200 protein-coding genes, 2 tRNA genes, 1 pseudogene and 1 riboswitch (1 of these 204 cut by a window edge) are annotated in these 230,686 nt (G+C 34.6%); of the genes and pseudogenes, 82 read left to right on the top strand and 121 right to left on the bottom strand.

Annotation, left to right across the window (positions count from 1 at the left end):
• The 4 genes from BLV35_RS01010 to BLV35_RS00995 all read left to right on the top strand — a co-directional run.
• On the top strand, positions 1-118 hold the 3' portion of the coding sequence (locus BLV35_RS01010; protein WP_091083419.1) for a hypothetical protein. 584 nt of this gene lie to the left of the window's left edge; only the last 118 of its 702 coding nucleotides appear in the window; the start codon falls outside the window, past its left edge; it ends in the stop codon at positions 116-118.
• Positions 119-275: 157 nt separating this feature from the next.
• Positions 276-2,120: a PLP-dependent aminotransferase family protein gene (locus tag BLV35_RS01005; RefSeq protein ID WP_091083416.1), complete on the top strand. Its 1,845-nt coding sequence runs from the start codon at positions 276-278 to the stop codon at positions 2,118-2,120.
• Between the two features lie 344 nt (positions 2,121-2,464).
• Complete coding sequence (locus BLV35_RS01000; protein ID WP_091083412.1) at positions 2,465-3,916, top strand: flavin-containing monooxygenase; 1,452 nt, start codon at positions 2,465-2,467, stop codon at positions 3,914-3,916.
• Positions 3,917-3,984: 68 nt separating this feature from the next.
• Complete coding sequence (locus BLV35_RS00995) at positions 3,985-5,154, top strand: MFS transporter (protein ID WP_091083409.1); 1,170 nt, start codon at positions 3,985-3,987, stop codon at positions 5,152-5,154.
• Positions 5,155-5,305: 151 nt separating this feature from the next.
• Here BLV35_RS00995 and BLV35_RS00990 read toward each other — a convergent pair.
• The 23 genes from BLV35_RS00990 to BLV35_RS00885 form a co-directional block, all read right to left on the bottom strand.
• Positions 5,306-5,377, bottom strand: a tRNA-Glu gene (locus BLV35_RS00990).
• Positions 5,378-5,702: 325 nt separating this feature from the next.
• Positions 5,703-6,182 carry a hypothetical protein gene (locus BLV35_RS00985; RefSeq protein ID WP_091083406.1) on the bottom strand — a complete coding sequence of 160 codons (480 nt, stop codon included), beginning with the start codon at positions 6,180-6,182 and terminating at the stop codon, positions 5,703-5,705.
• Between the two features lie 54 nt (positions 6,183-6,236).
• Positions 6,237-6,374 (bottom strand): hypothetical protein, encoded by a 138-nt coding sequence (locus BLV35_RS19195; RefSeq protein WP_176980539.1) that lies wholly within the window; start codon positions 6,372-6,374, stop codon positions 6,237-6,239.
• Positions 6,375-6,419: 45 nt separating this feature from the next.
• Positions 6,420-6,893, bottom strand: coding sequence for a membrane or secreted protein (locus BLV35_RS00980; protein ID WP_091083404.1), 474 nt, complete (start codon positions 6,891-6,893; stop codon positions 6,420-6,422).
• A gap of 193 nt (positions 6,894-7,086) precedes the next feature.
• Positions 7,087-9,648 (bottom strand): multicopper oxidase domain-containing protein, encoded by a 2,562-nt coding sequence (locus tag BLV35_RS00975; RefSeq protein ID WP_245711994.1) that lies wholly within the window; start codon positions 9,646-9,648, stop codon positions 7,087-7,089.
• Positions 9,649-9,751: 103 nt separating this feature from the next.
• Positions 9,752-12,553 carry a heavy metal translocating P-type ATPase gene (locus tag BLV35_RS00970; RefSeq protein WP_091083401.1) on the bottom strand — a complete coding sequence of 934 codons (2,802 nt, stop codon included), beginning with the start codon at positions 12,551-12,553 and terminating at the stop codon, positions 9,752-9,754.
• An 86-nt stretch (positions 12,554-12,639) separates the two neighbouring features.
• The gene (locus tag BLV35_RS00965) at positions 12,640-13,158 is read right to left on the bottom strand and encodes a helix-turn-helix domain-containing protein (RefSeq protein WP_176980561.1); all 519 of its coding nucleotides are present in this window, start codon (positions 13,156-13,158) and stop codon (positions 12,640-12,642) included.
• A 46-nt stretch (positions 13,159-13,204) separates the two neighbouring features.
• On the bottom strand, positions 13,205-13,684 hold the full coding sequence (locus BLV35_RS00960; RefSeq protein WP_091083394.1) for a DUF305 domain-containing protein: 480 nt from the start codon (positions 13,682-13,684) through the stop codon (positions 13,205-13,207).
• Between the two features lie 174 nt (positions 13,685-13,858).
• Positions 13,859-15,073 carry an efflux RND transporter periplasmic adaptor subunit gene (locus BLV35_RS00955; protein ID WP_091083391.1) on the bottom strand — a complete coding sequence of 405 codons (1,215 nt, stop codon included), beginning with the start codon at positions 15,071-15,073 and terminating at the stop codon, positions 13,859-13,861.
• A gap of 2 nt (positions 15,074-15,075) precedes the next feature.
• Complete coding sequence (locus BLV35_RS00950; RefSeq protein WP_091083388.1) at positions 15,076-16,320, bottom strand: heavy metal-binding domain-containing protein; 1,245 nt, start codon at positions 16,318-16,320, stop codon at positions 15,076-15,078.
• A gap of 2 nt (positions 16,321-16,322) precedes the next feature.
• Positions 16,323-17,576, bottom strand: coding sequence for a TolC family protein (locus tag BLV35_RS00945; RefSeq protein ID WP_091083384.1), 1,254 nt, complete (start codon positions 17,574-17,576; stop codon positions 16,323-16,325).
• Positions 17,563-19,500: an efflux RND transporter permease subunit gene (locus tag BLV35_RS19615; protein WP_091084801.1), complete on the bottom strand. Its 1,938-nt coding sequence runs from the start codon at positions 19,498-19,500 to the stop codon at positions 17,563-17,565. Before BLV35_RS19615 ends, BLV35_RS00945 begins: the two co-directional genes overlap by 14 nt.
• A 7-nt stretch (positions 19,501-19,507) precedes the next feature.
• Complete coding sequence (locus tag BLV35_RS19610) at positions 19,508-20,788, bottom strand: efflux RND transporter permease subunit (protein WP_073352071.1); 1,281 nt, start codon at positions 20,786-20,788, stop codon at positions 19,508-19,510.
• 5 nt (positions 20,789-20,793) lie between these two features.
• Positions 20,794-21,264 carry a heme-binding domain-containing protein gene (locus BLV35_RS00930; RefSeq protein ID WP_091083380.1) on the bottom strand — a complete coding sequence of 157 codons (471 nt, stop codon included), beginning with the start codon at positions 21,262-21,264 and terminating at the stop codon, positions 20,794-20,796.
• Positions 21,265-21,975, bottom strand: coding sequence for a DUF3347 domain-containing protein (locus BLV35_RS00925; RefSeq protein WP_245711993.1), 711 nt, complete (start codon positions 21,973-21,975; stop codon positions 21,265-21,267).
• 53 nt (positions 21,976-22,028) lie between these two features.
• On the bottom strand, positions 22,029-22,841 hold the full coding sequence (locus BLV35_RS00920) for a hypothetical protein (RefSeq protein ID WP_091083376.1): 813 nt from the start codon (positions 22,839-22,841) through the stop codon (positions 22,029-22,031).
• Positions 22,841-23,344, bottom strand: coding sequence for a heavy-metal-associated domain-containing protein (locus BLV35_RS00915; RefSeq protein WP_091083373.1), 504 nt, complete (start codon positions 23,342-23,344; stop codon positions 22,841-22,843). The genes BLV35_RS00920 and BLV35_RS00915 overlap by 1 nt, the downstream gene beginning before the upstream one ends.
• A 4-nt stretch (positions 23,345-23,348) precedes the next feature.
• Positions 23,349-23,828: a TlpA family protein disulfide reductase gene (locus BLV35_RS00910; RefSeq protein ID WP_091083369.1), complete on the bottom strand. Its 480-nt coding sequence runs from the start codon at positions 23,826-23,828 to the stop codon at positions 23,349-23,351.
• Between the two features lie 32 nt (positions 23,829-23,860).
• Positions 23,861-24,727, bottom strand: a complete 867-nt coding sequence (locus tag BLV35_RS00905; protein WP_091083364.1) for a DUF3347 domain-containing protein — start codon at positions 24,725-24,727, stop codon at positions 23,861-23,863.
• 152 nt (positions 24,728-24,879) lie between these two features.
• On the bottom strand, positions 24,880-25,245 hold the full coding sequence (locus tag BLV35_RS00900; protein ID WP_091083361.1) for a hypothetical protein: 366 nt from the start codon (positions 25,243-25,245) through the stop codon (positions 24,880-24,882).
• Between the two features lie 101 nt (positions 25,246-25,346).
• Positions 25,347-25,691: a phage holin family protein gene (locus tag BLV35_RS00895; RefSeq protein WP_091083357.1), complete on the bottom strand. Its 345-nt coding sequence runs from the start codon at positions 25,689-25,691 to the stop codon at positions 25,347-25,349.
• Between the two features lie 48 nt (positions 25,692-25,739).
• A complete protein-coding gene (locus tag BLV35_RS00890; RefSeq protein ID WP_091083353.1) occupies positions 25,740-26,507 on the bottom strand; it encodes an alpha/beta fold hydrolase in 768 nt (255 codons plus the stop codon).
• Between the two features lie 132 nt (positions 26,508-26,639).
• Complete coding sequence (locus BLV35_RS00885) at positions 26,640-27,353, bottom strand: pyridoxine 5'-phosphate synthase (RefSeq protein WP_091083350.1); 714 nt, start codon at positions 27,351-27,353, stop codon at positions 26,640-26,642.
• A gap of 116 nt (positions 27,354-27,469) precedes the next feature.
• On the opposite strand from BLV35_RS00885, the gene BLV35_RS00880 reads away from it, so the two are divergent.
• From BLV35_RS00880 to murI, 8 genes are all read left to right on the top strand, one after another.
• Positions 27,470-28,126 (top strand): CBS domain-containing protein, encoded by a 657-nt coding sequence (locus BLV35_RS00880; protein WP_091083346.1) that lies wholly within the window; start codon positions 27,470-27,472, stop codon positions 28,124-28,126.
• Positions 28,127-28,198: 72 nt separating this feature from the next.
• A complete protein-coding gene (locus BLV35_RS00875) occupies positions 28,199-29,083 on the top strand; it encodes an NAD kinase (protein ID WP_091083342.1) in 885 nt (294 codons plus the stop codon).
• A 171-nt stretch (positions 29,084-29,254) separates the two neighbouring features.
• Positions 29,255-29,938 (top strand): type IX secretion system protein PorG, encoded by a 684-nt coding sequence (porG, locus tag BLV35_RS00870; protein ID WP_091083337.1) that lies wholly within the window; start codon positions 29,255-29,257, stop codon positions 29,936-29,938.
• Positions 29,939-29,942: 4 nt separating this feature from the next.
• Entirely contained in the window at positions 29,943-30,683 is a 741-nt protein-coding gene (locus tag BLV35_RS00865) for an isoprenyl transferase (RefSeq protein ID WP_091083333.1), read from the top strand.
• Positions 30,616-33,345 carry an outer membrane protein assembly factor BamA gene (gene bamA, locus BLV35_RS00860; protein WP_091083330.1) on the top strand — a complete coding sequence of 910 codons (2,730 nt, stop codon included), beginning with the start codon at positions 30,616-30,618 and terminating at the stop codon, positions 33,343-33,345. Before BLV35_RS00865 ends, bamA begins: the two co-directional genes overlap by 68 nt.
• A gap of 37 nt (positions 33,346-33,382) precedes the next feature.
• The gene (locus BLV35_RS00855) at positions 33,383-34,396 is read left to right on the top strand and encodes an OmpH/Skp family outer membrane protein (protein WP_091083326.1); all 1,014 of its coding nucleotides are present in this window, start codon (positions 33,383-33,385) and stop codon (positions 34,394-34,396) included.
• Positions 34,397-34,422: 26 nt separating this feature from the next.
• A complete protein-coding gene (locus BLV35_RS00850; RefSeq protein ID WP_091083324.1) occupies positions 34,423-34,923 on the top strand; it encodes an OmpH/Skp family outer membrane protein in 501 nt (166 codons plus the stop codon).
• 113 nt (positions 34,924-35,036) lie between these two features.
• Positions 35,037-35,813 (top strand): glutamate racemase, encoded by a 777-nt coding sequence (gene murI, locus BLV35_RS00845; protein ID WP_091083321.1) that lies wholly within the window; start codon positions 35,037-35,039, stop codon positions 35,811-35,813.
• On the opposite strand, the gene BLV35_RS00840 is transcribed toward murI, so the two are convergent.
• Positions 35,814-37,058, bottom strand: a complete 1,245-nt coding sequence (locus BLV35_RS00840) for a BamG family beta-barrel-assembly machinery protein (RefSeq protein ID WP_091083320.1) — start codon at positions 37,056-37,058, stop codon at positions 35,814-35,816.
• Positions 37,059-38,381 carry a DUF4270 family protein gene (locus tag BLV35_RS00835; RefSeq protein WP_091083316.1) on the bottom strand — a complete coding sequence of 441 codons (1,323 nt, stop codon included), beginning with the start codon at positions 38,379-38,381 and terminating at the stop codon, positions 37,059-37,061.
• Between the two features lie 230 nt (positions 38,382-38,611).
• Between BLV35_RS00835 and BLV35_RS00830 the strand changes: the two genes are divergently transcribed.
• From BLV35_RS00830 to BLV35_RS00810, 5 genes are read left to right on the top strand one after another with little or no spacing between them, the layout of a single operon-like run.
• Positions 38,612-39,460 (top strand): hypothetical protein, encoded by an 849-nt coding sequence (locus BLV35_RS00830; protein ID WP_091083313.1) that lies wholly within the window; start codon positions 38,612-38,614, stop codon positions 39,458-39,460.
• Between the two features lie 16 nt (positions 39,461-39,476).
• Positions 39,477-40,481: a Kelch repeat-containing protein gene (locus tag BLV35_RS00825; RefSeq protein ID WP_091083310.1), complete on the top strand. Its 1,005-nt coding sequence runs from the start codon at positions 39,477-39,479 to the stop codon at positions 40,479-40,481.
• Positions 40,429-40,827 carry a DUF4907 domain-containing protein gene (locus tag BLV35_RS19605; protein WP_317040147.1) on the top strand — a complete coding sequence of 133 codons (399 nt, stop codon included), beginning with the start codon at positions 40,429-40,431 and terminating at the stop codon, positions 40,825-40,827. Before BLV35_RS00825 ends, BLV35_RS19605 begins: the two co-directional genes overlap by 53 nt.
• Entirely contained in the window at positions 40,828-41,910 is a 1,083-nt protein-coding gene (locus tag BLV35_RS00815; protein ID WP_091083304.1) for a sensor histidine kinase, read from the top strand.
• A gap of 47 nt (positions 41,911-41,957) precedes the next feature.
• Positions 41,958-42,671, top strand: a complete 714-nt coding sequence (locus tag BLV35_RS00810) for a LytR/AlgR family response regulator transcription factor (protein ID WP_091083301.1) — start codon at positions 41,958-41,960, stop codon at positions 42,669-42,671.
• Between the two features lie 8 nt (positions 42,672-42,679).
• Here the strand turns inward: BLV35_RS00810 and BLV35_RS00805 are convergent, their stop codons facing one another.
• Together BLV35_RS00805 and BLV35_RS00800 are read right to left on the bottom strand one after the other, a co-directional pair.
• Positions 42,680-43,195 carry a gamma carbonic anhydrase family protein gene (locus tag BLV35_RS00805; protein ID WP_091083297.1) on the bottom strand — a complete coding sequence of 172 codons (516 nt, stop codon included), beginning with the start codon at positions 43,193-43,195 and terminating at the stop codon, positions 42,680-42,682.
• Positions 43,196-43,208: 13 nt separating this feature from the next.
• Positions 43,209-44,207 carry a PorP/SprF family type IX secretion system membrane protein gene (locus BLV35_RS00800; RefSeq protein WP_091083294.1) on the bottom strand — a complete coding sequence of 333 codons (999 nt, stop codon included), beginning with the start codon at positions 44,205-44,207 and terminating at the stop codon, positions 43,209-43,211.
• Positions 44,208-44,366: 159 nt separating this feature from the next.
• Between BLV35_RS00800 and BLV35_RS00795 the strand changes: the two genes are divergently transcribed.
• From BLV35_RS00795 to BLV35_RS00780, 4 genes are all read left to right on the top strand, one after another.
• A complete protein-coding gene (locus BLV35_RS00795; protein ID WP_091083291.1) occupies positions 44,367-45,266 on the top strand; it encodes a NifU family protein in 900 nt (299 codons plus the stop codon).
• 128 nt (positions 45,267-45,394) lie between these two features.
• Positions 45,395-45,595: a dodecin family protein gene (locus BLV35_RS00790; protein ID WP_091083289.1), complete on the top strand. Its 201-nt coding sequence runs from the start codon at positions 45,395-45,397 to the stop codon at positions 45,593-45,595.
• Between the two features lie 211 nt (positions 45,596-45,806).
• A complete protein-coding gene (locus BLV35_RS00785) occupies positions 45,807-46,241 on the top strand; it encodes a YtxH domain-containing protein (protein WP_176980538.1) in 435 nt (144 codons plus the stop codon).
• 77 nt (positions 46,242-46,318) lie between these two features.
• Positions 46,319-47,146 (top strand): mechanosensitive ion channel family protein, encoded by an 828-nt coding sequence (locus BLV35_RS00780; RefSeq protein ID WP_091083286.1) that lies wholly within the window; start codon positions 46,319-46,321, stop codon positions 47,144-47,146.
• A gap of 3 nt (positions 47,147-47,149) precedes the next feature.
• On the opposite strand, the gene tsaB is transcribed toward BLV35_RS00780, so the two are convergent.
• Genes tsaB through BLV35_RS00765 form a run of 3 tightly spaced genes read right to left on the bottom strand, consistent with a single transcriptional unit; the run spans position 47,150 to position 50,558 of the window.
• Positions 47,150-47,824: a tRNA (adenosine(37)-N6)-threonylcarbamoyltransferase complex dimerization subunit type 1 TsaB gene (gene tsaB, locus BLV35_RS00775; protein ID WP_091083282.1), complete on the bottom strand. Its 675-nt coding sequence runs from the start codon at positions 47,822-47,824 to the stop codon at positions 47,150-47,152.
• A gap of 58 nt (positions 47,825-47,882) precedes the next feature.
• Entirely contained in the window at positions 47,883-49,181 is a 1,299-nt protein-coding gene (locus tag BLV35_RS00770; protein ID WP_091083278.1) for an efflux RND transporter periplasmic adaptor subunit, read from the bottom strand.
• Positions 49,182-49,187: 6 nt separating this feature from the next.
• Positions 49,188-50,558 (bottom strand): TolC family protein, encoded by a 1,371-nt coding sequence (locus tag BLV35_RS00765; RefSeq protein WP_091083274.1) that lies wholly within the window; start codon positions 50,556-50,558, stop codon positions 49,188-49,190.
• Between the two features lie 197 nt (positions 50,559-50,755).
• Here BLV35_RS00765 and BLV35_RS00760 point away from each other — a divergent pair, with 197 nt between their 5' ends.
• The gene (locus tag BLV35_RS00760) at positions 50,756-52,165 is read left to right on the top strand and encodes a DUF4403 family protein (protein ID WP_091083270.1); all 1,410 of its coding nucleotides are present in this window, start codon (positions 50,756-50,758) and stop codon (positions 52,163-52,165) included.
• A 12-nt stretch (positions 52,166-52,177) separates the two neighbouring features.
• On the opposite strand, the gene BLV35_RS00755 is transcribed toward BLV35_RS00760, so the two are convergent.
• From BLV35_RS00755 to BLV35_RS00620, 28 genes are all read right to left on the bottom strand, one after another.
• The gene (locus tag BLV35_RS00755; RefSeq protein WP_091084794.1) at positions 52,178-52,405 is read right to left on the bottom strand and encodes a hypothetical protein; all 228 of its coding nucleotides are present in this window, start codon (positions 52,403-52,405) and stop codon (positions 52,178-52,180) included.
• Between the two features lie 34 nt (positions 52,406-52,439).
• Positions 52,440-52,982: a DUF420 domain-containing protein gene (locus BLV35_RS00750; protein WP_091083267.1), complete on the bottom strand. Its 543-nt coding sequence runs from the start codon at positions 52,980-52,982 to the stop codon at positions 52,440-52,442.
• 5 nt (positions 52,983-52,987) lie between these two features.
• A complete protein-coding gene (locus BLV35_RS00745; protein ID WP_091083264.1) occupies positions 52,988-53,674 on the bottom strand; it encodes an SCO family protein in 687 nt (228 codons plus the stop codon).
• An 11-nt stretch (positions 53,675-53,685) separates the two neighbouring features.
• Positions 53,686-54,327 (bottom strand): hypothetical protein, encoded by a 642-nt coding sequence (locus BLV35_RS00740; protein WP_091084791.1) that lies wholly within the window; start codon positions 54,325-54,327, stop codon positions 53,686-53,688.
• 88 nt (positions 54,328-54,415) lie between these two features.
• Complete coding sequence (locus BLV35_RS00735; protein ID WP_091083261.1) at positions 54,416-54,772, bottom strand: cytochrome C oxidase subunit IV family protein; 357 nt, start codon at positions 54,770-54,772, stop codon at positions 54,416-54,418.
• Between the two features lie 18 nt (positions 54,773-54,790).
• Positions 54,791-55,819: a cytochrome c oxidase subunit 3 gene (locus BLV35_RS00730; RefSeq protein WP_091083257.1), complete on the bottom strand. Its 1,029-nt coding sequence runs from the start codon at positions 55,817-55,819 to the stop codon at positions 54,791-54,793.
• Between the two features lie 42 nt (positions 55,820-55,861).
• Positions 55,862-56,449, bottom strand: a complete 588-nt coding sequence (locus BLV35_RS00725) for a cytochrome c oxidase subunit 3 (protein ID WP_091083254.1) — start codon at positions 56,447-56,449, stop codon at positions 55,862-55,864.
• Between the two features lie 2 nt (positions 56,450-56,451).
• Entirely contained in the window at positions 56,452-57,354 is a 903-nt protein-coding gene (gene cyoE / locus BLV35_RS00720; RefSeq protein ID WP_176980536.1) for a heme o synthase, read from the bottom strand.
• A gap of 174 nt (positions 57,355-57,528) precedes the next feature.
• Positions 57,529-59,646: a gliding motility protein RemB gene (locus tag BLV35_RS00715; RefSeq protein WP_091083247.1), complete on the bottom strand. Its 2,118-nt coding sequence runs from the start codon at positions 59,644-59,646 to the stop codon at positions 57,529-57,531.
• Between the two features lie 19 nt (positions 59,647-59,665).
• Positions 59,666-60,409 (bottom strand): deoxyribose-phosphate aldolase, encoded by a 744-nt coding sequence (deoC, locus tag BLV35_RS00710; protein ID WP_091083243.1) that lies wholly within the window; start codon positions 60,407-60,409, stop codon positions 59,666-59,668.
• Positions 60,410-60,654: 245 nt separating this feature from the next.
• Positions 60,655-61,038 (bottom strand): VanZ family protein, encoded by a 384-nt coding sequence (locus tag BLV35_RS00705; RefSeq protein WP_091083240.1) that lies wholly within the window; start codon positions 61,036-61,038, stop codon positions 60,655-60,657.
• On the bottom strand, positions 61,031-61,411 hold the full coding sequence (gene gcvH, locus BLV35_RS00700) for a glycine cleavage system protein GcvH (protein WP_091084788.1): 381 nt from the start codon (positions 61,409-61,411) through the stop codon (positions 61,031-61,033). Before gcvH ends, BLV35_RS00705 begins: the two co-directional genes overlap by 8 nt.
• Before the next feature lie 88 nt (positions 61,412-61,499).
• Entirely contained in the window at positions 61,500-68,660 is a 7,161-nt protein-coding gene (gene sov / locus BLV35_RS00695; protein ID WP_091083237.1) for a T9SS outer membrane translocon Sov/SprA, read from the bottom strand.
• 25 nt (positions 68,661-68,685) lie between these two features.
• On the bottom strand, positions 68,686-69,267 hold the full coding sequence (ruvA, locus tag BLV35_RS00690; RefSeq protein ID WP_091083233.1) for a Holliday junction branch migration protein RuvA: 582 nt from the start codon (positions 69,265-69,267) through the stop codon (positions 68,686-68,688).
• Positions 69,268-69,353: 86 nt separating this feature from the next.
• A complete protein-coding gene (locus BLV35_RS00685) occupies positions 69,354-71,636 on the bottom strand; it encodes an NADP-dependent malic enzyme (protein ID WP_091083230.1) in 2,283 nt (760 codons plus the stop codon).
• Positions 71,637-71,790: 154 nt separating this feature from the next.
• Positions 71,791-72,225 carry a CBS domain-containing protein gene (locus BLV35_RS00680; RefSeq protein WP_091083226.1) on the bottom strand — a complete coding sequence of 145 codons (435 nt, stop codon included), beginning with the start codon at positions 72,223-72,225 and terminating at the stop codon, positions 71,791-71,793.
• A 69-nt stretch (positions 72,226-72,294) separates the two neighbouring features.
• Positions 72,295-74,166 carry a trehalase family glycosidase gene (locus BLV35_RS00675; protein ID WP_091083222.1) on the bottom strand — a complete coding sequence of 624 codons (1,872 nt, stop codon included), beginning with the start codon at positions 74,164-74,166 and terminating at the stop codon, positions 72,295-72,297.
• 20 nt (positions 74,167-74,186) lie between these two features.
• The gene (locus BLV35_RS00670; RefSeq protein ID WP_091083219.1) at positions 74,187-75,434 is read right to left on the bottom strand and encodes an MFS transporter; all 1,248 of its coding nucleotides are present in this window, start codon (positions 75,432-75,434) and stop codon (positions 74,187-74,189) included.
• A gap of 107 nt (positions 75,435-75,541) precedes the next feature.
• A complete protein-coding gene (locus BLV35_RS00665; RefSeq protein ID WP_091083215.1) occupies positions 75,542-77,278 on the bottom strand; it encodes an alpha-amylase family protein in 1,737 nt (578 codons plus the stop codon).
• A gap of 6 nt (positions 77,279-77,284) precedes the next feature.
• Positions 77,285-78,211, bottom strand: a complete 927-nt coding sequence (locus tag BLV35_RS00660) for a carbohydrate kinase family protein (RefSeq protein WP_091084785.1) — start codon at positions 78,209-78,211, stop codon at positions 77,285-77,287.
• Between the two features lie 16 nt (positions 78,212-78,227).
• Entirely contained in the window at positions 78,228-79,535 is a 1,308-nt protein-coding gene (locus tag BLV35_RS00655; RefSeq protein WP_091083212.1) for an MFS transporter, read from the bottom strand.
• A gap of 150 nt (positions 79,536-79,685) precedes the next feature.
• The gene (locus BLV35_RS00650) at positions 79,686-80,603 is read right to left on the bottom strand and encodes a GyrI-like domain-containing protein (protein WP_091083208.1); all 918 of its coding nucleotides are present in this window, start codon (positions 80,601-80,603) and stop codon (positions 79,686-79,688) included.
• Positions 80,604-81,929 carry a vanadium-dependent haloperoxidase gene (locus BLV35_RS00645; protein ID WP_091083205.1) on the bottom strand — a complete coding sequence of 442 codons (1,326 nt, stop codon included), beginning with the start codon at positions 81,927-81,929 and terminating at the stop codon, positions 80,604-80,606.
• Positions 81,930-81,964: 35 nt separating this feature from the next.
• Positions 81,965-85,234, bottom strand: a complete 3,270-nt coding sequence (locus BLV35_RS00640) for a VCBS repeat-containing protein (RefSeq protein ID WP_091084782.1) — start codon at positions 85,232-85,234, stop codon at positions 81,965-81,967.
• Positions 85,227-88,544, bottom strand: coding sequence for a VCBS repeat-containing protein (locus tag BLV35_RS00635; RefSeq protein ID WP_091083202.1), 3,318 nt, complete (start codon positions 88,542-88,544; stop codon positions 85,227-85,229). The genes BLV35_RS00640 and BLV35_RS00635 overlap by 8 nt, the downstream gene beginning before the upstream one ends.
• A gap of 156 nt (positions 88,545-88,700) precedes the next feature.
• Positions 88,701-90,242: a RagB/SusD family nutrient uptake outer membrane protein gene (locus tag BLV35_RS00630; RefSeq protein WP_091083200.1), complete on the bottom strand. Its 1,542-nt coding sequence runs from the start codon at positions 90,240-90,242 to the stop codon at positions 88,701-88,703.
• Between the two features lie 11 nt (positions 90,243-90,253).
• Positions 90,254-93,271: a SusC/RagA family TonB-linked outer membrane protein gene (locus tag BLV35_RS00625; RefSeq protein ID WP_245711990.1), complete on the bottom strand. Its 3,018-nt coding sequence runs from the start codon at positions 93,269-93,271 to the stop codon at positions 90,254-90,256.
• A 447-nt stretch (positions 93,272-93,718) separates the two neighbouring features.
• A complete protein-coding gene (locus tag BLV35_RS00620; protein ID WP_091083196.1) occupies positions 93,719-95,728 on the bottom strand; it encodes a kojibiose hydrolase in 2,010 nt (669 codons plus the stop codon).
• A 249-nt stretch (positions 95,729-95,977) separates the two neighbouring features.
• On the opposite strand from BLV35_RS00620, the gene BLV35_RS00615 reads away from it, so the two are divergent.
• From BLV35_RS00615 to BLV35_RS00600, 4 genes are all read left to right on the top strand, one after another.
• A complete protein-coding gene (locus tag BLV35_RS00615) occupies positions 95,978-97,747 on the top strand; it encodes a glycoside hydrolase family 13 protein (protein WP_091083192.1) in 1,770 nt (589 codons plus the stop codon).
• Between the two features lie 24 nt (positions 97,748-97,771).
• Complete coding sequence (locus BLV35_RS00610; RefSeq protein ID WP_091083188.1) at positions 97,772-99,505, top strand: glycoside hydrolase family 13 protein; 1,734 nt, start codon at positions 97,772-97,774, stop codon at positions 99,503-99,505.
• 153 nt (positions 99,506-99,658) lie between these two features.
• On the top strand, positions 99,659-100,678 hold the full coding sequence (locus BLV35_RS00605; protein ID WP_091083183.1) for a LacI family DNA-binding transcriptional regulator: 1,020 nt from the start codon (positions 99,659-99,661) through the stop codon (positions 100,676-100,678).
• A gap of 244 nt (positions 100,679-100,922) precedes the next feature.
• Positions 100,923-101,945 carry a LacI family DNA-binding transcriptional regulator gene (locus tag BLV35_RS00600; protein WP_091083179.1) on the top strand — a complete coding sequence of 341 codons (1,023 nt, stop codon included), beginning with the start codon at positions 100,923-100,925 and terminating at the stop codon, positions 101,943-101,945.
• Between the two features lie 12 nt (positions 101,946-101,957).
• Here BLV35_RS00600 and queG read toward each other — a convergent pair whose 3' ends face one another.
• From queG to BLV35_RS00550, 10 genes are all read right to left on the bottom strand, one after another.
• Entirely contained in the window at positions 101,958-102,878 is a 921-nt protein-coding gene (gene queG, locus BLV35_RS00595) for a tRNA epoxyqueuosine(34) reductase QueG (protein WP_091083176.1), read from the bottom strand.
• Between the two features lie 35 nt (positions 102,879-102,913).
• On the bottom strand, positions 102,914-103,936 hold the full coding sequence (gene ruvB, locus BLV35_RS00590; protein WP_091083174.1) for a Holliday junction branch migration DNA helicase RuvB: 1,023 nt from the start codon (positions 103,934-103,936) through the stop codon (positions 102,914-102,916).
• 156 nt (positions 103,937-104,092) lie between these two features.
• Positions 104,093-105,889, bottom strand: a complete 1,797-nt coding sequence (locus BLV35_RS00585; RefSeq protein WP_091083170.1) for a cytochrome c oxidase subunit I — start codon at positions 105,887-105,889, stop codon at positions 104,093-104,095.
• Positions 105,890-105,917: 28 nt separating this feature from the next.
• Positions 105,918-107,072 (bottom strand): cytochrome c oxidase subunit II, encoded by a 1,155-nt coding sequence (locus tag BLV35_RS00580; protein ID WP_091083167.1) that lies wholly within the window; start codon positions 107,070-107,072, stop codon positions 105,918-105,920.
• Positions 107,073-107,091: 19 nt separating this feature from the next.
• The gene (locus BLV35_RS00575) at positions 107,092-108,549 is read right to left on the bottom strand and encodes a cation-translocating P-type ATPase (protein ID WP_091083164.1); all 1,458 of its coding nucleotides are present in this window, start codon (positions 108,547-108,549) and stop codon (positions 107,092-107,094) included.
• Between the two features lie 27 nt (positions 108,550-108,576).
• On the bottom strand, positions 108,577-109,122 hold the full coding sequence (locus tag BLV35_RS00570) for a c-type cytochrome (RefSeq protein WP_091083161.1): 546 nt from the start codon (positions 109,120-109,122) through the stop codon (positions 108,577-108,579).
• Between the two features lie 7 nt (positions 109,123-109,129).
• Complete coding sequence (locus BLV35_RS00565; protein WP_091083157.1) at positions 109,130-109,654, bottom strand: DUF3341 domain-containing protein; 525 nt, start codon at positions 109,652-109,654, stop codon at positions 109,130-109,132.
• A complete protein-coding gene (nrfD, locus tag BLV35_RS00560; protein ID WP_091083154.1) occupies positions 109,647-111,050 on the bottom strand; it encodes an NrfD/PsrC family molybdoenzyme membrane anchor subunit in 1,404 nt (467 codons plus the stop codon). The genes BLV35_RS00565 and nrfD overlap by 8 nt, the downstream gene beginning before the upstream one ends.
• Before the next feature lie 38 nt (positions 111,051-111,088).
• Entirely contained in the window at positions 111,089-114,139 is a 3,051-nt protein-coding gene (locus BLV35_RS00555; RefSeq protein ID WP_091083151.1) for a TAT-variant-translocated molybdopterin oxidoreductase, read from the bottom strand.
• A 32-nt stretch (positions 114,140-114,171) separates the two neighbouring features.
• Positions 114,172-115,491 (bottom strand): cytochrome c3 family protein, encoded by a 1,320-nt coding sequence (locus BLV35_RS00550; protein WP_091083149.1) that lies wholly within the window; start codon positions 115,489-115,491, stop codon positions 114,172-114,174.
• Between the two features lie 217 nt (positions 115,492-115,708).
• Here BLV35_RS00550 and BLV35_RS00545 point away from each other — a divergent pair, with 217 nt between their 5' ends.
• Both BLV35_RS00545 and BLV35_RS19685 read left to right on the top strand, forming a co-directional pair.
• Positions 115,709-116,098 (top strand): sporulation protein, encoded by a 390-nt coding sequence (locus tag BLV35_RS00545; protein WP_091083146.1) that lies wholly within the window; start codon positions 115,709-115,711, stop codon positions 116,096-116,098.
• A 179-nt stretch (positions 116,099-116,277) separates the two neighbouring features.
• The gene (locus tag BLV35_RS19685; RefSeq protein WP_317040144.1) at positions 116,278-116,508 is read left to right on the top strand and encodes a hypothetical protein; all 231 of its coding nucleotides are present in this window, start codon (positions 116,278-116,280) and stop codon (positions 116,506-116,508) included.
• Between the two features lie 319 nt (positions 116,509-116,827).
• Here BLV35_RS19685 and BLV35_RS00535 read toward each other — a convergent pair whose 3' ends face one another.
• The 5 genes from BLV35_RS00535 to rimP form a co-directional block, all read right to left on the bottom strand.
• Complete coding sequence (locus BLV35_RS00535; protein WP_091083142.1) at positions 116,828-117,649, bottom strand: ankyrin repeat domain-containing protein; 822 nt, start codon at positions 117,647-117,649, stop codon at positions 116,828-116,830.
• Positions 117,650-118,138: 489 nt separating this feature from the next.
• Positions 118,139-118,372, bottom strand: a complete 234-nt coding sequence (locus BLV35_RS00530) for a hypothetical protein (RefSeq protein WP_091083139.1) — start codon at positions 118,370-118,372, stop codon at positions 118,139-118,141.
• 281 nt (positions 118,373-118,653) lie between these two features.
• Entirely contained in the window at positions 118,654-121,542 is a 2,889-nt protein-coding gene (gene infB, locus BLV35_RS00525; RefSeq protein WP_091083136.1) for a translation initiation factor IF-2, read from the bottom strand.
• A 112-nt stretch (positions 121,543-121,654) separates the two neighbouring features.
• Entirely contained in the window at positions 121,655-122,908 is a 1,254-nt protein-coding gene (gene nusA / locus BLV35_RS00520) for a transcription termination factor NusA (protein WP_091083131.1), read from the bottom strand.
• A gap of 13 nt (positions 122,909-122,921) precedes the next feature.
• Positions 122,922-123,386, bottom strand: a complete 465-nt coding sequence (rimP, locus tag BLV35_RS00515) for a ribosome assembly cofactor RimP (protein ID WP_091083127.1) — start codon at positions 123,384-123,386, stop codon at positions 122,922-122,924.
• A gap of 175 nt (positions 123,387-123,561) precedes the next feature.
• Here rimP and BLV35_RS00510 point away from each other — a divergent pair, with 175 nt between their 5' ends.
• A complete protein-coding gene (locus BLV35_RS00510) occupies positions 123,562-124,386 on the top strand; it encodes a universal stress protein (RefSeq protein WP_091083124.1) in 825 nt (274 codons plus the stop codon).
• Between the two features lie 119 nt (positions 124,387-124,505).
• Here BLV35_RS00510 and BLV35_RS00505 read toward each other — a convergent pair.
• A tRNA-Gln gene (locus tag BLV35_RS00505) sits at positions 124,506-124,576 on the bottom strand.
• A 237-nt stretch (positions 124,577-124,813) separates the two neighbouring features.
• On the opposite strand from BLV35_RS00505, the gene BLV35_RS00500 reads away from it, so the two are divergent.
• Positions 124,814-128,125: a glycosyltransferase family 117 protein gene (locus BLV35_RS00500; protein ID WP_091083120.1), complete on the top strand. Its 3,312-nt coding sequence runs from the start codon at positions 124,814-124,816 to the stop codon at positions 128,123-128,125.
• 92 nt (positions 128,126-128,217) lie between these two features.
• Positions 128,218-128,865, top strand: coding sequence for a polysaccharide deacetylase family protein (locus BLV35_RS00495; protein WP_091083117.1), 648 nt, complete (start codon positions 128,218-128,220; stop codon positions 128,863-128,865).
• A gap of 22 nt (positions 128,866-128,887) precedes the next feature.
• On the opposite strand, the gene BLV35_RS00490 is transcribed toward BLV35_RS00495, so the two are convergent.
• The 3 genes from BLV35_RS00490 to BLV35_RS00480 form a co-directional block, all read right to left on the bottom strand.
• The gene (locus tag BLV35_RS00490; protein WP_091083114.1) at positions 128,888-129,184 is read right to left on the bottom strand and encodes a thioredoxin family protein; all 297 of its coding nucleotides are present in this window, start codon (positions 129,182-129,184) and stop codon (positions 128,888-128,890) included.
• 75 nt (positions 129,185-129,259) lie between these two features.
• Positions 129,260-130,495, bottom strand: coding sequence for a metallophosphoesterase (locus BLV35_RS00485; protein WP_091083111.1), 1,236 nt, complete (start codon positions 130,493-130,495; stop codon positions 129,260-129,262).
• A 233-nt stretch (positions 130,496-130,728) separates the two neighbouring features.
• On the bottom strand, positions 130,729-132,195 hold the full coding sequence (locus BLV35_RS00480; RefSeq protein WP_091083108.1) for a hypothetical protein: 1,467 nt from the start codon (positions 132,193-132,195) through the stop codon (positions 130,729-130,731).
• A 354-nt stretch (positions 132,196-132,549) separates the two neighbouring features.
• Between BLV35_RS00480 and polA the strand changes: the two genes are divergently transcribed.
• Entirely contained in the window at positions 132,550-135,390 is a 2,841-nt protein-coding gene (gene polA, locus BLV35_RS00475; RefSeq protein ID WP_091083106.1) for a DNA polymerase I, read from the top strand.
• A gap of 112 nt (positions 135,391-135,502) precedes the next feature.
• Here polA and BLV35_RS00470 read toward each other — a convergent pair whose 3' ends face one another.
• Positions 135,503-136,528 (bottom strand): LacI family DNA-binding transcriptional regulator, encoded by a 1,026-nt coding sequence (locus BLV35_RS00470; protein ID WP_091083103.1) that lies wholly within the window; start codon positions 136,526-136,528, stop codon positions 135,503-135,505.
• A gap of 337 nt (positions 136,529-136,865) precedes the next feature.
• Between BLV35_RS00470 and rplM the strand changes: the two genes are divergently transcribed.
• From rplM to BLV35_RS00400, 14 genes are all read left to right on the top strand, one after another.
• On the top strand, positions 136,866-137,321 hold the full coding sequence (gene rplM / locus BLV35_RS00465) for a 50S ribosomal protein L13 (RefSeq protein WP_007137451.1): 456 nt from the start codon (positions 136,866-136,868) through the stop codon (positions 137,319-137,321).
• The gene (gene rpsI / locus BLV35_RS00460; RefSeq protein ID WP_091083100.1) at positions 137,321-137,707 is read left to right on the top strand and encodes a 30S ribosomal protein S9; all 387 of its coding nucleotides are present in this window, start codon (positions 137,321-137,323) and stop codon (positions 137,705-137,707) included. Before rplM ends, rpsI begins: the two co-directional genes overlap by 1 nt.
• Before the next feature lie 171 nt (positions 137,708-137,878).
• On the top strand, positions 137,879-138,712 hold the full coding sequence (gene rpsB / locus BLV35_RS00455) for a 30S ribosomal protein S2 (protein ID WP_091083096.1): 834 nt from the start codon (positions 137,879-137,881) through the stop codon (positions 138,710-138,712).
• 137 nt (positions 138,713-138,849) lie between these two features.
• Complete coding sequence (gene tsf / locus BLV35_RS00450) at positions 138,850-139,674, top strand: translation elongation factor Ts (RefSeq protein WP_091083093.1); 825 nt, start codon at positions 138,850-138,852, stop codon at positions 139,672-139,674.
• Between the two features lie 87 nt (positions 139,675-139,761).
• Positions 139,762-140,322 (top strand): DNA-3-methyladenine glycosylase I, encoded by a 561-nt coding sequence (locus BLV35_RS00445; protein ID WP_091083088.1) that lies wholly within the window; start codon positions 139,762-139,764, stop codon positions 140,320-140,322.
• Between the two features lie 114 nt (positions 140,323-140,436).
• Positions 140,437-140,533: riboswitch (TPP riboswitch) on the top strand.
• Between the two features lie 65 nt (positions 140,534-140,598).
• Positions 140,599-140,805 (top strand): sulfur carrier protein ThiS, encoded by a 207-nt coding sequence (gene thiS / locus BLV35_RS00440; RefSeq protein ID WP_091083085.1) that lies wholly within the window; start codon positions 140,599-140,601, stop codon positions 140,803-140,805.
• Between the two features lie 231 nt (positions 140,806-141,036).
• Positions 141,037-142,860, top strand: a complete 1,824-nt coding sequence (gene thiC, locus BLV35_RS00435; RefSeq protein WP_091083081.1) for a phosphomethylpyrimidine synthase ThiC — start codon at positions 141,037-141,039, stop codon at positions 142,858-142,860.
• Between the two features lie 83 nt (positions 142,861-142,943).
• The gene (locus BLV35_RS00430; protein WP_091083078.1) at positions 142,944-143,543 is read left to right on the top strand and encodes a thiamine phosphate synthase; all 600 of its coding nucleotides are present in this window, start codon (positions 142,944-142,946) and stop codon (positions 143,541-143,543) included.
• Complete coding sequence (locus tag BLV35_RS00425) at positions 143,516-144,271, top strand: hydroxymethylpyrimidine/phosphomethylpyrimidine kinase (protein ID WP_091083075.1); 756 nt, start codon at positions 143,516-143,518, stop codon at positions 144,269-144,271. Before BLV35_RS00430 ends, BLV35_RS00425 begins: the two co-directional genes overlap by 28 nt.
• A complete protein-coding gene (locus BLV35_RS00420) occupies positions 144,264-144,902 on the top strand; it encodes a thiamine phosphate synthase (RefSeq protein ID WP_091083074.1) in 639 nt (212 codons plus the stop codon). The genes BLV35_RS00425 and BLV35_RS00420 overlap by 8 nt, the downstream gene beginning before the upstream one ends.
• Positions 144,883-145,659, top strand: a complete 777-nt coding sequence (locus BLV35_RS00415; protein WP_091083072.1) for a thiazole synthase — start codon at positions 144,883-144,885, stop codon at positions 145,657-145,659. Before BLV35_RS00420 ends, BLV35_RS00415 begins: the two co-directional genes overlap by 20 nt.
• A gap of 138 nt (positions 145,660-145,797) precedes the next feature.
• Complete coding sequence (locus tag BLV35_RS00410) at positions 145,798-146,175, top strand: GxxExxY protein (RefSeq protein ID WP_091083069.1); 378 nt, start codon at positions 145,798-145,800, stop codon at positions 146,173-146,175.
• Between the two features lie 63 nt (positions 146,176-146,238).
• Positions 146,239-147,351, top strand: coding sequence for a 2-iminoacetate synthase ThiH (gene thiH, locus BLV35_RS00405; protein WP_091083065.1), 1,113 nt, complete (start codon positions 146,239-146,241; stop codon positions 147,349-147,351).
• Positions 147,352-147,540: 189 nt separating this feature from the next.
• Entirely contained in the window at positions 147,541-148,251 is a 711-nt protein-coding gene (locus BLV35_RS00400) for a HesA/MoeB/ThiF family protein (protein WP_091083061.1), read from the top strand.
• On the opposite strand, the gene BLV35_RS00395 is transcribed toward BLV35_RS00400, so the two are convergent.
• Together BLV35_RS00395 and aat are read right to left on the bottom strand one after the other, a co-directional pair.
• The gene (locus BLV35_RS00395; RefSeq protein ID WP_091083058.1) at positions 148,248-149,042 is read right to left on the bottom strand and encodes an MOSC domain-containing protein; all 795 of its coding nucleotides are present in this window, start codon (positions 149,040-149,042) and stop codon (positions 148,248-148,250) included. The genes BLV35_RS00400 and BLV35_RS00395 overlap by 4 nt on opposite strands.
• Positions 149,039-149,683 carry a leucyl/phenylalanyl-tRNA--protein transferase gene (gene aat / locus BLV35_RS00390; protein ID WP_091083054.1) on the bottom strand — a complete coding sequence of 215 codons (645 nt, stop codon included), beginning with the start codon at positions 149,681-149,683 and terminating at the stop codon, positions 149,039-149,041. The genes BLV35_RS00395 and aat overlap by 4 nt, the downstream gene beginning before the upstream one ends.
• 69 nt (positions 149,684-149,752) lie before the next feature.
• On the opposite strand from aat, the gene BLV35_RS00385 reads away from it, so the two are divergent.
• Positions 149,753-150,484 carry a phosphatase PAP2 family protein gene (locus BLV35_RS00385; protein WP_245711989.1) on the top strand — a complete coding sequence of 244 codons (732 nt, stop codon included), beginning with the start codon at positions 149,753-149,755 and terminating at the stop codon, positions 150,482-150,484.
• A 60-nt stretch (positions 150,485-150,544) separates the two neighbouring features.
• Here the strand turns inward: BLV35_RS00385 and BLV35_RS00380 are convergent, their stop codons facing one another.
• Together BLV35_RS00380 and BLV35_RS00375 are read right to left on the bottom strand one after the other, a co-directional pair.
• Positions 150,545-150,916 (bottom strand): DUF3127 domain-containing protein, encoded by a 372-nt coding sequence (locus BLV35_RS00380; protein ID WP_091083051.1) that lies wholly within the window; start codon positions 150,914-150,916, stop codon positions 150,545-150,547.
• 21 nt (positions 150,917-150,937) lie between these two features.
• Positions 150,938-151,819, bottom strand: a complete 882-nt coding sequence (locus BLV35_RS00375; RefSeq protein ID WP_091083048.1) for a flavin reductase family protein — start codon at positions 151,817-151,819, stop codon at positions 150,938-150,940.
• A 187-nt stretch (positions 151,820-152,006) separates the two neighbouring features.
• Here BLV35_RS00375 and BLV35_RS00370 point away from each other — a divergent pair, with 187 nt between their 5' ends.
• Positions 152,007-153,152, top strand: coding sequence for a sensor histidine kinase (locus tag BLV35_RS00370; RefSeq protein WP_091083045.1), 1,146 nt, complete (start codon positions 152,007-152,009; stop codon positions 153,150-153,152).
• Here the strand turns inward: BLV35_RS00370 and BLV35_RS00365 are convergent, their stop codons facing one another.
• From BLV35_RS00365 to greA, 4 genes are all read right to left on the bottom strand, one after another.
• Positions 153,153-153,863 (bottom strand): hypothetical protein, encoded by a 711-nt coding sequence (locus BLV35_RS00365; RefSeq protein ID WP_091083041.1) that lies wholly within the window; start codon positions 153,861-153,863, stop codon positions 153,153-153,155. It lies immediately after the preceding gene.
• The gene (locus BLV35_RS00360) at positions 153,856-154,314 is read right to left on the bottom strand and encodes a transglutaminase domain-containing protein (protein WP_091083038.1); all 459 of its coding nucleotides are present in this window, start codon (positions 154,312-154,314) and stop codon (positions 153,856-153,858) included. Before BLV35_RS00360 ends, BLV35_RS00365 begins: the two co-directional genes overlap by 8 nt.
• An 89-nt stretch (positions 154,315-154,403) precedes the next feature.
• Positions 154,404-154,793 carry an HIT family protein gene (locus BLV35_RS00355; protein WP_091083035.1) on the bottom strand — a complete coding sequence of 130 codons (390 nt, stop codon included), beginning with the start codon at positions 154,791-154,793 and terminating at the stop codon, positions 154,404-154,406.
• Positions 154,794-154,955: 162 nt separating this feature from the next.
• Positions 154,956-155,432: a transcription elongation factor GreA gene (gene greA, locus BLV35_RS00350; RefSeq protein WP_091083031.1), complete on the bottom strand. Its 477-nt coding sequence runs from the start codon at positions 155,430-155,432 to the stop codon at positions 154,956-154,958.
• Between the two features lie 163 nt (positions 155,433-155,595).
• Between greA and BLV35_RS00345 the strand changes: the two genes are divergently transcribed.
• On the top strand, positions 155,596-156,015 hold the full coding sequence (locus tag BLV35_RS00345; protein WP_091083029.1) for a Rieske (2Fe-2S) protein: 420 nt from the start codon (positions 155,596-155,598) through the stop codon (positions 156,013-156,015).
• A 59-nt stretch (positions 156,016-156,074) separates the two neighbouring features.
• Here BLV35_RS00345 and BLV35_RS00340 read toward each other — a convergent pair whose 3' ends face one another.
• The 7 genes from BLV35_RS00340 to BLV35_RS00310 form a co-directional block, all read right to left on the bottom strand.
• Positions 156,075-158,285 carry a TonB-dependent receptor gene (locus tag BLV35_RS00340; protein ID WP_091083025.1) on the bottom strand — a complete coding sequence of 737 codons (2,211 nt, stop codon included), beginning with the start codon at positions 158,283-158,285 and terminating at the stop codon, positions 156,075-156,077.
• Positions 158,286-158,572: 287 nt separating this feature from the next.
• Positions 158,573-158,950, bottom strand: a complete 378-nt coding sequence (locus BLV35_RS00335) for a response regulator (protein WP_091083022.1) — start codon at positions 158,948-158,950, stop codon at positions 158,573-158,575.
• 2 nt (positions 158,951-158,952) lie between these two features.
• The gene (locus BLV35_RS00330) at positions 158,953-160,722 is read right to left on the bottom strand and encodes a sensor histidine kinase (protein WP_091083019.1); all 1,770 of its coding nucleotides are present in this window, start codon (positions 160,720-160,722) and stop codon (positions 158,953-158,955) included.
• 146 nt (positions 160,723-160,868) lie between these two features.
• Entirely contained in the window at positions 160,869-161,273 is a 405-nt protein-coding gene (arfB, locus tag BLV35_RS00325; RefSeq protein WP_091083017.1) for an alternative ribosome rescue aminoacyl-tRNA hydrolase ArfB, read from the bottom strand.
• A 28-nt stretch (positions 161,274-161,301) separates the two neighbouring features.
• The gene (locus BLV35_RS00320) at positions 161,302-163,413 is read right to left on the bottom strand and encodes a DUF4301 family protein (protein WP_091083014.1); all 2,112 of its coding nucleotides are present in this window, start codon (positions 163,411-163,413) and stop codon (positions 161,302-161,304) included.
• Entirely contained in the window at positions 163,374-163,997 is a 624-nt protein-coding gene (gene pnuC, locus BLV35_RS00315) for a nicotinamide riboside transporter PnuC (RefSeq protein WP_091083012.1), read from the bottom strand. The genes BLV35_RS00320 and pnuC overlap by 40 nt, the downstream gene beginning before the upstream one ends.
• Positions 163,994-164,752 carry a phosphoglycerol geranylgeranyltransferase gene (locus BLV35_RS00310; RefSeq protein ID WP_091083010.1) on the bottom strand — a complete coding sequence of 253 codons (759 nt, stop codon included), beginning with the start codon at positions 164,750-164,752 and terminating at the stop codon, positions 163,994-163,996. Before BLV35_RS00310 ends, pnuC begins: the two co-directional genes overlap by 4 nt.
• A gap of 95 nt (positions 164,753-164,847) precedes the next feature.
• On the opposite strand from BLV35_RS00310, the gene BLV35_RS00305 reads away from it, so the two are divergent.
• The 3 genes from BLV35_RS00305 (at position 164,848) to BLV35_RS00295 (ending at position 166,200) form a co-directional block, all read left to right on the top strand.
• The gene (locus BLV35_RS00305; protein ID WP_091083008.1) at positions 164,848-165,444 is read left to right on the top strand and encodes a Crp/Fnr family transcriptional regulator; all 597 of its coding nucleotides are present in this window, start codon (positions 164,848-164,850) and stop codon (positions 165,442-165,444) included.
• Between the two features lie 79 nt (positions 165,445-165,523).
• Entirely contained in the window at positions 165,524-165,811 is a 288-nt protein-coding gene (locus BLV35_RS00300; protein ID WP_091083005.1) for a hypothetical protein, read from the top strand.
• Entirely contained in the window at positions 165,811-166,200 is a 390-nt protein-coding gene (locus tag BLV35_RS00295) for a group III truncated hemoglobin (protein ID WP_091083001.1), read from the top strand. Before BLV35_RS00300 ends, BLV35_RS00295 begins: the two co-directional genes overlap by 1 nt.
• A 65-nt stretch (positions 166,201-166,265) precedes the next feature.
• Here the strand turns inward: BLV35_RS00295 and BLV35_RS00290 are convergent, their stop codons facing one another.
• Together BLV35_RS00290 and BLV35_RS00285 are read right to left on the bottom strand one after the other, a co-directional pair.
• Positions 166,266-166,919 carry a transposase gene (locus BLV35_RS00290; RefSeq protein WP_091082998.1) on the bottom strand — a complete coding sequence of 218 codons (654 nt, stop codon included), beginning with the start codon at positions 166,917-166,919 and terminating at the stop codon, positions 166,266-166,268.
• A gap of 78 nt (positions 166,920-166,997) precedes the next feature.
• Complete coding sequence (locus BLV35_RS00285) at positions 166,998-167,633, bottom strand: 4'-phosphopantetheinyl transferase family protein (RefSeq protein ID WP_091082995.1); 636 nt, start codon at positions 167,631-167,633, stop codon at positions 166,998-167,000.
• 269 nt (positions 167,634-167,902) lie between these two features.
• Here BLV35_RS00285 and ahcY point away from each other — a divergent pair, with 269 nt between their 5' ends.
• On the top strand, positions 167,903-169,219 hold the full coding sequence (gene ahcY, locus BLV35_RS00280; RefSeq protein WP_091082992.1) for an adenosylhomocysteinase: 1,317 nt from the start codon (positions 167,903-167,905) through the stop codon (positions 169,217-169,219).
• 317 nt (positions 169,220-169,536) lie between these two features.
• Positions 169,537-170,136, top strand: a complete 600-nt coding sequence (locus tag BLV35_RS00275) for a hypothetical protein (RefSeq protein ID WP_091082988.1) — start codon at positions 169,537-169,539, stop codon at positions 170,134-170,136.
• A 268-nt stretch (positions 170,137-170,404) separates the two neighbouring features.
• On the opposite strand, the pseudogene BLV35_RS00270 reads toward BLV35_RS00275, so the two are convergent.
• Positions 170,405-170,524 (bottom strand): annotated as a pseudogene (locus tag BLV35_RS00270) (50S ribosomal protein L27); the annotation flags it as partial.
• A 196-nt stretch (positions 170,525-170,720) separates the two neighbouring features.
• Here BLV35_RS00270 and BLV35_RS00265 point away from each other — a divergent pair.
• Positions 170,721-172,667, top strand: a complete 1,947-nt coding sequence (locus BLV35_RS00265) for an aconitate hydratase (RefSeq protein ID WP_091082984.1) — start codon at positions 170,721-170,723, stop codon at positions 172,665-172,667.
• Positions 172,668-172,784: 117 nt separating this feature from the next.
• On the opposite strand, the gene rpmA is transcribed toward BLV35_RS00265, so the two are convergent.
• Positions 172,785-173,051, bottom strand: coding sequence for a 50S ribosomal protein L27 (gene rpmA / locus BLV35_RS00260; RefSeq protein WP_091082981.1), 267 nt, complete (start codon positions 173,049-173,051; stop codon positions 172,785-172,787).
• 23 nt (positions 173,052-173,074) lie between these two features.
• Complete coding sequence (gene rplU, locus BLV35_RS00255; protein ID WP_091082978.1) at positions 173,075-173,518, bottom strand: 50S ribosomal protein L21; 444 nt, start codon at positions 173,516-173,518, stop codon at positions 173,075-173,077.
• 244 nt (positions 173,519-173,762) lie between these two features.
• Between rplU and BLV35_RS00250 the strand changes: the two genes are divergently transcribed.
• The 4 genes from BLV35_RS00250 to BLV35_RS00235 all read left to right on the top strand — a co-directional run bounded on the left by BLV35_RS00250 (position 173,763) and on the right by BLV35_RS00235 (position 180,115).
• Positions 173,763-175,088 (top strand): M16 family metallopeptidase, encoded by a 1,326-nt coding sequence (locus BLV35_RS00250; protein WP_091082975.1) that lies wholly within the window; start codon positions 173,763-173,765, stop codon positions 175,086-175,088.
• 60 nt (positions 175,089-175,148) lie between these two features.
• The gene (locus BLV35_RS00245; RefSeq protein ID WP_091082972.1) at positions 175,149-176,516 is read left to right on the top strand and encodes a M16 family metallopeptidase; all 1,368 of its coding nucleotides are present in this window, start codon (positions 175,149-175,151) and stop codon (positions 176,514-176,516) included.
• Positions 176,517-176,728: 212 nt separating this feature from the next.
• A complete protein-coding gene (locus tag BLV35_RS00240; protein ID WP_091082968.1) occupies positions 176,729-178,054 on the top strand; it encodes a M16 family metallopeptidase in 1,326 nt (441 codons plus the stop codon).
• 12 nt (positions 178,055-178,066) lie between these two features.
• Positions 178,067-180,115 (top strand): M16 family metallopeptidase, encoded by a 2,049-nt coding sequence (locus BLV35_RS00235; protein ID WP_091082965.1) that lies wholly within the window; start codon positions 178,067-178,069, stop codon positions 180,113-180,115.
• 81 nt (positions 180,116-180,196) lie between these two features.
• Here BLV35_RS00235 and BLV35_RS00230 read toward each other — a convergent pair whose 3' ends face one another.
• Positions 180,197-181,063: a DMT family transporter gene (locus BLV35_RS00230; protein ID WP_091082961.1), complete on the bottom strand. Its 867-nt coding sequence runs from the start codon at positions 181,061-181,063 to the stop codon at positions 180,197-180,199.
• 110 nt (positions 181,064-181,173) lie between these two features.
• Between BLV35_RS00230 and BLV35_RS00225 the strand changes: the two genes are divergently transcribed.
• Positions 181,174-181,554: a heavy-metal-associated domain-containing protein gene (locus BLV35_RS00225; protein ID WP_091082957.1), complete on the top strand. Its 381-nt coding sequence runs from the start codon at positions 181,174-181,176 to the stop codon at positions 181,552-181,554.
• A gap of 78 nt (positions 181,555-181,632) precedes the next feature.
• On the opposite strand, the gene BLV35_RS00220 is transcribed toward BLV35_RS00225, so the two are convergent.
• Genes BLV35_RS00220 through mutY form a run of 5 tightly spaced genes read right to left on the bottom strand, consistent with a single transcriptional unit; the run spans position 181,633 to position 185,267 of the window.
• Positions 181,633-181,818 carry a hypothetical protein gene (locus BLV35_RS00220; RefSeq protein WP_143031822.1) on the bottom strand — a complete coding sequence of 62 codons (186 nt, stop codon included), beginning with the start codon at positions 181,816-181,818 and terminating at the stop codon, positions 181,633-181,635.
• 19 nt (positions 181,819-181,837) lie between these two features.
• The gene (gene gldD, locus BLV35_RS00215; RefSeq protein ID WP_245712003.1) at positions 181,838-182,365 is read right to left on the bottom strand and encodes a gliding motility lipoprotein GldD; all 528 of its coding nucleotides are present in this window, start codon (positions 182,363-182,365) and stop codon (positions 181,838-181,840) included.
• A gap of 55 nt (positions 182,366-182,420) precedes the next feature.
• Positions 182,421-183,719, bottom strand: coding sequence for a gliding motility-associated protein GldE (locus BLV35_RS00210; protein WP_091082945.1), 1,299 nt, complete (start codon positions 183,717-183,719; stop codon positions 182,421-182,423).
• A 23-nt stretch (positions 183,720-183,742) separates the two neighbouring features.
• Entirely contained in the window at positions 183,743-184,183 is a 441-nt protein-coding gene (locus BLV35_RS00205) for a single-stranded DNA-binding protein (protein WP_091082942.1), read from the bottom strand.
• Positions 184,184-184,232: 49 nt separating this feature from the next.
• A complete protein-coding gene (gene mutY / locus BLV35_RS00200) occupies positions 184,233-185,267 on the bottom strand; it encodes an A/G-specific adenine glycosylase (protein ID WP_091082939.1) in 1,035 nt (344 codons plus the stop codon).
• Positions 185,268-185,401: 134 nt separating this feature from the next.
• Here mutY and BLV35_RS00195 point away from each other — a divergent pair, with 134 nt between their 5' ends.
• The 4 genes from BLV35_RS00195 (at position 185,402) to BLV35_RS00180 (ending at position 189,617) form a co-directional block, all read left to right on the top strand.
• Positions 185,402-185,692, top strand: coding sequence for an HU family DNA-binding protein (locus BLV35_RS00195; protein ID WP_016989051.1), 291 nt, complete (start codon positions 185,402-185,404; stop codon positions 185,690-185,692).
• Between the two features lie 385 nt (positions 185,693-186,077).
• A complete protein-coding gene (locus tag BLV35_RS00190) occupies positions 186,078-187,622 on the top strand; it encodes an Rne/Rng family ribonuclease (protein WP_091082935.1) in 1,545 nt (514 codons plus the stop codon).
• A 281-nt stretch (positions 187,623-187,903) separates the two neighbouring features.
• Complete coding sequence (locus tag BLV35_RS00185; RefSeq protein ID WP_245711988.1) at positions 187,904-188,215, top strand: hypothetical protein; 312 nt, start codon at positions 187,904-187,906, stop codon at positions 188,213-188,215.
• A 361-nt stretch (positions 188,216-188,576) separates the two neighbouring features.
• Positions 188,577-189,617 (top strand): potassium channel family protein, encoded by a 1,041-nt coding sequence (locus tag BLV35_RS00180; protein WP_091082931.1) that lies wholly within the window; start codon positions 188,577-188,579, stop codon positions 189,615-189,617.
• Between the two features lie 15 nt (positions 189,618-189,632).
• Here BLV35_RS00180 and BLV35_RS00175 read toward each other — a convergent pair whose 3' ends face one another.
• Positions 189,633-190,076 (bottom strand): nucleoside deaminase, encoded by a 444-nt coding sequence (locus BLV35_RS00175; RefSeq protein ID WP_091082926.1) that lies wholly within the window; start codon positions 190,074-190,076, stop codon positions 189,633-189,635.
• A 123-nt stretch (positions 190,077-190,199) separates the two neighbouring features.
• Between BLV35_RS00175 and BLV35_RS00170 the strand changes: the two genes are divergently transcribed.
• Both BLV35_RS00170 and BLV35_RS00165 read left to right on the top strand, forming a co-directional pair.
• Positions 190,200-191,981 (top strand): 1-deoxy-D-xylulose-5-phosphate synthase, encoded by a 1,782-nt coding sequence (locus tag BLV35_RS00170; RefSeq protein ID WP_091082923.1) that lies wholly within the window; start codon positions 190,200-190,202, stop codon positions 191,979-191,981.
• Between the two features lie 39 nt (positions 191,982-192,020).
• Positions 192,021-192,989 (top strand): DUF3078 domain-containing protein, encoded by a 969-nt coding sequence (locus tag BLV35_RS00165; RefSeq protein WP_091082920.1) that lies wholly within the window; start codon positions 192,021-192,023, stop codon positions 192,987-192,989.
• Between the two features lie 51 nt (positions 192,990-193,040).
• Here BLV35_RS00165 and BLV35_RS00160 read toward each other — a convergent pair whose 3' ends face one another.
• Together BLV35_RS00160 and dgt are read right to left on the bottom strand one after the other, a co-directional pair.
• Complete coding sequence (locus BLV35_RS00160) at positions 193,041-195,707, bottom strand: T9SS-dependent M36 family metallopeptidase (RefSeq protein WP_091082916.1); 2,667 nt, start codon at positions 195,705-195,707, stop codon at positions 193,041-193,043.
• 104 nt (positions 195,708-195,811) lie between these two features.
• On the bottom strand, positions 195,812-197,158 hold the full coding sequence (gene dgt / locus BLV35_RS00155) for a dGTP triphosphohydrolase (protein ID WP_091082908.1): 1,347 nt from the start codon (positions 197,156-197,158) through the stop codon (positions 195,812-195,814).
• Between the two features lie 387 nt (positions 197,159-197,545).
• Between dgt and BLV35_RS00150 the strand changes: the two genes are divergently transcribed.
• The 7 genes from BLV35_RS00150 (at position 197,546) to BLV35_RS00120 (ending at position 202,030) form a co-directional block, all read left to right on the top strand.
• Positions 197,546-198,367 carry a helix-turn-helix domain-containing protein gene (locus tag BLV35_RS00150; RefSeq protein ID WP_091082905.1) on the top strand — a complete coding sequence of 274 codons (822 nt, stop codon included), beginning with the start codon at positions 197,546-197,548 and terminating at the stop codon, positions 198,365-198,367.
• A 642-nt stretch (positions 198,368-199,009) separates the two neighbouring features.
• On the top strand, positions 199,010-199,282 hold the full coding sequence (locus BLV35_RS00145) for a hypothetical protein (RefSeq protein WP_143031821.1): 273 nt from the start codon (positions 199,010-199,012) through the stop codon (positions 199,280-199,282).
• A 28-nt stretch (positions 199,283-199,310) separates the two neighbouring features.
• Positions 199,311-199,844, top strand: coding sequence for a carboxymuconolactone decarboxylase family protein (locus BLV35_RS00140; protein WP_091082898.1), 534 nt, complete (start codon positions 199,311-199,313; stop codon positions 199,842-199,844).
• 29 nt (positions 199,845-199,873) lie between these two features.
• Positions 199,874-200,194, top strand: coding sequence for a thioredoxin (gene trxA / locus BLV35_RS00135; protein WP_091082894.1), 321 nt, complete (start codon positions 199,874-199,876; stop codon positions 200,192-200,194).
• 4 nt (positions 200,195-200,198) lie between these two features.
• Positions 200,199-200,630: an OsmC family protein gene (locus tag BLV35_RS00130; RefSeq protein WP_091082890.1), complete on the top strand. Its 432-nt coding sequence runs from the start codon at positions 200,199-200,201 to the stop codon at positions 200,628-200,630.
• A 45-nt stretch (positions 200,631-200,675) separates the two neighbouring features.
• Entirely contained in the window at positions 200,676-201,137 is a 462-nt protein-coding gene (locus tag BLV35_RS00125) for a YHS domain-containing (seleno)protein (protein ID WP_176980534.1), read from the top strand.
• 158 nt (positions 201,138-201,295) lie between these two features.
• Entirely contained in the window at positions 201,296-202,030 is a 735-nt protein-coding gene (locus BLV35_RS00120) for a hypothetical protein (RefSeq protein ID WP_091082887.1), read from the top strand.
• Positions 202,031-202,111: 81 nt separating this feature from the next.
• Here the strand turns inward: BLV35_RS00120 and BLV35_RS00115 are convergent, their stop codons facing one another.
• On the bottom strand, positions 202,112-202,573 hold the full coding sequence (locus BLV35_RS00115; protein ID WP_091082885.1) for an Lrp/AsnC family transcriptional regulator: 462 nt from the start codon (positions 202,571-202,573) through the stop codon (positions 202,112-202,114).
• A 155-nt stretch (positions 202,574-202,728) separates the two neighbouring features.
• On the opposite strand from BLV35_RS00115, the gene metE reads away from it, so the two are divergent.
• On the top strand, positions 202,729-205,053 hold the full coding sequence (gene metE / locus BLV35_RS00110) for a 5-methyltetrahydropteroyltriglutamate--homocysteine S-methyltransferase (RefSeq protein ID WP_091082882.1): 2,325 nt from the start codon (positions 202,729-202,731) through the stop codon (positions 205,051-205,053).
• Between the two features lie 297 nt (positions 205,054-205,350).
• Here metE and BLV35_RS00105 read toward each other — a convergent pair whose 3' ends face one another.
• From BLV35_RS00105 to BLV35_RS00080, 6 genes are all read right to left on the bottom strand, one after another.
• Positions 205,351-206,799, bottom strand: coding sequence for an IS1182 family transposase (locus BLV35_RS00105; RefSeq protein WP_091082877.1), 1,449 nt, complete (start codon positions 206,797-206,799; stop codon positions 205,351-205,353).
• Between the two features lie 72 nt (positions 206,800-206,871).
• A complete protein-coding gene (locus tag BLV35_RS00100; protein ID WP_091082874.1) occupies positions 206,872-207,366 on the bottom strand; it encodes an RDD family protein in 495 nt (164 codons plus the stop codon).
• Positions 207,367-207,695: 329 nt separating this feature from the next.
• Positions 207,696-208,334, bottom strand: a complete 639-nt coding sequence (locus tag BLV35_RS00095) for an NYN domain-containing protein (protein WP_218132996.1) — start codon at positions 208,332-208,334, stop codon at positions 207,696-207,698.
• A 199-nt stretch (positions 208,335-208,533) separates the two neighbouring features.
• Complete coding sequence (locus BLV35_RS00090; protein ID WP_091082867.1) at positions 208,534-210,954, bottom strand: ribonucleoside-diphosphate reductase subunit alpha; 2,421 nt, start codon at positions 210,952-210,954, stop codon at positions 208,534-208,536.
• Positions 210,955-211,175: 221 nt separating this feature from the next.
• Complete coding sequence (locus tag BLV35_RS00085) at positions 211,176-212,153, bottom strand: ribonucleotide-diphosphate reductase subunit beta (RefSeq protein WP_091082863.1); 978 nt, start codon at positions 212,151-212,153, stop codon at positions 211,176-211,178.
• 263 nt (positions 212,154-212,416) lie between these two features.
• Complete coding sequence (locus tag BLV35_RS00080; protein WP_091082858.1) at positions 212,417-212,983, bottom strand: DUF3109 family protein; 567 nt, start codon at positions 212,981-212,983, stop codon at positions 212,417-212,419.
• A 261-nt stretch (positions 212,984-213,244) separates the two neighbouring features.
• Between BLV35_RS00080 and BLV35_RS00075 the strand changes: the two genes are divergently transcribed.
• The 4 genes from BLV35_RS00075 to BLV35_RS00060 all read left to right on the top strand — a co-directional run bounded on the left by BLV35_RS00075 (position 213,245) and on the right by BLV35_RS00060 (position 215,577).
• Positions 213,245-213,820 carry a MarC family protein gene (locus BLV35_RS00075; RefSeq protein ID WP_091082854.1) on the top strand — a complete coding sequence of 192 codons (576 nt, stop codon included), beginning with the start codon at positions 213,245-213,247 and terminating at the stop codon, positions 213,818-213,820.
• A gap of 126 nt (positions 213,821-213,946) precedes the next feature.
• On the top strand, positions 213,947-214,150 hold the full coding sequence (locus tag BLV35_RS00070) for a hypothetical protein (protein WP_091082851.1): 204 nt from the start codon (positions 213,947-213,949) through the stop codon (positions 214,148-214,150).
• 1 nt (position 214,151) lies between these two features.
• The gene (locus BLV35_RS00065; protein WP_091082848.1) at positions 214,152-214,757 is read left to right on the top strand and encodes an FAD-dependent oxidoreductase; all 606 of its coding nucleotides are present in this window, start codon (positions 214,152-214,154) and stop codon (positions 214,755-214,757) included.
• Between the two features lie 55 nt (positions 214,758-214,812).
• Complete coding sequence (locus BLV35_RS00060; RefSeq protein WP_091082845.1) at positions 214,813-215,577, top strand: lysophospholipid acyltransferase family protein; 765 nt, start codon at positions 214,813-214,815, stop codon at positions 215,575-215,577.
• Positions 215,578-215,662: 85 nt separating this feature from the next.
• On the opposite strand, the gene BLV35_RS00055 is transcribed toward BLV35_RS00060, so the two are convergent.
• From BLV35_RS00055 to BLV35_RS00045, 3 genes are read right to left on the bottom strand one after another with little or no spacing between them, the layout of a single operon-like run.
• The gene (locus tag BLV35_RS00055; RefSeq protein WP_091082842.1) at positions 215,663-217,231 is read right to left on the bottom strand and encodes a S41 family peptidase; all 1,569 of its coding nucleotides are present in this window, start codon (positions 217,229-217,231) and stop codon (positions 215,663-215,665) included.
• Positions 217,232-217,663: a deoxycytidylate deaminase gene (locus BLV35_RS00050; RefSeq protein ID WP_091084768.1), complete on the bottom strand. Its 432-nt coding sequence runs from the start codon at positions 217,661-217,663 to the stop codon at positions 217,232-217,234.
• A gap of 1 nt (position 217,664) precedes the next feature.
• Complete coding sequence (locus BLV35_RS00045; protein WP_091082838.1) at positions 217,665-218,258, bottom strand: HupE/UreJ family protein; 594 nt, start codon at positions 218,256-218,258, stop codon at positions 217,665-217,667.
• A gap of 195 nt (positions 218,259-218,453) precedes the next feature.
• On the opposite strand from BLV35_RS00045, the gene BLV35_RS00040 reads away from it, so the two are divergent.
• The gene (locus tag BLV35_RS00040) at positions 218,454-218,882 is read left to right on the top strand and encodes a tellurite resistance TerB family protein (protein ID WP_091082835.1); all 429 of its coding nucleotides are present in this window, start codon (positions 218,454-218,456) and stop codon (positions 218,880-218,882) included.
• Positions 218,883-218,925: 43 nt separating this feature from the next.
• Here the strand turns inward: BLV35_RS00040 and fbp are convergent, their stop codons facing one another.
• Positions 218,926-219,945, bottom strand: coding sequence for a class 1 fructose-bisphosphatase (gene fbp, locus BLV35_RS00035; RefSeq protein WP_091082830.1), 1,020 nt, complete (start codon positions 219,943-219,945; stop codon positions 218,926-218,928).
• 168 nt (positions 219,946-220,113) lie between these two features.
• On the opposite strand from fbp, the gene BLV35_RS00030 reads away from it, so the two are divergent.
• The 3 genes from BLV35_RS00030 to BLV35_RS00020 all read left to right on the top strand — a co-directional run bounded on the left by BLV35_RS00030 (position 220,114) and on the right by BLV35_RS00020 (position 225,432).
• Entirely contained in the window at positions 220,114-220,596 is a 483-nt protein-coding gene (locus tag BLV35_RS00030) for a GNAT family N-acetyltransferase (RefSeq protein ID WP_091082828.1), read from the top strand.
• Positions 220,597-220,658: 62 nt separating this feature from the next.
• Complete coding sequence (locus BLV35_RS00025) at positions 220,659-221,915, top strand: aspartate kinase (RefSeq protein WP_091082826.1); 1,257 nt, start codon at positions 220,659-220,661, stop codon at positions 221,913-221,915.
• Positions 221,916-222,000: 85 nt separating this feature from the next.
• Positions 222,001-225,432, top strand: coding sequence for a hypothetical protein (locus BLV35_RS00020; protein WP_091082824.1), 3,432 nt, complete (start codon positions 222,001-222,003; stop codon positions 225,430-225,432).
• Between the two features lie 112 nt (positions 225,433-225,544).
• On the opposite strand, the gene BLV35_RS00015 is transcribed toward BLV35_RS00020, so the two are convergent.
• The 3 genes from BLV35_RS00015 to BLV35_RS00005 all read right to left on the bottom strand — a co-directional run.
• Positions 225,545-227,482 (bottom strand): OmpA family protein, encoded by a 1,938-nt coding sequence (locus BLV35_RS00015; protein ID WP_091084766.1) that lies wholly within the window; start codon positions 227,480-227,482, stop codon positions 225,545-225,547.
• 10 nt (positions 227,483-227,492) lie between these two features.
• Positions 227,493-228,422, bottom strand: coding sequence for a PorP/SprF family type IX secretion system membrane protein (locus tag BLV35_RS00010; RefSeq protein ID WP_091082822.1), 930 nt, complete (start codon positions 228,420-228,422; stop codon positions 227,493-227,495).
• 59 nt (positions 228,423-228,481) lie between these two features.
• On the bottom strand, positions 228,482-230,686 hold a 2,205-nt coding region (locus BLV35_RS00005), incomplete at its 5' end, for a T9SS type B sorting domain-containing protein (protein ID WP_143031820.1).

Raw genomic sequence — 230,686 nt, 5'->3', positions numbered from 1 at the left:
AATGGACACAATACGACTTTATGAATATTCAAAACTTCAAAAACTAGCCAATAAAAAACATATTGACTTCGAATTTAGAGATGCAACAAATTATAAATACGAATTTCAACGGTACTAAAATCTATTTCACTTTAAAATACGATTAAACTAAAAGAACAACAAACTCATCCACTTTTTATATACAATACCGTTAGACTTAATACCAACAAAACCGATGGCAATCCTATAAAATAAATCTAATTAACGTAAATTGCGGCCTATCTAAAGATAAAATCATGAAAGACAATAAAATGCTAAATTATATAAAAGAAGTATTAAAAAATATGCCAGCTGGCTGGTTAAGTACAACAACGCATCGACTAGATATTTATGACGAAAAACTGGCTAAAACGCAATTCTTAGATCAGTTTGAAGCCTTACACAATGACAATAATTCGGAATCTTCAGCTTTAAATGCATTACCCACTGCTTACGACTATATCCGATTAGGACATCCATTATCATGTGTACTTGAATGGTCAATTGCTAAGGAAAATAATCTAAAAGCAGAAAATGTAATCAGTTTTGCGTCAAAGACAGTCCCTGTTTTGGCAGTTCTAAGAAAAAATTTATTAGATAATAGAAATACCCAAATCCTATATACTGGAGAACTACCTAATTTTTTTGATGCTGATGTAATAAAAAATATCTACGGTTATCATTTTGATTTAAAACATATTGAGAATAAAGAAGCTATTCCAGCATTTAATGGCAGTACCGTTTTAATTTCGAAAGAAGAAAAATTTGGCGCAATTGACATTCCTAACGGTGTTGATTTTTTCATTAGTCTTCATGGTGACTTAGGAAGTGTTTTATTTACAAATGGAGAGAAAAACGAAAGTTACATTTCAGATATTCAGCATGTAAGAAGAAGAGAGACCATTGCAATGACACCTGCTGATTCTCTTTCAGCTTTGAAAACTTTAGTAGCACAATCTCCTATTGAAACTACAGAAAGTAATATTGAAGCAGATAAAAAAGCAGTCTTAGATTCGATTAAAACAATTACGAATTCGAGTACCAAGCCATTAGTTGCTTCTAGCGGATTATCTATTCAGTATGCGATTTTAATGGGATTAATTCATGATGCCGTTGAAAAACACAAAGGAAAGGCAATCAAAATTATTGTCCCTCCTAACTGTTATGGCGGTACAAATGACCAAGCACGACGTGTTGCTGCTTGCATTGACAATGTTGAAATCGTGGATTTACTAGTGGATGGTGATAATGACATGGTGCAAAGTATTGATACCGTTTTAGCCCAAATTGCTAATGAAGATGCGGTTCCATATATCATTGCTGAGATTCCAACAAACCCAAGAGTTGAAGTGCCAAATCTTATCGATTTAAAAAATGTTTTAAGTCAAGAGCGCAAAACGGCTGCAGGCACAATAGCGATAGATCCCGTTTTTATTTTAGATCAAACATTTTGCCCTAATGTTCACTTTTTAGGTGAAGAGGATATTCTTGCTAGCGTTAGAACGATTTCATTTGCTAGTGGATCAAAATTCCCTAGTGGTGGGCAATGTACTGCTGGCTACTGTGTAGGAAATAAAAAAACGGGTGCTTTGATGGAAAAAATAGCTTTGCATCTAGACCTATGCGATAATGAGGCTACAGCTTTACAATATGAAATACTAGCCAAACAATTGCCTTCAATGAATCAAAGAATCGTTGATGCTTATAAAAATACACGTGATTTTGTAAACTTTATCAAAGCTACTTTACCAGAGGCAAAAATTAATTTTGTTTCAGAAGCATTAGCAGAGCAAGGGTTTACACCTTCTGTTTTCTCATTAGACCTTCCTACTAAGGGGAATACTAACGAAGAAAAAGAAGCACATAAAAGAGACTTGAATTTAAAATTAATCAATTTGATGATTACAGAAATCCCTAATGAAAGTAAGTTCTGCGTCAGCTACGGACAATTAAAAGGATGTTACTGGACGATACCTGCAACATCTACTCAGGGGACGACGAAAGAAGGCGACAAAGATTATATTGTGCGTGCCTCACTTTCTCCTAATATGGATCTTGAACTACATAAAAAAGTCTTTTTGAAATTTGTTGAAAACATGTAAAACATCTCTAAGTAGAGCTACCTAATTATATATAAAAGCGATAAGCATCTGCAACTAAAAGCTGCATGTGCTTATATCAATGGAATATAATAGATCTATAAGCCGTTCCGTTTTACCCATAGAATTCTCTTACTAAACGGTAACATTACGAAGAAAAAACAGGAACGTTGAAGTCAAATATTTAAAAAAACGTACTTAAACTCTGCCACTACAAGCCTCTAGGCTTGCTCTTTTAAAAAAGCATCATATAAATTACAAACACCATTAGTTCTTATGATATAATGGTGTTTTTTTGTTGATTGTATTTTGTATTTTGCAACAGCATTTAATATTAAAATAACAATATGAATACAACACATGCCGATATTATCATAATAGGAGCTGGCTTGTCCGGTATAGGGGCTGCCTGTCATTTATCTCGTAAAAACCCGGATAAAACCTATATTATTTTAGAAGCAAGAACAGAACTTGGAGGTACTTGGAGTTTGTTTAAATACCCTGGTATTCGTTCTGATTCTGATATGTACACCTTTGGCTATTCCTTTAAAACATGGGAAGACCAAAAGTCTTTTGCCGATGGACCTTCAATCTTGAAATATATAAATGAAGCCGCTGACGAATATAAGGTACGCGATCATATCATCTACCAACAGCGTGCGCTTTCTTATAACTTCGATACAAAAGAGAAATTATGGACGGTAACTACTGTAAATAATGCAACAGCCGAAGAAACGGTTTACACCTGCCAGTTTATCTTTAGTTGCAGCGGTTACTATAATTATACCAAAGGATACACCCCTGAATTTAAGGATCAATCCAGCTTTGAAGGAGAAATAATCCACCCTCAAAAATGGCCTAAAAACTTAGATGTTACTGACAAAAAAATCATTGTAATTGGTAGCGGAGCGACTGCCGTCACCATTGTCCCCGAGCTTGCCGCTGAAGCCGCAAAGGTCACTATGCTGCAGAGATCGCCAACTTATATTGCCGCCTTACCCAATAAAGACAAGGTTGCCGCTCGATTGAAACGCCTATTCCCGAAAAAAGTAGCGTATCGATTGATCCGTTATAAAAACATTTTATACACTATTGTCTTTTTCAATCTCTGTAAGTACTATCCTGAAAGAATGAAAAATTTTATTATAAAAGGTGCTAAAAAAGGTCTAGGTGACTTTCCTGTCGACCCTCATTTTATACCAAATTACAATCCATGGGAGCAACGTTTTTGCATCGCCCCAAACGGAGATTTTTTTAGAGCTATTAGAAAAGGGAAGGCATCAGTAGTTACCGACCATATCGATCGTTTTCTAACAAATGGAATTTTATTAAAATCGGGGGAGACACTAGCCGCCGATATCATCATCACGGCAACAGGACTTGATTTAGTGGCGTTTGGAGGAGTGAAAATTCAATTAGATTCAAAGCCATTTGATGTTTCCAAATCTTTTGTCTACAAAGGCCTAATGTTAAGTGACCTTCCCAACTTCTTTATATTTGTTGGTTATACCAATGCTTCTTGGACGTTAAAAAGTGACCTTACCAGTGAATATATTTCTCGGGTATTGAAGTACTTGGACAAACATAATTACAAAGCTTTGCAAGCAAAAGTAACCGAGACTACTTTAAAACCAGTTCCATTACTCAACCTGAACTCTGGATACATTACGAGGTCGGCCAATATGCTTCCCAGTCAAGGAAACAAAGCCCCTTGGCGTATATACCAAAACTATATTCTAGATTATAAAATGCTTCGACTGGATGCCGTTAAAGACAAACGAATCCGCTTTTTTAAATAAAGGCTGTTAAAAACCTTCGAATATAATATCAAAATAGTATCCTTAGTTAACAATAAGTAACTTTCTAAATGAACCGCATAAAAACCATACTACCTATAATTGTTGTTGCTCAGTTTTGCTGTACCTCTCTTTGGTTTGCAAGTAATGCTGTGATGAGCGACTTAGTAATCAATTTTGGTCTTACTGAATCTGCAATTGGTCACTTAACCTCAGCCGTACAGTTTGGTTTTATATTAGGCACATTAGTCTTTGCAGTACTAGCAATAGCTGATCGCTTTTCTCCTTCCAAAGTATTCTTGATAAGTGCACTCCTTGGAGCGGTATGCAATTTAGGCATACTATGGGAAGACAACACTTTGACTACGATGCTCTCTATCCGATTTCTAACTGGTTTTTTCCTTGCTGGAATCTACCCTGTTGGAATGAAGATAGCCGCTGACTATTTTGACAAAGGGCTTGGTAAGTCGCGGGGGTTTTTAGTGGGAGCTTTAGTGATTGGGACTGCTTTTCCCCATTTATTAAAAGGGTTAACGAATGTATTCCCTTGGAAATTAGTCATTATCACTACTTCTTCGTTAGCAGTACTGGGCGGTTTGATGATTTCCCTTTTAGTTCCTGATGGCCCTTATCGAAAACAAAGTCAAGGCATTAACTTGTCTGCTTTCTTTGGTATATTTAGAAATCAAAACTTACGTTCTGCTGCTTTTGGGTATTTTGGTCACATGTGGGAGTTATATGCTTTTTGGGCATTTACACCATTAATGCTTAAAACATATAGCGACTTACATCCAGAAACAACCTTTAATATTCCTATTTTATCTTTCCTTATCATTGGTATTGGAGGACTCGCTTGCATATTTAGTGGCTATCTTTCTCAGTCCTTCGGCGCAAAACGAATTGCATTTATATCACTACTACTATCTTGTACTTGCTGTCTTGTTTTTCCTTTTCTATTTATAGTTCAATCAGCGACTCTCTTTATTGCTTTCTTACTTTTTTGGGGAATGGTCGTCGTTGCTGATTCTCCACTTTTATCGACATTAGTCGCTCAAAATGCTCCTGCAGAAATAAAAGGAACTGCCCTTACAATTGTGAATAGTATCGGCTTTGCAATCACAATAATTAGTATTCAATTAATCAGTGGATTGAAAACACTAACAGATACAAACTATATTTATATTTGTTTAGCTATTGGTCCTATTTTAGGATTATTGGCGTTAAGCAAAAAAACAGAATAGATAATTTACTCGGATTTAAAAACAGTTTCGTTATCAAAAAAAAGCCTCGAAAGATTTACTTTTCGAGGCTTTTTTTGTTTCTAAGAGATAATTTGAAATTAAATAGCATGGTCAAATTTCAGAAGATCTGAATTGCAATCTGCAAATATTGTAGCCCGTAGCGGAATCGAACCGCTCTTACATGGATGAAAACCATGCGTCCTAACCGATAGACGAACGGGCCTTAATTCTCTATTCTGCTGCAAAAATAGAACTATTTTTGAGATACACAAAACCAATTACTATAACTGATGATAATAAATCACCATTTTTTTATCAGAAAATTGTAATTAATTCATAATTAGTACTTAGTAAAAAAAAAGCAGGAGTTTTTTTTTTCATACTGACAGTAATGAGACAAATCACAAGAAAAGCTATGATATCTCATCATAGCTTTTTTTATTTTTAAAGCATGCGCAGCGCACTTCTTCCATTTCTCTGAAGTTTACTAACAACTATGACCTTAACTATCCATAGCCTTATGACTTCCAGTTATTAACAAATTAAAACTACTTTTTATTAGCGCCATTCATCATTGGCATTCCTTTGCTATCCATCATTTTCATGCTTGATTGCATACATTCTTTACTCATCATACCTCCTTGCTGCATCATTTGCATCATGGTAGTCATAGTTTTGCCGTCCTTCATCATTTCACCCATCATAGATTGCATCATTTCTGGATTAGCCATCGTCCCGTGCATGAATTTTTTTGTCATCGTACTGTCTTTCATCATCATTTGCATATCGTTAGATCCCATCGTATTACCCATCATCATTTTATTCCCTTGCATCATTTGCATTGCATGTGGATTATTTTGCATTTTCCCCATGAATTCTGTCATAAAATCATGATTATTAGCAATGGCGTCAAAAATTTCAGTCCTTGATTCTGAGTTTTCAAGAATTGCTTTACTGTCCATTTTTTGGTTACAACTGCTTAATGCTACCAAACTGATTACCGAAAAAATAATTGCTACTGTTCTCATACTATTTGAATTTAATTAAAGATTACTATTTATTAATTAGCCTACTAGTGAAATTTATTTTCTTTTTCTATATCGGTGTGCTGTCACTAATAATATCAATGCAAAAATCAATATCGAGCCCCACCAAAACCAATGCATTCCCATAAATGAGTAGCCATCCATATGCATTCCTCCATGTCCTGTATTATCCATAATTGTATAGTTTTAGCGTTAAATACCACTTCTGCGTTTAAAATGTTATTTGGATTTTTTATCCATTCCCTTCATCTTACTCATGTCCATTTTTTCTGCCTTCATTTTCTCCATCATTTTCATCATTTCTGGATTATCCATCATTGATTTACACATATCGAACATCATAGCATCATCATTTTTAGCTTTTTCCATCATGCCCTTCATCATACCTTTCATCATATCTGGATTATCCTTCATCATTTTCATCATTTCAGGCATCATGCTTTTCATCATTTCAGGATTTTCTTTCATCTTCTCCATCATTGTGACATGATGTTCTTTCATCATCATCATTTTACCGTTTTTGCTGTTCATCAACGCCCCCATCATCTCTTTTGACATTATTTCGTCATTGGCGATAGTGTTCATGATCCCGGTTCTCTTCTCTGATTTTGACAGTACCTGATTCGTTGACTGACAAGAATACAATAGTCCAACTAAACCGAATGCAAATACAAATTTCTGTAGTGTTTTCATGGTATTTTATTTAGAGATTAAAATTTTTATATTAAACGTAAACGTTCCTACAACATCTCCCCTGTGATTAGATCAATTCCTTTTTGTGATCTGTATTCACTGTTGCTATCACAGGAAACGAAAAGGATGTTTTTTTAGAGCGATTCAATTAAACTGCAATTTTTGAAAGCAAAATGTTAAAGATTTTTTCTTTTTAATAATTAACATTTAGCCCAAAACCCACTCCCATATCACTATCGTAATGCGTAGTGATTCCAAGATTTTTACCTACAATATATTTTAATCCTGCCATGTATTCTTTATCAGTATTAACCATAAAGGCCGCTCGCAGTCGTTTGGAAACAGGTATATCTTCCCGCATCAACTGAAAACGAACATTCCCATCATGATACACTTCAGCTTGTGCAGTTATCAGCAATGGTAGTGTATAACTAAAACCTAAACTCACTTGAATACGTTTGTCTTTAGTACTCTTTTGACCGAAAACATTTTTCTCTACTTCATTATAACCTAGCTTTCGGTATCGAGCATCAAAACCAATAAAGGGCATAAACCATTGATTTCTTCCAATGTATCTTCCAATATGTGTTTCTGATTCATAACCATGATCATCATGATATCCTAAACGCCATTCTGTAGCAAAACTCCAACGCGCATTTTGCACCATTGCTTGCCCATCATTTCCGTTAGTAGCGAAATCATTTTCTGCCATAAAATGCAATCCGTTACTTTCTGATTGCAACTTTTTATAGGCGGCTACTTTGTTAGGTAAGTAGGGGTTTGGTTGCGAATTTTCATAGCTAAACACTCTATTCATACCTGCCATCATATGATAGAGAATGTGACAATGAAAGAACCAGTCACCATCAGCATTTGCTGCAAATTCAATCACATCTGTTTCCATAGGCATGATATCCAATACATTTTTTAATGGAGCGTAGTCCCCTTGTCCGTTCAACACTCTAAAATCGTGTCCATGCAAGTGCATAGGGTGACGCATCATGGAATTATTGAACAACGTGATACGAACAATTTCTCCTTTTTTAATTAAAATTTTATCTACTTCTGAAAGTACTTTATTATCCATACTCCATACATACCGATTCATGTTTCCAGTTAATTCGAAACGTATTTCACGAACAGGAGCGTTTTTGTCAAGTGTAGTCTCAGTAGGAGATTTTAGCATTCCATAATTCAAGGTAGTGATATCGCTGTTCATTACATGCTTTGAATGGTCCATTCCAGCATCCATTTTCATTGGCTTCTTGTCTGCCGCCCCAACTATTTCTGGATACATCACCGTATTCATATCCATTTTTTGCATAGACATATCCATTCCCATGTCATTCATAGTTCCGTCCATATTCATCATGTCATTCATCATCTTCATGCCTTCAAAATATTTTAGTTTTGGCATCGGACTAATTAATTGTTTAATCCCTTGACCAATATAAATTGATGTTGACTTAGTTCTATCTTCTGGCGTAGCTAAAAATTCATACGAAGCATTTCCAGCAGGAATTGTAACAATAACATCATAAGTTTCAGAAACGCCAATGATTAATCGATCCACTTCTAAAGGTTCGACATCATTTCCATCATTAGCCACTACAGTCATTTTTCCACCGGCATACTTTAACCAAAAATAAGACGAGGCGCCACCATTAGAAATTCGTAAACGTACTTTATCACCTGCTTTAAATTGCGAAAGTTGACTTTCATTCTGTCCGTTTATTAGAAATTTATCATAGTAGATATCACTCACATCCATGGCCAACATTCGTTTCCATTCGTTGGTTAATTTGGTTTGGAAATGTCCTGATTTAATTGCTTCGGCATAACTTTGCGTGGTTCCTTTTTTAATAGCAAACCAATCGGAAGCATTGTGCAACATCCGATGTACATTCTCAGGTTTATAATCGGTCCATTCACTTAAAATTATCGGAATTTGCGGAATATCATCTATTCCATTTCTAAAGGTTGGATCATCTGATTTTTTATTTAAAATCAAAGAACCATACATCCCTATTTGCTCTTGCAAACCACTATGGCTGTGGTACCAGTGTGTTCCTGATTGAATTATTGGGAATTTATACACAAATTCCGCTCCTGGTTCAATAGGCATTTGCGTCAAAAAAGGCACACCATCTTCTTTATTGGGCAACATTAAACCATGCCAATGCAAAGAGGTAGACTCCTTCAAATGATTGTAAACATGAATTTCGGCTGTATCACCTTCGGTAAAAGTTAATGTAGGCATAGGAATTTGTCCATTTACCGCAATAGCTCTTTTTTCTTTGCCTGAAAAATTGACAATCGTATCGCGAACATGTAGGTCGTAGCGAACCGTTCTTGATGGTGCACTTTTAACTAATTTCTTAACAATTCCTTCTTTGACCGTCGTATTATTTGCAGAAACAGTAGCATGATTACCGTGTAAATCTTCTGTTGCTGCTTTAGACTCAACAGTCTTTGCTTTTACTGACACCGCTGTTTTCACTATTGGCTTTGCTGTTTGTTTTTTCTGCACCGTTTTTTTTACCGGTTGTGCCTTTTCTTTAATCAAATCCATACCACACTTAGGACATTTTCCGGGTTTAGTAGCATGAATTTCCGGGTGCATTACACAGGTATAAGTTGGCAGCTGCACTTCTTTTTTTGTTTCTTTTTTTGAATGGTCCATTCCTATCCTATCCTGCGCAGTAAGCAAAGTAGGTAATATGATGAAGACGAGTATAAGAAGCAGATTTTTCATGGAGTTATTTTTCTAAAATTGGGATTGTCTATTTTAATAAGTTGGTTTGCATAATTAGAACACTGTCTGTGGCATTTCCTTTTTTATAATTGCTGTTTTTTTTTTAAAGTTTTAAATTTCTCAACCGCAGTGCATTTGCAATAACAGAAACCGAACTAAAACTCATGGCTAACGCAGCGATCATTGGCGAAAGCAAGAGTCCGAAAAAAGGATATAAAACCCCTGCGGCAATGGGGATTCCAAGTACATTATAAAAGAAAGCAAAAAATAAATTTTGATTGATATTTTTCATCACAGCATGGCTCAGTTCTTTAGCCTTGACAATCCCTTGTAAATCTCCTTTTACTAAAGTTATTTTGGCACTTTCTATTGCTACATCAGTTCCCGTACCCATCGCAATACCAATATCGGCTTGAGCCAAAGCCGGTGCATCATTAATGCCGTCTCCTGCCATGGCTACAATTTTGCCTTGGTCTTGTAACCTTTTAATTTCCTTTAATTTATCCTCCGGCAGACAGCCCGCTATGAAGGAAGTTAAATGCAATTCGTCAGCGACTGCTTTAGCAGTGTTCTCGTTATCGCCCGTAAGCATTATCACTTCGACTCCTTGGCTCATTAATTCCTTAATTGCCGCCACACTTGTGCTTTTAATCGCATCTGTTATTGTTACATAACCCAAAACCTGAGCATCTACCGAAATATAAGACACTGTTTTTCCTAGTTTTTGCTCGGCTACTATTTTAGCGGTTAAATCATCCGAAGTTTTTGAATTGTTTTGCTCCATCAATTTCGCATTTCCAAGTGCGACTTTTTTACCATTGACGGTTCCAACCACTCCTTTTCCTGTGATGGATTCAAAGTCTTTCGCTTCTAATAAAGTAACCTTTTTAGCTTTCGCAAAATTGACTACGGCTTCCGCCAAAGGATGTTCGCTATATTGATTCAACGAAGCAATCATTTGCAACAAATCTTCCTCTTTATTTTCAGTCGAAAATACTTTTTCTACAGATGGCTTACCCTCGGTGATCGTTCCTGTTTTATCGGTAATTAGAACATTTACCTTATTCATATTTTCTAAGGCTTCCGCATTTTTTATCAAAACCCCAGATTGCGCTCCTTTACCCACTCCTACCATAACTGACATCGGGGTTGCTAATCCTAAAGCACAAGGACAAGCTATAATCAAAACAGCAATTGCATTTATGAATCCATAAACGATTGCTGGCTCGGGGCCAAATTTTGCCCAAACAAAAAAGGTAATTACTGAAACTGCCACTACTATTGGCACAAAATATTTAGCGATTCTGTCGGCCAATTTCTGTATCGGCGCTCTCGAACGGCTGGCTGAATTTACCATTTGCACAATTTGGGAAAGCAAGGTTTCTGAGCCAATTTTTTCAGCAACCATAACAAAAGATTTGTTCCCGTTAATTGTTCCTGCAATAACCGCATCGTCTGCTTTTTTATCCACAGGAATGGGTTCACCCGAAATCATAGATTCATCGATAGTAGTTTCGCCATCGGTAATTTTTCCGTCAACAGGGATTTTTTCGCCTGGTTTCACCCGAAGCAAATCGTCTTTTTTGATGTCATGAACAGAAATCACTTTGTCTCCACCGTCAACGACAAGTGTCGCAACTGTAGGCGCTAATTTCAATAATTCTTTTATGGCACCGCTGGTTCTGCTGTGTGCTTTTGCCTCTAACAACTGACCTAGTAAAACCAAAGTTAGTATCACCGTTGTTGCCTCAAAATAGAGATGTACCGTTCCGCTTTCTGTTTTGAATTCATTTGGAAAAAGTTCTGGAAAGAACAAGCCAAACAGGCTAAATAGAAAAGCAACCCCCGAACCAATTCCGATCAGGGTAAACATATTTAAGTTCCATGTAATAACCGACTTCCAGGCACGTACAAAAAACATCCAAGTAGCATAAAAAACGACCGGAAGCGACAAGGCAAACTGCACCCAGTTCCAACTTGAGATATCCATTATTTTTAACAGCGGGTTATTAGGTATCATTTCTGACATCGCTATAATAAAAATAGGCAGCGTAAAAACAACGGCTATTTTCATTTTACGCACTAAGTCAAGATACGTCTTGTTGTCTTCGCTTTCGCTAGGTTCCATAGGTACTAAATCCATTCCGCATATCGGACAAGAACCCGGCCCTTCCTGGATTATTTCAGGATGCATGGGACAAGTGTACATTGTTTTCGCGGGAATTAAATCGGGTGCTTTTACCAAATCCATTCCGCAAACAGGACAGTCTCCCGCTTGGTCATATACTTTATCGCCTTCGCAATGCATGGGGCAATAATATTTTCCTGCCGCATTAGAAGGAATACCGGCTTCCTCTTTATGATGATGATTACTGTCTTTGTTGTGTTGATGCGTTTGAGTACCGCAACATGATTTCCCTACTGCTTCTTCCACTTTTTCATCAGCTGCAGCATTGGTTGAACTCAATTCAGGTTCTTTTACTAAATGCATTCCGCAAACGGGACAATCCCCCGGCTCGTCATATACTTTATCACCTTCGCAATGCATAGGGCAATAATATTTTCCTGCCACATTCTCGGATATGCCGACTATGTCTTTATGATGTTGGTGACTGTCTTTGTCTTGTTGATCTTTTGTAGTACCGCAGCAAGATTTCGCAGCTGGTTCCTCTGTAGTTTTTTCTTCAGCAACTACCGACTGGCTCATCTCAATAGAATAATTCCCGGCAGCGGTTAAGGCTTCTTGCAACTGTGTAATAGGAATGTGTTTATCCATTGTGATGACAGCTACTGGTGGCGCTAACGAAACAATAGCCTCTACCCCTTTAATAGCATTCAGTGTTTTCTCCACTTTGCCGCGACAACCATCGCAACTCATTCCGGTAATGGTATAGGTATGTTTCATTTCTTTGCAGTTTTAAATTAACATTACAAATATCCGAATGAGACTACTTTATTTTGTTACACAATTATGGGTATGCTTTGTATAATTTACAATTCATCGATCTGTTTTCTCATTTTATCTTTCAATTGCTTGAAATGGGTCGGAGTAAAACCAGTAGTCTTTTTAAATTGATTGCTTAAATGTGCTACATTACTATAATTGAGCTGAAATGCGATTTCACTTAAAGTCATTTCGTTATAGATTAATAGTTCTTTTGCCCGTTCAATTTTTTGTGCAATAAAATAATGCTCAATTGTTGTTCCTTCTTTTTCTGAAAAAAGCTTGCTCAAAATACTGTAATCCTGCCTTAAATCGGCGGCTAAATAATTTGACAAATTACTTTTCAATTGTTCCTTTTTATAATGTACCAAGTCGATTATTAAATTTTTAATCCTCTCGACAGTCTTATTTTCCTTATCATCTAACAATTCAAAACCAAGCAAGCTCAGGTTTTTTGACAGCAGTTGCATTTGACTTTCGTCCAAATCAGTTGCAATTTCTACTTCCCCTAATTGCATTGCAATAATAGAAAGCCTCATTTTTTCCAACTCTGCCGATACCGCCATTTCACAACGGCCACAAACCATGTTTTTTATATAAATTTTCACTTTATTATTTTTTGCTTTCGAGACGAATAATCATTTCATTCATTTGCTTAATTTCTCTTTCTTGAGCAGCAATTATATCTTCAGCTAACTTTTTAGCTTCTGGATCTTTAAAATCGACATTACTACTAGTCATAATAGCTGATGAGTGATGAGGAATCATAGCTTTCATATATTGTACATCTCCAATAAAAGTTTGTGTCCTTAATAGAAAAAGTGTTCCAAGAAATGTACTAGCGGCAAAGACTATTATCATTACATTGACTTTAGTATTTGGATACATTTTCCACATCGATATTAACATTGTAATTGCCATTGCAGCAATCATTAAAGTAGTCATGTAAAAGCGAGTTATACTATTATAGATGTGACTGAATTCAGCAACATTTAAAAACATAACTAAATACATAACCACAAATGAAACCGCCATTATTAAGGCAAATTTTACATAAGGATTAGTTTTTAAGTGTGTGTTATTTTCTTCCATGATTCTATTTTAATTAGAGTTTTTGATCGCTAATAAATTTAACTTTCGGATAACGTATTTTTTATAATTATTATATTATCAAAAATGTCTTAAAAGCCCATTATAACAGAACTAAGTTAGCTTATTTTAACATTTTAACCTATTAATAAACAGTCTATTATGCACTCCCTCTTATTACATCTTCATCCCCGCCATGGGATCACTTCCTTTACGGAATATATACTCACTGTTAATGGCATAAGCACCGCTAACAACGACTTTCTTCGTACTATCTAAATCCGATTTGATTTCGATCATTCCATTGGCTTCCACGCCGGTTTCAACCATCACGTTTTCAAAAATACCATGACTTTTTTCAACCCAGATATACGTCGCATTTTCATCCCTAATAACAGCATCTGTTGGAATAAATAATCCTTTCTTATTAGATTGAGCTAATTTAGCCACGGCTTGCATTCCCGGTTTTAAAAACAAATTCGGGTTGGCAATTTCCATTCGAATTAATAGCAATCTGGAATCTGGATTAATCTCCGGATTAATAAATGAAATTTTAGCTTGTATCTCTTTAGCAGGATAATCAGTAAAGGAAACTGTAGCGTTTTGTCCAATTTTTAATGATTTTGCATAGCTCACATTTACTTGTGTTTCAAGCCAAAGCGTACTTAAAGCAGCCAACTTAATTATTGCGCCGCCTTCCATGATATAACTACCTTCTGTAGCCGCTATCTCCGAAATATATCCGCTATATGTACTATAAAAAGTAGTGTATGGCGATATTTGGGCGTTGCCTTTAATACTCTCAATTTGGGCATTCGACAAACCATAGAACAACAACTTTTGCTTTGCAGCTTGCAGCATGTTTTTGGCATTTTTGCCAAAATCACCAGGCATAGTCAATTGTTTAGATGCTGCAAAATAATCTTGTTTAGCAATGGCTATATCTTCGCTGTATAATTGATAAATAGCTTGGTTTTGTTTAACATAATCACCTTCGGTTTTAAAGTATAATTTCTCAATTCGCCCCATCGCTCTTGCTGAAATGGTTTTGATTTGCTCCTGATTAATTGTTAAAACTCCTGTATAGTTTTCTTCCAGACTGCTATTGCTTTCTTCTATATTTTGGGTAGTTATGTTTCCCAATTTTATTTGCTGGTCACTAAGGGCTATTTCATTAGAGGCAGAATTATCCTTTTTCATTGGGGTTAATTCCATATGGCAAATAGGACACTTCCCAGGCTTATCTTCTTTTATTTGGGGATCCATAGAACAGGTGTAATACGTACTTTCCCCGTCCTGATGCTCGCTATGATCTTCCTTGTTCTTATCGTTACAGCCCATTAAGACAACAAATGCCACTAATAGCAAACTGAATTTCTTTATCTTTTGCATGATTATTCTGTTTTTATAAAGCTTTCGCTGTCCATTAAATATTGTGCATTGTCAGCAATTGCATCTTTTACAGACAGCCCTTCGATGACCTGAACAAAATCATTGATTTCAATTCCTGTTTTTATTTCTTTTGCTTTAAAACCATTCTCCATTTTAATAAAAACCACTTTTTTACTACCGATGCTAACTAATGCTTGCTTACGAACCCAAATTCCTTGTATAGGATTTGTTTCGACAATACCTTGAAGTCGCAAGCCAATTGGGAATTTCAGATTGCTATTATTTAAATACACTCGAACCCTATTTGTCTTATCGGTATCGCTGAACTGAGTTTCTATAAAATTAACTTTGGCATTTATAAAATCATTTTCATCTAATTCTGATGAAAACCGAATGGGTTGATTGATTTTTATCAAACTACCTTGTCCTTGCATCACATTGAAAACACCCCATACTTTATCTGTATTCACAAGCTTAAAAACAACTTCATTCTGTTTAATATAATCCCCTTCCTTCAATGTTAAAGAAGTTGTTGTGGCATTGTTTTGCATGGATCCTTCGGCAGCAGTCGTCATACTTTCAGTTCCTTGAACTATTCCATTGGTGGGACTATAAATAGTGATTACAGGATTTGTTCTTTTGGCTGCAGCCAAAGAATTAATCTGATTTAAAGTCATTCCATAAAGCAGTAATTTCTGTTTCGAAGCCTTTATAATGGATGTGTTTTCAGCATCATTGGTAATTAAATAAATAAAATTTTGCTGTGCTGTCAATAATTCCGGACTATACAAATCAAAAAGTCTTTGCCCTTTATTTACTTTTTGGTATTTATAATTCACATACATTTTTTCGATTCGGCCACTTATCCTTGCTGCAATATTTACCGATGAATTAGGATCATAAGCCACAATTCCAGGTAGCTTTATTTCACTGCTAATAGCGGTGTCTTTTGCTGTTGTGGTTTGAAAGTCTCCCACCACGAAGCTATCCGTTGGTCGTAATAGATGGTCAATCGAGTGGCTTTCCGTCGGTTGCGCTTCAGTTACTTTTTTTATTAAAGTCATTCCGCAAATTGGGCATTTTCCAGGCTCGTCCCTAATAATTTCAGGATGCATCGAACAAGTATATACCTCCGCCTGATGCTCGTGATCTGCTTGACTATTGAATTTATTTACGCCATAATAGACTCCAAATCCAACCACTAAAACGGCAATAGCTAGTAAACTATATTTTATGTATTTATTCATAATTATTTCGTTTCCAGTTGTTTTTCAATTTCTACCTGAGTGCTCAATATGGCCTGCAACTTGTCTAACTTTTCTATTTGTGCCATATTCAATGCTTCCCAGGCATCCAACACCACAAATAGATCTCCTGTATTGTTTTGCCAAGCTATAATTGAAGTGTCATAATTTCTTCGCAATGCCGGAATGATGCTTTTGTCGGCAATCTCATATTGCTTCTTTAAGTTACTAAGCTCCGCTTGCATACCTGAAATCATTCCTGTTGCTTCGTTCAGAATCATTTGTTTTTGCCAATCCAAACTTTCATTTTTTAATTTAAAACTGTTGATGTTCGCCTTATTCATTTTTGATGACCAAGGCATGGGAATTGTAATCATTCCCATCAAGGAAAATTGTTGCGGACGATTCCCAAAAGCAAACATGTGATCATATTTCACACCAAACTCGGGCAACAATTTTGCTTTCTCAATGTCTATTTTCAACTGATTTAAGACGATTGTTTTTTCAATAGCTCGTACATCGCTTCGGTTTTCAGAAAGCGATACCGTATCCAATTTCATAAAATTATACTCCTTTAAAGTAAAATCAGGATCGATTTCAAAAACAGTATTTTTGTCTCTTGCCATCAAAGTATTCAGCGTAATTTTCTTTTGCGAAATCTCATTTTTCAGCATTACGACCATGCTTTCTAAAGCGCTATATTGTGACTTTGCCTTATAATACGTTGGCAATTTGTCCATATTATATTGATAGCGTATCTCCATGCTTTTAATCATGTACTCTAAAAGCAATAAATTCTCATTGGCTATTTTTATTTTTTTATCCAATACGATCCATTGATAATAATTCGTTTTTGCCAACGCATTCAATTGATTCACGGTATAATTTTTATTTTCTACCTCAACTGAAGACATGGCATTCATGTAATTAGAATCGGCTTTTAGCCTTGAAGCATTTGGAATCATTTGAGTAACACCTATCATATAAGCCCCCATACCAGGATTCATTTCGTCTCCCTTCCACATTTTAGTGTTATAAGGAGTCATAAACAAGCCCGTGTTCACTTGAGGTGCCATCCAACTGCGTGCTCCTTTTGCCGCTGCATCCATGCTCTGTATATCGGCATCGTACATTTTTAATTGCGGATTATTCGTTTTAACGGTAGTCAAAACAGCATCCAACGAAAGTGTTTGCGCTACTGCGGCAGTGGCGTTTAACAGCAAACAACTGATTATGATGTAATATTTAATGTGTCGCATCGATAAGATCTATTTTTCCCTTTGTCTTTAATTCACGTTGTTTTGTCATTTCAAAAACAATAGGGGTTACTAATAATACATATATGACAGAGGTGATTGTTCCTCCAATAAGCGGAACCGTAATGGGAATCATCACATCAGCGCCCGTTCCTGTCGCCCAAAGAATGGGTACTAATCCAAATAGAGAAACTGATACCGTCATTAATTTTGGTCTCAGCCTTTTTGCCGAACCATCAATAATGTATTCTCTTAAAATATCCGTAGTGATTGCCTCACTGCTATTACCATATTTGGCAACCATTTTATTCATGGCCTCATTCAGGTAAATAGTCATGATCATGGCCGTTTCTATCGCCATCCCAAACAGTGCGATGAAACCTACTGCCACGGCAACGGATAAATTAATTCCATAAAAATAAACCATAAAAATCCCGCCTATTAAAGCAAAAGGAACCGTTATCATCGTTATCAAAGCTTCCTTCATCGAGTTATAGGTAAAATACAAAATCAGGAATATGATAAGTACAACGATAGGCAATATCAGTGATAATGTTTTGTTGGCTCTAATCTGATTTTCCCATTGTCCACTCCATTCGACATAATAGCCTTTTGGCAATTTCGTCATCATGGTATTGAGTTTATCTTGTGCTTCCTCTACCGTACTTCCTAAATCGCGCTCCCGAACATTAAACAAAACACTCCCACGAAGCATGGCGTTTTCGCTGTTTATCATTGGCGGCCCATCACTTATTTTTATATCAGCGACAGCATCTAATGGTATTGGTCCGTATTCCATAGTTTGCACTTGCAATTTTTTTAAGGACTCAATACTATTTCTATATTCCTGCGCATACCTGGCATTTACAGAAAAGCGTTGTCTCCCTTCAATGGTGGTCGTCAATGTCATTCCGCCAATTGCCGCTTCAACAACATTATTCACATCATCAATGGTCAGACCGTATCTACCAATTGCTTCTCGTTTTGCTTCAATGTCAATATACTTCCCACCAGTTATTGGTTCGGCATACAAATCTTTCACTCCTTCGGTTCCTTCTAATGCTTTTTTAATTTTTTGTGCCAAAGCTTCGATGGTATCCAGACTTGATCCATAAATTTTCACTCCAACATCTGTTCTGATTCCCGTCGAAAGCATATTTATTCGATTAATAATAGGCTGCGTAAAGCCATTGGTTACCCCCGGTATTTGCAGTTTATTATTTATTTCATCGATGATATCACTTTTCGTTTTACCCGCTCTCCATTCGTTATGAGGTTTAAGCAAAATAATCGTTTCAATCATACTTATAGGACTGTTGTCCGTTGCCGTATTGGCTCTTCCCGCTTTTCCCAAAACATGAGTGACCTCGGGAATTGATTTTATTATTTTGTCCTGAACCTGCAATATTCTTTTCACTTCAGAATTAGAAACATCGGGTAAGGTTACAGGCATAAACAAAATCGAACCTTCATCTAAAGGAGGCATAAACTCTGAACCGAGACGCGTAAACATCAACCCTCCTATTAATAAAGCAATGCAGTTTACCACCAAAACACTTTTTCTCCATTTTAAACAAAAAACTAGAATTGGAGTATACCAACTTTCCAGTTTTCTATTGATTGGATTCTTATTCTCTGGACGTAATTTTCCCTTTAGCAAGTAACTGATTAAAACCGGAGTAAGCGTAATGGCTAAAAACGCATCTACGATCAGTATAAATGATTTTGTCCAAGCCAATGGACTGAATAGCTTTCCTTCCATTCCCGTTAGTAGAAAAACGGGCAAAAAAGAAGCAATCACAATCAGTGTCGAATAAAAAACTCCAGGGCCAACAAGTTTAGAGGAAGATTCAATTAGCTTCATTCTTTCATCAGCCGACAATGGATCGTGTTCTTTTTTAAATATTTTTTTAAATAACTTTTTCATCGGTTGATTATTGATTATTATCCATTTCTTCTTGTTTCTCAGAGATGGTTCTATAGGCATTTTCGACCATGACTATTCCATCATCAACCACAACACCAATAGCTAAGGCGATCCCCGTGAGCGACATAATATTGGATGAAATCCCAAAAGCTTGGAGTAAAATAAATCCTATAGCAACAGATATTGGTAACTGTATCAGAATAATCACTGCACTTCTCCAATGAAAAAGAAAAAGAAGAATCACTATTGACACCGCAATCATTTCTTCGATTAAAGTTCCTTTAACTGATTCGATCGCTTTTTCAATTAACTCGCTTCTGTCATAAGACGTTTTAAAGGAGACTCCTTCCGGCAATCCTTTTTCGACTTCTTTCATTTTCAGTTTGACCGCTTTTATTACCTTATCGGCATTTTCGCCGTAACGCATCACCACTATTCCTCCCACTACTTCACCTTCTCCATTTGCGTCAAAAATACCCAGACGTAAATCTCCGCCCATTTGAACGGAACCGATATCTTTTACTCTTACGGGAACGGAATTATAATTTTTGATGGCAATTTCTTCCACATCTTTGATGTTCTTTATATAGCCAAGCCCTCTAACGATATAAGCCATGTTGCTCATTTCAAATTTCCGCCCTCCAACATCATTATTGCTCGTCTTTACGGCTTTCATCACTTCCATCATACTAACATTATAGTACTGCATTTTCAAAGGATCTAAAACCAATTGATATTGCTTTTCAAAACCTCCAAAGGAAGCGACCTCAGCTACGCCCGGAACGGTTTGCAAAGCAAATTTCACATACCAATCCTGCAATGCTCTTTGCTCACCTAGATCCATTCCATTGGTTTCCAAATGATACCAAAATATATGCCCTACACCGGTACCATCAGGCCCTAAAGTGGGAACTACATTTTGCGGCAACAATCGTTGTGCATAATTTAATCGTTCCAGCACTCGGGTTCTTGCCCAATAAGGATCTACGTTATCTTCAAAAATGATGTAGATAAAACTCATTCCAAACATGGAAGAAGCACGAATATTCTTAATTTTCGGGATCCCCTGTAAATTGGAGACCAAAGGATAGGTCACCTGATCTTCAATTACCTGCGGACTTCTGCCCATCCACTCCGTGAAAACAATAACCTGATTTTCTGACAAATCAGGAATGGCATCGATGGGATTTTGCTGCACACTATAAATCCCCCAACCAAATAAGCAGGCGGAAACGAGCAACACAATAACTCGGTTTTTTAGTGAGAATGATATTAATTTTTCTACCATTAGGATTAATTATTTGCTAAAATACTGTCGCTCTTTTTTTCGATCCACTTTAATAATAACGCTTTATTCTCGTTAGTGAGTATAGCATTTCTATGTATCATGGTGTAAGAAGCCAAAGGCATTTCATCTGATTTTATTTGTTTGATCATTCGATCTAATTTGCTTCGTTGTTTCCGTTTTGAATACGTACCAAATTCACTGAAATTCAAATTTTCTTTCCCTTCGTTAATATGACTATCCATCAACATTCGTACAGGCTGAACATAGGAGTACCAAGGATAGTTGGTGTTATTACTATGACAGTCAAAACAAGAAGTTTGTAGAACATCTTGAACTTTTGCAGGAACCGAAAATGTTTTAAAAAAATGCATAGGTGAAACCCGTACATAATCTATATTACGTTCGGGCTGATACAGTTGCATCAGCAAAAAAATGGCACTACCCGAAAGGGCTATTTTTTTGATGATTGAGCTCATTTACAACTCTTTTACCATTCCACCGCAAGTCAACATTTCTGATCCATAATATGGATTTTGAATATCCGTAAGTTCGCTTATCCAATACCCACTTTTACCTTGATCGTACATTGGGCAATAGTCTTGATATAATTTTTTATTGGTTCCGAAAGTTTTTATCATATCATTCATGTCTTTACTCAATAGTGCAAAATGTTCTCTTTGATGCGCTATTTTTCCAGAGTTGTCAGCAATATGTTCAGCATGTTCTTTGGCATCATCTGCAATCTCAATGTATTCCTTTTTCATTTTCGCATCAATTGAAGTCGTATTTGCTGCATTAAAAGTTGCCAATAAAGCCTTAGCTGCTGCTGCTGCACCATTTGAATCGTCTTTAACAAGTGCATTTTTAACTTTCAAATAGTCATTTACATTAGCGTCTACAGTTGCCGAAAATGGAGTTGCTGCTACTTTTACTGTTTTTACTTCTTCAGAAACAGTTTCCGTTTGAGCTACTGGTTCCGTTAATTCCATTCCGCATTTAGAACATTCCTCTCCTTGTTTCCCAGTAACTTCAGGATGCATTGGACATGAATACAATTGCGATGTGTTTTCTGTTGCTTCTGGATTTACGGACTCTTCTTGCTTATTTTTTTGATTACAGCCTACTACTACAATTGCCATTAGCACTGTTGAAAGAATTATTTTTTTCATTTTTATTAGATTTTTCATTTTTAATAGATTTTAAATTATTGTTAGATTTTAATTCCGGTTTTTCAACCTGATTATTTAGAGACATTAAAAAACGTATATTCAAGATTCAAATAAACCCCATTGGGAGCTGACCGCAGCATGGAACTGTATAACTCATGTCGATAGGCGATATCAATTCGCGCCTGACTTTGGATGATGAACTGAACTGCAGGTACGGCATCTAAATAGGATTTCCCATTTTCGTTAATCGTTTGACCTACAAATTCGACCATTAAATTAATATTTGTTTGTTTGTAACTCGTGTATTTTTTGGGATACATCAATTTACCGAAAGACAAAGTGTAATTTGTTGCGTTATCTCCTTGTGTGGACGGAAAAAGATAATTCGGCTTATTGTCTAATGCTTTTTCAAAACTGACAGACGAACTAACGGCTACCTTATTGATTAATTTTGTAGCAACAATTCCGGCTTCAAAACCAGTATTGTGTCCCATAATTTCAATTTGTTCCTGGTGAATATCCGCGTTATTAAAACTGTATCTCCCAAAAACCGCTAGACGAAAATGACTGTTCAAATCATCTGTTGAATAAATCCGATATTTGCTATAGAAACCTGCCCCTTCGGTTACTAATTCGGTATTTCGATTACTTACAAATACCGATGCACGAAACATTAAATTTTTATTCATTCCCCATGTAACTTCGGGCATAAAATGATAATTGTACCCATCTTCAAATTTCTCTTTGAATGCAGATTGTCCTAAACGGATGCTTAAAGAACCTGTCGGCACGTTGCTCGCCGAATCTGTAACTACAAAAAGCTCCTGTGACTTTATGCTTTGGGATATTATAAATAAAACCAGAACTACAATAACCTTCTTCATTAGTTTACTAATTTAATGTGAAAGTCCTCCTCATTGTTCAAGGCAAAAGTTGCTGTTTTCGAATAGGCCTTCACCAACTTCTTGTGTTCTTTTTCGGTCACATATCCTTTGTCTAGAATTCTAACAACGACTTCTTTATTTGGAACTTCTTCCTTAGATTCAACTAAAATGTAATTTGGATTTGATTTCAATTGACTAGATGCCATGGTAACTTCTAGTGAGCCAACAAAGAAACCTGCCTTTTCAACACTTTCTTTGAAAACCATAGGACTTAAAGCATTCTCTTTTTTGAGGTAGACCACAAAGGTATTTGTGTTCAAGTCAGTAGCTACGCTATCCACTTCTGTCATTTTTTTAAGCTGTTTGTTAATTGCATTAGAACACATCGAACAAGTGAGTCCAGTTGCTCTAATTTCAGCTTTTGAGATTTGGGAATAGAACTTTGTACTTGATATCAAAGCTAAAAGTACTACCATTAAAAATTTTATATTTAGTGTTTTCATTTGTCTATTTATTTATTTGAGCGATAATTTGTTCTTCCGTTGGATTAATCACAATTAATATCCCTGCGGTATCAAAAAGATAAGTAGAGGGCAATTCTTCTACTCCAAAAGCAACTGCCGTCTGAGCATCAAATCCTTTTGAGTCTATTAATTGCTGGTGACTCATTTTATCTTTCTCAACGGCGCTCAACCATTTTGCCTTATCCGTATCGATTGAAATCCCTATAATTTCAAATTCTTTACCTTTATAGGAATCATACAATTTTACCAATTTCCTATTGGCCAATCTGCAAGGTCCGCACCATGAAGCCCAAAAATCAACTAAAACAGTTTTTCCTTTGAAAGAACTTAGCTCAACCTCTGTATTCTTATCGCTTTGAAGTTTGAGACTGGGTAAAGTATCCCCCAATTTCATTTGTCCATTTGCAACTGAAAAAACAAACAGTAAACTACAGCTCAGAATTATATTCCATATTTTCAACATTGATCTATTTTTTTAAAACAGCATTTGCTGAATTATTTGATTGTTTCAACAGTTTTGCCGCAAGTCATCATCTGAGAACCGTAATATGGATTCTTAACCGCGTTTTCCTTACTTAACCAGTTGGCACCTTTCCCGCCGTTTGCCATAGGGCAAAATTGATAATATACGGGAGATTCGTATTTAGCTGCTTTTATCAACTCATACATATTTTTTGACAAAGTTGTAAATGAAGATCTTTGTTTTTTGACGTCTTGAGTTTCAGAAATTATATTTGATTCAGTCTTCAAATCTTTCATCACTTTCATCCATACCATGTGAACATCCATTGACAGCTCATTCATTTTTACATCATTTAAGGAAACCAACATATCTTTTGAAACAGCTGAAGCGCTTACGCCATCTGACTTAACTAGTGCGTCTTTTAACAAAAAGTAATTATCAAAAACTGTTTTTAATTGATTTACCTCTTGTTTGTCTAGTGTTGCAACTTCAGTATGATTAGAATGATTATCATGGTTCATTTCCGTTTTAGACTCTTCTGTCGTTACCGCTAGCTTAGCCTCTCTATCATATTGGCAACAGCCGTGAAGATTGTCATACACATCAACAGGGGCAAGAAATTTTTCATTGTCATAACCCGCCAAAGCGATGCGCTTTAGGATTTCGTCTGAATTTGTTTTTTTGGCGTCGTAGGTAATTGTCGCCATTTTACTGTCTTTATTCCAATCAACCATCGCCACTTTGTTGAGGCTCCCTGCCTTCTCTATATTCGTTTCACACATACCACAGTTTCCGAATATTTTTACGGTTTCAGTTTTAGTGTTTTTAATTTGCGCAGTAGCTGCTGTGACTGATAACAATAGAGCTATTGCCATCAATCCTGTTTTAATTGAGTTCATATAATAAATAAATTAGAAGTGAATACGCTAGACCAATGGGTAAACAAAAGCATTAAAGCTATGATTCACAGATTTGGTAATAGCCGATAAATAAATGATTTAAAGCAAGATTTGCTTCGAATTTGACACACTAATGGCTGTCAATAAAGAATTTAGCCTATTTTAGGAATAAGCCAAAGTGAAGAATATCCTGCAGAAGTAAAGGATATCGTTTGATAAAATTTTTGCTTTTCAGCTGAAAAATTAAAATTAGCACTCTGCATTTCAAATTGAAAAGCCGAGGGTATTGCTGTATTTACAGAAGGAGTGCTACATAAAGCCTTTCCACATTTTCCATTGCAACCGTTATGCTTGTTGTTTTTAGATTGAGAATCCTTACTGCAACAATCTTTAGTCTTGTTCTTAGAAGACATTTCCATGGTACAAGAACCACTATCTGAATTTCCACACGCAAAAGTCGTATTTGGCATCATAACGAAGCCAAACAAAACGATTAGTAAAATGTGGAATTTTTTCATTTTTTTTCTGTAATAGATTTCAAAATTACTAAAAATATAGTAGCGCCTCATTAAAAATTTGTTAAAACAAGTAAAGTACTACTATATTTTCAATATTCTCCTTACTTATCTTCTCCTAATATTTTATACATGATAGATTGCAAGATGGACAATATAATACTAAAAAACAGTGCGGTCCAGAATGAATCTACACTAAATCCTCCTACAATATTATCACATAATATAATAATCAATGCGTTGATGACTAATAAAAACAGCCCTAAAGTTATAAAAGTAATTGGCAATGTTAAAATAACCAAGATAGGTTTGATAAATATATTAAGTAGTCCAAGAACAACTGCTACAATTAAAGCCGTAGTAAAACCTGCCACATGAACTCCTTTCATTAAGTTCGCGATCAGTAATACCAAAGCCGATGTAATAAGAATTCTGATGATTAATTTCATGTTTTTTATTTTAAATTTTTATTAAAAGTACTACTTTTTTTAAATTATCTAAATTTCCTTAAAAAAAGAAATTGCTAACTCATGAAACAAGGCCGGGTTTTCGGCATGAAGCCAATGCCCTGCATTTGGGATTGTTTCTACCGTTGCTTTTGGAAAATGCGCTCTTATATTTTCAACGTCACTGTCTAAAATATAATTAGAGTTTCCTCCACGAATAAAAAGGGTTGGTTTCTCAAAAACCGAAGTTGCTGGCAAAGCCACTCCTATCTCGTCCATTTTTTTATTAAAAACGGCCAGATTAAAACGAAAAGCCAATTGTCCTGGCTCCTGCCAAAACAAGCTTTTCATTAAAAACTGTCTAGTCCCAAAATCCGTTATATATTCTGAAAGCGTATCTTCTACTTCAGACCGGCTTGGTTTTTTAGCAAAATCGACTGCATTCAAACCTCCCAATATAGATTGATGGTGTTGCGGATAGAATTTGGGTCCTATATCGGCGATAATAAGTTTGTCTACCATTTCCGGATACAAGGTCGCAAAAAGCATTGCCGTTTTACCTCCCATGGAATGCCCAATCATATCTACATTTGTTAGATTATGACCATTGCAGTACTCCAGAATATCCTGAGCCATTAACTCATAACTGAACTCCTCAGAATGAGGACTTCGTCCGTGATTGCGAAGATCTAACATATGAACTTCAAACCCCTCTGTTGCAAACTGCACGCCAAGTGTTTTCCAATTGTCTGACATTCCCAGAAATCCGTGCAGAATTAAAAGTGGTTTTCCTGAGCCTTCTATTTTTGAATATAACATATTGTTTGATTTCACGAGCGCGTGAGGGATAGCAGCGAAAATCCTTTAATAGTATAGAGCCATAGCGAAATACTATTAAAGATTGCAGCGCATAGCCCGACCCGCTTTTTAGCGGGTCACGCCCTAATTATCTTATTTTAATTTTTGTAAATACATGTTGACCACATTCTCCAAACCAAGATATAATGATTCAGCAATTAAGGCATGACCAATAGAAACCTCCAGTAATCCGGGAATGTTTTGTTTAAAAAACTGAATGTTCTCCAAGCTCAAATCATGTCCTGCATTGATTCCTAATCCCAATTCATTAGCCAAAACAGCCGCTTTTACATAAGGATCTATTCCGTTTTTATTCCCTAAACCGTACTCATGAGCAAAAGCTTCGGTATACAATTCTATTCGGTCCGTTCCAGTATGCTTAGCACCTTCGATCATATCTAATCGTGGATCTACAAAAATAGAGGTACGAATGCCATTGCGTTGAAATTCTTGAATCATCTCCGTTAAATACGCTTGGTTTTTTACCGTATCCCAACCTGCAGATGAGGTTATAGCCCCGATAGCATCAGGTACTAAAGTCACTTGTTCTGGCTTACATTCTAAAACCAAATCGATAAAATTATGTTGTGGATTTCCTTCTATATTGAATTCGGTATAAACGATTGCTTTTAGGTCGCGAGCATCTTGATAACGGATGTGACGCTCATCTGGACGTGGATGTATGGTGATTCCTTGCGCACCAAATTTTTGAATGTCAGTAGCCACTTTTAATAAGTCAGGCACATTTCCTCCGCGGGCATTACGTAAAGTAGCTATTTTGTTGATGTTTACACTTAACTTTGTCATTGGAATACTTTTTGATTATGAAATAACTGTATAATGGATACAAAAATACAAAGTAAAAGGTAGGAGATTTTGCCTTTTTTTGATTATTTTGCATAAAAATTGAGGATTTACTTAAGATGGAAATTACAAACTACATAACTACTGACTTTAAAGCGATTGACAGCCAAGAGACTATTGCGTCTGTTAAAGACTTTTTTGATGATTTGAATTTTTCACACTTTCCTGTTGTTGAAGAAGGCATTTACATTGGTAGTATCTCATCTGAAGACATTGAAACTTTTGATAATGACAAAAAGGTAATTGATTACAGATATACTCTCGCCAGTTTTTTCACGAGAACAAATTCAATTTGGCTCGAAGTATTGGAAGTTTTTGCAAAAAACCATACAAACCTGATTCCTGTTTTGGATGAAAATAACAACTATATCGGCTACTATGAGATAGACGACATTATGAGTTTTTTTCACCAAACTCCCTTTTTGAAAGAGCAGGGAAGAATTATAAAGGTAAAAAAAGGCGTATTAGATTATTCCATGAGCCAGATTACACAAATAGTAGAGAGCAATAACGGGAAACTCTTAGGCTTGTTTATTTCTGAATCTGATGTGGACAGCATTGAAGTGACGATGAAAATTAGCTTAGGTGCCATTAATGAAATAGTCCAAACTTTCAGAAGATACAATTACGAAATAATATCAGAACACCAAGAAGACAATTATATCAGTAGTTTAAAAGAACGCTCAGACTACCTAGACAAATACCTTAATATATAACTGTTTGCCAAGTTACCAATCTAAGCTTTCTCTCAAATCAACGATTTTACAAACAAACGATTCAACAAAATAATGAAAGTAGCCATATACGGTCAATATTATCAAAATAGTACAGAACCCATTATAAAAGACATCTTCATTTTTTTTAATAAAAACAATGTAGAATTAGTTATCGAATCTACTTTTTTGGGAATGCTTTATGAAAAGGGAATTGTGCAAAAAGAGTACAATACTTTTTCATCCCATTTAGAATTAGATCAAAGTTTTGACATGCTAATTAGTATAGGTGGCGACGGAACTATATTACGAGCAGCTACGCTGGTAAGAGATTCCGGAATCCCTATTTTAGGTATTAATGCAGGAAGACTTGGTTTTCTAGCTACGGTTCAAAAGGAGAATATCGATGAATTTCTACAAATTGTAATTGAAGAAAAATATACGCTATCCAAAAGAACATTATTGAGCTTGTCCTGCACCCCTCCAAATGAGGCACTGCAAGACATAAATTTTGCCATGAACGAAATTTCGGTAAGTCGAAAAGACACTACTTCGATGATAACAATCGACACCTACCTTAATGGTGAGTTTTTAAATTCGTATTGGGCTGATGGATTAATCGTTTCAACGCCTACAGGATCAACAGGCTATTCCTTAAGTTGCGGAGGACCTATATTGACCCCAGATGTAAAAAGCCTCGTAATAACACCTATTGCTCCTCACAACCTGAATGCAAGACCACTAGTGATTCCCGATGAAACTGAAATCAGATTAAAAGTTTCAGGAAGAGAAGAGCATTACCTGGTTTCATTAGACTCTAGAATCACTTCTGTGAAAAACGAATCCATACTGACTATTAGAAAAACGCCCTTTCAAATAAACATGGTCGAAATCCCCGAAGAAACCTTTCTAAAAACACTGCGCACCAAATTATTGTGGGGTGAAGACAAAAGAAATTAAATCTTTTTTACTTCCAAAACATACTATTGTATCCCATTTTTTCGTTTCGCTTTTAACAAATCCTTATCCGATATCGATAATAGTGCCTATTCTTTAAAAATGGGCACATTTAAGCTAATCGGTATTGATTCGAAACGATAATTATTATATTTGCACGCAATTTCAAACAAAATGAATAAAACTTTTGGCTTATTTATATGCTTATTCCTGAGTATGACGACGTATTCACAAATACATGAAGTAGGAGTTTTTCTGGGCGGAAGTAACTACATAGGAGACATTGGACCTACAACCTATATAGCCCCGAACGAACCTGCTTTTGGAATACTTTATAAATACAATAAAAGTCCAAGACATGCTTATCGTTTTTCGTACACCCAATCAAAAATCACTTCAAATGATCTTGATTCAAAAGAACCCAGCAGAAACCAAAGAGGCTATCGTTTTGAAAATAATATAAAAGAAGTATCTTTAGGCCTTGAATTCAATTTTTTTGATTTTAATCTTCATCAATTGGAGCGTAAAATCACGCCTTATGTATATTCTGGGATTAGTTATTTCAGATATGATGAGTTGTATATATTGTCAGGAGAAACAAAAAAAGATGAGGGTGCAAATTCCTTTGCAATACCTATGATTGTAGGAATAAAATCAAACATTACCCCTAGTTTAATACTGGGTTTAGAAATGGGAGTGCGATACACACTTACTGACAATCTAGATGGAAGCAATCCGAAAGATGAAAGTTTGAAACCATTGCAATTTGGAAATATAAATAATAATGACTGGTACGTTTTTTCAGGGTTAACGTTAACGTATACCTTTGGAGAAAAACCATGCTACTGTGCAGACTAAGAAAATGGACTTACTAGAAAATATAGACAAGAATAATTTACCACAACATTTAGCCATAATAATGGACGGTAATGGACGATGGGCAAAACAACAAGGTTTACTTAGAGCTTTCGGGCATGAGAGCGGAACAAAATCCGTAAAAATCATTATAAAAACCTGTGCTAAATTAGGTGTCAAAAACTTAACTCTCTATGCCTTTTCGACGGAGAACTGGAACCGACCTAAACTAGAAGTGGATACTTTAATGAAGATCTTGATAAAGTCATTAAAAAAAGAACTCCCAACACTTCTAGAAAACAACATCAAATTGAATACGATAGGTAATTTAGAAAAACTACCCCAATCAGCTCAAAAGGAACTCCTTGATGTAATAAACAAAACTAAGGACAATACTCACATGACATTAACATTAGCATTGAGTTATGGTTCGAGAGAAGAAATCGTAAATGCGGTGAAAAACATCAGTAATAAAGTTAAAAATAATATAATTTCAATAGACTCTATTGACGATTCAATTATAAATGAGCATCTTTACACGCAAAATTTACCGGATGTAGATTTATTAATAAGAACAAGCGGAGAACATAGAATAAGTAATTTTCTGCTATGGCAAATAGCCTATGCAGAATTGTATTTTACTGATGTATTGTGGCCAGACTTTAAAGAACAGAATTTATATGAGGCTATCATTAGTTATCAAAAAAGAGAACGTAGATTTGGAAAAACAAGTGAACAAATTAAATAATTTTTTAGTGTTGAATAAAAGTATAAAAGCAGTCCTTACCCTAGTTTTACTAGGTAGTTTTTCACAAATTAAAGCTCAAGAAAGAGTTCCTTTCGATCAAGGTCAAAAATACATATTAGCCGATGTTGTCCTTACTAACAAAATCAGTTTCAATGACCAAACGGTTGTAACTTTTGCTGGACTTGAAAAAGGACAGGAAATTACAGTTCCTGGAGAAGAAATCAGTAGCGCTATTAAAAAGCTTGGGAAATTAGGTCTTTTTGACGAAATTTCATTTTACATCAACAGAATCGAAAATGACAGCATCTATCTTGATTTAGAAATCAAAGAATTGCCGAAATTAAATAACGTGAAGTTTGTTGGAGTTAAGAAAAACAAAACCGATGCTTTAATTAAAGACAACGGACTGACAAAAAGCAAAGTAGTTAACGAAAACTTAATAACTACGACAAAAAACTACATAGAAAACAAATACAAGAAAGACGGATACTACAATACTAAGGTTAACATAAACATTGTACCAGATACATCAACTGTCAACCAGGTAAATATGGTTGTAAATATTGATAAAGGTGAAAAAATTAAAATCGCTGAAATTGATTTTATTGGTAACGAAAAATTATCAGATAAAACTTTACGCAAAGCGATGAAGGACACCAAAGAGAAAAGTATCTTTCATGTATTGAAGGCTTCAAAATTCATAAAAGCAAAATACAAAACCGATTTAGAAAAAGTAATCGCTTCCTATAAAGAAAAAGGATATAGAGATGCTAGAATAATTTCTGATTCCATTACTTATCTTAAAGATAAAAACGCATTATCCATAAAGATTAATGTCGAAGAAGGAAATAAATATTATTTTGGAAACATTAAGTTTTTAGGGAATACCGTTTATCCAGATCAATTACTAAGCAGAATAGTTGGTGTTAAGAAAGGAGAAACATATAATGGAGTACTTCTTGAAAAAAGAATAGCAGACAAGTCAAAACCAGACGGAGAAGACATTACAAATCTATATCAAAATAACGGATATTTATTTTCAAACATCAACGCCGTTGAAGTAAGAACTGTTAACGATACAATTGATTTTGAAATCAGAGTTAATGAAGGTCCACTAGCCTATTTTAATAAAATTACGGTGGTAGGAAACGACAAAACAAATGATCGCGTCATTTATAGAGAATTAAGAACTAAGCCTGGAGAAAAATACAGCAAAGAGTTATTGGTTAGAACTATTCGTGAAATTGGGCAATTAGGATTTTTTGACCCCGAAGCAATCGACCCTAAATTTAAAAATGTAGATGCTTCAGCAGGAACAGTTGATATTGAATACAATCTTGTTGAAAAAGGATCTAGCCAGATCGAACTTCAAGGAGGTTATGGTGGTGGAGGTTTCATTGGTACTTTAGGACTATCTTTCAACAATTTCTCGGCAAGAAACCTACTTAATAAGGAAGCATATAAACCTTTACCAATGGGTGACGGACAGAAAGTATCTTTAAGACTTCAGGCAAGTACGTATTTCCAAACCTATAGTGTTTCGTTTTCTGAACCATGGTTTGGACAAAAGAAACCAGTTTCATTTAGTTCTTCCATATCTTACAGTAAACAATTTTTAAATAATTATATTACTCAAAGTGTAGACAAAGATAAAAGTTTCAATATCCTTACACTATCTGTGGGATTGGCTAAAAGATTAACAGTGCCAGATGACTTTTTTGTATTATCACAATCGATTAGTTACCAACATTATGATTTGAACAATTATAATACGGGATTATTTACCTTTGGAAATGGAGCTTCAAGAAACTTAGCATACACCATTGGATTATCTAGAAGTAACAAAGGGGTGAATCCTATATTCCCAACTTATGGTTCAGAATTTAGCATTTCAGCAAAACTAACTGCTCCATATTCTCTTATAAACGGAACAGATTATGCAACATTAGGAGACAAAGAAGAATATAAATTAAAGAATACTACCGACCGATCAAATCAAGTAGACGCAAACGGAAACACAGTTAATATTGGTGATTACATTGATGCTTCTGGAAACAAAGTTTTCAACTACCAAGATGCAGCTGCAGATCCAGCATTAGTGGATCAAAAGAAATTTAATTGGTTAGAATATTACAAAATTAAGTTCAAAGCGGATTGGTATACGAAAGTTTATGGTAAATTAGTACTTCGAACGTTAACTGAATTTGGATTCTTAGGCGCATACAATCAAGATAGAGGCGTTGTACCATTTGAAAGATTTTATGTAGGAGGAGACGGATTAGCGAATTACTCAATGGACGGAAGAGAAACAATTCAGCTGAGAGGTTACCCTAACAACTCTTTGACACCTATAAATAGTGTAGGAGAACAAATTGGAGCAACGGTATACAATAAATTCTCTATGGAATTACGTTATCCAATTACATTAAAATCATCTGCATCTATATATGCATTAGGATTTTTAGAAGCAGGTTCATCTTATGCGGATTTTAAAACATACAATCCATTTGATTTAAACCGTTCTGCGGGAGTTGGATTACGTGTATTTATGCCAGCATTTGGATTATTAGGTATCGATTTCGGACATGGTTTTGATGCTTTGCCAGGGCTAAGCAAACCGAATGGATGGGAAACCCATTTCATTATTGGACAGCAATTTTAAAAAAAATTGAATCACGATTTTCTAATACTATAAAGTTATGAGAAAACATTTTTTAGTACTATTTTTAGCCTTGATTGTAGTAAATACAATTCATTCGCAAACCAGAGGAACAAAAGTAGGCTATATTGATATGGAGTATATTCTACAGAATGTACCCAATTATGCCGAAGCTACTGTCCAACTGGAGCAAAAAGCACAAAAGTGGAAACAAGAAATTGAGACCAAGAAAATCGAACTCAATAAAATAAAAGACGCTCTTACCGCTGAAAAACCTTTACTAACAAAAGGATTGATCGAGGAAAGAGAATTAGAAATAAAGTTCCTTGAAAATGAAATGCTGGATTTTCAGCAAAAAAGATTTGGCGCTAACGGAGATTTGATGATGCAAAAATCTGTTTTGGTTAAACCAATTCAGGACCAAGTGTTCACTGCTGTTCAAGACATCGCAGAAACACTAAAATACGACTTTGTTTTCGACAAGTCTTCTGATTTAACAATGCTGTTTGCTGCAAAAAGATTTGACATAAGCGACCAAGTATTGCGCGTACTGAACAGAGCAGAAAAAAGGGAACAGTTGACAAAAAAACAACTTGAAGCTCAAGAAGCGAAACAAAGTAAGGAAGACGCTATTGAAGACAATCCTTTCTTAGCTGAAAGACAAAAAATACTGGACGATAAAAAAGCCACAAGAGATTCAATTATCGCAGGTCGAAAGTTAGCTCAGGAAAAAAAGAAAGCAGACTTTGAAGAAAAAAGACAAAAAATGCTTTCTGATAGAGAAGCAAAAAAAAATGGCACGGTTTCTGCCTCATCTAAAACAGAAGACGTAAAAGAAAATACATCAAATGTAGATGCTGATAAAGAAGCTGCAAAATTAGCAGCCGAAGACGCCAAACAAAAACAACTTGATGCAAGAGCCAAAATATTGGAAGACCGCAAAAAAATAATTGAAGATCGCAAGAAAGCTGCAGAAGAAAGAAGAATACAAGTGCTGCAACAAAGAGACTCGATTAAGAAGGCCAGAGAAGAACAATTAAAACTAAAACAATAAATTAATTACTTAATATTTTAAAAACGATGAAACAGATTAAAACTTTATTAATTGCTGCAATATTCATTTTAGGAGCAAATCAAACAATTAGCGCACAAGCAAAAACGGCTCACGTAGACGTAAGTGAAATCATGGCTAAAATGCCAGCTATGTTAGATGCTCAAAAGCAATTAGAGAAATTAAGCGGAACTTATGATGCCGATTATAAAAAAATGGTTGAAGAATACCAAGCAAAATTAAAAAAATACGAAGCTGAGTCTGCTACAGTTTCTGACGCAATAAACGGAGATCGTTCTAAAGAAGTTCAGGACATGCAAAAAAGAATTGTTGATTTTAGAGACAATGCTCAAAAAGAATTACAACAAAAAGAATCTGATATTGTAAAACCATTAATGGAAAAAGTAAGAACTTCAATCCAAAAAGTTGGAAAAGCAAAAGGTTTCCAATACATATTAGACGGTTCTACACTTTTACTTGCTGACGGTCCTAACTTGACTGCTGACGTGAAAAAAGATTTAGGTTTCTAGAAAATCCAAAACTCAATATAAAAATACCGCTCATCCTCTTTAGGATCGAGCGGTATTTTTTTGTCCCATGATTTATTTAGGATTATTAATCCATACCACTTAACTTTGTTTTGATGGATAACAACCAACCAATAGGTATTTTTGACTCAGGCATTGGCGGCACTTCAATATGGAAAGAGATTCACCAGCTGCTTCCCCATGAAAAAACCATATATCTTGCAGACAGCAAGAACGCTCCTTATGGCCAAAAATCGAAAGACGAGATTATCGCCTTGAGCATGAAAAACACTGATTTATTGCTTAAAATGAATTGCAAACTCATTGTCGTAGCCTGCAATACTGCTACAACAAATGCAATTCGAGAACTAAGAGAAAAATATGATATTCCTTTTATTGGTATTGAACCTGCAATAAAACCTGCCGCCACGAATTCAAAAACACAAACGATAGGCATTCTGGCTACTCAGGGAACTCTTATCAGTGAGCTTTTCAACAAAACGGCACAACAGTTCCAAAACACTAAAATCATTGACCAGGTAGGTCATGGATTAGTGCCCCTTATCGAAAGTGGAAAAATGAATTCTCCAGAAATGACGCAATTGCTTCACTCCTATTTGACCCCGATGATTGATGCGAATATTGATTATCTAGTATTAGGTTGTAGTCATTATCCCTATCTGATTCCGCAAATAAAAGCAATCCTCCCAAATCATATCCAAATAATTGATTCAGGAGAAGCGGTCGCTAAACAAACGCAGAACCTATTAAAAGAAAAAGTGGGCTTCACAACAGAAAAAAATGGCAAACCTATTTTTTATACCAATGCAAATCCAAAAGTATTAATGGAAATCCTAGGAAACAAATATGATGTTGTAGAAAAAGACTTTTAATTAGTCGAATTTTCTTTTAACAAACCATATTGCATCTAAACTTAAATTGACAGATATTTTATGATAATTTTCTTTAATAAGACCATTACTTATACTCCCTTTTTGACCGTAAGAATAGGTCACGTTTAGTGCAGAAAAAGTCCTATTCTCCACAGGCAAAGAAACACCTACAGAAAAAGCAACATTACTAATGCGCTTGTTATCAATTTCTAGAAATCCCGTATCATAATTAAAACCAGTCGAATATTTTATTCGATCAAAATAAGTACGAATACTATTCGTTTTATTATAAGAAAAGCCCATTGCAAACTTGTCTTGATTAATATAAGTACCATACAAATCAGATTGGCTTGTGCTGTTCCATAAGCTCTTTGAATAGTCCATCGTTAAATTCAAGTTGTTTTTAAAAATTTTACTAAAACCTACTCCTACTTCTAAAGGCAAGTAATAATCATTAACATCATAATCTGTATCCGTTTCAACTGTTGTAGAAGTAAGCGTAGAGGCATTATACGAAACAACAGATTGGGTTTTTGAGGCTTTAACTTGACTTGGCGATTTAACATTAACACCAAAAGCCAAGGTAGAATCAATTTGCACCTGCCCCCCTAATGAAACTCTTGCTCCATTATAATACGAAGTTTTATTTATTGAAGTTACTGAATTTGCAACGGTATAACTTCTATCGTCAGTAATGTTACCAAAAAGGAAATTAGTTGAAAGTCCTAAAGATAATTTTTTTCCAATCTTATATCCATACGAAATACTAACATCATTTAAACCTCCCGTACCTGCAGCGTCTAAAATATAACCCTCTGTACTGTTTTCAACGGGTAAAAGTAAATTTGATATTTTATAGGTGGCACTAGAATACGGTTTCAAAGCTAAACTAACAGCTGATTTTGGTGTGACCGGAAAAGCCAATGCAATATGTGAAAATTGAATATTATTTCGACTTTCCTTATTAGAACCATTTTCATAACTGGAAAAAATTGATTTACCACCCACATCAAATAAAAAATGATTTTGAGCCATAAATCCCAAAGAAGCTGGGTTAAGATTATTAATCGAACTTGAGGAAGGCAATGCAATACCTGAAGACCCAATGGAAGCATTAGATCCAAAATCAGAATCATACAAACTACCCAGTCCATAAATTGAATACGGCGAACTAGATATACTTTGTGAAAATGCAGTTGTTACCAAAAAGATAAAGAAACCGGCAAATACTATTTTATTTTTCATTTAATAAGAAATATAATAAATTTTCAATTGAATTTTATTGTTACTGTTTTTTTGATCTCCCAACATCACTCGATTTACCGATTTCAAAATATTAGGTACCGTTAATATTAATGATAACTTAGAATCAGAATTTTTAATCATCTCGTTCTGCAAGAAAGCTCCAATGGAAACCTTATAACCAATATTTTCATTAAACTCATCTGTTTGAGTATTTAAAACCGCGTAGGTAGCACTACCCGTATTATTTAAAGTACCCGTTACCCTATTGAGCTTATCAACCACAAAAACCCTTAAAGAATCAGGTAAAGAATAGTTCTTGTCTGAATATGTGTTTTTTATTGGCTTTATAATCAGTTCAGCATCGACAATAGCGCCTTTTTCTGAAATGTACTTCAGCTGCTTTATATTGGGAAAATCAATTCTACAAGCAATACCTGTACCTGATTGAATATATGCTTTATTCCCTGTCTTGACACTTGACAGACTACTTGTAAAATCAGGTAAATCACTAATTTGCGTTCCAGACCTATCTAAACTTATATTATTAAACTGCTTTGCCACATCTAGAATACCAAAATCCATACTTAAAGACTCTTCTGTATCGCCTAAATATTTTGAATAATACAACCGAAGTACGCTGGAAGTATTAAACCCCACAACACTGCTTGAATTAGTTGAAGTTGATTTAATCGTTAATCCTTTAAAGTACTCTGTGAATTCATCAAAATTAGTGATTTCACGTTTTTTTATTCTTTGAAAAAGAGCTTCTCCAAAAACATCACTAACTTTTACAACTACAGTATCCTTACTTATAGGCTTTGGTTTAAACGAAACGGAGCCTAAACTTTCTGTGTCAAACGCAAGAGTTGAGCTATTGTAAAAATAATAGTCATCATCTTCCACTTTCACTTTTTCAAGCAAGCGATGTAAACTGATTGTTTGCACTGATGTGGTATCTCCATAATAATATTTATCTGGCCTCAAAATCATTCGAATTGAATCAAAAACATAATTGGGAGAATCAGTATCTGAACTAACTGTTTTCAAAGCATAAGACGAACCAGACAACTGAAAATAACTTTCAGATTTTACCTTTCCAAAATAAGGATCAACATAATTTCCAACTAAAATTCTACTTTGACTAGAAGTGACTAAGGAGTCCAAATTAATTGTTGAAACATCAACAGTTAAAGTATCGACTAATACCACTTTATTACTTACCGACAAATAATCTGACCCTACTACAAACTCTCCTGCATCTACATCCGAATCACAAGAGGTTATCAAAGCTCCAAGAAAAAGCACTAACAATAACTTATACATAAAAGTTTTTTAACAAATATAGCAGAGCACTTTTTATACTACATTATAACATATACCATTCAAAGTTTTATGTCTATAAAAAGCCATGAAACATCTATAACTTCAATTACCTAACACTAATATTGATTGAGCCATGCAAATGACTCATTAGTCTATGGAATTAGCGAATACATATATCTTCTTTTTTTAAACTGGATAATGCAACTACTTTTGAAACAATAAAAAAAAATATGAGAATAAAGATTTTTACAATCCTATTGCTTCTGTTTTCTATTCTAAAAGTAAGTGGTCAAAACAGCTACTCTTTAGATTTAAATACAAAAACAGCACCAACCGAAAAAATAACAAGAAATGAAACTGAAGTTGGTTTTACAGTTTCGAAAAAAATTAATTCAAAAAACACTTTTACAAATACAATACGATATACCAAAATAGGAGTGAATTATGAGTTAGAAAAATATGCTTTTCAAGACAATTTTACTGATTTCTCAAGTATAGCAAATGATTTAACAATCAAGCACCATATTAATGAAAAAACAAGTTTTACTCTTGATATAAAGCCAACAAACAATTTTGAAAAAAGCATGGGATTTTCAGATTTACAATTATTAGGAGGTTTACAAATAAATTACAAATTCAATGAATCAAATTCACTATCCGCAGGAGTACAGCGCAGCATGCTATTTGGAAAAACTAATTTACTACCAACCTTTTCATACACCCAGCAGATCAATCAAAATACAGTTGTAGTAATTGGATTTCCAACATCACTAGTATCTTATTCGAATACTACTCGAAATACATTCTCACTAAAAAATGACTTTCAAGGAGCTATTTACAATTTAGACAGTAAAGACTTAGATGACAATTACAACAAGACAACAAAAATGACCAACTCACAAATGGCTACAACATTTGAATATGTGCGAAGTATAGACACTTACTGGTCCATTAATTTTAAAGGAGGATATGGCTTCAACAACAAATTTTATCTCACAGATAATGCCGGAAACCTAGCCTACGATTTCAATAATAATAACGGATACATTTTCAACATAGGTATAAAATTCAAACATTAATAAAAACAGTAAACATATGAATATTTTAAGAAAAGGAATGATAATCTCTACTCTCATCATGGGATTAGTATTGGTTAGTTGCAGTAACGATGAAGATACTGACTTAGTAGGAAACTGGGTGAAAAAGTCATCTTTTGATGGACCAGCAAGATCAAGTGCTACAAGTTTCGTGATTGGTAGTTATGCTTATGTAACGACGGGTTACACAGGTGATGAATATTTAAAAGACCTTTGGGCTTACAATTCTGACGGTGATTATTGGGAACAAAAAGCAGATTTCAACGGTGTAGGACGAAGTGCTGCTTCAGGGTTTGAGTTGGATTCAAAAGGATATATAGGTCTTGGTTACGATGGGACCAATAAATTGAAAGATTTCTACGAATACGATCCAATTAGTAATACTTGGACGCAAAAAGCTGATTTCGCAGGAACAGCTCGTTACTCTGCAGTAGGGTTTCAAGCCGGCGGAAAAGCCTATTTTGGAACTGGATATGATGGAAATTATCTAAAAGACTTTTATCAGTACAGCCCGACAGCGAATACTTGGACCTTAGTAAATGGTTTCAGCGGAAACAAAAGACGAGGAGCTAGCACATTTGTAATCGATAATAAAGCTTATTTAGGATTAGGAGTAAATAGTGGGACTTACCAAGTTGACTTTTGGATGTTTGATCCAGCAACAGATACCTGGACAAGAAAACGAGACATCGATCAAGACGATGATGATGACTACTCTTACAACGACGATTATGTAATTGTGAGATCTAATGCGACAGGATTTTCAATGAATGGATACGGTTACATAGGATGTGGGGAAAGTACAAGATCAATTTGGGAATATAGTCCTACTGATGATGTATGGGAAGAAAAAACTTCTCTTGAAGGTTCTGCAAGAACAGATGCAACAGGATTTGCAATCAACGAACGTGGTTTTATTTTATTAGGAAGAACTGGTTCTTCATATTTTGATGATTCATGGGAATTTAAACCATTTGACGAACAAAGTGATGATGACAATTAATTCAACTAAAAAATTCTTCTGGACAAAAATCCAGAAGAATTTATCCTTTCAATCAACAATAACAAAGCTACTTTTAGTATGTTTATTTTTATTTATATCTTGCAAAAAAAATGAGAACTTAAATCTAGCTTCCTTAAAAACGCAAAATGGATGGGGTTATGTGATCACATTAAAAGAAAAGATTATCATAAAACAAACTGTAATTCCTGTTATTTCTGAAAATAAAAGTTTCAAAACAGAGGAAGAAGCACTTAAAGTAGGCCAATTAGTTTTAGAGAAATTGAATTCAAATTTATCACCTACAGTAACAAAAAAAGATTTACTTCTATTATCTATAAAAATCTAAATGACCCTAAACGAAATTAAAAGCACCGAAAAGAACAACATACTTATTCATTCTGTAGTATGGTGCTTTTTTATTTGTTCCTCACTGATTCAATTTTACGAAAGTCCTTTCTACATAACCCCTGATTTTTTTATTCAATGGGGAACAGGGATTGTATTATTTTATCTTAATTACTTCTATTTCGTCCCTAGATTGCTTTTACAAAAGAAATATGGTTCCTATTTAGCTATCGTGCTTTTAATTATTTTTGTGTTTATGGCTTTTCGAATGACCTATACCATTTCTGAATTTAGAGATATGCCACGTCCCAATGCGCTAATACCTAGTAGAAACGGACAATTACCATTAGAACCACATTTTAAAAACAAACGCCCTTTTATTTTCAGACTTTTACCAGCTGTTTTCTACATATTCATATTGGCCAGCAGTATCGTAATAAAAACATTATCTGAGATTTATACCAGTCAACAAAACAAACTAGTAGCAGAAACTCATAGAACTTCGGCCGAATTAAATTATTTAAGGAAACAAACAAATCCTCACTTTTTGTTTAATGCACTAAATAGTATTTACTCTTTAGCGTATAAAAAATCAGATCTTGTTCCTGATGCCATCGTTACATTATCAGAAATGATGCGGTACATGCTCTATGAAACTGATAACAAATCGGTTTTTCTTGAAAAAGAATTAAACTACATTAAAAACTATATTGAGTTACAAAAGCTTCGGCTGAGTAATATTGAAAATATTTTCATAAACATTCATGGAGACACAAAAAACAAGTACATTGAACCCTTGTTATTAATTACATTTATAGAAAATGCCTTTAAATACGGAACAGATTATAAAGGGGTAACTTATGTGAAAATTAAAATTATAATAGAGGAGAACACATTAGACTTTTGGATTGAAAATAAGATTGAAAACTATACTAAAGACCCCAATAATTCAGGCATTGGCATGACCAATATGGAAAACCGTCTTAATCTTCTATACCCAAATGCGCACAAACTAACAATTATAGAAACAACTGATAAATACAGTTTGCATTTAAACTTAAAACTAGATCAACTAAAAGAATAAAAGCAATAATTTAGAAGGACTATTATTCATTACTAAAATTGAAACAAATGAAATGTGTTATTATAGATGACGAACCATTAGCTGTTGATTTAATCAAAGAATTTGTTAGTAAGGTGGAAACACTTGAACTAGTAAATACCTTTAATAATGCGATTGATGCTTTAGCTGTGATTAATCACACAAACGTAGATTTGATTTTTTTAGACATAGAAATGCCTCATTTTTCTGGTATCGATTTTATAAATGCCTTAGATAAAAAACCACTTATAATTTTCACTACTGCCTATTCTAATTACGCTGTAGAAGGTTTTAACTTAGGTGCAGTTGACTACTTGGTAAAACCAATCCCGTTTCATAGATTCCTAAAATCTGTTTTACGAGCACAACAAATTTTTAGTCCACAAGCATCTTCTACTCCTACAACTCTAATTTCAACTCCAGAGATAGAGCAAGATTTTATGTTTGTACGAGCTGAATATGAAAATGTTAAAATTAATTTTGCTGATATTTTATATATCGAAGGACTTAAAGACTACGTGAAAATTTATACGACAGATAATAAATATACATTGACTCTTATTAGCCTTATAAAACTCGAAAATTTACTTTCTTCAAAAGGATTTTCTAGGATTCACAGATCTTATATAATCAACATAAAACACATAAAGTCTATTCAGAAAAACAAGGTCCTTATTGCCGAAAAAAGAATTCCGATTAGTGAAAGCTACAAAAATTCATTCTTTGAAAAGATTAACTTATAATTCAATAACTACTCTTCTTTGAACCAACTCGAATACATTACATAATTATTCGAAATGCGTTCAATCTCACCTGCAAAATTCGATTGATCGATGTCTTTCACTTTTCTGGCAGGAACACCAGCCCATATTGATCCCGATTCGACCGTTGTATTTTGGGTTATAACAGCACCGGCAGCCACGATAGAATTACTCTCAATGACACAGTTGTCCATTACTATCGCTCCCATTCCAATCAATACATTATCTTTAATCTCACAACCATGAACTATTGCGTTGTGTCCAATTGATACATTATTACCAATAATTGTAGGGTGCTTTTTATAGGTACAATGAATGACTGCTCCATCTTGGATATTCACCTTATTTCCTATTTTAATGAAATTTACATCTCCCCTGATTACGGCATTAAACCAAACACTACACGATTCTCCAAAACTTACATCACCTACAATAGTAGCGTTTTCAGCCACATAACAATCCTCAGGTATAAGAGGTGACTTTCCGTTGACAGATTTTATTAACATTAAGTATCTGAATTTAATTAATGGCTGGACATTTACATTCGTATTTTACGGGCTTGCAAAATAAATTGATTCCCAATGTAATCTGGTGGTAGCCTCCGTCATCAAATTTGACAGCGCCTGAAACATGTGAATACGTGTACGCAAACATAAAGTTATTGAAATTCACACCAACAATCGGCGTGATATATTGTAATTTTTGTTTTGAGATCCCATTGCCATCAGTATATTGTGCCCCATCAAAACTTCTTCGATAAGACAAGCCTCCCCAAAGTGTTCCGAAATCCATATTTTTATAGGCCTTCATGTTTACGTCAATGGACTTCTCTTGTGTTTTTTCAACAAGTTGAAATAGTATGGATGGCTCCAATAATATTCGATCCTGATCTCCAAAAACGTAACCGGCACTCAATAAATATTTTCTTAAATTATCACTTTCGTACTCCGTATAAATATCTCTTCTCGTTTCAATAGCATTTTTAACTGTTCCGTGTGCATAAAAATCTAAATAATTGTAAGACGCACCAATATCTACATTGAAGTAAGAATCCTTTTGCACTATAGTTCCATTAATAATAGGATCAAAGTCTCCAGATTGTAAAAAACTAGTTTCATCTAGTTGACTTTGAATCAAACCTCCACTAATCCCAAAAGACAATTGATTCAAATCAATTTCATCTCTAGAAAACATAAGGTGATAAGCATAGGTAAGCTTCACTCCTTTTTGAGAGTGATATCCATTCTTGTCATTGAAAAGAATAATTCCCGCTCCCGCTTTTTCGCTAACCCTTCCGTTAAAACTAATTGTTTGAAGTTCTGGTGCATCCTCTTGACCAAACCACTGCTTTCGAGCTGTTAATCTTATTTTCGCGCAATTTGCCGCACCTGCCATAGAGGGATGGATCAAATAGTAATTATCTGATAAATAATCGGAATAGACTGCTATCCCTTCTTGCGAGAAAGTATATGATGATACAAAGAAAAGAACAATTAAAAATTTGATTTTTATATACATTGAAATACTATTAAATAATAAATGAATATTAATGCACTTGAAAAAATGAAATAAAACCCACCCAAACAATTAAAATAAAGTTAATTTATTCATTAATAAATCAAATATAGTTAATCGTAGAAAATAACTTTACTAAATTTGTAAAAATTTATAAATATCATGACAAAAGTTACCATAAAAGAAACACAAAACCCAACTATACTTAAATTTGAATTTGAAGATTTCATTACTCAAAATGAAAGTTTTGAATTTAAAAACATAGACGAGGCAAAATCATCTCCACTTGCACAGCAGCTGTTTTATTTACCGTTTGTAAAAACAGTATACATCTCAGGAAACTTCATCGCCATAGAAAAATATAACATAGTAGAATGGGAAGATGTAAAAGATGCCGTAGCAGAGCAAATAGATACTTTTGTTAGCAATGGAGGGACAATTATAACAATTGACGAAAACAAAACAAAAAAACAGCCTATAACCGTTTACGGAGAAACAACTCCTAATCCGGCTGCACTTAAATTTGTTGTAAGTCGAATGTTGACTAAAAACGCTATTGAGTTTAAAAACATCGACGATACTGCTGCTTCTCCCTTAGCAAAAGAGTTGTTTAAATTTTCTTACGTAAAGGAAATTTTCATTGACGAAAACTACATTTCTGTTACTAAATATGAAATCAACAACTGGGAAGAAATAACATTAGAATTAAGAAGTTTTATTAAGCAATTTATCGAAAACGGAGGAGTAGTCCTTGATGAAACCATGCTTGGTGCTACTGAAAAACAAGAAAAAACTAAAACACAGGAATTTGACAATTTAGATGTCACTTCACAACAAATCATCAATATACTTGAAGAATATGTAAAACCTGCCGTTGCAGCTGATGGTGGAAACATTGTTTTTGATTCTTATAATGAAAGTGATAAAATTGTAAAAGTAATACTTCAAGGTGCTTGTAGTGGTTGTCCATCTTCAACATTTACATTGAAATCCGGTATTGAAAACATGTTAAAAAGCATGCTTAATGATGAGCAAATTCAAGTAGAAGCAGTAAACGCATAAGTGAGTCAGACTACAAATATCTACACAACTTACTGATATTGTATAATTTAAAAAAAACTAACACGCTTTTTAGTGCGTTTTTTCGAAAATAATTACTAAATTTAAGTTCACCTTAAAAAATAGAAATTATGTCAGTATTAAAAGTTATTGAATTACTTGCTAGCTCAGCGGTTAGCTGGGAAGATGCTTCGCAAAAAGCGATTACAAAAGCTTCAAAATCGTTAAAAAACATAAAGTCGGTCTACATTAAAGATCAAAGTGCGGCTGTAGCTGAAGGTAAGATCTCAGAATACAGAGTTACTCTTAAAGTGACCTTTGAACTTGAATAGTTAAAAGTAAAAAAAGCGTTTCGTCAGAGACGCTTTTTTTATTTCCGATACATTTTAAAAAAAGAAACAAAGACGCCCAAAGTCCTTGTTATTTATTTCCAAATAAAAAAAAACAACTTTAGATACTGAATATCAATGACCTATTAATAAATAATATCTTTTCGCATAAAAAAATTGATTATTATTGTAGTCTAATCTAACACTTACAACCATGGGAGTAACATCATTTTTTAAAAACTTATTTGGCTCTGCCAAAGAAACCACTAGTGAATTGGCCGATAAAGCAGAACTGACTTTAGAGCATGCAAAAGAAAATGCAGCACCTTATATAGAGAAAGCAGATGCATTTGTAGAGGACTCAATAGAAAAAGCCAAAGAAGCTGCTACTCCGATTATTGAAAAAGCCAACGATTACGCCAATCAAACAAAAGAAGCCGTTAGCGAGTATACTGAACAAGCTGGTGATATGTTAGGGAACATTGTTAATACAGTAAAAGAAAGTACCGCTGAAGCCGTAAAGAAAACAGAAACTTTCATCAAAGAAAGTACAGAATCTCATTCTGATATACCAGAAATTGAAAGTTCTTTAAATAACGAAAGTCCCTCAAAAGAATTTAGAAATAGAATTGAAGAAGATGCTGATTAGTCATCTAATAATAATTCGTATTTTTGCCACATAAACACAAACCTTCTCTTTAGAGAGGGTTTTTTATTAGCTTAAAAATGTATGTAGACTCAAAATACGTTACGGATTATGCCAGTAACTTCTTAAAAGTTTTTATTGAATATTCGCCAAATCTAATTTCTGCATTTCTTATATTATTTATAGGACTTTATGCCATCCGAATCATCAATAGACTGATCAGGAAGATCATGATCAAAAGGGAACTAGACCCAACTTTGACTAAGTTTCTCGCCGATATTCTTCTTTGGGTTTTAAGAGTGCTATTATTTGTGACGTTCATATCAAAATTAGGAATAGAGACTTCCTCTTTTGTGGCCATTCTTGGTGCAATGGGACTAGCAGTAGGATTATCACTTCAGGGTTCGCTTTCTAACTTTGCAGGAGGAATGCTAATTATTCTTTTTAAACCATTCAAAGTAGGACACACAATAGAAGGACAGGGAATTTTTGGGACCGTTAGTGAAATCCAAATTTTTGTAACCAAATTAATTACTCCTAACAATCAAACCGTATTTATTCCAAACGGTGTTCTATCTAACGGAACTATAACCAATTATTCTTTGGAAAAATTCAGAAGAGCTGATTTAACCTTTGCGATTTCTTATGATTCAGATATTAAAAAAGCAAAAGATTTGATTCTGTCAATTTTAGATAAAAATCCAAAAGTACTTCAGACTCCCAAACCGGAAGTTTTTGTAAAAAACCTAACCGATAGCGCTATTGAACTGGCAGTACGTCCTTGGGCAAACAGTGCCGATTTTGGTACTGTCTTCACTGAAACTTTAGAAAATTGTAAAACAGCTTTTGATGCTGCAGGAATAGTGATACAACCTTATGTAAAAGAAGTATCTAAAGCTGCAAACTAACTACTAGACTTGTTTTTTTGGAGTAGTTACCATAAAATCTTTCAGGTAAAAAGGTTCGAAATAAGCGACATCAACAGTGTCGCTTTTTTTATACTTCTCAAAACTAAGAAGACTCATTTCGTTTGCTGAAGGATATTTGATTTCTTCTAGGAAAGAAAAATTTTCTTTGGTCAAAACAGTCTGTGCTTTCTCAGCACAATCTCCAACAAAATAAACCGCACCTTCTAACTCTTCAAATGAATTTTCAGTTAAAATTTCGGCTTGAGTTTCTCTTTTTCTCTCTAATTCAGTAGTAAATATAGCGCTATACACTTCCATTCTTCTGGCATCAATCATCGGAATGATCAATCCATTAGAAACAGTCGCCTGAGCTGCTAATGTTTGTAAAGTGTCTACTGCTATTAAAGGGATCCCTAACGCGTAACACAGACCTTTAGCGGCAGAAACACCAATGCGGAGTCCGGTATAAGATCCCGGACCCTGACTTACCGCAATCGCAGATAAATCTTTATATACAATTCCCGCCTCTTTTAAACTTGCTTCAATAAATACATGCAATCGTTCAGCATGTGAATACCCTTCTTCTGCAATTTCATTACAGACGACGGTTTCTCCATTTTTAGCGATTGTTACCGAGCAATTTTTAGTTGACGTTTCGATGTTAAGAATATAGGTCAATACTTTTCTATTTAAGATCCAAATTATTTATTGGCAAAAGTACAAATCTAAACTAAAACTACTTGCTTTTTTCTTTATCGTTTTCTGATTTCACATACACCATATCACCCGAATTCAAATCTTTTGAAACAGTCGTATATGGTCCTGTAATCACAACATCTCCTTTTTTAAGACCGCTCTTCACTTCAATATTAGTATCATCTTGAATTCCGGTTTTTATAACACGTATTTTAGCTTTATCTCCAACTTTCACAAAAACACATTCAAATTTCTTGTCGCTCTTAGGGGCTTCTTTTTTATCATCCGAAGGCTCCATTGCTTTTACATCGCTAACCGCTGCCGTATCTGATTTTACAACTACAGCACTTATTGGTACTACCAAAATATTTTTCTTTGTTTTAGTAATAATATCAACAGTCGCCGTCATTCCTGGTCTAAAAGGAGAATAAGCCGCAGGCTTTCCTTCTAATAAATCCATATACGATTCTTTAAGAATTCTTACTTTTACTTTAAAATTAGTTACTTGATCTGCTGTTAAAGCGGAACTAGCCGAATTAGAAATACTGGTAACGGTACCTTTAAATTGTTTTTTTAAATAAGCATCAACTTCCACCTTAGCGGCATCTCCTACTTTTATTTTTACAATATCATTTTCATTTACATCTACTTCAACTTCCATATTGTTCAAGTTCGCCACCCTCAAAATCTCAGTACCTGTCATTTGCTGCGTCCCTAATACTCTTTCACCCAACTCTACATTAAGCATCGAAATAGTTCCATCTGCAGGAGCATAAATTATAGTTCTCCCTAAGTTGTCCTGAGCTTCACTTACTGAAGCAGAAGCGCTTTTTACACTAAAATAAGCAGATTCCTTCGTGGCTTTCGCTACTTCAAAAGACGCGATTGACTTATCCCAATCTGATTTAGAAATAATCCCTTTTTGAAATAACACTTTATTTCTCTCGTAGCTTGATTTAGCCTCTCTAAACTGAGCTTCAGCCTGAGTCAATCCTGCTTTTGATCCAGATAAACCAGCAATTGTTCTATTTAAACTAGACGTATATAAATCCGGATTGATCTTAACTAATAAATCTCCTTTTTTAACTACTTGTCCTTCGATAACAGGCAATGAAATAATTTCACCAGATACCATAGACGAAATTTTAACCTCAATTTCGGGTTGTATTTTACCGGTAGCCGAAACCGTTTCAACGATTGTTGTAGCATTGACTACAGCTGTTTCAACTTCCTTCCCTTTATCTTTATTTCCAATAACTCCAGTTTTTGAAAGTATAATTAATAAGGCAATAATACCAACGGCACTACCTATTAAGAGATAAATTGTTTTCTTTGACATAATGTATTAATTTTTAATGATAGGAATTCCAAAATAGAATTCTAATATTTTGATTTTGAAAATATAATCGTATTTCGTCCTAAGCACATCAGATTGTGCTGTAGATAGTAAAGTTTGAGACTGGTTTAAATCGAAAGAGTTCATCAAGCCAACATCAAACTTTTCTTTTGCATAATGATACGCTTCCTGTCTAGACTCTAAAGCTACAATCGATGATTCATGAGCATTTAACGCCCCTTTTGCATCCGTAAATGCGGTATAAACATTTCTTTGCAAATCTAAATCTTGTTGCTCTACGGCAATTTTTGATTTCTCCAAGTTTACTTGAGAACGCTCTACATTATTCTTAGCTGCAAATCCATTAAACACAGGAATTGTTAATTGCGCTCCAAACGATTGTCCCTTATTATCTCCAAATTGACTAAAAAACGCAGGAGGTGCCTGTGTTCCTATTATATTTCCACTATTATCACGCAAAGCAATATCTGCATACGAAATTCGAGTATTGAAGTTGTAGAAACCCCTTAAAGTAGGTTGTAAAGCTCCTTTTGCGATAGCCACATTTTTCTCGGCTATTTCTAAATTAGTCTGAGCTATTTTCAACTCTGTTCTTTGTTCCTTCGCTTTATCATAAATAGCAATTGGCGTCTGCATCAATATACTATTTTCATCTTTTGCCTCCGTATCATCTACAACATCAAAATCCTGAAAATTATCCAATTGTAATAATTGTGCTAAACTTAGCTTAGAAATCAACAACGAATTCTCAGCAGTAATCACTTTTTGATTGTCGGATGCTAAAGTAGCTTTAACATCTAATAAGTCTCCTTTAGGTATTGTCCCCGCGTTTACTAATTCTTGAGAACGAATTAATTGTTTTTGATTAATACTCATTTGATCTGCTTGCACTTTTAAATTTTCCTTGTTAAAAAGCACTTGTAAAAAAGCATTGGCAACATTGAGAGCAATATCCTCTTGCATTTTCAATAATTGATATTTAGCAGCTACTATAGAAAGATTTGCCCTTCTAAGCGTATTTTGGTTTTGTAAACCTTTATAAATATCAACTCCTACATTTGCTCCAACTGAGGTAAACTGCGTCGTTTGATTTTGCAAAAGCCCCGTCGTAATATCTTGGTTTAAACCAATATTCCAAGAATGTGATGCATTACCATTTAATGACGGAAGAAAACTCCCAACGGCTCCTCTTTTATCAATGGTCGATGTTTTAATGTCTAACTCCGTTTGTTTGATCGAAATATTATGCTCTAACGCATAATTTACGCACTCGGTTAATGTCCACTTTTTAGATTGGGCATTAGAAGGCAAGCAGTATAGCAGCAATAGAATTAAACTAAAATAGATTTTATTTGACATGTTTTTTTGAATAAATTGTAATGTAACGGCAACCCCAACGCAACTTTTCCGTTTCTTGAATTTTGAATAAAAATACAAAATCTCAATGCGTTTAGCCTATCCCATAAAATAGGTTAGACAATTAAAACATCCTTTTGTTACAAAAAAACAAAAAAATATATTTGTTTCACTAATTTTGCACCTTCAAATCAGAACAAATGCCAAAACCTGCCTCACTCCTACTTTTTGCGTTCACCTTTATGCTTTTTATTAGCTGCTCTCCTTCTCAAAAAATAACTGCATTAAAACCTGAACCAGATGACGCTAGTCCTTTGGTATATGAAAACATTCCTTCCTTTATTACTTTGCCAATAACTGTAAAACTAAAAGACATTGAGAACCAAACTAACGCACTTCTAAACGGATTAATCTACGAGGACAATAATATCGAAGATGATGATATAGAAATGCAAGTATGGAAACTAGCCCCGATAACAATAGAGAACACCAATGAAAAGTCAGGAGACAGAATCAAAACTACCTTGCCTCTAAAAGTTCTAGTAAAATACAGAATAGGAACAAAAACACTAGGCACCGAATTTTACAAAACCCAGGAATTTAACCTTAACGGAGTAGTAACATTAACAAGTGATGTTAGTTTGACTAATTGGAAACTAAATACCAAAACAGAACTGAGTTCTTTAGATTGGAATGAGAGTCCTACTACAACTGTTTTTGGCAAAAATATTCCAGTTACTTACGTGATCAATCCAGCGATAAAGTTATTCAAGTCCAAAATCGAGCGAAAAATTGATGAAGCCGTAAATAAATCAATGGATTTTAAACCAAACGTACTAACCGCTTTAGAAAAAATCTGCGTCCCTTTTCAAATGAATGAGGACTACGAAAGCTGGTTAAGAATCGTTCCTTTAGAAATCTATACGACTGCCTCAAAACTAAAAAAGGATCAGTTTTCACTACAAATGGGAATGAAGTGCAACATGGAAACTCTGATAGGAAAACAACCCGAATCCAAATTTGATTTAAATAAAATCATCTTAAAACCAGTAACCAAAATCCCAAATCAAATTTCAGCTAATATTGTCGCTGTATCTACCTATAACGATGCTTCTAAAATAATGAAGAAAAATTTTGCAGGACAAGAATTTGAGTCAGGAGGAAAAAAAGTAAAAGTACAAGACGTCGAAATTTGGCACAAAAACAGCAAAATGGTTATTGCCTTAGATTTATCAGGATCCTTAAACGGTAAAATTTATTTATCTGGTTTTCCACAATACGACGATAAGTCTAAAGAAATATATTTTGACGAATTAGATTATGTTTTAGACACTAAAAACAAATTAATGCGAACTGCAAACTGGCTTGCCCAAGGATTAGTTCTTCGAAAAATAAAGGAAAACTGTCGCTATTCGATCCAAAGTAATTTAGATGAAGGCAAAAAGACTATGATGGGTTATCTAAAAAATTATTCCCCACTACCAGGTGTTTATGTAAACGGAAAGATGGAAGATATACAGTTCCGTAAAGTGCAATTAACAAACAATGCAATAATCGCTTTCATCAAAGTAAATGGAGAAATTAACATTTCCATTGATGGATTAAAATAAAAACGAATCGCCTTAATCTAATTTTTTATTTTTTCTTATTCGATACACACCATAACCAATTCCTGCAACCAGAATGTAAGGAATTGCCATTAGATAAACAATACCATCATTAACTGCCTGTGCTTGCACATTATTCTCTTTACCTCCCAATGCTGCCCTACACATAGCACATTGCGCACCAACATTTAGAGAGAAAAATAAAGAAAGAATAAAAAATAGTATTGTAATTCTCTTTTTCATAACTGTTTTTTCGAGTTTTATATTTCCCATTGTTCTATCTAACATAATAAGGAGAAATCATTAAATAAACGATTACACCGGTAACAGCAACATACAACCAGATTGGAAAAGTAATTTTAGCAATTTTCTTATGTTTATCAAATACTTGAGCTAAGGCACGAACATACGTTATCAGAACCAAAGGAATAATTATTACCGATAATACGATGTGTGTAAACAATATAAAATAATATACATATTTCACAACACCTTCTCCTCCAAACTTTGTCGAATCTGAAGTCATATGATAGGACACGTACATCCCTAAAAAAAGAATAGAACAGCCAATAGCACCTTTCATTAAATTTTCGTGCAATTTTCGATTCCCTTTCTTAATTGCCAAGACAGCAGACACTAATAAAACTGCAGTTATACCATTAATAGTAGCATAGATAGGAGGTAAAAAATTAAGAGGCTCTACTGCAAAACCCATTTTCTTTAAATTAACACTAAAAAGCAACACTACCACCACTGGAATTGCAACGGATAAAAGAATAATCCATTTATTAAATTTCTGCTCTAAATTTTGCTCGTTCATCTTCTTTATTCTTCTAATAAAATATTAATATCTTGTTGGATATCTCTAACCCCTTTTTTATCCAATCCATCATAATACAAGATAGGATTTCCAAAATCATCTTTTCTACAACGGATATTACCCTCTTTATCGATTAAAGCAAACAAACCGGAGTGCTCAAAGCCACCGTTCACTTTACTATTCTCACCTGCATAAAGATTAAAACCTTTATTGGCCAAGTCAAAAATATATTCTCTATCGCCAGTTAAAAAATTCCAATTTGAGGATCTAACACCCAGTAACTCGGCATGCTCTTTTAATACTTTAGCAGTGTCGTGTTTGGGATCGATAGTAATGGATACAATTCCGAAATTAGGATTACCAAAAAATTTCTTCTCAATCAACAACATGCTTTGATTCATTTTTGGGCAAATAGAAGGACAAGTCGTAAAGAAAAACTCTAGAACATATACTTTTCCCTTATAGCTTTCATTTGTGATCTTCAAACCGTCTTGATTAATTAAATCAAATTTTGGTGCAGGACCAATTTTGATTAACTTCTCATCTATAACCTTTGTGGCTTCAACCTTGTCTAAACGGTCTCCCTTTACAACTTCATTATTTTGAATTCGGGATATTATTTTTGGAACTGCGTATATTCCAAAAACCAGAATAATAAACGAAATACCTATATAAGATTTATTTTTAAACATATATTCTAAATTTAAAGTTGCTTTGTAGCGTTGTGATTTTTCTTAAGTGCTGCACGATATTCATAAAGAATCACTTTAAAATCATCTAACATTTCATTACTCAACTCAGAAGGATGGAAAGTATTATAACCCTCCTTATATTCCTTAACCTTTTTTCTTCCTCTAAGATTTCTCGCTTTATCTACGATGTACACATCTGGAGTACCAGAATGACTGTCTAATTTACCCACTAATTTTAATTGGTCGTAATAGGAGTTAATCTCTTGAGGAGTAGCAAACAAAAAGTGCCATTGAGAAACATCAGTAAATTCATCTAAAGCATCCAAAATACTTTTGACATCATCTTCTGTACCTATTGGGCAAAGCATTACAAACTGAAGATCTTTAAAGGTATGATAGCGTTGGTATATTTTTTCATTAAGATTGAAAAGGTTACCGCGGTTTTCTATAAGATTAGACCCACCAAAACCTAAAATAGTTATCTTATTGTCTAACGAAACTTTCTTTCCATCCAAAGACTGCCAATCTCCAAAATCGTTAATCTTAGGCGTAATTACAGGTAATTTAGTAAAACCATTTACACCAGATGCAAAAAAAAGATAAGCCACTATAGGCAATATAAAAAGAACAAAAAGAACGATATTTTTTTTCATTATTATGAAGATGTCATTTAGGGTACAAAAATAAAATAAAAAAGGGCATCCGCCGCGACGGATACCCTTTTTTTGAATTAATATATTGTTAAAAATTCCATTTAATGGTCGAATCTTTAAAAACCCCATAAATATAATTACCTTCAGTCAAAAGAATGAAAAGTAAATATAAAATTAAAAATATTACCGGTAGCACAACTGCATATCTTAGAGCGCTTTTCTCACCCTCCATGTGCATAAATGCATAAACGATATAATATGCTTTATATATTGTCAGACCATAAAAGATCCAGTTAAGCAAACTCAATCCTAGAAAATGACTCAAGTGTAATGAGTCTGGTTTAAGAATACCTAAAATTACTTCTACGATAGTAACCATAGATAATATTCCGAAAACTTTCCAGATTCTACTGGTATTTGATACATATTCGTGCTCGTGTGACATAATAATAATTTTTGAAAATTAAACTAGATAGAAAACTGTAAATACAAATACCCAAACTAAATCGACAAAGTGCCAGTATAAACCAACTTTTTCGACCATTTCATAACTTCCTCTTTTCTCGTAAGTTCCAAGAAGTACATTAAAAAATATAATGATATTTATAATTACCCCTGAAAAAACGTGAAATCCGTGAAATCCTGTTATAAAGAAAAAGAAATCAGCAAATAATTTACTACCGTATTCATTTCTAACCAAGTTAGCTCCTTCAACAACATAAGCCGCTTGAGCTAATCTTACTACAGACTCTTCTCTTGTTAAGACAGTCTTGTGTTTGAATTTACTTAAGTCATGATTTATTTTAGCATCCACCTTAGTTTCAGGAGTTGCTTCATAAATAACTTCAGTTCTAATTAAAAGGTCTGGATGCGCTTCAAATCCCGCTTGAACTTCTGCAATAGAGTAAGTAGGCAAAGCATCTTCACCAACAAACCAACTTCCGTTGCTTCTTGTGTGCTGTACTCTTTCCTCTTGCAAAGTTGCTGCAAAGTCTGCTAAAGCAACACGATTACCTTCTTTATCCACAAACTGAAGTAAACTACCTCCTTTTGTTTCAATAGCACCGTATTCTCCTTTAATGAAATTTTTCCATTCCCAAGCTTGCGATCCAACAAAGATCCCTCCACCTACGATGGTCAAAAACATATAAATAATAACCTTGTCTTTTTTCATTTGATGACCCGCATCAACAGCCAAAACCATTGTTACAGATGAAAAAATCAAAATAAAAGTCATTAAAGCGACATAATACATCGGCGCAGATACACCGTGCATAAATGGAAAGTGAGTAAACACTTCATCGGCCAAAGGCCATGTCTCAATAAATTTAAATCTAGAAAAACCATAAGCTGCTAAAAATCCAGAGAACGTTAAGGCATCTGATACGATAAAAAACCACATCATTAATTTACCATAACTTGCTCCCATTGGCTCATTGCCGCCTCCCCAAGTTTTTTCTTCGCTATTCCCAGTAGTAACTGTCGATCCCATAAAAGTTATTCGTTAAAAAGTTCCCAAATTTACGTTTTTTTCTTATTTAAAGAAATATAAAAATACAAATAAATAAATCCACAAGAAATCAAGAAAGTGCCAATACATTGCACCTAGTTCTATTCCAAGAGTTTGACTCGAATTGTATTTTTGTTTAAAATGATTATAAATTATAATTAGCAGTGAAATCAACCCTCCTGCAAGGTGAATTAAGTGCACAACGGTCACAACATAAAGAAATGTCGTTGTAATTGAGCTCGCGCTTCCAGTAAAATAATACCCTTGTTGTACTATCTCGTCAAAGCCCATAAACTGCAAAATCACAAACAATATTCCCAATGCTAAAGTAGCAAAAAGAAATGTAGTAGTCGCACTTTTATTGTCTTTTTGAATGGATTTTTTAGCTAAATGAAATGTAACACTACATCCAATTATCACAATAGTACTGTAATAAAAGGCTGTTGGCAATTCAAAATCTTTCAACCAATCTACTCTCGATTTACTTACCACAAATGCACTGGTAAGCCCTGCAAACATCATGGTCATACTAACCATAGCAAATAACAATATCAATTTGTATGATCTTGCCGTTCTCGCATTATGTTCGTCTGTTGTCATTGTAACTTCCATAATTATCTCAAAAATTTATCAATTATATACACGAATTGTAACAAAGTAATATACGCAACACTCACAAGCATCAACGTCTTAGCTGCTTTTGCGGTTCTTAACTTATAAAGTCTAACTGCATAAAACAACATCCAAACACCCAATAAAAAAACTGCCGCTGCCGCTACAGGAGATATAAACAACTTACCGGTATACCCTAATGAAGGCAGCAATGAAGCTATGACAAGCCATACCGTATATAAAATAACCTGTAAAGCAGTACCCTTATCTTTTTTCCCTGTTGGCAACATAAAAAACCCTGCTTTTTCATAATCCTCATACAAGAACCACCCAATCGCCCAAAAATGCGGGAATTGCCAAAAAAACTGAATCAAGAATAATGTCCCCGCTTCTATTCCAAAATCACCTGTTGCAGCAACCCATCCTAACATGAATGGAATAGCTCCAGGAAAAGCTCCCACAAAAACAGACAATGACGTAATAGTTTTTAATGGCGTATAGACACTTGTATATAAAAATATAGAAATCGCACCAAACATTGCTGTCTTAGGATTGATCATATATAGTAATGTAATACCTATTATAGTCAGTAAGCTTGCTACCAATAAAGCAGAAAAACTAGACATTCTTCCCGAGGGAACAGGACGATTTTTAGTTCTGTCCATTAAGGCATCTAAATCTTTCTCAATCACCTGATTAAAAGCATTTGAAGCTCCCACCATACAATATCCTCCAACGGCAAGCATCAACAAAACAGACCACTGAAAAGGCTGTTCGCTATTAAAACCCAAAAAGTATCCTGCAATAGAGGAAAATAAAACACTTATAGCCAATCCCGCTTTCGTGATTTCTTTAAAATCCAGAAAAACTCTTTTAAGGGAAAATGTATTTAACGTACTATTCAATGCGGTTTTTATTAGGTTTTTTAAAACTGGTGCAAAGGTACAACTTACAGATAGAAATTAGAATGAAGAATTTATATTTTTTTTAAACTAATCTTAACATTAAATGATACTGACAGATAATTCCTAAATAAAAGGTACTTTTTCGAATTAACACACAGCTATCTTAATCCTTTTCTAATAATCAAAATACCAATTAAAAACGTCAGCGCGTAATCCCAATGTAAACCAATTGGTACTCTCACTGAATGTAGTTGCCGTATTCTTTGTAGGGTCAAAACTTCTGTAAATATAACTACCAAAAATCTTTAAATTAGTAGTCGGATTTACTAAATATCCCCCTTGAATATCTGCAATAAAAAGAGACGTTTTATTCCCTTGCCCCACTTTTACACCACTATTAAATGGTCGCTTTAAATCATAATCTTTATAAATATTCCCACCGTAATTAAAGCTGTCTTCAGTCGTGTCAAAATCCAAGCCGCGAGTTCCAGCAGTAATTTTCGCATCAGCAAAATACCTGCCTTTATGGTAGCGCGCGATGGCAATAAACTCCTTAAAGTTACCACCCCATTGATGTCCGATACTTTGATTATTGTGTCCGTAATTTGTAATAGGCTCACTATGAGAATACATATAAGGACGCACATGGTTGTACTCTAATTGCAATAATAAATTATCAACCTGGAATGCATTATAATACTTAACACCCAATTGATAGCCATATTTATTTTTCCAACTGTTATCGCCACTTTTAATATCTCCCAAAGAAAATTCATCTAACAAAAATTGACCATAAACATTGACTTTATCGCTCCACTTATACTTAAATGTTAGTCCTAATAGCGCATTTCCAGTTCTCGCCGAAGAGGCAAACTCAACTGATCTGTAAAATATAATTGGATTGACGAAACTGGCATCAAACCCTCTGTCATTTGTATTGGTCCATATAACTGACTCAAAGAAACCAAGATTCAATCTATTGGAAATATTCCAACTTAAATAATGATTTGCCATAAACTTAGTCGCATAGGTTCTCTCGAGAGTAACTTCGGGACGAACGTCTTTTAACCACATGTATGTATTCGTATATTTTATTTTCCAAAAATTAGTATTAATTTTAAAATAAGGATACGGACTTGCCCCATCACTTTCCATCAATGAACGGTATCCATCTCCAATAAAATTCCTTCCATATCCTAATTGCAAATCAATATGCTTGCTTGCAGAAAATGTCAAATTAGCTTCCGCCAAAGGAAAATCATACGAATCAGTTTTAAAATTCTTCGCAATTCCCATCCCAGGAATAATTGCGGGATTCCCCCCTGCCGGTTTTATCGATTCAGCATACCGATTAAAATAATCAGCAAAACGTCCCTGACTTTCAAATACAGTGGTCGAAAAATTCAGTTTATCACCAAGACCTCCCCTAAAATTAATCGCGCGGGTATTGACATACGTATAAGAAACATCACTATTAGAAGCTTTACCTACCTGTAAGTCCAATATTGGGTTTAAAGACAACCAGTAGCCGTCTCCCTGAATTTCAACCGTGTTTTCATTCCACAACTTTTTAGCCCACCAACCAGAAACATTCTTTTTTAGCTTTTCATTTACCCCTTTAATATCATAATATTTTGATACCTCAGCGTAAGTATACGGTTTTGAGGCTGTGTGATTATTACTCCCTACACGATTTAACGCTCCATCAAATTGCGCATAATAACTATGTGAAAAAGGAATATTTAAATGACTATCATACTCCGGATTATTGTATTTCTTATAAACAATACTATCTAATTCCGTTAATTGCTTTGTACTACTTTTTATTATCTCAGCACGAGCTAATGCCTCTGAAGCTCTTGTTTCAGCGCTTTTCAATGGAATTGATATCGTGATATTGTATTTTGAATAAACCGAAGTACCATTATACGTTGATGCAGTAATTTTAGGAAACTTGGTAAAAACTCTCTTTGCTTCCTTTATTAATTCCTCATCAATTGCATTTACATAGATGACTTTAAAAACACCGGTTGCATCTACTTCAAAAAGCACTTTTACATTTCCTTCAAAATTGTTTTGCACAAGGTTTTCGGGAACAACAAAATTTTGAAAAACAAAATCCTGAACTTCATTATAAAAACAACTTTCCAATTCCTTATTTTCCAAATTTTCACAACGTGGAAAAATAGGAAATCGCTCAGGAGAAAAATTTGACTCTAATAAATCTCGGTCTTGCGAATAAGTAATAAAAGAAAGAAATGATAAAAACAAAGTTAGCAAACCCTTTTTCATATTGATTTTGATTGTAAAATTAGTATCCAATGTTTGTGTTTTCTCCGTTTGAAATAGCTTTTGCCCCAGATGTTCCTATTCGTTTCACTCCTAACTTAATCATTGCCAACGCCTCATCATATGTCCTAACTCCTCCAGCTGCTTTTACAGGAAGCGGTGTCGCATTTTCTAACATCAAAATAATTGACGGAATGGTAGCACCATTAGGCAAACCGTTTTCAGTTTTATAAAACCCAGTTGACGACTTCACAAATACAGAAGCAAAATGCACCTCCTTAAAATTTGAAACTACAACATTTTTAATCAAAGCTGTCAATTGTATAATTTGCTTGTCATTTAGAGCGGCAACTTCAATAATCCATTTTACAACTTTATTGTTTTCAATACCAAGTTGTGTTCCTTTCAATATCTCTTCTTTAACCAAATCAATATTGCCATTTTTAAATGCCTCATAATTACAGACAAAGTCCAAATCATCAGCTCCGTCCTGAATTGCCTTTTCTGCTTCAACTAATTTACCCGCAATAACCGACCTCCCCTCGGGAAAATCAATAACGGTTCCAATTTGTAAATTCGAACCAGCATCAGAAACCATTTGACTCGCTAACAAAACCATATTAGGACGAATCATGATCAACTTAAATCCCTCATCGATAGCTTCCTGAATAAAACTCTTAACTATTTTGACATTACTAGCTTCATCAAGTCCTGCCTGTTCCGCAGTTTTCAAATATGTCGAATCTAAGTATTTTTTGATATTCATTCTTCTATTAATTTAGCGTTAAGTGATAACTTGATAGGCTACAAAAATACATATTAAATTGGCATTAGTTTTATAGAAACAGCTACTTTTAAAAGTAAAACCGCCCGCTATCCCTCGTATTTTTAGACTTACAAAATCATTATCAAATAAAACTACTCAAATCTGATGAAAATTAAATTATAAAGCAAAAAGAATTACCGCTTTAAAACAAAAAATCCCACCTAGGTGGGATTATACTATTTGTATCAAATTTTACTTAGACGCCTATTTTTAAAATATAAAATAACTGAAAAGACGGCTAACGATGCTCCAACCATATTGGCTAGGACATCCAATGCATCCTCTTTTCTAGTTGTAGTGTATTGTCCTTGCAAAATTTCTATTGTAACTCCAAAAAGGACAGAGAACAAAAACGAAATAATATAAGGCTTGTAACTATCCGGATCTTTAATTTGTGTTTTAAAAAACAAAATCCAAAGCGAGGTGAATACAAAATGAAAGAAAGCATGAACTACTTTATCTAGATTTTCAATATTGACTGCCGGAATCTTGTCAGACTGAACTAAGCACAGAAAAAGAACCACGCCAGTCCACAATAAAGCAATCCAAAACACTATTCGTTTAAGCACCTATAAGTTCTTTGTAAGCGTCACTTGTAAGCAACGAATCATAATCCGCAACATCTGAAACTTTAATTTTTATCATCCAACCAGCGCCATAAGGATCTGCATTTACAGCTTCTGGAGTACTTTCTAAAGCATCATTGAATTCTACAATTTCTCCCGCTAATGGCAAGAACAAATCAGATACTGTTTTAACAGCCTCTACAGTACCAAAAACCTCATCTTTGTCTAAAGTCTGATCTAAAGTTTCCACTTCAACATAAACGATATCCCCTAATTCCTTTTGAGCAAAATGCGTGATTCCTACAGTTGCTACATCACCTTCTAAACTAACCCATTCGTGATCTTTAGTATACTTTAAATCTGCTGGTATATTCATAATAAATACGTATTGATAATTGATAATTGAATTATTGTTACGCAAATGTAACAATCTTCTATTTAAATATAGTTTAGATTTTAATAAATTAATTCCCAAAATTATATCGAAGTGTAAATCCGGATCTAATATTTGTAAGAGGGAACGACGTCGATATTACTGCTTTTGAAAAGGAATGGTCATAATAGAAAATAGCCGTCAGGTTTTTACTGAACGCATAATCTGCCGTCAATTTTAAAGACCAGATGTTTTGTCCTCCGGCTAATTGATTATTATCGTAATCTAAATACCTTACTATCGTTTGGTTATTACGATAAGAGAAATCTGCTTTCATATTGATATCCCCCTTAATTATACCTGAAGGATTATCTGCTAATCTGGAAGTAAAAATCACATCCTTAAATCGATACCCTAAACCAACTACGTATTCTATCCCTTTCACTTCTGTCAGTAAATTATTGTCAAAACTCATTGACAACGCTCTGTCTTTCTTGATCTCAGTAAGGATTTTTAATGAACTTTTTAGTTCAAAATCCATTCGAATAAGCGGACTGAATTGCTCTACTAAATTGACATTAGACATGATCGTTTTATTAAAAAAGTTACCGCTAGCGTCAACACCGCCTGGTGTTTTATCATAATCAAAATTAGAACGATACTGATTAATGGTATAGGAAGCCCTGTAATTATGTTGCAGAGAGAAACGTTTAAAATTTCTTTTGAACAAATCATAACGCATCAGCCCACTATATTTTACCGCCCAGTTAGGAATAGGTACACTTCTAAAAATCCCTGTAGAAACACCTGAAGCATCACTTCCTGAATAAGCTGCCATAAAAGCAGGCAATAATACAGCCTGATTATTTTTACCATATCCTAACGGATATCCATCTGAATCAAGATTACTAGGATTAGTAACATCTATACCACGCTCAGCAGCCAGTCTATTTGCTATTACAAGTCTGTTAGCCCTAAAGTCATCAAATGCTGCTGAAGAATTTTCATCGCTTGTTGAAAACGATGTTTTTATCAGCACCGTAGATATTGAAAAAAGTCCGTATGTGTAAGGCGAAAGTGAGTAATACTGACCATCTAATACATTATATTGTTCAGAGAAATTCTCTGAATAAGATCTATCAGCCGCTAAGTCAATTTTTAAGTCTGGAAACAAATCCACATTTGCCGTTGCCTTAAACATCTTATTAGTTACCTGTGTAAAATTTTGATTGAACTCTTGATAACTAGTTAACCACCCATTTTTAGCAGCTTCAAATCGTACGTCATCCTGGCTTCCAAAGGTAAATCCTAGAGACGGTCTTGAAGACCCCAAAAACCCAACACTTGGCGTATATCCTGGTAAAACTGTACCACTATTTTCCGTATAATTAACCTGAATATTTTTCACACTGGTCAAGACTCCCAGTAAACCATTAACAAATTCATTGTCTTTAGCTTGAGGTTTTGCATTTGTATTCACCACTTTCTGTCCTGGTTTTGGCGCAGGAGCATTCTGTTTATTTGTTGATTTAGTAGAATTTTTCGTCAATCCCAAATACTTATAAAGCATGTCCATATTAAAACTCGTATTCAAGTTATTTGAACGTGCGTTCTGAACAGTGTTCCCCAAATCTGGAATACCAACATCCTCTAACTGAGAAAATGCATTTGATGATTTTTGCCAACTATAGTCACCCGTATAGGAATAATTAGCTTTCACAAAGCTAAATAATGGAATTTTATTAATTGGGATCTCATAATTTAAAACCAACTGTTGCATGTGTTGGTTTGGGCTTCCAATATCCCAGTAACTATCCCAAATCGTAAAACTATCGATAGGCTCATTATCCTCATTTAAATAGTTTTTCACAATATTACTCGACGAAGCAGTATAGCTCAATTTTAAGGATTTTGTTAGATTAAAATTAAATCCATATTGGTAGTTAAAGCCAAAATTTCTTCTATACAAAGGATCAAGACCTATTCCCGCAACGTCAACCTGTCTAAATTGCTGACGGTTGTATTGGCGGTTAATATTGGTATTAAACGATATATTAGAAGGCAAATAATTAAAATTAAAATCACTCAGCAGTTTCCAATAGCTGCTTTTTTTCATAAATTCTGTCTTCTTAAACGGCTCAATTGGTTTTGGCTGAAAGCTGTAAGCATAATCAACCGATGAGTTGACTTGCTGATCTATATAATCTTCGATCTCATAATCATGTCGTTCCACTTTGTTATACGATTGAGAAAAAGTAAAGTTTTCTGCATCATAGACATGTTGCTTTTGCTCTGGGCTTCTTTGCTTTCTAACTCCAATAAAGTTGATACTCATTCGTTTTGTATAATCTATCGCTCTACTTGAAATATTGTCTTTTTCAGCAGAATCAGTCGTATTATCCAATAACTGTTTTAGTTTTATATCCTGATTAAAAGGATCATATTCCGGAGTAATCGTCTCTTCGCCAATAGCGTAATTAAACGGTAAATTAACTCCCCATTTTTGAGGTAATAATTTACCCAAATTAACATTTGTTACGATGTTGTATTGTTGAATATCTTCACGACTTCTTTCGTTTGGTCCTTGTTCCAAAGCACCAAAACCAATTGTACTTTTCTTTCCTGTAGCAGAAATTGTGGCAAAATCAGCAAGATTAGAATCTACGTTTAACACGGCTGCCATTCCTCCCTGATTATCCATATCTGCTAAGCGAAGTTCGTTGAACCAAACTTCTCCTTTAAGGTCCTGATGCGTTTCGTTGCTTTTTACACCCACCATCAAAGTTCTAACTAATCCAAAATTAGGATTTCCTTTGATTCCTAATCTCAGCTTATTTGATTTACTACCTAAAGCAGGATTTAGTTCATCCTCATTCTGATAATAAATCCCATCCAAAGGCAGCGTGCTTAAATCAACACTCATCGCCATTATTTTCAATTGAGTCAATAATGCTAATGACAAGTCGATTTCATTTTCTTCTGGCCATACTTCCTCAGCACTCAAAGGAGAACAATTTGCCGTCGACGATGCGGAAGGCACGGTCACTTTCAAAGGAATTTCGATTTGGTAAAAATTCTGCGTAAAATCATTTCCAAAACGAATAAACCCTACCATTTGATCATCTCTAAGTCTGTTTTCATTTGGTAATGACTCCGCATGTAAAAACATTTTCAGTTTTTTGAATTGACGCATATCAATACTTACATTTTTAAAAACTGCTCTGGAATCTCCAAGTTCTAAACCGTCACCTGCAACTCTTAACGACAATGATTGCTCGTTTTGATTGATCAGTGTATTATTATTATACAATTGCTCTCGCTGCACGCCAGGAGGCGTTACGTAATTAACAGGACATCTTTCATTATTTTCCTGAACATTTACGGCTGCTACATCAAACTCTGTATTATCATCTGCTACATTCGTATCATTGAAATCAAGTGTATTCGTATACCTTCTCCATTCCCCTCTTACTAAATCTAAGGCTCCAAAACGAACCGTTACTTCTTGATTAAAGCCGGTCATAAACATTCTCATAAAACGAATCGATCTGAAATCTGAAATGTTTCCTACTGTGTTTTGTGGTTGTGTAACAGGTATTTTAAACTGAATCCATCTTGAATCAGTTACCTCGCCATTAGCTAATGTTACCTGAGTATCTCTAATATCCGTTATATAATTTTGACCTATAACAGGATTTGGTTTTACATCGATGCTATATTCATAATAAGCATTAATAGTATTCATCGTATTATCTCTATTGATATCCTCAACATCAGGCACCGTAGACGACCCTCTGTTTGCGTTGTTAATATCTACCACCGAATTCCCTTCGACACCGTTGTAATTTTTATAACGATTCACTATACCTCCAGTGGTATTCAAATAATAAGTATAATCATCTGCAGCTGGATCAGGTTCAGAAGCAAAATTAGTATATACAGCACTTTCATTGGCATTAGACAATCCATCCAATCCTACATCCTGATTGGCTCGATTATTTGCATTAGCATCAAAAGCATAAATCAATGACTGAGAGGCAGGAACATCTCCCCAAATGGGTCTTGGGTTCACTAATATTTGATCTGGCCCAAGTCCGTTCTCATATTGTTTTCTTCCATCTTTTAAAACATCCTCGGATATCTCTCCTAAATTGAAATATAGCTTTCCTGAATTATTTTGAGGAATCGCCCCTTGTCCTACATAAGGATCCATAACCCAAAATTGAATGTATTCTACATTCCCTTGCTCAAAATTAGTAGAGTTTAACGATCGCATAATCCCTCCAAAATTTTCTGAAGGATTTGCGGCAAAATTAACGTTATTATTATAAGGTCCTCTTTCAGAAGGATAGTAGCTTAAATCCAAAGTGCTTATCACTTGTGACTGCCCTTGAGCAATATCTGTTAAAGGATAAAGCTCTTCACTATAGATTCTCCTAGTGGTATTCAATGACAAGTCGTCATTTGAAATTCCAGAAGGTTTTTGAGTATAAAATACAGGGTCAATTGAATACCAAGCTAGTTTGGATCTTTTAAAACCATAACTCAAATCATTGGCATTTGCATTAAAATCGTAAGTACTTCGAGTATTTCTGTCCGGAGTGGAAGCTAAGCTCCAAGCGTATGCAGAACGCATGTCGATCGTAGTTTGCGACCCTTCGAAATCATCTACATATATCGTAGACTCTCCTTCAAACTGATCTGCTTTTGGCGAATCTGGTTTTAAAAATGCTATTTCCCCCCTTACAGAAAGGTTTGAAGGCACATCCGTATCGACGTTTGGTAACTTGTTCACTAATCTAGTCAAAAAAGGAACTTCTGTGGAGAAATTAGTATTGAATCCAAAAATAGTGTTATTGACCGATTCCTGACCAAAACTTGATTTCTGGGTGAATGGTCTTTCAGACATTTTTAAGAAAGTACCACCAACCAAAAAGTTATCTGAAATTTTATGTTCTACATTCACTCCCATAAACCGTCTGGTCTGCTGACCGAAAATAGAATTATTTTCCAATGAAACATTAATTGGTGTATTTGAAGCCTGCAGTGAAGCATCTAAAATTTGAACTCTCCCTAATTGATAATTCACGCTGTAATCAATCCCCTCCACTAAAATTCTTCCGCCTGCAGTAACAACAACAGAACCCTGAGGCACATTGAATGCTCCAATAGGTATTCCATCACCTCCAGATGATTTATACTTTCCCCTTAAAAGAAATTTATTTTTATCACTATCCTGCAGTGCTCCCGATTGTGTGTTGCGATACATGTTTCTAAAAACATATTTCTTTTGGTTTGCATTATAAGTGCTGGCATCATCATAATTTTCTGCTGAACCCGTATTGGATAATTTCGAAAATAGTAATTCCCCAAATGGTTCCTTGGTTGTAAATATTAATCGTCCGTTTTGAGAATCAATCGTAATACCTTGCATAAAGTCAAAAAAACCATCACCACCAGTTTGCGGGTCATTGTTGTAATTCAATTTGTCTAAATTGAATACTTTCAACAAAGGAGTTTCTGCAACTCGATTATCAGCTGTTGGAGCAGAAGGAAATGGAACTGGATTTCCGGCTGCATCTTTTGCTTCTGTAATATAATTTAACGGAGATGGGTCTGTATAAAGGATATTAAACCTGAAATCTTCTTGTTTTACCTGGTAAGCTCCAGGAATCTGATAAATATTCTTCATCATCAAATTCCAAACCGGATTTTTAACATTGGTTAAATTACTTTTTAGCATTTTCAATATTAAACTTTGGGTAATAATTGCTTGATTTGAAGTTGTATTACCGGTTACAACTGTTGCGTCTATACCGTCACTTCCAAATTCCCCAACCTGGTATGCTTTGTCACCAATAGTGTATTGATATGCTACCGCTAAAACCTCGTCATTTGCTAACCTTTGTTGCAAGGAAATATATCCTAACTGAGCATTGTACGTATATTCATTAGGATTTAGCTTTCTAGCATTTTCTAATTTCGAATAATCCTGCCCTTCACTTACGGTAACGTTAAACCCTGAATTTGAAGTAACGATTTCACGAATATTTTTGTTTAACAAACCGGTTCCTGCGATAATTTGAGCAGGATCGTAATCATTATTTGCGTTATTTGAAGGAGTGTCAAAAGAGCTATTAAACATCCCTGTTGAAGGGTCTAAAACCACCACTTCATTATCAGGAATACCAGATAATTGGCCTTCCCCTAAATCTTGAAGCGCAATAATATTTCGTAAATTATTAGAAGTCGTATTTACTCGGGTTTGTTTATTAGTAACCCAAATTTCTAGCCTTGATATTTGAACTCTACTATCAATAAACGGATAGTTTTTTAATGAGGCATCGTATTTATTTCTAAAGTATTGAGATAAGAAAAAGTGCCTATCACTATCATAGTCCAAAGCAAACACATCAAAATCTTGAATTGTACCACCACCCTGCGCTACCACGCTTTTTGTTTGTGATTTTTGTTCTGAAAAAACACCCGTAACTGTAGTTTTACCAAATTGAAGTTGTGTTTTTACCCCAAACAAACTTTGCGCTCCTCTAATTAATGAGCTATTCAAAGGCATACTTACATTTCCTACTTCAATTTTTTGAATAATGTCATCTTCAGAAGGGGCGTATTCTAATTTAATTAAATTTTGAAACGCAAAAGTAGATTGCGTATCATAATTGGCATTTACATTAAGCCTTGTACCTACTTTTCCCATTAAACTCATGCTTATCCTTTGATTAAAATCAAAAGATAAATTGGATCTGTTTCTTGGTGAAAAGGAAGGATTATCTTGTTTTGTATACCGCAAACCTAAATCCATTTCTACAGAACCGGTGGGTTTAACATCGATCGTATTACTTCCAAAAATAGATTCAAAAAGATTTGAATTCACATAATATTTTGGCAGCAAATCTTTTTTCGCAGCTTCACTTCCTTCTTTTTTACCATCAATAGCATCTGTTTTTTGCTTGAAATAATCTCGCATAGATTCTTTCAGCACTAAACTCTCGTACTCTTTTGGCGTTAATATAATAGGGTAATTAATGGAAAAACCATCAACTGAATTAGTATAAATATATCTGTCGGTAACTGGGTCGTACGTATAAGCAGACAGGACACTTTGAGGATCTTTTATTTGGACTTTCCCTAGAGAAAAACCTGTTTTTGTGGTATCTTGATTTTGTTCATTTACCTGAGCCAGCGATACGGAACCACAAAATAAAACAATCAAAAAAGTACAAATTTTATGCATACAATTCGTGTTTTTTAGTTTGATTTTATAAGTTTTTTAAAGCTTTTTTAATAATAGACTCTACGGAAGCATCTGGATCCTCCTTTACTATTTTCTCTATAATTTTTTCTGAGGTTTTTCTAACAAAACCTAAAACCTCCAAAGCTGATAACGCTTCATCTCGATTTGTATTGCTTTGCGACATTGAAACTTCATCTAAATCATAGAGTTTCAATACTTTTTCTTTCAAATCAAGGATCACCCTTTGAGCAGTTTTACTCCCAATTCCCTTTATCGATTGTATCGTAACCACATCACCTGATGCAATTGCGTTTGTAATTTGTTTTGGATCTAATGAAGACAACATTGTTCTGGCTATACTGGCGCCAATGCCCGAAACCGAAAGTAACATTTTAAAAATCTCTCTTTCTGATTTTTCAACAAATCCAAATAAAGTATGCGCATCCTCTTTTATTTGGAGGTGCGTAAACAATTTTATAAAATCAGCATTTGGAAGCAAAGAATAGGTATGCAACGATATGTTCACGTGATACCCTACACCACCACAATCAATAACTACTTCTGTTGGTGTTTTTTCTACTAATTTGCCTTGTAAATGTGCTATCATTAAATTGTTTTGTATTTTAATATAAATATAGATTATTTCGAATTAAAAAAAGCACTCCGAAATGAATAAGGAGTGCTTTTCGAAATCTATTTATTTTTTTTCTTCTGTTTTTCCTGAGCATCAATAACGGCAATTGTCGCCATATTAACCATTTCTTCGACACTTGCTCCTAATTGAAAAATATGTACTGGTTTCCCCATACCCAACATAATTGGTCCAATAGAATCTACCTTATTTAATTCTTTTAATAATTTATACGTAATATTAGCAGAGTCAAGATTCGGGAAAATTAAAGTATTGACTTTTTTACCAGCAAGTTTAGAAAACGGAAACTTTTCTTTTAACATCTCAGGGTTCAAAGCAAAATCAGCCTGAACTTCTCCGTCAATAATCATGTCTGGATGATTTTTATGCAAATAAGCTACAGCTTCCCTTACTTTTGCTGCACTTACATCAGTAGAAGACCCAAAGTTTGAAAATGAAACCATCGCGATAACAGGTTCAACACCAAACATTCTGGCAGTTTTAGCAGTCATGATAGCAATTTTTGCCAAATCATCTGCAGACGGATCTATATTTATCGCAGTATCTGACAAGAACATAGGTCCACGCTTTGTCATCATCATATTTGTAGTTGCAACAATAGATGCTCCCGGTGCTTTATCAATCAGTTGCAACATAGGCTTAACTACTGATGAATAACTTCTGGAATATCCAGTAACTAAACCATCCGCTTCCCCCTCATTGACCATCATTGCTGCAAAATAATTCCTTTCACGCATTAGTTTTTGAGCATCCAACAAAGAGATACCTCTTCTTTTTCTGGCTTCCCAATACGTATTTGCAAATCTATTTCGTCTTTCGTTTTCTTCGTCAATTTTAGTATCGATAATTTCAACTTCGGTTTCAAAACCTAATTCTTTTTTTAGCTCTACTATTATTTCCATATTACCCAATAGAATAGGCTGACCGATACCTTCTTCCAAAACAATTTGGGCTGCTTTTAGCACATCTAGGTGATCCGCTTCTGCAAATATGATCTTCTTAGGATCCATTTTAGCTCTATTGGTAATCAATCGAACCATTTTATTATCGTTCCCTAATCGGTCTAAAAGCTCTTCTTCATATTTATTCCAATCCGTAATTGGATTTAAGGCAACTCCAGAGTCCATTGCTGCTTTTGCTACTGCGGGCGCAACAACACTTATCAGTCTTGGGTCAAATGGAGAAGGAATAATATAATCACGTCCGAAAATTAATTTGGTAGCACCATAAGCAATATTCACTTGCTCAGGAACATGTTCTTTTGCCAAAGCTGCAAGTGCTCTAACAGCCGCCATTTTCATTGCTTCGTTTATTTTTGTAGCACGAACATCTAATGCACCACGGAAAATATAAGGAAACCCAAGTACATTATTCACTTGGTTAGGATAATCTGATCTTCCCGTAGCCATAATAATATCAGTACGAGTAGCGATCGCTAAATGATAATCGATTTCAGGAACTGGATTTGCCATTGCAAAAACAACAGGGTTGTCTGCCATTGTCAGCAACATCTCCGCTGAAAGAACATTTCCTGCAGAAAGTCCTAAGAAAACATCTGCTCCCTTTATGGCTTCTGTTAGCGTTAGCCCTTTTATATCAGTTGCGTACCGTTGTTGTAATACTGAAATATCTGTTCTGTCTTTAGACAAAACTCCGTCTTTATCAAACATGGTAATATTAGCAGGATTAACTCCTAAAAGCACATACAAGTTAGCACACGCTAAAGCTGCAGAACCTGCACCTGAAACTACTACTTTTGCATTTTCAATTTTCTTATCTGCTAATTCAAGCGCATTTAACAAAGCTGCAGATGAAATAATTGCAGTTCCATGCTGATCATCATGCATTACCGGTATGTTAAGCTCTTCAACCAAACGTCTTTCAATTTCGAAAGATTCTGGGGCTTTAATATCTTCTAAATTTATTCCACCGAATGTAGGCGCTATTGCTTTTACTGTCTCAATGAATTTGTCAATGTCCTTAGCATCTACTTCTATATCAAAAACGTCAATATCAGCAAAGATTTTAAACAATAAGGCTTTCCCCTCCATCACTGGTTTTGAAGCTTCAGGACCTATATCTCCAAGTCCTAAAACTGCTGTTCCATTGGTAATAACCGCAACTAAATTCCCTTTAGCTGTGTATTTATATACATTATTAACATCCTTTGCTATTTCCAAACAAGGCTCAGCTACACCAGGAGTATATGCTAAAGACAAATCTCTTTGTGTTGCATATTTCTTCGTTGGAACTACTTGTATTTTACCCGGAGTTGGCTTTGCGTGATACAATAATGCCTCTCTTCTCTTGCTATTCTTATTCATTTATTTAGATTTTATTCTAGCTTACAAAGATATAAGAGTTGCTTTAAAAAGCAGACTATTCTCCTATTCTTTTATAAAAAAACAACTATCTTTTTGTAGGAAAAAAAATAGCCGCACTAATTTGCAGCTATTTAGGTTGATAATATATTTTTAATTATACTTTGGCTCCACTGATATAAGAATCCAAATGTTGAATAGTTACTTTTTGAATTTCTATAATGGATTTCACGACATCTCCAATTGAAATCACACCCAAAACCTCATTACCTTCAACGACAGGCAAGTGCCTGATTCGCTTTGTACTCATCAATTCCATACAATAATCGAGATTATCTGCTGGGTTAACCGTAATAACATTTCGCTCCATGATTTCATGCACATAAGTATCTTTGGAAGCTTTGTTTTTCAATACAATTTTTCTAGCATAATCTCTCTCAGACAATACTCCTTTTAGTAAATTGTCTTCAATTACTAAAACAGCCCCAACGTTTTTCTCTCCCATAACTTTTAAAGCTTCATAAACCGTAATGGTTGAAACTATGGAGTGCACATCATTTCCTTTAACGCTTAATATTTGATTTACAGTCATATTGAAAAATTTTAGTTGACGATAAAGTTAAAAAAAATAGCATACAAATGACAGCTTACTTATAAAAAACTAAACTTTAAACAAATCATCAGGTAAAGTAAGGACATTCAATTCGGTTTTAAAGTTATCATTCAAAATTTGCAAACCGTATTGGTATGATGCATTTACCCAACCAAATCCTTCTTTAGAAATATAATCGAATTCAGTCCCAACATTACCATATTCAGCAAAAACTTTATGCGAACTGGTTTCAAGATTGAATTTTTCAGGAATGGTTCCGTTATATTCTACCGCATTTTTTGTAATCAACCACAGCCATCTATAGATCATTTCCTGAGCTTTATCAAGATACCCATAATTAATTAAACCTTCCCATAACAACATTTGATGAGGCGCCCAACCAAAAGGATAATCCCATTGTCGTTGCGGAACATCTTCAGGAATTCCAGCAACACTTTCTTTTGTACTTCCTGTAATCCCTCCTGCTTGAATGAATTGAGGCAAGGCTATTTCTACTAATTTTTTAGCCTGATTTTCATCACATAATCCAGCCCATAGTGGAAAAAAAGTAGTTGCCGCCTCAAACGGAAATTGTTTTTTATTTACAAAATCATAATCAAAGTACATGCCCGCTGCTTCATTCCAACACAATTCATTGATTTTATTTTTACGAAAAGTCGCTTTATTCTCCCAGTCTTGTGATGCGTACGTTGTTCCCTCGACTTGAAAAGAATCCTCAAAGTAGTTTTTGATAAGATAACTGATATCCTTTTCATATTTATAAAGAAAACTATTGATATCAACCGAATTCAAATTGGCACAAATATCAATCAATCTATTGGTCGTATCATGACCACTTTCTCGCAAACTTCTATCATGAACAAAATATTCATCCAAACCCGCATCGACAATCGTTCTATTTAAATATTGCTTTTCAAATTCTCTAATTGGCAAATTATACTTAGTCGCATAAGGCGCTAAAACATCATCAAAATGCCCAGGTTCCACCTCAAAAGGCATTCCCACTCCACCCGATTTATATCTATTTAATCCCGTAGAAGTCAATCGCTCCCCTTGCACCATCCAAACGGTATTGTATTCTAGGATAACCGTTTCTAAATGCCCTCTTAACCACTCCAGATCTGGAACTTTGTTTTTTACAATATCAACTAATAACGAGGAATATAATGGTGGTTGCGTTCTTGTTAAATAATAACTTCTATTAGCATTTAAAATTTTGCCATAATGGACAATTTGATATTTAAAGTTATCTGCAATTGCCATTGTTTTTTCTAGCTGATTATCAATCAACAGCCCAACACCTATAAAATAACTATCCCAACCATACATTTCATTGAATCGTCCACCTGGAACTACAAATGGAACACCTTCTAAATTGTTTAACCTTTGTTCTAAACCTAATGCTAAAATTCCAGGTTTTGTATTTAAAGTCGCCACATATTCCTCAGTATATCCTAAAGGCAAAACTCCTACTTTAAAATTTTGAAGTTCTTTTTCTAAATCTTGAAAGTATTTCACCCCTTGTTCATCTTTGGCGGAGACATAAAGAGTTGGGATTTCATTTGTTGTTTTTTCATCTTGCAGAATTTGCATCAAGCCTTTCTCATCTATGGTTCTAGTAAGTTCGTCCCAATAATCTTCTCTTATTTTTCTTGAAATTCGATCAACTGGATCTTCTTGGATTCTCGCTAAATCAATCTCAGCAAATTCCATCTTTTTTTCTTTGAGTACAGCCAGCTCTTGAAGCAAATTAGCTAAATGATAGGTACCTTCAATTACGGTTTCTGCTTTTGTTTTTTCGTCAACTAAAACAAATCTCTTAGGTCCATTATCATCTTTAGTAATCTTTTTATCGTTATCAGTATCTTCTTGAAGTAAAAGTTCACGAAATACTTTGTCTATGTTGAGTGAAAATTTCATTTTAACTATGCTTTTAATGATTAATGACTGTTATTTTTTACCTCCAAAACTCCTGTACTATCAGCCGTTAATTTTTTTAATATAAAAAAAGAAACTAACAATAAAGACATTGGAATTAATGTGTAATAAAAAGCATTTTCGGGCCCTTCATTTTTGAACAAATAACCAATTACCCTTGAACCCAGCGTACCACCAAGTGCCGAAAAAACAACTATCAATCCTGTCATCGAACTGTGTAATTTATTAGGCAAGGCACTCAAAACAACTGAATTCAATAGCGGATAAATAGGAGCTATAAACAATCCCACTAAAGGAAAGGCAAATCCCATCAAAGGAATATCGCTTAATGAATTAATATCTTTTACTTCTAAACCTACTGTTCTTGGAAGTACAAAAACCACCAATAGCATTGCCATGATTATACAAAAAGTCAATACCCAAATCCAATTTATAGACTTAGTAATCACACCAGCAAGAAGCCTTCCAGCCGCCAATGAAATTGCCAGAATACTTGCCATCATAATACTGATATTCTCAGGAAGATGAAGCACTTTATCATTAAACGTAGGCAACCAAGTCATAATTCCTTGCTCAATCATTACAAATAGAAAAGCACTAATTACAAAAACAATTGTCAATAGTTTAGCAAACAGTTTGAACATTTGTTTAAAATCATCTAATAAATCCACCCCGGGTATTTCTGTTTGCTTTTCGAATTTGGTAAAAAACAAAAAACTAAACGACAATAGCGAAATAGCAGCTAAAAGCCAGTATACATTAAGCCAAGCATTAGGATCGGTTTCAGAATTAAAAGCGGGGAATAAAAAATAAGCCAAGGCGATTCCTATCATAAAAACACCCTCAATACTACTCATTAAACTATTGTGCTCTTTTTGATTCTCCGTAACAGTTCCTATCAGGGAATAAACAGATACTTTTATCAATGCAAAAGACACCCCAACCGTAGCAAAAAGCACTTTGGCAGCACTAAATGAATTTCCAAAATACATAGCAACACAAGCTGCCGACACTAATGCCAAGCCAATTAACATCGCCTTTTTATATCCTATTCGAGGTAAAAAAGAGGCGATTAGAAATGACACAATAGCTATAGGTAAATCTTTAAAAGCCTCCAAAATACTCGCTTGTAATTCATCAACTCCATAATTTTTTTGCGCCTTTAAAATGACAATCCCCACACTATTGAGTAGAATAGCAAAAACAAAGTAGTTGAGATACATTGCGAGCTTAATGGTACTTTTTTTCATTTATTTAATTTTTTAAGTATTAGGTATTCATGGATATCAATCCCTCCCGCAGTCTAAAATACATCTTGAAGTTTTACGACTGCTAATTTTTGGATTACATTATGATATTAAAAAATCATTTTTTTTGTAGCTCCTTTATCTATGTGATCTATTGTAAAACGATAGGTTTTAAGGTCAGCTTTTAAATGCGCTACTGATTTATTGTTTGTCCATTTAATGTCAATTACATCATCAAAGGCATCATTAATTTCTACTGTTCCTAAAAATGCATCTGAGGTATTTCTTAAACGAATTATCTCTAGCTGCTTCTTTACAACATCTGTTTTTAATCCTTGCTCTATGTCTTGCATAGTTAATGTTGTACGGTTGATTTCCTTATGACCTGCACTACCACCGTTATCGGCTGCTTCATAATTATTTTTCCCAGCAAAAACATCTAAATACCACACTTGAGGTATTCCTGGCATAAACATTTGTATCGCTCTAGCTAGAAGTAACTTTTGCTCGTCTTCACCAAGCGCACTAAAAAATGTAGCGTTTACTTGATAATAAGAAATCTTTTTCCCTGAAGGATCATAAAGATTTTTCACGCGACCACCACGCTCCATGATTGTATTCATAATCCCTTCTATCTCGTCATCTTCTAACAAGCCCTGGTTATAAACCTCATTTACGTCTTTACCTTTTAAATCTAAAACAGGTATTCCATCATGACAACCAAGCATGTTTACTGTTTTATATCCTTTGGCGATAATTTCTTTTGCCCAACTTAATAAAGCTTTACTCGTTTTATTCTCAATAGTATGAATCGTTAAACCCGGCAAGAAAAAGTCATAAATAGTATAGCCTTCGTTAGCTACTTCATCGTGCAAATGCAAGCCATATTCTGCATGAATTTCAGGCAACAGCATCAAATCATTTTTTTGCGCAATTTGTTTAATACGTTCCAAATACTCCCAAGTACCCGGTTTATTGAAGAAATTTGATTCCCCTACTTGTTTATGTAAGTAGGCGAAAGCATCTAAGCGAAGAATGTTGCAACCATAACCACCTAGTTTTTTTAGTGTCTCTTCGTAGAAATCCCATACTAAAGGCGACGCTGCATTCACATCCATTTGTCCTAAGTAAGAACGCTTTTGTTCTACCACCTGGAGAATTTCTCCTTTTAAATGATTTGCCTCTTTAAAATCAATGGTTGTAAAATCTTGATCTTTAGCAATAGCTTCATTAATTTTTACAGTTATAAATAGACCTTGCTCTTCTGTTAAACCCTTTATATTTTGTAAATCTCCTACTGTAATGGGATTGTATGTTATTTGCTGGTAAAAGGTATTCCAATAGGGTGGTTCTGTACCATCAGGAAAACGAACCTTTAATACTGGCAAACCAGACTTTCGCATGAATAATTTATTGAGATACTCAGCTTCTGGAATTATAATACCGTCTTCATTTTTTACTCCGTTTCCTTCCCAGAATTCATTCCAATTGATAAAGAAATCTTTGAATTTAGATTCATTACCGTATTTAAGTAGATCTTTAAATTGCGGTGAAGCCACAGAAAGATGATTTAATACAATATCAAATTTAAGTTTAACATTGAGTTCTTCTAATTCAAGTAAGTCTTTTGTGTCGACTAACTCTTTATTAATATCATAATCAATAATAGAAAACCCCCTATCTAAGTCACTATTAAAAAAAGTAGGCAATACATATAGCAAAGAAAAAACATCCTTAAATTCTGTCATTTTAAGCATGTCTACTGTATCACTGAATTTTCCTCCAATACTATCTGGATACGCATTAAGCATCACACCATTAGCGATTGTTTTATTATTTTCTTGCATCGTGTTTTATAAAAGTTTAGATAGAATATTAATGTTATCTGGTAAACGCCCAACATTTTGCAGTTTTAAAGCCGCTAATTTCAAAGCGATATCCAAACACTCATTGATAGTTTTTTCCTTGATATAAGCAAATAAAAATCCGGACCAAAAAGCATCACCCGCTCCAGTAGAGTCCATTACTTTGTCAATTTTTATCGCTGGCATTTGTATGACTTCTTTTCCTTTTTGAGATAATTTCACTCCTTTACTACCCAACGTTAAGCATACCGTTTCGACACCTTGATCATGAAAAAATTGAAATATGTCTTCATGTGGTAATTCTTTTTCGAAAAGGCGAAGCATATCATCCTCACTTATTTTTATTAACGGGTTGAACTGACAATAGGTTTTGATTACCTTAAAAGCTTTCTTTTGACTTTTCCAGAGTTTTTTAGCATAATTTACATCGATACTTAATTTACATCCTAAATCATGAGCTTCCTGTGCCTTTTTTAATATTGTTTTCTGTGCAGGGTTTTTGCTTAAGGCAAAACAGGTAGTATGAAATATTTTAGTTTTAGATAATATTTCACTTGAAATTTGTTCTTCATAAATGCAACAATCTGCTTCACGAAAAGGTATAAAATCTGGTGTACCTTCAGACCTAGAAACAAAAATAACGCTTGTCGATTTATTATCCAAAGTATTAATGTGGCTTGTATTCACGCCAACTTCTGATAATTTTTCAAAAATATAGGATCCAAAACCGTCGTTACCAACCGTAGCGACCATTGTAGCATTCAAACCTAATCTTGTCGAGTTCATAGCAACATTAGTTGGCGAACCACCTAAATACCTATGGTAATCTCTAGTTTCATTAATAAGAACACCTTCTTGATGTCCAATAAAATCTATCAATACTTCGCCAACACAAAGGATATCTATATTATCCATCTTATTATCTATTGAATTATTCACTTAATTTTTTATTTTCTGTTTTTATAAATAAGGTACATATTGCACCGATGAGCAATAAAACTCCTGCAAAAGTTATAGCCAATCGAGGATCATTATTTAAGAAATGTTTTAAAATAAATCCAAATGATACATTTTGAAAAATCATTGGTATAACAATCATCATATTAATGATTCCCATATAGACTCCATAGCGTTCTTTTGGAATATTGGCCACAACCATTAAATAAGGAATCCCCATCATACTTGCCCATGCTATTCCATATCCAATAATTACAACAAAGAATAAATATTGATTTTGTATTACAGGGAAGAATAAAAGAGAAATCGCTCCTAATATTAGGCATCCAAAATGAACCATTTTAGCGCCGTGCTTTTGCGCTAACTTTGCCAAATAGAACGCGATCGAAAAAGTAACCACGAAACCAAATGCCCCGACTAATCCATTCCATCGAACTGCTTCACCATATCCAATTTTGTCAGCAGGTGTTGTATCCCAAACCGACAAAGCAATACTTTTAGAATTATTCTGCCAATAACACATCATGGCATACCACTGAAATAAGTAGACTAAAAATAGCTGCCACATTACCTTTGGCATTTCTAAAACGGCTTTATAAATATCTACAAAAGGTGAAAATATGTTTAAGGGATTGGCTTTTATATATTCAATTTCTTCAGCTGTTGGCGGGATTTCATTAGTTTTACTCATACTCCACCAAATAGATGTGATGGACAAGATTGCCCCGATGAAGAAAGAAGCATACATCCAATTGGGTAATTCGCCGGTGTAACCAACAATTATTAACGGGAAAATCCCAATGGATATATACGCTAAAAACTGACCAAAACCTGTAAAAAAACTTTGGGCTTGAAATCCTATCGGTTGCTGTTCTTCATCAAGTGTATCTGCAATAAAAGCGCGATAAGGCTCCATTGCAGTGTTGTTCCCAATATCTAATATCCATAATAATCCCGCTGCCATCCATAGTGAGCTACTAAAGGGAAACAAAAATAAAGCAATACTACAAACCATTGCTCCTATGAAAAAATAAGGTTTACGTCGTCCCCATCGTGGATGCCAGGTTTTATCACTCATAGCTCCTATTATAGGTTGAATTAATAAACCCGTTAAAGGTCCCGCAAGGTTTAATAAAGGAATTTCATCTGGGCTTGCATGCAAAAAATCATAAATAGGATTAACGGCACTTTGTTGTAATCCAAAACTATATTGGATCCCGAAAAAACCAACATTCATATTAATTATCTGCCAAAAACTAAGTTTTATTTTCGGTATATTCATTGCACTTAATTAGTTAATTCGTTTTTTTTATGGTTACAATATTTAAATTTAATTTTAAAATTGCCAAATAATTAAATAATTAAAACAAAAACGTTTTCGGTAGTACCGAAAACGTTTTCGAATTCATGAAATAATATCGAATTTTCTTTTTTACATTTTTATAATAGGAATAATTATTTTTGTCTCCCAGCTCAGCTCATCACCTCCGTTAAAAGGGTTTGCTAGAAAATGTTCCAGTGGTTGGTGAGCTAAGTCGATTCCCTGCTTTTGTGCATAATCTAACAAGGTAAACCAAGCCCGGTCTGAAGTCCTGAAATTACCGTAATAAGTTGCCTGTAATCCCTTAATCGCTTTTAAACTTTTAAACTTTACAAATTCATTTTCAATGAACTTAGTGTCCTTAGCAATGGGAAAGCAATAATTGAAATCAAGCATTTCTTTATCCAAATCCCAATTTTGAATTTCGACATATGGTTTCCCTATGATTTTGATATTATTTTGTTTCAAATAGCCTGTTATAATTGCATCATTTGCAATCATTGTCTGTGCTTTTTCCTGCAATACACTTTTTAAATTGATATAAGCAACAAACGTTTCCTCAGAAGTTTTAATTCCATCAATTTTAATTCTAAAGCTTTCCAAATGTTTATTTAACCCATTTCTAAAATTAGTAATCTTTTCAATTTGTTGTTTTCTAAAATCAGTTTCAAAAAAAGGAACGGTCAATCTATTATAAATACTGTTATCTGAATCGGTTATACATGCATTAACAGTAGTAACAGAATCATTTACGGAATTAATTTCCCAAGTATATTCCATTTTTACCTTCCCTTTTGTCATCGATTGCTTGATGAAACTAAAGTTTTTCTTTTCTAACGTATGATATTCTTCTTTTTCCGTAGACTGCCGCAAAGCTGACCATTCTTGAACTCCTTGAAATACGGTCCCGGTTGCTGTTTTTACCTTAAACGAAATACAGTAATCACTTTTTTTAATAAAAAGATACCATACTAAAAAAACCGAAATCAAAACACTAAAAAACAATACCACTTTTTTATTTCCCTTCATCTACTTTGTCATTTTCAATTTATTCACAACAAAACCTGCTATCTCATTACCCTGTATGATTCCATTTTCAATTGCTGCTCTGTAATGAATACCCCCGTAAAATCGACTCATTGCAGCCTCTTTTGAAGCGGACTTAAAAGATTTAAAAGATCTATTTGGCAGACCAAAAGGCAACTCAGAATTATCCACAAAAGCAAAATTATCTCCAAATATCGAAGTTAAAATAGCAGCTGAAACAGTCGAAACAACAGAATGCCCACTGGTATATTCTGGAAATGGCGGTGTTTGCAAAGCCGGCTTCCAGTTTTCATCAATTTCCTGATTTATTACAGTTTCAGGTCTTATAACGTTACTCCTAAACTTTTCATCCCAACAGCTAATAAAAGCTTCAAACATTCCGATAGATGTTGCTGTATAAGCAAAAACTGTTTTCTCAAAATTAGCATTTGATTTTTTACAAGCAATTTTGGTAATTCCCATCCAATGCGCGCCTGGAGTTATTTTCTTTTTGGCAAACATCATATGTCCCTGACTTACAGAAACGTATGGATTACAATCCCAGAACTGAGCCATCTTAACCTCATCACATTCATCTCCCTTTTTTTTCATATCCAAGCTTATGTCGTACACTTCTTGTACTTCCTTGAAAAAAGCCGAGTTTTTATCTAATGAAAATGGAAGTGCTGGTATGGGTTTAAATTGCGAGGCCGAATCTAATACCAGTGTTCTAATTTCACTCCAATGTGGCTCAATAGCATCCATATAGGCTGGAGGAGTAGGTTGCCATCTACCAGCAACATTAGGCAAAACAGAAAACTTAGACATCGTTCGCGTTTGCTTGTAATTGTCTTTATCCATCCATTTCTTGATATGATCTGCTACTTTAAGTCCATATTCTTTAGAAACTTCAAACTCTTTTTCATTAGTCTCGCTCCATTTTTTATATAAGCTATCTCTAAATTTCTCTACTAATTCTTCTGAAAAAACCAACTGCTTGCTCACTTCCATATGAGCAACCAAAGCCGCAACCTCAACATTCACTCCGCTTTTAGGATCTAATTTAGGAGTAGTTCCTAATCCTTTTAACTGATTTCCTAGAGTGGAATAAGCCTTACTATTTTGAGCAATAACTTCATAAGCAGCAATATTAGGATAAACAAAAATCCTACTAGCAACTGGCGGTGAAAAAATATCATGAATCATTATTTCTGTCACATTTTCTATCGCAGCATGATATTCATCTGTTGTAACTTCAATAGGTTTGTCCTTTTGGCATGATATAAATAGTGCAACAATTGCTACTATAAAATATTTTCTTAATCTCATTTCTATTTAAATTTAAATTAAAATATACTGCTAAGCTATTGCTTGTTTTCCTTGATCATCGGTAATTCATATACCTCCGCTTTGTTGTTATTTACCGTTACTAGTAAATATTTTTTCCCTTTTAGAGTAATCATATCTAAATGTCTTACTGCTTTTTGAGACAAATCAATTCCTAATGTATTCCCTAATACAATTGTTTTTGCATCTTTGATTAAAGCTCCTGGAAAGCCATCAAATCGACTGTGATAAGGAGACACTCCAAAATAATTACCTGCTGCAAAAACAGCTTCTTTTTTACTGGAATCAAAGTTAGATTTAACAAAACAATTAATTGGAGCGACTTGCAATTCACTTGAAAAAGCAACAAAAGTGAATTTTCCATTTTGATTTTTAAGGTATCCCGATTTTAGATTATGTACTTCAAAGCGTTTTGAATCCGAAAGCATTTTTGGACTAAAAACTTCTGCAACCGTCTTTCCTGCAAATACCTTATAGCTTTTGAATTTCTTTTTTAACATCCCACTAAACTGCTCTGCTAAATCATCTAGACCTAATGTAGTATAATAGCTTCCGTTTTTTTCAATCGCGACAATCGTTTCATAAGATCCGTTCTTATCAAAATCATCATAAAACATTTTCATAGGAAACTCCTTAGATGCTTTGAACTTGGAGTTCATCCCCCAGTTCCCTACTATATAGTCAAGGTCCCCATCATTATCAATATCAAAAGGTATAATAGCTTGCCACAAACCATTGCTTTTTTCTGGCAACACAGTAGCCGTTACATCTTTGAATTTTCCGTTTGTATTGGCAAAAAAAGTAGGTTTCATCCATTCCCCTATTACTATTAAATCGATTTTACCGTCCTTGTTGAAATCTGAGAATACTGCATCCGTCACCATTCCAATTTTTGAAAAGTTTTTATTCTGAACAATAGAGAAAATACCATTTGTGTTATTTAATAAATAGGAATCTGGAATGCTTCCAAAACGATTATTAACCGAATTATTTCCAACAAAAATATCTAAATCTCCGTCATTGTCATAATCAAACATTTTAACTACAGAAGCATTTTTTGTCAACTCCAATAAGTTTGATTTCACTAATTGTTTGTTTTCTGATAGATACAAGCGGTCCTGTAAATCAGAGGCGTTTTCACCACCTCCGGAAGCTACAAATAAATCATTGACTTTGTCATTATTAAAATCTCCAATTACAGCGGAAGCATCTTCATATATGGAATCATTGGCTATAGCTGTAAACGTTTTTTTCGAAAATCCATTCCCATTTTGAACATATACCGTTGCCTTTTTATTTTTAGATCCACCAAAGAAAATATCTTCTTTACCATCATTGTTTAAATCTCCTACGGCAGTAGCTGGCCCACGATCTGAACGTTGGTAAGGAATTAATTTTTGAAAGATAAAATCAACGTAGTCGTTTTCCTGATGCGTGAAGTCGATTCCTAAATTATCTTTTACCTTTTTAAATACCGGTACAATAGAAGGATGTAATTTTTGGTAATTAAATGCTTTTCTTCTTTTCGCAGCTTTTACTACAATTGTCTGATTGGCCTTAATATTCTTTAAAATTTGATATGTTTTGTCAGGCCAAATAACCACTAAGGAGTCGATCATTTTTATCTTTCCATATCCAAAATGTAGCATTGGCTCAGAAGAAGATTGAAATCCTCTTGTCGTTTGTAATTCCTTAAACTGTCTTTTTCCTTTTGCATAAGAAATCACTTTAGCTCCTATTCCGAAGGTGTTTTTTCCTTGAAACTGCAGTTTCAACTTTAAGTAATTAGAAGCCGTATCTGTTCTATTGATGTAAACAGATGCAACACTATTCAAATTATTAGTAATAATATCGAGATCTCCATCATTATCAATATCAGCATAACCACTTCCGTTAGAAATTATTGAGTCATTTTCTATCCAGTCCTTAGATCTATTTTTAAAGTGTAAATCGGCAGCTCCTTGAAACATATAGTTCGTACAATTTCCTTTTGGCATTTTGTTTAAAGCCTCTTTGTCTAATAATTTAGTAGTTGTTATTTTCGTTTTAATCTGGTCATTAGAATAATACTTTACGTAATCTAAATCATTGGGACGTTTTGGGATTCCGTTACCTACAAAAAGATCCTGTTCCCCATCCTGATCATAATCGGCAAACAAAGCACTCCAACTCCAGTCAGTAGCAGCAAGTCCATTAAGAAGCGCGGTTTCAGTAAAATTATTCCCTGCATTATTCAATTGCAACATATTTCTTGTGTACTGATAATGATACCCTAATTTTTCGGTTCTCATTTTTAGCATCTGTACATTATCATCTCCTAATGACGATTTTAAAACTTTTTCATTCTCAGGAAGCATGTCGAGCGTTAGAATATCTGGGAATCCATCATGATTGATATCCGCAACATCAACTCCCATAGAAAATCGGCTGGTATGTCCAAAATGTTGTTTTAAACTTTCTGTGAAAGTACCATCGCCATTATTTAAGTAGTAATAATCATCTTCGTGAAAATCATTCCCAACATAAATATCAGGATAACCATCAAGATTAAAATCGGAAATAGCAAGCCCTAATCCATAACCATTTGCACCGCCAAAGATTCCTGCCTTCTCACTTACATCAACAAATTTACCATTGTCATTTCTGAATAATTTATCCCCACATTCATAGCTTCTTTTATTTCTTACATCGGCATTCCCAAAAGATTCTTCTGAGTGTACCGCATGATTCAACAAATACATATCTAAATCACCATCTAAATCATAATCAAAAAATGCAGCCGAAGAGCTGTAATTATCTAAATCCAAACCATATTCTGCCGCACTTTCTGTAAAAGTATTGTCCTTATTATTAATGAATAATTCATTATGTCCTTCAAAACCATTAATCCCTACTACAGCACAAACATAAATATCTAAATATCCATCCCCATTTACATCTGCCATAACCGTTCCTGCAGTCCAGTCACTTTGACCCTCAACTCCGGCCTTAGTACTTATATCTTCAAATTTATTTTTTCCTTTATTCAGGTACAATTTATTTTTACCTTGATTTGAAGTAAAATAAATATCAACCAAACCATCATTATTAATATCTCCTAAAGCTACACCACCACCATTATAATAATAGAGGTAATCTAGTATAGAAATATTTTTTGATTCTAATAATTGATTATTGAAAGTAATATTACTTTTATCTGAGGCTAGTTTTTCAAATAAATAATGATCTTTTTTTGAGCAACTTACCATTAGCACAGAAAGCAGTGCTATTCGAAAATAATTATTCATTGCTTTTAAATATTTTAGGTGCATTATCATTAATCACGGCAATTATAGAAATGACATTTACCTTGTTTTTTATTGTTTTAAGATGCTTCACTTCGCCTTTCATATAAAATCCAGATTGAGCATAAGGAACCCATGTATAGCTGCCGTTCTTATTCCCTAAAAGAACACTTCCATAATTAGAATCAAGTCTTGAAAACTGTGGTTTAAACTCGTATTGATTACCTCCTAAAACAAGGTCGAGAATTCCATCTTTATTAATATCTACCACGCAAATAGTGTTCACAGAAGAAAACTGAACTTCTTTTGGCAAAACTTCTATTTCAAATGTTCCATTTCCTTTATTCATGGCAACCACGCTTTCCTGAATGGTAGCCGTTCTTTGAATTGAATTATTTGTGACATCAGCAACAAAGAGTTCCTGAAAGCTTTTCTTAGCGTAATCCGCATAACTTAAATTCTTCTTCTTAATCAATGGTATTTGTTTAGCAACGTCCTGTTTTAGGTTCAAAGGCATGTCTTTCCCATCGATAGAACGGGTTGCAATTTGTTCAATAGTACCATTATTGTCAAAATCATTTACAAACAAACGCATCGGATTTTTTACAGAAGCTTTATAAGTGGTATTCGTTCCCTTATTCCCTAAAACCAAATCTTTTTTACCGTCATTATTCAAATCTACACAGCTTACTGCATTCCAAAAACCTGAAAATTCTGTTAGATTTGATTTATATTCAACAAGTCTCCTTCCTGTATTTTTAAATATTTTTGGAGCCATCCAGTCCCCTACGATTATCAGATCTTTTTTAGAATCATTATCTATATCCTCCCATACAGCATCAGTAATCATCCCTACAGTATTGAGTTTAAAAGCTTTTTTATCAGTAGCATTGGTAAAATTACCTTTCCCATCATTCTCTAATAATAAATGTTTAGGGTCAATTCCATAAACACCAGGAACACTTCGGCTTCCTATAAAAACATCCATATCGCCATCATTATCAAAATCATTTGATACAATCACGGCAACATTATTATTTGTAGTTGGCATAGCCGTCGTACTTTTCACAAACACGCCTTTACCATTGTTTAAATACAAACGGTTTTTATAATTGTTTTGATCGGCTTTTTCATTTCCTCCTGAGCCTACTAATAAATCAATATCGCCGTCATTATCTGCATCAAAGAAATTTGCTGCAGTATCTTCATAATTAGCATCTGAATCAAGGGTGATTTGATTCGTCAAACTATAATTATTGTTTCCTTTATTCAAATAAATTTTCCCAGAAACTCCTTTTGCTCCGCCAATAAAAATATCTTCATTACCATCTCCATTAATATCTGCAACTGAAAGCGCTGGTCCTTCTTGAGAGAGTTCTTTTGAAATTAAACCTTCATAGTCAAAATCGATATAATCATTTTCTTTATGAGCTAAAAATCCAGATTTAGTTTCAACAAAAAGTGGCTTAGCTTTATTTCCTTTAGAAATATAATCCACTTTCGCGTCAGCAATTTTCAAATTAATTGTGCTGTTATTAGTAATTTTTTTAAGCGTTTGAAACTTCCCATTAGGCCAAATAACCTGTAAAGAATCTATTTTTTTTGTTCCAATACCAAAAGTCATAACATAATCAATAGAAGACTGAAAACCTCTAGAAGGAATAAGTTCTTGTCTTAAAATTTCTTTGCCTGAAAATAATTCTACAACACTTCCTACTCCAAAAGTATTTTGATTATCCCCTTTTAACTTGACTTTAATAAAATGACTGTCTTTCTTTTTTTCTGAATTATTTTGATAAACAAAAACCTCCATATTCACATTATTAACGATCAAGTCTAAATCACCATCGTTATCTAAATCGCCATAAGCAGCTCCATTTGAAAAACTAGGAGTAGCTAAACCCCAGTTTTGCGCTTCATTTGTAAAAGTCAGGTTTTTATTATTTTTAAAGGCATAATTAGGAATAGGAGAACTTGGCATGCGATTTATAATCGTTTCAATTTGTTCCTTCTTTCCTGTTACGACCATTTTTTGCATAAACTCATTAGCGAAAAAATCAATAAAATCTTGATTTGTTAAATCGTGATAAATTCCATTACAAACATAAATATCTTTGTAGCCATCGTTATCCATATCAAATAGTAAGGCGCCCCAACTCCAATCTGTTTTAGCAACGCCAGCATAATTAGCAATTTCAGAAAACTGATTATTTCCGTTATTAACTTGTAAAGTGTTTTGCATGTATTGATTGAAAAAATCGAGATTTATTTTTCTTAGAAATAAATCATAGTTTTCAAAACTAGTTGTGTTTTTTAATCGTTCGTCACCTTCTGGCAACATGTCTGTCACAAATACATCGGCTTTACCGTCATTGTTAACGTCAGCCATATCTGCACCCATAGAAGACTGACTGATATGAGAGGCCCAACCTTGAATTTGCTCCGTAAAAGTTCCGTTTTTATTATTTATGTACAGATAATCTCTTTCATAAAAGTCATTAGAAACATAGATATCAGGATACAAATCCCCATTGACATCTCCTACGGTAACACCTAATCCAAAACCGATTAAACTACCATAAATTCCTGCTTCCTTACTTACATCAACGAATTTTCCGTTATCATTACGAAGCAGACGGTCTCCGCCTCCTTTCAAAATATCAGCTACGTCCCAATCTTTGTCTCTCAATTCTCTCTTATTGGAATAATTAAGACTACTTACAGGTATAAAACTATTATTAAGAATATAAGCATCCAAATCTCCGTCTTTATCATAATCAAAAAATGCAGTATGCGTTGTTATTCCAGTATCTGCTAGGTTATAATCTGCTGCTTTTTCGGTAAAAGTAAGATTCCCGTTATTGATAAAAAGTTCATTCTTTTGATTGTCGCCTTGTATGTTTCCAGCATTACAAACATAGATATCCAGTAATCCATCTGCATTAATATCAACCATAACAACTCCGGTTGACCAGGACTTAGAACCTTCTACTCCTGCTTTTTTAGAAATATCTTCAAATTGAAAATTCCCTTTATTTAAATACAATTTATTCGCCCCCAGGTTTGAGGTAAAATAAATATCTGAAAGCCCATCATTGTTAATATCTGCAATAGCAACGCCTCCACCATTATAAAAATTTCTATATTTAAAAATATTCATATCAGCTCCATTTTTAACATCATTAACAAAGTTAATTCCCGTTTTTGAAGCATTTAATTTAGTAAATAAGGCATCTTTATTATCAGTCTTTTCTTTAGAACAATTGGAAAAAAAAAGAATAAAAAATGAAAATAACGCAAAACGATTAAACATATTATAAGAAGTGTTTGGTTAGGAAATCTCAAAAGATACAGAGCCCTAATTTATATAATATTTACTGAATAAAATAACAAAATAGCGTATAAAATAAAGAGGGTAACAAGTACCCTCTCTATAACTAACTCAAAACATAAAATTGTAAAACAATCCTTAGTAACCAGGGTTTTGCTTTAAGTTTGCATTAAACAAAGCATCTGCTGGAATTGGGAATAATATATATTTATTATCCGAAACGTATGGCTTCAACTCTCTTGCTGCTAAGAATTTACCAAAACGTACCATATCATTTCTTCTCCATCCTTCCCACCATAATTCTTTAGATCTTTCAAGATAGATTCCATCAAGAGTAGTAGGAAAAACTGCTACTTGTCCAGATCTTGAAACAATTTGCGCTAATTTAGCAACGTCATTTGTTCCTGAACCTCCTCTAGCAATAGCTTCCGCTTTCATCATCAAAGCATCTGAATACCTCATAAATACATAATCATTATCAGGAGCTCCTAAATTTTGAACATCTGGAATATATTTTTGCCCTCTAACACCTGCAGATTCCAATGTAGCTCCACTCGTAATTAAAGTCAAAGCTTTAGTGAAAATTAATGGCTGGCCAAGTGGGTTAGCATCATTTTTAATTCTATCACGAGCGATTTCAGTCCCTCCAGGCTTATATATTTGACCAATTTGAAATCCAGTTGGATTACCAAATGCAGTAATTATCGCAGCATCATTGTTTTTAATACGTCTATCATTTGGATTAAATTTATCATAGTATTCAGCTACAGTAGCAAAACCATTCCATCCATCTGGCGTTTGATTGTAATGCATTCCCATTCTCCATTGGAACTGAATTCCTCCTCCAGCACCACCTCTAACATTTTTAGAAGAGAATAATATTTCTGGAGAAGTGTCATTACTAGGCTTGAAATTATCCCAATAATCACCAGCTAATGAACTGTTTATAGCATTTACATGAGTTACAACTTTTGTCATATCTGCAGCTTCAAAAGTATAAGGTCCTGCAGGAGCTGCGGCTTTAAATACACCTTTATTTAAATACAGTTTGGCCAATAAAAAATGTGCTGCATCTGCATTTGCAATCCCAGTATTACCAACAACTTTTGCAGGTAACTGTGAAATTACTGCTTCTAATTCACTGATAACAAAATCTGTAGCTTCTATTCTTGTCCATACTTTAGGGTCATCCTCTAAAGCAGAACCTACTTCTCTATAAGGCACTTGTCCAAACAGGTCAATTACATTATAGTAATAGAATGCTCGCAAGAATCGTGCTTGTGAAACCTCAGCTGCAGAACCATTTTCAATAACTAAATTACAATTGTATACTTGAGACAATAAAGCATTCCATGCATTTCTTACCTCAACGTGATCTGGAGCCCATGTATGCACGTGAATCTGTCTCCATGTTGCATTGTCATCCCAGTCACCTCCACGGGTAGGTCCAACTAATGCATCTGTTGACATTTCATCCAATGCGAACATTTGTCCTTGTGTTTCAAAACCTCTCAATCCTTCATAAGCACTAGTCAATAAGGATGAAGTATTTACTGTTCCTCCGCCAGTATTAGAGACAACAACACCGTCTAATACTTCTTCGTCTAGATTTGTACAACTCACCCCTAGTACAATCGTACTAGTTAATAAGATGCCTTTTATAATATTAATTCTTTTCATCGTTTTTTTAATTAAAATGTTACGTTAAGACCGACAGATACACTTTTGTCTCTTGGATAAGATAGATATTCTATACCCGCTGAAGGCACACCATTCAAAGATTTATCAGTATCAACTTCTGGATCTGTTCCTGAATAACTTGTGATGACAAATAAATTAGCAGCATTTACAAAAACGCGAGCCGATTTAACTTTGATTCTTTCCAAATAATTTCCTGTAAGGGTATATCCAAAACTAAGATTACCCAATCTTAAGAAATCTCCTTTTTCTAGATACTTTGTAGAAGGAGAGTTAGGATCTCCTGCAGCTTGAGGAGACGTAGCAACCTCTTGAGTTACGTTTCTACCTCCAAGGAATGCCCCTTTAAAGAAATAAGCATTCGATGTATTATTATAGATATAATGTCCAAAAGCACCATAGAAAGATGCACTTGCATCAAATCCTTTGTAGTTTAAACCCGTTGAAAATCCAACATTAATTTTTGGTAAAGGTTGCTTGTCTAGCAATTTTTTAGCAGCGGTACCTAAACCCGTATCATTTCCTGCAGCATCCGCATAAATAGAATTACCACTTGCATCATACCCTCTCCATTCATACATATAATAAGAGTAAATTGGTTTGTCGTTAGTAATTACTTGTGCGTACGCTCCTGACAATCCTTGACCATTTAATCCCCCTGTAGAGATGAATCCAGCAAAGTTTGTCATTTCATTTTTTAAGAAAGAGGCATTCCCAGAAATATCCCAATTAAGATCCTCACTATTAATAATTTTATAACTTAAAGCTACCTCAATTCCCTTATTAATTAAATTACCAGCTAAGTTTTTAAAACGAGGTGATGGAGGTCCAGGTTGAGTAGCAGCAGCCGGTACTGGAAAAATTAAATCTTTAGTATCTCTTTGGAAGTAATCAACAGAACCTGTCAACCTATTATTAAGAAATTCGAAATCAGCTCCAATTCCGTAAGATTTAGTAGTTTCCCACTTTAAATCAGCATTGGAATTACTATCTAAATTTAAAGAACCATTATTCCCGTAAGAAGCTCTTGCAATAGCAGAATTTGGTGCAAATTCCTGATTTCCAGTAATACCATAATTCCCTCTAATTTTGAAGTCATTAACTAAGCCCTCGTGATTATCGACCACTTTGTAAGCGATACCAACAGAAGGGAAATAATCGTATTTATTATTTACTCCAAGTTTAGTTGAACCATCAGCTCTTATTGTTCCAGTAAGAATTAATTTTTTATATAGGGTAGCATTAATTCTTCCAAAATAAGATTGTAATTCGACTCTATTTCTATAAGAAGATACTCTATATTCATTTTGTAGACCTCCTTCAATATTATCAATTAAATTAGTTTGCGCACTATCGTAACCTATTCCTGAAGATTGATTACCATCAGCAGTATAGTCATAGTAAGAATATCCAGCTAAAGCATCTAAATTAAAATTATCACTAATGTCATTATTGTAATTTAATGTGTGCTCAAAAGTTTTGTTAAATTTATTTTGATTAGCGATCGCCGCTTGACCATATTTAGTGATAGCAGGATTCGTCACAGGATCTGTTCCAGTACCGGGAACAACAGCTTGCGCTGTATTCAAGATTTGGATAGATGGAAGTAACTGTGTTTTTCTAGCCGATATAGAACTCTCAATACCAAATAAAAATTGATATTTCAAATGACTATTAATTTTCCAAGTTGTATTGATACTTCCCAATAACTTGCTAGTGTTCGTAAAATCTTTATAAGAATTCAATAATTGAACTGGATTCAAATAAGAGGTACTGATAACATTATATGTACCATCCGCATTGTAAATAGGCAATGTTGGATTCCAATATAATGCGGTACCAATTAAATTACCAATATAACCAGCATTATTAGACAATAATGTCGTTTCATCTTTCAATGCAGTATAAATAATTCTTGACTCCACTTTCACAGCTCCATCAAAGAAATCATTAGAGTTGTAAAACGAAGCCGAATATTTATCTAAACCTGAATTTTTAACAATTCCATCCGTATTAGATGCTCCAAAAGACAATCTTGTATTCGAATTATCTGTAGTTTTACTAAAAGATAAATCATGATTCATAGAAAAACCATTTCTTAATACAGCGTCTTCCCAGTTATAAGATCTTGAACCTTTATCATCACCACCTGCAGCAACAAAATCATTAGCGCTCATCACACCGAAATTACCTGCCTTCTTACTAAAAGTAACAGAAGTACTGTAAGTTAGTTGTGGTACGCTAGATTTTCCTTTTTTAGTAGTAATAACAATTACACCATTAGCTCCACGAGAACCGTAGATAGCCGTAGAAGAAGCATCTTTCAATACACTAATACTCTCAATATCATTTTGATTAATAAAGTTCAATGGGTTTCTTGCAGAAGATGACCCCAAATCCTGAGCACCATTATTAGCCGTAAGTCCACCGCCAGCGGAAACATTACCACCATCTAACGGCACACCGTCAATAACATACAACGGTCCATTTCCAGAGCGAATAGATGAATTTCCACGAACTCTTACTGCAATTCCACTTCCCGGTTCTCCGCTTGACTGCGTTACCTGAACTCCCGCCACCTTACCTCTCAACAACTGAGCTGGTGATGGAGATGCAATATTATCAAAATCTTTGGCACCGATTTGATCAACTGCACCAGTAGCATCTTTCTTTCTAACTGTTCCGTAACCGATAACGACTACTTCTTTTAATTCAGCTGAGTCTTCTTTTAGAATAACATTTACTGAAGTTTTTCCAGCTACATTTACTTCTTGTGTTTTAAGACCAATGTAACTAAAAACTAAAATTGCATTTGGCCCGACGTTTCCGATGGTAAATTTTCCATCAAGATCTGATTGCGTTGCATTTGTTGTTCCTTTAACTAGTATTGAAGCACCAGGAAGTGGCCCACTAGAATCAGATACTTTACCGGACACTTCTTGCGAATATGTCAAACTGGTACAAAGTATCATTAGAAACACCATCAAGCCTTTGGTTAGACTATTTTTCATAGGTAATAAATAAGTTGGTTAATAATTTAGTTTGGTTTTTTATTAAGTTCAAACTTAGTAAAAATTTTAAGATAACTTTAAGACAACTTTAAGAAGTTGTCAACTACAACGTTTTCGCTATACCGAAAACGTTTTCGATTTTAAAATTAATCCAGTAAAAATTTAGCTGTAAAATTATGTACAACGTAAAAATTATATCAAATTTAAATCATTATGTTATTTTAACCCGAATAAAGCGGAAGAAACGATGCGTTTTTATCAAAAAAAGCACGCTGTGTAAAAAACTATTGCTAAATACGCAATATAAATGCGATTCCCCCGAACATTTCACAATACGAACCAAACACTGAAAATCAAATCTAATTTTTAAAATATTACTAAAAATAAAATTGCCTCAATTTTACTCGAAAGAATATAATTGAGGCAAATAATACAAAATGTTAAAAACTATTTCTCGATCGTAATTGTCTTATCGTCTGGACCTAAACCTATAATTTTTAGTGATTTCCATTGCTTTGGTAAAAGTCCTTTATTGTATTTCAAACCTTCATCAGTTTGCTCTACCCCTCCAAATCCATAAATAACTGCTTGAAGCATTGCGCCTGCTCCTGTTGCAAAATAAGGATTACTACTATTAGCCGACTCAGAAAAAACGCCAAAAGGCGGTCTGCTGTTTGGCAAATACGATTTAACAAAATAATCGTAAGCTTTATCTCTATTACCCATACGTGCATACAATACAGACAAAACTCCCGACGCCATTGCTGGCCCATCTTTGGGATCAATCTTTGCTGCATAATACTCTAGATCCTTTTCAATTTGCTTTTTATCAGTAATCACGTGCAATGGGTAGGCCAGTAAATTAACATCCGCTTGTTTTATCATTTCTCCGTTATAGCCCTTGTAATTTTGCGTGATTCCGTTTTTAGTATGAATGGCTAACTTTTCCGATATTGCGACCCACTTTGGATTAACCGGTTCATTTAAAATAGTAGCCGCCTTGATTGTGTTTTTTAAGGATTCAATCGCCGAAGCATTTGTAAAAGCATTATCATCTACATGCTGAGCGTACTCATCTGCTCCTACAACATTAAGAATAGAATAACTGCCGTCTTGATTTTCAACAACTCTACTTACCCAGAAATCTGCCGTTTCTTTCAATACATTCCATTCTTTTTTAAGCCATGACTTATCCTGTGTATACGCATAATAATTCCAGAATGCTATCGAAACATCAGCTGTGATATGTTGTTCAAAAATTCCAGTCAAAGCCCATGTTGGTGTTGCTTCTTCTCCTGTATCATCTGACTCCCATGGAAACATTGCTCCTTTATAACCATATACAGTTGCTTTCTGTTTTGCTTTCCCAAGACGGTCAGAACGGTAATCCAAACAAGATTTAGCCATATCAGGCTGTAATGCTAAAAGTGATGGATACATCCATAATTCAGAATCCCAAAATATATGCCCATTATACCCTTGAGAAGACAGTCCCATTGGCGCAATGCTTTGCCTTGTCTCCGGACGTATATAAGAATACAGATTATACAAGGCAAATCGGACTCTCTGTTGTGCATCTAAATCCCCTTCGATTTGTATGTCTCCAGTTCGCCACAATTCAGCCCATGCTTTTTTATGACGGTTTAATAAATTATCAATCCCTTCTTGTAATGCAAAGATGGGCTGTCTTTCAGATTCATTTAGAGGATCGGTAAAATCTTTGGATGTACAAATTCCGCCCGCAATAGCGAATCGGTATTTTAGACCTTTTTTTAATTTTTTTGTAAAACCCACCTCATTACCCGTTTGCTTTAATGTTTCACTTTGACCGTCAAAAAGAAAAGTAGTTGAAGCTGATATAGTATGCTTACCATTTAATGTTTTTGCTGTGGTTCCAAAAACTGGCATCAAGTATTGATTGTCTTTTAATACTCTAAATTGACATTTAGCCTCTTTAAGTTCATCAGGCACAACCATATAATTATTCGCATTTATTTCAATATCCTTTTTGGGTGTGATTTCTACAATTGCCATTGCTGAATAAGGTATGGCTCTATTGGCCAAAATAGTATAGTCAATAACCGCAAGATCTTTGAAGCTAAAAGAAGTTGTACTAGTTCCTTCTTTCATTGAAACAACCTGACTCCAATTATCAATAGTAGAAGAGCTTATTTCTTGATTATTTATATTCAAATGAAGGTTAAGAAACTCAATCCCTCTAACAATTCTACTAATCCCATTTTCTGGACTTGCTTCATAGACTCCATTTAAAATAATTTCTTTAGTTTTTAATGGTGTATCATCAGTAACAATTCCAATTTGGCCATTGGCCATAGCCACACCAAAGTAGTTTTCCCTTGAAGATGCATGTAGATTCCATTCATCTGACTTCGTTTGACTAAACACGGATGTAGTAAACAAAATCAGTATTACAAGCTGCGTTAAATTTGAATTCATAATTTTAATTTTGATTAATAATTTCAAACTTAAATCATTTATTTCTTAAAAATTTAAATATCCCTTTAAGATCCTTAATTTTAGTATCGATAACGTTTTCGATATTTCGATAACGTTATCGATTAATAAGAAAGCCAAAATACAGAAATAAATATAGAAATTACTCTACTCAATAGCAGTCAATCACAACCGATAAAACGGAAATCAACCTTAAGAGCCACTTTATAATTACAATTAAATCATTACTGTATGAAACCAAAAAAAACCCTACTTGCTTTACTATCACTCTTTACTTGCTTACTTCATGAATCAACAATCGCCCAGCAAAAAGAAGCTGCTATTGAAAAAAAATGGTGGAAAGAAGCCGTCGTATATCAAATTTACCCTCGCAGCTTTAAAGATACTGACGGTGATGGTGTTGGCGATTTGAAAGGAATTATATCCAAATTGGATTATATTAAAAGTTTGGGGGTAGATGTCGTTTGGCTGAATCCCATTTATGGCTCCCCAAATACTGACAACGGCTACGACATTTCAGACTATCAATCCATTATGAAGGAATTTGGCACAATGGAGGACTTTGACACTTTGCTAACAGAAATGCATGAAAGAGGCTTGAAATTAGTAATGGATTTAGTGGTCAATCATAGCAGTGACGAGCACAAATGGTTTCAAGAAAGTAAAAAATCCAGAGACAATCCATATAGAGACTATTACCACTGGTGGCCGGCAGAGAAAGGTACACCTGCATTTCGTCCCGGAAGTTTTGAAGCAGATGGTAGTGGCTGGAGATACGACAAAACGACGGATTCTTACTACTTACACTATTTCAGCAATAAGCAACCCGATTTGAATTGGGAAAACCCAAAATTGCGTCAAGAAATTTACAGTATGATGAATTGGTGGTTTAAAAAAGGTATCGATGGCTTTCGAATGGATGTAATCCCGTTCATTGCAAAAGACACTACTTTCCCAGTAATTACTCAAGACGAATTAAATAAAAACTACGCAGGCAGATGGGATGTATATATGGCTAGCGGTCCCCATTTACATGATTACTTACAAGAAATGAATAAAGAAGTGTTAAGTAAGTATGATGTCATGTCACTGGCTGAAGGTGCAGGAATGCTAAAATCAACCGCTTTAAACTTTGTTGATCCAGCAAGAAAAGAATTAAATATGGGCTATCACTTTGATGGTGCAAGCTTGGGATATATCCCTGGCTATTTCAAGAAAATGGATCCAAACTGGAGTCTAGTAGATTTCAAGAAAATCTATTCAGACTGGGACGCAGTTTATGACAAAAAAGGTTGGGGAACAATTTATTTAGGAAATCATGATCAACCTAGAATGACTTCTCGCTGGGGAAATGATTCTCCTCAATACAGAGCATTATCATCTAAAATGTTATCTACCTTTCTACTATCAATGAGAGGCACACCTTATTACTATAATGGTGATGAAATAGGAATGGTTAATGCTAAATTTAATAAAATTGAAGATTACCGCGATATTGAAACATTATCAGAATATGAAAAAGTACAAAATGCAGGAGGTGATTTGAAACAATTTATCGAAGACCAAAAAACAGGTGGAGCAAGAGATAATGGACGAACTCCTTTTCAATGGGATAATTCTAAAAACGGAGGCTTTACGACTGGCGAACCTTGGTTAAAAGTAAATGACAATCACAGTTCTATAAATGCAACAGCCCAAGAAAACGACCCAAATTCTGTCCTAAATTATTTTAGGAAAATGGTAAAATTACGAAAAGACAATCAGGTCTTAGTTTATGGAAAATACACTTTATTAGATGCCAAAAACCCTAATATCTATGCTTACACAAGAGAGTTGGATGGTAAAAAATTACTAGTAATGTTGAACTTTAGAAGTGAAAAGGCAAAATTAGACACAAAAATAAACCTTAAAACAGCAAAGTTACTGATAGGGAATTACACAACATCTTCTAAAGGTCTAGAACTACAACCTTATGAAGCTGTTATTTTCGAAATAAAATAAAAATTACTTTTTAAAATTTATAAAATGAAAAAAAGCATAGTAACAATGACATTCATTTTTTTAGCAACAAATTTAATCACCTCGCAAAAAGTGGAACCAACTACAGAAGCATTACAGAAAAAATGGTGGAAAGAAGCTACCGTTTACCAAATTTACCCTCGCTCATTTAAGGATACTGATGGGGATGGTGTAGGAGATTTAAAAGGAATAATATCAAAATTAGATTATATAAAAAGTCTAGGTATAGATGCCGTTTGGCTAAATCCAATTTACGAATCCCCTAATGACGACAATGGTTACGATATAAGTAACTATCGAGCAATCATGAAGGATTTTGGCACTATGGAAGATTTTGATTTATTGCTAAAAGGTATGCATGAACGCGGTATTAAACTCATCATGGATTTGGTCGTTAATCATAGTAGCGACGAACATGAATGGTTCAAGCAAGCACGCAGTTCCAGAGACAATCCATATAGAAATTACTACCATTGGTGGCCTGCCGAAAAAGGAAAACCGCCTTATAGATGGAGCTTTTTTGATGTAAATAGTGATGCTTGGAAATATGACGCACAAACAAATTCCTACTATCTACACTATTTTTCACAAAAACAACCTGATTTAAACTGGGAAAACCCAAACCTTAGAGAAGAAGTCTATGAAATCATGCGGTTTTGGTTAGACAAAGGCATTGACGGCTTTAGAATGGATGCTTTTCAATTTGCATCAAAAGACACCACATGGCCAGATTTACCTAAGGGATTTGAAAAAAATATTATAAAATACTACGGAGTCGGTCCTCATTTACATGACTATTTGCAAGAAATGAATAAAGAGGTTTTTAGCAAATATGATATTATGACTGTAGCCGAAGGTGCCGGAAGTACGCCAGAAGATGCCTTGCTATTTGTTGATCTAGATCGAAAAGAACTCAACATGGCCTATCACTTCGAAAGTGTAGACATTGGAAAACACATTAGTGATTTTGGACTTGAAAAATACAAAGCTATTTTTTCCAGATATGATGAGACCTTCAAAGACAAAGGCTGGCTTTCGATATTTCTGGCTAATCACGATCAGCCCAGAATGGTTAGTAAGTTTGGGAATGAAACGCCAGAATTTAGAGAACTATCTTCTAAGATGCTCACCACATTTATATATACCATGAGAGGAACGCCTTACTATTATATGGGAGATGAAATAGGTATGACAAACATCCGATTTGACTCTATCGCTGATTACAACGATGTTGACACTCGTAACAAGTACACCAATCTTAAAAATAAAGGAGGAGACACACTTGCTTTTTTAGAAGAGCAAAAGCAAGTTTCCAGAGAGAACGGACGTACTCCTATGCAGTGGGACAACACTGAAAATAGCGGAATCACAACAGGCACGCCATGGCTGAAAGTAAACCCAAATTATGATGAAATAAATATTAAAAAACAGGAACAAGACCCAGAATCTATTTTAAACTACTTTAGAAAAACGGTACAACTTCGTAAAAATAATCTAGTTCTGGTATATGGGAAATATTCTCTTCTAGACAAGGAAAATCCTGATGTATTTGCCTATCTACGAGAATTAGACGGAAAAAGAGTTTTAGTTTTATTAAACTTTACAGATAAGAACACTTCTTATAATCTAAATTTAAAATTAGGGAAAAATGAGGTATTACTAAATAATTACAACGATACAACTAAAGTAAAAAACAACAAATTGCGTCCTTATGAATCATTAGTGATAGCAATCGAATAAGCTAGTTCCAATTTAGAACTAATTGGAACCATACCAACAGAAAATTAATTATTAGATAAAACTGCTTTTTTTGAAAATTGACTTACAATAAATAAATTGTATGTTTGTTTTCAAAAGCAGTTTTTTTTATTTTTAAAACAGGGTAATCCTACTATGAAAGATGCAACATTAAAACAAATTGCTACTCAGCTAGGAGTTTCTATAACGACCGTTTCCAAGGCTTTAAAAGGCTATCCTGATGTTAGTCAAAAAACTAAAAATGCAGTGATTGATTTAGCAAAAAAGCTAAACTACACCCCAAATAGTTTTGCGGTAAACCTAAGAACGAAAGAGTCTAAAACTATAGGACTAATAGTCCCTACCGTAGATTACAATTTCTTTTCAAAAGTTTTTGAAGGTGTCCTCGAAGAAGCCGAGAAAAGAAAATACTTAGTTATTATTTTACGCTCTAATGAAAAATTAGAAGTTGAAAAAAAGCAAATTGAACTTCTACTAAACAAAAGAGTAGATGGTATTTTAATGTCCCTTTCGAATGAAACAGGCGATTTTGATCACATTAATAATATTATCGCCCATAAAACTCCCCTAGTCCTTTTTGATAAAATTGCTAAATTAGTGAACTGTTCAAAAGTGATGATCAACGATCGAAAAGCTGCTTATGATGCCGTAACTTATCTGATACAAAAAGGGCACAAGAAAATTGCTCATTTTAGAGGTTCGTATATGCCCCAAAATTCGATTGATCGGTTTTTAGGCTATAATAAAGCATTAGAAGACAATAACATTCCCTATGATTCTAATCTGGTGTACCTGTGTGACAACAACACTGATTTTGAGGACGGCTATAATAATGCTCAAAAAGTAGTTGTTGATCATCCTGACTTGGATGCCATTTTTGCTATTACTGACTTAGTAGCAGTTGGCGCCATCAAATACTTAAACGACATTGGTATTCAAATTCCCAAACAAATAGCGGTATTTGGATTTTGCAACTCTTTTATGTCTGAAATAATCACTCCTAAACTAACCACAATTGACCAACCTGGATTTGAAATAGGCAAAAGAGCAGCTTCCATTTTATTTGATGAAATTGAATTAATAAGAAACAATGTTGCTTTTGAATTTCAATTAGTCGAATTAGAAACGGGCATTATTGAACGTGGCTCTGCTTAAATTACAACTTTGCTGAAATCAAACATTAAAAGAGTTTTTATTTTCAATTATCTTCGAAAAAGAGAACCTAATTAAGTCAATTTGATAAATATCATAAAACCATAATTGTTAACATAAAAATTAATACCTTGGTAACTATTATTTGTAGCTATAAATCTTACTGAAAACTCATTAAGAACAATGTGACACTCGTAAAACGGGAGATAAAAGACATTTCTACACTTTAACCCAAGAAATTTAGTTCATGAAAGACATCACTCTTAAAGAAATTGCGATCAAATTAGGTATTTCGATAACTACGGTGTCAAAAGCATTAAAGAACTATCCTGATGTTAGTCAAAAAACTAAAAGTGCAGTAATTGAACTTGCTCAAAAATTACATTATACCCCCAACAGTTTTGCGGTAAATTTAAGAACCAAAGAATCAAAAACAATTGGCTTAATAATTCCAGAAGTGATGCATCATTTTTTTTCTAATGTCATTAACGCAATCATTGACGAAGCAGAGAAAAACGGTTATCTCGTGATAATTTTACAATCGAATGAATCGTTAGCTTTAGAAAAAAAACAAGTTGAGTTACTTATCAATAAAAGAGTAGATGGCATTTTAATGTCTCTTTCTAATGAGTCCAACAATGATGAGCATATACAACAAATTGTAGATAGAAACATACCCTTTGTTATGTTTGACAAAATTTCAAAACTTTGCAAATGTTCGAAAGTCATTATTGACGATCAAAAAGCAGCGTTTAATGCAGTACAACATTTGATAGATAATGGATGCAAAAAAATTGTACATATTCGAGGCCCTTTAAATCCCCAAAATGCTATTGACAGATACATTGGTTACAAAAAAGCATTAGAAAAAAACAATATCCCATTTGACTCAAAACTGGTATATACTTGTGAAAATGTCACTTTCCAAGAAGGAATTGATTTTGCAAAGCAAATTATTGAAGAACATCCAGATGTAGATGGAATATTTGCAATTACAGATCTTGTTGCTGTAGGAGTACTTTCTTATTTTAACGATATTGGAATTAAAATCCCAGAACAAGTTGCAGTAATTGGTTTCAGCAATTGGTTTATGTCTCAGGTACTCACGCCAAAACTGAGTACAGTAGATCAACCTAGTCACGAAATGGGAGTAGAATCATTTAATCTACTATTAGAACAAATGAATTGTCATAAACTCGATCAACCCTTTGTGCCGAGAACGGTTTTACTAGAAACTGCTGTTATTGCTAGAGAATCATCTCTAAAATAATGCAACAACGCGTTACTTTAAAAACGCTATATTTCGATTCAACCCAGAAAATTTGGTTCTTTTTAGAGACGAGTCTTTGAATACAGCCCTAAAAGTATCTTCCGTGATTTCCTCCCAATCTTTCTTAGACATAGATAGCAATTCTGGATTCGCATTAAATAAAGGCTCACTGTGTGGTTTAGAGAATTTGTTCCAGGGGCAAACATCCTGGCATATATCACAACCAAAAGCCCAATCATCAAACTTCCCCTTCATCTCCTGCGGGATATTCTCTTTAAGCTCTATTGTAAAGTATGATATACACTTACTACCGTCCACTATATAAGGAGCCACTATAGCTTGTGTAGGACAGGAATCGATACAAGCCGTGCAAGTTCCACAATGATCTGTTGTTGCATTATCATACTCCAAATCTAAATCAATAATCAGTTCAGCTATAAAATAGAACGAACCTACTTTTTGAGTTAATAGGTTACTATTTTTTCCTATCCAACCCAAACCACTTTTGGCTGCCCAAGCTTTATCTAAAACTGGAGCCGAATCGACAAAAGCACGACCATAAACTTCTCCAATCTTATCTTGAATAGAAAACAGTAGTTCTTTAAGTTTATCCTTAATTACAAAATGATAATCAGTACCATACGCATATTTAGAAATCTTATAAGAATCTACAACTTGTGTGCTTTCAGGATAATAATTCAACAACAAAGAAATGACACTTTTGGCACCATCAACAAGTAGAGTTGGGTTTAAACGCTTATCAAAATTATTTTCCATGTAGGACATCTGCCCATTCTGATTATTATTCAACCAGTTTTCAAGCCTTGGTGCTTCTTGTTCAAGAAACCCAGCTTGCGATATACCACAAGACAAAAATCCGAGGCGTTTGGCTTCGGATTTAATAAATTGCGTGTATTTTGATTTCGAATTAATAGTACTTCATTTAAAAAAGAGAATGAATTTCAATTCTAAAATAATCCTCCTTGAATATTAGTATTGAGTCTCCCTAAATGCTTGTACGCTTTATCAGTTACTTCCCTACCTCTAGGTGTTCTCATAATAAACCCTTCCTGAATCAGGAATGGCTCATATACCTCTTCAATAGTTTCACTACTTTCTGATACGGCTGTCGCCAAAGTAGACAATCCAACAGGACCACCTTTAAACTTATCGATAATGGTAGTCAATATTTTATTATCCATTTCATCAAGACCATGAGCATCTACATTCAACGCCTTCAAAGCATATCTTGAAATCTCAATATCAATTGTACCATTTCCTTTTATTTGGGCAAAATCACGCACACGGCGCAGTAAAGCATTCGCAATACGAGGCGTTCCCCTACTTCTTCCCGCGATTTCAATTGCCGCTTCTAATGAAATTGGCATTTTAAGTATGGTTGCACTTCTCTCAACAATGGTTGTCAACAATTCAGTAGTATAATATTGAAGTCTCGATGCAATTCCAAAACGAGCACGCATTGGCGCTGTAAGAAGTCCCGAACGTGTTGTCGCACCAATTAAGGTGAACGGATTAAGATTGATTTGCACCGTCCTTGCATTTGGTCCTGATTCAATCATGATATCAATCTTGAAGTCTTCCATTGCAGAATACAAGTACTCTTCAACAATAGGGCTTAAACGATGAATTTCGTCTATAAATAATACATCTCTTTCTTCTAAGTTTGTTAATAGCCCCGCTAAATCACCGGGTTTATCCAAAACAGGACCCGAAGTAATTTTTATACCTACTTGCAGCTCATTAGCCAAAATATTTGCCAAAGTAGTTTTACCTAATCCTGGAGGACCATGAAACAACGTATGGTCTAAAGCTTCATTTCTCTGATTTGCCGCTTCAACAAAAACTTTAAGATTTTCCAATATTTGGTCTTGACCTGCAAAATCATCAAAAGATAATGGTCTAAGTTTTTTTTCGAGATCAAATTCTTCTGAATTATACCCGTTAGTTGTTGGATCTAAATTTTCATTCATGTAACAAAGATAAAATAAAGTATCAGTAAAATACAGCACTGATAAAAGAGTTTAGAAAAATAGATTGTAAATCACTATACGAGTAAAACTAAATAAGATCCATTACCAAAAATCAATAAAAAAAGCCCTTACTTTCGTAAAGGCTTCTTAAATATTTTAGTGATGTAAAACTTCTTCTCCTGGTTTCATTGGAACATTTTGAGGAACAAAATCTTCGTCGTGATTAGGGTTACTATAGTCATACGGCCAACGGTGAACTTCTGGAATTTCTCCAGGCCAGTTACCATGAATATGTTCCATAGGTGCTGTCCATTCAAGTGTATTTGATTTCCAAGGATTTTGAACAGATTTCTTTCCGTAAAAAATACTACTAAAGAAATTATATAAAAACACCAATTGAAAAGCTCCACCAACTAATGCGAAAGTTGTTATAAGAACATTTACGTTTTGTAAATCATCAAATAATGGAAAGTTTGTGTTTGTGTAATAACGTCTAGGCAATCCTGCTAATCCGATAAAGTGCATTGGAAAAAACACACCATAAGCACATATTGCAGTTACCCAGAAGTGAACATAACCTAAATTTTTATTAAGCATTCTTCCAAACATTCTAGGGAACCAGTGATAAATACCAGCAAACATTCCGTAAAGTGCAGATATACCCATCACCAAGTGAAAGTGAGCAACTACAAAATAAGTATCGTGAACATTAATATCAAGTGTACTATCTCCAAGAATAATTCCTGTTAAACCTCCTGTTATGAAAGTCGAAACTAATCCAATAGAAAACAACATTGCTGGATTTAACTGTAAGTTACCTTTCCAAAGCGTAGTTATGTAATTAAATGCTTTTACCGCTGAAGGTATCGCAATTAATAATGTTGTAAAAGTAAATACCGAACCTAGAAATGGATTCATTCCCGAGATAAACATATGGTGTCCCCAAACAATTGTAGATAAAAATGCAATCGCTATAATTGACATGATCATCGCTCTGTAACCAAAAATTGGTTTACGAGAATTCGTTGCAATTATTTCTGAAGTTATCCCTAAAGCAGGTAAAATGACGATATAAACTTCTGGATGTCCTAAAAACCAAAACAAGTGCTCAAAAAGAACTGGAGAACCACCTTGGTAATGTAAAACCTCACCAGCGATATAGATATCAGAAAGGAAGAAAGAGGTACCAAAACTTCTGTCAAAAATCAATAATAAAGCAGCAGACAATAAAACTGGAAATGAAACAACCCCAATAATTGCTGTTACAAAGAAAGCCCATATTGTAAGAGGCAATCTAGTCATTGACATTCCTTTAGTTCTTAAATTAATTACAGTAACTATATAATTTAGAGATCCCATTAATGAAGAAGCAATAAATATAGCCATTGAAACTAACCAAAGTGTCATACCCATTCCTGATCCACCAATAGCTTGTGGTAATGCACTTAAAGGAGGATAAATAGTCCAACCAGCATTAGCAGGTCCTGATTCAACAAACAAAGATGAAATCATGATTATACTTGATAAGAAGAATAACCAATAAGAAACCATATTCATAAACCCTGAAGCCATATCTCGTGCTCCAATTTGCAGCGGTATCAATAAATTACTAAATGTACCGGATAAAGCTGCTGTTAAGACAAAGAATACCATTATGGTACCGTGTATCGTGACAAGAGACAAATAAATATCATTCGTCATAATTCCATTTGGAGCCCATTTATCTCCAAGTAGCACATTAAAAATCTTAAACGATTCCTCTGGCCAAGCCAATTGCATTCTAAAAAGCAAAGACATACTCACCCCGATAATACCCATGACAATACCTGAGATCAAGTATTGCTTAGCAATCATTTTGTGATCAATACTAAAGATATATTTAGTAATGAAAGTATCTTTATGATGATGTTCGTGTTCGTGATCGTGTCCGTGATCGTGACCTTCTGCTGACATATATGTGTACTTTAAATATTCTTAATAATTATTTCATAGCTATTTTAGAAACAGCTACCGTATCTTTTGCTTTCAAACTATCGGTACTCATAGCGCCTTCAACAGGAGCCGGAGCCGTAGAAGCTTTAACTTGTGTTACTAAATTAGTTTGCTCTTTCAACCAAGCTTTATAATCTTCTGGTGTATCTACAATAATTTTCATTTGCATATTATAGTGAGATGCCCCACATATTTTGTTACAAAGAAGTAAATAATCAAAAGTATAAGGATCTAAAACAGTACCACCTTTAGCCACTAAATCAATAGATTTCTTAGCTCGAATAGCATTAATATTAGCTACTTTTTCAATCATATAAGGTAACTCTCTATATTCCGAAGTGGTATAAATTGGCTCAAAAGCAAATTCAGTAACCATTCCAGGTACACAGTTCATTTGTGCTCTAAAATAAGGCATGTAAGCTGAGTGCAATACATCTTGAGATCTCATCTTAAAATGAATTTTCTTTCCCTTTGGAATATGTAATTCTGAAACAACAATATCATCTTGTGCATAAGGATCAGACATATCTACACCTAAAACATTAACACCTTCAATATACCTAACATTTGCTTTTCCTAAAACATTGTCCTCTCCAGCTACTCTAGCAGTCCATTTGAACTGTTGAGCATACAATTCAACTACAATAGTATCCTCATCTTCATCAATAAACATAATGTTTGTCCAAGCGTACAAACCATAAAGAATCAATCCCGCCAATACAACCGCTGGAATTACACTCCATATTGCTTCTAACTTATTGTTATCAGCAAAATACAAAGCCTTTTGATCTTTTTTACCTCTATATTTAAAAGCAAAATAATGTAATAAAACTTGCGTTATTGCTTGAACAATAAAAATCAAAACCCATGTAATGTTCATTAGGTTATCAACTTGACCTCCATGCGCAGACGCAGGAGTATGAAGAACAAGAGGTCCCCAAGCAAACAAACCATATATTGAAAATATATATATGAAAGCTAAAAATCCAAACATTAAATAACCCTGTACATCATTATCATCATCTGACGCTACTTGCGAGCTATCTGAATCACAACCTACTTGAGTAAGGTCAAATATTTTAGTCAATTGCCATAAAGCAACAGCTAATAAAACTAAAACTATAATTACCAACAAACTTGTCATCTGTTTCTTTCTTTAAATATTAATAATGAAAATGTTTACTCTCTTCGATGTAAGGATTTCTTTTTGGTAACAAAGGTGATTTAGCCAATGCTGTAAAAACAACAAATATAAACAACCCTAGGAAGAAAAGAACAGAAGCAATTTCTGATATTCCAATAAACCATCTGTCTCCAACTGTACCAGGCATAATCATATTAAAGAAATCAATATAATGACCAGCTAATATTACAACACCTGCCATAACTAGTATCCAAGTGATTCTTTTGAAATCAGTATTTACTAAAATCAATATAGGGAATAAAAAGTTCATAACTATTGCACCAAAAAACGGCAAATTATACAACTCTATTCTTGTTATGAAATAAGTAATCTCTTCAGGTATATTTGCATACCAAATCAACATGAATTGAGAAAACCAAAGGTAAGTCCAGAAAACACTAAAACCAAACATAAATTTTGCTAAATCATGAATATGACTTGTGTTTACATGCTCTAAATATCCTCTTGATTTCAAGTATAAAGTAACCATTGCAATCATAGTAATTCCACTTACAAAGAAACTTGCAAATACATACCATCCAAATAATGTACTAAACCAGTGAGGATCTATAGACATAATCCAGTCCCATGACATTATTGATTCTGTAACAATAAAGAAAACTAAAAACCCAGCAGAGATATTAAAATTCTTCTTGTAGAAACTATCATCATTAGATTCATCTTGAGCCAAACAGTTTTTAGCAGAATAATATCTATATAAATTCCATCCAATTAAGAATATCGCAGCTCTTACAATCCAAAAAGGAAAATTCAAGTACCCAGATTTAGTAGCTATAAGTTTATCATGAGCAACAACTTCAGGATCTAACCAAATAAACAAATGATTAAAATGAAGACCACAAAGCACTAAAAAGATAAAGAATAGAACAGAACCAACTGGAAGGTAAGCCGTAATTCCTTGCATAACGCGGAATAATACTGGTGACCAACCTGCTTGCGCAACTTGTTGGATAGCATAAAACGCTAAAACTCCCATTGAAATAAGCATAAAGAAAATACATGCTACATATAATGCCGCCCATGGTTTATTTTGCAATTGATGCAAAACATGAGTTAAATGCTCTTCATGTTCAGCAGCTTCGCTAACTTCACTGTGATTCTCTACTGCAGCATGTGCTTCAGTAGGCTCAACAGCCGCAGCAACTTCATTATGACCTTCTACTACTGCGTGAGCTTCAGTAGCTTCAACAGCTGCCTCAACTTCTTTATGATCCGCCACTACTGTATCTGCTTCTTCAGCCTCAGCAGCAACTTCATGCTTAACTTCCCCATGTCCTCCATGGCTTTCAGAAGCAAGAATTTTTTCAACTTCTTGAATATCTTTTGGTGCAGTTAAAAAACCGTATCCAATTCCTAAAAGACCCACGGCCATTAAGATGATAGAAAAAGTTTTTAATTTACTTGAAAATGTATACATATCTATTACGATCAGTTTGTTCAACAATTATAATTGGCTTCTCAGTTTTAGAACATAGTCAGCAACTAACCAACGTTCATGGGCACTTAATTGATTAGCATGAGATCCCATTGCATTTAAACCATAAGTCACAACGTGAAAAACACTTCCTTCGGTGATAACTCTGTCTTTATAGCTAGGAACTCCAAGAAATTTCTCTCTTTCAACTAATTTTCCTTTTCCATTACCAGCAGCTCCGTGACAACTTATACAATAAATCTCATATAGTGCCTGTCCTTTATCAGAACTTCTATCCAAAGAATCGATTGGAGATTTAAGATTAGCTTTTGCTAGTTCGTACCCTTCCGGAGTGTTCTCATATTCATAAGGCACAAAACCTCTGTTTATGGTTCCATCGACTGGAAGTTGACCTTCTTTACCATTTTTGAATGCATTAGACTCTGAATAGGTTTCATAGCCCACTGATTCATACATATTAGGAAAGTACTGATAATTCGGTGCTGAATTATTATGGCAAGATGCTACTAAAATAGTAATGCCAAATAATAGTGTTATTTTGTATACCCTTTTCATATCTAAATTAATGCTTTTCTATTACTTTAACTTCTACGGCTCCCGTATTCTTAAAAAAAGAAACTAATTCTTCTTCATTATTATTTACGGCTACTTCCATTAAGAAGTGATCATCTGTTGTTCTTACATCAGGATTTTCAGCTTGTTTGAAAGGCCATAATTTACTTCTCATATAAAAAGTAATTACCATTAAATGCGCTGCAAAAAATACAGTCATCTCAAACATAATAGGCACAAATGCCGGCATGTTTTCAATGTAACTGAAACTTGGTTTACCACCAATATCTTGTGGCCAATCCTGAATCATTACAAAGTTCATCATCCATGTGGCAAACGAAATACCTATACAACCGTATATGAATGCACAAATAGCTAATCTCGTAGGCGCAAGTCCCATTGCTTTATCCAAACCGTGAACCGGAAATGGAGTAAAAACTTCTTCAATATGATGATGAGCTGCTCTGGTTTGTTTAACCGCATCCATCAATATATCATCGTCATTATAAATGGCGTATATTACTTTATTACTCATGATGTGAATCTTTATTTGCTGCTCTTTCTCTTATGTAATTATCTCCTGTTCCTTTCAATATCGTTTTAACCTCTGCTTGTGCAATTACAGGAAAAGTTCTAGAGTATAATAAAAACAATACAAAGAAGAAACCAATTGTTCCTATAAAAATTCCTATATCAACAAACGTTGGTGAAAACATTGTCCATGATGAAGGTAAATAATCCCTATGTAAAGAAGTAACAATAATTACAAATCTTTCAAACCACATTCCAATATTTACTACAATAGATATAATAAATGAGAACATAATACTAGTTCTTAATTTTTTAAACCACATGAACTGAGGAGAAAACACATTACAAGTCATCATTGACCAATAAGCCCACCAGTAAGGTCCAGTTGCTCTATTCAAGAAAGCATATTGCTCATACTCTACTCCTGAATACCAAGCGATAAACAACTCAGTAATATAAGCAACACCTACAATAGAACCAGTAATCATGATTACTATATTCATCAATTCGATGTGCTGAAGAGTAATATAAGCCTCAAGATTAGATACTTTTCTCATAATGATAAGTAACGTATTTACCATCGCAAACCCAGAGAATACAGCACCCGCCACAAAATACGGAGGGAAAATCGTAGTATGCCATCCCGGTATTACAGAGGTAGCAAAATCCATCGATACAATAGTATGCACAGAAAGTACAAGAGGCGTTGCTAATCCAGCAAGAACTAAAGATACTTCTTCAAAACGTTGCCAGTCTTTTGCTCTACCACTCCATCCAAAACTTAGAATAGAATAAACTCTTTTATTAAAAGGAGTTATCGCTCTATCTCTTAACATAGCGAAATCAGGTAACAATCCAGTCCACCAGAAAACTAATGATACCGATAAGTAAGTAGAAATTGCAAATACATCCCAAAGTAAAGGTGAATTGAAATTTACCCATAAAGATCCAAATTGATTCGGTATTGGTAAAACCCAAAACGCTAACCATGGACGACCCATATGTATAATTGGAAATAAACCCGCTTGGATAACGGAGAAAATTGTCATTGCTTCTGCAGAACGGTTAATAGCCATCCTCCATCGTTGACGGAATAATAATAATACCGCGGAAATTAATGTTCCTGCATGACCAATACCAACCCACCAAACGAAGTTTGTGATATCCCATGCCCAACCAACTGTTTTATTTAATCCCCATGTTCCAATTCCTGTAGATACGGTGTAAATTATACAGCCTATTCCCCAAAGGAAAGCTGTTAATGCGATTGAAAATACAATCCACCAATGTTTGTTCGCTTTACCTTCAACAGGCGCAGCTACATCAACTGTTACGTCGTGATAAGATTTATCACCTATAACTAAAGGTTTTCTAATGGTTGCTTCGTAGTGAGACGACATAATCCTTTATCTTGTTTCTTAATTAATAATTTTTTGTACTAAGTATTTCTAACTTTAACGTGATAAATCACATTAGGCTTTGTTCCAACATGCTCTAGCAAATGATACATTCTTTCATCTTCTGCTAATTTAGTGATTTGACTTTCTTTATCATTAACATCTCCAAAAGCCATTGCTCCGTTAGAACAAGCATTTGAACATGCAGTTTGAAATTCTCCATCAACTACTTCTCTTCCTTCTCTTTTCGCATTTAAAATAGTCGCTTGTGTCATTTGAATACACATTGAACATTTTTCCATAACTCCACGAGAACGAACATTCACATCAGGATTTAAAACCATACGCCCTAAATCATCATTCATATGATAATCAAATTCACTGTTTTTGTTATACAAGAACCAGTTAAAACGACGTACTTTATACGGACAGTTGTTAGCACAGTAACGAGTACCAACACATCTGTTATAAGCCATATGATTTTGACCTTGACGACTATGTGATGTTGCCGCTACCGGACAAACTGTTTCACAAGGTGCATGATTACAATGCTGACACATTACAGGTTGAAATGAAACTTGAGGATTATCTCCTGCTTTTTCCATCTCGTTAAATGTAGACAATGAACTTGACAAACCAGAAATACTTTCTTTTCTTTCGTTATCACCTTCAAAAGTACTTTCAGAAGAATAATATCTGTCAATACGCAACCAGTGCATATCACGACTTCTTCTAATTTCAGACTTCCCTACTACAGGTACATTGTTTTCTGCGTGACAAGCAATTACACAAGCTCCACAACCAGTACAAGCATTTAAGTCAATAGAAAGATTAAAGTGATGCCCAACTGAGCGATCAAATGACGTCCATAAATCAACTGTAGTAGCTTCTACTTCTTCATGGTTCAAAGATACCATTGGAACTTCGTTCCAAACCTTAGCATCCTTAGTATTAAATATCTCCAAAGTAGTTTCTTTGATGATATCCCCTCTACCCATTAATGTTTTTTGACCTTGAACACAAGCAAACTCGTGATCTCCGCTAGCCTTTTCTAATGTTACAGATTGTACATCATTAAAGTCTTTATATATAGAGTAAGCATTTATACCTACTTGCATTTCTTCTTTCAAAGCCGCTTTACGACCATATCCTAAAGCTAATCCAATAGTACCAACAGCCTGACCTGGCTGAACGATTACTGGAACATTTTCTAATTTCACACCATCAACGGTAGTAATAGTAGCATAACTTCCGTTAAGACCACCATTAGCAACGATTTCATTAGACATCGTTAACGCTTTAGCATCTGCATTTGAAACAGTAACATAATTATCCCAAGAAACTCTTGTGATAGGATCTGGAAACTCTTGCAACCAAGGATTGTTAGCCTGTTGACCATCACCCATACCAGTTTTAGTATACAAAACTAACTCAAAACCTGCAACAGCTTTAGATTTCGCTAATGCACTTGCAGCAGCACTAAAATCGGCAGATCCTCCAGACACTGACTGAGCAGCACCAACAAAAACACCATCATGTAATATTTTATTCCAAGTAGCACCCGAAACAATTGAAGATGAATTTGCTTTTATATAATCGTAATATGTTCCAGACATTCCATTTAAAGACATTAAAACATCTTGAAATTGTTTTGTATCGAACAAAGGACGAATTGTAGGCTGAGTTAAACTGTACGTTCCTTTAGTAAGACTCAAATCACCCCAAGCTTCTAAATAATGAGGCACTGGAGCAGCGATCGTACTAAGTAAAGCTGTTTCATCTTCTTTTAAAGTTAAAGAAACAGATGTAGTAACTTTTTTAAGCCCTTCAGCAAAAGAAGCTGAATCTGCTAAAGTATAAACTGGGTTAACACCACTCATTATCAAAGTATGAACGCTTCCAGCCTTCATATCCTTAACTAATTGAGCCACTTTTTCGTTTGATCCTTTTCTTATTTGTCTTGTACCAGTAGTACTAAACGCTTCACTAGCCAAAACTTGGTTAATCGCCAAAACTAATAACTGAGCATTTTTATCCTGAATACCAGAAACCAATACTCCTTTTGAACCAGCTGACTTTAATTGCTGCGCCGCTTTTGTTACTTCAGATTTAAACTTCTCTTCTAAACTAACAGCAACAGCAGAACCAGTTACTATATTATATATATGTACTAAAGCCTGTTTTTGATTTGCAGTAGACATCGGTAAACGTTTATCAGCAGCAGCACCAGACAAAGTCATATTTGCTTCTAATTGAAAGTGACGCGACATTTTTCCGTTTTTAGGAACTCTACCTTGAGTATAACCTGAATCATACCCGCCACCTTGCCAATCTCCAAGGAAATCTGCTCCTACAGAAACTATTAGCGAAGCTTTTGAAAAATCATAATCAACTAAAGCTCTTTCACCATAAACAGTTTCAAAAGCATCTAAAGCTTCAGATGAAGAAACAGCATCATAAACGATATGTTTCGCATTTGGATTTGAAGCAATAAATTGACCGATTAACTTCTCAGTAGACGGACTAGCCAAAGTATTAGTCAACAACACTACTTGTCCTCCTTTAGCTTTAGCATCAACTATACTTGATTTAATTTTTGAATCTACAGCTGACCACGTTGAATCTTTACCACCAATTTTTGGTTCTTTCAAACGCATGTTATCATACAACGACAATATCGACGCATGAATTCTTGCATTAGCAGTAAATTTAGCTCCTGAAATAGTATTATTATCTATTTTAATAGGACGCCCTTCACGAGTTTTAACAAGTAGGTTTGCAAAATCAAAACCATCAAAAACAGAAGTAGCATAATAATCCGCTACTCCAGGAATGATTTGTTCTGGCTGCAATACATAAGGAATCGACTTGTTAACCGGACCTTCACATGCAGCAAGCGTAGCCGCTGCAGTACTGAATCCAACGTACTTTAAAAAGTCACGACGTGATGTTGAAGAAGACATTGCCTCTTTACTTCCTAAAAATTCATCAGTAGGAATTGCTTCAACAAATTCGTTATTTCTAAGCGCCTCAACAATAGAACCGTTTTCTAGTTCTTCAACACTTTTCCAGTATTTTTTGTTTGATGACATTGTATATAAATATTAAAATCTTAATAATTTGATTAATAGTGACATTTACCACATTCTAATCCACCCATTTGCGCTGCAGTCAATTTGTCAACACCGTATTTTTTAGAAAGTTCTTCATGAATTTTTGTATAATATTCATTCCCTTCCATTTTAACATCGGTTTTTCTATGACAGTTAATACACCAGCCCATTGTTAATGGAGCAAATTGCTTTTGAATCTCATATGTTTCAACAGGACCGTGACATGTCTGACATTCAATTCCAGCAACAGTTACGTGCTGAGAGTGATTGAAATAAACAAAATCAGGTAAATTATGAATACGAACCCATTTTACAGGTTGCGATTTTCCAGTATAAGACTGAGTAGATTTATCCCAACCAACTGCAGTATATAATTTTTGGATTTGCTCGTCGTAGAATGCCTTGCTGTATTCTGGAGTAGCAGTACTTTCAGCAACTTCAGCAATGTTTTTATGACAGTTCATACAAACATTCAAAGAAGGAATCCCCGCATTTTTACTAACTCTAGCTGCAGAGTGACAATATTTACAATTAATCTCATTATCACCAGCGTGAATTTTATGAGAATAATGAATTGGCTGAATTGGCTCGTAGTTTTGATCAACACCCACTTGCATTAAGAACCCATAAACAAAATAGGCACTAGCCAACAATAAAAATATCGAAGTCACCAACACTAGGAATTGATTTTTAGCAAATGCTTTCCAAATTGGAGTAGTAGGAGTTTTAGAAGCTACCTCTATACCATTTGCTTTAGCTACTTTCCTTAAAACATTATTCACCAAGAACAACATAACAACTAACATAGCCATAACAAGAGCAAGAGCACCTAAAATTACACTATTAGATATCCCGCCTTGATCAGAACTTCCAGCTACCGCAGTACCAGGAACTGGTGCAGGAGCTTCTGCTTTCACTTCAGAAGTATAAGCAATAATACTGTCAATATCTCCTTCAGAGAGCGCAGGAAAAGCTGTCATTGGAACCTTATTGTTCTCTTCAAAAACTTTTACAGCTGCAGCATCACCTGATTTTATCAAGTCAGCGCTATTATGCACCCACTTGTAAATCCATGCCATATCATGCTTCTGAGCAATACCCCTAAGAGCAGGACCAGTTGATTTAGCGTCAAGCTTATGACAAGCAGCACAATTTGAATTAAAAAGTTCTTTACCCTTTACCGGGTCACCACCTTGAGCAGCTACTGGAGCTTCAGTTGCGGCTGCTGGAGTAGCATCTTGCGCAAATGAAGTTAAGGAAAACGTTAGCATTAAAGCTAAGCTTAAAAATAGTTTCCTTGAGTTCGAATTATGGTTACCCACCTTTTTCATAAAGTATAATGATTATCTACTAAAAATTGGCACAGTTTTCTCTATAAACACTTATATAAAAACTGTTCCTTTATTATAAACTTCGACAAAAATACGACTTATGAACTATTCTCAAAACCTTAAAATAATCTTAATTTCAATTTATAACTATTCTAAATAATAATTATGCTTTACATTCATTCATTAAATACTATTTTTGCCTAAAAACCACTACGTTATGAGAATATTAACAATAAAAAATATCTTTTATTACTCCCTTATACTGAGTATACTATCCAGTAATTTAAAAGCACAAGACCGCAACTTAACTATTACTCAAGATCCGAAATTTGAGCAACTTCTAAACGAAAAACGAAAAACTAACGCCTCAATAACTGTAAATGAGCGTTATAAAATTCAAGTTTTTAGCGGAGACGGCGAAAAAGCAAAAAAGATACTAAACGACTGCAAACAAGATTTTACAGATCTTGACGGCACTATAGTATTCAACACTCCAAACTATAAAGTTTGGGTTGGTAATTTCAGAACTAAAATAGAAGCGGAACGCAATTTAATTGATATTCGTCGAAAGTACGAAAACGCCTATTTAATAAAGCCACAGAAATAAAAAAACAAGAAAACTGACTTCTTAAAACAGTTACAACAGTTCTATAAACGACTAAAACCACTCGATTTGAGTGGTTTTAGTCGTTTATTTCGTTTGTATTACGTCTGTACGAGGGAACAAATTACGAATCAGTACTATCGTTGTCGACATATCAGCGCGATTGATGTTAACTTACCGCCTTGCAAACGCTACTATTTGCCTTTTCAATTCAAATAGGTACTCGACGCAGTCAACCACCAGATACGAAGACAAACGAGCACCAGTTGGGTCTTGACGGCACTATAGTATTCAACACTCCAAACTATAAAGTTTGGGTTGGTAATTTCAGAACTAAAATAGAAGCGAAACGCAATTTAATTGATATTCGTCGAAAGTACGAAGACGCCTATTTAATAAAGCCACAGAAATAAAAAAAACAAGAAAACTGACTTCTTAAAACAGTTACAACAGTTCTGTAAAAGACTAAAACCACTCGATTTGAGTGGTTTTAGTCTTTTATTTCGTTTGTATTACGTCTGTACGAGGGCACAGATTGCAAATCAGCGCTATCGTTGTCGCCATATCCGCACGATTGATGTTAACTTACCGCGTTGCAAACGCTACTATTTGCCTTTTCAATTCAAATAGGTACTCGACGCAGTCAAACACCAGATACGAAGACAAACGAGCACCAATTGTTTTTTATGGAATACTTCAGGGAGCTAGTTAGAAAAACAATTACTACTATTCCTACTCTTGATATTTATAATTTTTAAAATCCACACCAATTTTCTCTAGTTTTTTGATGAGTATTTGTGTTTTGATATAGCCTTCAGAATCGATTTCATATTTAAAATATTGCCGGATAAAATCTTGTATATATTTTTGTTTTCCATTTTTAGATATATATAGTGGTTCGTGCACTCTAATTTCAAGACTATCAATAAAATAATACATGTTTTCAAATTTTCCGCTATATAAAACATGTCCAAAGGGCAACTCACCATTAACTCTTTTATTATAATCGGCCCCATTTTTTATCAATAATTTTATTATCTCTAAATCCAAACTTGAAGCTTCAATAATTGGTGATCCAGCAAGGTGATGAATTTGATTTTTATCTTCAAAATCATTATCTATCGTATAATTGACATCGGCGCCATATTTAATTAATAATCCGGCATAACGGGTGTCGGTTTTCCAAGGCTGTTTTCCATCTCCGTAAAAAACTTTACACGCATTCATCAAGGCACTTCTTTTACCATACTTTTGTTTTGCATTTGCATTTGCTCCAAGTTCAAGAATTTTTTTTAATGATTCTATCTTTTCTACATCAATACATAAATCTAGAATTGTAGCACCTTCTGGTGAAGTAGAAAAAGAATTTAAAAGATTTGGGGTTCCTTTTACCAAAACTTCTATCTTTCTCAAGTCAGCGTTATCAATTGCTTTTGCTAGTTCGTACGCTTCTGTTCCTTTGTAATAATTTACATAACGGTTATCTTGACCACAACTTGTTATACTAAAAAGGACACAAATATAAAACAAGGCTTTTTTTTGATTAATTTTCATAGTTAGTTACTTACAGATTGCATAGATAGCTCAAGGTTCTTTAGGCAGTATTAATAATAAAGATAGGTTTATAGGTAACGACCTGCTGTGGGCGCGAAGTAAGGAGACATTCGCACGCATCCCGACTTTTAAGAACGTCTTTTGTTAATTAATTAGAACTCTTCGAATAGCCGGTGATGCGAATGTTTGTGAGTACAAGCGGGACGCTTGCACCAGCATGGAATTTCAAATCTACGTTATCGTTGTCGGCATATCCGCGCGATCTGGTATTTTTTGTTCTTAATTTCAATAAATATATAATTAAGATTTCATAATTTTATATATCCACAAAAGAATTCCAGCAACTAAAATCGCTGTTAGCCTATTTGAATAAGATTTTTCAACAGAGTCTCTTTCTTCCCACTTCATCAATTTTACTTTAAAAAAAAAGAGATATAATATTAATAGTATTATCAATACGATTAAAAAAATATAATCACTCATAATCAGTTATTTTCTAGATTGTCCTATTTTTGTTTGTCTCATTAAATCTAAAGACTTATCTACTGCCTTTGTTTGTATATTCAGAAGCTTTTTAACTATAGGAACTCCTAAAGAATTGAAAGAAGCACCTCCTCCCTCATGAATAATTTTCATTACCGCCTTAGCAGCAAATTTCTCGACTCTCAAATTCCCATTATTTGCGTTAGTAGCTAAATCCAAAATTACACTACTAGTTGACATATAACCACCATAAGTTAATAATCCTAGATCATATCCCTAGAGGGTCAACAAAATATACTGCCTTATTAAGAGCGTAAGAATACGGTAAAAAACGTCGTGAAGTTCCGATAACGGGTCAACATTCATCCAACGTCTTAAAGCAGCATCGTTATTTCTCACCCCATAGTTTTAGAAGTTAAGTCCCAGCTCCTCCTACAATTTTTTATTACTATACTTGTAAATATATAACAAAAAAAAATCCCGACGAATCGGGATTTTTTTAATATGTAGAAAATTAAATTTTATTTCAATTTCTTTTTGATTGCTACCTCATGGTATGCTTCAATAACATCTCTTTCTTCAATGTCATTGTATCCTTTAATTTGGATACCACAATCATATCCTTTAGCTACTTCTTTAACATCGTCCTTGAAACGTTTCAAAGCACTAAGCTCACCTGCATGAACCACAACACCTTCACGAATAATTCTGATCTTAGCATTTCTAGCTATTTTACCATCCATAACCATACAACCTGCAATAGATCCAACTTTAGAGATTTTAAATATCTCTCTAATTTCAGCAGTACCCAGAACTTCTTCCTTCATCTCAGGAGCAAGCATTCCTTCCATTGCATCTTTCAAGTCATCGATTGCTGCATAGATAATAGAGTAGTAACGGATATCGATTTCTTCTTTATCAGCAAGTTGTCTCGCATTACCTGCAGGACGAACGTTAAATCCGATAATGATTGCATCTGAAGCAGAAGCCAACATAACGTCAGTTTCAGTAATCGCTCCAACACCTTTATGTATAATGTTAATTTGAATTTCTTCAGTAGATAATTTAGAGAACGAATCAGACAATGCTTCAACAGAACCATCAACATCTCCTTTAAGGATTACGTTCAATTCTTTAAATTGACCTAATGCAATTCTACGTCCAATTTCATCCAATGTAATATGACGTTGTGTACGAACTGATTGTTCACGCATCAATTGAGAACGTTTTGATGCAATTTGTTTTGCTTCTTTTTCGTCTTCAAAAATATTGAACTTGTCACCAGCTGTTGCCGCACCATCTAGACCTAATACAGATACTGGAGTAGAAGGACCTGCTACAGTAACAATATTACCTCTTTCATCATGCATGGCTTTAATTTTACCATGATGCTTACCAGCTAACATATAATCCCCAACCTTAAGAGTACCATGTTGTACTAATATAGTAGATACATATCCTTTTCCTTTATCTAAAAAGGCTTCAACAACAGTTCCTTGAGCCGCTTTATTTGGATTCGATTTCAAATCTAAAACTTCAGCTTCTAGTAAAACTTTTTCCAATAATTCTTTTACACCTGTTCCTACTTTTGCAGAGATATCATGAGATTGGAATTTACCACCCCAGTCTTCTACAAGTAAATTCATACCTGCTAATTTCTCCTTAATTTTTTCAGGATTTGCATTTGGCTTATCGACCTTATTGATTGCAAATATAATTGGCACACCTGCTGCTTGAGCATGGCTTATCGCCTCTTTTGTTTGTGGCATGATATCATCATCTGCAGCAATTACAATAATAGCAATATCTGTCACTTGAGCACCACGTGCACGCATAGCGGTAAACGCCTCGTGACCCGGTGTATCTAAGAAAGCAATTTTTTGACCATTATCTAAAGTTACTCCGTATGCACCAATATGCTGTGTAATACCTCCAGATTCACCAGCGATAACATTTTCCTTACGAATATAATCCAGTAACGATGTTTTACCGTGATCGACGTGACCCATTACAGTAACGATAGGCGCTCTGAAAACTAAATCTTCTTCTTTATCTTCAACAACTGCTATAGCTTCTTCAATATCAACAGTTATGAATTCAACTTCATAACCAAATTCATCAGCAACAATTGTCAATGTTTCTGCATCAAGACGCTGATTCATGGTAACCATGATTCCAAGCGACATACAAGTACCAATAACTTTAGTAATTGGCACATCCATCATGATCGCAATTTCACCAACAGTTACGAACTCAGTAACCTTAATGGTTTTACTTCCTTCGTCAATTGCTCTTTGCTCTTCATCAGATTTTTGACGGTGCGTATCTCTTTTGTCTCTTCTGTATTTAGCCGCTTTAGATTTCCCTCCTTTTTTACCTTGAAGTTTCTCTAAAGTTTCACGAATTTGGTTTTTTACTTCCTCTTCTGTAGGCTCAACTTTTGCTACAATAGCCGGTCTGTTTCCTCTTACAAATCCAGGTCTTGAACTTCTATTCGCATTAAAACCACCACCACCAACATTTGGTGTAATCTTATTAGGATTTGGTGCACCAGGAACTCCAGGAGGTCTCGGCGTGCCCGGTTTAGGAGCAATTCTTTTACGTTTATTTTTATTAGCCGCTCCAGCAGCACCGGCTGCGCCTGGCTTATTTGGAGTGATTTTAGGCTCTTCTTTTTTCTTTTTCGGTTTATTAAACTGAGACAAATCAATTGTTTGTCCTGTTAATTTTGTCCCCGATAATTTCTGATATTGAGTTGTAATAGCTTCCTCAACTGGAGCTTCGTCCGTTTTTGGAGCCACTTTTTCTTCCGAAACAACAACTTTTTTCTCTTCTTTTACTGGTTCCTTAACCGGTTCTTTAGTTTCGACAACAGGTTTCACCTCTTTTTTGTCTACAACTACTTTCTCCTGAACCACTTCTTTTTCAACTGGTTTTTCTGTCGAAGTTTTAGCTTTAGGTGCTTCAATTTTTTCAGCAACAACAGGAGGCGCCGGAGGAGTTGGCGTAACTGGCGCTGGAACAGCGGCAGCAGCTTTTTTAGGATTAAGATCAATTTTCCCTACTTGAACAGGTCCCGCTATAACAGCTCTCGCTTTTATAACTTCTTGTTGTTGTTTAAGAATCTCTTCATCATGCTTACGCTTATCTTCGATTTCTTTCTCTCTCTCAACACGTAAAGCCTCTTTCTCTTTCCTTTTCTCTTCTCCTACTTCTTTTGAAGCCTCTTTTTTACCTCTGTCACCCGCAAATTGACCGCACAAGACATTGTATACATCATCAGAAATTTTTGTGTTTGGATTTGCTTCAATAGCAATCCCTTTATCTTTTAGATAATCCACAGCTCTTTCCAAAGAAATATTCAATTCCCTTAAAACTTTGTTTATTCTAATAATTCTCTCTTCAGACATAAAACCTTTTTATTATTACCTTTTTTGTTATTCCTCGCTTTACTCCCAACTCGATATCTACCGAGTAAGAATCAATTGTAAAGCGGCATGTTTATCGTTGAAGATCTATTGACTAACTGTCAAATTCTTCTTTCAATATTCTCATTACATCTAGAATCGTTTCCTCTTCTAGGTCTGTTCTTCTTACTAAATCCTCTACTTCTTGCTTTAAGATACTTTTTGCTGTATCCAACCCAATTTTTGCAAATTCTTCAATAACCCAGCTTTCGATTTCATCTGAAAATTCTGTTAATTCAACATCATCTTCATCAGCAGTTGCACCAGCAACATCGCCTTCACGTATAACATCTAACTCATAACCAGTCAAAAGACCCGCTAATCTAATGTTGTGTCCACCTCTACCAATCGCTTTTGAAACTTCTTCTAATTTCAAGAAAACCTCTGCTCTTTTAGTTTCTTCATTTATCTTAATAGAAGATACTTTTGCAGGACTTAGCGCTCTTGTAATATATAATTGAATGTTACTTGTAAAATTAATAACATCTATATTTTCATTTCCTAATTCACGAACAATTCCATGAATACGTGATCCTTTCATACCTACACAGGCACCTACAGGGTCAATTCTATCGTCGTAAGTTTCTACAGCTACTTTTGCTTTCTCACCTGGAATTCTTACTACATTTTTAACCATAATCAAACCGTCAAAAACTTCAGGAATTTCTTGTTCAAACAATTTTTCTAAAAACTTCTCAGAAGTTCTAGACATAATAATTTGAGGTTTGTTCCCTTTTAATTCAACGCTTTCAATAATTCCACGAACATTATCTCCTTTGCGGAAAAAATCAGATGGAATTTGTTTCTCTTTTGGCAAAACAATTTCATTCCCTTCATCATCCACTAAAATAACAACTCTAGGTCTTACATGATGTACTTCGGCAGTATAAATCTCTCCAATTAAATCTTTAAATTGCTTGTAAAGATTTGTATTGTCGTGTTCATGTATTTTAGAAATAAGGTTTTGGCGTAAAGCCAAAATAGCTCTTCTTCCTAAGTCTATCAATTTCACCTCTTCAGAAACTTCTTCACCAATTTCAAAGTCAGCTTCAATTCTTCTTGCCTCTGTTAAAGTAATTTCTTCGTTTTCAAAATCTAAATCTTCGTCCGCAACAATAACTCTTCGTCTCCAAATTTCCATATCTCCTTTATCAGGATTTATAATGATATCGAAATTATCGTCTGAACCATACTTTTTCTTCAATGCATTTCTAAATACATCTTCCAAAATTGCCATAAGCGTTACACGATCAATAAGTTTATCATCTTTAAACTCTGAGAATGAATCGATTAATGCTAAATTTTCCATGCGAATTCTTTAATTAAAATGTTACTGTAACAATTGCTTCTTTTATATCTGCGTAAGGGATTTGTAGCGTCTTTTCAACAGTCTCTTTACCTTTACCTATCTTTTTAGGTTCTCTTGCTTTCCACGACAAAATTACAAAATCATCATTAGCTTCCACTAATTCTGCTTCGATATTTTCTGTATTAGTTTTCACAATCAACGTTCTACCTATATTTTTCTTGTATTGTCTAATCTTCTTCAATGGCGAAGAAACCCCTGCTGAGGCTACCTCCATAGAATAATCCTGCTCTTCTCTGTCTAAACTTGCATCTATTGCGCGACTGATGTCAATACAATCCTGCAACACCACACCATTGTCATCGTCTAAAGTTATAATAACTTTAAAAGCGTCAGTGATAGTAAGGTCTATCAAGAAAAGCGATGGCTTTTCTACAAGAGCTTCAGTCAACAATAAATTTACTTTTTCTTTAAATGTCATATTTTTTATAAAAAGAGGGGACATTTAGTCCCCTCATTATCTAGATTTTAATAAATAACGGTGCAAATATAGTGTTTTTTTTATAAATCGAATTGATTGCGTGCCGTAAAAATATTTCTTATCTTTATAGAAGCATTAAAATACCGATTTTTCCCATAATTTAATCTCTCTAATTATGAAACGAATTTTAGTTCCAACCGATTTTTCAGCTCATGCCGAGAACGCATTAAAAGTCGCCGCGCAAATTGCAAAAAAGAGCAATTCTGAAATACTTCTACTCCATATGCTGGAAATTCCAACCCAAATGAACGATGCAATAACTGGAGCCACTAGTATCCCTGAAGTGATACTATTTATCGAAAAAGCAAATGAAACACTTCAAAAATTAAAACAAAAAGACTACCTAAAAGGAATACAAGTAACTGAACAAGTGAAATTTGAGAGAGCATTTGATGGGATTCTATCCTTTAGCAAGGAAAACAAAACAGATTTAATAATCATGGGATCACATGGCGTTTCCGGAATCGAAGAAATACTCATCGGATCCAACACCGAAAAAGTAGTTCGACTATCAGAAGTTCCAGTCTTGGTAATTAAAAAAGGCACAACCGAATTGAAAGGAGCAAACTTCGTTTTCGCATCTGATTTTTCGAAAGAAATAAAAAAACCATTCAAAAAAATGATTGCGTTTAGCAAAATATTTGACGCAAAACTGAACTTAGTGATGATTTGCACCCCTAATAGTTTCAAACCAACTGCTCTTTCAGAACAAATAATGAATGATTTCATCGCTGATTTCAAAATCACTAATTATTCCGCCCACATTTACAATGACGTAAATATCGAAAAAGGAATCGTTAACTTTTCAAATTCGATAAATGCCGATTTAATAGGACTATGTACTCACGGGAGAACAGGCTTGGCTCATTTTTTTACAGGAAGCATAAGTGAAGACTTAGTAAATCATGCAGTAAAACCAATAATAACCTTTAAGATATAAAATCGCTATTGCCTAATCATACAATCTTAAAATAACGAATTTAAAACAGAACTTAAATAGATTTCAACCATTTTAAATTTACTCCAAAAAAAAAGCCTCTCAAAATTGAGAGGCTTTTGTTGGTCTACAAGGACTCGAACCTTGAACGACTGCACCAAAAACAGTTGTGTTACCATTACACCATAGACCATCATTGCTGCTAAGCGAGTGCAAATTTATAATAAAATTCAGTTTGCGCAAACTTTTTTGGACTTTTTATTAAAAAAAAATGCAAAAAAAATCAATCAACATCTTCGCCATCTTGAAAATTACTAAAAACCAATATGTTACCTAAATAAATAGTTTGACAGAAATTTTCGCTAATCTTTCCTACCTTAAATAAAAAAACATTTTCTTTGTAACTTAAAATATAACTAAATTTCAATACATGAATAAGGCGCCATTCAATTTCAATAAATGGAATACGATTATAGGTTGGTTTACATTTGTAATAGCATTAATAACTTATACCCTTACTGTTGAACCCACAATGAGTTTTTGGGATTGTGGAGAATATATTGCCACAGCTGCAAAGCTTGAAGTTGGTCACCCCCCCGGAGCACCTTTATTTCAAATGATTGGTGCATTCTTCGCCATGTTTGCCTCAGACAACGAACATATCGCCTTAATGGTCAATATGACTTCTGTTGTTTCTAGTGCCTTCACTATATTATTCCTGTTTTGGTCTTCATCTATGATCTTGAAAAAATTAATTTCGAGAATAACAGAACCAAATCTAAAAGAAGACGACACAACACAATTAAACACAAATAATGCTATTGTAATTCTAGGAAGCTCCTTTGTTGGGGCTTTAGCTTATACTTTTTCTGATAGTTTTTGGTTCAACGCTGTAGAAGCTGAAGTTTATGCCATGGCATCTTTGTTTATTTCCTTGCTTTTTTGGCTGGGTTTACGCTGGGAGCAAGACATGGATTCACCAAGAGGAAACCGATGGCTGTTAATCATTTCACTAGTTATCGGGTTATCATTTGGAGTTCACTTTATGGCTCTTTTAACGATTCCTTCCATAGGACTACTATACTTTTTTAAGCATTACAAAACAGTAACAGTCAAAAATTTCATCATTGCTAATGTTGTAGTAATTTCAATTTTATTGTTTATTTTCAAATTACTGCTACCTTTAACAATGTCGTTTTTTGCAGGAACAGAGGTTTTTACAGTGAATTCACTAGGAATGCCTTTTGACTCTGGAACCATTCTGGTTACAATACTCCTTTCGGCCGCGTTTTATTTTGGTTTAAAATATACAAACAACAAAGGTCTTGTAACTTACAATACTTTAATTCTATGTATTCTATTCGTTCTAATTGGGTTTTCAACTTGGACAATGTTACCTGTTCGCGCGAATGCCAATGTAATTATCAATGAGAATAAACCTTCTGATGCACGTGAGGTACTCGCTTATTACAATAGAGAACAATACGGCTCTAACCCTTTGTTTTATGGCCCTCAGTACACTGAAGTTTTTGCTGGTTTAGACAAGAACAACCCTTATCTTGACAAAGCCCCTAACTATGAGAGAAACTATAAAACTGGGAAATATGAGATTGTAAATAATTTTAAAAATGCTGTGCAAAACAGCGACGACAATCACAAAACTATTTTACCACGCATGTGGAGTACCGATCATATAGCCAATTATATGAACTTCACAAATGCTCCAGAATTTGAACTAAACCCTGATTATCCTTATGAAGATGACCTAGCTAAATACGGAATTGACGCTAGCAAATTAACCGAGGAAGACTACAACAGAGCTATTGGACAGTTAAAAAATGAAATTCAAAAAACAGTTTCAGAATTCAGAACTGCTTACGCACAAAAACAGATTGACAATGATGGTTATGTAAAATTCTTAAAAAGCTATGGCGACTACTTAATCATTGAAAAACCATCAACGGTAGATAATTTAAGCTTCATGTTCGAATACCAATTTGGCTACATGTACGTGAGATACTTGATGTGGAACTTTGTTGGACGTCAAAACGACAACCAAGGAAGATACGACAGTCAGGATGGAAACTGGATTAGTGGAATAAAATTCATGGACGAACTACACTTGGGTTCACAAGATAATTTACCAGAGGATGTACTTCAAAACAAAGGACGTAACACCTATTATTTCCTTCCATTCCTTCTAGGACTTATAGGACTTATGTATCATGCCAATAAAGATCGAAAAAGCTTCTATGTCTTGTTGACTTTATTCTTATTCACTGGTATTGCCTTAAAAATATACCTAAACGAAAGACCTTTTGAACCAAGAGAGCGTGATTATGCCTTAGTGGGCTCTTTTTATGTTTTCGCGATTTGGATTGGATTTGGAGTTTATGCCCTTTATGAAAGTGCTCAAAAATATTTAGCCCCAAAAATAGCAGGACCAATAATTATTGCGGCGAGCATATTAGCCGCTCCAGTACTTATGGCGTCGCAAAACTGGGATGATCACGACCGTTCTGGTAAGTACACTGCAACTGCAATGGCAAAAGCATATCTTAACTCATGCGAGCCTAATGCCATTCTATTTACAATAGGCGACAACGACACTTTCCCGCTTTGGTACGCACAGGAAATAGAACACATAAGGACTGATGTTAAGATTGTAAACACTAGTCTTTTCATGACGGATTGGTATATCGACCAAATGAAAACGAAAACTTACGAAGCTGATCCATTGCCTATCTCTTTTACCCACGATCAGTACGTAGGAGACAAATTGGATTATGTGGTACACATTCCAAAAACAGAAAGCAGATGGGAGATAAAAGACTTAATGACTTTTATTAAAAATCCAAAGTCTACAGTTGGTATGCAAAATGGACAGACGATTCATTTTTATCCAACCAATAAAATTAGAATTCCAGTTAACAAAGATGCTATCCTAAAAAACAAGGTCGTTTCGCCTAAATACTATGACTCTATTGTTCCGTACATAGATATCGACATCAAAGGAAACGCCTTGTATAAAAACCGATTAATGATGCTTGACATCGTAGCAAATAACAATTGGAAAAGACCTATTTTCTTCAGCCCTGGTGCTTTTGACGATGAAGACTATCTTTGGATGAAAGATTACCTTCAACTTGACGGAATGGTTTATAAATTAGTACCTGTAAAAACTGCTATCCCTAAAGATGGAAGCCCATTAGACATGGGGCAAATTGATTCTGAAAAAATGTACACTAATGTAATGAAATGGGATTGGGGTAATAGTGACAGCGACAAAATATACCATGATCCAGAAACGAGAAGAGAAAGCATAACTTACAGAACAAATCTTGCTCGATTAATGGACCAGTTGATCGCGGAGAAAAAATTCGATAAGGCAAAAAAAATTATCGATTTGGCGATGACAAAAATGCCTTTGGATAAATTTGGCTATTACCCTTTAGTAGAACCTTTTACAAAAGGATACTACCAAGTGGGTGAAAAAACCAAAGCACAAGATTTATTGAACAAATTAACTGCCAAATACAAAGACAATCTTAATTACTACAGTAAATTAAAGTCTTCAGAACAATCAAGCTTAGCTGTTGATATCATCACGGATCTTGAACGTTACAGAAGCTTATTACAAGTGATGAAAGAAAATGGAGATTTAAATTTCTATAATAAAAACAGAACTGTATTCAATACTTATATCGAAATGTTTGAACGTTTCGGACGAGAAAAAGAATAAAGTAGCACTATAAATATCTTTTAAAAAAAATGCAGCAAAACTTCTAAATTTTGCTGCATTTTTTTTTAATTTTGAAATAAACAAATACCACAATGAGCTTTTATTGGATTAAAACAAATTCGCTTATCAAGAAGCTATTCTCACAGTATATATGGGACTTACCAAATACTGAAAAAAAAGTTTACTTGACATTCGATGATGGCCCTACTCCAGAAATTACAGAATGGGTTCTAGAACAGCTGGAACTACACAACGCCAAAGCTACTTTTTTTTGCATTGGAAAGAATATTGAAGCAAACCCTTCTATTTTCGAAAAATTACTACAGAGAAGGCATTCGATAGGAAACCACACCTTTAATCATTTAAACGGATGGAAAACCACAGCAGAAGACTACAGCACAAACATTTCTCTTTGCGCTGATTCGATTAAAAACCATTCAATTGAAATCAATAATCCACAATCTAAACTCTTCCGACCTCCTTATGGAAAAATTAAATCCATACAAGCAAAAAAATTGAAGAGCCAAGGGTACAAAATTATTATGTGGGATGTTCTGAGTGCTGATTTTGATCAAACAATCACAAAAGAAAGGTGTTTGAAAAATGTGGTTTCAAATATAAAACCGGGAAGTATAATTGTATTTCATGACAGTGTCAAAGCATTCAAAAACTTAGAATACACACTACCAAAAGTCTTGAAATATTTAGATGAAAACAACTTCCAATGTGAAGCCATTTAAAACAGAGTTAAAATTAAAAGCACTACAATTGCTCTTGCACAATACTGATAAGAGTATTGGCATCCAGCTCGCCTGATTGTCTCCAAATCATTTGTCCTTCCTTATAAATCATTAAAGTAGGAAGTCCTTTAATTCTTAAAGCATCTGCTAATTCCTGGTTTTTATCCACATCAATCTTAATGACTTTTGCTTTATCTCCAAGCGCTGCTGCCACATCTCTAATTACGGGATGCATAGAAACTGACGACTCATTCCAATCTGTGTAAAAATCTATCAACACAGGCACTCGTGCACTTATAAGTTCTCCAAATTTTGACATAAAACCAACGAATTTAATTTTTAAATCTACTTAAAAAAACAGACATTAATCTACAAATGTAGCCTTTTTAACTAATTATGCGACATTCTTACCTTTTTTTAGTTCAATGACTGTGATTTCAGGCATAATTCCAACTCTACCAGGATAAGCGTGATACCCAAATCCTCTATTGACATAAACATATCTTCCTAGGTTTTCGTATAAACCAGCCCATTGCGCATAAACATATTGAGCCAGGCTCCACTTAAAGTAACCCGGAATTTCAATCCCAAATTGCATGCCGTGCGTGTGCCCTGACAATGTTAGGTGAAAATTCTTATCATGGTTTTTGATTTCATAATCCCAATGACTTGGGTCATGACTCATCAAGATTTTAAAATCCTCTTGATTCACCCCTAGCGAAGCCTTATTAATATCACCTGCCTTCTTGAAATTTTGACCCCAATTCTCTACGCCTATTAATGCAATTTTATCTTCTCCTTTTTCTATGTATGTATGCTCATTCAACAATAGCTTGAAATCAATTTCTCCATAAAGATTCTTTATAGCCTGAAAGTTCTCTTCTTTAGCTGCCTCTGTTGGCCAAGTGACATATTCTCCGTAATCATGATTCCCCAGCACAGAATACTTCCCATACTCGTGTTTTTTAATTCTATTGAACGTTTCAATCCAAGGATGCATCTCCTTGGCATCCGTATTCACAATATCACCTGTAAACAGAATCATATCTGAATTTTGTTCGTTTACTAAATCAATTGCATAATTAATCTTCTCCGGGTTATCAAAACTACCGCTATGAACATCTGATATTTGAGTAATTGTAAAACCATCAAAGGCATCTGGTAAATCCGGAAAAAAAATGCGTTGTTTTATTACTTTATAGTTGTATCTCCCAATCGTAATTCCATAGATCAAAGACATAAATGGAATTGCAGCTAACCCCAGCCCCACCTGACTTACAAATTTTCTTCTCGAGGAAAAAAAGGCTGTATTATCATCATTTTCTATAAAATAATTAATCGAACCTGCGCCTAATCTAAACAAATCTTCTCCAAGTAACACCAGAGTCAATATCAGTTTAGGAACATAAACTAAAAGTACTAAACCCATTGTAAACATCGTTTGCTTAGTTTGTCCTACAGAACGGTCAAATTGCATAAAAGAATAAACAATAAATATCAAAACTAATACACTAATGATCTGATAAGAAACTAAAACCCATTTCAGCTTTATTAATGTTCTTAATGCTTGAAATGCATAAAGCTCTATGATAATAAGGACAACACTTAAAAAAACGATACGAAAAATCATTATAATTATATTTATTGACAAAATAACAAATTAAGAAAATACAATAGCCTCTAATAATCAAATTTTAACAAAACAATCACAATACCGTTTTGGTACAATTAAAAAAGAGATTGCCAGTTTTATTGGACAATCTCTAAATATATAAGACAAAACTTAATCACTTATATTTTTACGTCACTTAAACTTTTCCTTGTTTATTACTAAAATGGATCCGTTCTCTGAAAAATTCATGTTTAAAAAACATTCATGTTTAAGGCCGCAACAATTACACTTCCTGACCCACCTCCAAATTTCTCCGCATAAACTTCAAGATAATCAGTAGGAGAAAGTTCCGTTAATACCACTAAAGGAATTGCTAAAAGATCTGAACTAGAATTAGCTTTAATATATATTTTAGATTTACCTATAACAACACCGTTTTTTGCAATATAAAATATATAAGTTGTTCCATTTGCATCGGCCTGGAACGAAACTGTTCCCGTTGCTCTAAAATACCTTTTTTTACTACCGAGATAGGTTAATCTATTATCTACCCCTCCTCTTGAAAATCTGTATAAATTATCTGAAGCTGAAACACCAGCAAGTTTTGCTGCACTTCCTGACAGTGAAGTAGAAACACCTGAGCCAACTGCGTAATTGTAATAATAATCCCCTAAAGCAAATCTATCTGCTTCTAAAGGTAATCCAGTACAATTCACACTCCATTTATTATTAAAATTATATCCAGTATAACTTCCTGTAGTATATCTTTTAACCAAAAAACCAGTTGTAGGCACACCTGTAAAAAGCACACCATCCATACTAGCATCAACACTAACAACAGGGTCAGAAGAAACATCAATACCAATACTTGCGCCACTAACTTCAGAAAAGCCTCCCTGTTTACCAATTAACTCAAAACTACCTGTAAAGGTTTCATAAGTCCCGCTATTATTACCAAACCACCCTTGATTTGTCAACAATACCTTAGTGATATTGTTATAAACGATACCATTTGTATTCCCTGAATATTGAACAATACTTGAAAAAACAAATCCAAAACCATTTAAATTACCAACATTGGCCGAATTTGCTATAATCAGATCTCTAAAAATTAAATTTTCTGTATTTGCGGCAGTAATATTAAAAACTCGTCCTCCAACGTTAACCAAAGTCACCACTCTAATGGAGCCCCCTGTACTACCAACGAATAAATCTCCACCGAATTTAACAATTTTATCGTCACCAGAATCTAACCCGACTATATATGAATTATTTATTTCGATTGGCAAATTAAACACCACTTGCCCATTAATCTCATATAGAGTTTGTGAATCCATTAAATATTTTGTTCCACTACCTGCTGCTAGTTCAGCAGCTAAAACTGTTGCCAACACATCTGTAGACTTAATTCGCTTAAACTTTGATCGCCCTTGTGAAATACCAACCCATGTCGCTGCTGGTAAATCATAGTAAGATAAACCTTTTAACTCCGTATCATAAACCATTAATCCATTAGCAGGAGAAACAATTGCAATTTTCTGCGCAGTTGTCATCCTAGGTGCCAACATTCCTTGTGTTGTTGACGACACATCTAAAACCGAACTCCCATGAGGAGTAGTTGTTCCAATTCCAACCTGAGCAAACATGTTTGTGGTTATTATCATGAAAAAGAACATAGAGACCTGTAATACCTTTTTAGCAGAGTAGTTTTTTTTCATAACATGCGAATTATAATTTATATATAAGAACAAAGCGTGGCATAGAACCACTCCGCTAAAATATGAAAATCATCGACCAACCGTAATTTTTATCGACAAACTACATGATTATTTAACTTAAAATGTCAAATAAGTTATTTTTATAGCCTAAGTATTACATAGTCTTAACTAACTGATATTTAAACCTAAGTTATTACTATAGACTATACCTAAAAAACACCCTAGAATTCGCTTTTTTTACATGTAAAAACCATAAAGAGTGAAATCTGAGTGCCGATTTTTAGAAATATTAAAATCCGTTCCATCTTTATCTTTTAAGTTTTGTACTTTTGAAATCTTTACAAAATCACAATTATGTCAGAACAAAAACGTCTCTTTCTACTCGATGCTTATGCATTAATTTTCCGAGGATATTATGCCTTTATAAAAAACCCTAGAATCAATTCTAAAGGAATGGACACTTCGGCCATTATGGGCTTTATGAATTCCCTAATGGATGTTATCAAAAGAGAAAAACCAGATCACTTAGCGGTAGCTTTTGATAATGGTGGAAGCCAATTAAGAAATGAGATATTCCCAGAATACAAAGCAAATCGTGACGCCACTCCAGAAGCTATTAAGATTGCCGTTCCATACATTCAATCTTTGTTGAAAGCCATGCATATTCCTATTATAGAAGTCAAAGGCTATGAAGCTGATGATTTAATAGGAACAATTGCAAAACAAGCCGAAAAGGAAAACTATAAAGTCTTTATGGTTACTCCTGATAAGGATTTTGCACAACTGGTATCTGAAAATATATTCATGTACAAACCAGCCCGAATGGGTAATGGGATAGAAATATGGGGTGTTCCAGAAGTATTGGAAAAATTCCAAATTGAGAGACCAGAACAAGTAATTGACTTTCTAGGAATGATGGGCGATGCAGCTGACAATATTCCGGGATTACCTGGTGTAGGCGAAGTTACCGCTAAGAAATTCCTAAAAGAATACGGATCCATGGAAAATCTTTTAGCAAATACAGACAAGCTAAAAGGTAAAATGAAAGAGAACATCGAAGCCAACAAAGAGAAAGGTATCTTATCAAAAACTTTAGCAACTATCCTACTCGATTGCCCAGTTGTTTTTGACGAAAAGGATTATGAATTATCGACTCCGGATGTTGAAAAAACAGATGCTCTTTTTAATGAGTTAGAATTTAGAAGAATGGCAGAACAGTTTGACGCCATATTTAAAAAAGGAGGAACCGCAACCGCAAGCAAGCCTACGGATGATTCCAACTCACCCAAAAAAGCACAACCAAAAAACGAAGACCAGTTTGATCTTTTTGGAAGCGCAATTTCTGATGAATCGACTGAAGAAACCCACCATAAATATTATAATACCTTAGAAGACACTGAGCATTCTTACCAGATTATCCAAGGAGATTTAGGTCTTAAATTATTGTTGCAAAATTTATTAAAACAAACTTCCGTTTGTTTTGACACAGAAACTACCGGACTAGATGCCTTGCATGCTGAGTTAGTAGGAATCTCATTCTCCTATGAAAAAGGAAAAGGTTTTTATGTTCCTTTTCCAGAAAATCAAGAGGCAGCAAAAACCTTAATCGATAAATTCATTCCTTTTTTCGAAAATGAAACAATTGAGAAAATTGGACAAAATTTAAAATACGATTTAAAAATACTTTCCAACTATGATATTAATGTAGAAGGGAAATTATTCGACACCATGATTGCCCATTATCTGATTAATCCGGATATGCGTCACAATATGGATATCTTGGCTGAGACTTATTTGAAATATTCGCCAAAATCCATTGAAGATTTAATTGGCAAAAAAGGAAAAAATCAAAAGTCGATGCGTGATGTCGCATTAGAAGAAATCAAAGAATACGCTGCTGAAGATGCTGATATAACATTTCAATTAAAAGAAATATTTACCGCTGAGTTAGACAAAACGGAAACCAAAAAACTTTTTGACGAAATTGAGATTCCGTTAGTAAAAGTATTGGCTGACATGGAAAAAGAAGGCATCCGTGTAGACGTGGATTTTCTGAAATCTCTTTCGAAAGAATTAGACAATGATATCAAATCATTAGAAAAGAATATTTATGAAACTGCCGGCCATTCTTTCAATTTGGCTTCGCCAAAACAACTGGGCGAAGTTTTATTTGACAAACTAAAAATTGGCGGAGCCAAACAAAAGAAAACTAAAACGGGGCAATATGCCACAGGCGAAGAAGTGTTGAGCTATTTAGCCAATGACAACCCAATTGTAAAAGACATCTTGAATTGGCGCCAACTGATCAAACTGCAAAACACTTATGTTGATGCCTTACCAAACCAAGTGGATCAAATCACTGGTCGCATTCATACGGATTATATGCAAACGGTAGCCGCAACGGGCCGTTTGAGTTCGAATAATCCAAATCTTCAAAATATCCCGATTCGTACAGAAAGAGGAAGACAAATTAGAAAAGCATTTGTAGCCAGAGACGAAAATTACACTTTAATCTCTGCCGATTATTCCCAAATTGAATTGCGCATCATTGCAGCCTTGAGTGGAGAGGAAAATATGATAAAAGCGTTTTTAAATAACGAAGACATTCATAAGTCAACAGCTTCAAAAGTATTTGATGTTCCTCTAGAAGAAGTGACCCGTGAACAAAGAAGTCATGCTAAAACGGTCAACTTCGGAATTATATATGGAGTTTCGGCTTTTGGACTGAGCAATCAAACTTCATTGTCAAGAAGCGAGAGTGCCGCCTTAATCGAAGCCTATTACAAAACCTATCCAAGATTGAAGTCATACATCCAAGAGCAAATTGAATTTGCACGCGAGAACGGTTATGTACAAACAATCCTTGGACGTCGTCGCTATTTAAAAGATATTAACTCCCAAAACGCAATGGTACGTGGTGGCGCAGAACGAAATGCAGTAAATGCTCCGATACAAGGAAGCGCTGCAGACATTATTAAAATTGCGATGATCAACATTCATAAAAAACTAACTTCAGAAAACTGGAAAAGTAAAATGTTGCTACAGGTTCATGATGAGCTTGTGTTCGATGTACACAACAGTGAATTAGAAAAAATCCAACCGATGATTAAGCACGAAATGGAAAATGCCTTTAAACTTGACGTCCCTTTAACTGTAGAATTAGGAATGGGTAAAGATTGGCTGGAAGCACATTAGAAATTTCTTGTTTTCTAAACATTGTCAATGTTCAGTACTTTGACAATGTTAAAAAAAAAAATCCATCTGCCTAGCCGATGGATTTTTTAGTTTTATATATTCTTAATTATAATTATACTTTTCTACTAGACTCTCTTTCTTTCAGTTTTGTTTTAATGACAACTGTTTCATAAGGAATGTTTTCCTCTTTAGATTCTAACCGGTCAATAAGTAACTTAGCAGCTACTTCACCTATTTCGACACCATGCTGACTAATTGTGGTTAAACTTGGTGTCAATCGGCGTGAAGCTAATATTCCATCAGCAAAACCAATTATCGAAAGTTCCTCAGGGATTTTATACCCTTTTTTTAATCCAATTTTCAAAGCCGCAACAGAATCATTTTCGTCCAAAGCAAAGACACCATCTATAGTATTATTGTCGAATATAGCTTCGATTCTACTTTTTAAGTCTTCTTCTGAATCTGTGCGAAGAATTATATTTTCATTTATTGCAATATTATTATCCGTTAAAGCTTTCAAATACCCATCAGCCCTTAATTTCCCAACACTCAAATTATCCACAGAAGATAACAAGGCAATATTTTTACATCCCAAATCAATTAATCGCTGAGTAGAATTTAATGCAGAATCAAAATCGTCAACAACCACTTTGTCACACTCAATACCATCTGCAATTCGATCAAACATAACTATAGGTGTACCGTCATAAATTATTTCCTTAAAATGAGAATAATCCTGAAGTTTTTGCGCTTCTTCAGACACTGATAAAATAAAACCATCTATCGTACCATTACTCAACATTTCTAAGGTATGCGCTTCCTTATCCATAGATTCATTAGAAATACACATGATAACGTTATATCCTTTTTCATCTGCTACTTTTTCTATACCACTAAATACTTTGGCAAAAAAAGAATTAAGAATATTCGGTATAATAACGCCTATTGTCTTAGTTTTTCGATTTTTAAGGTTTAAACCAATCACATTGGGTTTATAGTTTTTTAGCTTTGCATATTCCTTAATTTTAATTTTTGTTAAATCACTAATTTCAGGACTATCGTTGAGTGCTTTAGAAACTGTAGACACAGAAACGTTAAGTTCCTTGGCTATTTGTTTAAGGGTTGCTTTGACTTTCATAATTTAAGTAGGTGTTGACTTTATAAGCAATTTAAGAGAAATCCATAATAATCTGCTAAATATAAGTTTCTATATAGACACCTTTTAGCTACTAAACCTTTATTGCTAACACGCAATATAAAACTTTTATTTTGATAACAAAAGTAATATAAAAATAGAAAGTCGACACAATCTATAATAGTAAAAGATAACTAATGTATAGCACATCAAATATACAATTGATAATCAGGGTTAAAACGACAAAAAATTATTCTTTTAAGGTATTTGTATTTAAAATAATAAATTGTACTTTTGCATCCCCTTTAATGGGGATGGAATGTTTAATTAAAAATATATTATGGACGCATTAAGCTACAAGACTCAATCAGCAAGCAAAGCCACCGTTACAAAGGAGTGGATTGTTGTAGATGCAGATGGGCATAACTTAGGTCGTCTTGCTTCAAAAGTCGCTATGATTTTAAGAGGTAAGTACAAACCAAGTTACACACCGCACGTTGACTGTGGAGATAACGTAATTGTTATCAACTCAGAAAAAATCAACCTTACAGGTAACAAAATGGACGAGAAAATTTACATGCGTCACACAGGTTACCCAGGAGGTCAAAGAACTTTAACTGCTAAAGTATTGCAATCTAAAAACCCTGCATTACTAGTAGAAAAAGCTGTAAAAGGAATGTTACCAAAAAACAAAATTGGTGCTGAACTTTTTAGAAATTTAAATGTTGTTGTTGGTTCAGAGCACAAACAAGGTGCACAAAAACCGAGAACAGTTAACCTTAACGATCTTAAGTAATGGGAGTTATTCACAAAATCGGTAGAAGAAAAACCGCTGTTGCACGTGTTTATGTTTCGGAAGGAACAGGAGTAATCACTGTAAACAAAAAAGAATTCGCAACTTATTTCCCTACTGCTACTTTACAGTACAAAGTAATGCAACCAATGTCTATGACAGAAAATGCAACTAACTTTGATGTAAAAGTAAATGTTTATGGAGGTGGTTCAACTGGACAAGCAGAAGCTGTAAGAATGGCATTAGCACGTGTTATGTGTGAAGTAAATGCTGAAAACAGACTTATCTTGAAACCAGAAGGTTTATTGACAAGAGATCCAAGAATGGTTGAACGTAAGAAATTCGGTCAGAAGAAAGCTCGTAAGAAATTTCAATTCTCGAAACGTTAATATTGCCTGTCTTGAATACATTTATTCAAGACTTATTGAGTTTATTATTGAATTTAAAACAATGTTGTTGTTGCCTACCGAGGTAGGAATTAGTTTAGCATCTAAATGTATTTAGCCGAGAAATCGCCATTCATACATTGCTAATCAACAGAACGTAAACTAGTACAAAAAATGTCAAACAAAGTAGAAGTAAAAGAATTACTAGAAGCAGGTGTCCACTTCGGTCACATGACTAGAAAATGGGATCCAAACATGGCTCCTTACATTTATATGGAGCGTAATGGTATTCACATTATCAATCTATATAAAACTGCAGCAAAAATTGAAGAAGCTAATGAAGCTTTGAAAAAAATCGCTGCATCAGGTAGAAAAATATTATTTGTTGCTACCAAAAAACAAGCAAAAGACATCGTTGCTGAAAAAGCAAAAGCTGCAAACATGCCTTACATCACTGAAAGATGGCCTGGTGGAATGCTAACTAACTTCGTAACTATCCGTAAAGCTGTTAAAAAAATGGCTACTATTGATAAAATGAAGAAAGATGGTACATTCATGACCCTTTCTAAAAAAGAGCGTTTACAAGTTGATCGTCTTCGTGCTAAATTAGAGAAAAATTTAGGTTCAATTTCTGATATGTCAAGATTACCAGCTGCATTATTTGTAGTAGACATCAAAGCTGAACACATCGCAATAAAAGAAGCTCAAAAATTAAACATTCCAGTTTTTGCAATGGTTGATACTAACTCTGATCCTCGTGAAGTAGAGTTCGTAATTCCATCAAATGATGATGCTTCTAAATCAATCGATAAAATTTTAACTTTAGTAACAGCTGCAATTGTTGAAGGACTTTCTGATAGAGGTTCTGATAAAGACGCAGATGCAACTGAAAAAGCGGCTCCAGCAGCTGAAAAAGTAGCTACAGTAGCAACTGAAACAGCAGCTCCAGCAGCAACTGAGACTGCAGCTCCGGCTGCCGAAACAGCGGCTCCAGCAACTGAAGAATAAAACAATATTTAAATTCCAACTTTTAAATTCCAAATTCCCGAAAAAAAATTAGAAACAATAAGTTGATAATTTGATAAAATTGGAATTTGGGATTTAGGAATTGGAATTTTACTTTTAACCTTATAAAAAAATACAACATGGCAACAATAACTGCTGCAGACGTAAATAAATTAAGAACAGCTACAGGTGCTGGAATGATGGATTGTAAAAAAGCATTAGTAGAAGCTGATGGTGATTTTGAATTAGCAATCGAAAACCTACGTAAAAAAGGACAAAAAGTAGCTGCAAACCGTTCAGACAGAGAATCTACTGAAGGTGCTGCAATTGCTGTTGTAAATGCTGACAAAACTGCTGGTGTTGTTATCACATTAAACTGTGAAACTGACTTCGTAGGTATGAATGAAAGTTTTGTGAAAATGGCTACTGAAATGGCTAATCAAGCATTGAACTTTGATACTAAAGAAGCATTTTTAGCTTCAGATTTCAACGGAATTTCTATTGCTGAGAAACTTATCGAGCAAACTGGAGTTATCGGTGAAAAATTAGAAATTAGAACTTTCGAGAAATTAGAAGGTGCATTCGTAGGATCTTACATTCACTCTGGAAACAAGATCGCTACTTTGGTAGCTTTATCTGCTGCTCCTGCTGGTGCTGAAGAAGTTTCAAGAAACGTTGCTATGCAAGCTGCTGCTATGTCTCCTATCGCGTTAAACGAAGAAGGTGTAGATGCTGCAATCATTGAAAAAGAAATTGAAATCGCAAAAGATCTTTTGCGTCAAGAAGGTAAACCAGAAGCAATGTTAGACAATATCGCTAAAGGTAAATTGGCTCGTTTCTTTAAAGATAATACTTTAGTAAACCAAGATTACATTAAAGACAACAAATTGAGCGTTGCTAACTACGTAAAATCTTTAGATAAAGATCTTATCGTTACAGGTTTCAAAAGAGCTGCTTTAGGATAATTTATTCTAAACTATATATTAAATCCCATTTCGAAGTAATTTGAAATGGGATTTTTCTTTTATATTTGAATTTCTAAACTCTAAATTATGGAAACTAAATCAAGATGTGCTTGGTGTCAATCTAGTGAACTTTACAAAGAATACCACGATCAAGAATGGGGAACTCCAGTTTATGATGACGCTACCTTATTTGAGTTTTTAATTCTAGAAACCTTTCAAGCAGGATTGAGTTGGATTACGATCTTAAACAAAAGAGAAAACTTTAGAACTGCCTTTGATCAGTTTGATTACAAAATAATAGCCACCTATACTGAAGAAAAAGTACAAGAACTACTTCAAGATGCAGGGATTATTCGCAATAAACTAAAAGTACGTTCTGCCGTTTCTAACGCCATTGCTTTTATGAAAGTGCAACAAGAATTTGGTTCTTTCTCTAAATATATTTGGAAATTCACAGATGAAAAACCGCTCATCAACAATCCAAAAACCCTGAAAGACGTCCCTGCTACTACCCCACTTTCTGATAAAATAAGTAAAGATTTAAAAAAAAGAGGCTTTAAATTTGTCGGTTCTACCGTTATGTATGCCTTTATGCAAGCCACCGGAATTGTCAATGACCACGTGGAAAGTTGCTGGAAAAGGAGTTAATTTTCACATGCTATTCTTCTCTCAAGAATGGATGATTTCACAAAAATTACTGTTTGACGACAAAAATTTAACTCGAAAAAAAAATCTTCAAACTAAAAAAACCCTTACATTTGTGGCACACTTTAGGGGTGTCTACAACTTTGTAGGCTGAGAATTACCCTCTGAACCTGATCTAGTTCATACTAGCGTAGGGAAAAGTAAGATGACTTCCGTAGTCCCATTTTGGGCACTTTGTAGCCATTCCTAAAGTATAACAATATACTAAATTCATCAGGAATGGAACTAAAAATCAACAACCAAATCAAACAATTTCAAGCAGATGCCCTAAGCATTCAAGAACTGCTCGATATTGAATTTCCCCAAAAACAAACCGGCATTGCCGTTGCAATCAACAATACCGTTATTCCAAAATCCAACTGGAACGACCAACCCCTATCCCATTCTGACGAAATTTTAATTATTTCTGCAACCCAAGGAGGCTAATTAGGCTGCTCGGGCGGGCTATCCATTTCAAGTCCGCAGTTATAAACTCTAAAAACACAGTCGCAACAAGAGCTTCCTACGGTCGCTTTCTTGCTCCTTGTTTTTATCAGTTTATCACTTTACGGGCTTTTCATTACTATCCCTAGCAGAAAAAAAAAATGGCAATAACAATTTCAATGGCAATGCCAAATACAAACACAAAGAAACTTTACAACCTTAAGACCTAACAAAATGACAAACGAAGAAAAAATATCTAGAACCCCCTTCCCTAATTCTAAAAAAGTATATATCGATGGTACACTCCACCCGATAAAAGTCGCGATGCGCGAAATCTCACTTGCCGACACCAAGATGTCTAACGGACGAATAGAAAAAAACCCGCCAATAACCATCTATGACACTTCTGGGCCATTTACAGATCCTGATATCGAAATCGACATTAGAAAAGGATTACCTCGCATCCGCGAGCAATGGATACTGGACCGTAATGATGTGGAAGAACTAACAGAAATTAGCTCTGATTACGGAAAAGAACGCCTGAATAACAAAAAGCTAGACGAATTGCGTTTCGAGTATTTACACAAACCGATGCGTGCCAAAAAAGGAGCTAATGTTTCGCAGTTATTCTACGCAAAACAAGGCATCATCACTCCCGAAATGGAATACATTGCGATTCGTGAAAACCAACGTATTGAACAACTAGACACCCAAACCAAAGCCATGCAATGCCAACATCCTGGGCACAGCTGGGGAGCCAACACGCCTAAAAGTAAAATCACTCCAGAATTTGTACGTAACGAAGTAGCTATTGGTCGCGCCATAATACCAAATAACATCAACCATCCTGAAAGTGAACCGATGATCGTAGGGCGTAATTTCTTAGTAAAAATAAATGCCAACATCGGGAATAGTGCCGTAACCTCAACAATAGAGGAAGAAGTAGAAAAATCAGTTTGGGCCTGCCGCTGGGGAGCTGATACAATCATGGATTTATCTACAGGTAAAAATATTCACGAAACTAGAGAATGGATTATCCGTAATTCCCCAGTACCTATTGGAACAGTTCCTATTTATCAAGCATTAGAAAAAGTAAACGGAATCGCTGAGGATTTAACATGGGAAGTTTTCCGAGATACTTTGATCGAGCAAGCAGAACAAGGAGTTTCTTATTTCACTATTCATGCAGGAGTCCTATTGCGTTACATTCATTTAACTGCGGAACGAGTTACGGGAATCGTATCTCGTGGAGGGTCTATCATGGCAAAATGGTGTTTGTTTCATCACAAAGAGAACTTTCTTTACACTCATTTTGAAGACATTTGCGAAATCATGAAACAGTACGATGTGGCTTTCTCCCTTGGAGATGGTTTGCGTCCAGGTTCTATTGCTGATGCCAATGATGCCGCGCAATTTGCTGAACTAGAAACTTTAGGTGAACTAGCCAAAATTGCTTGGAAACACGATGTACAAGTATTCATAGAAGGTCCAGGACATGTACCGATGCACATGATTAAGGAAAATATGGAGAAACAATTAGAACATTGCAACGAAGCACCTTTTTACACTCTTGGTCCACTAACGACAGACATTGCTCCAGGTTACGATCACATTACTTCAGCGATTGGTGCCGCCATGATTGGTTGGTATGGTTGCGCGATGTTATGCTATGTAACTCCAAAAGAACATCTTGGCTTACCCAACAAAAAAGATGTAAAAGACGGTGTTATCACTTATAAAATTGCTGCCCACGCTGCCGATTTAGCCAAAGGGCATCCAGGTTCTCAATACCGTGACAATGCTTTGAGTAAAGCACGTTTTGAATTCCGCTGGAATGATCAATTTAATTTATCATTAGATCCAGATACCGCTAGAGAGTTTCACGATGAAACACTTCCCGCAGAAGGTGCTAAAGTGGCTCATTTTTGTTCTATGTGCGGACCTAAATTCTGCTCGATGAAAATATCACAAGAAATTCGTGATGTCGCCGAAGCTGAAAAAGGCATGAAAGAAAAATCAGAAGAGTTTATCGAACAAGGAAAAGAGATTTATAGTTAATAAGAAAATAGAACAAAGAATATAGAGAATAGACTTCATGAATTGATAGCGTCTATATTCTCTCTTCTCTCAAACTCAAAAATATGATAATTATATCCAGTCCAATATCGGAACCAAATGAAATTAACCTTATTAATTCTCTTTTTCAAGAAGGAATGGAACTGTTTCATGTTCGGAAACCAGATTTTACTGCAGAAGAAATACAGTCTTTTGTTACTGCTATTGGATTGGAATATAGAAAACAATTGGTTTTACAAAGTCACCATCATTTAGCGAAAGCCTTAGGAATTCATCGCATTCATTTTATGGAAAGTAGTAGAATTACTCAAAAAGAATCTGAATTAAAAAGATATAAAGAATCGGGGTTAATCTTATCGACTTCGGTACACTCTATTGATGATTTCAATGATTTGCAAAATGATTTCGACTATGCTTTTTTGAGTCCAGTTTACGAAAGTATTTCGAAACAAAACTACAAACCCAAAACCGACTTATTCGAGCAAATAAATAAAAGAACAAATCATACAACAAAGCTCATTGCTTTAGGCGGAATTTCCGATGAAAACATAAAATTCATATTAACAAATGGCTTTCATGACGTGGCGCTTTTAGGAACAATATGGAATCAAAACAACTCAATAGAAAATTTTAAAATATGTCAAAAAATCGCCCTTTCGTGCTAAGCATCGCTGGCTTTGATCCTTCTGGAGGAGCAGGTGTTTTGGCAGATTGTAAAACATTTGAACAGCATCAGGTTTATGGCTTTGCCATCATCACGGCAAACACAATTCAAACAGAAAATGAGTTTGCTAAAATAGAATGGACTGACCTTAACTTTGTTTTAGAATCGGTAGAAAAACTATTTGCAAATTATACAATAAAGGCAGTAAAAATTGGAATCGTTCCTTCTTTACACTACTTAAATGAGCTAGTTTCTATAATAAAAAGTCTTTCGCCAGAAACAACAATTATTTGGGACACTATTTTGAAATCCTCAACTGGGTTTGATTTTCTAGCTACCGAAAACCAAGTTCTTTTAACTGAAATCCTCCAACAAGTAGATTTGATTACACCGAACTATAATGAGATTGTAAAATTAGCCACGTCATCAGCAACTGCTGATAAAATTGCAGAAAATCTTTCGCAATACTGCAGTGTATTACTAAAAGGAGGACATAATCCTGTAGCGATCGGCATTGATTATTTACATATAGAAGACCGCTTTTTTAGACTTAAACCAACAAACGTTTTGGCTTTTGAAAAACACGGTTCTGGCTGCGTACTATCGGCTTCAATAGTTGCTAATATCGCTTTAGATCAAAATATACTTACTGCTTGCAAGAATGCTAAAATCTATATTGAAAACTACTTACTATCTAACCACACAAAACTAGGGTATCATTATGTTTAACAAATTACAATACATTTCCCAAGGAAACACTGTTGACGAGCAATTGAATAATATTCATCAAGCTTTAGACAACGGATGTAAATGGGTTCAAGTTCGGTTTAAAAATCATTTTTCGGATGATGCATTTACTTTGGCGGAAACCGTAAAAATACTCTGCGAAGAATATTTGGCAAATTTTATTATTAATGATAATGTCTATCTCGCACAGCAAATTGCAGCCGATGGTGTACACCTTGGGATAGACGATATGTCTATCAGTGAAGCCCGAACTATTCTAGGAGACACCAAAATTATTGGAGCTACAGCAAATACATTCGAAGACATTCAAAATCACATTCAAAATGGCTGTGATTATATTGGTTTAGGTCCTTTTAAATTCACTACAACCAAGGGGAATCTGAGTCCAATATTAGGTCTTGAAGGCTATCGTACAATCATGGAAAAAATGCAAGAAAACGGACTCACAACACCCGTTTATGCAATAGGTGGAATCACATTAGACGATGTGGAGCAGATACTACAAACTGGAATTTATGGGATTGCCGTTTCAGGCTTAATCACTCAAGCAACAAACAAGAAAAAAACAATCAAACAACTAAAAAATGACTTACATGGAAGCATCATTGTTTAAAATAGGCGATAAGATATTGCATTCTCGTTTGTTTTTAGGAACAGGGAAATTTGGTTCTAATCAGCAAATGGAGGAGGCAATTTTAGCTTCAGGAAGTGAATTAGTGACTGTCGCCCTCAAGCGGATTGACCTTGAAACAGACACTGATGCTATTTTATCTCACTTAAAGCATCCAAATATCAATTTATTACCCAATACTTCAGGAGCTAGAAATGCGAAAGAGGCCATTTTTGCAGCGCAACTCGCCAGAGAAGCTTTGGAAACCAATTGGTTAAAACTCGAAATCCATCCTGATCCAAGATATTTAATGCCTGACGCAATTGAAACTTTGAGAGCGACCGAAGAATTGGCTAAACTTGGTTTTATTGTTTTACCCTACATTCATGCGGATCCTGTTTTGTGTAAACGATTAGAAGATGTAGGAACTGCGGCTGTGATGCCTTTGGGTTCGCCAATAGGGAGTAATAAAGGATTAAAAACAATTGATTTCCTTGAGATTATTATCGAACAAAGCAAAGTTCCTGTAATCATCGATGCGGGAATTGGAGCACCATCAGACGCAGCAAAAGCAATGGAATTAGGTGCAGATGCTGTTCTAGTGAACACAGCGATTGCCGTTGCTGGAAATCCGAGATTAATGGCCGAAGCTTTTAAGGAAGCAGTAATTGCAGGACGAAAAGCGTATGAAGCAAGATTAGGACAACAGTATAAACACGCCATGGCTTCTAGTCCGTTGACGGCGTTTTTAACGATGTAAAATATTTTTATTAGCACGCAGATTAAAAAAATTCTAGCAGGTTGAAAAATAATATATTGATATTTAATACTTTAAAAAAAATAACAAAAATTATTTGGTAGGGAATCAGTACTTTTAATAAAATATAAATTTTTAAAAATGACCGAAAACGACATATCATTCAAAATCAGAGGTGCTATTTTTAAGGTTTACAATACACTCGGACCAGGTTTATTTGAATCTGTTTATGAAAGTGCATTATATTATGAATTAACTAAAATGGAATTAAAAGTTGATAGACAACTAGAAATCAATATCCCTTACGAAGACATCATTTTAGATGTTGCTTTTAGAATTGATTTATTAGTTGAAAACAAAGTAATCATTGAATTAAAATCTGTCGAAGACTTAGCACCTATTCATTATAAACAAATTACAAATTATTTAAAACTAACTGATAAAAGACTTGGGATACTTGTCAATTTTAACACAGTAACAATTTTAAAGGACATTAAACGAGTAGCAAATAAGCTATAAAAAAATCTGCGTAAATCTGTAAAATCTGCGTGCAACAAAAAAATACAGTATATAAAAAACAAAATGACAACATTCAAATCTACTTTCGAAAAATATAATTGGGACGAAATCCAATCAAAAATTTACGCTAGTACTTCAAAGCAAGTTGAGCAAGTACTGGCTAAATCCAAAAGAAATCTAGATGACTTTTTAGTATTGATTTCACCTGCCGCACAACCTTATTTAGAACAAATGGCGCAAGAATGCCATGAACTGACTAAGAAGCGTTTTGGCAAAACCATTCAGATGTATGCGCCTTTGTACTTAAGTAACGAATGCCAGAACATTTGTACCTATTGCGGTTTTAGTTTGGATAACAAAATTAAACGCAAGACTTTGATGGATTCAGAGATTGAACAAGAAGTGGCCGCTTTGAAATACTTGGGTTTTGATCATGTTTTATTAGTTGCTGGAGAAGCAAATTATACGGTGAATATCAATTATTTCCTGAATGCAATCGAGGTCATAAAAAATGATTTTTCAACAATTTCTATTGAAGTGCAACCGCTTTCACAAGAAGAATACGAACGTTTGCATGAAGTGGGAGTTTATTCAGTGTTGGTATATCAAGAAACCTATCATCAGGAAGTATACAAAAAATACCATACGAAAGGGAAGAAGTCCAATTTTGATTTTCGGTTAGACACTCCAGACAGGATTGGGAAAGCCGGTATTCACAAAATAGGATTGGGTGTTTTACTTGGATTAGAAGACTGGCGTACCGATAGTTTTTTTAATGCCTTACATCTAGATTATTTACAAAAAGCCTATTGGCAAACAAAGTACTCCGTTTCCTTCCCGAGATTACGACCTGCCGAAGGAACGGTTCCTCCTAACTTTATTATGGATGATAAAGATTTGACCCAACTCATTTGTGCGTACCGTCTTTGGAATGAAGATTTAGAAATTTCAATTTCGACTCGGGAAAACGAGAAATTCAGAAACAACATTATTCCTATTGGAACGACAAGTATGAGTGCGGGTTCAAAAACAAATCCTGGTGGCTATGTGGTCGATCCACAATCACTGGAACAATTTGAAATTAGCGACGAGCGCTCCGTATCGGAGATTGCTGATATTATTACCAAGAATGGATATGAACCGGTTTGGAAGGATTGGGACAAGAACTACAAATGATTTTTGATTTTTGATTAACGATTTTTGATTGCAGATCGTTGGTGACAGCGGTCGTAGTGACATATGATTGAATAAAACCGCGATAAGAAAACTAAAAAACACACTAATTACTTAAGTCCATTCACTAAGAACTATATACTTAAGGACTTTTTCACTAAGGACTAACCAACTATTTATTAAGACATAAACATGAGCGTTATACAAGATTTTTTACGTTACAATAGACAAGTTATTTTACCCGAGATTGGTGATGAAGGACAAGCAAAATTAAAAAGTGCCAAGGTACTTGTAATTGGTGCTGGCGGTTTGAGCTGCCCTGTTTTGCAATATATCAGTACGGCAGGCGTGGGAACAATTGGTATTATTGATTTTGATCTTATCGAAATTCATAACCTACACCGTCAAATTTTATACACTGAAGACCAAGTGGGTTTGCCAAAAGCTATAACTGCAAAAGCCGCAGTCGAAAAATTAAATCCATTGATTGAAGTTTTGGCTTTTGAAGAGAAGCTGACCATTGAAAATGCGTCCTATATCATTTCTCAATTTGATATTGTGGTTGATGGTTCCGATAATTTTGGGACGCGTTACTTGGTTAATGATACTTGTGTGGCTTTGAGTAAAACATTGGTTTATGGAAGTATTCTAGGTTTTGAAGGGCAGCTTGCCGTTTTTAACCATCAAGGAAGTAAAAATTTACGCGATTTATTTCCGGAACCGCCTAATCCTAAAGATGTGCCTAATTGTAGTTTTAATGGCGTCCTAGGGACTTTACCAGGAATGATTGGCACGATGATGGCACATGAAACTTTGAAACTAATTATTGGGTTGCCAAGTTTAAGAAATGAATTGGTTTTATTTAAAACTTTAGATTGGAGTTTTACCAAACTGAATTTTTAAAACTCTAAAACATCTCCAACAGTTATTATTCCTGGATTTTGACAAACAATATTTACACCAAACAATATCGAGTTATTTACTGTTCTATAGGTGTTTAAAGTACGTAAAGGTTCTTTTGTAATCCGACTTGTTTCTGGGTTATTATTTACCATGATACATCGACCACAAGGTTTTACATTTTGAAAATGTACTTTTCCAATTTGAAATTGGTCAAAAGAATCCTCTTCATGCGCAGTTGTACTTGAAATTACGATATTTGGGCGAAATCTTTCTATACCTATTTTGTCTTTCAGTTTTTCATTTAAATTATTTAAACTTTCACTTCCCACTAATAAATACGGATAACCATCGGCTAAACTTACATTAAACGTTGTATTGAGTTTTGTACTTTTATGTTTTCTATCGCCGTTATTTATAATTTTCACCAATTTACATGTAAAACCTAGTTGGTTACTAAACCATTCAGATGAAGATTTGTTTACTTCAACTACGATGGACTCATCATCCCAAACAGTAACAGCAATAAGATTTGCAAGACTTTCATCTATATAAAAGGAATGTGTTTTTCCAAGATTTGTAACTTCAATTTTATCATCAATTATTTTTGGATAAAACTGACTTAAAACTGGGTGTTCTCGTTGTGTTATTAACTGATTTTCTCCGTCAATGAGCATCCATCTTCGGTCGTATTCAAAACCCATTTCTTCCGCTTTTGCACTTTGAACACTTATACCAGCAAGGCTTTTTATTGGATAAACAAACAACTCCTTTACAATATGAGTACTTTTCATGATTGGTCTTTTTTTAATAATTCCATAAAATCGATTCTATCAATTTCGCGGCATCCTAAACTTTCTAGATGTGGGTTATAGACTTGGCAATCTAACAGTTTGTAATCATTTTGCTGCAAGTATTTTACTAAGGTAATAAATGCAACTTTAGAAGCATTCGAAACTTTTGAGAACATGCTTTCGCCACAGAAAACATGACCTAAATCAATGCCATACAACCCACCTACTAATTCGTCATTTTGCCAAACTTCGATTGACTTTGCTATACCTAATTCGTTGAGTTTACAATACGCCTCAATCATATCATTAGTAATCCAAGTTCCGTTTTGTCCATCACGTTTTATTTGCTGACAGTGAGCCATTACATCTCTAAAATTTTGATTGAATGTTATGGTAAAAGTATTTCTATTTAGGATATTTCGCATACTTTTAGAAATTACTAACTCATCTAGAAACAAAACCATTCGCGGATTAGGCGACCACCAGGTAATGGGCTCTCCATCTTCAAACCAAGGAAAAATACCGCTTTTATAAGCTAATTGAAGACGCTCCGAAGACAAGTCTCCTCCAAGGGCAACGATACCATGCGACTTAGTTTCAGAAACTGGAGGAAAAAACAACTCTTGAGATAAATAAAACATGATTTTAAACTTAAATATAAAACTAACTACTAAATTTGAAACAACTTATTTATTTTGAATATTTTAAAAATGAAAAAATTATCAACCCTTTTTCTTTTAGTGCTGTTTATTTCACAAATGTACGGTCAAAAAATTGATAGTTTAGCAATCAATAAAAAACTATCTTATAAGAACTTTATTGTACCAGCAGCTGTTTTGACCGGTGGTATCTTCCTATTAAATTCTAGTCAAAATAATAGTATCCAAGAAAAATCAAATGCTTTTTTTGGAATTGGGTTTAATTCTAAAATAGACAACTTTACGCCTTTGGTTCCAGTGGCTCAAATATACGCTGGAAGATACATTGGGTTCCAACCTAAAAATACAGTTTTACACCAAACAGTCGATATTGTTATTGCTAATTCTTTAACGTTAGCCGTTGTACAAATCACTAAAAATTTAGTAAAAGAGGAAAGACCGGATGCATCAAACAATCTTAGTTTTCCTTCGGGGCATACTGCCATTGCCTTTACCAATGCAGCATTGTTATTTCAAGAATATAAAGATTCCAATTTTTGGTACGCTAGTAGTGGTTTTATATTTGCAACAACTACAGGAATCTTACGAATTGCAAATAACAAGCATTATTCATCTGATGTATTAGCAGGAGCCGGAATTGGATTGCTTTCCGGAATTATAGTCTCTAATTACAATCCTTTCCAGTCCATTAAATTTGGCCGAAAGAAAAGCAGCTCAGCGTTTGTATATCCCCAATTCGGAAAAACTAACGGTTTAGGAATTCTTATACAACCCAATTTCTAAACTTATATAAAACAAAAAAGCCTTGATTAAATCAAGGCTTTTTCTATGCTGTACTATAAATTAAAAAGGCAAATCATCTGGTTCGTCTTCATTTAAGTTTGTTGCCGGAGCAAAAGTTTGAGCAGTAGGCATAGGCGCTGAAGGCGCTTGAGGCTCAACTCCTGCTTTCTCAATTCTCCATCCTTGTATGCTATTGAAATATTTAGTTTCTCCTTGTGGATTAACCCATTCTCTACCTCTTAAATTGATTGAAACCTTTACTGGCTCACCAACTGCATAGTTGTTTAATAAATCACATTTATCTTGAGTAAACTCAATCATAATATGTTGAGGATATTGCTCTTCTGTTGTAACAACTAATTCTCTCTTTTTAAACGCGGCACTAATTTGTTGTTCCGGATTAACAACTTTAATTTTTCCTGTAACTTCCATCTTCGTTATTTTAATTGTTATTTACTCTTGTTTTTGGGCCAGAAGTACTTTCCATGCGGTAAGAACATCGTCTTCATCTAGATATTTTTTAGCCTCTAAATGTAGCTTATCCTGATCATCAGAGCTTAAAACTCCTTTCACAGAAAAATTCTGTTTTACAAATATACTAACTTCTTCTGGGGTAGGCAAGGCTTCTATGTTTCCTAATTTACCTAAATCATTCCCATCAAAAATATGGCTTTCCTTAACGTGACGCGGAATTACATCTACTCCAATTCCAAGCGTCGATAAAGGCTTAGGCACCTCAAACAAACCTTGATTGGATCGCGAATACCAATTACCACCTAACCTGGAAACTAGATCAATTTTATACTGATCAATCGCCCCGTTAGCATCTAAAACCGCTTCGTTAATATGAATTCGTACCACTTCACAAAGGATTAAATTTCCAGCTCCACCTTCACTTCCTAATGGAATTATCTGATTCACTTTACACTCAAATTGTACAGGTGACTCCTTTACGCGAAATGGCTTTACGACATCAGAAGGAACTTGCGTTAATCCTGATTTTAAAAACTCATTTACACCATCAGCATATTCTGTGCTTGCAAGAGACGTTTGCTGTACCATATCAAAATTCACGACATTAATAACCACTTCTCCTGTTGCTTCACAATTAATTAAAGTGTGTTTAACCGAATTATCGCGCACGCGTCTTGCTGGAGAGAAAACAAGAATAGGCGGATTCGCGCTAAAAACATTAAAAAAGCTGAAAGGAGATACATTTGGATTTCCATTTTTATCGATGGTGCTTGCAAAAGCAATGGGCCTAGGTCCTACAGAACCTTGAAGATATCCTTGCAACTTAGCTGTTTCTATACTTTTTGGATCAATGCTAATCATACTATTTTATTTTCACTTAATTAGTTCCTCGATTTACAAAAGTAAGTAATTGGTTTAAGTTTAAAAAGAGAGCGTCCTCTTATTTAATCCCAAAAAACATTCCCATAAAATATTTTTTTTTCTTTGTATTGAGAACTAAAATAATAGTGTTTATATTTCGTTATATTTATACCTCAAAATCTCGTTTATGCAGTTTTCTGAAAGAAAAAACACGACTCGTTGGATTATTATTTTTGTTTCATTTTTGATAATTTCACTGATTCTTTGGAATACCTATACCTTTTTTCAAATATTCAAAAATGAAGAGCGTTTAAAAATGAACCTTTGGGCAAAAGCTCAAAAAACACTTATTAATGCAGGAGAAAATACTGATGTTGAACTCCCTCTTCAAATTTTCAGTAACAACACTTCAATCCCCATTATCCTTACCGAAAATGATAGCATCATCAATACCGTTAATATCGACGAAGTAATTGTAGAAGACAATACCAGAGCGACTGCGTTTTTATCAGATTTAAAAAATGAAAATGATCCTATTGTAATTGAGTATGATCCTGGAAAATTTCAAAAGCTGTACTACGGAAATTCGGCATTATTGAATAAACTGAAATATTATCCCATCGCCTTATTACTCATTATTGTTTTATTTTCTGCCTTAGTCTACTATTTTTATCGAAGTACGAAAATAGCAACTCAAAATAAACTTTGGGCGGGAATGGCAAAAGAAACAGCGCATCAAATAGGCACGCCACTTTCTTCTTTAATAGGATGGGTCGAAATATTGAAATCGGAAAATGTGGATGAATCAACAACGATGGAAATTGAAAAAGATATTGAACGATTGCAAACGATTACAGATCGTTTTTCAAAAATTGGGTCTGAACCCATTCTAGAAAAAAAAGACATCGTAGAGGAGACATTGCAATCCTACAACTACCTTCAATCCCGATTTTCGAAACAAATTGAATTCACTTTCGAAGGCCCGAAATCACCCATTCTCATCATGCTCAACCCAACCTTACACAGTTGGACCATTGAAAATCTAGTTAAAAATGCCATTGACGCCATGAAAGGAAGAGGAAAACTGGCTTTAAAAATAGAACAAGACCACGACTCCGTAAAAATAAGTGTGACTGATAGCGGGAGCGGAATTCAGAAAAGCCAATTCAAAAGAGTCTTTGAACCAGGCTTTACCACTAAAAAAAGAGGTTGGGGACTAGGATTATCTTTGACAAAGAGGATTGTGGAAGAATACCACAAAGGGTCGATTAAAGTTTCCCGTTCTGAAATAGGAAAGGGCACAACAATGCAAATTTCGTATAAACTAAAATAATCAATCTCGTTTTTTAAAATTGCTTAGCATCATTCTTCTTCCAAGTGAGTTCTTACCTAAGTATTCATTTAAGAACTGGGATTCTTCTTCAGTTTGTATTAATGAAGTAGCTATTAGTCTTTTCAAATTAGATAGGCTACCAGTATTTTCACTCCCAACAATTCCAACCTTATAAGCGTCAGTTTCACATTTTTTGAACCTATCTTTCACATTCTGAATCATGCTTTTTAGCTGTTCATCAGACTGTTCCGGCTTCATTTTTTTAAACCTAAAAACAATAAAATCATTTAGAAACGTAATCGCTTCGTTGTAATCAGAATATAAAGTATTTAATTTTTCAATGTTTTTATTCTGAGTATAAATGGTGAAAGACTCTCTCTTGTATTTGTATTGCGTGATAATTAGATTATTAGTCAATCCATTTTTCTCAATTCGTTCTGAAGATTCAAATGCCTTATCAACTTCTGATAAAGAGTCATATTTTTCTATTTCTTTTTCGAAATCAAAATACTTACTTGCATCGCTACCCTTTGTTTTACCCTCAAAAAATTCTTTGCTATTGATAGGGGAATTTAAAAATTGCCACAGATAATCAAAAGGCATATGGGAAGTGATTAACTGCGCTGGCTGAACTTTAAAATACGAATTATTTATTCTTTTAGTAAAAACTCCCTTATTAACATATCCTGATCCCCAAGTAGGATCAAACAAATACCATTATATTGTCAATTTTAGCCGCACACCAAGCATGAGATAAAGTGGCGACCTTTCCGTCTTGTTTTGTGTACCCTTCAATTATATAACATTTTATCCCCAACTTATTTGAAATCTCATTAAAGACTTCTGCGTAATGAATACACACTCCCTTTTTTGTCTTTAAGGTGTTTTCGATTTTCTGTTGCGCGCTTAGACTATAATTTTGCTTAAGCATATTGGGAACATCATAACTGATATTCGAGGCCGTCCAGTAAAAAGCGGCGCGGATTTTCTCGTTTTCTGTTTTAAAATTAGAGTTTATGTAATTTGCGATTGCTTCAGTAGAAGCAGTTGAGCTGGCAGGAATAGCAGCTATTTTTTTATCAATCAAAGTATATCCAACATTGGCTTGACCGTAAATCAAAATCGAAAAAAAGACAGACAAAACTAAAAACAGATTTTTCATTTGAATTGTTCCATAAAAAAAACACGGATTTCACTACTGTACACTCAATATAAAATTGGTGTTACTTTGTGAAATCCGTGTTCTTTGAATTATAAATTATTTTGAATGCTGGTAGCCAATGCCTCAAATTCTTCCTTACTTAAAGAGACTTTATTTTGAAAACGCATTTCATCCATCTCGTTCAATGGAATCAAATGAACATGTGCATGAGGAACTTCCAGTCCTACGACGGCCATCCCTACCCTTTTGCAAGGAACTGTCTTTTCTAATGCTATAGCCACTTTTCTTGCAAAGTGCATTAACCCCAAATAATGGGCTTCATCCATATCAAAAATCTTATCGACTTCAAACTTCGGGACGCAAAGCGTATGCCCTTTTGCATTTGGATTTACATCCAAAAAAGCTAAATAATTATCGTCTTCCGCTATTTTATAACAAGGAATTTCTCCGTTTACGATTTTAGTGAATATTGAACTCATTTTTTTAAGGCTTTATTAAATTCCTCCCCCCTGCCCCCTCCGAAGGAGGGGGAGTCGATGCGGAAGTAGATTGTTGTTTAATTATAACTGTTTATCACTGACTGAATACTGATTGCTGAATACTGAATACTGAACACTACAAACTGAACACTGACCACTTCCTTAATCACGGGAAATCTCCATGATTTCAAATTGCAACACACCATTTGGCACTGTAATTTCGGCTATATCACCTACTTTTTTACCTAGTAATCCTTTTCCAATAGGGGAAGTAACTGATATTTTTCCAGTTTTCAAATCGGCTTCACTTTCAGCAACAAGTCTATATTTCAATTCCATTCCGTTAGATTGGTTCTTGATTTTTACGTTAGATAAAACCAAAACCTTAGAAACATCAAGATGCGTTTCATCAATTAGTCGCGCATTAGAGTGAACTTCTTCTAACTTAGCAATTCTCATCTCTAACATTCCTTGTGCTTCTTTTGCAGCATCGTACTCTGCATTCTCAGATAAATCACCTTTATCTCTTGCTTCAGCTATATCTGCAGATGCTTTTGGGCGCATCACACTTTTCAAATAATCTAATTCCTCTCTCAATTTCTTTAATCCTTCTGCCGTATAGTAAGATATTGCGCTCATAGTTTCATCGTTTATGTAAATAGAAAAAATCCCATCAGGACGGGATTTCTTTTCTCAAAGATACTTTTATTTTTTTAAGTCTATAATTAAATGTTAATCATATTTAATTCAAAGTTAAATAAATTAAATTTGTTTCGCTAATACTTTCAAATTATTTTAAATAATGAAAAAATACCTTATTCTACTCGTACTATTACCCCTCTTCTTTGCCTGTAGCGACAGTGGTTTTAACAATAAAAACCCCTATTTACCAAACTATACATTTACCATAGATATCAATATGAATTTGCCTGCCTATTCTAACCTTCAATATCCAAGTAATGCAGTCTATTATTCCGGCGTAGGAGTCAAAGGCATCTATATTTTCAATACTGGAAGTGGCTACAATGCTTTCGACGCTGCTTGTCCTAACCAAGCCTTAAGCTCTTGTTCTACTATGACCCTAAAAGGCATTAACGTAGTTTGTCCATGCGACAGCACAGAATACAGCTTGTTTACCGGTTTAAGTCAAACTGGATTACAATATCCTTTAAAACAATATCGAGTTGAAGTTAATGGAAATGTTTTGCGAGTTTATAATTAAAACCATAAAAGGCCTGAAAGCAAACGCTTTCAGGCCTTTTTAACACTACATATAAAAAACTAAAACTTCAATGTCAATCCTGCTAAGAAATTAATTCCTGCTTGTGGATAATATCCCGCTCCTTCAATTGTTGTAACTGCTGGTGGATTAGAGTAATCATCATCATAGGTATAGAAATACCCATTAGAAATGTATTTGTAATCAAAAATATTATTGACTAAAACAGAAAATACTATTGCTTTGAAAACTGACTTAGGTTTAATCTCATAGGAAGCATTCAAATCGTTAACAAAATAAGATTTCAATTTAGATCCTTCTGAGTCTATATTTCCCATATATTGCTCGCCAACAAACTTAGACAAAAACGATATTTGGAAATTAGTTACCGGTAAAAAAGTAATAGCATTCCCAACAATAATATCTGGAGAATAAGCAATATTTGTATTCCCTAAAGCGGTCAAAACTCCGTCTCTTGTAAAGTAGAAATCTTTGTTCTTATTTGTACTTAGAGTCACATTAGGTCTAATAAGCAAGTTATCCAATACTGCAATCGTAGCATCAAGCTCGAGACCTAAACGATAACTATCGCCGCTATTTTTACGAACAGGTGCACCTACGTCATCTAATGCTCCTGTAAGAATCAATTGATCTTTGTAGGCCATATAATAAATATTAGCATTGAATTTTACTTTCTCAGTAGTATGGCGCAATCCCAATTCAAAATCATTTAGCTTCTCTGGTCTTGGACTACCATTTTCATAATCGGTTCTGTTAGGCTCACGATTGGCTCTGGCATAAGAAAAATACAAAGCATTGTTAGTATTGATTTCAAAATTCAAACCTGCCTTTGGATTAAAGAAGTTGAAGTTGTCATTGACAATTCCAGTTTCGGCTCCATTAGCTTTATACTGTACGTTTCTCAATTGTAAATCGCCAAATAAACTTAGTTTATCAGTAATTTGATAATTGGCTTTCGCAAAAATGTTCCCATCTGTTTTAGTTGCATCATCACTATAATAACGATCTCCTAATTCGCTTGTTGAAGCATAACGTGCCCAAATTACTTTACCAAAATGAATTCCTTCATACTTGTTGTAACCACCGCCAAAAATCACATCTAGTTTTTCGCTTTTATAATTAGCCGAAAATGTAGTTCCGTAGAAATCATTATCCAACCATTTTTGACGAACTAAATCTGTTCTGTTAATTGTTGTTCCATTGATCACAACAGCAGTAAATCCATAAGCCGAGAATTTTGCGTTCTCTTTATAATTTTCATAATAACCTTTCCCTTTGGTATAATGGAAAGCTAAATTTGTGCTCCAGTTTGTTGACACCTTTTCATTCCAATGCAGTTGATAATGGTCTTGTTGGTAATTATCAGTTTCATTGTCATAAAAACGAGTTTTTCCAAACTCATCTGTATACATTCCAGCAGTATTGAAAGTCCGGTCGTTTTGTAGCAAATCCAAATCTTCTAAACCATTCCAAGACTGATAGGTTTTTTCTGTACCTCCAAAAGCCAATGCTTTAATCAAGGTCGTTTTCCCCACATAAGTTCCTTGTAAGAAATACGATTTCAAGTCAGAAGAAGCACGATCAATATACCCATCTGATTTTAAAGCAGAAAGACGTCCTGCCACTTCAAAATGATTGTCAATTAAACCAGTACTAAATTTAACCGTGTGTTTTCTGGTATTAAAACTCCCTGCAGAATTAGAGATTTCGCCATTACTTTCTTTAGCATAACTATCTGTAAGCATGTTTAGGCTTGCGCCAAAAGCACCAGATCCATTTGTTGATGTTCCTACACCGCGTTGCAACTGTAAACTCTCTATTGAAGAAGCAAAGTCGGGCATGTTTACCCAATAGGTCCCATGACTTTCAGAGTCATTATACGGAATTCCGTTGATTGTTACATTCACACGAGTAGCATCGCTACCACGAACACGAATGCCAGTATATCCTACTCCATTTCCAGCATCAGAAGTAGTGACCACTGACGGCAAATAATTCATCAAAATAGGAATGTCTTGTCCTAAATTTCGAGATTTGATATCCTTTTTATCTAAATTGCTAAAACTAACCGGTGTTTTTGTCGTTACTCGAACAGCCGAAACCAATACCTCATCTAGCTGATTAACGGAGGTAGTGTCTTTAACTTGTGCAAAAGAGAGAAAAGAAAATAGAGAAAAGAAAATAGACATCAAAAAAGGTACACTTTGTGTCTTTGTGCCTTTGTAGCGAGAAAAAATAAAAATAGAATTCATCCGTAAAAAAGATTACGAATAAAAGGGGGAATTATTCTTTTTGTTAAATTGATAAATGATTGTTTCCTACGGCAAAATAATAGCGTGCACTCTATAATTGTGTCGTTTTTTCCCTTAGCAACATTACTTGCTCAGGTTCGTTGGGTATGATCTCAGCTCGTTATTTAGAGCACCCCTTTGAGACGATGCAAATATAATCTTAAAAATTTCATAAATCAAACATGAAATTATAATTTAATACTCCCTTCTTTAAAAAACATTCTTTTACTCACACTAACAACTGATTTTTAAATATTTGCAAGTATCCTTTTTAATTCCAAACCCTTAAGTGGCTTATTAATATAGCCCTGCACAAAAGAATAGGCCATGGCTTTTTCCCTGTCTTCATCAGAGATTGAACTGGTAACAATAATTACTTTTAATTTATGCGAAACACTTTTTAAATTTTCTAATACTTGAAAACCGTCCATAACTGGCATATTTAAATCTAATAAAACCACCGTATCTTCTAACTCATTATGGTGATCGTAAATAAAATTAAAAGCGACATCAGACCTCACATAACTCGCTATCGCGCTGCTATCGAAATGTTTTTTAATTTCAAACTCAATTAAAAACAACATGATTTTATCGTCATCAATCAATATAAAATTTGGGGTCCTCATATTTAAAAATCTATTTTCACTGTTGTTCCTTTGCCTATTTCGCTTTTAATTTGAATTTTACCATTATAATTTTCAATAATCAACTTGGTTAAATACAACCCTATTCCACTCCCTGCCTTCTCATGATGGAAACGTTTAAAAGGTTTAAAAAGTTTTTCTTTCTGAAAATTAGAGTCAAACCCAATGCCATTATCTTTTATTATAATTGACCTAGTTTCTGAATCTATTTTAGTAGTAATCTCAATAAAACTTGTTATTTCTGGATTCTCTGAAGCATACTTAATAGCATTACTTACAATATTTAATAAAATACTCTTTAAATGAATATGAGCAATTAAAAAAGTAGGACACTCTGAAAAATCAGACTTTATCACTATCTGCTTTTCATCGATAAGATGTTTCAGTTGCAAAACTACATTTTTGAATACAGATTCAATACTTTGCTCTGTTATACTTTCCTGTAAAAAACTTTCTTTTTGTCTAATAATAGTTGTCAAACTATCTATTGTGTTTTTCATTAATTCAACACTAGAACTGGCATTCTCAATTAGTAGAGACTTAAACTCAGGGCCATCATCACCATTTTGTAAAAGATCCAGCAACCCCTCCAGATTAGTTAAAGGACTCCTCAAATCATGAGAAGCTATTAATGTCAATTGTTTTAATTCATTATTGTTTTCAATCAACTTTTTATCAGCTATGATCCTTCTTTTTAATTCTAAAATCAATTTTTGATTTTTATCGAATAAGTTTTTACTAACTTTATTAAGAATACGATTAAAAATTAACGACAAAACCATTATCATCAAAACCGAAATTAAAATTAAATTGACAGTACTTTTCTTCAAATCATCAAAATGAATTGAATTGTCATGTAAAACAAAAACGTTACCAAACTCTGCTTCATCAAAATCGATCAATGGTAATGATTTTGATAGATAGTCAATACCATTCAATTTTATAGAAGTTATTGCATTTGATTTTATTTTTGTTTCAATTATATCCTTAGAAATTTTCGTGTTTTTAGGAAGAGTTGACCATTCTAAAAACAAATTATCTTTCCCTTTTTTAAAGGAGCCAAAATTTTCAAGTTTATTTTTATTAAGTTTTAAATTCAATGGATTTACTTTAGAAAAAAAAAGAAAATCCATATGAGTCTGCTTAGCAATCTGTTCCAATATTTTATAAAAATCTTTCCCTACAACGATATACCCTACCACTTTTTGAGTAGTATCACGCACTGGCACAATTACTTTTAAACTAACATTCGAATAAACTCCTGAACCGATATGAAAAAAACTCGTTCCAGTACTAAGTGCTTTTTTATATATAAATTGTTGGGTTACTTTTTGCCCATATTCATTAGGGCGATGGCTTCTAAACCTAACAATTCCATCATTTGAGATAAAATTTAGCAAATCAGGCTTTAAGTCGAACTCCGTTGTTTTGAAATACGACTTTGAAACTTTTTGAAATAAATCACGGTCATTCATTTTAAATGCCCGCACCAAAGAATCATTTACACTTAACCTATCAATATACAATCCTAGACTTAATGCTTCAGATTGAATTTTATCTTTAAGCATAGTGTCAATATTTTCATATTCAAACGAGACCTCTTTTTGTATTACTTTTTTATGCAATACATAAATACTTATTAGAGATACTGATATAAATACAAAAGCAAACAAAAAAAAGGGGATAAAAATCGAGGTTTTAAGTGTCTTGATCTTTAATAATCTACTAAATATTTGCTTCAGCTTTCTTTTCATTTCTTTGTTTTAACGCTACGAATATAATTAAACGGTTCATTTTTAAATTACTAATTACACTGTAAAAAACAAAAACCACCTCTTTTTTCCTTTCTGGTTTTTCTAATTTAAGTTCGACTTGATGATCTTACCCTTACTAACCTTAGTTAGTCTAAATCTGGTTTTCGGCGATTTTGTTTAATTTGCGACACGTTTTTCTTGTTTTTAATCCTTTTTCGTATCGCAGATTTAGGGATTTTTGTTGCTTTTCTAATTTTCGGAACCTCCAAGCCTTTTTTGATGATTTCCAAAAAACGTTTGGTAACTATATCTTTGTTTCTGAGTTGGCTGCGATCTTCATCACAATTTAAAATCAAACTAAAATCCGTAGTTAATCTCGAAGACAAATTCACTTTCAGCAATTCTTTCTCTTCCTCGCTTAATCCTTGTGAATGTTCTACATCAAAAGTCAAGACAACTTTGGAAGAGACTTTGTTTACATTTTGCCCCCCAGCTCCGCTACTGCGAACCGCTTTATAATTAACTTCACTTATAATTTTCTGAATATCCATTTGGATTTAATTTACATATTGAGCAGCATTATTCTTGATGGGCATTTTTCAACAAATCATTTACCGTTTTAACTGGATTAAAAGTAAGCAAAGGAACTTCTATAAAAATAGTTAACCAATTAGCCATCGCACCATTCCATAGTCCTGGCAATTCATACCCTCTAATATTTATTCCAGAAGTAGTCTTTTTCACCAAAAAACCACTATTGTTGTTAATAAATTTAGTTAAATCGAATTTTTCATTCTTATAGTTTTTGATCCCGCATACTAAATCAACCGGATTAAAATGAGTCGCACTATTCAAAATACTACTTTGATTGCTATTATTTAAATCTATCTGAGATGTTTCTACTATTTGCAATGACACTTTATTATTTTCGTCTTTTACCCAGAATGGTCCTCCACCGGCTTCCCCTTCATTTTTAACCATTCCGCATACTCGTATCGGTCTATTCAAGGTGTTTTTAATAGCTGTAATTTGATTTTCAAATGTAAAAGAACCAAACTTTTCAGGCAATTTTACATTTAATTTATCCTCTAAAAAAGCAGCGATTTCATCCACTTTATTAGCATCTATTTTACTAGAGTCTATAACATTTAAATAGTCAAAAACTTGATTTTGTACTTCTAATAAAACCCCTGCCAACCCCTTTTTATACAAGGCTATTGCATCATTATTATGCAAGATTACATTATCAATATTCTTGATGAAAATAATATCTGCGTCTAGCGCATTAAGATTTTCAATTAAAGCACCGTGTCCCCCTGGTCTAAAAACTAAATCCCCTTTATTGTTTCTAAAAACAGCATTCGTTTCTTCTACAGCAATAGTATCAGTACTTTGTTTCTGATAGGAGTATGAAATATCTACTGAGTTTTTTGTCTCTGTCTCAACTCTTTCTAAAGTCTTTTTAATGATTTTTTGAAAGTCAGACTGATGCTCTTTTGAAACTGTAAAATGAAGATTCGATTTTCCGTTTGAACTGGCGTAATAACCGCACTCATACAAATGTTCTTCTATAGGAGAAGCGATATTTGCATAATATTTATGAAAAGGCAAAATCCCTTTTGGCTTATTAGCGAAATCAAAATATTGAGGATCTAATAGCATTTTTATAAAACAATAATTTTTATAATCTCTATCTAGGCTGTCAAAATTCGGGTAAACTTTCTTTAATTGTTCATCAACCGTCTTAAAAAAAGCAAACTTATTCATACCCACAATAAACACTGCTAAATCAGTGTCTTTTTTTCTATTGATGTAGGCGTTTATTGTCTCCGCTCCTATTTTAAAATCAGACAAAAAGACCGACAAAAATTTAAACATTCTACTAGCAGCACCTGAAGCAGGAACAAACTTTAGTAATTTGAACTTCGATTTCTCTTTATCAAAAAAAGCGGCTTTTTCTGAAAATTCTTTCTCTGAAAATTTCACGATTCCGTTATTGAATGTAGCAGCTGAAATTAGTTGCATTTTAGGAATTCCGTTTTTAAAAATCGCTAATTGTCTTTTGATATTTTCGACTGGTATTCCATGCTGATAAATTTGAACAAAATCAAGCGAAGACAGACCCATTTCTTTGACCTTTGTCAAATCATCAATAATTGAAATTGCTTTTTCCAGTCGGAGATTCTTATCACCAGAAAGTGTTATAAATGGTTTGTTATTTTCAATCAATGATTTTTTAAACAACCCAAAAACAGCATCTCGCCCTTCGGCCCTATCTCTTAAATCATCTTTTTCCCATGGCACATCAATGTCGGTAAGAAAAAACAAATCATATTCATGTTCTTGGGCAGCTTTATCTAGTGCCGGGTCACAGTAGTTGTAATATACTTCTGAGAAAACCTTAGTTACCATTAAATTTGTATCACAGAACAAGTATGTGTCAGCAACTGCCTGACCGTCATTTTCCAATTTAGTTTGACCGTAAGCAATGGGCAGCATATCGTCAACATCACAAATTTGCTGCTGCATATCCCATTTTTTTTGTAAATAGTCCCTTGCAAATTCAGGAACCCAGGCCGTTTTATAGTGATCTGCAAGTTGTATTGCTAAAGTTGTTTTACCAGTACTTTCCGGTCCAAACATGGCAATTTTTATAATTGCAGATTGCTCTTGTTTAAGATTTTTCTCCATTCTAAATAGGCTGAAATAGCTAAAATTGTAAAAATTAAATATTGTAACGATAACATCCCCAATCCGCGATAAGCATACAAAGGTGTTACTATTATATCCCCAATAATCCAAAGGGTCCAGTTTTCTATTTTTTTATTGGCCATGTACCACATCCCCGTAAAAAATATTCCAGAGGCTATAATATCAATATAATTCTCTGTTTTTATTGTATAATCAAAAACCTTATAAATACCGAAAACTACAAAAATTGTAATAAAAAACAATCCTATACCTATTATTTTTTCTTTGGTGTTGGTTCTTGTAATTGGTAGGTTGTCGCTGTCTTCTGTTTTTCGAGACCATTTATACCAGCCATAAATACTCATTATGGTAAAATACCCATTAATCATCATATCCCCTAGATAACCCGCAATAAAAAGAAGGTATACCGAAATTATTGTTGCAACTAATCCGGTGGGGTATACTAAAATATTTTCCTGTCTGGCGTACCACACACTTAAAATCCCGAATACAAAGGCGATAAACTCCAGTATAATGTGGGCTGTAGAAACATCTTTGTATGCGTTTAGAAAAAACTCAATCATTGTTTATTTTCGATTAGGTGTTGTTTAGCCGCTTCAAAGAAATCAAAATCTCTTTCAAAAGCAGTTCCTATGACTACTACATCAGCTCCAGAATCATAGGCATTTTTAATTCCGAGTAAATCTACAATTCCGCCACCAACAATTAAAGGTATTTCAGTCTTTTTAGAGACTAAATCAATCATTTCAAGAGGAACTGACTGTTTCGCGCCGCTTCCTGCTTCAAGATAAATTAATTTATTACCTAGCATTTCGCCAGCTTCGGCCGTTGCAAGTACCAAATCTAAATTATTTCTATCCAAGGGTTTTGTTTGACTTACTCTTTCTACTGCAGTTTCGTTTCCACCATCTACTAAAATATACCCTGTTGAAATAATCTCGAGCTGAGTTTGTTTTAGAATTGGCGCTGCTTTTACCTGATGTCCTATTAAATAATCTGAATTTCTTCCTGATATCAAAGACAAGAATAAAATCGCATCGGCTTCTTTTGAAATTTGTGATGGATTACCTGGAAAGAGCACCATTGGCAAATTACTTTTTTGTTTTAATCGAATAATTAATTCATCAATTCTATTCGTTTCTACAAGGCTTCCGCCAATGAAAACATGAGTCGCGGGTGATTCATTAATTTTCGAAATCAGATTGTCTAAATTTTCCCAAACGATCTTGTCTGGATCAAGAAGAATAGCCAGTAACTTACGTTTTTCTGACTTCGCCTGACGCATCTGATCATATATAGTACTATCTTTATTTCTCATAATGAACGTAAAAGTAAAAGTTTTTTGAAAACGAGTACTACTTTGATAAAGTTTTTCTTTGTTTCAGGACTCTAAAGTGCACCATAAACAAAACCATGATTGAAATAGAATTACTTGAAAAATACGATGCAGTACGAAAGTGCTACAAAAAGTCAGAAATTATTTTTGAGATAGACCATCTGGCCACGCACTACTATCAAATTATTTCAGGAGCAGTAAAAATGAATAATTATAATGATGAAGGTCGGGAGTTTATTCAAGGTATTTTTTATGCGAATCAGAGTTTTGGCGAACCTCCTTTATTCTTAGACCGGACGTATCCTGCTAATGCCGAAGCAGTAGAAGATTCTGAATTACTCTGCATTTCGAAAAACAATTTTCTGAAATTAATCACTGAAAACCCTGCGATTTCTATTAATATAATCGAAATTTTAGCACAGCGGCTGCATTATAAATCGGTTATGGCAGCTGAGATTTCGACTCATGATTCTGAGCACCGACTTCTACAACTTTTTGATTATTCTATTAGCTATTTAAATTTCAAAAAAGATAATAATGGCTACGCTATAGATTTGACGCGACAACAAATTGGGAACTTAACGGGACTTCGGGTAGAAACCGTTATTCGAACCATTAAAACATTAGAAAAAAAGGGAGAATTAAAAATTATCAATCGAAAAGTATATCGCTAATTGTGACCTTATGACCTATGTCATAAATAAGTGAATTGAAGTGGTGGTAAATTTGTCACAACAAAAAAATCCAATTATCATGACACTATACAAAAACACATTAACCGGTTTTAATACAAACTTTTTTGGTTTCGCTACATTAATTATTATTGGGCAAAGTTGCTTGGGTTCGATTGCCGCCATGAACATTCTTACAAATGGAACAAGTGTACTACAAATGATGCAACTAGCTGTTGTTGTTTTGATTTGTATGCTTGTAAACACATCAATTCTAGCACAAATGACTCACAAAACGATACTAAACTTAACTATTAGCAGCGTATTTTTAAGTGTTGTATTAATTTTTCTAAACGTTATTATTCTCTAATGAAAAAACCAATTGAAAACCGAGAAGACCTCTCACTATTAGTTCATACTTTTTACGATAAAATAAGAGCAGATGAAGAAATTGCTTTTTATTTTAATGATATGATTCAAAACTGGGACGAGCATCTAGAAAAACTAACTGATTTTTGGGAGATGAATCTTTTTGGCGGTAAAATGTACAAAGGTGACCCGTTGAAAGCTCACGTAAAAGTTGACGAACATTTTGGCGGAAAAATAGGCCCGAACGAATTTGGAATCTGGTTAAATTACTGGTCACAAACTCTAGATGAACTATTTGAAGGTGAAAATGCGGATATTTTGAAACGTAGAGCGAGGAAAATGGGAACTTTTATCTATATGGGAATGTTTAATAGCAGGACGAAAGAATAGTTTTTTGTTCCACAGAGATGGACAAAGAAAAAACACAAAGATGTGCTAAATCACTTGATTTTTTTTTAATCCTCAATAAAAAAATCTCTTTCAATTGAGTCTATTTTACTCCCATATTCTAAATGACAATATATAAAATTATCGATGTCGTCAAAATAACTAATCAATTCTTCTTTTAATAATTTCGTTTCTTTATTTGATATCGTATTATGATAAGAGGACCATTTCCAATCTCTAAAATCTTTAACTAAGTTATGTTTCTGTGCATTGGTATTAATATAACAAGCTAATTCTCTTAAATAATTTTCGTCTTCTACTCTAACGCGTTTAAATGGGGTTTGAAAAAGGGTTCCAATTCTGTTTTGCTCTTTGTTAAAAGCCATTGCATAACTTTGAAAAAACTTTCTAAATTGATGACTTACGATATCGTGTGTAGTTTTTTGTTGATTTGACAACTTTTCAGTTGTTAGATTTGACAACTTTTTGAAAGTTGTCAAATCTGCCAAATTATTAACTTTTATCATAAAATGAAAATGATTCCCTAGCAAATTATAGGCATAAATTTTTACATAATCAGACAGGTATTTATCGAACTGACGAATAAAATAAGCGTAATTCTCATTAGATGTAAACATCGGTTTTCGATCTACTGTTCTATTATAAACATGATAAATTCCATCGTTCTCAAATCGGGTGTAATAATCTTCCTTTTTTGCCATGTTTTGGGGTTTTATCTGTGTATATTTTTAGATTTGACAACTCAGATTTGACAACTTTTAAAAAGTTGTCAAATCTCGTCAAATCTTCTCGAAAGCATAAACAAGCCCAAAACCTTCAATTTCCTCATAAAACAAATCAAAATCCTGAACTACGCCCTCAAAATGAAGTACAGCCTTTGCTTTTGTATCTTCTAAGCTAAATGGCGTGACTTTAATATGGTCTTTAAAGCTGATTCCTTTTTCGTTTCTAATTTTAAAAATGGCTTCTTTGGCTCCCCAAATCACAGTCAGCTTTTTAATATAGCTTTCTAAATCATTTTTATCTAAATACCCAAACTCTTCATCGACAAACTTATCAGCAATACGGATGATTTTTTCGCGCTGCAATTCGATATCAATTCCTACTGTTTCATCACTCACAATAATGGCTGAAAAATTATGGGAATGGGTGATGGAAATGTATTTATCGTCTGTTAGATGTGGTTTCCCAAATTCATCATAATACAAATCAAAATCAGTATAACCGGCAGTTTGCAATAATTTACGCACACTTAGAAAACCACGTTGATGCATTTCTGACTTCATTCCTTCAAGACGAATACAGTTTTTGTCGTTTAATTGTACTTCGTTGTTTAATTGCTCGAAGGATTCGGTGATTTTCCAAACAAAAATTTGTGTTGTAGAACTAAAGTGTATCGTTTTGTATAAAGGCATGATATGTAATTGATTTCATAGCCCCGATGGAAACGGCATCCTTTTTATCTTGCAAATAGTTTCTGGTTACCAAAACAAGTTCCAGATAAAAAGATATAGTGAACAGCGGGATTAGCTCCTGAAAATGAAGCTAAAGGGTATTTTAATTATTATTTTACTGATTTTTAAAAGATTACACTATTAAACAATTCATAAATATAAGTGAATCCTTTTTAAATCATAAGTTATTCCGTAAATTTGCAAAAAAATACAATACAAATATACTATAAATGAGTACTACAACTATGCCTTTTGTGGCTTTCAAAGTAAAAGATATCTCTCTAGCAGCCTGGGGAAGAAAAGAAATTGAATTAGCAGAAGCTGAAATGCCAGGTTTAATGGCGCTTCGTTCTGAATATAAAGACGAACAACCACTTGCTGGTTCTCGTATTGCTGGATGTTTACACATGACGATCCAAACTGCAGTTTTAATCGAGACTTTAATCGCTCTTGGTGCTGAAGTTACTTGGTCTTCTTGTAATATTTTCTCAACTCAAGATCAAGCTGCTGCTGCTATGGCTGCTGCTGGAATTCAAGTTTACGCTTGGAAAGGGTTGAACGAAGTTGATTTTGACTGGTGTATTGAGCAAACATTATTCTTTGGTGAAGATAGAAAACCATTGAACATGATTCTTGATGACGGTGGAGATTTGACTAACATGGTTATTGACCGTTACCCAGAATTAGTTGCTGGAATTAAAGGTTTGTCTGAAGAGACTACAACTGGAGTTCATAGACTTTACGAAAGAGTAAAAGCTGGAACTTTACCTATGCCTGCTATCAATGTTAATGACTCGGTTACTAAATCGAAATTTGACAACAAATACGGTTGTAAAGAATCTGCAGTTGATGCAGTTCGTCGTGCAACTGATATTATGCTTGCTGGTAAAAGAGTTGTTGTATGTGGATACGGTGACGTAGGAAAAGGTACTGCTGCTTCTTTTAGAGGTGCTGGATCTATTGTTACAGTTACTGAAATCGATCCTATTTGTGCTTTACAAGCTGCAATGGACGGTTTTGAAGTTAAAAAATTAAACACTGTTGTTGGAAATGCTGATATCATCATCACAACAACTGGAAATAAAGATATCGTTCTTGGATCTCACTTTGAGCAAATGAAAGATAAAACTATCGTTTGTAACATAGGACATTTTGATAACGAAATTGCAGTTGCTTGGTTAAACACGAACCACGGAGCTTCTAAAGTAGAAATCAAACCACAGGTTGATAAATATACTATCGATGGTAAAGATATCATCCTTTTGGCTGAAGGTCGTTTAGTAAACCTTGGTTGTGCTACAGGTCACCCAAGTTTTGTAATGAGTAACTCATTTACTAACCAGACTTTGGCTCAAATCGAATTATGGAAAAACAGCGCAAATTACGATAATGACGTTTACATGTTACCAAAACACCTTGATGAGAAAGTTGCAATGTTGCACCTTGCTAAATTAGGAGTTGAATTGGAGACTTTACGTGATGATCAAGCGGCATACATTGGAGTTCCAGTAGATGGACCATTCAAACCAGAATATTACAGATACTAAATGATTGTAGATTAGCGATTGCTGATTTATGATTTTAGATATTTAAAAACCCTTGCTGCGAAGCGAGGGTTTTTTGTTTTTGGGCGAGACCCTTCAGGTCGGGCTATTCGCTGTATCTTTTATAAAAGTCGCGATAAATATCGGGACTTTCATAAAAGGATGCCGCTACTATCCCTCTCGCGCATATCGACAAACACAATTCAATTTTCATGCATAAACACACTGCAGAGCGTCTCTACTTCTTAAGTATATAAAACCGATTGCTAATTATAGTATATTTGATAGAATTACAATCAAAAAAACCAGTTTTGCATCTTATGAAAAACTATACATTCTTTTTACTATTATTGCTAACCGCGCAAATTTCGGCTCAAGACAATAATCGAAACGACTATCAGCAACAAGAATTTAAGTTGGCGCAAAATTCACTTGAGAATCATGACTATCTGGTCGCCATAAGAGGGTTTACAATAGCACATAAGATAAACCCAAAATCAGAAACTGCCCAAATTGCTTTAAAAAAAGCAGACTCTATAAAAACTATTTTGAGGAAGGATAAAATTAATAGTTTAACAGGCAATTGGAAATGGATTTCTAAAGACGGGAATTGGGCTATCCGAGACGACGGCTTAGTTGGAAAAATGATAACCATCAATACAGAAGAGATCTTGTTTTTTGAATTGTATCGTAATTCAAAAAAATGGGAATTAGCAAAAACTGAAAAAATTAATTTTTCCGAAAATCCCGAATCCTATTCTTTTGCAGATATTTTATACTCAAATAACGACGTTTGGGAGTACACTATTAACAAAGATTCAGGTGAATTAACAGCATTTTACATTGGAGAAAAAATAGAAGATAATTATACTCAATTGGTTTGTGGCAATCCAGTATTTTATTATTTTAAATTGCAATAAGAATCAATCTAGTCAAGGACGAAACTCAAGCTTATACGACATGCCTTGTCACACAAATTAAAACTACCACATACCTACCGATATGTATAAACGCATAGCAGCACATGTATGCAACGCGTGTATCTTCAATCATGCATGTATCAACGCTAATTCACAGCAAACCCAATCACTCCCACCCATTCCTCCTCTACGTTAATGAGAACTGAGTAAGAAAACAAAAAAACCCAATCTTTTCAGATTGGGTTTTTTAATAAATTGTTTACATCAATTATGCTTCAACTTCAAATGGAAGTATTGAAACGTATGATTTGTTATCTCTTTTCTTTTGGAAGTGTACAACTCCATCTACTCTTGCGTGTAGTGCGTGATCTTTACTGATGTAACCATTTTTTGTTAGATAGCCATTTACTTGTAGTCAAGATTAAGATCCCTTTTTTTATCGTTTAAACCGATTACTTTAACTAACTTACATACTGGTTTTCAGAATGATAAACGCATATGATTAAATAAACACGAGTTAAGTATTTTTCTGATAATTAAAAATCTCGCTAATTTGTCTATAACCGTTGCTAACACTTCTTATAATGAAAACACAAAATGTCAGTCAAAAATTAATCAGTGCCCATCTTATTTCGGGCGAGATGATTCCCGGAACTGAAATCGGGTTAAAAATTGATCAAGTATTACTGCAAGATGCTACTGGTACATTAGTCATGCTGGAATTGGAAGCTTTTAATCTAAAAAAAGCCAAACCGGAAATTGCCGTTCAGTATGTCGATCACAACCTACTTCAAACGGATTACAAGAATATGGACGACCACCTGTTCCTGCAATCGGCGGCAGCACGTTTTGGATTCTGGTTCAGCAGAACTGGAAACGGGATTAGTCATGTTGTGCACATGGAACGATTTGGCAGACCAGGCAAAACACTTTTGGGTTCCGACAGCCATACGCCAGCAGGAGGCGGCATTGGAATGCTAGCCATTGGAACAGGCGGTTTAGATGTTGCTCTTGCAGCTGCGGGCGAACCGTATTATGTTAAAATGCCCAAAATTATGGGTATTAAACTAATTGGAAAATTACCTGACTGGGTGAGTGCCAAAGATGTTGTTTTAGAAATGCTTCGCAGATACGATGTGACTGGCGGACGCGGTTATATATTGGAATATTATGGTCCCGGTCTAAAAACATTAAGCGCCTGGGATCGTCACGTCATCGCTAATATGGGTACAGAGCTAGGTGCAACAACCTCTGTCTTTCCATCAGATGAGATTACTCGTGAATTCCTTAAACAAGAAGAGAGAGAAGACCAATGGATAAATCTGGAAGCTGATTCGGGCGCTACCTACGACAAAGAAATAGAAATCAATTTATCTGCTGTAGAGCCCTTGATTGCACTTCCCGGAAGTCCAGGCGATGTCGTTACTGTTAGAGAAGTCAGCGGGCTTACCGTAAACCAAGTCGTTATTGGTTCATCTGCAAATCCGGGATTACGTGATTTTTGGATCGTCTCCCAAATTGTAAAAGGGAAAGCTGTTTCCCCTGAGATTTCCTTCGATGTCAATCCTTCGTCACGACAAGTATTGGAAAATTTGATGGAAATGGGAGCTCTAGGACCTTTGATTGCTGCCGGCGCACGTCTTCACCAATCTGGCTGCATGGGATGCATCGGAATGGGACAAGCTCCCGCCACCAACACCATTAGCCTTAGAACAATGCCTCGTAATTTTCCAGGACGCTCCGGCACATTAGACGATAAAATATATTTATGTAGCCCCGAAACAGCGGCAGCAGCGGCATTGACGGGAAAAATAACCGATCCAAGAGATCTCGAAACCATATTGAACATCTCCTATCCGCAATGGAAAGAGCCCGCTAAAATTAAGATAATAAAAGAGATGCTAATCGACCCTAATGGCGGCACTACTGAATTGATAAAAGGGCCAAACATCAAAACTCTCCCTTTATTTGACGAACTCCCCGATACGCTGGAAGTTCCTATTCTATTGAAAATGGGAGATGATATTTCTACCGATGGTATTCTAAAAGCGGGAGCAGAAGTATTGCCATTACGCTCTAACATACCTGAAATAAGCAAATACTCCTATTATGCCATAGATCCAACTTTCTATGATCGAGCCATTGAAAACCAAAAAGAATACGAAGGTTATTGTGTTATAGCGGGCGATAATTTTGCTCAAGGGTCAAGCAGGGAACATGCTGCTTTAGCACCCAAATATCTCGGTCAAAAATTTTCCATAGCCAAATCGTATGCTCGTATCGGCTGGCAGAACTTGATTAACTTTGGTATTATTCCGTTTGAATTTAAGAATGCTGCAGACTGGAACAAACTGGAACAGGGTGATATTTTACGCATAGAAGGCCTGAAAGCGGCAATCAAAAATAACGATTCTATAACCGCGACTGTAGCTGGCAAAGACATTAAAATCATACTCACCTATACTATCAGCGAAAGACAAGCTGAAATCATCTTAAAAGGCGGGGTTATAAATTTAGTAAAACATAAGTGATTTGTCAAACAAGCATTTTTTAACCTTTTTTGATTAATCAATCCGTATTATTTATAAAACAGAAAACCCGTTCCGAAATAAATCGGGACGGGTTTTTTAATAAATTGATTAAATCAATTATGCTTCAACTTCAAATGGAAGTATTGAAACGTATGATTTGTTATCTCTTTTCTTTTGGAAGTGTACAACTCCATCTACTCTTGCGTGTAGTGTGTGATCTTTACTGATGTAAACATTTGCACCTGGATTGTGTTTTGAACCTCTTTGTCTTACGATGATGTTCCCTGCAATAGCAGCTTGTCCACCAAAAATCTTAACACCTAAACGTTTTGATTCTGATTCTCTACCATTCTTGGAACTACCGACACCTTTCTTGTGAGCCATGACGTATTAGTTTAATATTGTTATTATTCTTTAGTATCTTCTTTTTTAGCTTTAGGAGCTTTTTTTACTTTAGCAGCCGGAGCTTCTTCAGTACTTGCTTCTACCGCTGCTTTCTTAGGAGCTGCTTCTTTTTTAGGAGCCGCTTTATTAGCACCTGATGCAGTAATACCTTCAATTACAATTTGAGTAAGATATTGTCTGTGACCATTTCTCTTTTTGTACCCTTTTCTTCTTTTCTTTTTGAAAATGATAACTTTATCTCCTTTTAAGTGTTGTAACACTTTAGCTTCTACTGAAGCACCTTCTATAGCGGGGGCGCCTATTGTGATTACGCCATTGTCGTCTAACAAATAAACTTTGTCGAAAGAAACTGTAGTTCCTTCTTCATTTGCCAAACGGTGAACGTAAACCTTTAGGTCTTTGCTTACTTTGAATTGTTGCCCTGCTATCTCTACGATTGCATACATACCAAATTGATTTATTGATTTTTAAGGTTGCAAATATACAAATTAATTTTTATTGTGCAATCCCTTAAAAGTTAAAATATGATTTCTTTGCTTTTTACCATGTTTTCAGGGGTTTGCCTTTCCAAAATCCCAATCATTTTCCTAAAAAAACAGAATACTGGACATACATCATTAAAAAAAGGTATTTTTGAAGTTACAATAATTTGTATTTTCATCCACTGAAAATGCATTTTTATTAATCTTTATGAAAAAATCAATAATGGGATTAACTAATGCCCTTCTCCTTGGCGGAGTCGCTACTGCTCAAAAAATAGTTTTTGAAGAATACGATCTGGACAATGGTATGCATGTTATTCTGCACCATGATGCTACTGCACCTGTCGTAATAACCTCCGTGATGTATCATGTAGGATCTAAAGATGAAAACCCAGACAAAACTGGTTTTGCCCACTTTTTCGAACACCTACTATTTGAAGGGACTAAGAACATCAAAAGAGGCGAATGGTTTAAAATTGTAAGTTCTAATGGCGGAATTAACAATGCCAATACTTCTGATGATCGTACCTATTACTATGAAGTATTCCCTTCCAATAATTTAGAACTAGCTATTTGGATGGAATCTGAAAGACTAATGCATCCTGTAATCAATCAAATTGGGGTCGATACCCAAAACGGGGTTATTAAAGAAGAGAAAAACTCACGTTACGACAACCAGCCTTACGGCAAAATTTTACCTATTGTTAAGGAAAACATGTTTAAAAACCATCCGTATCGTTGGTCAACTATCGGTTCAATGGAGCATTTAGACACAGCCACCTTAGAAGATTTTAAAGCGTTTCACCAAAAATTCTACACCCCTAATAATGCTGTATTAGTAGTTGCTGGAGATTTCGAAAAAAATCAAACAAAAGAATGGATAGAGAAATATTTTGGCCCAATAGCAAAAGGCGAAGTCTTTAAAAGACAAACGCATGTTGAAGAACCAATAACACAAACGATTAAAGCGACGTACGAAGATCCTAACATTCAAATTCCGATGGTGGTCGCATCGTATAGAACACCGTCCATGAAAACGAGAGACGCTCGCGTATTGGACTTTATATCATCGTATTTAAGTGATGGGAAAAGTTCAAAATTATATAAAAAGATTGTAGACGAAAAAAAGATAGCCTTGCAAATAGGCGCCGTAGGTTTTAGTCAGGAAGATTACGGAATGTATATTCTATATGGCTTACCGATGGGAACACATACTACCGAAGATTTGCTACATGAAATTGACGAGGAAATCGTAAAAATCCAAACGGATTTGATCTCTGAGAAAGATTATCAGAAATTACAAAATCAGTTTGAGAACCAATATGTGAACAACAACTCGAACGTAGAAGGGATTGCTGAGAATCTGGCAAAGTATTATTTGCTATATGGAGACATCAATTTAATAAATACTGAGATTGATCTTTACCACTCTATTAGCAGAGAAGAAATCAGGGAAGTGGCAAAAAAATATCTAAACCCGAATCAGAGATTGATCTTGGATTACGTCCCTACTATAGAAACAGCTCTCAATTAACGCCTTCGTAACTACGAAAAAACAAGTATTCTATTCATCCTATTATTTGTAACAGGAATTATGCAAGCAGAAAATTACACCCAACCCAAGCCTGGAAAACCACCAGTTGTAAATCTTAAAAAACCACAGACATTTTTCTTAGCCAATGGGCTAAAAGTAATGGTTGTGGAAAATCATAAATTACCCCGTGTCACTTTTAACCTGACTATAGACAATCCTCCTTTTGCAGAACACAGTAAAAAGGGAGTAGACGAACTTTGCAGCAACTTAATAGGAAACGGAAACATCAAAATCACAAAAGATGATTTTAATGAAGAAGTAGATTTCTTAGGAGCAAACATTGGCTTTAACTCACACGGCGCTTATGCTAGTGCCCTTTCTAAATATTCTGGTCGCGTACTGCAACTATTAACTTACGGCGCGCTGTATCCTAATTTTACTCAGGAAGAATTTGATAAAGAAAAAGCAAAGTTGCTAGAAGGCATAAAGGCACAGGAAAAAAACGTTCCCGCAATTGCGAGTAGAGTTGTTAACGCTTTAGCCTTTGGGATAAATCACCCTGCAGGAGAATACACAACCGAAGAAACGCTTAACAATGTCACCCTCGACGATGTAAAGGCGAATTATGCTGCTCATTTCGCACCAGAAAATGCCTATTTAGTAATTATTGGAGACATCAAATACAAAGAGGTAAAACCCATTGTTGAAAAACTTTTTGGATCCTGGGAAAAGGCAAGCACGCCTCAAGTAAATTATGATGCCCCGCAAAATGCTCCATTCACACAAATTAATTTTGTAGACGTTCCAAATGCTGTTCAGTCCGAGGTCTCATTGGTTAATACCATTGATTTAAAAATGGGAGATAAAGACTTTTTCCCAGCAGTTATCGCCGCCTACATACTTGGAGGAGACTTTAACAGCTACTTAAATATGAACTTGAGAGAAGAACACGGCTGGACTTACGGTGCTACTACTAATATAGGAGCAGGGAAATATGTTTCGAAATTAAAATCGACCTCATCAATAAGAAGCACGGCAACCGATAGCGCTGTGGTAGAATTCATAAAAGAAACAAAAAGAATCAGAACCGAAAAAGTATCTGAAGAGCTATTAAAAGATGTGAAAGCGGGATATATTGGGCGTTTTGTGATGCAAGTGGAAAAACCATCGGCTATTGCACGATATGCCTTAAATGTAGAAACTGAAGAACTAACTCCTGACTTTTACGAAAACTATATTAAAACAATAAATGCAGTAACGGCAGATGACGTTTTGAATGCAGCCAATAAATATTTCCTGATCGACAATACCCGAATTATAATCGCAGGAAAAGCTGCGGATATTATTCCTGGATTAGAAAAACTAAATATCCCATTATTTTATTTCAATAAATTTGGCCAACCAACAGAAAAACCTGCGATAAAATAAAAATAACTTCAGCAAACTGTAATTATTACAAAGGCTCTCCATCAAATTTACTGATGGAAAGCCTTTTTTTTTATTGGTTTGACAAACAAATACAACCAAAAATTATTCAACATTAAACAAAAGAGACGTAAATTCTTATAAAAAAAGTTGTTTTTAATGTAACAATACAATCAACAATACGACCTATAGATTAAATTAACCTATTAACACCTATGAAAAAATCAATAATGGCATTAAGCGCCACACTTTTGCTTGGCGGAGCCGTTTCTGCACAAAAAGTGTCTTTCGAAGAATACAATTTAGACAATGGTCTACATGTTATTTTACAAAATGACCCTTCAGCCCCAGTTGTGATAACATCAGTAATGTATCACGTAGGCGCCAAAAATGAAAATCCAGAAAGAACTGGTTTTGCTCACTTTTTTGAACATTTATTATTTGAAGGTACTGAGAACATCAAGCGCGGAGAGTGGTTTAAAATTGTTACCGGAAACGGAGGGACAAATAACGCCAATACGACCGAAGACCGCACGTACTATTACGAAGTGTTTCCTTCTAACAATCTTGAATTAGGATTATGGATGGAATCTGAAAGAATGCTGCATCCTGTAATCAACCAAATTGGTGTAGACACCCAAAATGAGGTTGTAAAAGAGGAAAAAAGATTGCGTTATGACAACAGCCCTTATGGACAAATGATTCCAGAGGTAAAGAAAAAAATGTTCACAAACCATCCATATCGCTGGACGACTATTGGTTCGATGGATCATTTAGACGCCGCAAAATTGGAGGAATTCAAAGACTTCAACAAGAAATTCTACGTCCCGAACAACGCAGTCCTTGTAGTAGCAGGAGACTTTAACGCAGCTCAAACAAAAGAATGGATCCAAAAATACTTTGGCGCCATAAAAAAAGGAGCTGCAATTGAAAGAGAAACTTTCGTAGAGGCACCAATTACCGAAACCATCAAGGCAAGATTTGAGGACACAAACATTCAAATCCCAATGGTTGTTGCGGCATACAGAACTCCATCAATGAAAACCCGTGATGCTAGAGTTTTAGATTTTATCTCAACAATATTAAGTGACGGTAAAAGCTCTAGATTATACAAAAAAATAGTGGACGACAAAAAAATGGCCTTGCAAATTGGTGCATTTAGTTACAGTCAAGAAGATTACGGAACGTATATCCTTTATGGTTTACCTCAAGCACCAAGCACATCTGAGAACATACTTACTGAAATTGATTCTGAAATTGTAAAACTACAGACCGAATTAATTTCTGACAAGGAATTGCAAAAACTTCAAAACAAGTATGAGAATCAATACGTAAACAGTAACGCTACTATCGAAGGGGTTGCAGATAATCTTGCTACTTTTTACATGCTTTACAAAGACGTAAACTTAATCAATACTGAAATTGAGATGTACCGCACCATTACTCCGGAAGAGATTAGAACTGTTGCTAAAAAATATCTAAATCCTAACCAACGATTAGTATTAGATTATGTTCCATCATCAGACAAAGCCAAAAAATAATTCAGAACTATCATGAAAAAAACAATATATATACTATCAAGTCTATTTTTGACTTTAGCGTTACAGGGACAAATAATCCCGCAACCAACGCCTGCAGCTCCTCCTACAATTAAGATTGGTAAATCCAATAATTTTGTACTTAAGAACGGACTAAAAGTAATGGTCGTAGAAAATCACAAACTACCTAGAGTCGCCTATAGACTTAGCTTAGACAACATGCCTTATGCTGAAGGAGACAAAAAAGGAGTAGCAGATATTACAGGTATGCTTATTGGAAGTGGAACTACTAAAACATCAAAAGATGCCTTTAATGAAGAAATTGATTTCTTAGGCGCAAATATAAATTTTGATTCAAATGGCGCTTCTGGTAGCGGATTGTCTAAATACTCTGGAAGAATATTAGAATTAATGGCTGATGGCGCATTAAACACTGTATTCACTGCTGAAGAATTTGACAAAATAAAAGCAAAGCTTTTAGAAGGAATAAAAACACAAGAAAAAAGCGTTACTGCTGTTGCAGGACGAGTTGAAGATGTATTGGCTTTTGGAGTAAATCATCCTTCAGGAGAGTTTTTAAGCGCAGAAACCATTAACAAAGTTACTTTAATGGATGCCGTTGCAAACTACAAAACTAATTTTGTTCCTGGAAATGCGTACCTAGTTGTTGTAGGTGATGTCAATACGAAAGACGTAAAAAAAATGGTTGAAAAACTTTTTGGTTCTTGGGCTAAAGGTATAGCTCCTCAGGTTACATATCCTGATCCTAAAAACGTGCAGCAAACTCAGATTGATTTTGTAGATATGCCAAACGCTGTTCAGTCTGAAATCGCAGTGGTAAATACAATCAATTTAAAAATTACCGATAAACAATATTTTGCTGCAATCTTGGCAAATCAAATTCTTGGTGGTGGCGGAGAAGGTAGATTGTTTTTGAACTTACGTGAAAAACACGGTTGGACATACGGAGCTTACTCTAATGTAGGATTCGGTAAATACGTAGAGAAATTTCGTTCTTCAACGTCAGTAAGAAATGCAGTGACTGATAGTTCTGTAGTCGAAATTTTAAGCGAATTAAAAAAAATCAGAACTGAATTAGTATCTGCTGATGATTTAAAAAATGCAAAAGCAAAATACATAGGTAACTTCGTAATGCAAATCCAAAAACCAGCTACAGTAGCTCGTTATGCTTTAAATACGGAGACACAAAATCTACCTGCTGATTTTTACGAAAATTATATTAAAAATATAAATGCAGTAACAGTAGAAGATATTAAAAGCGTAGCAAACCGCTTTTTCCTAGCGGACAACATCAGAATAGTAGTTGTGGGTAAAGGATCTGAAGTAGCTCCTGCATTGGAGAAACTAAAAATACCTATGTTTTATTTTGATAAATACGGAACGGCCATTGAAAAACCAGTTTTCAAAAAAGACATGCCAGCAGGTGTAACCATTAAAAGTGTCTTAGACAACTACATTGTTGCTATAGGTGGAGAAAAAGCTGTAAAAGCTGTAAAAACAATCTCTATGGTAGGCTCAACAGTAATACCTCAAGCTCCATCACCTTTAACTTTTACTTCAAAAGCGGATGCAAAAGGCAAATTAAATGTCGAGCTAGCAATGGGAACCATGAGCATAATGAAACAAGTGGTTAATGAAACTAGCGCTTATGTACTACAACAAGGACAACGAAAAAACTTTGAAGGAGCTGAGTTAGCCGAAATGAAAAATAGTGCAATCTTATTCGAAGAATTACTATTGGCTAAAAAAGACGGTGTAACACTTACTGGTATCGAAACCATTAACGGTAAAGATACTTACGCCATTAAAGACGGTAAAACCACACTCTATTATGATGTGACTAGCGGTTTAAAACTAGCTGACTCAAAAACAATGGATCAAGGAGGTAAGTCTATTACTCAAGTAACCAATTTTGGAGATTATAGAGAAGTTAAAGGAGTGAAAGTCCCTTTTAACATCATCCAGAACGTAGGCTTTGAATTAGACATCAAAATAGCTGACGTAAAAATCAACGAAGGAGTTACGGATGCCGATTTTAAATAATCAAATCCTGAAATAAACAATAAAGGCTGTCTTAAACGACAGCCTTTGTTATTTTACAAAACAGCCAGTTTATATCGAATATTACTTTTTAGCAGATAAGTAAACTCCAATCAAGATTATAAAAGCACCAAAAAACTGTACCGGAGTTAGCATTTCATTATCTAATAGTCCCCAGAAGAAGGCAACTACCGGAATCAAATACGTTACCGAAGTGGCAAAAACAGGCGATGACATCTGTATTAGTTTAAAGAAAAGAATATTCGCAATTCCAGTTCCCAGAACCCCCAAAATAACTATGAATACAACTGCCTGTTGTACTTTCTCAACATGCACAACATCTGAAAAACCGCTGAAATATAATATTGCCAAAGACGGAAACAACAGCACTAGGAAATTTCCCGTTGTAATACTAAGCGGACTCAAGTCTGACAAAAATCGTTTGATTAGGTTGACATTAATAGCATAACAAACCGAAGCGATAATCACTAAAATAGCATAATAGTAATTCTGATCCGGATGATTCATTGCTCCATTGAAAACCAACAGTAAACTTCCAATAAGTCCTATAAAAACACCCCAAACTTGTCTTCTTTCAAAACTTACCCCAAAAACCAGCGCACCCAAAATCAAGGTGTTTAAAGGCGTCAAAGAGTTTAAAATAGAACTTACAGAGCTATCAATTTCCGTTTGTGCCAAAGCAAAAAGAAATGCAGGTACAAATGTCCCGAACATGGAAGTCATCGCAATGAATTTCCATTTTTCTTTCGGAATTTTTGACAAACTTTTAAAACCAATTACCAATAAAAAAATCGCAGCAAAAATGATTCGTAAGGAACCAACTTGCAAAGCGGATAATCCAATTAATCCTTTTTTTATTAAAATAAATGAGCTTCCCCAAATTAAGGCAAGTCCTATTAAATAAATCCATTTTAATTGTTTCGATTCCATAATTGCTAGTTTACCCCAAAATTGTAATAATTTTATGAATTACCTCTTCTTTTTTAAGTAATTTTGTTTTCGTTAAAAAAAACGTTTAAAACACTTAAAATCAAATCATAATGAATATTAAAAAATCAATTGCTGTTATAGCATTAGCTGGTCTTTTGTTTGTAAGCTGCAAAAAAAACACTGAGGAAGCTCCAAAAGAAACTGCAAAAACAGAAACAGAAGCTCCAAAAGTAAAAAAAGTAATCGCTGCCGAAAATGTACAAACTGCCAACTTTTCTGTCGAAGGAATGGTCTGCGCAGTAGGTTGTGCCAAAACAATTCAGGAAGAATTAACGGAACTTGACGGAGTACAAACCGCAACAGTGGATTTTGACACAAAATTAGCAACAGTAACTTTTGATAAAACAGTACAAACACCTGAAAGCTTAACTAAAGTCGTGCAAGCTACAGGTGACGGAAAAACCTACACTGTTTCGAATATTAAATCGTAAGCAAACGACTTTCTTGCATAAAAAAAGCTTCTCAATGAGAAGCTTTTTTTATGCAAGAAAGTCATTTTATAACAACCCTTACTTCTTGATTGCTTTTCTTAGAACAAAGACCATCAAAGACAAAAACACAATTGCTACTATGACAAAAAAATAATTGATCAAGTAATACGTATCTCCAATATTTACTGTTAAAAAAAAGTCATTCAAATAAAAGTAAAGTAGTACAAGACCTAAAATAGAAAGCGCAATTACCTTTGTTTTCATATCCATTTAAAATTTCAACTTACTTCCACTTTAAGGTTTCCATCAAACGCTGCATATCATTTTTAATATAACTTGCCGCAGGCATAATCGAATCAAAATTGGGTTTGGCATAAAAATAAACTGAACCGGTAACAAAGTGCTTCGTACTATCGGTTGCATAAAATTGTGAATTAGTTGCTGCATTTCCATCGACTTGATAAAACATACCATACACTTTTTTGGAAGAATTCAAAAAAGGCTGCTCTAGTATGTCATCGGCTTTTATAACGTGCTCATAAGTTAATTTCTGAGCATCTCTCAACAAGGCATTGATATCATTATTTACAGGCTTATAAGTCAAATAAATGGTCGCTTTCATTTTTGGATACGTTATTGTAAATCCGCAATCTTTTTCTCCTTTTATAACCGCTTCTGAATTCATTTCGAAAGTAAACGGACATTCATTTTCAAAATTAGCATAAGTCGCAACTGGATAATCTAAGCGCAAATAACTTGCAGGTTTAGGAAAAACATCCTCTTTGCAACTAGAAAACAGGAACAATCCCATAAAAACAATCGCAACTACTATACTCGAAAAATATTTTTTATTATCCCGTTTCAAATTAAACATCAACCGTTACTTTTATCTGTTTTATACGTTTCTTATCCACTGTCTCAATTGTGAACAGGCAATTTTCATAAGAGATTTTTTGCCCTTTCATTGGGAAGTTTCCTGATATTTCAAGAATAAATCCCGCCAAAGTTTCAGCTTCCCCTTTTTTTACCTCAAAAACTTCTTCGTTAACATCAATAATTCTATAGAAATCTTTCAGATTTATTTTACCCTCAAAAAGATAGTTTTTTTCATCAATTTTAGTAAAATTGACATTGTCATCATCAAATTCATCACTGATATCTCCAACAATTTCTTCAATTACATCTTCTAGAGAAACTAAACCGGAGGTTCCTCCGTATTCATCTACTACAATAGCAAGATGACTTTTCATTCTTTGAAAATCTTTTAGTAGGTTATCCAGTTTCTTATTCTCCGGAATAAAAAACGGCTCTCTTATTAAGGTGTTCCATTCAAAATCTTTCTCATCAAGATGGCGCAATAAATCCTTAACAAACAAAACACCTTCTATCTGGTCAATATTGTCTCTATAAACAGGAATTCTTGAATATCCTTTTTCGATAATTTTAGAATAGATCTCAGAAAATGATTCTGTTATTTCCAAAGCAAAAACATCAATCCTCGGACTCATAACCTGCTTCGTATCTGTATTACCAAAAGTCACGATTCCCATCAAAATCTTCTGCTCTTCTAAAGAAGTTTCATCTGACGAAGTAAGTTCTAAAGCTTGCGACAGCTGATCAACTGAAAAATTTGTTTTTTGTTTCCCTAGTTTATTGTGTAAATAAATGGTTGTTTCCCGCATAGGAACACTAATAGGCGAAAGCAATTTATCTAATATTGAAATTGGGTACGCAATCATTTTAGCAAACTTAATATTGTTTCGGCTAGCATATACTTTAGGCAGCACTTCGCCAAACAACAAAAGTAAAAAGGTAACCACGATTACTTCGACGGTAAACTTTAAAGCTGGTGAACTAATCGCAGCGAACAAATTTTTTCCAATAAATGAGAATAAAATTACCACTCCGATATTGATGAAATTATTAGCCACAAGAAGAGTCGCCAAAAGTTTTTTGGGCCTATCTATAAGATCGGCAAGAATTCTTCCTTTGGAATCATTCCCTTGTATTGTTTCGTCAATGTCTTTTTGCGACAAAGAAAACAAGGCTACTTCGGCCCCGGAAACTAATGCAGAGCAAAGAAGCAATACAAATATTCCGGTAAAACCATACACTAGATCTGTATCTAATGTATATGCGAAATTTAAACTGGGCTCTGGGTCCAAATTAAAAAAGATTAGTTAAACAATCAGAATGGCAAATCATTGATAGGCAAGCCATTATTTTGTGGGTCAAAGTTAGTGTTTTTTACGGATTCCGGGCTGTCAATTTGTTTGTTGTTTTCGCTAGCTTTCTTGGTGGACAAAAAAGTAAACTCCGTAACTTGAATTTCAGTGGTATGTTTTGTCGTTCCGTCCTCTGTCTGCCATTGGCGTGACTTAATCCGTCCCTCGACATATATTTTATCCCCTTTCGATAAATGTTTTTCACAAATTTCCGCCGCTTTATTGCGCACCACTAAGTTATGCCACTCCGTAGAAGTGATTTTTTCGTTGGTGGTTTTGTTAATATAGACTTCGTTGGTGGCCAATTGGAATCTACCAATGCAGTTTCCTCCATCAAAATAATGCATTTTAATTTCATCTCCAAGGTGCCCAATCAGCATCACCTTATTTAACGTTCCGTTCATGGTATTTGGTGTGTATTTTACTCAAAGGTACATTTTTTACCTCTTTTAATTATTCCTTTTCAATAAAATTATGAATCACAATAGGGAATGGAAACGTCTTTAAAACCTCATTGTTTATTCCGTTTTCAACCGTTCCTTTTAGACTAACTTTCCAGAACTTTATATATAGGTGTTGATGTGATAATTTATGAATAATACTTTCTTCGTTATATCCTATAAAACTAACCACATCATTATCTTTAAAAAAGTTCTGCTGAACTTGTCCATAAACATATTCGTAGTCTTCCACCTTATCGGTCTCTATTACAGGAAATTCATATAAATTTTGCCAAATCCCCTTTGATGTTCTCTTTTGAATCACAGTATTTTCATTTTCATCCTCCACAACCAAGTAATTAAAGTAGCGATTTCGCACTTTCACCTTCTTAGACTTCACTGGAAGTTGATCAACTTTATTCTTCTGGAGCGCAGCACAGCTATCATTAAATACACAAATACTACAATTCGGACTTTTGGGAACACATTGCAAAGCACCAAATTCCATAATTGCCTGATTAAAAGTCGCAGGATTATCTTTTGGCATTAATTCGAAAGCTAACGCAGCAAATTCTTTTTTGGCAGAAGCCAAAGCAATATCAGTCTCTACATCAAAATAACGAGACAATACCCGAAACACGTTTCCGTCTACAACAGGCACAACCTCATTATAAGAAAAAGAAGCAATCGCGGCGGCAGTATATTCACCCACACCTTTTAATTTTAATAGCTCATTATAAGTAGGAGGAAAAACACCTGATAATTCCGAAGCCACATATTGAGCAGTTTTATGCAAGTTTCTAGCACGCGAGTAATACCCAAGTCCTTGCCAAAGCTTTAGCACTTCTTCTTCACTTGCTGCCGCAAGATCAAAAACAGTGGGAAATGCAGTCGTAAATGCCAAAAAATAAGGCGTTCCTTGAGCAACACGAGTCTGCTGAAGCATGATTTCGGAGAGCCAAATTGGGTATGGATTTGTAGTGCTTCGCCAGGGTAAATCTCTTTTATTCTGTAAATACCACTTTATAAGCAAGTTAGAAAATTTCATTATTAAATATTTGTTAGCAAAAGTAAAAGTTTATGTGATTAAATTTTAATGAATTAGCTTGAATAATTGTTTTTTAAATTCATATATTTGCACACTAAAAAAAATGATTACAATATAATAAATAAGGAAAGAAAATGACGAAAGCAGATATCGTAGCAAAAATTTCAGAAAAATTAGGTCTTGAAAAAGGTGATGTGCAAGCAACAGTAGAGACTTTTATGAATGAAGTTAAAAATTCATTAGAAACTGGAGACAATGTTTATTTAAGAGGTTTCGGAAGTTTTATAGTGAAAACTAGAGCTGAAAAAACTGGAAGAAATATTTCCAAAAATACAACAATAAAAATTCCTGCACATAACATACCTGCATTCAAACCTGCAAAAGTTTTTGTTGAAGGAGTAAAGATCAATAACGAAGCAAAATAAAATATTAATTAATCATAAAATCGACAAGATATGCCAAGTGGTAAAAAAAGAAAGAGACATAAGGTAGCAACTCACAAACGTAAAAAAAGAGCGAGAGCTAACCGTCACAAAAAGAAAAAGTAGTTTTTAACTACTTTTTCCTTTTTAAAAGTTCATTGAAATTGAAAATTAGTCCTCAGTCCTCAAATTTAAGCATTCAGTATACTGATTACTTAAATTTGAGGACTGCTAGCTAGTTTTCCCCGGGTTCAATACCTGTTAAAATTATTGTTTAATCCATCCTTACAATTCAGTTATGAGTTATGAGTTATGAGTTATGAGTTGCAAAACTGAAAACTGAAAACCGAAAACTGAAAACTAAAAAGTTCGGATAAAAATTTACAACGTGAATAAAGAATTAATCATTCGATCTAGTTCTGATTTTGTAGATTTTGCCTTATTAAAAGATGGAAAACTAATTGAATTACACAAGGAAGAAGAAAAAAGCAACTTTCAAGTAGGTGATATTTTTATCGCCAAAATACGAAAACCAGTTGCAGGTCTTAATGCTGCTTTTGTAAATGTAGGCTTCGAAAAAGATGCTTTTTTACATTATCATGACTTAGGTCCAAATTTAGCTTCCCAACTGAAATTCATAAAACTTGTAAGCGCAGGTAAAATAAAAGATTTCTCCCTAAAAAACTTCCAGTTTGATAAAGAGATAGACAAAGACGGTATTATTACAGATGTAATAAATGCTAATCAATCTATCTTAGTACAAGTTGTAAAAGAACCAATATCTACCAAAGGTCCAAGAATAAGCGCTGAGCTTTCTCTTGCCGGAAGATTTATTGTTTTAGTTCCGTTTTCTGACCGTGTTTCTATTTCTCAAAAAATAGAAGACAAGAAAGAAAAAGACAGACTAAAAAAACTTGTACAATCTATCAAGCCAAAAGGATTTGGTGTTATTGTTCGTACAGTAGCAGAAGGCAAAAATACAGCCGAATTAGAAAAAGACATGCAGAACCTGCTTAGCAGATGGGATGCAATGTGTAAAAAATTACCGACCGCTCATCATCCGTCAAAAATTTTAGGAGAACTCAACAGAGCTTCCTCTATTTTAAGAGACGTTTTTAATGATACTTTCACTAGTATTCAAATTGATGATGAAGAGTTGTACAACCAAACGAAGGATTATTTGCAAGAAATTGCACCTTCAAAACAATCAATTGTTAAGTTTTATCAATCAAATGATACGCCCATTTTTGAGAAATACAACATAGAGAGACAAATCAAGACTTCATTCGGGAAAACAGTGTCCATGAGTAAAGGTGCTTACCTTATTATCGAACATACTGAAGCTTTGCACGTCATTGACGTAAACAGCGGAAACCGTTCTAATAAAGCATCTAACCAGGAAGATACTGCCATGGAAGTCAATATGATTGCAGCTGCTGAAATCGCTAGACAATTGCGTCTACGTGATATGGGTGGTATTATCGTAATTGATTTTATCGACTTGTCTAATCCTGAAAACCGTAAAATATTGTTCGACTTCTTGAGAGAAGAAATGAACGATGATAAAGCGAAACACAAGATCTTACCTCCTAGTAAATTTGGACTTGTCCAGATTACAAGACAAAGAGTAAGACCTGAAGTAAACATTAAAACTAGAGAAGAAGATCCAAACGATGTGAATGGCGAAATTGAAGCGCCAATTTTAATCATTGACCGAATCAATTCTGATTTAGAAGGAATATTAAAAACCAACAAAGACGTTGTACTTAACGTACATCCATTTGTGGCAGCATACCTTACAAAAGGTTTTCCATCATTACGTTCAAAATGGTTTTTTGAACATAAAAAGTGGGTAAAAATCATACCGCGTGACGCTTACACGTATTTAGAATATCATTTCTACGACAAAACGGGAAATGTTATAAAAGAATAAATCAGAAACTCCTCAAGAAATTGAGGAGTTTTTTTTCGCCTTTTTTTAAGCAAATAATTGTCTTTTTTAGGAGCTAATCCGGCTATACGCTACAATCTTTTTATCCTGAATTTAGTACAGAGTTCTGAACTAAATTCAGGATAAAAAGGATTTTCACTACTATCCGGGCTAAGGGATTTGTCTTATAACAACACTCATAGCTGAGCACTTACTGGATCTTTTGCAATAAATTTTTATAAATTAGCAAATGACAACACCCAAAACAAGAAACACCACATACAATGACAAATCTAAAAGAGCGACTGTTTGTGCAAAATAAAAGACTAGTCATCATCGTCATTACAACAGTAATTCTATTACTGATCCCTTTAATAGCGATGCAGTTTACGCCGGAAGTAAACTGGAATCTGGCTGATTTTGTCATAGCGGGAATACTACTCCTCGGCACAAGCCTCCTATGCGAATTTGTATTAAGAAAGATTTCCAAAACCAGTTACCGTATCGTCATCTGTTTAGTTTTGCTGATAATTCTAGCCCTCATTTGGACAGAACTTGCCGCTGGTATTTTCGACTCACCAATTAGCGGGACGTAGAAATTAGAATACCTATAGTCCTGTATAATAGCCACAAAATTTATAAAATATTTATTTGTTCCATTTAAAAAAACAAATAATATAGATGGTGTAGAGAGAAACATCGCTCTTATAAGTTATCAAAATGGAAACCAGTTTACCTAGCGACAAGAATACAATTTACCACACCAATCTTTTTCCTTAGACAAAGTTTAGCAAAAACCAAATCTACTTTACATATCTAAAGACTGCTTAGAGCATCATTTACATCACCGTTTATTTACTATATTAGCCGACTGACCGCACGACAAAACCCAATACAAGGTTACCTAGAGTATCTCGTACTAAAGTTATTTTGTTGCTCCAGATAAAAATCAATACCATGAACTATTTTGTGTTTTTTCTAGGAGTCATACTTCTTCTTGTTACCGCCACTGATTTAATCAATACGTCCCTATCTGTTCGTGGAGCAGGTTTTATCTCAAAACGATTATCTAAATTTATCTGGAGTATCCTGCTAGTCATTAATAAAAAAATGGGACGCAGAAAAGTACTAGAAATTGGCGGAGCCGTCATTTTGGTTTCCATTTTGATTAACTGGCTGCTACTAATATGGATTTCTGCAAGCCTATTGTTCATCAGTCAACCCGATTCTCTGATGAATGTCGAGACCAACACTTCCACGACCGTAGTAAATAAAATATTTTTCACTGGTTATACTTTATCCACTTTGGGATTAGGAGACATAGAACCCGAAGGAAACTTCTGGGATATTCTTACCGCTATACTTTCATTTACCGGACTGATACTAATTTCAATCGCTATTACTTATTTAATTCCAGTCGTTTCAGCTGAAATAACAAAAAGAAAAATAAGTGTATATATCAATACGCTTGGCGGTTCTGTAGAAGAAATACTTTTGAATCATTGGAACGGAAAAGATTTTAAAGAATTAGAACAACCTTTTATCACCCTGATTGATTCTATCATTTTACACGCCCAAAATCATAAAGCATACTCTGTCTTGCACTTTTTTCACTCCTCAGACAAGAAAGAAGCCTTTGTCCTCAATATCACCAACCTCGATGAGGCGCTTACTGTTCTGCTCCACAGCATTCCTGTAGAGCAACGGCCTTCTTTCAATGTACTTATCAGATTGAGAAAAGCTATTTCTAGCTACCTGGTAACGCTACCGGCCACTTTTATAACTCCTGGAAAAAAAACGCCTCCTATATTAATTCTTACGGCCCTTGAAAATAAGGGAATAAAAATAATATCTGGTGACATGGTAGATTTAGAATATGAAAAACTAAGAACGAGACGCCGATTATTATTGTCTCTCCTTAAAGATGACGGATGGGAATGGACTGACCTTAATTGTGGAAGTTACAATCATGAAATAATAATGAATACAAACAATTAAACTGATTGGATAAATTCACTTCCTTTTCGTAGCAAAAAACCGCTTCATCAAGTCTGAAGCTTCCTCTGCTAAAACACCTCGTTTTACGACAGTTTTTGGATGGAGTTGCGTACCCATTTTTAAAAAACCGCGACTTTCATCGCTTGCCCCAAAAACAATTTTAGAAATCTGACTCCAATACAAAGCACCGGCGCACATCTGGCAAGGTTCCAGTGTAACATACATCGTGCAATCCTTTAAATATTTACCTCCAAGATAATTTGCCGCTGCGGTAATTGCCTGCATTTCAGCATGAGCAGTGACATCGTTTAGCAATTCGGTTAAATTATGACTTCGCGCGATAACAACATTGTTAACGACAACAATGGCACCTACAGGAATTTCGCCTTTATCGAAAGCTATTTCAGCTTCCTGTAAAGCTTTCTTCATGAAGTACTCGTCAGTGAAAGGGTTTATCATAGTATCGACCGCGAATTCGCAAATTTTAAAATCTCTGTGAATCTTCGCTTTTTTTGTGAATCTTTGTAAAACAAGTTATTTTATCGAATGTAAAAATACAAATTCAAATCGTACATTTGCTTTATGCCAGACAATTTACTTTTAAACATTGATTCTCCCTATGATTTGCGCCAACTCGACGAAGCTCAACTTCCACAGCTAGCCCAAGAATTACGTAATTTTATCATCGATGTTGTTTCTGTAAAAGAAGGGCATCTTGGCGCTAGTTTAGGCGTGATGGAACTCACGATCGCCTTGCACTATGTGTTTAACACACCCGATGATTTATTGATTTGGGACGTGGGGCATCAGGCATACGGACATAAAATACTGACCGGAAGAAGGGATAGTTTTCATACCAACAGACAATTGGGCGGGATATCCGGTTTCCCAAAAAGAAGCGAGAGTATTTACGACGCTTTTGGCGTAGGCCACTCCTCCACTTCTATTTCTGCTGCTTTAGGAATGGCAATTGCCTCTAAGCTAAAAGGAGACGTCGACAAACAGCACATCGCGGTGATAGGAGATGCTTCTATAGCTTCTGGGATGGCTTTTGAGGGATTAAATCATGCCGGAGTTACTGATGCAAACTTATTGGTAATCTTAAACGACAACGCTATCGGAATTGATCCGAGTGTAGGTGCCCTGAAAAATTACCTAACTGCAGTGAAAAACGGAAAAAATCCGAGACAAAACAATATGATCAAATCCTTAAATATCGACTACTCTGGTCCTATTGACGGACATGATATTTTTGCCGTAATTAAAGAACTGAAACGTTTACAAAAAATAAAAGGACCTAAATTCCTTCATGTGATTACCACAAAAGGTAAAGGATTAAAACAAGCCGAAGAAGATCAGGTAAAATACCATGCCCCTGGAAAATTTGATGCTAAATCTGGAGAAATCCATAAAAAACAAGAAGAAAACCTTCCTCCAAAATACCAAGATGTTTTTGGTTTAACGCTATTGGATCTAGCGCGCAAAAATGAAAAAATAATAGGAATCACACCCGCTATGCCCTCAGGAAGTTCCTTGAAGTTCATGATGGACGCTTTACCGGAGCGCGCCTTTGACGTGGGGATTGCCGAGCAGCACGCCGTTACCCTTTCTGCCGGAATGGCAACGCAGGGAATGGTGGTTTTTTGCAACATCTACTCCACTTTTTTACAAAGGGCCTACGACCAAGTGATTCACGACGTCGCCCTACAAAACCTACCTGTTATTTTTTGCTTGGATAGAGCAGGACTCGTAGGAGAAGACGGAGCAACCCATCACGGCGTTTTTGATTTGGCTTATTTGCGTTGTATTCCCAATATGATCGTCTACTCTCCACTGAACGAAATTGGACTACAAAACATACTGTATACTGCCCAATTAGGTTTAGACCACCCTATAGCAATACGTTACCCTCGTGGTCGTGGCGTCCTCGCAGACTGGCAATCCAAAAGCTTCGGTAACTATGAAAAAATTGAAATCGGGAGTGCTAATTGCTTAAAACACGGAACTGAAACTGCAGTCTTATCGAATGGCCCGATAGGCAAGAATGTAACTATGGCATTAGCCAATTTAAACAATCCAGCAACTATTGCTCATTACGATTTTGCATTCGTAAAACCATTGGATGAAAAAGAATTACATACTATTTTAAAAACCTTTGAAAAGATTATAACAATCGAAGACGGCGTTATAAAAGGGGGCTTTGGAAGTGCAATTCTAGAATTTGCAGCTAAAAATAAGTATACTTCAAAAATACAATTGCTGGGAATTCCTGACGAATTCGTAGAACACGGAACTGTACTAGAACTACAACAATATTACAATATTGACGTTAAAAGTTTAGAAATAGTTTTTTCAATTGATTGAAAATAATTATTTTGCGCCCCTAAACACCATCAGCTTATAATGAAATTACTGTCTTCGTCCCTCCTATTTTTCACATTGCTATTATCTGTAAATATGTTTTCTCAGAAAATTATTACTTCTATAGATAGCCCTAAAAAAGTCGAGATAGATACTCTTTCTCACTGGGTAAATAAAAACCGAATTGGATTTGACATTTCTGAAATTGCCTTTGTCAATTGGAATGCCGGTGGAACTAGCTCCATTTCAGGATTACTAAAAGGGAAATTTAATCGCGTATATACCAAAGACAATTACAACTGGACTAATGAATTGATTGTACGTTATGGCCTGAACAAACAAGATGGAATTGAATTGCGAAAAACAGAAGATGTACTGCAGTTAAGTTCTGCTTTAGGATATCGCAAGGACACATTATCGAACTGGTTCCATACTGCAAAATTCAATTTCGCTACCCAATTCACAGATGGATATGCGTATCCAAATAAGGATATTTCAGTATCCAGACCATTTGCACCCGCTTATATATTCTTGGGACTTGGAGCGGAATATGCTTCAAAAGACAAACACGAATTGCTTTACCTATCTCCTTTTACTTCCAAAATAACAATGGTATTAGACCAGAGGTTAGCTAATCAGGGTGCTTTTGGTGTTAAAAAAGCACTATATGATTTAGATGGAAATCTAATTGCTGAAGGAGAAAAATCAAAAGTGGAACTTGGTTTTCTATTAACTGGATTTTATAAAAAAGAAATATTCAAAAACATCACTGTTGAAAACAGACTTAGTTTGTACTCTGATTATATAAATAAATTTGGCAACATTGATGTCGATTATGACCTGACTTTAGAGTTAGTGGTAAATGAATATGTCAAAACAAACATTGGAGTTCATGTTATCTATGATGATGATATTAAAGCCAAAGAGGAAGTCAATGGCAAGCAAGTCACAGTAGGACCAAAAACACAATTAAAACAAGTTCTAGGAGTGGGAATTGTCTATAACTTTTAAAAAAAGTCGGTTTGTATTTCATACAAACCGACTTTTTTTAAATAATTAAATTTAATTTAAAATGAGCTTTTCAACATAATTTAAAGAATCTCCACTGATTTTCAAAATATAAATCCCCGCTTTAAGACGACTTAAATCAATACTCTTTTGACTATTAAACTCTTCGTTTTTAGCGTTGAAAACTTCCCTTCCAGTGATATCTATTACTTGAATATCTACTTTACCAAAGTATTTACTTATCCGAACATTTATTTGCCCATTAGATGGGTTTGGAAAAACTGTCATCACATCATCACTATCAAAATCATTGACTCCTAAAACGCAATTAGACCCTGCAACTGGCATAGTGAAATCTTCCACTTGATCATCCCCTACATTTCCATGACCAGCAGAAGCCTTCGCCCCTAAACCTCTCGCAGCAAACACTTCCCAAATCATACAATAATCCTTACCGCCTGTAATTGCCTGATCAGCTGCTATAATTGCGTCACGGGCACTTACGAAAGTTGGACTACATGGCTGTAATTTTATACCATCAAGAACAATTCGCATTAATTTATTGTTTCCTCCAATACCCGAATATTTATTATCATCATATCCATATTTATTGATATACGCCCATGTTAAATCCCATAAAACAGTAGTCCATACCGAACCTGTACCGTGAATTTCTGTCTGTATCACCCCATCTTTATCCGTATATTGGTAGTTATTGGTATTAGCATACGTCATTGGGTTTATAGTTCTATCTGTAGAATACGGATAGTTTCTTATACCTACACCATCGATAGCTTGATTTGAAACAAACGTTCCAATACCCTTTTTAGCCTTACCTGAATCACCTGCCTTAATTTGCAACATCAGAGCGAACCAGTCAGACCAACCTTCTCCCATTTGATCGGTATTGTCTAAACAACTGGAGTTACTTGCCCCTCCAGATAATCGTATTGAAATACCATGCCCATATTCATGTGCAATAATTCCATTATCGAAATCCCCGTCTGTATTTATAAATGAAGATTGCGGTAATTGTAATTTAACATTAACGGCTTGTGTTTTCATTTCGTCAATAATTTTTTCCCCAATTACCCTTGTCATACTGACAACAGGAATAGTGATTGTCGCATCCGCGCCAGACATCCCGATAGTTCCTTCCACATTATTCACAATAATTAATGCTACAGCACCTGCATCTTGCGCTGCTTTTGATTTAGCAACAAAAGTACAAGTACCTCTTCTCAAAATAACAATTTTACCATTCATGTCAGCCGCATTTACAGGGGCTGCGCAACCGTCAGACTGTCCTGTAGCATCAAGATAAAGCACTAAATCTGATTGTATAAAAGCAGGAACTATTGGCAATCCCACATGACCTGGGTCAAATGAATTTTGTCTCGCAGGGTAATCGCCGGCAATAGAGCTCGGAGAATTTATTATAACAGGTCTGTTTTCAGCAGAATAATCCCATAAAAACATTTGCATTCTTGGTTTTGCTCCATCAACTGGCGCATAGAAATTTGCGTTATTTACGCTTTGAGGCGTAGCTTTAGACCCATCTTGAGCATCAGAATAAACAAAATCTGTAGCTTTTCCGCCTTTTCCATAATTATTTTGTTGAAAGTTCCCGCTCGTCTCATCAAAACCATATTGATACCAAATGTCATGCATGACGTTATTCATATAGAATAAATTTGTATTTGCCGCATCGATATAGCTTGATGCATCAACATTTACACCTCCATAAGGAAAGTCAAATAGTAAAGATGCTCCTCCGTCAGGACTAGATCCGCTATTAAAATTCTCTCCGCCAAAATCAGCCTTTGTCCATACGTTATTTCCTCTTGTATAAGTATATTCTGCACCCGCAACACCATTAACGTCATGCCAACCGTAAGGAGAAGCCACACCATCTGCAGGATTTGAGATTAATTGTCTAGTACTATGATTTGGACTTTCATGATTAAAAGGAATTACGCGGTAGGAGCCCGCCAATAGAGTCGATGAAGCAGCTGAAAATAATTGTTTGTACGAATTATCAAAAAAATCAGTTGACACAGCTGTCTTTTCACCTATTACAGAATTACTATCTTGCTGATCAAATTTACAAGAAATAATAAAATCCTTTTTCTCCAACATTTTCCCACTTACCGCGTCAATTCTCACACTCCAAACATGATCGTGCGAGGGTGTTTCAATTGTGAAGTCCCAAGCCAATATCAATTCATTTTCATTAGAAATGTGATAAACTAAATTAGCAGAAACAGGCTCCTCGCTACCAAAACCATTGCTGATTTTAAATTTATGTTGTTCAATGGTTTCTATAATAGTGAAGGGAACTGAGGCGGTAATACCTAATAAAGCATAAGCCTTAACTAAGGCGTTTGTTACTGAAAGAGATGGTTTTGTTGTATTTACTTTTCGAGATAAATTAGCGACAAATCGTTTTTGCGCACTAATTACCTGACCTTCTTTAATAGAGAAATTAGAGATCGCTCTATAAATTTCAATTCCATTATATCTTTGAACTACATAACAATTATTAATCGCTGTAGTTGTAGCGCTCCCTTCGCTTTGGATTACCCAATCCTGAACGTCCATTTTAGAGAGCCCAATTTTAGCACTATTCGTGTTTAAATATCTTTGAATAACTTCCTTATTTGATTGAGAATAAGAGATAAAGGAGATCAATAAAAAAGTTAGGAAAGTAATTTTTTTCATAAGCTGCGGTTTGTTTGTTTTTTTATTAGTGCAGCAAACTTAATTATTAATATCTGATTTAACAATTAAGAGTTGATATGTTTGATTTTTAACGTCAAAACTCATTAATCCTTCTTCTTTCCATTTATCGTTTCAAATAACTCCAAAGCATTTCCGTCCGTAAGCAACGAAACGAAATGACAGATATGAAGCAATCTTTCATACAGGTCCGCTTTTTCGAAATGGTGCTTCTCCGGTAGTAATTTTAATATTAATGCATCATAATTGGATGCATTTCCATTGAACTTGTTATCGTACGCCGTGATGAATTTATCCAATAACGTTTGTATAATTTGGTAACCCACAATCTCTTTCTCGATAACTTCCCTACTCTGATAAATATTGTTCACACTAATACTGATGATATCATCCATCTGTGCTTTATACTTGCTTTTATCAGTTAATGCAAAAGGGAATTTTCCGTTTAAAATTGCCTCTTCATTGTCGATGAAAACTTTTACTGCGTCATTAATCAAACTACCAATTGCCAAAGCACGCAAATAACTGATGCGATCTTCCTTAGTAGTAAGTGTTTTATATTTAGAAGTATCAATACTATCTTTCACCAATTTAATCAAGTATTCCAAAGCAAAATCTTCGGAGACTAATCCAAGGTTGATTCCATCTTCAAAATCAATAATAGTATAACAAATATCATCTGCTGCTTCTACTAAATAAGCAAGTGGATGTCTTTCAAATCCAATATCGTCTCCAGTTTTATTTGGGATTAATCCCATATCTTTTGCAGCTTCTTCAAAGAACTTTTTGTCCGTTTGAAAGAAACCGTACTTTTTATCAGCTATGTTTTTGGTTGGTTTCTTAGGCAAACTTTCTTTTGGGTATTTCATGAAAGCACCCAGCGTAGCATACGAAATTCGAAGACCTCCCTCGATTCCGGGACGACTTGCAGTCAATACAGCAAAACCATTTGCATTCCCTTCAAAATCGATTAAATCCTGCCATTGTTTTTTAGACAATTTGTCCTGGTATTTTTTTCCGTTTCCAATGGAAAAATACTCTCCAATAGCTTTCTCACCAGAATGTCCGAAAGGCGGATTCCCTATGTCGTGCGCCAAAGATGCCGCAGCAACAATAGCCCCAAAATCATTCATATGAAAACCATGAGCTTCTTTTAAATGCGGATATTTCTCAATTATTTTCTTTCCAACTAATCGTCCCAAAGAACGACCAACCACAGAAACCTCTAAACTATGCGTCAAACGCGTATGCACAAAGTCAGTTTTTGAAAGCGGAATCACCTGTGTTTTATCTTGTAGACTTCTAAAAGCAGCCGAAAAAATAATACGATCATAATCTACTTCAAATCCTAAACGGGTATCATCTTGTTCAATACGTAATCGTTTACTTGTGTCGCCTTGGCGTTTTAGTGATAAAAGTTGTTCCCAGTTCATACTGTATTTTTCGAATTTGAATAATTGGATTATTTTTCAAAGATAAAGAAATAGCGATAACATAAAATAGCTTTCGGTTGATTTCTCAAACGACACAAGAAAACAAATTTATATCAAAACAGCATTTTCTTTTACGTCTTGACAGCACTTTCATTTAGGAGCGTAAATCACATAACGGCTTTATTTGCCCCGCCAAATGCTGTATAAATACGTTTTTGATTTGTAATTTTATCACTTCAGGAATGGAGACACAACTCCAAGAAGAGTGTTTAGAAAAACTAAAACTACAATTACAGACCATTTTGCGTCAGGAATCGGTATATTTTGCGTCTTATCACAGAGCCGTTTGGATAAAAAAAGACAAAAAATTTCAAATAAAAAACAATTATGCTGTATACAGGTCAACTCAATGAATTCATACGATTAGCCGAAATTGACGCTACAAATTGTGATTTACTAAAAGAAAAAATCACTGATGGCTTGAGTGTCATTTGGTCTCTGGACGAATTAAAGATTAAAGTTGACGGAAGCGAACATGTTTTTCCAGCAAATTCGGTTTTGTTTTTAACTGAGTACCATAAAGTGGAAGTTTTAAGCGTAAACAGTGCGCGATTAATTCGGTTCAATAGAGCGTTTTACTGCATTGCGGATCATGATAGCGAAGTGGGTTGTAAAGGAATTTTGTTTTTTGGTGCCTCCCAATTCCCAAAAATTGCTATTCCAGATGCCGAGTTAGAAAAATTTGAAATCCTTTGGAAAATGTTTGCCATCGAAATGGTTTCTAAAGACGATTTGCAAAACGACATGTTGCAAATGATGCTGAAACGCCTGCTCATATTATGCACTCGCGTGTACAAAGAGCAAACGGAGTTAACAACATTCGACAAAAAGCAATTGGATATAGTACGCGAATACAACTACTTAGTCGAAAGCAATTTTAAAACCAAGCACCAAGTTGCGGACTACGCCGAAATGCTGAATAAAAGTCCGAAGACGTTATCAAATTTATTCAAAAAATACAACGAAAAATCGCCTTTACAAATTATTCAAGACCGCACTATCCTTGAAGCACGCCGATTGTTACGCTATTCCGACAAAAGCATCAAAGAAATCGCTTACGAAATAGGCTACGAAGACATCCAGTCTTTCAGTCGGTTTTTCAAGAAAGCAGAAGGCGTTTCCCCATCTGATTTTAAAAAAATAGTTTAATTCCTTTTTTCAGGAGCTAATCCAGCTATCCACTATATCTTTTATGCTGAACCCCAGCATAAAAGGATGCCGCTCCTATCTGGGCTAGGGCGTTTTGAGTAGCAAGTCATTCTTATTTTATAATAGAACACGACTACACAAAGAATCTCCACTACTGTTTGTCACGCTGAAAGCGTCTCAGCAAAGTAGCTCTGCAAACTGTCACAATTACCGTTTGTCACTCTGAAAGTGGCTCAGCAATCTTGAGACGCTTTCAATGTGACAAACTTTGAGAAGTAGTGAACGAAAAAACAGAACATTGTTAATAGCAAACTAACTTTATAATAGAACACGACTACGCAAAGAATCACTAACACCGTTTAAACCCTCAATTTAGTGGGATTGCTTCGTTCCTCGCAATGACCTATTGCGAACGTTACTTGGCAAACAATCATCACTACTATCTAATTCCTTCGTTTAGTGAGATTGCTTCGTTCCTAGCAATGACTCCTATTGAGAATAAAACGTCATTGACTAGCCCTGATTGAAGTGGAAATCCTTTTTATTTTTTCTTTAAAAATAAAAAGATTGCAGCGCAAAGCGGGACGGATTTTCTTAAAAATATGCTGTTTTCTGCTCCTAAAACTAAAAAAACACGCTTTTTTGGCTAAAAAAGGGCTAGAAAGGAAGAATGAACAACTCCTCGGGAAATGTGGTCTAACTTCAAGCCTTCCTTTCGTCGCACCTTTGTATCATCAAACTGAAACAACAGGAATTATGCAAACAATACAAACAATCATAGCAAGCTTTAGAAACATTTTAGGGCTGAAAACTATAAAAAACACTCCGCAATTAATTGCAATTAATCAAGAAAGTTTTTGTCAGAATATGGCAATCACCGATTACTACTGTAACGAAAGCAACTTATTTATATAATTATTAATTCAAACAAAAAATAAAAAACATGTCAAATTTCAACGTACCAACAAGAGAAGAAGTATCAGCAAACAATCAAGCAATCTTTGATAACCTAGAAAAAGGACTAGGATTTGTTCCTAATTTATATGCTTATTTCGCAAAAAGCGAAACAGCTTTAGGAGATTACTTAGCTCTTCAAAATAGAAAAAGCAGCTTGAAAGCCAAGGAGAGAGAAGTGGTGAATTTGATCACTAGCCAAATAAATGGTTGTCTATATTGCCAGTCGGCACATACTGTTTTAGGAAAAATGAATGGTTTTACTGATGACCAAGTAATTGAATTACGAAAAGGATCAGCCACTTTTGACACGAAGCTAGATGCTTTAGTAAAATTTACAGCATCAGTTGTTGAACACAGAGGAAAAGCAACTCCAGCATCTAAAACTGCATTTTTTGAAGCAGGATACACTGAGGTTAATATGATTGATGTTGTCGTGGTTGTAGGTGATAAAATCATTAGTAATTACATTCACAATCTAGCTGATTTTGCAATTGATTTCCCTCTTGCTCCGGCACTATAATTTTTAATTAATTCTTAAAAACAACTAAGATGATACAACATTTAGACAAATCAAATTTTGATTCCACAATAAACAACAATGACGTGGTGCTAGTAGATTTTTTCGCAGACTGGTGCGGGCCTTGTAAAGCTTTGCATCCTGCACTTGAGGAATTAGCTACTGATTTTGACGGTAAAGCGGTGATTTCAAAAATTAATGTAGACAAAAACCCAGAGCTTGCAGCACAATTTAAAGTACGCAGCATTCCTGCTATTTTCTACTTTAAAAATGGAGAAATTGTAGGAACTCAAAACGGAGTTCAAAGCAAATCAGTGATGACAAGTCATTTAAAAAACATTATAAAAGGGTAATATCATGGGAAAGAAAATAAACATAAAAAACCTACCTACAGGATACCAATCTTTAATTACAAACGGTAGACATGCCATTGTGGGTGACGAGCCTATGGCAAGCAAAGGAACTGACTTAGGGTTTTCTCCTGAAGATTTAATCTTGTCAAGTATCGCGATGTGCAAAGTGGCAACAGTGCGCTACATTGCTAGAAAAAATAATTGGACAATTGGTGAAGTCGATGGCGAGTTTGAACTTAATGTAAAACGTGGCGAAGGCGGCAAACTTTCTACTCATGTTACGGCCAAAATAAAGATTGAAGGCGACTTAACTGCAGAGCAAAAAACCGAATTACTAAAACAAGCCGATGCGTGTTATGTACACCGCATGATTGAAGGTGAGTGGAATATTGAAAGTGCACAGGAATTAATAATAACCGAAGCGGTCACCGCTTAACATAGTATCAAGTACAACGATTACAAATAATCTAAATTAAAACAAATGAAAAATTTAAAATCAGCATTACTAGTAGCATTCATTACTTTATTTTCAAACGGAATTTTTGCGCAAGTAGACGCCATTGACAAATCAGGTTTAGCCATTGGAGGATATGACGTCGTGGCTTACCACAAAGACAATAAAGCGATGAAAGGATCTGCTGTAAACACAGCCAAAATTGAAGCAACAACGTATTATTTTGCATCTAAAGAAAACGCAAAAGCTTTTAAAGCAAATCCTAAAAAATACCTGCCTGAAGTTAACGGATATTGCGCTTGGGGTGTAGCCGAAAAAGATTCTAAATTTTCTATCAATCCTGAAACTTTTAAAATTGTAGATAATAAATTATATTTATTTTTTAACGGAGACTTCAACGGAACGCAAGTAAACACGCTAGACATCTGGAATAAAGAGGAACCTAAATATCTGAAAGCTATTGATGAAAAATGGGCTTCAATTAAATAATACCACGATTATATACCACCACAAAAATTGAACACAAAGGGTTTGGCGTTACTACGCTAAGCCCTTTGTTGTATGCGAACAAATCAGACAATATTTGCTAAAAACGGTCTTATTTTAGTACTTTTGAGAAGCTTTTTTAAACAAAACAATTCAAAATAATGAAAAAATTTCTCAAAATAACTGCTGTTATAATTCTGATCCTCGTTGTCTCGCTTGTAGGTTTTTTATACTTCTCGAGTAAACCACTTCCAGAAGGAGAAAAAGGAATAGAAGCCGAAGCACTTACAGATAAAATTCAGGACGCTATTAATCAAAAAGCTTGGGATTCTACCGCTGCAGTTGCTTTTACATTTAGAGGAAATCACCATTATCTTTGGGACAAAAAACACAATTTGGTCCAAGTGGAATGGGATGATACAAAAGTTATTTACAACAACCAAACTCTAGAAGGGCTTGCTTATAAAAACGATAAAAAACTGACCGACACGGATAAAACGGACGCTATAAAAAAAGCTAATGATTACTTTAATAATGATTCTTTCTGGCTTATTGCTCCCTTTAAATTGCGTGACGCTGGAACTGCCAGAAGTATCGTGATGCAGGATAATCAAGAAGCATTAATGATTACCTACGCTTCTGGTGGTAGTACACCTGGAGATTCTTATGTATGGTTAGTAGATGAAAATTATGTCCCTAAAGCATGGAGAATGTGGGTTAGTATCATTCCTGTGGGCGGACTAGAAACCAGTTGGGAAGATTGGAAAACATTTCAAAACAATCTAAAAATTGCCACAAATCATAAAGGACTAATTGATTTAAAACTAGAAAACGTTAAAGCAGGACAATCAATAGAAGAGATTAATGATGGTATAAATCCGTTTACTGAACTATAATTTTTAAAATAACTTGTTATTTTAAAATCAAAAAGGAGACACATATTGTCTCCTTTTTTTATTCCTTTTCTTACCTAGAATCTAAAAATTTAAAGCAGTGCTGTGCTTGATTTCACCCATCACAAAAATGGTCTGCGTATTCCCGATGTTTTCAATTGTAGACAATTTATTCATTACAAAGTCTTGATAACTTGCCATATCTTTGACTAATATTTTTAACATAAAATCATAGTCACCTGCAATATTATAGGATTCTATAATCTCAGGAAGCGCTACAATATCTTTCACAAAATTGCTCCCTACATTGCGAGCGTGCTCTTTTAATCGCACGTTGCAAAAAACAATCATTCCTAGATTCATTTTTTCTTTATCTAAAAGAGCAACATATTTCATTATATAACCTTCTCGTTCTAGTCTTTTTATACGTTCATAAACTGGAGTTGCAGTCAAAAACAACTTACTCGCCAAGTCTTTTATATTAATATGAGCGTCTTCTTGAAGGTGTTTTAGAATTTGTAAATCGGTTGAATCTAGATTTTCCATAGGATAAATTACTGTTGAAACTATTATTATTAATGCTCTGCAAAACAAAATTCTGCAGTATCGTATAAATGTAGTTGTTATTACTTAACTAATGCACAAATTAAAGTATTTAATACTAAGCTAATACCTTTGTTTAGAAATAAACACTAAGAAAAATGAAAACAAACAATTTAGGTTATCCACGAATAAGCAGCAACAGAGAACTAAAAAAAGCGAGTGAATTATACTGGTTAGGTAAAATTACAGCCGACGAACTTTTAGCAACTGGAAAAAATATTCGTAAAGAAAACTGGGAACTACAACACAACGCTGGAATCGATTTAATTCCCTCAAATGACTTCTCTTTTTACGATCAAGTCCTTGATTTATCTTTAACACTTGGCGTTATTCCCGAGCAATATAAAGCTTTCGCAAAAGAGAATTCGGTTCTCGATTTGTATTTTGCCATGGCCAGAGGCGCTCAAAAAGAAGGACAAGATGTTGTTGCCATGGAAATGACCAAATGGTTTGATACAAACTACCATTATATCGTTCCCGAATTCACAAAAGACCAAGAATTTAGATTGTTTTCAGAAAAAATTATTGATGAATACAAAGAAGCAAAAACTGCTGGATACGAAACAAAACCCGTTATTATTGGGCCTGTGTCTTACTTACTTTTAGGAAAAGAAAAGCAAGAAGGTTTTCATAGAATTGACCTTATCAATAAACTGCTTCCTGTTTATTTTGATATTTTACAAAAACTACAAGACGAAAAAGCAACTTATATTCAGTTTGACGAACCGTTTTTAGCATTGAATCTTTCTGATATTGAAAGAGCAGCTTTGGTTTATACTTATACTAAAATCAACGAAAAATTCCCTAATATCAAGATCATTCTAGCCAACTATTTTGATTGCTTTGGTGAAAATTTGGCGACAGCCTTATCATTGCCCGTACATGCTTTTCACTTGGATTTAGTGCGTTGTCCTTTGCAATTAGGTGATATTTTACAATCTAATTTATTAGTTAAAAACACCATACTTTCTTTAGGAGTTATTGACGGAAGAAATATCTGGAAAAATGATTTCAAAAACTCATTAACACTTATTCAACAAGCAGTTGATGCAGTGGGAGCTGACCGTATATGGATTGCACCATCATGTTCTTTAATTCATTCACCTTGCGATTTAGATTTAGAAACAAATGACGCCACGCTAACTCCTGAAATTAAACAATGGTTGGCTTTTGCCAAACAAAAAGTAGAAGAAGTTGTCGTACTTCGTAATCTTGCTTCGAATGAAATCACCGAAGATGATCAAGCACATTATGAAGAAAACACCCTTGCTAATACCAACAGAAAAAAAGCAACCATCATTCATAATGATGCTGTAAAAAATAGAGTTGCTTCAATTGTCGAAAAACATTCTAAGAGAAACAGTCCGTTCCCAGTTCGACGTCAACAGCAAATAGCTGCGTTGCAATTGCCTTTATTCCCTACAACTACTATTGGTTCTTTTCCACAGACACCTGAAGTTCGTAGCTGGAGAGCTAAGCTTAAAAAAGGAGAGTTATCTCCCACAGAATACAATGCTTTATTACAGAAAGAAACGGAAGAAACAATTCGTTTTCAAGAAGAATCTGGTATTGATGTTTTAGTTCATGGTGAGTTTGAACGCAATGACATGGTAGAATATTTTGGAGAACAATTAGAAGGATTTGCATTTACAAAAAATGGTTGGGTACAAAGTTACGGTAGCCGCTGTGTGAAACCACCCGTTATTTATGGTGATGTGTCAAGACCCAATCCAATGACCGTAAAATGGGCGCAATTTGCACAATCATTGACTCCAAAATGGGTTAAAGGAATGCTTACTGGACCGGTAACTATCTTACAATGGTCGTTTGTTCGTAATGACCAACCGAGATCTGTAACCTGTACGCAAATCGCATTAGCGATTCGTGATGAAGTAGTAGATCTTGAAAAAGCAGGAATTAAAATCATACAAATTGACGAACCTGCTATTAGAGAAGGATTACCCTTAAGAAAAGAAGAGTGGGCTGCTTACTTAGATTGGGCGATTAAAGCGTTTAGAATATCAGCTAGTGGAGTGAGTGATGACACACAGATTCACACACACATGTGTTACAGCGAATTTAATGATATCATTCAAAATATTGCTGATATGGATGCCGATGTAATTACTATTGAATGTTCACGTTCCCAAATGGAATTGCTAGATGCTTTTGCTGATTTCAAATATCCGAACGAGATAGGGCCTGGAGTTTATGACATTCACTCACCACGCGTTCCCTCAAGTCAAGAAATGGTTGATTTATTAGAAAAAGCTGCGGCGGTAATCCCGATAGATCAATTGTGGGTAAATCCTGATTGCGGTTTAAAAACGCGCCATTGGGATGAAACTAAAAAAGCGTTGGTAGAAATGGTTAAAGCCGCCAAACAAATGCGCGTTGCTGTTAATACTACAGCAACAGTATAATTCAACACCTTAAAAAAACCCTAGCACCTTATACGTACTAGGGTTTTTTATTATTCTGCTTTTCCAAATTCTTCTGGATTATTAAAAAACCGTATGCTTTTAGCGAGGCCACTGAAAAACATCATGTATTTGATTAGTGTCATTTTTAGAGACTTAAAAAAAACGCTTATAACTGGATTTTAAAGATCCGTTATAAGCGTTTTAATTTTCAGAACTGTTTTTTATTATAGGCTGTGCAAGTCTGTTTTTGACTCATACAATTCCATTTTGTTCATTATGTAGTTAAAATTGTATTTCCTATATTAATTTGAGTATTCTTTTTAAGTTTACTGTAAAAATAGCCATCGCTCCTTGCATTTGCATATTGTTAATACCGTATGATATTGCTCTGTCATAACCGTGTACGTTTTTCAACTCACTATTCTTGGCTTCAATTTTGTATCGATGCTTTGCTTTTTCTTTGTAATATTCTGTTTCCTGAAAAGCCATTTGGTCTTGGTGTACTTCTGATTTTATGGACACCGAATAGGTTTTTGTTTTAGCTCCCTCTTTGTAACATCCATTTTTTAAAGGACAAGTTTTGCATTTTTTAACATCAAAATAATAAGTGTCAACTTGATTTGCCCCGACATCTTTGGTTCCACCTCGTGCTTTTCGTATTGCCAAATGTCCTGCTGGACAAATAAACCTGTCGGCATCTTTGTTGTAATCAAATTTATCTTCGTCTTTTCTAAATCCTTGTGTTATCGATGGATTTAGTCTGGCTACTACTTTGATATTCTGTCCGTTTGTAATTTTAAGGTTTTCTTTTCCAGAATAAGCCGCGTCTCCAATAATGGTGTCTACCTCAATCCCATTTTCCTGACTCATTTCTAAAAGTTTAGGTAATTCTGGCCCATCTCCTTTTTCTCCCGATGTAACTACAGCCGCTGTAATAATGCGCTCTTCGGTCATAGCCAAATGCGTCTTGTATCCGAAGAAGAAACTATCAGCAGACTTATGACCTGTTTTAGCGTCGGTATCTTTTGATAAAGTAAAGTTTTCTTGAGTATCTTCGACGGTTTCTTTTAGCAGGTTTAATTTTTCTTTCACAGCAGGTATTGAACTTATAGACGGCTCGTTTTCTATACGTTCTTCTAATTCCTTGCAATAAGCCAGCTCCTTTTCTAAATCATTGTCGGTATTCTTTTGGGGCATACGTCCTTTAAATTGGTCGTCAAAAGTATATACTGTTTTTCGAAGTAACTTTGAACGCTCTCTCAATACTTCTATGGCTGAAAATGGATTGGATCTTGACAAAGTATTTGTGGCATCGACTATAATAGACTTGGAACGGATGATGCCTTTTTCAACGGCTATGGTTACCGTCTTGTTTATCAATAAGTTTAATAAGTCGGTGTCCTTTAAACGTAGTTTTCTAAATTTTGTCAAAGAACTAGAATTGATAACATCGTCCTCTGGGTTCATTTCTAAAAAATACTTAAAGGACATGTCATAACGAGAACGCTCCACTACATCAACATCGGAAATGGTATAAATTGTTTTAAGTAATAGATATTTAAACATACGGACAGGACTTTCTGCCATACGTCCATTATTTGTGCAGTATTTAATTACCAACTCATCGTAGATAAATGAAAAATCTATCAACTCGTTAATTTTCCTAAGAAGATTATCCTTAGGAATTATTAAATCATATAACGAAGAATGCTCACTGAACTGTATTGTTTGCTGCTGTACTAACATCTAAAAACATTATAATTACAGTTAAATATATGAAAAAAGGAGCAGGAAAACTTCGTTTTCTGCTCCTTTTAATTAACAATTTATTCGTAAAAAGACTTTTTCAGTGGCCTCGCTTTTAGCCAGCCTCTTTTTTTTAACTACATAGGTATCTGAAAAAGTATCGTGCCAACCTCGAGGCGTCCCTCCCAAAAAGGACAAAGGCTCGAAAGGAATAAATCGGCAGAGCGTGCGTATAACAAACGTTTTAATATCCGGTTTAGAACCATCCTTTTTAACAACAACGGTTTTAGTAATCAGTTGTGCAATGGTTCTAGAAAAATAGATTTCCGTAAGGCTATAGTAGAGAATCATGATTACTACACTATAAAGAGCAATTTCTTCTTTTGACATGGTTTCGACCCAGGCAGAAACCGCAAATTTACTCGCAGCCTCAGCAATCAGAACAATAGTAGTCCCAACGCTTAAGATGATAATATACAAGAATACTAAATCAATACTAAAATTAAGAAATCGTTGTCCCCGAGTGGCGAGTAAATTATCTGTAATTGTAAATGTTGTATTTTTCATATTATCATTTTTTTTAAATATCAAAAAAGAATAAACCGAACATTAACCTACTCAAATATAAGCAATTAATATTAAAATATTAATCAGAATATTCATGATTTTAAATTTAAATTAGAGCCTTAAATACTATTCTGGCAATTATATTCATAGCCCTGATTGCAATGAAAATCCTTTTTTACGTCAGTTCGAGTTCGGCTGTAAAGCGAATATCGAGAAATAGTAAAAAAGATTGCAATGGAAAGTGGGACACGAGCGAAGCGAACTGACGAAGTAAATAGCTCCTAAAAATAAAACAGCTACCAAAAAATTGATAGCTGTTTTTGCTTTTATTAAGACCAATCTGTTGGTTTTTTCAATACATACCCATCTTTCTTTGTAACTTCATGTTGAAATTGACTATCAACTAGTTTTTTTCTACCAATAGTTAATGATCCTTTTGCGATTAAAGAAACAGATTGATTATGTCTTTTTGGCGGAAAAGCAGCAAAAACCCTCTTGTTTTTAAAAATTTCATGCACTGCTTTCATTGGCGGAACTAAATCACTATCACCTGAAATCAACATCGCCATATCATACTTGTCTTGATAAGCATCAATTAAAATTTGTGTAGCAATATTAACATCTGTCATTTTTTCATTAAATTTTGGCCAAACGTTTTGACATCTTTTACATTCAATTTTGTCAGACTGATAATTTCCAAAAAACATATTAACTCCAACAGCTTCTAACGCTTCAATGTACGTATTTTGTCTTTTCTGTTTTTCTGGATTATTACTAACTCTACTTGTAAAGTACTTCACTTCTACTAACACTTGATTAGATTGTAATAAATTGTTAGATAAAAGAATCAAATCTAGCCATTTACAATAATCTAAACCAGCATCCAACATCCCGAAATATAAGTTAAAGCCATCCACGTAAACAATAACTCTTTCTTTTTTTGTTAAAACATTTGTTTCACTCATCATTTTTTACTTATATTTGCACCACATAAACAACGCTAAAGATAGTATCTTTAGTCCGACGCCTCTTACGAGGCGTTTCTTTTTTTTAAACAACAAGAAATTAACCAACTTCTTAAAAAATAAGAACTGATTAAATCACATATAAAAACAACCCTTGCTATTAAATATTTAATTGCAAGGGTTGTTTATTTTAAACTGCTTATTAACTTCCACACATCTCACAATCATCTGGACCAGCATTTTTAGCTAGCTCGATCATTGCTTTGTATTCATCAGAAGTCATTTCTACTGCTACTTCCACCGCTGCTACAGGAGCCGCAACTGGTTTTGATTGTATTTCTATTGGTTCTACTTTTTTATCATTGTTTAATGTAAACTTAATAGCATCAACTGCCGCTTTTGTTCTTAAGTAGTACATTCCTGTTTTCAAACCTGATTGCCACGCATAAAAGTGCATCGAAGTTAGTTTTGAATAATTGGCATTTTGCATAAACAAGTTCAATGATTGCGATTGATCTACAAAATAACCGCGATGACGTGACATATCGATAATATCTTTCATCGACATTTCCCAAACTGTTTTGTACAATTCTTTCAAATCTTGAGGAATATCTAGGTCTTGAACAGAACCATTATTCCTCATTAATTCTTGTTTCATGGTTTCATTCCACAAACCACGCTCCACTAAATCATGTAATAAATGTTTGTTTACCACAATGAACTCTCCTGACAATACACGACGCGTGTAAATGTTAGAAGTATAAGGTTCGAATGCTTCGTTATTTCCAAGAATTTGAGAAGTTGAAGCAGTAGGCATTGGCGCAACTAATAATGAGTTACGAACTCCGTGCTCCATTACTTCTTTTCTCAATGCAGCCCAGTCCCAACGGCCTGACAATTCTTCATCTTTAATATTCCAAAGATTGTGTTGAAATTCTCCCTGAGAGATTGGCGATCCTTTAAATGTTGAATAAGGCCCTTCTACTTTTGCCATTTCCATAGAAGCGGTTACAGCAGCAAAGTATAATGTTTCAAAAATTTCTTGATTCAGCTTTTTAGCTTCATCAGATGTAAAAGGCAAACGCAACATAATAAATGCATCTGCTAGTCCTTGTACTCCAAGACCAATTGGTCTGTGACGTAGGTTAGAATTTTCCGCCTCTTTTACAGGATAGTAATTTCTATCGATAACTTTATTCAAGTTTTTCGTTACCCGTTTTGTTACATTATAAAATGCTTCGTGATCAAACTTACCGTTCTCCACAAACATTGGTAATGAAAGCGACGCTAGGTTACAAACTGCTACTTCATCAGGAGAAGTATACTCCATAATTTCAGTACACAAATTTGAAGAACGTATTGTTCCTAAGTTCTTTTGATTTGATTTGCGGTTAGCTGCATCTTTATATAACATATAAGGAGTTCCAGTCTCAATTTGAGATTCTAGAATTTTCTCCCACAATTCATGTGCTTTAATTGTTTTTCTTCCTTTACCTGCTTTTTCATAATCGGTGTACATTTTCTCAAATTCCTCACCATATACATCATACAATCCAGGACATTCGTTAGGACACATCAACGTCCAATTACCGTCTTCCTGAACTCTTTTCATAAACAAATCAGAAGTCCACATCGCAAAGAATAAATCTCTCGCACGCATCTCTTCTTTTCCTGTATTTTTCTTCAAATCCAAGAAATCAAAAATATCTGCATGCCAAGTTTCGATATAAATAGCAAAACTACCTTTACGCTTTCCACCACCTTGATCTACGTAACGCGCTGTATCGTTAAAGACTCTCAACATAGGAACAATCCCGTTTGAGGTACCATTTGTTCCGCGAATGTAAGAACCTGTTGCACGAACATTGTGAATAGAAAGCCCTACTCCACCTGCTGATTGTGAGATTTTTGCCGTTTGTTTCAACGTATCGTATATCCCGTCAATACTATCATCTTGCATTGCCAAAAGGAAACAAGAAGACATTTGAGGTTTTGGAGTTCCTGAATTAAATAATGTTGGTGTTGCATGCGTAAAGAATTTTTTAGACATTAAGTCATAAGTCTCTAAAACCGACTCTAAATCATCTAAGTGAATCCCAACAGAAACACGCATTAACATATGTTGTGGTCTCTCTACAATTTTCCCGTTTATCTTAAGCAAATAAGAACGTTCTAATGTTTTGAATCCGAAATAATCGTAGTTAAAATCTCTATTGTAAATGATATGCGAGTCTAAAAACTCAGCATTTTCCTGAATTACTTTGTATACATCATCAGCAATTAATGGAGCATATTGTCCATTTCTTGGGTTCACATATTCAAACATTTCGGTCATTGTTTCCGAAAATGATTTTGTTGTATTCGAATGCAAATTTGAAATCGCAATTCTCGCTGCTAATTGTGCATAATCAGGATGCGCAATAGTCATCGAAGCTGCGGTTTCAGCTGCTAAATTATCTAATTCTGACGTAGAAACTCCATCATAAAGTCCTTCAATTACTCGCATTGCCACTTTCACAGCATCTACTAAATCATTTAAACCATAACATAGTTTTTTAATTCTATCTGTGATTTTGTCGAACATTACCGGCTCTTTGTGGCCATCCCTTTTTACTACGTACATACTTTTGTTTGTTTTTAAAACAGAAAATCCCTTCGCTGTTTCTTGTTATTTGTTATTTATTTTTTGCCACTAGGGCGCTAAGGCACAATGTATTTATGCTTTAGGATTGTATCTCCGCTAGCCTCTAAAGATGCGAAGACTCAAAGTTTTTATTATTATAATCTTTCTGCTAAAACTAAGCTTTCAATTTACTTTACAGCTTAACTTCTTTGCTTCTGAAATTAAAAGTCAGCGTCAAAAGATATTTTTTGAGCATCTCCATCAGTATTCATAACCCCTGATTTTTGATATTCGGCTACTTTCTTTTCAAAGAAATTTGTTTTCCCTTGAAGCGAAATCATATCCATAAAATCAAATGGGTTTGTAGTATTATATTCTCTATTGCAACCCAATTCAACTAATAATCTATCGGCAACAAATTCTAAGTACTGCGTCATCAAGACCGCGTTCATTCCTATTAAACTTACTGGAAGTGATTCTGTAATAAATTCTCTTTCTATATTTAAAGCATCTACAATAATACCTCTAATTCTTTCTTTTGGCACTTTGTTAACCAAGTGATGGTTATGTAAGTGCACTGCAAAATCACAGTGAACTCCCTCATCACGAGAAATCAACTCGTTAGAAAAAGTCAATCCTGGCATTAAGCCTCTTTTCTTTAACCAATAAATAGAACAAAACGCTCCTGAGAAGAAAATCCCTTCAACTGCTGCAAAAGCAATTAATCGCTCTGCAAACGAATCCGATTCTATCCACTGTAAAGCCCAATCTGCTTTTTTCTTAATTGCTGGAAAAACTTCTAAAGCATTAAACAAGTCGTCTTTTTCAGCTTCATCTTTTACATAGGTATCAATCAATAACGAATAGGTTTCACTATGAATATTCTCCATCATGATTTGGAAACCATAAAAGAATTTCGCCTCAGCATATTGCACTTCGTTCACAAAATTTTCTGCAAGATTTTCATTTACAATTCCATCTGAAGCAGCAAAAAAAGCTAGAATGTGTTTTATAAAATACCTTTCATCATCATTCAGTTTATTATTCCAATCATTCAAATCTTGAGACAAATCGATTTCTTCAGCAGTCCAAAAACTAGCCTCCATTGACTTGTAGAACTCCCATATATCATGATGCTTGATAGGGAAAATTACGAAACGATTTTTATTCTCTTGTAATATTGGTTCAATTTGTGACATTGTTGTTGTTTGTTTTTTTGATATTTTAACGAATTTTTAAGTATTTCGTGTTTTACAAAGATTGTAAAATATTGCGATAATTAAAAGCCAAACTTATCCACAATCGGCCATAGTTTTGAACAAAGACGGGAAAACAGAACGTTTTTCACGAAACCATAAATACTTGTAATTCAGTGGTTTAAATTTTACAAAACCCGCTAAAGCACCGTGATATATAGGAGTTTAAAAATAGGGCGCGATAAAAAAATGGCGTTATTTCAGAATTATTTTTTCAGCTCTTCAGCCACTTTTTCAAGTTCCAAGTACCAGTCTTCGCCAAACCTTCTAACCAAGGCTTCTTTGACAAACTTATAGATTGGGACTTCAAGTTCCTGACCTAACGAACAGGCTGGATCACAAATATCCCATCTGTCATAATTGACAGCGGCAAATTCAGTGAAATCTTTTACACGAATAGGATATAAATGACAGGAAACAGGTTTTTTCCAGTCTATTATTCCTTGGTTATAAGCTTGTTCAATACCACAGAGCGCTGTTTTACCATCATAGATTACATAAGCACAATCTTTGTCGTCAATAAGAGGCGTTTCAAGATCCCCATCTGTACCTACTATCGAAGTTCCTTGCGCCTCAATAACTGCAATTCCCTCCTTACGAAGGAACGGCTTTACCTTAGGATATATTTTTTCTAAAATTTTTGTTTCCTCTAGACTTAGCGGCGCTCCGGCATCTCCGTTAACGCAACAAGCCCCCTTGCAGGCTGTTAAATTGCAAACAAAATCTTTACTTAAAATATCTTCTGAAACGATGGTTTTTCCTAGTTGAAACATTATTGTGGTATACTGAGATTATAAAGTGCAAAGATAGTCAAACTAAGACAAAGCCTATCTGTTAAATGTTGCTTTTTATATAAGCTAACACAAACCCAACATACGTTTTTTAGTTTTATTACAATCATTTGCAGCAGCGTAGATATCAAAAAAACAACTTAATTGAATGCATAATTAGAGAAATAATTATATTCGAACAAACTTCTAGCTTTACTAAGAAATCCATTGATTAGTTTACCTTTGCAAATAAAAAAATACGTTATGGAACTAGATATAAGGGAGATAATTACTGTTGGGATGGTGCTTTTTGCCGTGATTGATATCGTGGGTTCCATTCCGATTATAGTTGACCTAAGATCAAAATTTGGACATATTGAATCTGAAAAAGCTTCTTTAGCATCCGGATTTATCATGATTGTATTCCTATTTGTGGGAGAAGAGCTTTTAAAACTGATTGGTATCGATGTGAACTCATTTGCAGTCGCTGGTTCCTTTGTTTTATTCTTTTTAGCATTAGAAATGATTTTAGGAATTCGAATTTACCGTGACGAGGAAGCTAGCTCAGCCTCTATTGTCCCTCTTGCATTTCCATTAATTGCTGGAGCCGGAACGATGACGACTTTATTGTCGCTTAAATCTCAATTCCATACCGTAAACATAATTATTGCGATAATTTTAAACATTTTATTAGTTTATATTGTGCTAAAGTCATCTTCTAAAATCGAAAGAATGCTAGGGAAAGACGGCCTAGGCGTAGTTCGCAAGACTTTTGGCGTCGTTCTTCTAGCAATCGCTGTTAAATTATTCGCTGCTAATGTTAAAGGTTTGTTTGTCTAATATTTTTTTTTATAAATTTACCCCCTAATGTAGCCTGTAAATATAATCTGATTTTTCTAGGATATGTTTTAAATCAAAACACTCCTTTAATCGTTTTTTTACGACTCAGGCATAAAATACCATCTTATGAAAATCTTTACTAACATATTAGTGTTTCTAGCATTGGCGCTTATAATTTTCAATATCACATTGCTAGATTTTAATCATCCGTTTCAAGGAGACAGTATGGTAGCATTCGTTGGAATCGGAGCTTCATTCTGCGCAGTATTAATCCTTTTGATTTTTAGAATGTCTAAAAAAATAGAAGAAAAAATGAACGACAACATATAATATGTTTGACGTTTTAATTATTGGTGGTGGCGTTTCCGGAATGTCATGTGCCCTAGTATTGGGCTCTGCAAAAAACAAAAAATTTGCAACCGAAAAAACAGTCGGAATTTTTACCCATCAAAAATCATCATCTCTCCAGGAAGCTGTTTTTAATAACGCCTATGGAATTCCTGCAGAAACATTGGGCTCGGATTTATTGGCACAAAGCACACAACAGCTATCCCAACTCTATCCTCACGTCACTCAAATACCTGACGAAAAAGTCTTGAAAATTGAAGGACAATCTACTGACTTTTCCATCATAACAAACAAAAACACTTATAAAGCTAAAGTAATTGTAGTCACTATTGGCGCAGCAAATACTTTTTCAATTGAAGGACTAATGCAATTTGTCGAGCCGCATCAAAAATCATTACCCGAAAAACAAAGAATCCAATTACACAATACCGATCATAAAGTTGCCGATGGCATCTACGTAGCAGGAACTCTTGCAGGATGGAGAAGCCAACTTACCATTGCCGCAGGAAGTGGCGCAGCAGTTGCTACAGATATCCTTACGCTTTGGAATAACGGCACTCAAACACATGTTCACGACAGCATTAGATAAAACCCTTTGATTATTAGAAAATAATGTTAGTTTTACCTTTTTTACAAAACTCATTATGCTATCATATTTACTAGGACTAACAAGATTGATTCTTTTCATACTCTTTATTTCTTTCTTCTCTATCCTTTTCTATTTCCTAAGTTTATTTTGGAGTGAAAAAACTTCAAAAAGAAACGCCCTTTTTTTACGTGATTTTATAATTAAAACAACAAATTTCATTTTAGGAATCCGCACAACCGTTTATGGTAAATTACCAACAATTCAAGGATTAATCGTAGCTAATCATCGTTCTTATTTTGACCCCATAGTTATTGTAGGACACATTCATGCTTACCCTGTAGGTAAAAAAGAAGTCGAATCTTGGCCGCTCATTGGTTATATCTGTAAAATATCAGGAGTGATTTTTGTTGAAAGAGAATGTCAGGACAGCCGACAAAAAACATGCGAAAACATAAAAGAAGTCATCAATAATGGCAATTCAGTCATTAATTTCCCAGAAGGAACAACTCATGTTTTACCTACAACGGTAGACTTTAATTATGGATCGTTTAAAACTGCCACCCAAATAAAAGCAGCAATACTAGCTGTCGCTATCGATTATAAAGTAAAGTCAGATGCCTTCGTAAATGACGACACCTTTATCCCACACTTTTTAAAATGTTTTGGAAAACTCACTACCGAAATAAAAATCACGTATTTCCCGCCACTATATTCTGAAGATCCAGAATATTTATTAAAGACTTCTAAAGAGATGATAGATAAGGAACTTATTCGCTACAGGGAAGACTGGGACAATCTAACAAAGGAAGGCAGAAGTTAGAGATTTAAAGTATGTCCCACATTATATATCAGACCGCACATTCATTTGAAATTGCAATTGATTTTTGCCATTGATATTAAAACGCCTATTTCAAAACCGCCTTAACCATAGCATCCTCTTTTAAAATAATTTCGTAATACTTGCTTTCTCCATACAATTGTCGGGCAAATTCAGCCGCGAGATAGCGCTTTACAATGTCTTTGTTTTTCGATAAATCTATATCTAATCCACTTCTCAAAAGGTATTTTTTAAAACCACTAAAATACAAATTGGTTTTATCCATTTTACTATTAAACTGCTCAAAAGAAAGCCCTTTAAAAGCAATTCTGTTTCTATCCAGTTGCTCGAAAACAAAATTCCCTACGATTCCGGATTTCATTAAATACACTGTATTTTCATTACCATGCTCTACTTCGAGAGGAACAAAAATATCCGGAACAATTCCACCACCACCATAAACAATTTTTCCTTTCGGCGTTTTGAATTTCAAACTGTCGGCAACTTTTATACTGTCTTTTTCATATAATTCACCGTTCTCAAAACGTTCTTCCGACTCTTTAAAGTATTCTTCACTCCCTTTATTGTACGGTCTTTGTATCGACCTTCCTGTAGGCGTATAATACCTCGCCACGGTCAATCTAACTGCCGAACCATCGGAAAAATCCATTTCGCGTTGTACTAATCCTTTCCCAAAAGAACGGCGTCCTACAATAGTGCCACGATCATTATCCTGAATCGCTCCCGCTAAAATTTCACTCGCTGAAGCACTATTCTCATTTTGCAGCACAAATACTTTACCCGTTTCAAAATCACCTTTTTTAGTCGCATATGTTTTTTGTATGCTGCCTTTTTTATTTTTGGTAAAAACGATTAATTGCTTGTCTTTTAACAATTCATCTGCGATGTCGATTGCTTCTTCCATATACCCACCTCCATTATCACGAAGATCGATAACGAGTGTCATTGCTCCTTCTTTTTTTAATTTGGCCAAGCCCTTTTTAAATTCTTCAAAGGTTGTTTCTGCAAAACGATTAATTTTTATATATCCTGTATTATCATTCAAAAGAACTGCCACATCGACACTTTTTAAAGGAATAATACCACGTTTTATTTTTAGTTTTATTTGTTTCTTAGCTGATTTCCTATAAATAGTAAGCTCCACTACAGAACCCTGCTCTCCTTTTAACTTAGAAAACAGACTGTCACTGGGCAATTTACGTCCAAATAATTTTGTCTTATCAGCATATAAAATTCTATCCCCAGCCAGTATCCCCGCTTTAGCCGAAGGACCATTTTCAATGGGTCTGATTATAGCCACAGAATCTTTATACATATAAAAATTTACTCCAATCCCCACAAAATCACCTTTCATGCTCTCAGCTACCTGCACTTGCTCACTAGACGAAATATAAACAGAATGTGGATCCAGCTGACTCAGAATGTTGTCAACCGTAATATTTACGATAGAATCTGTATTTACATTATCTACATATTCATTGTCGATAAAATCAATGAGTTTATTGATTTTAGTTTTAGAACTGTTTTCGACCAAAAAATGATCGTCGCCGAAACCATTTAACCACCCACCAATAACGATTCCGAGCGCAAGAGTTGCGCCAATAAGTATTGGCAGGTATTTAATTTCAGTTTTCATCTATTCCTCTAATATCGATATATGCTCAACAATCACACCAGCTTTTATTAAAAACTGTATTCCTGAATCATCACGGTACCCTCTATGATATACCACTCGTTTTATTCCAGATTGATGTATTAATTTACTGCACTCTTTGCAAGGTGACAGTGTAATATATAAAGTAGACCCTTCGCAGGATTGCGTGGATCTTGCTACTTTTAGAATGGCATTTGCTTCCGCATGTAAGACATCCCATCGAGTGAGCCCTTCATTATCTTCACAGCAGTTTTCAAAACCGGTAGGTGTTCCATTATAACCATCTGAAATTATCATTCGGTCGCGAACGATGATCGCTCCTACTTGTTTCCGCTTACAATACGACAAACTGCCCCATTCAGTAGCAATTCTTAGATAAGCCTTATCGTATTTATTTAATTTTTTTGCTTCCATTTTATCTCGTCCAAATTTCATTTTCAATTATCATTGGCAATACTACACCTATTATAAACGCTGACATCACCAAAGTCCAATCCCTTTTCGAGAATCTAAAAACTGTTTGTACAATATACGCCAGAATCAAAACTACAAAAACCACAACAATTTGCGCTGCTTCAATTCCTAACGCAAATTCAGCTAAAGGAAGTAATTTTGATGTCGCGTTTCCGCCAAGTATTGCTTTAAAATAATTAGAAAATCCTAATCCGTGTATAATTCCAAAGAACAGAGTGACGAAAAAAATCAGATTTACACTTTCTTTTTTATTGGATTTACCGGCAGTAAACAAATTAAAAAAGGCGGTAATTAATATCGTAATCGGGATTAATAGTTCTACTACATTTACTTTAATGGCAATAATACCAAAAACAGACAGCAATAAAGCCATAGTGTGACCTATCGTAAAAAGCGTTATTAAGAGAACTATTCGTTTCCAATCATTAAAAGAAAACGGTACAGCCAAAGCTATTAGAAACAAAACATGATCGTAAGCGTAAATATCCAAGACGTGTTTTAATCCTATTTGAAAATAAATCAAAAATTCTGACATAGGTAATATAATTATAGTTGATAAAGGGTTTGTAAACTTACGATTTATTTTGAAAACGGTAGAATCGAATACTCAAATCGTACATTTATATTTCAATTAAAAGGCCCAATAATTATAAAATAAAATTTAAAACGAAATTAAATTAATAGTTTAAAAATTGATTTATATTTGTAGCATAAAAAAATACAATTAATTATGTCATTTTCAGATTTATTTGATAGCGAATTCAAGCAAAGAAACAAAGGTCACTTTTCTTCGATTGTTAGATTAGCATTAGCAGATGGGGTTTTTGCCCCTGAAGAAAAAGAGTTTTTAGACAAATTAGCCATTAGGCTTGAAATTTCTCCTGCAGAATATGTAGAGATTTTAGAAAACCCTTCAAAGTACCCAATCAACCCTCCATACTTAAATTCAATGAGGTTAGAACGTTTGTACGACCTAGCCAGAATAGTACATGTTGACCATATTTTGGGAGACCAACAAGAAGTTATGTTGAAAAAACTTTGTCTGGGAATTGGATTCACTCCAGAAAACGTAGACTTGGTAGTAGCTAAAGCACTTGTATTAGTAGACAAAAATGCAGATATCGATGATTTCCTTTCAGAAATGGAAAAACATCTATAAAATATAAAGAGCCCTAAAAATTTAGGGCTCTTTATTTATTGTTTTAGTATTTACTTAGTTTGGCCTCAAGCATAAATTCTTCTGCTTTCTCCACCATATTATAGCTACCACAGAAAAAAGGAACTCTTTCATGAAGTTCTGTAGGTTGTAATTCCATTATTCTATTAAACCCATCCGAAGCTTTACCTCCAGCTTGTTCTACAATAAAAGCCATTGGATTACATTCATACAACAATCTCAATTTTCCTTTTGGAGCTTTAGAACTTGTTGGATAAATATAAATTCCGCCTTTAATCATGTTTCTATGAATATCAGAGACTAAACTACCTATATAACGAGACGTATAAGGTCTATCCCCTTCCTCAGATTGGCAATATTTTAAATAATTTTTTACACCCTGTGGAAAATGAGTGTAATTCCCTTCATTTATTGAATAAATATTTCCGTCTTCAGAAAACTGCATATTAGGATGTGACAAATAAAATGTTCCAATAGCAGGGTTTAGCGTAAAACCATTTACTCCATGCCCTGTTGTATAAACAATCATAGTCGATGTTCCGTAAATCACATAACCCGCAGCAACTTGACTCGTTCCAGGTTGTAAAAAATCCTCTATAGTTACCGGGCTTCCTATTGGAGTTATTCTTCTATAAACAGAAAAAATAGTCCCCACAGAAACATTTACATCTATATTTGACGATCCATCTAGTGGGTCCATTAATACGACATATTTATTATTATGGCTATTATCACTTCCTTCAACTGTAATAAAATCATCATTTTCTTCAGAAGCGATTCCGCAAACAATTTCACGATTAATTAATGTTTGAATAAAAACTTCATTAGCATAAACATCAAGTTTCTGCTGGTCTTCACCCTGAATATTTTGTGCTCCAGCAGCCCCTGTTATGTCCACCAACCCCGCTTTATTCACTTTATAGTTGACCACCTTAGCGGCCAATCGAATAGAGTTGATAATACGAGATAATTCGCCAGACGAATATTGAAAGGCATTTTGGTTCTCAATGATAAATTCCCCTAAGGTTTTATTGCGTTCTTCCATTACGACATCGTTGTAGTTAAATTGAAGTCACAAATATCGGCTTTTTTGTGAAAATGAATTGAATAAAATTTACTTAGTTTGTCACTATTGTATATTTGCTGATATTATGCCTAAATTACGGGTTGAAAAAACTATATTTTAATTTTTCACCCTTTAAAACAAGAATTTATGATTATTAGAAAAGGAATTGCCGAAGATATGACCTCTGTTCTCGAATTAATTCAAGAATTAGCTGATTTTGAGAAGGAACCAGATGCCGTTTTAATTAATGTTGATGACTTAATTCGCGATGGCTTTGGCCCAACTCCCCTATTTCATGTTTTTGTAGCTGAAGTTGAATCGGAGATTGTGGGAATTGCTTTGTATTATTATCGCTACTCTACTTGGAAAGGTAAAATAATACATCTAGAAGACTTAGTAGTAAAAGATAAAATGCGTGGTACAGGAGTTGGCTATGCTTTGTATTCTGAAATTATCAAACAGGGAAAAAGAGACAATGTAAGAAGAATTGATTGGCATGTACTAGACTGGAATACCCCAGCGATTGATTTTTATGAAAAATCAGGGGCCGCAGTTTATAAAAACTGGTATTTGGCACAAATGGATGAAGAAGCAATCAACCATTTTGTAGACAATAAATTAAGAAAATAAGGTTACAGAATAGAAGTTAGAGGTTAAAGGTTGGAATTTATAATGTTGGAATTTTTATTATTATGAGAGTATTCAAATTTGGAGGCGCATCCGTAAAAGATGCTGAGGGAATTAAAAATGTGTATGACGTTTTACAAAAAGTAGGATATGAGGATGTTTTATTAGTAGTCTCTGCAATGGGGAAAACCACTAATGCACTTGAAGTAGTTATAAAAGACTATTTTGAAAAGTCTTCAGCACTTCAATCCTCTGTGCAAGAAGTAAAAAAATACCACAATCAAATCTTATTAGATTTGTTTGAAGATGATAAGAATGCTGTTTTTGCTGCTGTAAAAGCACAGTTTTCTGATCTAGAATATTTTTTGGCGCACAACAAATCTCCAAACTATAATTTTGTTTATGATCAGGTTGTGAGTTACGGTGAGTTGATCTCGACCACTATTCTTGCTCATTTCATGAATCATATGGATATAAAAACAGAATGGATCGATGTTAGAAATTTCATCAAAACAGATGCTAATTATAGAGATGCCACAGTAGACTGGGATCTTACCCAAAAGAATATTTCGAAAAATGTAAAAAGAAAAATGTTGAACATTACCCAAGGGTTCCTGGGTTCTGATGAAAACAATTTCACAACAACATTAGGACGTGAGGGTTCTGATTACACAGCAGCAATTTTTGCTTACTGTTTAAATGCCGAAAGCGTGACCATCTGGAAGGATGTTCCAGGAGTTATGAATGCTGATCCACGTTATTTTGAGAATGCTAGTTTGCTGAATCAGATTTCGTATCGTGAAGCCATTGAATTAGCTTTTTATGGCGCAACAGTTATCCACCCAAAAACATTGCAACCTCTACAAAAAAAGGAAATCCCACTATATGTAAAATCCTTTATCAATCCTTTATTGAAAGGGACAAGTGTTTCAAAAGGCGTTACTTTAGAGCCGTATTTACCGTGCTTTATAGTTAAAAGAGACCAATTATTAATCTCGCTTTCATCTATTGATTTTTCCTTTATCATGGAAGAAAACATCAGTGAGATATTTTCTTTATTCCATGAGTTTAAGCTGAAAGTAAATTTAATTCAAAATACTGCTATTAGCTTCTCCGTATGTGTAGAGGATAAATTTGATAATTTTAATGAGTTGAATGCTATACTATCAAAAAAATTCAAAGTAGACTTTAGCCAAAATGTGACTTTATACACCATTAGACATTTTAACGACGCCGCTGCAGAAACAGTAGAACAAGGTAAAAATGTCATTTTAAAACAAATTAGTACTGAAACAATGCAGATTGTGACCAGCGAAAATTAAAAATTATTGTTTGCTCGCTTTAGCAACCCATTGCCCATAATTATATAGAATACACTACTTTTGACTGATAGACGTTATTCTCTTTATGGTAAAAAAAATATTGCTTTTGGCGATGATTATATGTTTTTCTGGGCTACATGCCCAGGAAAACAATTCATTATACAAAACCAAGAAAATTCCATTTTCTCGTGACACCATTTATCTAGAAAGTGAAAGCCTAAATGCGTCTTTTTTCAAATTGCTTGACGCCAATAGTACTCCCATAGACAGTGCTTTCTATAAAGTAGATTTTCTAAAAGGAACATTACTGTTAAAAAACAATCTTCTTTTTGAATCCGATTCTATCACTGTACAATACCTAAAATTCCCAGATTTTCTAACGAAGGAATATCGTATTTACGACCCAAGTCGGGTGGTAAGCAATGATATTAACTCAGATAAACTATATCAAGTAAACACGAAAACTGCTGAAAAAAACATCCCTTTTGACGGCCTGACTACTTCTGGGAGCATTACCCGCGGAGTAACAATAGGGAACAATCAAAACACGGTTCTAAATTCCAATTTAGATTTACAAATCACGGGAAAACTATCTGAAAAAGTTAGTTTACGAGCTTCATTGCAAGACAGTAATATTCCATTACAAGACGGCGGTTATTCGCAGAAGCTAGACCAGTTTGACAACATTTTTATGGAGCTATTTAGCGATAAATGGAATATACGGGCAGGAGATCTCTTTCTCGAAAATCATGCCAGCCAGTTTTTAAACTTTAATAAAAAGGTACAAGGACTCGCAGCCAATTTTGATTTTGGCACCTCTAAAAATAAAACTAATATTTTCGCGTCTGTAGCCTTAGTAAAGGGACAATATGCCAAAAGTAATTTCACGGGAGTCGAAGGCAGCCAAGGACCTTATAAATTAAAGGGGCAAAATGGCGAATTATATGTACTTGTAATATCAGGCTCAGAGCGAGTTTATGTAAATGGATTACTGTTAGAAAGAGGTGAAAATAATGATTATACTATTGACTACAATGCAGGTGAAATCACATTTACGCCTTTGTTTACCATAACGTCTGAAATGCGTATCGCGATTGAATACCAGTACTCCGACAGAAATTACACACGACTTGTGACATATGCAGGTGCCACACATCAAAATGAAAAATGGAGTTTTGCAAGTTATATTTATTCTGAAAACGACATCAAAAATCAACCTTTACAACAAAACCTCTCTAAAGAGCAAGCACAAATCTTGATCGATGCGGGAGACAATCCAGAATTAATGATCGCTCCATCAGCCTATCCAGATTCTTACTCTGACAACAAAGTATTGTACAGAAAAATGATGGTGAATGGGATTGAAATTTTCGAATATTCAAACGATCCTGAAGAAGTGCTGTTCAATGTCCGGTTTAGTCTAGTTGGACCCAATAAGGGAAACTACATTTTGAAAAATGCCGCCAGCATCAGTAGAATCTATGAATATATTACCCCAATAAACACCGTTCCGCAAGGGAATTATGCCCCAACAGTTCAACTTGTAGCCCCTACAAAAATTCAAATAGCTACTTTTTTAGGGAAGTACTCCCCTTCTGAGAAAACTGCTGTTGATTTCGAAATAGCTGTTAGTAACAACGACGTTAATCTTTTCTCAAGTAACGATGATTCAAACAATCAAGGAATAAGCGGGAAAATCAATACTAAACAACGGCTATTTTCAAAGAAATGGATTGTCGATGCTTTCGCCAATTACCAATTTACCCAAAAGGAATTTAGAACCATCGAAAGGCTATACACCATTGAGTTTGATAGAGATTGGAATCTCGGTACGACAGCAATTGGGAATCAAAGTTTACTAGTATCTGGTTTGAACTTTAAATTAAAGCCGTCCTCAAAATCAAATTCCAATGGAGTTCTAAAGTACCAATTTGAAAAGCTAGATTTCTCTGAAAGTTTTTCTGGGAACAGACATAATCTGAATGGGTATTTTAATTTGAAAAACTGGAGTTTTCAAAACCAGGGGAGTTATTTAAAAAGTGACGGTGCACTCACCACTTCGAATTTCATTAGAAACCAATCTCAAATTCGGTATCACTTTGACAAAAACTGGATTGGTACTAGTCAGCGCTTTGAGGACAATCAGGAAAAAAATAAATCAACTAATCAATTTTCGAACGTAAGTCAACGCTTTTCTGAATATGGATTATTCGCTGGTCGGGGGGATAGTACAAAGGTATTTATTGAATTGGGGTTATTAAAAAGAACCAATGACAGTATTCAAAATGGCGTATTACAAAGGGTAAATAATTCTCAAACCTATTATTTGAAGTCAAAATTAATTCAAACAGCAAAAAGCGACTTATCTGTTTATACTAATTATCGCGTATTAGATTTTGTAGATTCTTCGAAAAGGAAAGAGCCTTCGCTGAATTCTAGAATCGTATACAATGACCGTTTTTTCAACCAACTAATTCAAGGAACAAGTGCTTATGAAACGAATTCAGGGACACTACCACAACAGGAATTTACCTACCTTGAAGTTCCCACGGGACAAGGTGTTTACACTTGGAATGATTACAATGCAAACGGGATTCAGGAATTACAGGAATTTGAAGTGGCCCCATTTATCGATCAGGCAAAATACATTAGAGTGTATTTACCCAATCGTGTGTATATAAAAACGCATCAGACTAAGTTCTCTCAATCGATTATTTTAAATCCAAATCAATGGCAAAACGAAAAAGGATTTAAAAAATTTAGTTCCTTTTTTTACAATCAGACGTCCTTTATTATTGATCGTAAAACGAAAAACGAAGGTGGCAACTTTGAATTGAACCCTTTTAATTCCTCACAAGAAAATGTATTGGGACTGAGCTCTAGTTTTAGAAATAGCTTGTTTTACAATAGAGGAAAACAGAAGCACTCTGTCACCTATTCTTTTTTAGAAAATAAAACAAAAAACTTACTTTCTATAGGATCACAGGAATCTAACAACAGTTCCCATCAAGTTCAATATTCTCATTTATACAGAAAAAGCTGGCTGTTTGGCGCTTCCGCAAAAACGATTCAAACATCTATAATCTCGGAAAATTTTCCTGAAAAGAACTATACAATATCTGGCTATCAATTAGCTCCAAAAATCAGTTATCTGTTTTCTAAAAATACGAGTTGGGATATTTTTTACGAATTGCAAAACAAAAAAAACCAAATTGGAAATTTCGAAAATTTAATTCAAAACCGATTTGGGACTTCCTTTTCTTACGCTGGCGAGAATAAAATCACAATGAATGGTGAGGTTTCCTTTTATCAAAATAAATTTAATGGGAATGAATTTTCTGCTGTTGGCTTTCAGATGCTAGAAGGTTTACAAGCGGGACAAAACATCACGTGGAGACTATTATTACAGAAAAATATCACCCAATTCTTAGACATTAATTTCAATTACCAGGGAAGAAAAAGTGAAACAAGTCAAGCCATTCATACTGGCAACGTACAATTGAGAGCCTATTTTTAATAGTTTTCCGTTTTGAGAATTTGCAATAAAAAAAACTACATTACAATCCAATGTTGATTATAATGTAGTTTAGTCTTTTTTGAAATACTTTACCTAGAAAAAATATTTATTATTACATAGAAATTATTATAAATTCACTTCGTCTGTTTAACTGATGTTCCGTTTCACTGCATATAACTCCATCAGCACATTTGTTTAAAAGTTGAGATTCTCCATACCCTTTTGCAGTTAATCTATCTTCTTCAACACCATTTTTAATCAACCACTGGCGAGTCGATTTAGCTCTTCTATCGGATAATGATTCATTGTATTGAGCCGTTTGACGACTATCTGTATGAGAGCGCACATCTATTTTTAAATTTGGATATGCTTTCATAACGGCAACAATTTTCTCTAATTCAAATGCGGCATCTTTTCTAATAAATGATTTATCTAAATCGAAATAAATAATTTCTATACCTAACGTTTTGGCTAAATCACCTCCTACACCTATCGTCTTAATTCTTTTCTCTAATTCAAATGCCAATTTACTTTCTCCGCTTGACTTAGGGATTGTAATTGTATTTTCTTTTGTCTCATAGTCTCTTTTTTCGGATCTTACATAGTACTTCTCTCCACATGCGACTTCAAACCTATACTCACCATTATCATTAACAATTGTATGTTTAATTATATTGTATTTATCATCATACAAACTCAACCTAACTTCTGATAATCTTGTCCCAGATTTCTCGTCTGTAACTATCCCTGTTAATTCTTGCTCACATGTCAATTTTCGTGTTTCCGAGAATTTATAAATATCATCATATCCTTTTCCACCTTCTCTATTTGAAGTAAAAAAACCTATTCTACTTTTACTGTCGATTAAAAAACCAAAATCATCCTTAGAGCCATTTACCGGTGCTCCAATATTCTTAATTTCATTAAAGCTATCGTCTTTTTCTATCTTAGTTACATAGATGTCTAATCCTCCAAGTCCCGGACGTCCATCACTGGCAAAATACAATTCATTATCATCAGATATAAATGGAAACGTTTCTCTTCCCTCCGTATTTATTGCTTTCCCAAGGTTTTCTGGCGCTCCATAAGTACCGTCATCATTTATTTTTACCTTAAATAAATCAGATTGTCCAAATGTACCGGGCATATCTGATGCAAAATACAAGGTTTTATCATCTATACTAAGTGCTGGGTGTGCTATACTGTATTGATCACTGTTAAATGGCAACTCAGTAACATCAACCCATTTATCTACTTCTAACCTTGCCTTGTACAATTTCAATAGGGTAATCCTTTTGGTGTCTTTACCTTTTTTACCGTCCAAATAATTGTTTCTAGTAAAAAACATGGTTTGCCCGTCTTTTGTAAACACTGGCGTAGATTCGTGAAACTTTGAATTAATTGTTCTGCTAAAACGTTCAGGCGCACTTAAACTACCCGCACTTGTAACCTCTGAGCTGTATAGATTTGTAAAAGATTGGTTGGTCCATTTAAACACTTTCTTTGAAACACCGCCTGTATCTCTTGCGGAAGCAAATACTAATTTATTATTTGAAAAAGAACTTCCATAATCTGAAAATTCAGAATTTATTCCTGCATCTTCAATGTTAAAGCGTCCTGAATTAGCCTTTATTTCTTCTAAATAATTTTTGTTTTTTTCGTATAATTTGGCGCGTTGATCATTCCCTGACTTCTTATTGAATACATCTAACATTTTATCAGCGTTATCATAATCTCCTATTGATTTAAGAGTTTGAGAATAGCGATAATAATATTCAGGTTCTTGGTCTTTATTCAAGTCAAAAAGCTCCTTATACCATCTTCCCGCTTTTTCTAAATCAGCATTGAAATAGTAGGCATTCCCTAGCTTTTGAAACATTTTTTCATCCTTATACCCTTTTTCGGCCACTCTTTCGTATGTGGCTATAGCATCGATATATTCATACCGATCGTATTTCTTATCTGCAGCAGCAACACTTGCTTTTTGTGCATATCCTTGACTGGCAAGAATAATTAAAAATGCACTATAAATAACGTTTTTAACTTTCATAATGAGGAATTTAGAAGAATCTTGGAGATACAATTCTATCATATTTATTAAATAATTCATATCTTAAAAATATTTCATGGGAGCCTGAATTATAATTAGATAACCTAGTGGTTTCTAAATCATACCCATAACCTATAAACCAAGAATCACTGGCCTGAAACCCTACCATAGCACTCACTGCAGCACTCCATCTATAGGCTACTCCCGCTACAAATTTTTCATTTATTAAAAAATTACCGGAAACATCCACTTGCAAAGGTGCTCCTTGAACTACTTTTGTCAGTAGCGAAGGTTTAAACTTAACTGTTCCACTTAAATCAAATACATGACCAGCTATTAAATAATAATGTAGCTCTTCTTTTGCAACATGGCTGTTGGCTCCAGTACTGGCATATCTGTCAAAATGTTGAGTTTCCAATATGTTCGGAGCTGATATACCAATATAAGTGTTGTCAGAATGAAAATACAATCCTACTCCAAAATTTGGGGTAAACTTATTGTCAATATTGGTTTCAAAACTGTAATCATTTGCATCGTGTTGATTTAATCTACTAAAATTAACATCCAAAAGATTAGCAGTTGCCTTTAAACCAAACGACAATTTGTATTTTTCTGATGTTGCAATACTGTAAGAGAAGTCAATCGAAACAGTGTTCTCTACTGAAGGTCCAATTTTATCATTTAATATCGATAATCCCAATCCTACATTACTGCCACTTATTGGTGTGTTTAATGAAAATCCATTGGTAGTAGGCGCTCCATCCAACCCTACCCATTGGGTTCTATGTATTCCAAAAATGCTCATTACACTCCTAGAACCTGCATAGGCTGGATTAATGTTCACCGTATTGTACATGTATTGGGTAAACTGCGCATCTTGTTGCGCCACCATTGTCCCAGACAATAAGATTAAAGTCAATATTAATAATCTTGTTTTCATAACTTATTTTTTACAACTTATTTTTATAACCTAAGGTCGAAAAACCTAAAGCATTCGTTTTACCTATTAATATATAAATACCCTGATTTTTCAATTACTTTCGCATCAAAGTCTGAATATTTCAAAATATAGAAATAGGTTCCTGTTGGTAAATCCTGAGACTGACCCACTGTCACACGTCCTTCAGACTTCCCTCTAAAAGCTCTTTCTTTATTATTGTATTTCTCTCTTTCGAAAACCAAAACACCCCATCTGTTATAGATTTCTACTTTATTATCTGGATAACAATCTAAGCCCTCAATAAAGAACTCATCATTTTTACCATCTCCGTTTGGTGACAAGGCATTAAATACTTCAATTCTACAAACTAATTCTCCAGCAACCAGCGATAAGTCAACGATTTTTGTAGAGGTATTTTCCACGACAGCACCATTAGGACTTGTTCCTTGTACAATTGCTTTATTTGATATGGATAAAGCAACAAGATCTCCTTCAGTAATCACATAAGTAGCAGTAATTGAAGCACTATTAGTTTGACCTACTTGTAAAAGAGCTATTGGATTTCCACTTATTACTAAGCCAACCATTGTATCAATAATATTGACATTTGTTAATGGAACATTTCCTGTATTTGTAATTGTAAAACTATAAGTTATTGTTTCTCCAACTTCAGCAAATCCGTTACCGTTAACATCATTAAAAACCCCTTCTTTAACAAGTAAAACACTTGGAGATTGAACTATAGCTACTGCTGTTACCGTTACATTAATCGTTACTGTAGCACAGGTTTTTGGTGTCAGTTTATCACATAACTCGTAAGCAACGGCATATACGCCAGGTGCTGTTCCCGATGCTACACTTATTGCTCCGGTAGTCGTGTTTAAACTAATTCCCGTTGGCCATGTACCGCTTTGTGCGATTGTAGAGTTCGATGTTGTACTTGCAACGCCATTGGTTGTGTCATTCGATAATACAGTAGTGATTGCAATTCCGCCGGTTGCAGCGATGCTTCCACTTTCTGTTATCGGTGTGACTACCGATGTTACCGTTACATTGTCTGTTACTGTAGCACAGGTTTTTGGTATCAGTTTATCACATAACTCGTAAGCAACGGCATATACGCCAGGTGCTGTTCCTGCTGCTACACTTATTGCTCCGGTAGTCGTGTTTAAACTAATTCCCGTTGGCCATGTACCGCTTTGTGCGATTGTAGAGTTCGATGTTGTACTTGCAACGCCATTGGTTGTGTCATTCGATAATACAGTAGTGATCGCAATTCCGCCGGTTGCAGCGATGCTTCCACTTTCTGTTATCGGTGTGACTACCGATGTTACCGTTACATTGTCTGTTACTGTAGCACAGGTTTTTGGTGTCAGTTTATCACATAACTCGTAAGCAACGGCATATACGCCAGGTGCTGTTCCTGCTGCTACACTTATTGCTCCGGTAGTCGTGTTTAAACTAATTCCCGTTGGCCATGTACCGCTTTGCGCGATTGTAGAGTTCGATGTTGTACTTGCAACGCCATTGGTTGTGTCATTCGATAATACAGTAGTGATCGCAATTCCGCCAGTTGCAGCGATGCTTCCACTTTCTGTTATCGGGCTGACTACCGATGTTACCGTTACATTGTCTGTTACTGTAGCACAGGTTTTTGGTGTCAGTTTATCACATAACTCGTAAGCAACTGCATATACGCCAGGTGCTGTTCCTGCTGCTACACTTATTGCTCCGGTAGTCGTGTTTAAACTAATTCCCGTTGGCCATGTACCGCTTTGCGCTATTGTAGAGTTGGCTGTTGTACTTGCAACGCCATTGGTTGTGTCATTCGATAATACAGTAGTGATCGCAATTCCGCCGGTTGCAGCGATGCTTCCACTTTCTGTTATCGGGCTGACTACCGATGTTACCGTTACATTGTCTGTTACTGTAGCACAGGTTTTTGGTGTCAGTTTATCACATAACTCGTAAGCAACTGCATATACGCCAGGTGCTGTTCCTGCTGCTACACTTATTGCTCCGGTAGTCGTGTTTAAACTAATTCCCGTTGGCCATGTACCGCTTTGCGCGATTGTAGAGTTCGATGTTGTACTTGCAACGCCATTGGTTGTGTCATTCGATAATACAGTAGTAATCGCAATTCCGCCAGTTGCAGCGATGCTTCCACTTTCTGTTATCGGGCTGACTACCGATGTTACCGTTACATTGTCTGTTACTGTAGCACAGGTTTTTGGTGTCAGTTTATCACATAACTCGTAAGCAAC

It is taken from the genome of Flavobacterium gillisiae, assembly GCF_900107635.1.
Lineage (GTDB): Bacteria > Bacteroidota > Bacteroidia > Flavobacteriales > Flavobacteriaceae > Flavobacterium > Flavobacterium gillisiae.
Note: the sequence above shows the minus strand (reverse complement) of the source record. Positions and strands in the feature narration are given on the sequence as shown.

What these genes read in the sequence shown, in the direction of transcription:
- BLV35_RS01005 (WP_091083416.1), top strand. Translation starts at nt 276, where the DNA reads ATGAAAGACAATAAAATGCTAAATTATATAAAAGAAGTATTAAAAAAT.
- BLV35_RS01000 (WP_091083412.1), top strand. Translation starts at nt 2,465, where the DNA reads ATGAATACAACACATGCCGATATTATCATAATAGGAGCTGGCTTGTCC.
- BLV35_RS00995 (WP_091083409.1), top strand. Translation starts at nt 3,985, where the DNA reads ATGAACCGCATAAAAACCATACTACCTATAATTGTTGTTGCTCAGTTT.
- BLV35_RS00985 (WP_091083406.1), bottom strand. Translation starts at nt 6,182, where the DNA reads ATGAGAACAGTAGCAATTATTTTTTCGGTAATCAGTTTGGTAGCATTA.
- BLV35_RS19195 (WP_176980539.1), bottom strand. Translation starts at nt 6,374, where the DNA reads ATGGATAATACAGGACATGGAGGAATGCATATGGATGGCTACTCATTT.
- BLV35_RS00980 (WP_091083404.1), bottom strand. Translation starts at nt 6,893, where the DNA reads ATGAAAACACTACAGAAATTTGTATTTGCATTCGGTTTAGTTGGACTA.
- BLV35_RS00975 (WP_245711994.1), bottom strand. Translation starts at nt 9,648, where the DNA reads ATGAAAAATCTGCTTCTTATACTCGTCTTCATCATATTACCTACTTTG.
- BLV35_RS00970 (WP_091083401.1), bottom strand. Translation starts at nt 12,553, where the DNA reads ATGAAACATACCTATACCATTACCGGAATGAGTTGCGATGGTTGTCGC.
- BLV35_RS00965 (WP_176980561.1), bottom strand. Translation starts at nt 13,158, where the DNA reads ATGGCGGTATCGGCAGAGTTGGAAAAAATGAGGCTTTCTATTATTGCA.
- BLV35_RS00960 (WP_091083394.1), bottom strand. Translation starts at nt 13,684, where the DNA reads ATGGAAGAAAATAACACACACTTAAAAACTAATCCTTATGTAAAATTT.
- BLV35_RS00955 (WP_091083391.1), bottom strand. Translation starts at nt 15,073, where the DNA reads ATGCAAAAGATAAAGAAATTCAGTTTGCTATTAGTGGCATTTGTTGTC.
- BLV35_RS00950 (WP_091083388.1), bottom strand. Translation starts at nt 16,320, where the DNA reads ATGAATAAATACATAAAATATAGTTTACTAGCTATTGCCGTTTTAGTG.
- BLV35_RS00945 (WP_091083384.1), bottom strand. Translation starts at nt 17,576, where the DNA reads ATGCGACACATTAAATATTACATCATAATCAGTTGTTTGCTGTTAAAC.
- BLV35_RS19615 (WP_091084801.1), bottom strand. Translation starts at nt 19,500, where the DNA reads ATGAAAAAGTTATTTAAAAAAATATTTAAAAAAGAACACGATCCATTG.
- BLV35_RS19610 (WP_073352071.1), bottom strand. Translation starts at nt 20,788, where the DNA reads ATGGTAGAAAAATTAATATCATTCTCACTAAAAAACCGAGTTATTGTG.
- BLV35_RS00930 (WP_091083380.1), bottom strand. Translation starts at nt 21,264, where the DNA reads ATGAGCTCAATCATCAAAAAAATAGCCCTTTCGGGTAGTGCCATTTTT.
- BLV35_RS00925 (WP_245711993.1), bottom strand. Translation starts at nt 21,975, where the DNA reads ATGAAAAATCTAATAAAAATGAAAAAAATAATTCTTTCAACAGTGCTA.
- BLV35_RS00920 (WP_091083376.1), bottom strand. Translation starts at nt 22,841, where the DNA reads ATGAAGAAGGTTATTGTAGTTCTGGTTTTATTTATAATATCCCAAAGC.
- BLV35_RS00915 (WP_091083373.1), bottom strand. Translation starts at nt 23,344, where the DNA reads ATGAAAACACTAAATATAAAATTTTTAATGGTAGTACTTTTAGCTTTG.
- BLV35_RS00910 (WP_091083369.1), bottom strand. Translation starts at nt 23,828, where the DNA reads ATGTTGAAAATATGGAATATAATTCTGAGCTGTAGTTTACTGTTTGTT.
- BLV35_RS00905 (WP_091083364.1), bottom strand. Translation starts at nt 24,727, where the DNA reads ATGAACTCAATTAAAACAGGATTGATGGCAATAGCTCTATTGTTATCA.
- BLV35_RS00900 (WP_091083361.1), bottom strand. Translation starts at nt 25,245, where the DNA reads ATGAAAAAATTCCACATTTTACTAATCGTTTTGTTTGGCTTCGTTATG.
- BLV35_RS00895 (WP_091083357.1), bottom strand. Translation starts at nt 25,691, where the DNA reads ATGAAATTAATCATCAGAATTCTTATTACATCGGCTTTGGTATTACTG.
- BLV35_RS00890 (WP_091083353.1), bottom strand. Translation starts at nt 26,507, where the DNA reads ATGTTATATTCAAAAATAGAAGGCTCAGGAAAACCACTTTTAATTCTG.
- BLV35_RS00885 (WP_091083350.1), bottom strand. Translation starts at nt 27,353, where the DNA reads ATGACAAAGTTAAGTGTAAACATCAACAAAATAGCTACTTTACGTAAT.
- BLV35_RS00880 (WP_091083346.1), top strand. Translation starts at nt 27,470, where the DNA reads ATGGAAATTACAAACTACATAACTACTGACTTTAAAGCGATTGACAGC.
- BLV35_RS00875 (WP_091083342.1), top strand. Translation starts at nt 28,199, where the DNA reads ATGAAAGTAGCCATATACGGTCAATATTATCAAAATAGTACAGAACCC.
- porG (WP_091083337.1), top strand. Translation starts at nt 29,255, where the DNA reads ATGAATAAAACTTTTGGCTTATTTATATGCTTATTCCTGAGTATGACG.
- BLV35_RS00865 (WP_091083333.1), top strand. Translation starts at nt 29,943, where the DNA reads ATGGACTTACTAGAAAATATAGACAAGAATAATTTACCACAACATTTA.
- bamA (WP_091083330.1), top strand. Translation starts at nt 30,616, where the DNA reads ATGAGGCTATCATTAGTTATCAAAAAAGAGAACGTAGATTTGGAAAAA.
- BLV35_RS00855 (WP_091083326.1), top strand. Translation starts at nt 33,383, where the DNA reads ATGAGAAAACATTTTTTAGTACTATTTTTAGCCTTGATTGTAGTAAAT.
- BLV35_RS00850 (WP_091083324.1), top strand. Translation starts at nt 34,423, where the DNA reads ATGAAACAGATTAAAACTTTATTAATTGCTGCAATATTCATTTTAGGA.
- murI (WP_091083321.1), top strand. Translation starts at nt 35,037, where the DNA reads ATGGATAACAACCAACCAATAGGTATTTTTGACTCAGGCATTGGCGGC.
- BLV35_RS00840 (WP_091083320.1), bottom strand. Translation starts at nt 37,058, where the DNA reads ATGAAAAATAAAATAGTATTTGCCGGTTTCTTTATCTTTTTGGTAACA.
- BLV35_RS00835 (WP_091083316.1), bottom strand. Translation starts at nt 38,381, where the DNA reads ATGTATAAGTTATTGTTAGTGCTTTTTCTTGGAGCTTTGATAACCTCT.
- BLV35_RS00830 (WP_091083313.1), top strand. Translation starts at nt 38,612, where the DNA reads ATGAGAATAAAGATTTTTACAATCCTATTGCTTCTGTTTTCTATTCTA.
- BLV35_RS00825 (WP_091083310.1), top strand. Translation starts at nt 39,477, where the DNA reads ATGAATATTTTAAGAAAAGGAATGATAATCTCTACTCTCATCATGGGA.
- BLV35_RS19605 (WP_317040147.1), top strand. Translation starts at nt 40,429, where the DNA reads ATGATTCATGGGAATTTAAACCATTTGACGAACAAAGTGATGATGACA.
- BLV35_RS00815 (WP_091083304.1), top strand. Translation starts at nt 40,828, where the DNA reads ATGACCCTAAACGAAATTAAAAGCACCGAAAAGAACAACATACTTATT.
- BLV35_RS00810 (WP_091083301.1), top strand. Translation starts at nt 41,958, where the DNA reads ATGAAATGTGTTATTATAGATGACGAACCATTAGCTGTTGATTTAATC.
- BLV35_RS00805 (WP_091083297.1), bottom strand. Translation starts at nt 43,195, where the DNA reads ATGTTAATAAAATCTGTCAACGGAAAGTCACCTCTTATACCTGAGGAT.
- BLV35_RS00800 (WP_091083294.1), bottom strand. Translation starts at nt 44,207, where the DNA reads ATGTATATAAAAATCAAATTTTTAATTGTTCTTTTCTTTGTATCATCA.
- BLV35_RS00795 (WP_091083291.1), top strand. Translation starts at nt 44,367, where the DNA reads ATGACAAAAGTTACCATAAAAGAAACACAAAACCCAACTATACTTAAA.
- BLV35_RS00790 (WP_091083289.1), top strand. Translation starts at nt 45,395, where the DNA reads ATGTCAGTATTAAAAGTTATTGAATTACTTGCTAGCTCAGCGGTTAGC.
- BLV35_RS00785 (WP_176980538.1), top strand. Translation starts at nt 45,807, where the DNA reads ATGGGAGTAACATCATTTTTTAAAAACTTATTTGGCTCTGCCAAAGAA.
- BLV35_RS00780 (WP_091083286.1), top strand. Translation starts at nt 46,319, where the DNA reads ATGTATGTAGACTCAAAATACGTTACGGATTATGCCAGTAACTTCTTA.
- BLV35_RS00770 (WP_091083278.1), bottom strand. Translation starts at nt 49,181, where the DNA reads ATGTCAAAGAAAACAATTTATCTCTTAATAGGTAGTGCCGTTGGTATT.
- BLV35_RS00765 (WP_091083274.1), bottom strand. Translation starts at nt 50,558, where the DNA reads ATGTCAAATAAAATCTATTTTAGTTTAATTCTATTGCTGCTATACTGC.
- BLV35_RS00760 (WP_091083270.1), top strand. Translation starts at nt 50,756, where the DNA reads ATGCCAAAACCTGCCTCACTCCTACTTTTTGCGTTCACCTTTATGCTT.
- BLV35_RS00755 (WP_091084794.1), bottom strand. Translation starts at nt 52,405, where the DNA reads ATGAAAAAGAGAATTACAATACTATTTTTTATTCTTTCTTTATTTTTC.
- BLV35_RS00750 (WP_091083267.1), bottom strand. Translation starts at nt 52,982, where the DNA reads ATGAACGAGCAAAATTTAGAGCAGAAATTTAATAAATGGATTATTCTT.
- BLV35_RS00745 (WP_091083264.1), bottom strand. Translation starts at nt 53,674, where the DNA reads ATGTTTAAAAATAAATCTTATATAGGTATTTCGTTTATTATTCTGGTT.
- BLV35_RS00740 (WP_091084791.1), bottom strand. Translation starts at nt 54,327, where the DNA reads ATGAAAAAAAATATCGTTCTTTTTGTTCTTTTTATATTGCCTATAGTG.
- BLV35_RS00735 (WP_091083261.1), bottom strand. Translation starts at nt 54,772, where the DNA reads ATGTCACACGAGCACGAATATGTATCAAATACCAGTAGAATCTGGAAA.
- BLV35_RS00730 (WP_091083257.1), bottom strand. Translation starts at nt 55,819, where the DNA reads ATGGGATCGACAGTTACTACTGGGAATAGCGAAGAAAAAACTTGGGGA.
- BLV35_RS00725 (WP_091083254.1), bottom strand. Translation starts at nt 56,449, where the DNA reads ATGGAAGTTACAATGACAACAGACGAACATAATGCGAGAACGGCAAGA.
- BLV35_RS00715 (WP_091083247.1), bottom strand. Translation starts at nt 59,646, where the DNA reads ATGAAAAAGGGTTTGCTAACTTTGTTTTTATCATTTCTTTCTTTTATT.
- deoC (WP_091083243.1), bottom strand. Translation starts at nt 60,409, where the DNA reads ATGAATATCAAAAAATACTTAGATTCGACATATTTGAAAACTGCGGAA.
- gcvH (WP_091084788.1), bottom strand. Translation starts at nt 61,411, where the DNA reads ATGAATATACCAGCAGATTTAAAGTATACTAAAGATCACGAATGGGTT.
- sov (WP_091083237.1), bottom strand. Translation starts at nt 68,660, where the DNA reads ATGCATAAAATTTGTACTTTTTTGATTGTTTTATTTTGTGGTTCCGTA.
- ruvA (WP_091083233.1), bottom strand. Translation starts at nt 69,267, where the DNA reads ATGATAGCACATTTACAAGGCAAATTAGTAGAAAAAACACCAACAGAA.
- BLV35_RS00685 (WP_091083230.1), bottom strand. Translation starts at nt 71,636, where the DNA reads ATGAATAAGAATAGCAAGAGAAGAGAGGCATTATTGTATCACGCAAAG.
- BLV35_RS00680 (WP_091083226.1), bottom strand. Translation starts at nt 72,225, where the DNA reads ATGACTGTAAATCAAATATTAAGCGTTAAAGGAAATGATGTGCACTCC.
- BLV35_RS00675 (WP_091083222.1), bottom strand. Translation starts at nt 74,166, where the DNA reads ATGAAATTTTCACTCAACATAGACAAAGTATTTCGTGAACTTTTACTT.
- BLV35_RS00670 (WP_091083219.1), bottom strand. Translation starts at nt 75,434, where the DNA reads ATGAAAAAAAGTACCATTAAGCTCGCAATGTATCTCAACTACTTTGTT.
- BLV35_RS00665 (WP_091083215.1), bottom strand. Translation starts at nt 77,278, where the DNA reads ATGCAAGAAAATAATAAAACAATCGCTAATGGTGTGATGCTTAATGCG.
- BLV35_RS00660 (WP_091084785.1), bottom strand. Translation starts at nt 78,211, where the DNA reads ATGGATAATATAGATATCCTTTGTGTTGGCGAAGTATTGATAGATTTT.
- BLV35_RS00655 (WP_091083212.1), bottom strand. Translation starts at nt 79,535, where the DNA reads ATGAATATACCGAAAATAAAACTTAGTTTTTGGCAGATAATTAATATG.
- BLV35_RS00650 (WP_091083208.1), bottom strand. Translation starts at nt 80,603, where the DNA reads ATGAAGGGAAATAAAAAAGTGGTATTGTTTTTTAGTGTTTTGATTTCG.
- BLV35_RS00645 (WP_091083205.1), bottom strand. Translation starts at nt 81,929, where the DNA reads ATGAGATTAAGAAAATATTTTATAGTAGCAATTGTTGCACTATTTATA.
- BLV35_RS00640 (WP_091084782.1), bottom strand. Translation starts at nt 85,234, where the DNA reads ATGAATAATTATTTTCGAATAGCACTGCTTTCTGTGCTAATGGTAAGT.
- BLV35_RS00635 (WP_091083202.1), bottom strand. Translation starts at nt 88,544, where the DNA reads ATGTTTAATCGTTTTGCGTTATTTTCATTTTTTATTCTTTTTTTTTCC.
- BLV35_RS00630 (WP_091083200.1), bottom strand. Translation starts at nt 90,242, where the DNA reads ATGAAAAGAATTAATATTATAAAAGGCATCTTATTAACTAGTACGATT.
- BLV35_RS00625 (WP_245711990.1), bottom strand. Translation starts at nt 93,271, where the DNA reads ATGAAAAATAGTCTAACCAAAGGCTTGATGGTGTTTCTAATGATACTT.
- BLV35_RS00620 (WP_091083196.1), bottom strand. Translation starts at nt 95,728, where the DNA reads ATGAATTCAAATTTAACGCAGCTTGTAATACTGATTTTGTTTACTACA.
- BLV35_RS00615 (WP_091083192.1), top strand. Translation starts at nt 95,978, where the DNA reads ATGAAACCAAAAAAAACCCTACTTGCTTTACTATCACTCTTTACTTGC.
- BLV35_RS00610 (WP_091083188.1), top strand. Translation starts at nt 97,772, where the DNA reads ATGAAAAAAAGCATAGTAACAATGACATTCATTTTTTTAGCAACAAAT.
- BLV35_RS00605 (WP_091083183.1), top strand. Translation starts at nt 99,659, where the DNA reads ATGAAAGATGCAACATTAAAACAAATTGCTACTCAGCTAGGAGTTTCT.
- BLV35_RS00600 (WP_091083179.1), top strand. Translation starts at nt 100,923, where the DNA reads ATGAAAGACATCACTCTTAAAGAAATTGCGATCAAATTAGGTATTTCG.
- ruvB (WP_091083174.1), bottom strand. Translation starts at nt 103,936, where the DNA reads ATGAATGAAAATTTAGATCCAACAACTAACGGGTATAATTCAGAAGAA.
- BLV35_RS00585 (WP_091083170.1), bottom strand. Translation starts at nt 105,889, where the DNA reads ATGTCAGCAGAAGGTCACGATCACGGACACGATCACGAACACGAACAT.
- BLV35_RS00580 (WP_091083167.1), bottom strand. Translation starts at nt 107,072, where the DNA reads ATGACAAGTTTGTTGGTAATTATAGTTTTAGTTTTATTAGCTGTTGCT.
- BLV35_RS00575 (WP_091083164.1), bottom strand. Translation starts at nt 108,549, where the DNA reads ATGTATACATTTTCAAGTAAATTAAAAACTTTTTCTATCATCTTAATG.
- BLV35_RS00570 (WP_091083161.1), bottom strand. Translation starts at nt 109,122, where the DNA reads ATGAAAAGGGTATACAAAATAACACTATTATTTGGCATTACTATTTTA.
- BLV35_RS00565 (WP_091083157.1), bottom strand. Translation starts at nt 109,654, where the DNA reads ATGAGTAATAAAGTAATATACGCCATTTATAATGACGATGATATATTG.
- nrfD (WP_091083154.1), bottom strand. Translation starts at nt 111,050, where the DNA reads ATGTCGTCTCACTACGAAGCAACCATTAGAAAACCTTTAGTTATAGGT.
- BLV35_RS00555 (WP_091083151.1), bottom strand. Translation starts at nt 114,139, where the DNA reads ATGTCATCAAACAAAAAATACTGGAAAAGTGTTGAAGAACTAGAAAAC.
- BLV35_RS00550 (WP_091083149.1), bottom strand. Translation starts at nt 115,491, where the DNA reads ATGAAAAAGGTGGGTAACCATAATTCGAACTCAAGGAAACTATTTTTA.
- BLV35_RS00545 (WP_091083146.1), top strand. Translation starts at nt 115,709, where the DNA reads ATGAGAATATTAACAATAAAAAATATCTTTTATTACTCCCTTATACTG.
- BLV35_RS00535 (WP_091083142.1), bottom strand. Translation starts at nt 117,649, where the DNA reads ATGAAAATTAATCAAAAAAAAGCCTTGTTTTATATTTGTGTCCTTTTT.
- BLV35_RS00530 (WP_091083139.1), bottom strand. Translation starts at nt 118,372, where the DNA reads ATGTCAACTAGTAGTGTAATTTTGGATTTAGCTACTAACGCAAATAAT.
- infB (WP_091083136.1), bottom strand. Translation starts at nt 121,542, where the DNA reads ATGTCTGAAGAGAGAATTATTAGAATAAACAAAGTTTTAAGGGAATTG.
- nusA (WP_091083131.1), bottom strand. Translation starts at nt 122,908, where the DNA reads ATGGAAAATTTAGCATTAATCGATTCATTCTCAGAGTTTAAAGATGAT.
- rimP (WP_091083127.1), bottom strand. Translation starts at nt 123,386, where the DNA reads ATGACATTTAAAGAAAAAGTAAATTTATTGTTGACTGAAGCTCTTGTA.
- BLV35_RS00510 (WP_091083124.1), top strand. Translation starts at nt 123,562, where the DNA reads ATGAAACGAATTTTAGTTCCAACCGATTTTTCAGCTCATGCCGAGAAC.
- BLV35_RS00500 (WP_091083120.1), top strand. Translation starts at nt 124,814, where the DNA reads ATGAATAAGGCGCCATTCAATTTCAATAAATGGAATACGATTATAGGT.
- BLV35_RS00495 (WP_091083117.1), top strand. Translation starts at nt 128,218, where the DNA reads ATGAGCTTTTATTGGATTAAAACAAATTCGCTTATCAAGAAGCTATTC.
- BLV35_RS00490 (WP_091083114.1), bottom strand. Translation starts at nt 129,184, where the DNA reads ATGTCAAAATTTGGAGAACTTATAAGTGCACGAGTGCCTGTGTTGATA.
- BLV35_RS00485 (WP_091083111.1), bottom strand. Translation starts at nt 130,495, where the DNA reads ATGATTTTTCGTATCGTTTTTTTAAGTGTTGTCCTTATTATCATAGAG.
- BLV35_RS00480 (WP_091083108.1), bottom strand. Translation starts at nt 132,195, where the DNA reads ATGAAAAAAAACTACTCTGCTAAAAAGGTATTACAGGTCTCTATGTTC.
- polA (WP_091083106.1), top strand. Translation starts at nt 132,550, where the DNA reads ATGTCAGAACAAAAACGTCTCTTTCTACTCGATGCTTATGCATTAATT.
- BLV35_RS00470 (WP_091083103.1), bottom strand. Translation starts at nt 136,528, where the DNA reads ATGAAAGTCAAAGCAACCCTTAAACAAATAGCCAAGGAACTTAACGTT.
- rplM (WP_007137451.1), top strand. Translation starts at nt 136,866, where the DNA reads ATGGACGCATTAAGCTACAAGACTCAATCAGCAAGCAAAGCCACCGTT.
- rpsI (WP_091083100.1), top strand. Translation starts at nt 137,321, where the DNA reads ATGGGAGTTATTCACAAAATCGGTAGAAGAAAAACCGCTGTTGCACGT.
- rpsB (WP_091083096.1), top strand. Translation starts at nt 137,879, where the DNA reads ATGTCAAACAAAGTAGAAGTAAAAGAATTACTAGAAGCAGGTGTCCAC.
- tsf (WP_091083093.1), top strand. Translation starts at nt 138,850, where the DNA reads ATGGCAACAATAACTGCTGCAGACGTAAATAAATTAAGAACAGCTACA.
- BLV35_RS00445 (WP_091083088.1), top strand. Translation starts at nt 139,762, where the DNA reads ATGGAAACTAAATCAAGATGTGCTTGGTGTCAATCTAGTGAACTTTAC.
- thiS (WP_091083085.1), top strand. Translation starts at nt 140,599, where the DNA reads ATGGAACTAAAAATCAACAACCAAATCAAACAATTTCAAGCAGATGCC.
- thiC (WP_091083081.1), top strand. Translation starts at nt 141,037, where the DNA reads ATGACAAACGAAGAAAAAATATCTAGAACCCCCTTCCCTAATTCTAAA.
- BLV35_RS00430 (WP_091083078.1), top strand. Translation starts at nt 142,944, where the DNA reads ATGATAATTATATCCAGTCCAATATCGGAACCAAATGAAATTAACCTT.
- BLV35_RS00425 (WP_091083075.1), top strand. Translation starts at nt 143,516, where the DNA reads ATGTCAAAAAATCGCCCTTTCGTGCTAAGCATCGCTGGCTTTGATCCT.
- BLV35_RS00420 (WP_091083074.1), top strand. Translation starts at nt 144,264, where the DNA reads ATGTTTAACAAATTACAATACATTTCCCAAGGAAACACTGTTGACGAG.
- BLV35_RS00415 (WP_091083072.1), top strand. Translation starts at nt 144,883, where the DNA reads ATGGAAGCATCATTGTTTAAAATAGGCGATAAGATATTGCATTCTCGT.
- BLV35_RS00410 (WP_091083069.1), top strand. Translation starts at nt 145,798, where the DNA reads ATGACCGAAAACGACATATCATTCAAAATCAGAGGTGCTATTTTTAAG.
- thiH (WP_091083065.1), top strand. Translation starts at nt 146,239, where the DNA reads ATGACAACATTCAAATCTACTTTCGAAAAATATAATTGGGACGAAATC.
- BLV35_RS00400 (WP_091083061.1), top strand. Translation starts at nt 147,541, where the DNA reads ATGAGCGTTATACAAGATTTTTTACGTTACAATAGACAAGTTATTTTA.
- BLV35_RS00395 (WP_091083058.1), bottom strand. Translation starts at nt 149,042, where the DNA reads ATGAAAAGTACTCATATTGTAAAGGAGTTGTTTGTTTATCCAATAAAA.
- aat (WP_091083054.1), bottom strand. Translation starts at nt 149,683, where the DNA reads ATGTTTTATTTATCTCAAGAGTTGTTTTTTCCTCCAGTTTCTGAAACT.
- BLV35_RS00385 (WP_245711989.1), top strand. Translation starts at nt 149,753, where the DNA reads ATGAAAAAATTATCAACCCTTTTTCTTTTAGTGCTGTTTATTTCACAA.
- BLV35_RS00380 (WP_091083051.1), bottom strand. Translation starts at nt 150,916, where the DNA reads ATGGAAGTTACAGGAAAAATTAAAGTTGTTAATCCGGAACAACAAATT.
- BLV35_RS00375 (WP_091083048.1), bottom strand. Translation starts at nt 151,819, where the DNA reads ATGATTAGCATTGATCCAAAAAGTATAGAAACAGCTAAGTTGCAAGGA.
- BLV35_RS00370 (WP_091083045.1), top strand. Translation starts at nt 152,007, where the DNA reads ATGCAGTTTTCTGAAAGAAAAAACACGACTCGTTGGATTATTATTTTT.
- BLV35_RS00360 (WP_091083038.1), bottom strand. Translation starts at nt 154,314, where the DNA reads ATGAAAAATCTGTTTTTAGTTTTGTCTGTCTTTTTTTCGATTTTGATT.
- BLV35_RS00355 (WP_091083035.1), bottom strand. Translation starts at nt 154,793, where the DNA reads ATGAGTTCAATATTCACTAAAATCGTAAACGGAGAAATTCCTTGTTAT.
- greA (WP_091083031.1), bottom strand. Translation starts at nt 155,432, where the DNA reads ATGAGCGCAATATCTTACTATACGGCAGAAGGATTAAAGAAATTGAGA.
- BLV35_RS00345 (WP_091083029.1), top strand. Translation starts at nt 155,596, where the DNA reads ATGAAAAAATACCTTATTCTACTCGTACTATTACCCCTCTTCTTTGCC.
- BLV35_RS00340 (WP_091083025.1), bottom strand. Translation starts at nt 158,285, where the DNA reads ATGAATTCTATTTTTATTTTTTCTCGCTACAAAGGCACAAAGACACAA.
- BLV35_RS00335 (WP_091083022.1), bottom strand. Translation starts at nt 158,950, where the DNA reads ATGAGGACCCCAAATTTTATATTGATTGATGACGATAAAATCATGTTG.
- BLV35_RS00330 (WP_091083019.1), bottom strand. Translation starts at nt 160,722, where the DNA reads ATGAAAAGAAAGCTGAAGCAAATATTTAGTAGATTATTAAAGATCAAG.
- arfB (WP_091083017.1), bottom strand. Translation starts at nt 161,273, where the DNA reads ATGGATATTCAGAAAATTATAAGTGAAGTTAATTATAAAGCGGTTCGC.
- BLV35_RS00320 (WP_091083014.1), bottom strand. Translation starts at nt 163,413, where the DNA reads ATGGAGAAAAATCTTAAACAAGAGCAATCTGCAATTATAAAAATTGCC.
- pnuC (WP_091083012.1), bottom strand. Translation starts at nt 163,997, where the DNA reads ATGATTGAGTTTTTTCTAAACGCATACAAAGATGTTTCTACAGCCCAC.
- BLV35_RS00310 (WP_091083010.1), bottom strand. Translation starts at nt 164,752, where the DNA reads ATGAGAAATAAAGATAGTACTATATATGATCAGATGCGTCAGGCGAAG.
- BLV35_RS00305 (WP_091083008.1), top strand. Translation starts at nt 164,848, where the DNA reads ATGATTGAAATAGAATTACTTGAAAAATACGATGCAGTACGAAAGTGC.
- BLV35_RS00300 (WP_091083005.1), top strand. Translation starts at nt 165,524, where the DNA reads ATGACACTATACAAAAACACATTAACCGGTTTTAATACAAACTTTTTT.
- BLV35_RS00295 (WP_091083001.1), top strand. Translation starts at nt 165,811, where the DNA reads ATGAAAAAACCAATTGAAAACCGAGAAGACCTCTCACTATTAGTTCAT.
- BLV35_RS00290 (WP_091082998.1), bottom strand. Translation starts at nt 166,919, where the DNA reads ATGGCAAAAAAGGAAGATTATTACACCCGATTTGAGAACGATGGAATT.
- BLV35_RS00285 (WP_091082995.1), bottom strand. Translation starts at nt 167,633, where the DNA reads ATGCCTTTATACAAAACGATACACTTTAGTTCTACAACACAAATTTTT.
- ahcY (WP_091082992.1), top strand. Translation starts at nt 167,903, where the DNA reads ATGAGTACTACAACTATGCCTTTTGTGGCTTTCAAAGTAAAAGATATC.
- BLV35_RS00275 (WP_091082988.1), top strand. Translation starts at nt 169,537, where the DNA reads ATGAAAAACTATACATTCTTTTTACTATTATTGCTAACCGCGCAAATT.
- BLV35_RS00265 (WP_091082984.1), top strand. Translation starts at nt 170,721, where the DNA reads ATGAAAACACAAAATGTCAGTCAAAAATTAATCAGTGCCCATCTTATT.
- rpmA (WP_091082981.1), bottom strand. Translation starts at nt 173,051, where the DNA reads ATGGCTCACAAGAAAGGTGTCGGTAGTTCCAAGAATGGTAGAGAATCA.
- rplU (WP_091082978.1), bottom strand. Translation starts at nt 173,518, where the DNA reads ATGTATGCAATCGTAGAGATAGCAGGGCAACAATTCAAAGTAAGCAAA.
- BLV35_RS00250 (WP_091082975.1), top strand. Translation starts at nt 173,763, where the DNA reads ATGAAAAAATCAATAATGGGATTAACTAATGCCCTTCTCCTTGGCGGA.
- BLV35_RS00245 (WP_091082972.1), top strand. Translation starts at nt 175,149, where the DNA reads ATGCAAGCAGAAAATTACACCCAACCCAAGCCTGGAAAACCACCAGTT.
- BLV35_RS00240 (WP_091082968.1), top strand. Translation starts at nt 176,729, where the DNA reads ATGAAAAAATCAATAATGGCATTAAGCGCCACACTTTTGCTTGGCGGA.
- BLV35_RS00235 (WP_091082965.1), top strand. Translation starts at nt 178,067, where the DNA reads ATGAAAAAAACAATATATATACTATCAAGTCTATTTTTGACTTTAGCG.
- BLV35_RS00230 (WP_091082961.1), bottom strand. Translation starts at nt 181,063, where the DNA reads ATGGAATCGAAACAATTAAAATGGATTTATTTAATAGGACTTGCCTTA.
- BLV35_RS00225 (WP_091082957.1), top strand. Translation starts at nt 181,174, where the DNA reads ATGAATATTAAAAAATCAATTGCTGTTATAGCATTAGCTGGTCTTTTG.
- BLV35_RS00220 (WP_143031822.1), bottom strand. Translation starts at nt 181,818, where the DNA reads ATGAAAACAAAGGTAATTGCGCTTTCTATTTTAGGTCTTGTACTACTT.
- gldD (WP_245712003.1), bottom strand. Translation starts at nt 182,365, where the DNA reads ATGGGATTGTTCCTGTTTTCTAGTTGCAAAGAGGATGTTTTTCCTAAA.
- BLV35_RS00205 (WP_091082942.1), bottom strand. Translation starts at nt 184,183, where the DNA reads ATGAACGGAACGTTAAATAAGGTGATGCTGATTGGGCACCTTGGAGAT.
- mutY (WP_091082939.1), bottom strand. Translation starts at nt 185,267, where the DNA reads ATGAAATTTTCTAACTTGCTTATAAAGTGGTATTTACAGAATAAAAGA.
- BLV35_RS00195 (WP_016989051.1), top strand. Translation starts at nt 185,402, where the DNA reads ATGACGAAAGCAGATATCGTAGCAAAAATTTCAGAAAAATTAGGTCTT.
- BLV35_RS00185 (WP_245711988.1), top strand. Translation starts at nt 187,904, where the DNA reads ATGACAAATCTAAAAGAGCGACTGTTTGTGCAAAATAAAAGACTAGTC.
- BLV35_RS00180 (WP_091082931.1), top strand. Translation starts at nt 188,577, where the DNA reads ATGAACTATTTTGTGTTTTTTCTAGGAGTCATACTTCTTCTTGTTACC.
- BLV35_RS00175 (WP_091082926.1), bottom strand. Translation starts at nt 190,076, where the DNA reads ATGATAAACCCTTTCACTGACGAGTACTTCATGAAGAAAGCTTTACAG.
- BLV35_RS00170 (WP_091082923.1), top strand. Translation starts at nt 190,200, where the DNA reads ATGCCAGACAATTTACTTTTAAACATTGATTCTCCCTATGATTTGCGC.
- BLV35_RS00165 (WP_091082920.1), top strand. Translation starts at nt 192,021, where the DNA reads ATGAAATTACTGTCTTCGTCCCTCCTATTTTTCACATTGCTATTATCT.
- BLV35_RS00160 (WP_091082916.1), bottom strand. Translation starts at nt 195,707, where the DNA reads ATGAAAAAAATTACTTTCCTAACTTTTTTATTGATCTCCTTTATCTCT.
- dgt (WP_091082908.1), bottom strand. Translation starts at nt 197,158, where the DNA reads ATGAACTGGGAACAACTTTTATCACTAAAACGCCAAGGCGACACAAGT.
- BLV35_RS00150 (WP_091082905.1), top strand. Translation starts at nt 197,546, where the DNA reads ATGCTGTATACAGGTCAACTCAATGAATTCATACGATTAGCCGAAATT.
- BLV35_RS00140 (WP_091082898.1), top strand. Translation starts at nt 199,311, where the DNA reads ATGTCAAATTTCAACGTACCAACAAGAGAAGAAGTATCAGCAAACAAT.
- trxA (WP_091082894.1), top strand. Translation starts at nt 199,874, where the DNA reads ATGATACAACATTTAGACAAATCAAATTTTGATTCCACAATAAACAAC.
- BLV35_RS00130 (WP_091082890.1), top strand. Translation starts at nt 200,199, where the DNA reads ATGGGAAAGAAAATAAACATAAAAAACCTACCTACAGGATACCAATCT.
- BLV35_RS00125 (WP_176980534.1), top strand. Translation starts at nt 200,676, where the DNA reads ATGAAAAATTTAAAATCAGCATTACTAGTAGCATTCATTACTTTATTT.
- BLV35_RS00120 (WP_091082887.1), top strand. Translation starts at nt 201,296, where the DNA reads ATGAAAAAATTTCTCAAAATAACTGCTGTTATAATTCTGATCCTCGTT.
- BLV35_RS00115 (WP_091082885.1), bottom strand. Translation starts at nt 202,573, where the DNA reads ATGGAAAATCTAGATTCAACCGATTTACAAATTCTAAAACACCTTCAA.
- metE (WP_091082882.1), top strand. Translation starts at nt 202,729, where the DNA reads ATGAAAACAAACAATTTAGGTTATCCACGAATAAGCAGCAACAGAGAA.
- BLV35_RS00105 (WP_091082877.1), bottom strand. Translation starts at nt 206,799, where the DNA reads ATGTTAGTACAGCAGCAAACAATACAGTTCAGTGAGCATTCTTCGTTA.
- BLV35_RS00100 (WP_091082874.1), bottom strand. Translation starts at nt 207,366, where the DNA reads ATGAAAAATACAACATTTACAATTACAGATAATTTACTCGCCACTCGG.
- BLV35_RS00095 (WP_218132996.1), bottom strand. Translation starts at nt 208,334, where the DNA reads ATGATGAGTGAAACAAATGTTTTAACAAAAAAAGAAAGAGTTATTGTT.
- BLV35_RS00090 (WP_091082867.1), bottom strand. Translation starts at nt 210,954, where the DNA reads ATGTACGTAGTAAAAAGGGATGGCCACAAAGAGCCGGTAATGTTCGAC.
- BLV35_RS00085 (WP_091082863.1), bottom strand. Translation starts at nt 212,153, where the DNA reads ATGTCACAAATTGAACCAATATTACAAGAGAATAAAAATCGTTTCGTA.
- BLV35_RS00080 (WP_091082858.1), bottom strand. Translation starts at nt 212,983, where the DNA reads ATGTTTCAACTAGGAAAAACCATCGTTTCAGAAGATATTTTAAGTAAA.
- BLV35_RS00075 (WP_091082854.1), top strand. Translation starts at nt 213,245, where the DNA reads ATGGAACTAGATATAAGGGAGATAATTACTGTTGGGATGGTGCTTTTT.
- BLV35_RS00070 (WP_091082851.1), top strand. Translation starts at nt 213,947, where the DNA reads ATGAAAATCTTTACTAACATATTAGTGTTTCTAGCATTGGCGCTTATA.
- BLV35_RS00065 (WP_091082848.1), top strand. Translation starts at nt 214,152, where the DNA reads ATGTTTGACGTTTTAATTATTGGTGGTGGCGTTTCCGGAATGTCATGT.
- BLV35_RS00060 (WP_091082845.1), top strand. Translation starts at nt 214,813, where the DNA reads ATGCTATCATATTTACTAGGACTAACAAGATTGATTCTTTTCATACTC.
- BLV35_RS00055 (WP_091082842.1), bottom strand. Translation starts at nt 217,231, where the DNA reads ATGAAAACTGAAATTAAATACCTGCCAATACTTATTGGCGCAACTCTT.
- BLV35_RS00050 (WP_091084768.1), bottom strand. Translation starts at nt 217,663, where the DNA reads ATGGAAGCAAAAAAATTAAATAAATACGATAAGGCTTATCTAAGAATT.
- BLV35_RS00045 (WP_091082838.1), bottom strand. Translation starts at nt 218,258, where the DNA reads ATGTCAGAATTTTTGATTTATTTTCAAATAGGATTAAAACACGTCTTG.
- BLV35_RS00040 (WP_091082835.1), top strand. Translation starts at nt 218,454, where the DNA reads ATGTCATTTTCAGATTTATTTGATAGCGAATTCAAGCAAAGAAACAAA.
- fbp (WP_091082830.1), bottom strand. Translation starts at nt 219,945, where the DNA reads ATGGAAGAACGCAATAAAACCTTAGGGGAATTTATCATTGAGAACCAA.
- BLV35_RS00030 (WP_091082828.1), top strand. Translation starts at nt 220,114, where the DNA reads ATGATTATTAGAAAAGGAATTGCCGAAGATATGACCTCTGTTCTCGAA.
- BLV35_RS00025 (WP_091082826.1), top strand. Translation starts at nt 220,659, where the DNA reads ATGAGAGTATTCAAATTTGGAGGCGCATCCGTAAAAGATGCTGAGGGA.
- BLV35_RS00020 (WP_091082824.1), top strand. Translation starts at nt 222,001, where the DNA reads ATGGTAAAAAAAATATTGCTTTTGGCGATGATTATATGTTTTTCTGGG.
- BLV35_RS00015 (WP_091084766.1), bottom strand. Translation starts at nt 227,482, where the DNA reads ATGAAAGTTAAAAACGTTATTTATAGTGCATTTTTAATTATTCTTGCC.
- BLV35_RS00010 (WP_091082822.1), bottom strand. Translation starts at nt 228,422, where the DNA reads ATGAAAACAAGATTATTAATATTGACTTTAATCTTATTGTCTGGGACA.